At 74.1% G+C, this 223,346-nt stretch carries 217 protein-coding genes, 3 pseudogenes and 1 riboswitch (1 of these 221 running past the window's edge); of the genes and pseudogenes, 103 read left to right on the top strand and 117 right to left on the bottom strand.

Translation table 11 applies throughout. The annotated features are described in order from the left end of the window. From ACBI99_RS26715 to ACBI99_RS26725, 3 genes and pseudogenes are all read left to right on the top strand, one after another. Positions 1 to 564 (top strand): annotated as a pseudogene (locus ACBI99_RS26715) (hypothetical protein); the annotation flags it as partial. Between the two features lie 10 nt (positions 565 to 574). Continuing rightward, positions 575 to 1,522, top strand: coding sequence for a Ppx/GppA phosphatase family protein (locus tag ACBI99_RS26720; RefSeq protein WP_357591647.1), 948 nt, complete (start codon positions 575 to 577; stop codon positions 1,520 to 1,522). A 79-nt stretch (positions 1,523 to 1,601) separates the two neighbouring features. Continuing rightward, entirely contained in the window at positions 1,602 to 1,736 is a 135-nt protein-coding gene (locus ACBI99_RS26725) for a hypothetical protein (RefSeq protein ID WP_281427400.1), read from the top strand. Here the strand turns inward: ACBI99_RS26725 and ACBI99_RS26730 are convergent. From ACBI99_RS26730 to ACBI99_RS26740, 3 genes are all read right to left on the bottom strand, one after another. Then, on the bottom strand, positions 1,731 to 2,159 hold the full coding sequence (locus tag ACBI99_RS26730; RefSeq protein ID WP_219513846.1) for an ATP-binding protein: 429 nt from the start codon (positions 2,157 to 2,159) through the stop codon (positions 1,731 to 1,733). The genes ACBI99_RS26725 and ACBI99_RS26730 overlap by 6 nt on opposite strands. A 115-nt stretch (positions 2,160 to 2,274) precedes the next feature. Further along, a complete protein-coding gene (locus ACBI99_RS26735; RefSeq protein WP_219513840.1) occupies positions 2,275 to 2,826 on the bottom strand; it encodes a TetR/AcrR family transcriptional regulator in 552 nt (183 codons plus the stop codon). Positions 2,827 to 2,909: 83 nt separating this feature from the next. Next, complete coding sequence (locus ACBI99_RS26740) at positions 2,910 to 3,224, bottom strand: STAS domain-containing protein (protein WP_219513838.1); 315 nt, start codon at positions 3,222 to 3,224, stop codon at positions 2,910 to 2,912. A 66-nt stretch (positions 3,225 to 3,290) separates the two neighbouring features. Here ACBI99_RS26740 and ACBI99_RS26745 point away from each other — a divergent pair, with 66 nt between their 5' ends. Beyond that, on the top strand, positions 3,291 to 4,220 hold the full coding sequence (locus ACBI99_RS26745) for a GNAT family N-acetyltransferase (protein ID WP_375073765.1): 930 nt from the start codon (positions 3,291 to 3,293) through the stop codon (positions 4,218 to 4,220). 17 nt (positions 4,221 to 4,237) lie between these two features. Here the strand turns inward: ACBI99_RS26745 and ACBI99_RS26750 are convergent, their stop codons facing one another. From ACBI99_RS26750 to ACBI99_RS26785, 8 genes are read right to left on the bottom strand one after another with little or no spacing between them, the layout of a single operon-like run. Next, positions 4,238 to 5,530: an AAA family ATPase gene (locus ACBI99_RS26750; RefSeq protein WP_375073766.1), complete on the bottom strand. Its 1,293-nt coding sequence runs from the start codon at positions 5,528 to 5,530 to the stop codon at positions 4,238 to 4,240. Continuing rightward, entirely contained in the window at positions 5,527 to 6,954 is a 1,428-nt protein-coding gene (locus ACBI99_RS26755) for a hypothetical protein (protein ID WP_219513832.1), read from the bottom strand. Before ACBI99_RS26755 ends, ACBI99_RS26750 begins: the two co-directional genes overlap by 4 nt. Continuing rightward, positions 6,951 to 8,048, bottom strand: a complete 1,098-nt coding sequence (locus tag ACBI99_RS26760) for a hypothetical protein (protein WP_219513830.1) — start codon at positions 8,046 to 8,048, stop codon at positions 6,951 to 6,953. Before ACBI99_RS26760 ends, ACBI99_RS26755 begins: the two co-directional genes overlap by 4 nt. After that, positions 8,045 to 8,848: a hypothetical protein gene (locus ACBI99_RS26765; protein WP_357591651.1), complete on the bottom strand. Its 804-nt coding sequence runs from the start codon at positions 8,846 to 8,848 to the stop codon at positions 8,045 to 8,047. The genes ACBI99_RS26760 and ACBI99_RS26765 overlap by 4 nt, the downstream gene beginning before the upstream one ends. Before the next feature lie 48 nt (positions 8,849 to 8,896). Then, positions 8,897 to 10,300, bottom strand: a complete 1,404-nt coding sequence (locus ACBI99_RS26770; protein WP_375073767.1) for a dihydrolipoyl dehydrogenase family protein — start codon at positions 10,298 to 10,300, stop codon at positions 8,897 to 8,899. Between the two features lie 25 nt (positions 10,301 to 10,325). After that, a complete protein-coding gene (locus ACBI99_RS26775; protein WP_375073768.1) occupies positions 10,326 to 11,015 on the bottom strand; it encodes a class I SAM-dependent methyltransferase in 690 nt (229 codons plus the stop codon). 31 nt (positions 11,016 to 11,046) lie between these two features. After that, positions 11,047 to 12,006: a phosphotransferase family protein gene (locus ACBI99_RS26780; protein WP_375073769.1), complete on the bottom strand. Its 960-nt coding sequence runs from the start codon at positions 12,004 to 12,006 to the stop codon at positions 11,047 to 11,049. Continuing rightward, positions 12,003 to 13,196 (bottom strand): acyl-CoA dehydrogenase family protein, encoded by a 1,194-nt coding sequence (locus ACBI99_RS26785; RefSeq protein ID WP_219513814.1) that lies wholly within the window; start codon positions 13,194 to 13,196, stop codon positions 12,003 to 12,005. The genes ACBI99_RS26780 and ACBI99_RS26785 overlap by 4 nt, the downstream gene beginning before the upstream one ends. Before the next feature lie 61 nt (positions 13,197 to 13,257). Between ACBI99_RS26785 and ACBI99_RS26790 the strand changes: the two genes are divergently transcribed. Next, the gene (locus tag ACBI99_RS26790) at positions 13,258 to 13,620 is read left to right on the top strand and encodes a DUF6285 domain-containing protein (RefSeq protein ID WP_364179023.1); all 363 of its coding nucleotides are present in this window, start codon (positions 13,258 to 13,260) and stop codon (positions 13,618 to 13,620) included. Positions 13,621 to 13,630: 10 nt separating this feature from the next. On the opposite strand, the gene ACBI99_RS26795 is transcribed toward ACBI99_RS26790, so the two are convergent. Continuing rightward, positions 13,631 to 15,166: an MFS transporter gene (locus ACBI99_RS26795; protein ID WP_375073770.1), complete on the bottom strand. Its 1,536-nt coding sequence runs from the start codon at positions 15,164 to 15,166 to the stop codon at positions 13,631 to 13,633. Positions 15,167 to 15,292: 126 nt separating this feature from the next. On the opposite strand from ACBI99_RS26795, the gene ACBI99_RS26800 reads away from it, so the two are divergent. After that, entirely contained in the window at positions 15,293 to 18,565 is a 3,273-nt protein-coding gene (locus ACBI99_RS26800; protein ID WP_375073771.1) for a BTAD domain-containing putative transcriptional regulator, read from the top strand. Here the strand turns inward: ACBI99_RS26800 and mctP are convergent. Further along, positions 18,534 to 20,144 carry a monocarboxylate uptake permease MctP gene (gene mctP, locus ACBI99_RS26805; protein ID WP_375073772.1) on the bottom strand — a complete coding sequence of 537 codons (1,611 nt, stop codon included), beginning with the start codon at positions 20,142 to 20,144 and terminating at the stop codon, positions 18,534 to 18,536. The two genes, ACBI99_RS26800 and mctP, sit on opposite strands and share 32 nt — an antisense overlap. Further along, entirely contained in the window at positions 20,141 to 20,350 is a 210-nt protein-coding gene (locus tag ACBI99_RS26810) for a DUF3311 domain-containing protein (protein WP_219513799.1), read from the bottom strand. The genes mctP and ACBI99_RS26810 overlap by 4 nt, the downstream gene beginning before the upstream one ends. A gap of 312 nt (positions 20,351 to 20,662) precedes the next feature. Here ACBI99_RS26810 and ACBI99_RS26815 point away from each other — a divergent pair, with 312 nt between their 5' ends. Beyond that, positions 20,663 to 21,556, top strand: a complete 894-nt coding sequence (locus ACBI99_RS26815; RefSeq protein ID WP_219513797.1) for an SDR family oxidoreductase — start codon at positions 20,663 to 20,665, stop codon at positions 21,554 to 21,556. A 15-nt stretch (positions 21,557 to 21,571) separates the two neighbouring features. On the opposite strand, the gene ACBI99_RS26820 is transcribed toward ACBI99_RS26815, so the two are convergent. From ACBI99_RS26820 to ACBI99_RS26845, 6 genes are all read right to left on the bottom strand, one after another. Next, positions 21,572 to 22,528 carry a YafY family protein gene (locus ACBI99_RS26820; RefSeq protein WP_219513790.1) on the bottom strand — a complete coding sequence of 319 codons (957 nt, stop codon included), beginning with the start codon at positions 22,526 to 22,528 and terminating at the stop codon, positions 21,572 to 21,574. Further along, complete coding sequence (locus ACBI99_RS26825) at positions 22,510 to 24,129, bottom strand: CocE/NonD family hydrolase (protein WP_375073773.1); 1,620 nt, start codon at positions 24,127 to 24,129, stop codon at positions 22,510 to 22,512. The genes ACBI99_RS26820 and ACBI99_RS26825 overlap by 19 nt, the downstream gene beginning before the upstream one ends. A gap of 68 nt (positions 24,130 to 24,197) precedes the next feature. Then, positions 24,198 to 27,701, bottom strand: a complete 3,504-nt coding sequence (locus ACBI99_RS26830) for a S8 family serine peptidase (RefSeq protein WP_375073774.1) — start codon at positions 27,699 to 27,701, stop codon at positions 24,198 to 24,200. Positions 27,702 to 27,829: 128 nt separating this feature from the next. Next, positions 27,830 to 29,266, bottom strand: coding sequence for a glycosyltransferase family 39 protein (locus tag ACBI99_RS26835; RefSeq protein WP_375073775.1), 1,437 nt, complete (start codon positions 29,264 to 29,266; stop codon positions 27,830 to 27,832). A gap of 33 nt (positions 29,267 to 29,299) precedes the next feature. Next, on the bottom strand, positions 29,300 to 29,884 hold the full coding sequence (locus ACBI99_RS26840; RefSeq protein ID WP_375073776.1) for a TetR/AcrR family transcriptional regulator: 585 nt from the start codon (positions 29,882 to 29,884) through the stop codon (positions 29,300 to 29,302). Next, positions 29,881 to 31,056, bottom strand: a complete 1,176-nt coding sequence (locus tag ACBI99_RS26845; protein ID WP_375073777.1) for a cytochrome P450 — start codon at positions 31,054 to 31,056, stop codon at positions 29,881 to 29,883. The genes ACBI99_RS26840 and ACBI99_RS26845 overlap by 4 nt, the downstream gene beginning before the upstream one ends. A 219-nt stretch (positions 31,057 to 31,275) precedes the next feature. On the opposite strand from ACBI99_RS26845, the gene ACBI99_RS26850 reads away from it, so the two are divergent. The 4 genes from ACBI99_RS26850 to thyX all read left to right on the top strand — a co-directional run bounded on the left by ACBI99_RS26850 (position 31,276) and on the right by thyX (position 38,459). Next, positions 31,276 to 33,402 carry an anthranilate synthase component I gene (locus ACBI99_RS26850; RefSeq protein ID WP_375073778.1) on the top strand — a complete coding sequence of 709 codons (2,127 nt, stop codon included), beginning with the start codon at positions 31,276 to 31,278 and terminating at the stop codon, positions 33,400 to 33,402. Positions 33,403 to 33,461: 59 nt separating this feature from the next. Next, complete coding sequence (locus ACBI99_RS26855; protein WP_375073779.1) at positions 33,462 to 34,607, top strand: amidohydrolase family protein; 1,146 nt, start codon at positions 33,462 to 33,464, stop codon at positions 34,605 to 34,607. Positions 34,608 to 35,038: 431 nt separating this feature from the next. After that, the gene (locus ACBI99_RS26860) at positions 35,039 to 37,648 is read left to right on the top strand and encodes a M4 family metallopeptidase (protein WP_375073780.1); all 2,610 of its coding nucleotides are present in this window, start codon (positions 35,039 to 35,041) and stop codon (positions 37,646 to 37,648) included. A gap of 100 nt (positions 37,649 to 37,748) precedes the next feature. Next, entirely contained in the window at positions 37,749 to 38,459 is a 711-nt protein-coding gene (gene thyX / locus ACBI99_RS26865; RefSeq protein WP_219510481.1) for an FAD-dependent thymidylate synthase, read from the top strand. A 6-nt stretch (positions 38,460 to 38,465) separates the two neighbouring features. Here the strand turns inward: thyX and ACBI99_RS26870 are convergent, their stop codons facing one another. After that, the gene (locus ACBI99_RS26870; RefSeq protein ID WP_053174846.1) at positions 38,466 to 38,774 is read right to left on the bottom strand and encodes a hypothetical protein; all 309 of its coding nucleotides are present in this window, start codon (positions 38,772 to 38,774) and stop codon (positions 38,466 to 38,468) included. A 3-nt stretch (positions 38,775 to 38,777) separates the two neighbouring features. Beyond that, entirely contained in the window at positions 38,778 to 39,857 is a 1,080-nt protein-coding gene (locus ACBI99_RS26875) for an exo-alpha-sialidase (protein ID WP_246646165.1), read from the bottom strand. A gap of 143 nt (positions 39,858 to 40,000) precedes the next feature. Between ACBI99_RS26875 and ACBI99_RS26880 the strand changes: the two genes are divergently transcribed. Then, entirely contained in the window at positions 40,001 to 40,792 is a 792-nt protein-coding gene (locus ACBI99_RS26880; protein WP_375073781.1) for a helix-turn-helix domain-containing protein, read from the top strand. 3 nt (positions 40,793 to 40,795) lie between these two features. Here the strand turns inward: ACBI99_RS26880 and ACBI99_RS26885 are convergent, their stop codons facing one another. Then, complete coding sequence (locus ACBI99_RS26885) at positions 40,796 to 41,923, bottom strand: globin domain-containing protein (RefSeq protein WP_375073782.1); 1,128 nt, start codon at positions 41,921 to 41,923, stop codon at positions 40,796 to 40,798. A gap of 434 nt (positions 41,924 to 42,357) precedes the next feature. Between ACBI99_RS26885 and ACBI99_RS26890 the strand changes: the two genes are divergently transcribed. The 3 genes from ACBI99_RS26890 to ACBI99_RS26900 are packed head-to-tail and all read left to right on the top strand — an operon-like array spanning position 42,358 to position 44,745. Continuing rightward, a complete protein-coding gene (locus ACBI99_RS26890; RefSeq protein WP_375073783.1) occupies positions 42,358 to 43,044 on the top strand; it encodes a gamma-glutamyl-gamma-aminobutyrate hydrolase family protein in 687 nt (228 codons plus the stop codon). 10 nt (positions 43,045 to 43,054) lie between these two features. Beyond that, a complete protein-coding gene (locus ACBI99_RS26895) occupies positions 43,055 to 43,969 on the top strand; it encodes an alpha/beta hydrolase (RefSeq protein WP_219510475.1) in 915 nt (304 codons plus the stop codon). Further along, complete coding sequence (locus ACBI99_RS26900; protein ID WP_219510474.1) at positions 43,966 to 44,745, top strand: enoyl-CoA hydratase/isomerase family protein; 780 nt, start codon at positions 43,966 to 43,968, stop codon at positions 44,743 to 44,745. Before ACBI99_RS26895 ends, ACBI99_RS26900 begins: the two co-directional genes overlap by 4 nt. Before the next feature lie 120 nt (positions 44,746 to 44,865). On the opposite strand, the gene ACBI99_RS26905 is transcribed toward ACBI99_RS26900, so the two are convergent. Together ACBI99_RS26905 and ACBI99_RS26910 are read right to left on the bottom strand one after the other, a co-directional pair. Further along, positions 44,866 to 46,047, bottom strand: a complete 1,182-nt coding sequence (locus ACBI99_RS26905; RefSeq protein WP_219510473.1) for an acyl-CoA dehydrogenase family protein — start codon at positions 46,045 to 46,047, stop codon at positions 44,866 to 44,868. After that, entirely contained in the window at positions 46,047 to 46,664 is a 618-nt protein-coding gene (locus ACBI99_RS26910; protein ID WP_219510472.1) for a class I SAM-dependent methyltransferase, read from the bottom strand. The genes ACBI99_RS26905 and ACBI99_RS26910 overlap by 1 nt, the downstream gene beginning before the upstream one ends. A gap of 128 nt (positions 46,665 to 46,792) precedes the next feature. Here ACBI99_RS26910 and ACBI99_RS26915 point away from each other — a divergent pair, with 128 nt between their 5' ends. The 13 genes from ACBI99_RS26915 to ACBI99_RS26975 all read left to right on the top strand — a co-directional run bounded on the left by ACBI99_RS26915 (position 46,793) and on the right by ACBI99_RS26975 (position 61,613). Continuing rightward, positions 46,793 to 48,394 (top strand): histidine kinase, encoded by a 1,602-nt coding sequence (locus tag ACBI99_RS26915; RefSeq protein ID WP_246646164.1) that lies wholly within the window; start codon positions 46,793 to 46,795, stop codon positions 48,392 to 48,394. Further along, complete coding sequence (locus ACBI99_RS26920; RefSeq protein WP_219510471.1) at positions 48,391 to 49,089, top strand: response regulator transcription factor; 699 nt, start codon at positions 48,391 to 48,393, stop codon at positions 49,087 to 49,089. The genes ACBI99_RS26915 and ACBI99_RS26920 overlap by 4 nt, the downstream gene beginning before the upstream one ends. A 59-nt stretch (positions 49,090 to 49,148) precedes the next feature. Next, entirely contained in the window at positions 49,149 to 49,592 is a 444-nt protein-coding gene (locus tag ACBI99_RS26925; protein ID WP_246646163.1) for a hypothetical protein, read from the top strand. 117 nt (positions 49,593 to 49,709) lie between these two features. Continuing rightward, positions 49,710 to 50,303 (top strand): phosphoribosylanthranilate isomerase, encoded by a 594-nt coding sequence (locus ACBI99_RS26930; protein ID WP_219510470.1) that lies wholly within the window; start codon positions 49,710 to 49,712, stop codon positions 50,301 to 50,303. Between the two features lie 158 nt (positions 50,304 to 50,461). Beyond that, the gene (locus ACBI99_RS26935; protein ID WP_375073784.1) at positions 50,462 to 51,223 is read left to right on the top strand and encodes a GNAT family N-acetyltransferase; all 762 of its coding nucleotides are present in this window, start codon (positions 50,462 to 50,464) and stop codon (positions 51,221 to 51,223) included. 300 nt (positions 51,224 to 51,523) lie between these two features. Next, positions 51,524 to 52,105 carry a CDP-alcohol phosphatidyltransferase family protein gene (locus ACBI99_RS26940; protein WP_219510468.1) on the top strand — a complete coding sequence of 194 codons (582 nt, stop codon included), beginning with the start codon at positions 51,524 to 51,526 and terminating at the stop codon, positions 52,103 to 52,105. 4 nt (positions 52,106 to 52,109) lie between these two features. Next, positions 52,110 to 54,614, top strand: a complete 2,505-nt coding sequence (locus tag ACBI99_RS26945) for a sugar phosphate nucleotidyltransferase (protein ID WP_375073785.1) — start codon at positions 52,110 to 52,112, stop codon at positions 54,612 to 54,614. A 237-nt stretch (positions 54,615 to 54,851) separates the two neighbouring features. Continuing rightward, entirely contained in the window at positions 54,852 to 55,364 is a 513-nt protein-coding gene (locus tag ACBI99_RS26950) for an FHA domain-containing protein (RefSeq protein WP_219510466.1), read from the top strand. A gap of 23 nt (positions 55,365 to 55,387) precedes the next feature. Further along, a complete protein-coding gene (locus ACBI99_RS26955; protein ID WP_246646162.1) occupies positions 55,388 to 56,014 on the top strand; it encodes a MerR family transcriptional regulator in 627 nt (208 codons plus the stop codon). 106 nt (positions 56,015 to 56,120) lie between these two features. Then, entirely contained in the window at positions 56,121 to 56,591 is a 471-nt protein-coding gene (locus ACBI99_RS26960; RefSeq protein ID WP_082310546.1) for a bifunctional nuclease family protein, read from the top strand. A 147-nt stretch (positions 56,592 to 56,738) separates the two neighbouring features. Continuing rightward, positions 56,739 to 57,359 carry a MerR family transcriptional regulator gene (locus tag ACBI99_RS26965; protein ID WP_357591681.1) on the top strand — a complete coding sequence of 207 codons (621 nt, stop codon included), beginning with the start codon at positions 56,739 to 56,741 and terminating at the stop codon, positions 57,357 to 57,359. A 203-nt stretch (positions 57,360 to 57,562) separates the two neighbouring features. Further along, a riboswitch (glycine riboswitch) is annotated at positions 57,563 to 57,655 on the top strand. Positions 57,656 to 57,821: 166 nt separating this feature from the next. After that, positions 57,822 to 60,641: an aminomethyl-transferring glycine dehydrogenase gene (gene gcvP, locus ACBI99_RS26970; RefSeq protein ID WP_375073786.1), complete on the top strand. Its 2,820-nt coding sequence runs from the start codon at positions 57,822 to 57,824 to the stop codon at positions 60,639 to 60,641. Positions 60,642 to 60,779: 138 nt separating this feature from the next. Further along, positions 60,780 to 61,613, top strand: coding sequence for a tetratricopeptide repeat protein (locus tag ACBI99_RS26975; RefSeq protein ID WP_219510461.1), 834 nt, complete (start codon positions 60,780 to 60,782; stop codon positions 61,611 to 61,613). Positions 61,614 to 61,824: 211 nt separating this feature from the next. Here ACBI99_RS26975 and ACBI99_RS26980 read toward each other — a convergent pair whose 3' ends face one another. Further along, complete coding sequence (locus ACBI99_RS26980; protein WP_219510459.1) at positions 61,825 to 62,181, bottom strand: hypothetical protein; 357 nt, start codon at positions 62,179 to 62,181, stop codon at positions 61,825 to 61,827. 82 nt (positions 62,182 to 62,263) lie between these two features. Between ACBI99_RS26980 and ACBI99_RS26985 the strand changes: the two genes are divergently transcribed. Beyond that, entirely contained in the window at positions 62,264 to 62,857 is a 594-nt protein-coding gene (locus ACBI99_RS26985) for an alpha/beta family hydrolase (protein ID WP_219510458.1), read from the top strand. Between the two features lie 49 nt (positions 62,858 to 62,906). Here the strand turns inward: ACBI99_RS26985 and ACBI99_RS26990 are convergent, their stop codons facing one another. Both ACBI99_RS26990 and ACBI99_RS26995 read right to left on the bottom strand, forming a co-directional pair. Then, positions 62,907 to 63,104 (bottom strand): DUF5999 family protein, encoded by a 198-nt coding sequence (locus ACBI99_RS26990; RefSeq protein WP_219510457.1) that lies wholly within the window; start codon positions 63,102 to 63,104, stop codon positions 62,907 to 62,909. 198 nt (positions 63,105 to 63,302) lie between these two features. Beyond that, positions 63,303 to 63,863, bottom strand: coding sequence for a TetR/AcrR family transcriptional regulator C-terminal domain-containing protein (locus tag ACBI99_RS26995; protein WP_219510456.1), 561 nt, complete (start codon positions 63,861 to 63,863; stop codon positions 63,303 to 63,305). Positions 63,864 to 63,993: 130 nt separating this feature from the next. Here ACBI99_RS26995 and ACBI99_RS27000 point away from each other — a divergent pair, with 130 nt between their 5' ends. After that, entirely contained in the window at positions 63,994 to 64,392 is a 399-nt protein-coding gene (locus tag ACBI99_RS27000; RefSeq protein ID WP_219510455.1) for a hypothetical protein, read from the top strand. A 63-nt stretch (positions 64,393 to 64,455) separates the two neighbouring features. On the opposite strand, the gene ACBI99_RS27005 is transcribed toward ACBI99_RS27000, so the two are convergent. The 3 genes from ACBI99_RS27005 to ACBI99_RS27015 all read right to left on the bottom strand — a co-directional run bounded on the left by ACBI99_RS27005 (position 64,456) and on the right by ACBI99_RS27015 (position 67,458). Beyond that, entirely contained in the window at positions 64,456 to 65,769 is a 1,314-nt protein-coding gene (locus tag ACBI99_RS27005) for an RNA polymerase sigma factor (protein WP_219510454.1), read from the bottom strand. 152 nt (positions 65,770 to 65,921) lie between these two features. Beyond that, positions 65,922 to 66,266: a hypothetical protein gene (locus ACBI99_RS27010; RefSeq protein ID WP_357591685.1), complete on the bottom strand. Its 345-nt coding sequence runs from the start codon at positions 66,264 to 66,266 to the stop codon at positions 65,922 to 65,924. A 46-nt stretch (positions 66,267 to 66,312) separates the two neighbouring features. Beyond that, the gene (locus tag ACBI99_RS27015) at positions 66,313 to 67,458 is read right to left on the bottom strand and encodes an AMP-binding protein (RefSeq protein ID WP_219510451.1); all 1,146 of its coding nucleotides are present in this window, start codon (positions 67,456 to 67,458) and stop codon (positions 66,313 to 66,315) included. 81 nt (positions 67,459 to 67,539) lie between these two features. On the opposite strand from ACBI99_RS27015, the gene ACBI99_RS27020 reads away from it, so the two are divergent. Further along, positions 67,540 to 68,433, top strand: coding sequence for an o-succinylbenzoate synthase (locus ACBI99_RS27020; protein ID WP_246646173.1), 894 nt, complete (start codon positions 67,540 to 67,542; stop codon positions 68,431 to 68,433). After that, positions 68,430 to 70,094 (top strand): 2-succinyl-5-enolpyruvyl-6-hydroxy-3-cyclohexene-1-carboxylic-acid synthase, encoded by a 1,665-nt coding sequence (menD, locus tag ACBI99_RS27025; protein ID WP_219510449.1) that lies wholly within the window; start codon positions 68,430 to 68,432, stop codon positions 70,092 to 70,094. Before ACBI99_RS27020 ends, menD begins: the two co-directional genes overlap by 4 nt. A gap of 22 nt (positions 70,095 to 70,116) precedes the next feature. Here the strand turns inward: menD and ACBI99_RS27030 are convergent, their stop codons facing one another. The 4 genes from ACBI99_RS27030 to ACBI99_RS27045 form a co-directional block, all read right to left on the bottom strand. Then, the gene (locus tag ACBI99_RS27030) at positions 70,117 to 70,473 is read right to left on the bottom strand and encodes an STAS domain-containing protein (protein ID WP_357591687.1); all 357 of its coding nucleotides are present in this window, start codon (positions 70,471 to 70,473) and stop codon (positions 70,117 to 70,119) included. A 106-nt stretch (positions 70,474 to 70,579) separates the two neighbouring features. Continuing rightward, the gene (locus tag ACBI99_RS27035; RefSeq protein WP_219510447.1) at positions 70,580 to 71,320 is read right to left on the bottom strand and encodes a GntR family transcriptional regulator; all 741 of its coding nucleotides are present in this window, start codon (positions 71,318 to 71,320) and stop codon (positions 70,580 to 70,582) included. Positions 71,321 to 71,330: 10 nt separating this feature from the next. Continuing rightward, positions 71,331 to 71,867, bottom strand: coding sequence for an HAD family hydrolase (locus tag ACBI99_RS27040; protein ID WP_375073787.1), 537 nt, complete (start codon positions 71,865 to 71,867; stop codon positions 71,331 to 71,333). Between the two features lie 4 nt (positions 71,868 to 71,871). Next, on the bottom strand, positions 71,872 to 72,537 hold the full coding sequence (locus ACBI99_RS27045; RefSeq protein WP_246646161.1) for a GntR family transcriptional regulator: 666 nt from the start codon (positions 72,535 to 72,537) through the stop codon (positions 71,872 to 71,874). Positions 72,538 to 72,595: 58 nt separating this feature from the next. On the opposite strand from ACBI99_RS27045, the gene ACBI99_RS27050 reads away from it, so the two are divergent. Then, positions 72,596 to 73,783: a CaiB/BaiF CoA-transferase family protein gene (locus tag ACBI99_RS27050; protein WP_219510444.1), complete on the top strand. Its 1,188-nt coding sequence runs from the start codon at positions 72,596 to 72,598 to the stop codon at positions 73,781 to 73,783. Next, positions 73,780 to 74,637, top strand: a complete 858-nt coding sequence (locus ACBI99_RS27055) for an HpcH/HpaI aldolase/citrate lyase family protein (protein ID WP_375073788.1) — start codon at positions 73,780 to 73,782, stop codon at positions 74,635 to 74,637. The genes ACBI99_RS27050 and ACBI99_RS27055 overlap by 4 nt, the downstream gene beginning before the upstream one ends. A 9-nt stretch (positions 74,638 to 74,646) precedes the next feature. On the opposite strand, the gene ACBI99_RS27060 is transcribed toward ACBI99_RS27055, so the two are convergent. Then, complete coding sequence (locus tag ACBI99_RS27060) at positions 74,647 to 75,279, bottom strand: TetR/AcrR family transcriptional regulator (protein ID WP_246646160.1); 633 nt, start codon at positions 75,277 to 75,279, stop codon at positions 74,647 to 74,649. A gap of 124 nt (positions 75,280 to 75,403) precedes the next feature. Between ACBI99_RS27060 and ACBI99_RS27065 the strand changes: the two genes are divergently transcribed. From ACBI99_RS27065 to ACBI99_RS27100, 8 genes are all read left to right on the top strand, one after another. Continuing rightward, positions 75,404 to 76,384 (top strand): sugar ABC transporter substrate-binding protein, encoded by a 981-nt coding sequence (locus ACBI99_RS27065; RefSeq protein WP_375073789.1) that lies wholly within the window; start codon positions 75,404 to 75,406, stop codon positions 76,382 to 76,384. After that, a complete protein-coding gene (locus ACBI99_RS27070) occupies positions 76,381 to 77,403 on the top strand; it encodes an ABC transporter permease (RefSeq protein ID WP_219510440.1) in 1,023 nt (340 codons plus the stop codon). Before ACBI99_RS27065 ends, ACBI99_RS27070 begins: the two co-directional genes overlap by 4 nt. Then, the gene (locus tag ACBI99_RS27075) at positions 77,400 to 78,155 is read left to right on the top strand and encodes an ATP-binding cassette domain-containing protein (RefSeq protein WP_219510438.1); all 756 of its coding nucleotides are present in this window, start codon (positions 77,400 to 77,402) and stop codon (positions 78,153 to 78,155) included. Before ACBI99_RS27070 ends, ACBI99_RS27075 begins: the two co-directional genes overlap by 4 nt. An 83-nt stretch (positions 78,156 to 78,238) precedes the next feature. Further along, complete coding sequence (locus ACBI99_RS27080; RefSeq protein WP_357591699.1) at positions 78,239 to 78,607, top strand: nuclear transport factor 2 family protein; 369 nt, start codon at positions 78,239 to 78,241, stop codon at positions 78,605 to 78,607. A gap of 134 nt (positions 78,608 to 78,741) precedes the next feature. Further along, a complete protein-coding gene (locus ACBI99_RS27085; RefSeq protein ID WP_219510435.1) occupies positions 78,742 to 80,049 on the top strand; it encodes an MFS transporter in 1,308 nt (435 codons plus the stop codon). Continuing rightward, positions 80,046 to 80,969 (top strand): hypothetical protein, encoded by a 924-nt coding sequence (locus ACBI99_RS27090; RefSeq protein WP_375073790.1) that lies wholly within the window; start codon positions 80,046 to 80,048, stop codon positions 80,967 to 80,969. Before ACBI99_RS27085 ends, ACBI99_RS27090 begins: the two co-directional genes overlap by 4 nt. Then, positions 80,966 to 82,045: a DUF917 domain-containing protein gene (locus ACBI99_RS27095; RefSeq protein WP_375073791.1), complete on the top strand. Its 1,080-nt coding sequence runs from the start codon at positions 80,966 to 80,968 to the stop codon at positions 82,043 to 82,045. The genes ACBI99_RS27090 and ACBI99_RS27095 overlap by 4 nt, the downstream gene beginning before the upstream one ends. After that, a complete protein-coding gene (locus ACBI99_RS27100) occupies positions 82,042 to 83,598 on the top strand; it encodes a PucR family transcriptional regulator (protein ID WP_375073792.1) in 1,557 nt (518 codons plus the stop codon). Before ACBI99_RS27095 ends, ACBI99_RS27100 begins: the two co-directional genes overlap by 4 nt. A gap of 21 nt (positions 83,599 to 83,619) precedes the next feature. Here the strand turns inward: ACBI99_RS27100 and ACBI99_RS27105 are convergent, their stop codons facing one another. Continuing rightward, positions 83,620 to 86,880 (bottom strand): BTAD domain-containing putative transcriptional regulator, encoded by a 3,261-nt coding sequence (locus ACBI99_RS27105; RefSeq protein WP_375073793.1) that lies wholly within the window; start codon positions 86,878 to 86,880, stop codon positions 83,620 to 83,622. 64 nt (positions 86,881 to 86,944) lie between these two features. Here ACBI99_RS27105 and ACBI99_RS27110 point away from each other — a divergent pair, with 64 nt between their 5' ends. Next, positions 86,945 to 87,811: an NAD(P)-binding domain-containing protein gene (locus ACBI99_RS27110; RefSeq protein WP_357593386.1), complete on the top strand. Its 867-nt coding sequence runs from the start codon at positions 86,945 to 86,947 to the stop codon at positions 87,809 to 87,811. 26 nt (positions 87,812 to 87,837) lie between these two features. Here ACBI99_RS27110 and ACBI99_RS27115 read toward each other — a convergent pair whose 3' ends face one another. The 5 genes from ACBI99_RS27115 to ACBI99_RS27135 all read right to left on the bottom strand — a co-directional run bounded on the left by ACBI99_RS27115 (position 87,838) and on the right by ACBI99_RS27135 (position 94,433). Continuing rightward, on the bottom strand, positions 87,838 to 88,602 hold the full coding sequence (locus ACBI99_RS27115; RefSeq protein ID WP_219508060.1) for a glucose 1-dehydrogenase: 765 nt from the start codon (positions 88,600 to 88,602) through the stop codon (positions 87,838 to 87,840). Positions 88,603 to 88,685: 83 nt separating this feature from the next. Next, positions 88,686 to 89,540: a helix-turn-helix transcriptional regulator gene (locus ACBI99_RS27120; protein ID WP_219508061.1), complete on the bottom strand. Its 855-nt coding sequence runs from the start codon at positions 89,538 to 89,540 to the stop codon at positions 88,686 to 88,688. A gap of 102 nt (positions 89,541 to 89,642) precedes the next feature. After that, entirely contained in the window at positions 89,643 to 91,220 is a 1,578-nt protein-coding gene (locus ACBI99_RS27125; RefSeq protein WP_219508062.1) for a hydantoinase B/oxoprolinase family protein, read from the bottom strand. Next, a complete protein-coding gene (locus ACBI99_RS27130) occupies positions 91,217 to 93,250 on the bottom strand; it encodes a hydantoinase/oxoprolinase family protein (RefSeq protein WP_375073794.1) in 2,034 nt (677 codons plus the stop codon). The genes ACBI99_RS27125 and ACBI99_RS27130 overlap by 4 nt, the downstream gene beginning before the upstream one ends. 70 nt (positions 93,251 to 93,320) lie before the next feature. Beyond that, positions 93,321 to 94,433 carry an epoxide hydrolase family protein gene (locus ACBI99_RS27135; RefSeq protein WP_375073795.1) on the bottom strand — a complete coding sequence of 371 codons (1,113 nt, stop codon included), beginning with the start codon at positions 94,431 to 94,433 and terminating at the stop codon, positions 93,321 to 93,323. A gap of 80 nt (positions 94,434 to 94,513) precedes the next feature. On the opposite strand from ACBI99_RS27135, the gene ACBI99_RS27140 reads away from it, so the two are divergent. The 3 genes from ACBI99_RS27140 to ACBI99_RS27150 all read left to right on the top strand — a co-directional run bounded on the left by ACBI99_RS27140 (position 94,514) and on the right by ACBI99_RS27150 (position 97,257). After that, positions 94,514 to 95,155, top strand: coding sequence for an IMPACT family protein (locus ACBI99_RS27140; protein WP_375073796.1), 642 nt, complete (start codon positions 94,514 to 94,516; stop codon positions 95,153 to 95,155). A gap of 275 nt (positions 95,156 to 95,430) precedes the next feature. Beyond that, positions 95,431 to 96,546 carry a hypothetical protein gene (locus ACBI99_RS27145; protein WP_375073797.1) on the top strand — a complete coding sequence of 372 codons (1,116 nt, stop codon included), beginning with the start codon at positions 95,431 to 95,433 and terminating at the stop codon, positions 96,544 to 96,546. 102 nt (positions 96,547 to 96,648) lie between these two features. Next, on the top strand, positions 96,649 to 97,257 hold the full coding sequence (locus ACBI99_RS27150; RefSeq protein ID WP_375073798.1) for a hypothetical protein: 609 nt from the start codon (positions 96,649 to 96,651) through the stop codon (positions 97,255 to 97,257). 15 nt (positions 97,258 to 97,272) lie between these two features. On the opposite strand, the gene ACBI99_RS27155 is transcribed toward ACBI99_RS27150, so the two are convergent. From ACBI99_RS27155 to ACBI99_RS27175, 5 genes and pseudogenes are all read right to left on the bottom strand, one after another. Then, a complete protein-coding gene (locus ACBI99_RS27155) occupies positions 97,273 to 97,440 on the bottom strand; it encodes a hypothetical protein (protein ID WP_375073799.1) in 168 nt (55 codons plus the stop codon). Positions 97,441 to 97,456: 16 nt separating this feature from the next. Beyond that, complete coding sequence (locus tag ACBI99_RS27160; RefSeq protein WP_375073800.1) at positions 97,457 to 97,642, bottom strand: hypothetical protein; 186 nt, start codon at positions 97,640 to 97,642, stop codon at positions 97,457 to 97,459. Further along, the gene (locus tag ACBI99_RS27165; protein WP_375073801.1) at positions 97,639 to 98,184 is read right to left on the bottom strand and encodes a hypothetical protein; all 546 of its coding nucleotides are present in this window, start codon (positions 98,182 to 98,184) and stop codon (positions 97,639 to 97,641) included. The genes ACBI99_RS27160 and ACBI99_RS27165 overlap by 4 nt, the downstream gene beginning before the upstream one ends. Before the next feature lie 145 nt (positions 98,185 to 98,329). Further along, positions 98,330 to 100,674: pseudogene (locus tag ACBI99_RS27170) on the bottom strand (Tn3 family transposase); the annotation flags it as partial. A gap of 136 nt (positions 100,675 to 100,810) precedes the next feature. Next, entirely contained in the window at positions 100,811 to 102,043 is a 1,233-nt protein-coding gene (locus ACBI99_RS27175; RefSeq protein WP_364178929.1) for an isochorismate synthase, read from the bottom strand. Positions 102,044 to 102,237: 194 nt separating this feature from the next. On the opposite strand from ACBI99_RS27175, the gene ACBI99_RS27180 reads away from it, so the two are divergent. Next, entirely contained in the window at positions 102,238 to 103,089 is an 852-nt protein-coding gene (locus ACBI99_RS27180; protein ID WP_364178927.1) for a GDSL-type esterase/lipase family protein, read from the top strand. On the opposite strand, the gene ACBI99_RS27185 is transcribed toward ACBI99_RS27180, so the two are convergent. Next, entirely contained in the window at positions 103,072 to 103,788 is a 717-nt protein-coding gene (locus ACBI99_RS27185) for an HNH endonuclease family protein (protein ID WP_375073802.1), read from the bottom strand. The two genes, ACBI99_RS27180 and ACBI99_RS27185, sit on opposite strands and share 18 nt — an antisense overlap. Positions 103,789 to 103,871: 83 nt before the next feature. On the opposite strand from ACBI99_RS27185, the gene ACBI99_RS27190 reads away from it, so the two are divergent. Both ACBI99_RS27190 and crcB read left to right on the top strand, forming a co-directional pair. Then, positions 103,872 to 104,315 carry a CrcB family protein gene (locus tag ACBI99_RS27190; RefSeq protein WP_219508079.1) on the top strand — a complete coding sequence of 148 codons (444 nt, stop codon included), beginning with the start codon at positions 103,872 to 103,874 and terminating at the stop codon, positions 104,313 to 104,315. Then, a complete protein-coding gene (gene crcB / locus ACBI99_RS27195; protein ID WP_219508080.1) occupies positions 104,312 to 104,671 on the top strand; it encodes a fluoride efflux transporter CrcB in 360 nt (119 codons plus the stop codon). The genes ACBI99_RS27190 and crcB overlap by 4 nt, the downstream gene beginning before the upstream one ends. A 465-nt stretch (positions 104,672 to 105,136) precedes the next feature. Here the strand turns inward: crcB and ACBI99_RS27200 are convergent, their stop codons facing one another. The 4 genes from ACBI99_RS27200 to ACBI99_RS27215 form a co-directional block, all read right to left on the bottom strand. After that, positions 105,137 to 106,372: a glycosyltransferase family 4 protein gene (locus ACBI99_RS27200; protein WP_246645465.1), complete on the bottom strand. Its 1,236-nt coding sequence runs from the start codon at positions 106,370 to 106,372 to the stop codon at positions 105,137 to 105,139. A 186-nt stretch (positions 106,373 to 106,558) separates the two neighbouring features. Beyond that, on the bottom strand, positions 106,559 to 109,675 hold the full coding sequence (locus tag ACBI99_RS27205; RefSeq protein ID WP_219508082.1) for a S41 family peptidase: 3,117 nt from the start codon (positions 109,673 to 109,675) through the stop codon (positions 106,559 to 106,561). Positions 109,676 to 109,737: 62 nt separating this feature from the next. Further along, positions 109,738 to 109,860, bottom strand: a complete 123-nt coding sequence (locus tag ACBI99_RS27210) for a hypothetical protein (RefSeq protein ID WP_281427120.1) — start codon at positions 109,858 to 109,860, stop codon at positions 109,738 to 109,740. Positions 109,861 to 109,988: 128 nt separating this feature from the next. Further along, a complete protein-coding gene (locus ACBI99_RS27215) occupies positions 109,989 to 110,477 on the bottom strand; it encodes a MarR family winged helix-turn-helix transcriptional regulator (protein ID WP_375073803.1) in 489 nt (162 codons plus the stop codon). A gap of 40 nt (positions 110,478 to 110,517) precedes the next feature. On the opposite strand from ACBI99_RS27215, the gene ACBI99_RS27220 reads away from it, so the two are divergent. Both ACBI99_RS27220 and ACBI99_RS27225 read left to right on the top strand, forming a co-directional pair. Continuing rightward, positions 110,518 to 111,132, top strand: a complete 615-nt coding sequence (locus ACBI99_RS27220; RefSeq protein ID WP_219508084.1) for a disulfide bond formation protein DsbA — start codon at positions 110,518 to 110,520, stop codon at positions 111,130 to 111,132. Continuing rightward, a complete protein-coding gene (locus ACBI99_RS27225; protein WP_375073804.1) occupies positions 111,113 to 112,375 on the top strand; it encodes an MFS transporter in 1,263 nt (420 codons plus the stop codon). The genes ACBI99_RS27220 and ACBI99_RS27225 overlap by 20 nt, the downstream gene beginning before the upstream one ends. A gap of 7 nt (positions 112,376 to 112,382) precedes the next feature. Here the strand turns inward: ACBI99_RS27225 and ACBI99_RS27230 are convergent, their stop codons facing one another. Then, positions 112,383 to 112,865: an NUDIX hydrolase gene (locus tag ACBI99_RS27230; protein WP_375073805.1), complete on the bottom strand. Its 483-nt coding sequence runs from the start codon at positions 112,863 to 112,865 to the stop codon at positions 112,383 to 112,385. A 38-nt stretch (positions 112,866 to 112,903) separates the two neighbouring features. Continuing rightward, complete coding sequence (locus ACBI99_RS27235) at positions 112,904 to 113,947, bottom strand: Rv2578c family radical SAM protein (RefSeq protein ID WP_219508086.1); 1,044 nt, start codon at positions 113,945 to 113,947, stop codon at positions 112,904 to 112,906. Positions 113,948 to 114,081: 134 nt separating this feature from the next. Between ACBI99_RS27235 and ACBI99_RS27240 the strand changes: the two genes are divergently transcribed. Continuing rightward, positions 114,082 to 114,441 carry a DUF3040 domain-containing protein gene (locus ACBI99_RS27240; RefSeq protein ID WP_375073806.1) on the top strand — a complete coding sequence of 120 codons (360 nt, stop codon included), beginning with the start codon at positions 114,082 to 114,084 and terminating at the stop codon, positions 114,439 to 114,441. A 45-nt stretch (positions 114,442 to 114,486) separates the two neighbouring features. Here the strand turns inward: ACBI99_RS27240 and ACBI99_RS27245 are convergent, their stop codons facing one another. The 9 genes from ACBI99_RS27245 to ACBI99_RS27285 all read right to left on the bottom strand — a co-directional run bounded on the left by ACBI99_RS27245 (position 114,487) and on the right by ACBI99_RS27285 (position 122,337). Continuing rightward, positions 114,487 to 114,954: an OsmC family protein gene (locus ACBI99_RS27245; protein WP_357593412.1), complete on the bottom strand. Its 468-nt coding sequence runs from the start codon at positions 114,952 to 114,954 to the stop codon at positions 114,487 to 114,489. A gap of 14 nt (positions 114,955 to 114,968) precedes the next feature. Then, entirely contained in the window at positions 114,969 to 115,613 is a 645-nt protein-coding gene (locus ACBI99_RS27250) for a GntR family transcriptional regulator (RefSeq protein ID WP_219508089.1), read from the bottom strand. A gap of 16 nt (positions 115,614 to 115,629) precedes the next feature. After that, the gene (locus ACBI99_RS27255; RefSeq protein WP_219508090.1) at positions 115,630 to 116,418 is read right to left on the bottom strand and encodes a PP2C family serine/threonine-protein phosphatase; all 789 of its coding nucleotides are present in this window, start codon (positions 116,416 to 116,418) and stop codon (positions 115,630 to 115,632) included. 120 nt (positions 116,419 to 116,538) lie between these two features. Further along, on the bottom strand, positions 116,539 to 118,122 hold the full coding sequence (locus tag ACBI99_RS27260) for a penicillin-binding transpeptidase domain-containing protein (protein ID WP_375073807.1): 1,584 nt from the start codon (positions 118,120 to 118,122) through the stop codon (positions 116,539 to 116,541). A 30-nt stretch (positions 118,123 to 118,152) separates the two neighbouring features. Beyond that, entirely contained in the window at positions 118,153 to 118,851 is a 699-nt protein-coding gene (locus ACBI99_RS27265) for a lysophospholipid acyltransferase family protein (RefSeq protein WP_308125890.1), read from the bottom strand. Between the two features lie 321 nt (positions 118,852 to 119,172). Further along, on the bottom strand, positions 119,173 to 119,478 hold the full coding sequence (locus ACBI99_RS27270) for a hypothetical protein (RefSeq protein ID WP_375073808.1): 306 nt from the start codon (positions 119,476 to 119,478) through the stop codon (positions 119,173 to 119,175). A 19-nt stretch (positions 119,479 to 119,497) separates the two neighbouring features. Then, positions 119,498 to 120,094, bottom strand: coding sequence for an NUDIX hydrolase (locus tag ACBI99_RS27275; RefSeq protein WP_375073809.1), 597 nt, complete (start codon positions 120,092 to 120,094; stop codon positions 119,498 to 119,500). Positions 120,095 to 120,106: 12 nt separating this feature from the next. Continuing rightward, positions 120,107 to 120,328 carry a hypothetical protein gene (locus ACBI99_RS27280; RefSeq protein WP_357593419.1) on the bottom strand — a complete coding sequence of 74 codons (222 nt, stop codon included), beginning with the start codon at positions 120,326 to 120,328 and terminating at the stop codon, positions 120,107 to 120,109. A 29-nt stretch (positions 120,329 to 120,357) separates the two neighbouring features. Then, positions 120,358 to 122,337, bottom strand: a complete 1,980-nt coding sequence (locus tag ACBI99_RS27285; protein WP_375073810.1) for a HelD family protein — start codon at positions 122,335 to 122,337, stop codon at positions 120,358 to 120,360. A 63-nt stretch (positions 122,338 to 122,400) separates the two neighbouring features. Between ACBI99_RS27285 and ACBI99_RS27290 the strand changes: the two genes are divergently transcribed. Then, positions 122,401 to 123,009, top strand: a complete 609-nt coding sequence (locus ACBI99_RS27290; protein WP_219508102.1) for a TetR/AcrR family transcriptional regulator — start codon at positions 122,401 to 122,403, stop codon at positions 123,007 to 123,009. Positions 123,010 to 123,013: 4 nt separating this feature from the next. Here the strand turns inward: ACBI99_RS27290 and ACBI99_RS27295 are convergent, their stop codons facing one another. Next, entirely contained in the window at positions 123,014 to 124,162 is a 1,149-nt protein-coding gene (locus ACBI99_RS27295) for an NmrA family NAD(P)-binding protein (RefSeq protein ID WP_246645467.1), read from the bottom strand. Between the two features lie 71 nt (positions 124,163 to 124,233). On the opposite strand from ACBI99_RS27295, the gene ACBI99_RS27300 reads away from it, so the two are divergent. Next, positions 124,234 to 125,208 carry an AraC family transcriptional regulator gene (locus ACBI99_RS27300; protein WP_375073811.1) on the top strand — a complete coding sequence of 325 codons (975 nt, stop codon included), beginning with the start codon at positions 124,234 to 124,236 and terminating at the stop codon, positions 125,206 to 125,208. On the opposite strand, the gene ACBI99_RS27305 is transcribed toward ACBI99_RS27300, so the two are convergent. Continuing rightward, positions 125,151 to 126,335 (bottom strand): cysteine desulfurase-like protein, encoded by a 1,185-nt coding sequence (locus ACBI99_RS27305; protein WP_219508105.1) that lies wholly within the window; start codon positions 126,333 to 126,335, stop codon positions 125,151 to 125,153. The two genes, ACBI99_RS27300 and ACBI99_RS27305, sit on opposite strands and share 58 nt — an antisense overlap. A 9-nt stretch (positions 126,336 to 126,344) precedes the next feature. Between ACBI99_RS27305 and ACBI99_RS27310 the strand changes: the two genes are divergently transcribed. From ACBI99_RS27310 to ACBI99_RS27325, 4 genes are read left to right on the top strand one after another with little or no spacing between them, the layout of a single operon-like run. After that, positions 126,345 to 127,400 (top strand): winged helix DNA-binding domain-containing protein, encoded by a 1,056-nt coding sequence (locus ACBI99_RS27310; protein WP_375073812.1) that lies wholly within the window; start codon positions 126,345 to 126,347, stop codon positions 127,398 to 127,400. A 1-nt stretch (position 127,401) separates the two neighbouring features. Beyond that, on the top strand, positions 127,402 to 128,832 hold the full coding sequence (locus ACBI99_RS27315; protein ID WP_219508107.1) for a wax ester/triacylglycerol synthase family O-acyltransferase: 1,431 nt from the start codon (positions 127,402 to 127,404) through the stop codon (positions 128,830 to 128,832). Between the two features lie 17 nt (positions 128,833 to 128,849). Continuing rightward, the gene (locus ACBI99_RS27320) at positions 128,850 to 129,953 is read left to right on the top strand and encodes a winged helix DNA-binding domain-containing protein (RefSeq protein WP_375073813.1); all 1,104 of its coding nucleotides are present in this window, start codon (positions 128,850 to 128,852) and stop codon (positions 129,951 to 129,953) included. 52 nt (positions 129,954 to 130,005) lie between these two features. Beyond that, entirely contained in the window at positions 130,006 to 130,995 is a 990-nt protein-coding gene (locus ACBI99_RS27325) for a zinc-binding dehydrogenase (protein ID WP_219508111.1), read from the top strand. Between the two features lie 4 nt (positions 130,996 to 130,999). On the opposite strand, the pseudogene ACBI99_RS27330 reads toward ACBI99_RS27325, so the two are convergent. Together ACBI99_RS27330 and ACBI99_RS27335 are read right to left on the bottom strand one after the other, a co-directional pair. Then, positions 131,000 to 131,992: pseudogene (locus tag ACBI99_RS27330) on the bottom strand (RNA polymerase sigma factor); the annotation flags it as partial. Between the two features lie 112 nt (positions 131,993 to 132,104). Beyond that, positions 132,105 to 132,869, bottom strand: coding sequence for a protein phosphatase 2C domain-containing protein (locus tag ACBI99_RS27335; protein WP_375073814.1), 765 nt, complete (start codon positions 132,867 to 132,869; stop codon positions 132,105 to 132,107). Positions 132,870 to 133,014: 145 nt separating this feature from the next. Here ACBI99_RS27335 and ACBI99_RS27340 point away from each other — a divergent pair, with 145 nt between their 5' ends. Both ACBI99_RS27340 and add read left to right on the top strand, forming a co-directional pair. Beyond that, complete coding sequence (locus tag ACBI99_RS27340; protein WP_219508115.1) at positions 133,015 to 133,776, top strand: class I SAM-dependent methyltransferase; 762 nt, start codon at positions 133,015 to 133,017, stop codon at positions 133,774 to 133,776. 25 nt (positions 133,777 to 133,801) lie between these two features. Next, positions 133,802 to 134,758 (top strand): adenosine deaminase, encoded by a 957-nt coding sequence (gene add / locus ACBI99_RS27345; protein WP_375073815.1) that lies wholly within the window; start codon positions 133,802 to 133,804, stop codon positions 134,756 to 134,758. A 474-nt stretch (positions 134,759 to 135,232) separates the two neighbouring features. Here add and ACBI99_RS27350 read toward each other — a convergent pair whose 3' ends face one another. Continuing rightward, positions 135,233 to 136,357, bottom strand: a complete 1,125-nt coding sequence (locus tag ACBI99_RS27350; RefSeq protein ID WP_357594019.1) for a winged helix DNA-binding domain-containing protein — start codon at positions 136,355 to 136,357, stop codon at positions 135,233 to 135,235. Between the two features lie 109 nt (positions 136,358 to 136,466). Here ACBI99_RS27350 and ACBI99_RS27355 point away from each other — a divergent pair, with 109 nt between their 5' ends. Together ACBI99_RS27355 and ACBI99_RS27360 are read left to right on the top strand one after the other, a co-directional pair. Then, complete coding sequence (locus tag ACBI99_RS27355) at positions 136,467 to 137,051, top strand: helix-turn-helix domain-containing protein (protein ID WP_357594021.1); 585 nt, start codon at positions 136,467 to 136,469, stop codon at positions 137,049 to 137,051. 1 nt (position 137,052) lies between these two features. Next, entirely contained in the window at positions 137,053 to 137,766 is a 714-nt protein-coding gene (locus ACBI99_RS27360; protein WP_375073816.1) for an SRPBCC domain-containing protein, read from the top strand. Here the strand turns inward: ACBI99_RS27360 and ACBI99_RS27365 are convergent. The 4 genes from ACBI99_RS27365 to ACBI99_RS27380 are packed head-to-tail and all read right to left on the bottom strand — an operon-like array spanning position 137,757 to position 140,435. Then, a complete protein-coding gene (locus ACBI99_RS27365) occupies positions 137,757 to 138,299 on the bottom strand; it encodes a TetR/AcrR family transcriptional regulator (protein WP_375073817.1) in 543 nt (180 codons plus the stop codon). The two genes, ACBI99_RS27360 and ACBI99_RS27365, sit on opposite strands and share 10 nt — an antisense overlap. Continuing rightward, the gene (locus tag ACBI99_RS27370) at positions 138,296 to 138,619 is read right to left on the bottom strand and encodes a multidrug efflux SMR transporter (RefSeq protein ID WP_219508125.1); all 324 of its coding nucleotides are present in this window, start codon (positions 138,617 to 138,619) and stop codon (positions 138,296 to 138,298) included. The genes ACBI99_RS27365 and ACBI99_RS27370 overlap by 4 nt, the downstream gene beginning before the upstream one ends. A 15-nt stretch (positions 138,620 to 138,634) precedes the next feature. Then, complete coding sequence (locus ACBI99_RS27375; protein WP_357594027.1) at positions 138,635 to 139,315, bottom strand: class I SAM-dependent methyltransferase; 681 nt, start codon at positions 139,313 to 139,315, stop codon at positions 138,635 to 138,637. 52 nt (positions 139,316 to 139,367) lie between these two features. After that, complete coding sequence (locus ACBI99_RS27380; RefSeq protein ID WP_375073818.1) at positions 139,368 to 140,435, bottom strand: ROK family protein; 1,068 nt, start codon at positions 140,433 to 140,435, stop codon at positions 139,368 to 139,370. 46 nt (positions 140,436 to 140,481) lie between these two features. Between ACBI99_RS27380 and ACBI99_RS27385 the strand changes: the two genes are divergently transcribed. Continuing rightward, entirely contained in the window at positions 140,482 to 141,687 is a 1,206-nt protein-coding gene (locus ACBI99_RS27385; RefSeq protein ID WP_375073819.1) for an MFS transporter, read from the top strand. On the opposite strand, the gene ACBI99_RS27390 is transcribed toward ACBI99_RS27385, so the two are convergent. Further along, on the bottom strand, positions 141,666 to 141,980 hold the full coding sequence (locus ACBI99_RS27390) for a hypothetical protein (RefSeq protein WP_219508133.1): 315 nt from the start codon (positions 141,978 to 141,980) through the stop codon (positions 141,666 to 141,668). The genes ACBI99_RS27385 and ACBI99_RS27390 overlap by 22 nt on opposite strands. Positions 141,981 to 142,099: 119 nt before the next feature. Beyond that, positions 142,100 to 143,320 carry an amidohydrolase family protein gene (locus tag ACBI99_RS27395; protein WP_219508134.1) on the bottom strand — a complete coding sequence of 407 codons (1,221 nt, stop codon included), beginning with the start codon at positions 143,318 to 143,320 and terminating at the stop codon, positions 142,100 to 142,102. A gap of 137 nt (positions 143,321 to 143,457) precedes the next feature. On the opposite strand from ACBI99_RS27395, the gene ACBI99_RS27400 reads away from it, so the two are divergent. Further along, a complete protein-coding gene (locus tag ACBI99_RS27400; protein ID WP_219508137.1) occupies positions 143,458 to 143,955 on the top strand; it encodes a SigE family RNA polymerase sigma factor in 498 nt (165 codons plus the stop codon). Further along, entirely contained in the window at positions 143,952 to 144,632 is a 681-nt protein-coding gene (locus ACBI99_RS27405; RefSeq protein WP_375073820.1) for a hypothetical protein, read from the top strand. Before ACBI99_RS27400 ends, ACBI99_RS27405 begins: the two co-directional genes overlap by 4 nt. 7 nt (positions 144,633 to 144,639) lie before the next feature. On the opposite strand, the gene ACBI99_RS27410 is transcribed toward ACBI99_RS27405, so the two are convergent. Beyond that, positions 144,640 to 144,816, bottom strand: coding sequence for a hypothetical protein (locus ACBI99_RS27410; RefSeq protein WP_219508141.1), 177 nt, complete (start codon positions 144,814 to 144,816; stop codon positions 144,640 to 144,642). A gap of 99 nt (positions 144,817 to 144,915) precedes the next feature. Between ACBI99_RS27410 and ACBI99_RS27415 the strand changes: the two genes are divergently transcribed. Together ACBI99_RS27415 and ACBI99_RS27420 are read left to right on the top strand one after the other, a co-directional pair. Further along, positions 144,916 to 145,371, top strand: a complete 456-nt coding sequence (locus tag ACBI99_RS27415) for a MarR family winged helix-turn-helix transcriptional regulator (protein ID WP_219508143.1) — start codon at positions 144,916 to 144,918, stop codon at positions 145,369 to 145,371. Between the two features lie 26 nt (positions 145,372 to 145,397). Next, a complete protein-coding gene (locus ACBI99_RS27420; RefSeq protein ID WP_375073821.1) occupies positions 145,398 to 146,660 on the top strand; it encodes a phosphotransferase in 1,263 nt (420 codons plus the stop codon). 25 nt (positions 146,661 to 146,685) lie between these two features. Here the strand turns inward: ACBI99_RS27420 and ACBI99_RS27425 are convergent, their stop codons facing one another. Both ACBI99_RS27425 and ligA read right to left on the bottom strand, forming a co-directional pair. Further along, on the bottom strand, positions 146,686 to 147,480 hold the full coding sequence (locus tag ACBI99_RS27425; RefSeq protein WP_375073822.1) for a hypothetical protein: 795 nt from the start codon (positions 147,478 to 147,480) through the stop codon (positions 146,686 to 146,688). 79 nt (positions 147,481 to 147,559) lie between these two features. Continuing rightward, positions 147,560 to 149,704: an NAD-dependent DNA ligase LigA gene (gene ligA, locus ACBI99_RS27430; RefSeq protein ID WP_375073823.1), complete on the bottom strand. Its 2,145-nt coding sequence runs from the start codon at positions 149,702 to 149,704 to the stop codon at positions 147,560 to 147,562. Between the two features lie 329 nt (positions 149,705 to 150,033). On the opposite strand from ligA, the gene ACBI99_RS27435 reads away from it, so the two are divergent. The 3 genes from ACBI99_RS27435 to ACBI99_RS27445 all read left to right on the top strand — a co-directional run bounded on the left by ACBI99_RS27435 (position 150,034) and on the right by ACBI99_RS27445 (position 153,574). Next, positions 150,034 to 152,178: a beta-ketoacyl synthase N-terminal-like domain-containing protein gene (locus ACBI99_RS27435; RefSeq protein WP_375073824.1), complete on the top strand. Its 2,145-nt coding sequence runs from the start codon at positions 150,034 to 150,036 to the stop codon at positions 152,176 to 152,178. Continuing rightward, positions 152,175 to 152,795, top strand: a complete 621-nt coding sequence (locus ACBI99_RS27440) for a hypothetical protein (RefSeq protein WP_375073825.1) — start codon at positions 152,175 to 152,177, stop codon at positions 152,793 to 152,795. Before ACBI99_RS27435 ends, ACBI99_RS27440 begins: the two co-directional genes overlap by 4 nt. Positions 152,796 to 152,929: 134 nt before the next feature. Beyond that, complete coding sequence (locus ACBI99_RS27445) at positions 152,930 to 153,574, top strand: class I SAM-dependent methyltransferase (protein WP_375073826.1); 645 nt, start codon at positions 152,930 to 152,932, stop codon at positions 153,572 to 153,574. A gap of 9 nt (positions 153,575 to 153,583) precedes the next feature. Here the strand turns inward: ACBI99_RS27445 and ACBI99_RS27450 are convergent, their stop codons facing one another. Together ACBI99_RS27450 and ACBI99_RS27455 are read right to left on the bottom strand one after the other, a co-directional pair. Further along, entirely contained in the window at positions 153,584 to 154,801 is a 1,218-nt protein-coding gene (locus ACBI99_RS27450; protein ID WP_375073827.1) for a Cmx/CmrA family chloramphenicol efflux MFS transporter, read from the bottom strand. A 52-nt stretch (positions 154,802 to 154,853) separates the two neighbouring features. Next, the gene (locus ACBI99_RS27455; protein ID WP_357593222.1) at positions 154,854 to 155,426 is read right to left on the bottom strand and encodes a TetR/AcrR family transcriptional regulator; all 573 of its coding nucleotides are present in this window, start codon (positions 155,424 to 155,426) and stop codon (positions 154,854 to 154,856) included. A 112-nt stretch (positions 155,427 to 155,538) separates the two neighbouring features. On the opposite strand from ACBI99_RS27455, the gene ACBI99_RS27460 reads away from it, so the two are divergent. From ACBI99_RS27460 to ACBI99_RS27480, 5 genes are read left to right on the top strand one after another with little or no spacing between them, the layout of a single operon-like run. Continuing rightward, a complete protein-coding gene (locus ACBI99_RS27460; protein WP_357593224.1) occupies positions 155,539 to 156,441 on the top strand; it encodes an ATP-binding cassette domain-containing protein in 903 nt (300 codons plus the stop codon). Beyond that, positions 156,438 to 157,244 (top strand): ABC transporter permease, encoded by an 807-nt coding sequence (locus tag ACBI99_RS27465; protein WP_375073828.1) that lies wholly within the window; start codon positions 156,438 to 156,440, stop codon positions 157,242 to 157,244. The genes ACBI99_RS27460 and ACBI99_RS27465 overlap by 4 nt, the downstream gene beginning before the upstream one ends. 11 nt (positions 157,245 to 157,255) lie before the next feature. Beyond that, the gene (locus ACBI99_RS27470) at positions 157,256 to 158,371 is read left to right on the top strand and encodes a histidine kinase (RefSeq protein WP_357593228.1); all 1,116 of its coding nucleotides are present in this window, start codon (positions 157,256 to 157,258) and stop codon (positions 158,369 to 158,371) included. After that, positions 158,362 to 159,006 (top strand): response regulator transcription factor, encoded by a 645-nt coding sequence (locus ACBI99_RS27475; protein ID WP_357593230.1) that lies wholly within the window; start codon positions 158,362 to 158,364, stop codon positions 159,004 to 159,006. The genes ACBI99_RS27470 and ACBI99_RS27475 overlap by 10 nt, the downstream gene beginning before the upstream one ends. 14 nt (positions 159,007 to 159,020) lie before the next feature. Beyond that, the gene (locus ACBI99_RS27480; protein ID WP_375073829.1) at positions 159,021 to 159,827 is read left to right on the top strand and encodes a pentapeptide repeat-containing protein; all 807 of its coding nucleotides are present in this window, start codon (positions 159,021 to 159,023) and stop codon (positions 159,825 to 159,827) included. Here the strand turns inward: ACBI99_RS27480 and ACBI99_RS27485 are convergent. Beyond that, positions 159,741 to 160,424, bottom strand: coding sequence for a TetR/AcrR family transcriptional regulator (locus tag ACBI99_RS27485; RefSeq protein WP_357593232.1), 684 nt, complete (start codon positions 160,422 to 160,424; stop codon positions 159,741 to 159,743). The genes ACBI99_RS27480 and ACBI99_RS27485 overlap by 87 nt on opposite strands. A gap of 57 nt (positions 160,425 to 160,481) precedes the next feature. Beyond that, on the bottom strand, positions 160,482 to 161,225 hold the full coding sequence (locus tag ACBI99_RS27490; protein WP_219512359.1) for a helix-turn-helix domain-containing protein: 744 nt from the start codon (positions 161,223 to 161,225) through the stop codon (positions 160,482 to 160,484). A 63-nt stretch (positions 161,226 to 161,288) separates the two neighbouring features. Between ACBI99_RS27490 and ACBI99_RS27495 the strand changes: the two genes are divergently transcribed. Beyond that, entirely contained in the window at positions 161,289 to 161,873 is a 585-nt protein-coding gene (locus tag ACBI99_RS27495; protein ID WP_219512350.1) for a TIGR03086 family metal-binding protein, read from the top strand. A gap of 19 nt (positions 161,874 to 161,892) precedes the next feature. Here ACBI99_RS27495 and ACBI99_RS27500 read toward each other — a convergent pair whose 3' ends face one another. The 3 genes from ACBI99_RS27500 to ACBI99_RS27510 are packed head-to-tail and all read right to left on the bottom strand — an operon-like array spanning position 161,893 to position 163,452. Continuing rightward, on the bottom strand, positions 161,893 to 162,429 hold the full coding sequence (locus ACBI99_RS27500; RefSeq protein WP_357593236.1) for an NUDIX hydrolase family protein: 537 nt from the start codon (positions 162,427 to 162,429) through the stop codon (positions 161,893 to 161,895). Continuing rightward, the gene (locus tag ACBI99_RS27505; RefSeq protein ID WP_357593238.1) at positions 162,426 to 162,911 is read right to left on the bottom strand and encodes a DUF5360 family protein; all 486 of its coding nucleotides are present in this window, start codon (positions 162,909 to 162,911) and stop codon (positions 162,426 to 162,428) included. Before ACBI99_RS27505 ends, ACBI99_RS27500 begins: the two co-directional genes overlap by 4 nt. Then, positions 162,898 to 163,452 (bottom strand): TetR/AcrR family transcriptional regulator, encoded by a 555-nt coding sequence (locus tag ACBI99_RS27510; protein WP_219512323.1) that lies wholly within the window; start codon positions 163,450 to 163,452, stop codon positions 162,898 to 162,900. The genes ACBI99_RS27505 and ACBI99_RS27510 overlap by 14 nt, the downstream gene beginning before the upstream one ends. A gap of 114 nt (positions 163,453 to 163,566) precedes the next feature. Here ACBI99_RS27510 and ACBI99_RS27515 point away from each other — a divergent pair, with 114 nt between their 5' ends. After that, positions 163,567 to 164,859 carry an SLC13 family permease gene (locus ACBI99_RS27515; RefSeq protein WP_375073830.1) on the top strand — a complete coding sequence of 431 codons (1,293 nt, stop codon included), beginning with the start codon at positions 163,567 to 163,569 and terminating at the stop codon, positions 164,857 to 164,859. Here the strand turns inward: ACBI99_RS27515 and ACBI99_RS27520 are convergent. Both ACBI99_RS27520 and ACBI99_RS27525 read right to left on the bottom strand, forming a co-directional pair. Next, positions 164,852 to 165,373 (bottom strand): GNAT family N-acetyltransferase, encoded by a 522-nt coding sequence (locus ACBI99_RS27520; protein ID WP_308126091.1) that lies wholly within the window; start codon positions 165,371 to 165,373, stop codon positions 164,852 to 164,854. The genes ACBI99_RS27515 and ACBI99_RS27520 overlap by 8 nt on opposite strands. Positions 165,374 to 165,383: 10 nt before the next feature. Then, positions 165,384 to 165,941, bottom strand: coding sequence for a helix-turn-helix domain-containing protein (locus tag ACBI99_RS27525; RefSeq protein ID WP_219512285.1), 558 nt, complete (start codon positions 165,939 to 165,941; stop codon positions 165,384 to 165,386). 82 nt (positions 165,942 to 166,023) lie between these two features. Between ACBI99_RS27525 and ACBI99_RS27530 the strand changes: the two genes are divergently transcribed. Next, positions 166,024 to 166,539 carry an RNA polymerase sigma factor gene (locus ACBI99_RS27530; RefSeq protein ID WP_219512283.1) on the top strand — a complete coding sequence of 172 codons (516 nt, stop codon included), beginning with the start codon at positions 166,024 to 166,026 and terminating at the stop codon, positions 166,537 to 166,539. Beyond that, a complete protein-coding gene (locus ACBI99_RS27535; RefSeq protein ID WP_375073831.1) occupies positions 166,532 to 167,002 on the top strand; it encodes a hypothetical protein in 471 nt (156 codons plus the stop codon). The genes ACBI99_RS27530 and ACBI99_RS27535 overlap by 8 nt, the downstream gene beginning before the upstream one ends. A 317-nt stretch (positions 167,003 to 167,319) precedes the next feature. Here ACBI99_RS27535 and ACBI99_RS27540 read toward each other — a convergent pair whose 3' ends face one another. Then, positions 167,320 to 168,729 (bottom strand): pyridoxal phosphate-dependent decarboxylase family protein, encoded by a 1,410-nt coding sequence (locus ACBI99_RS27540; protein WP_375073832.1) that lies wholly within the window; start codon positions 168,727 to 168,729, stop codon positions 167,320 to 167,322. Beyond that, a complete protein-coding gene (locus ACBI99_RS27545) occupies positions 168,726 to 169,640 on the bottom strand; it encodes an AraC family transcriptional regulator (RefSeq protein WP_375073833.1) in 915 nt (304 codons plus the stop codon). The genes ACBI99_RS27540 and ACBI99_RS27545 overlap by 4 nt, the downstream gene beginning before the upstream one ends. A gap of 420 nt (positions 169,641 to 170,060) precedes the next feature. On the opposite strand from ACBI99_RS27545, the gene ACBI99_RS27550 reads away from it, so the two are divergent. Genes ACBI99_RS27550 through ACBI99_RS27585 form a run of 8 tightly spaced genes read left to right on the top strand, consistent with a single transcriptional unit; the run spans position 170,061 to position 180,600 of the window. Beyond that, a complete protein-coding gene (locus ACBI99_RS27550) occupies positions 170,061 to 170,942 on the top strand; it encodes a TOMM precursor leader peptide-binding protein (protein WP_375073834.1) in 882 nt (293 codons plus the stop codon). Next, entirely contained in the window at positions 170,939 to 172,021 is a 1,083-nt protein-coding gene (locus tag ACBI99_RS27555) for a hypothetical protein (protein WP_375073835.1), read from the top strand. Before ACBI99_RS27550 ends, ACBI99_RS27555 begins: the two co-directional genes overlap by 4 nt. A gap of 37 nt (positions 172,022 to 172,058) precedes the next feature. Continuing rightward, positions 172,059 to 173,234, top strand: coding sequence for an MFS transporter (locus tag ACBI99_RS27560; RefSeq protein WP_357593250.1), 1,176 nt, complete (start codon positions 172,059 to 172,061; stop codon positions 173,232 to 173,234). Positions 173,235 to 173,252: 18 nt separating this feature from the next. After that, positions 173,253 to 176,900, top strand: a complete 3,648-nt coding sequence (locus ACBI99_RS27565) for a nitrate reductase subunit alpha (RefSeq protein WP_375073836.1) — start codon at positions 173,253 to 173,255, stop codon at positions 176,898 to 176,900. Next, the gene (narH, locus tag ACBI99_RS27570) at positions 176,900 to 178,546 is read left to right on the top strand and encodes a nitrate reductase subunit beta (protein WP_219512245.1); all 1,647 of its coding nucleotides are present in this window, start codon (positions 176,900 to 176,902) and stop codon (positions 178,544 to 178,546) included. Before ACBI99_RS27565 ends, narH begins: the two co-directional genes overlap by 1 nt. Further along, positions 178,543 to 179,139 carry a nitrate reductase molybdenum cofactor assembly chaperone gene (gene narJ, locus ACBI99_RS27575; RefSeq protein ID WP_219512236.1) on the top strand — a complete coding sequence of 199 codons (597 nt, stop codon included), beginning with the start codon at positions 178,543 to 178,545 and terminating at the stop codon, positions 179,137 to 179,139. Before narH ends, narJ begins: the two co-directional genes overlap by 4 nt. Then, positions 179,136 to 179,858: a respiratory nitrate reductase subunit gamma gene (narI, locus tag ACBI99_RS27580; RefSeq protein WP_219512214.1), complete on the top strand. Its 723-nt coding sequence runs from the start codon at positions 179,136 to 179,138 to the stop codon at positions 179,856 to 179,858. The genes narJ and narI overlap by 4 nt, the downstream gene beginning before the upstream one ends. 10 nt (positions 179,859 to 179,868) lie before the next feature. Further along, the gene (locus tag ACBI99_RS27585) at positions 179,869 to 180,600 is read left to right on the top strand and encodes a uridine kinase (protein ID WP_357593258.1); all 732 of its coding nucleotides are present in this window, start codon (positions 179,869 to 179,871) and stop codon (positions 180,598 to 180,600) included. Here ACBI99_RS27585 and ACBI99_RS27590 read toward each other — a convergent pair. After that, a complete protein-coding gene (locus ACBI99_RS27590; RefSeq protein WP_357593260.1) occupies positions 180,572 to 181,228 on the bottom strand; it encodes a pyridoxamine 5'-phosphate oxidase family protein in 657 nt (218 codons plus the stop codon). The two genes, ACBI99_RS27585 and ACBI99_RS27590, sit on opposite strands and share 29 nt — an antisense overlap. A gap of 67 nt (positions 181,229 to 181,295) precedes the next feature. On the opposite strand from ACBI99_RS27590, the gene ACBI99_RS27595 reads away from it, so the two are divergent. Together ACBI99_RS27595 and ACBI99_RS27600 are read left to right on the top strand one after the other, a co-directional pair. Beyond that, positions 181,296 to 182,324, top strand: coding sequence for a DUF4037 domain-containing protein (locus ACBI99_RS27595; protein WP_375073837.1), 1,029 nt, complete (start codon positions 181,296 to 181,298; stop codon positions 182,322 to 182,324). 80 nt (positions 182,325 to 182,404) lie between these two features. Beyond that, on the top strand, positions 182,405 to 183,214 hold the full coding sequence (locus ACBI99_RS27600; protein ID WP_219512183.1) for a universal stress protein: 810 nt from the start codon (positions 182,405 to 182,407) through the stop codon (positions 183,212 to 183,214). On the opposite strand, the gene ACBI99_RS27605 is transcribed toward ACBI99_RS27600, so the two are convergent. The 10 genes from ACBI99_RS27605 to ACBI99_RS27650 all read right to left on the bottom strand — a co-directional run bounded on the left by ACBI99_RS27605 (position 183,211) and on the right by ACBI99_RS27650 (position 191,411). After that, positions 183,211 to 183,522 (bottom strand): DUF4342 domain-containing protein, encoded by a 312-nt coding sequence (locus tag ACBI99_RS27605; protein WP_357593266.1) that lies wholly within the window; start codon positions 183,520 to 183,522, stop codon positions 183,211 to 183,213. The two genes, ACBI99_RS27600 and ACBI99_RS27605, sit on opposite strands and share 4 nt — an antisense overlap. A gap of 200 nt (positions 183,523 to 183,722) precedes the next feature. Next, positions 183,723 to 184,754, bottom strand: coding sequence for an ABC transporter ATP-binding protein (locus ACBI99_RS27610; protein ID WP_375073838.1), 1,032 nt, complete (start codon positions 184,752 to 184,754; stop codon positions 183,723 to 183,725). Continuing rightward, positions 184,751 to 185,617 (bottom strand): ABC transporter permease, encoded by an 867-nt coding sequence (locus ACBI99_RS27615; RefSeq protein WP_375073839.1) that lies wholly within the window; start codon positions 185,615 to 185,617, stop codon positions 184,751 to 184,753. Before ACBI99_RS27615 ends, ACBI99_RS27610 begins: the two co-directional genes overlap by 4 nt. Then, a complete protein-coding gene (gene modA, locus ACBI99_RS27620) occupies positions 185,614 to 186,336 on the bottom strand; it encodes a molybdate ABC transporter substrate-binding protein (RefSeq protein ID WP_375073840.1) in 723 nt (240 codons plus the stop codon). The genes ACBI99_RS27615 and modA overlap by 4 nt, the downstream gene beginning before the upstream one ends. A 12-nt stretch (positions 186,337 to 186,348) precedes the next feature. Beyond that, on the bottom strand, positions 186,349 to 186,756 hold the full coding sequence (locus ACBI99_RS27625) for a molybdopterin-binding protein (protein ID WP_219512170.1): 408 nt from the start codon (positions 186,754 to 186,756) through the stop codon (positions 186,349 to 186,351). Positions 186,757 to 186,954: 198 nt separating this feature from the next. Beyond that, the gene (locus tag ACBI99_RS27630; protein WP_375073841.1) at positions 186,955 to 187,707 is read right to left on the bottom strand and encodes a hypothetical protein; all 753 of its coding nucleotides are present in this window, start codon (positions 187,705 to 187,707) and stop codon (positions 186,955 to 186,957) included. Positions 187,708 to 187,736: 29 nt separating this feature from the next. Further along, entirely contained in the window at positions 187,737 to 189,215 is a 1,479-nt protein-coding gene (locus tag ACBI99_RS27635; protein WP_375073842.1) for a hypothetical protein, read from the bottom strand. After that, positions 189,212 to 190,048, bottom strand: coding sequence for an ATP-binding cassette domain-containing protein (locus tag ACBI99_RS27640; protein WP_219517566.1), 837 nt, complete (start codon positions 190,046 to 190,048; stop codon positions 189,212 to 189,214). The genes ACBI99_RS27635 and ACBI99_RS27640 overlap by 4 nt, the downstream gene beginning before the upstream one ends. Beyond that, positions 190,045 to 190,836, bottom strand: coding sequence for a zf-HC2 domain-containing protein (locus ACBI99_RS27645; RefSeq protein WP_219517568.1), 792 nt, complete (start codon positions 190,834 to 190,836; stop codon positions 190,045 to 190,047). The genes ACBI99_RS27640 and ACBI99_RS27645 overlap by 4 nt, the downstream gene beginning before the upstream one ends. After that, on the bottom strand, positions 190,833 to 191,411 hold the full coding sequence (locus ACBI99_RS27650; protein ID WP_219517570.1) for an RNA polymerase sigma factor: 579 nt from the start codon (positions 191,409 to 191,411) through the stop codon (positions 190,833 to 190,835). The genes ACBI99_RS27645 and ACBI99_RS27650 overlap by 4 nt, the downstream gene beginning before the upstream one ends. Positions 191,412 to 191,527: 116 nt before the next feature. Here ACBI99_RS27650 and ACBI99_RS27655 point away from each other — a divergent pair, with 116 nt between their 5' ends. From ACBI99_RS27655 to ACBI99_RS27670, 4 genes are all read left to right on the top strand, one after another. Further along, complete coding sequence (locus tag ACBI99_RS27655; protein WP_375073843.1) at positions 191,528 to 192,706, top strand: cytochrome P450; 1,179 nt, start codon at positions 191,528 to 191,530, stop codon at positions 192,704 to 192,706. Positions 192,707 to 192,732: 26 nt separating this feature from the next. Then, on the top strand, positions 192,733 to 193,326 hold the full coding sequence (locus ACBI99_RS27660; RefSeq protein WP_375073844.1) for a TetR/AcrR family transcriptional regulator: 594 nt from the start codon (positions 192,733 to 192,735) through the stop codon (positions 193,324 to 193,326). Then, positions 193,323 to 193,859 (top strand): hypothetical protein, encoded by a 537-nt coding sequence (locus ACBI99_RS27665; protein ID WP_375073845.1) that lies wholly within the window; start codon positions 193,323 to 193,325, stop codon positions 193,857 to 193,859. The genes ACBI99_RS27660 and ACBI99_RS27665 overlap by 4 nt, the downstream gene beginning before the upstream one ends. Before the next feature lie 65 nt (positions 193,860 to 193,924). Further along, positions 193,925 to 195,769 (top strand): serine hydrolase domain-containing protein, encoded by a 1,845-nt coding sequence (locus tag ACBI99_RS27670; RefSeq protein ID WP_357593292.1) that lies wholly within the window; start codon positions 193,925 to 193,927, stop codon positions 195,767 to 195,769. A 100-nt stretch (positions 195,770 to 195,869) separates the two neighbouring features. Here ACBI99_RS27670 and ACBI99_RS27675 read toward each other — a convergent pair whose 3' ends face one another. From ACBI99_RS27675 to ACBI99_RS27710, 8 genes are all read right to left on the bottom strand, one after another. Next, the gene (locus ACBI99_RS27675; protein WP_375073846.1) at positions 195,870 to 196,799 is read right to left on the bottom strand and encodes an FAD-dependent oxidoreductase; all 930 of its coding nucleotides are present in this window, start codon (positions 196,797 to 196,799) and stop codon (positions 195,870 to 195,872) included. Next, on the bottom strand, positions 196,796 to 197,386 hold the full coding sequence (locus tag ACBI99_RS27680; protein ID WP_219517581.1) for a PadR family transcriptional regulator: 591 nt from the start codon (positions 197,384 to 197,386) through the stop codon (positions 196,796 to 196,798). The genes ACBI99_RS27675 and ACBI99_RS27680 overlap by 4 nt, the downstream gene beginning before the upstream one ends. 51 nt (positions 197,387 to 197,437) lie before the next feature. Further along, a complete protein-coding gene (locus ACBI99_RS27685; protein WP_375073847.1) occupies positions 197,438 to 197,938 on the bottom strand; it encodes a hypothetical protein in 501 nt (166 codons plus the stop codon). Between the two features lie 11 nt (positions 197,939 to 197,949). Then, complete coding sequence (locus tag ACBI99_RS27690; protein ID WP_375073848.1) at positions 197,950 to 198,552, bottom strand: TetR/AcrR family transcriptional regulator; 603 nt, start codon at positions 198,550 to 198,552, stop codon at positions 197,950 to 197,952. An 18-nt stretch (positions 198,553 to 198,570) separates the two neighbouring features. Beyond that, the gene (locus ACBI99_RS27695) at positions 198,571 to 199,350 is read right to left on the bottom strand and encodes an ArsR/SmtB family transcription factor (RefSeq protein ID WP_375073849.1); all 780 of its coding nucleotides are present in this window, start codon (positions 199,348 to 199,350) and stop codon (positions 198,571 to 198,573) included. Positions 199,351 to 199,427: 77 nt separating this feature from the next. Then, on the bottom strand, positions 199,428 to 200,165 hold the full coding sequence (locus tag ACBI99_RS27700) for an ABC transporter permease (protein WP_375073850.1): 738 nt from the start codon (positions 200,163 to 200,165) through the stop codon (positions 199,428 to 199,430). Then, positions 200,162 to 201,685: a hypothetical protein gene (locus ACBI99_RS27705; protein ID WP_375073851.1), complete on the bottom strand. Its 1,524-nt coding sequence runs from the start codon at positions 201,683 to 201,685 to the stop codon at positions 200,162 to 200,164. The genes ACBI99_RS27700 and ACBI99_RS27705 overlap by 4 nt, the downstream gene beginning before the upstream one ends. Continuing rightward, positions 201,682 to 202,599 (bottom strand): ATP-binding cassette domain-containing protein, encoded by a 918-nt coding sequence (locus ACBI99_RS27710; protein ID WP_219517593.1) that lies wholly within the window; start codon positions 202,597 to 202,599, stop codon positions 201,682 to 201,684. The genes ACBI99_RS27705 and ACBI99_RS27710 overlap by 4 nt, the downstream gene beginning before the upstream one ends. A gap of 137 nt (positions 202,600 to 202,736) precedes the next feature. Between ACBI99_RS27710 and ACBI99_RS27715 the strand changes: the two genes are divergently transcribed. The 5 genes from ACBI99_RS27715 (at position 202,737) to ACBI99_RS27735 (ending at position 208,173) form a co-directional block, all read left to right on the top strand. Continuing rightward, a complete protein-coding gene (locus ACBI99_RS27715) occupies positions 202,737 to 204,035 on the top strand; it encodes a sensor histidine kinase (protein WP_375073852.1) in 1,299 nt (432 codons plus the stop codon). After that, positions 204,032 to 204,607: a LuxR C-terminal-related transcriptional regulator gene (locus ACBI99_RS27720; RefSeq protein WP_375073853.1), complete on the top strand. Its 576-nt coding sequence runs from the start codon at positions 204,032 to 204,034 to the stop codon at positions 204,605 to 204,607. The genes ACBI99_RS27715 and ACBI99_RS27720 overlap by 4 nt, the downstream gene beginning before the upstream one ends. 87 nt (positions 204,608 to 204,694) lie before the next feature. Then, on the top strand, positions 204,695 to 205,207 hold the full coding sequence (locus tag ACBI99_RS27725; RefSeq protein ID WP_219517596.1) for a snapalysin family zinc-dependent metalloprotease: 513 nt from the start codon (positions 204,695 to 204,697) through the stop codon (positions 205,205 to 205,207). A 65-nt stretch (positions 205,208 to 205,272) separates the two neighbouring features. Next, the gene (locus ACBI99_RS27730) at positions 205,273 to 206,013 is read left to right on the top strand and encodes a hypothetical protein (protein ID WP_219517597.1); all 741 of its coding nucleotides are present in this window, start codon (positions 205,273 to 205,275) and stop codon (positions 206,011 to 206,013) included. Positions 206,014 to 206,169: 156 nt separating this feature from the next. Further along, positions 206,170 to 208,173, top strand: coding sequence for a SpoIIE family protein phosphatase (locus tag ACBI99_RS27735; RefSeq protein ID WP_219517598.1), 2,004 nt, complete (start codon positions 206,170 to 206,172; stop codon positions 208,171 to 208,173). Here the strand turns inward: ACBI99_RS27735 and ACBI99_RS27740 are convergent. The 4 genes from ACBI99_RS27740 to ACBI99_RS27755 all read right to left on the bottom strand — a co-directional run bounded on the left by ACBI99_RS27740 (position 208,170) and on the right by ACBI99_RS27755 (position 210,524). Continuing rightward, positions 208,170 to 209,030 carry a fumarylacetoacetate hydrolase family protein gene (locus ACBI99_RS27740; protein ID WP_375073854.1) on the bottom strand — a complete coding sequence of 287 codons (861 nt, stop codon included), beginning with the start codon at positions 209,028 to 209,030 and terminating at the stop codon, positions 208,170 to 208,172. The two genes, ACBI99_RS27735 and ACBI99_RS27740, sit on opposite strands and share 4 nt — an antisense overlap. A gap of 120 nt (positions 209,031 to 209,150) precedes the next feature. Beyond that, positions 209,151 to 209,783 (bottom strand): response regulator, encoded by a 633-nt coding sequence (locus ACBI99_RS27745; RefSeq protein ID WP_375073855.1) that lies wholly within the window; start codon positions 209,781 to 209,783, stop codon positions 209,151 to 209,153. A gap of 142 nt (positions 209,784 to 209,925) precedes the next feature. Further along, on the bottom strand, positions 209,926 to 210,144 hold the full coding sequence (locus ACBI99_RS27750) for a heavy-metal-associated domain-containing protein (RefSeq protein ID WP_375073856.1): 219 nt from the start codon (positions 210,142 to 210,144) through the stop codon (positions 209,926 to 209,928). After that, on the bottom strand, positions 210,141 to 210,524 hold the full coding sequence (locus ACBI99_RS27755; RefSeq protein WP_308125923.1) for a nuclear transport factor 2 family protein: 384 nt from the start codon (positions 210,522 to 210,524) through the stop codon (positions 210,141 to 210,143). The genes ACBI99_RS27750 and ACBI99_RS27755 overlap by 4 nt, the downstream gene beginning before the upstream one ends. Before the next feature lie 79 nt (positions 210,525 to 210,603). Here ACBI99_RS27755 and ACBI99_RS27760 point away from each other — a divergent pair, with 79 nt between their 5' ends. Next, positions 210,604 to 211,206: a TetR/AcrR family transcriptional regulator gene (locus tag ACBI99_RS27760; protein WP_375073857.1), complete on the top strand. Its 603-nt coding sequence runs from the start codon at positions 210,604 to 210,606 to the stop codon at positions 211,204 to 211,206. 215 nt (positions 211,207 to 211,421) lie between these two features. On the opposite strand, the gene ACBI99_RS27765 is transcribed toward ACBI99_RS27760, so the two are convergent. Both ACBI99_RS27765 and ACBI99_RS27770 read right to left on the bottom strand, forming a co-directional pair. Then, on the bottom strand, positions 211,422 to 213,734 hold the full coding sequence (locus ACBI99_RS27765) for an FtsX-like permease family protein (protein ID WP_375073858.1): 2,313 nt from the start codon (positions 213,732 to 213,734) through the stop codon (positions 211,422 to 211,424). 643 nt (positions 213,735 to 214,377) lie between these two features. Beyond that, complete coding sequence (locus ACBI99_RS27770) at positions 214,378 to 215,070, bottom strand: ABC transporter ATP-binding protein (RefSeq protein ID WP_375073859.1); 693 nt, start codon at positions 215,068 to 215,070, stop codon at positions 214,378 to 214,380. Positions 215,071 to 215,359: 289 nt separating this feature from the next. On the opposite strand from ACBI99_RS27770, the gene ACBI99_RS27775 reads away from it, so the two are divergent. Both ACBI99_RS27775 and ACBI99_RS27780 read left to right on the top strand, forming a co-directional pair. Further along, positions 215,360 to 216,262: a sensor histidine kinase gene (locus tag ACBI99_RS27775; RefSeq protein WP_375073860.1), complete on the top strand. Its 903-nt coding sequence runs from the start codon at positions 215,360 to 215,362 to the stop codon at positions 216,260 to 216,262. Continuing rightward, positions 216,259 to 216,945 carry a response regulator transcription factor gene (locus tag ACBI99_RS27780; RefSeq protein WP_219508626.1) on the top strand — a complete coding sequence of 229 codons (687 nt, stop codon included), beginning with the start codon at positions 216,259 to 216,261 and terminating at the stop codon, positions 216,943 to 216,945. Before ACBI99_RS27775 ends, ACBI99_RS27780 begins: the two co-directional genes overlap by 4 nt. 398 nt (positions 216,946 to 217,343) lie before the next feature. Here the strand turns inward: ACBI99_RS27780 and ACBI99_RS27785 are convergent, their stop codons facing one another. The 3 genes from ACBI99_RS27785 to cseB form a co-directional block, all read right to left on the bottom strand. Continuing rightward, on the bottom strand, positions 217,344 to 218,177 hold the full coding sequence (locus ACBI99_RS27785) for a D-alanyl-D-alanine carboxypeptidase family protein (RefSeq protein ID WP_375073861.1): 834 nt from the start codon (positions 218,175 to 218,177) through the stop codon (positions 217,344 to 217,346). 96 nt (positions 218,178 to 218,273) lie between these two features. Next, complete coding sequence (locus ACBI99_RS27790; RefSeq protein ID WP_357593941.1) at positions 218,274 to 219,509, bottom strand: HAMP domain-containing sensor histidine kinase; 1,236 nt, start codon at positions 219,507 to 219,509, stop codon at positions 218,274 to 218,276. Continuing rightward, complete coding sequence (gene cseB / locus ACBI99_RS27795) at positions 219,506 to 220,189, bottom strand: two-component system response regulator CseB (protein ID WP_375073862.1); 684 nt, start codon at positions 220,187 to 220,189, stop codon at positions 219,506 to 219,508. The genes ACBI99_RS27790 and cseB overlap by 4 nt, the downstream gene beginning before the upstream one ends. Before the next feature lie 144 nt (positions 220,190 to 220,333). Here cseB and ACBI99_RS27800 point away from each other — a divergent pair, with 144 nt between their 5' ends. Next, entirely contained in the window at positions 220,334 to 220,780 is a 447-nt protein-coding gene (locus tag ACBI99_RS27800; protein ID WP_357593937.1) for a CBS domain-containing protein, read from the top strand. Continuing rightward, complete coding sequence (locus ACBI99_RS27805; RefSeq protein WP_375073863.1) at positions 220,777 to 222,063, top strand: ArsB/NhaD family transporter; 1,287 nt, start codon at positions 220,777 to 220,779, stop codon at positions 222,061 to 222,063. Before ACBI99_RS27800 ends, ACBI99_RS27805 begins: the two co-directional genes overlap by 4 nt. A gap of 14 nt (positions 222,064 to 222,077) precedes the next feature. On the opposite strand, the gene ACBI99_RS27810 is transcribed toward ACBI99_RS27805, so the two are convergent. Continuing rightward, positions 222,078 to 223,346 carry the 3' portion of a family 2B encapsulin nanocompartment shell protein gene (locus tag ACBI99_RS27810; protein WP_357593315.1) on the bottom strand. The gene runs 120 nt beyond the window's last position, so only the last 1,269 of its 1,389 coding nucleotides appear in the window; its start codon lies off the right edge, out of view; its stop codon occupies positions 222,078 to 222,080.

A 223,346-nucleotide genomic window follows, 5' to 3' on the forward strand; every position in this document is an offset into this window, starting at 1 on the left:
GGCCCACCCAGCACACCCCCCCACCCAGCCCCACCCGGGACTCCCGGAGAAGGGACCGCCGCCAGGGACGGGGCCGCCGCGGACGGGGCCGCCACCCACCCAGGCCCGTCCGGGGTCGACGGGGCGGGGGTGCGGGCGGCGGTGTTGGAGTCGGTGCGGTTGTGGCCCACCACGCTGGCGATCCTGCGCGACACGACCGGCCCCACCGAGTGGGGCGTCCCCGAAGGCAGCCTCGTGGCGATCTACAGCCCGTACGTGAACCGCGCCGAGGCAGGCGACCACTACCGCCCCGGCCTGTGGACCGGCGACGACGCCTGGGACGACGGCGAGCCGCTGGACGGCGGCGGCGCGTGGGCGGGCGGCGACGCGCGCACCGGGGTGCCGTTCAGCGCCGGGTTCGCCCGGTGCGCGGGCCGCGACCTGGTGCTGTTCACGGCGTCGAGCCTGCTGGGCGCGTTCCTGCGCGAGCGGGAGGTGTTCGCCTCGGTGCGCCTGGAGGGCGCGCTGCCCGCCTCGTTCGACCACACCGGGCTCCGCTTCGCCGTGCGACAAGGGGACCTGTAGCGTTCGTGCCATGCGACTCGGCGTGCTGGACATCGGCTCGAACACCGTCCATCTTCTCGTCGTGGACGCCCACCGGGGCGCCCGGCCGATTCCCGCCTTCTCCCACAAGGAGGAGCTGCGCCTGACCGAGCACCTCGACGAGCGCAACCACCTGTCGGGGGAGGGCGTCGAGCGGCTGGGCGCGTTCGTGGCGGAGGCCGTCCGGCTGGCCGAGGACAAGGGCGTGGAGGACCTGGTGGCCTTCGCCACCTCCGCCGTGCGCGAGGCGGCCAACGGCGATCAGGTGCTGGCCGAGATCGACGCGCGCTGCGGCGTGCACATCGAGGTGCTGTCGGGCCGCGACGAGGCGAGGCTGACGTTCCTGGCGGTGCGGCGCTGGTTCGGCTGGTCGTCGGGCCGGCTGCTGGCCTTCGACATCGGCGGCGGCTCGCTGGAGATCGCCTGCGGCGTCGACGAGGAGCCGGACGTGGCCGTGTCGCTGCCGCTCGGCGCGGGGCGGCTGACGCGCGACCGGCTGAGCGCCGACCCGCCCGGCGCCGACGAGGTGCGCGCGCTGCGCCGCCACGTACGGGCCGAGATCGCCCGCACGGTCGGCGACGTGGTCCGCTTCGGCGAGCCCAACCGGGCGGTGGCCACCTCCAAGACGTTCAAGCAGCTCGCCAGGATCGCCGGCGCGGCTCCCAGCAGCGAGGGCGTGTACGTGTCGCGTTCGCTGTCCCGGCAGGACATGGCCGACTGGGCGGTCAAGCTGACCACGATGGGCTCGGCGGAGCGCGCGGAGCTGTCGGGGGTGTCGGAGGGGCGGGCCATGCAGCTCGCGGCGGGCGCGATCGTCGCCGACGCGGTGATGGACCTGTTCGAGGTGGAGCGGCTGGAGGTGTGCCCGTGGGCGTTGCGCGAGGGGGTCATACTGCGCCGGCTCGACCTGCTGCCCGGCCGCCTCGACACCACCGAGTAAGGGCGAAATATCGTCATATAACGACCAACTGGCCGCGCTGAACTGCATCAAATGGTGTTATGCGGGCAATCGTTGCCAGATGTGGTCACTGCTCAGCGCGGTCGCGTCCCTGGCGATCGCCCTCTCCCTGTCGTTCCTGGCCGTGATCCTCATCTCGGTGGTCGTGCTCGTCTGGCTGGCGCTGCTGGCGAGCCTGACCGCCAGGGAGTCATGACGCCAGGAACTGCCCCGCCGCCCCCGGGCTGTAGCGCAGCCTCTTCTCCAGGCACACCACGGCGCCGTCCTCCGGCTTGTTGACGAACCGCACGTCGTCGGCCAGCGCCCGCATGATCTGCAGCCCCCGGCCGTGCTCCGCGCCCGGTTTCGGGGGCCGTACCGCCTCGGGGTCGAAGCCGTCGCCGGTGTCGATCACCCGGATCACGCACAGGTCGTCGCGCACGCCCGCGGTGACCGTGTACTCCTCGCTCGGCTCCGCGTGCCTGATCACGTTGGAGCACGCCTCGGAGAGCATGAGCTCGATGTCGTCGCGGATCTGCGGCTCGACGCCCAGCGACCGTAGCGTGCCGTCGAACAGCCGCCTGATCAGCGGAACGCTGGCCGCGTCCCTCGGCAGCCGGAGCGCTATCGTCGCCTCCACGGCGTCTCCTCCCGTCTCGACCGTGGAAGCCCTCTGCCCGTGATCCGGCGGCCCAATCCGCGCCCCCTGCCGGGTCAGGCGGCGACTCCCTGCTCGGGGCCGGAAAACCCGTTCGTCAGTCGGCCGGTTCCAGCAGTCGCAGCGCCACCTCCAGCGAGGCCGCGGCGGCCTCCTCCTCGCTCAGCGTGTCGTCGTGCCGGATCCACTTGGGCGCGTGCAGCGTGAACAGCGCCATCGACCGGCTGACCCGGGTGACCGCCGGGGTGCCCGGCTCGCTCATCGCCGCGACCATCTCCAGCAGCACCTCGCGCAGCCGCAGGATCTTCGGGTGGTCGCGCAGCGCGGTCTGGTTGCGCTCCAGGAACCGGGCGACCTCCAGGTAGCGCGGGTGGCGCAGCCGGTCGGCGTAGCGCAGCACCAGCTCGCGCCGCATCTGCGGGGTCTTCGGCTGCGCCCTGGCCCACTCCAGCAGCTCCTCCAGCTCGGCCACGCGCAGTTCGGCCAGGCTGGCGACGATGTCGTCCTTGGTCTTGAAGTGGTAGTAGAGGGCGGCCTTGGTGACGCCGAGCCGTTCGGCGATCTCCCGCAGCGAGGTCGCCTCGTAGCCCTGCTCGATGAAGAGGCCGAGCGCGATCTCCTGGATCCGGGACCGGGTGTCTTCCCGCAAAACGCACCTGTCTTGACTGTACGGGGGTGTTGGGGTCCCAGTTTAGGAGCCCAACTAGCCGGTCGGCAAGTAAGGAAGATCGGTCAGCCGGGCGGCAGGCCGAACAGCCGGTCCAGCGCCGTCATCTTGAGCAGCCCGCGCAGGTAGGGCGTCACCGCGACCAGGCGCAGCTCGGCGCCGCTGGCGCCGGCCCGCTGCCACAGCCGCACCAGCGCGGCCAGCCCGGAGGAGTCGACGAACGTCAGCCCCGACAGGTCCAGATCGAGGCGCTGCCAGCCGTCGGGCAGCTCGGCCAGCTCGCCGGCGGTGTCGTGGTCGAGCTCGCCGCTGAGCGCCACCCGCGTCGCCGTCGCGTCGAGCGCGACGACGTCCACGGTCAGCGGTGTCTTCTCGGACATCCTTCCAGATTAGACCCGCGACAAAATTGGGAGGCGGGCGGCACGCGACTTGTGCAGAATCACCGCATGCACACCCTCAGCCGGCCGCGTCCCGAGGACGCCGCCGCCATCCACGAGCTCGTCGCCGCGCGCGACGTGGCGGTGCTCGGCGTCCCCGACCTGACGCTCGACGACGTCCGGGGCGAGCTCGCCGAGCCCGCCTTAGACCTGGAGGCGGACGGCTGGCTGGCCCGCGACGCCGACGGGGGCCTGGACGGCTGGGCGTGGGCGTGCGCGCCCGGCGACGGCGACGTGGTCGACGTCGAGGTGGTCGTCCGCCCCGGCGTGACCGGGCTCGCCGAGCGGCTGTGGCCGCTGGTGCTCGGCCGCGCCGCCGAGCTGGGCCGCGCCCGCGGCCACGCGACGGCCTCCGCCTCCGTCGGCGTCTACCGCACCGACCAGCCCCAGCGGGCGCTCGTCCAGGGCTACGGCTTCGAGCCCGGCACCAGCTTCTACCGCATGCGCGCCGACTTCGACGGCCCGGTCGAGCCGCCGCCCGTGCCCGCCGGCGTCACCCTGGAGACGGGGGAGAGCGACGACGTCCGCCGCCGGGCCCACCGCGTCCACCAGGACGGCTTCGCCGGCCACTACGGCTTCACCCCCACCGGCTACGACCAGTGGTACGAGCGCCGCCAGGCGCACGCCACCACCGACTGGAGCCAGCTCACGCTCGCCAGCGTCGGCGGCGAGCCCGCCGCCGTCTGCCTCGGCAACGACCAGTTCGCCGCCGACGAGGGCTGCGGCTACGTCGCCCTGCTCGCGGTGCTGCCCGCCTTCCGGGGCCGCGGCCTGGGCCGGTTCCTGCTGCGGCACGCCTTCGCCGCCGACGCCGCCCGCGGGCGCAAGGGCACGATCCTGCACGTCGACTCCAACAACACCACGCCCGCCCTGGGCCTGTACGAGTCGGCCGGCATGCGCCCCGTCCTGATCATCGACATGTGGCGGCGCACCGTCTGAACGTCGTGTGAAGGCGGTCAGACCCGGTGCCGCGCCAGGTGGTCCAGCACCGCCTGGTTGGCCTCCCAGCCGTCGGGGAACTTCACCGGCGCCCCCAGCCGCACCGGCTCGGCCGACGGATGGGCGTCGAGCAGCTCGGCGATGCCCGCCCTGGCCACGACCACGCAGGCGTGCCGGTGCCGCGACGCCAGCACGCACAGCCGCCCCGACTCCAGGTGGAACGCGGTGGCGTCGCGCCGCCCCGACAGCGGGTGCAGCACGATCGTCACGTCGTACTCGCGGCCCTGCAGCCGGTTGGCGGTGTCGACGGTGATCTCCGGTGGCAGCCCGGCCGCGCGGATCGCCGCCACCTGGTCGCGGTGCGCCGCGCCGACCGCGATCCGGTCGGCGGTCACCGGCCGCTCGCCCTGCTCCGAGCCCGCCACCGCGCCGCGCTGCAGCAGCCGGGCCGCCAGCAACGCCACCGCCTCGACGGCCTCGCCGTCGGTGCGCACGGTGTGCCGGTTCGGCAGCTCCAGCAGCGCCCACCCGGAGCGGGCGGCCTCCTCCAGCGCCCGGTCGTGCACGGTGCCCATGCCGCCGGTGGTCAGCTCCAGCCGCCGCTCGCCCGGCCCGGTGCCGGAGCGGAACCCGGTGAACGGGTAGAACGCCCGCGACACCACCGGCGCCGCCGACGCGGGCAGCCGCCACGACACCGGCAGCCGGTGCACCGGCAGGTCGGGGTTGTGCCGCAGCAGCACCGACACTGCGCTCTGCAGCGGGTCCCACGACAGCCCCGACCACCGGTCGCCGTCGACGACGGAGAACGGGTCGAGCTGCCCCGGGTCGCCCACGAACAGCGCCCGGTCGAACAGGGCGGCGATGCGCAGCAGCTTGTCCGAGCGCATCTGGTACGCCTCGTCGACGATCGCCCACGGCCAGGTCCGGCCCGCGATCCACGCCCACTTGTCGGCGGTGGCGATGATGATGTCCGGGTCGCCCAGGTCCTGCACGCGGGTGCCGACGGTGACGCCGGGCAGGTCGAGCAGCCGCGCCGGGGTCACGTAGCCGCCCGCCGACAGCCGGCCGACGGTCAGGTGCGGGTGCTTGTCGCACAGCCGGGTCACCAGGTCGTCGACCTGCTCGTTGGTCTGCGCGACGATCATCAGCGGCTCGCCGGTCGCGGCGATGTGCGCGGCGGCCCGTACGACGAGGGTGGACTTGCCCGCGCCCGGCGGCGAGTCGACCACCACGCCCCGGTGGCGCGGCAGGTCGGCGAGCACGGCCGTGATGACCTGCTCGGGCGTGAGCTCGGGAGCGGCCTGCGTCATGACCATTCCTCCACGGCGTCCTCGTCGGCGGGCACGTAGGCGGGCGGCGGGCCGCCGTGGGTCCACGGCGTGGCCTCGGCCTCCGGCAGCGCGGGCGCGCCCTGGAAGTCGTCGGTGAGCGAGGTGTAGCAGACCCGCTCGCCGGGCTCGGGCACCGCGCCGGGCGTCGGCGTCCGGCCCCGCCCCATGCCCTTGGTGATCTTGAGGGTGACCAAGCCGCCGTCCGCCGACACCAGCTCCGCGCCCTGCCCGCGCCGCTGCGGCGTGCCCAGCGACGTGCCGGGCGGGATCCGTACCGGATCGTCGGTCTTGACCACCACGAGCGGGCGCAGCTTGCGCGAGCGGCCCTCGCCCTCGGTGTTGTCCGGGACGGTCTCGACGACCTCGCCCGCGAACGCCTCACCGGTCAGCCGGTATTCGGCCATGACGAGCGGGTCGTCGTAGGCGCGCTGCACGTCGTAGGCCGCCTGGGCGCGTTCCATGCGCGCCAGGCGGGCGGCGGCGGCCACCGCGCCGTCGCGCCGCGCCTGCGGCGGCGCGCCCTCCTCGATCTGCGCCGCCATGCCGCTGAACGAGGCCCGGTCCTGCTCCCACCGCTGGGCGACGCCCGCGCCGGGCTCCAGCGCGCGCAGCAGGTCGACCGCCTGCCACATGAGCCGCCAGGTGGGGGCGAGCTGCGTGCGCAGCGCCTCGGTGACGCGCTCGGCGGACTCGCTCTCCATCGCCGGCGCCAGCACCTCGGCGTCGAACCCGGGGTCGGTCGCCGGGCCGGCCGGCGGCCAGACCAGCGGGTCCTCCGCCTCGTCCGACGGCCCGGTGGTGATCCAGGCGACCAGCGCCGCCAGGTTGGCGTCCTCCAGCGCGCTCTGCCCGCTCGCCCAGTGGCGGGCCAGCTCCTCCGTCGCGGCCATCGCCAGCGACGAGCCCGGGTACGCGGCCCGCTCGGCGAAGTACGTCAGCCACCGGCCCAGCAGCGGCACCCCCTGCGGCACCGGGTAGGGTCCGTCGGTGCGGCGGAAGCGGGTGGAGCGGCCCAGCAGCCGGGTGAACGCCACGCCCGCCCGGTTCGGCAGCAGCAGCTGCGGCGCGTCCAGCGCCCGCTCGTACGGGTCGGCGTTGCGGCGCTCGACCGTCTCCGTGCTGCCGAGGAAGCTCTCCACGTACGGCACCAGCACCCCGGCCAGCTCGGCGGCCCAGGCGAAACGCAGGTCGCGGTTGCGCGGCTGGGTCACCACCAGCAGCCGCGGCGCGTCCCGGTCGGTGCCGAGCATGGCGGCCAGCGGCGCGGCGGCCTCCCCGGCGAGCTTCAGCGGGATGAACACCATCGGCCGCTCGGACAGGTGGCAGTGGCGCACGGTCGCGATCGGCTGCGCCCGGCCCGCTTCCACGGCCCGCAGCCGGGCCAGCGAGGTGAGCAGGCTCACGTCAGGCACTCCCTGCGCAGCCGCTCGGCGCCGCGCAGCAGGCGGGCGATCTCCTCCTGGCCCTCGGCCGGGGCGCGCGCCCCGTCGGCCAGCGCCAGCGCCTCGCCCACCGAGGCGACGCCGCCGAGCTCGTCGCGGACGTGCCGGCCCAGCAGGTCGGAGGCGCCCTCCTGACGGGCCTCGTCCCGGCAGAAGAAGCACAGGTCGCAGGTGGACAGGCAGTCGGGCGCGTAGCGGGCCGCCGCCCCGCGCACCGCGTCGGCCAGCTCGGCCACCGGCCGCGACGGCAGCCCGTCCTCGTCCGGCATCAGGTCGAACGTGAGCCCGTCGGGCAGCGCGTCGATCAGCCGGTCCAGGTCCGTCATGCGGGCGAGCTGGCGGCGCAGCACCGCGAGCTGGCGGCGCACGTCCACCAGCGTCGCCACCGGCCGGTTGGCGAAGTTCTCCGGGCAGACCAGCACCACCTCGTGCGAGACCCGCAGCGGGTCGTGCCCCAGCTCCTCCAGCAGCCCGCGCAGCGCCAGCACGTAGACGGCCGCCTGCCGGGCCGCCGCCGCGGCCGCCGCCGGGTCGGCCTGCCCGTCGATCACCGCGAACGACTTGATCTCCACGATGTGGAAGCGCCCGCCGAGCTGGAAGGCCACCACGTCCGGCTCCAGGTAGGCGGTGTGCCCGGCGATCTCCAGTGTGAACAGCGGATGGTCGTAGACGGTGCCCGCGTCCTCCTCGCGCACCGCGCGGTCGATCAGCGCGCGCGTGTGGGTGTGGCGCAGGTGCGCGCCGACGTTCTCCACGTCGTGGTAGGCCACCTCGGCGATCGGCAGGCCGAGCAGCTCGCGCAGCATCCGCAGCAGCTCGGCGCACCCGTCGGCCTTCACCAGCGCCTCGAACGCGTTGCCGCGCGTGATCGCGAACGGCGACTGCCCGAACGGCGCGGGGAAGCCCAGGTGGCGGGCGGCGGCGCCCTTGTCGATCCCGGCGCCGTCCATCAGCGCCCGGCGGGTGCAGCCGGGGTTGGCCGCCAGCGCGGCGATCGCCCGCGCGTCATGCGGCTTCGGCGGCGTGGTGCCGCGCAACGCGTCAAGCCGGTTCATCGTTCTCCTGATCTTGCGACGGTGTTCAGCGTAGCGGCGCCGAACAGCCTTGCCACGTCACCGAGCTGGGATGTCGCGCGACCGGCCAGCTCCGCCCGGTCCAGCGCGTCGCGTTCGGCGTGCACGGCCAGCTCCCGCCGGGCCGCGTCGGCCACCCGCGCCGGGTCGGGCGGGCCGAGCCCGTCGCCGCCCGCGCCCGGGATGTTGCGCGCCATCCTGGCCAGCAGCCGCTCGCCCTCCGGCGGCGCCTGGCCGAGCCCGGCCAGGTGGGCGGCGATCCGGGCGGCGCCGGTCAGGAAGTCGACCCTCGGGCTGAGCGGCCCGACCACCCGGCGCTCCACCGGCCAGGTGCTGAGCGTGAGCAGGGCGCGCGCGGGGGAGAGGCGGTCGGTCAGGGCCGCGCACAGGTAGTACGGCCTGCCGTACGGCGAGGAGCGGAACGAGCGCTCCTCGTCGCGGCGCAGGCTGGTGAGCTGGGCGCTGCGGATCGTGCCGGCGAAGAACGCCTGGCTCACGGTGACGATGAGCCGCGGCTGCGCGGGCGCGTCGAGCAGCGCCAGCGCCTGGTGGACCTGCTCGCGCACGGTGACCAGCCGCAGCCCGTCGCCGCGCCCCTTCGCCGGGCCGCTCCGCGCGGGCTCGCCGGGGGCGCTGACCAGGGCGTCCCAGGCGCGCTCGGCGGCACGCAGCTCGGCGCGGAGCCCGCGCGCCGTGGCCGTGTCCCGGACGCGCATCGCCGTACGGACACCGGCCCGGAGCTCGTCGATCCGCCTTTCGAGATCGTCCAGCCGGTCACTCATGGCGCGACTGTAGCAAGAGTTCCAGTAATCTCCAGCAATTTCAGGACATCAGAGGCCGTACGCCTCCAGCAGCCGCAACCACACCTCGCTCACCGTCGGGAACGACGGCACCGCGTGCCACAGCCGCTCCAGCGGCACCTCGGCGGTCACCGCGACCGTCGCCGCGTGCAGCAGCTCGGCCGTGCCCGGCCCGGCGAACGTGACGCCGAGCAGCACCCGCCGGTCCTCGTCCACGACCGCCTTGGCCCGCCCCCGGTAGCCGTCGCCCAGCAGGTAGGCGCCCGCGACCGAGGCCAGGTCGTACTCCACCGCCCGCACCCGGAACCCGTCACGCCGGGCGGCGGCCTCGGTCCGGCCGACGGAGCACACCTGCGGATCGGTGAACACTACCTGCGGCGCCCCGAAGCCGTCGGCGCTCGCCCGCAGCGAAGGCAGGTCGTCCGGCTCGCCCTTGGCGCGGGCGGCGATCACGTCACCGCACACCCGGCCCTGGTACTTGCCCATGTGGGTGAGCAGGTTGCGCCCGTTGACGTCGCCGACCGCGTACAGCCAGTCCAGGCCGGGCACCCGCAGGCTGTCGTCCACCTCGACCGGCCCGTCGGCCAGCCCGACGCTGTCCAGCCCGAGCCCCGCGGTCGCCGCCCGGCGGCCGGTGGCCACCAGCAGCTCGTCGGCCTCCAGCGGCGGGCCTTCCGCCAGATGCACGGTCACCGGGCCGCCCGGCACCGGCCGCTCGACCCGGGCCGCCTCGGCGCCGGTGCGCACGTCGATGCCGGACGCGGCGAACGACGCGGCCACCAGCTCGCCGGCGAACGGCTCCATCCGCTCCAGCAGCGAGCCGCCGCGCACCAGCACGGTCGTCCGGCGGGCGCCGAGCCCGTGCATGGCCTGGGCCATCTCGCACGCCACCACGCCGCCGCCGATGACCACCAGCCGCTCGGGCACGGACGTGGCCGCGGTCACCTCGTGGCTGGTCCACGGCTTCGCCTCGCGCAGGCCGGGCACCGGCGGCACCGACGCCGTCGTGCCCGTGGCCAGCACCACGGCGTGCCGCGCGGTCAGCACCCGCTCCCCGCCGCCGGGCGTGGCGACCCGCACCCGCTTGGGGCCGTCGAGCCGGCCGCGCCCGCGCACGTACGCGGCCGGCAGGCCCTCGATCCAGCCGACCTGGCCGGAGTCGTCGTAGCGGGACACCGCCTCGTCACGGCGCGCCAGCACGGCGGCGGCGTCGATCGGGCCCAGCGTCAGGCCGGGCACCCGCCCGGCCTCGCCGGCCAGCTCCACCGGCCGCAGCAGCGCCTTGCTGGGGATGCACGCCCAGTAGGAGCACTCACCGCCCGCCAGCCGGTCCTCCACGATCGCCGCCGACAGCCCGCCGCGCACCGCCCGGTCCGCCACGTTCTCGCCGGCCGGACCGGCGCCGATCACGATGACGTCGTACTCCTCGGACATGACCACCTCCAGAGCGCCCAGTCTTTCAGGCGTCCGGCACCGCCTTCAGCCAGGCCCGGTCCTCGGTGAGGAACCGGTCCAGCCGCAGCCCCGCCTCCGCCAGCGCCTCGCCCAGCCGCTCGTCCGTCAGCAGGCGGGAGGTGAACGACTGCGTCCACACGCGCCCCTCGTGCGAGTAGCGCATGGTGGCGTTGACGACGCCGGGCGCGACCTCCTCCTGGGCCGCCAGCTCCAGCCGCAGGCCGCCGTCCGTGGTGCGGCCCTGGCCGACGGCCGCCTTGCCGTGCCGCTCCGGCGGCGTCCACTGGATCAGCACCGACCCGCCGGGCGCCACGTGCCGCGCGCACGTCTCCAGCAGCCCCCGCCGGTCCTGGTCGTCGGCGGTGTGCACGAGCTGCGAGGCCAGCAGCACGCCGTCGAAGCGCCGCCCGAGATCCAGGTCCTGAATGCGCGAGCGCACGGTCCGCGCGCCGCGCACGTGCGCCAGCATCTCGGCCGACTCGTCCACCGCGACGACCTCGTAGCCGAGCTCGATCAGCGGGTGCGCGATCCGGCCGACGCCCGCCCCCAGGTCCAGGACCGACCCGCCGGAGGGCACCACCCCGGAGATGATCTCCGGTTCGCCGTTGGCGCCCATCAGCAGGTAGAAGGAGACGGGCGAGCCGTCGGGGGTGATCGAACCGGTTCCGGTGCCGCTGTTCGGAATGATCGCCATGATCCGACGCTAACCGAGCGCCTCACGGCTGTCAGTCCAGCATCCGCAGAAGGTCCCACTCGTTCTCGCACACGCGCCGCCCGATCGCCGCCAGCTCCACCGACCGCTCGCCGCCGCGCAGGTGCCGCATCGCCTGCATCACGCAGATGACACCCCACTTCAGCACCCCGAACGTCTCCCACCAGCGCAGCGCGTCCCGGTCGACGGGCCGCCCGCCCGCCCGCTCGTACGCGCCGATCAGCTCGTCGTAGTGGCCGAACCCGCCCACCGGCGGCGCCGCCCCGAACCGCCACGCCCGGACGCACAGCCAGCCCAGGTCCTCCAGGGGGTCGCCGGCGTGGGCGAGCTCCCAGTCGAGCACAGCCCGCAGCCCCTCGGGGCCGACGACCAGGTTGCCGTTGCGGAAGTCGCCGTGCACCAGCACGCGCCCGGCGGGGGCGGGACGGGTGCCCGCCAGCCGCCGGAAGGCCAGCTCGAACACCGGGTGCGGCTGCCCGGTGAGGTCGAGCAGGTCCCGCCACCGGCGCAGCGGGTCGGCCGCCTCGCCGCCGGGCACCGGCATCCGGTGGATCGCGGCCAGCGCCTGCCCGCACTGCGCCGCCAGCCGGGACCGGGCGTCGCGGTAGAGGTCGTCGCGCAGGATGCGGCGCGGGATCGTCTCGCCCTCGACGCGCGTCATCACCAGGTACGCGTCCGTGGCGGCGACGACGCCGGGCACCGGCACCCCGGCCCGGCCGGCCTGCCGCATCAGCTCCGCCTCCCCGCGCAGCCCGCCCTCCAGCTCGCCGCCCAGGCCGCCCTCCGGTCCGGGACCGGAGGCCAGCCGCAGCACCAGCGCGTGCCGCCGCCCGGCGGCGTCGGCCACGTCCACGGACCACGTCTCCCGCGACGCCCCGCCGGACAGCCTCGCCCGCGCCACCACCCGCGCCGCGCCGCCGAACACCTCACGGACGACGCCGCCGGGACCGGTCGTCTCCCGGCCGTCCGTCACCGGAGCCCGAACTCCCACGTGCCGCCCGCCGCGTACACGCCGAGCACCCGCCGCCCCACCGAGTCGATGTGCACCTCGTCCGGCCCGTCGTAGATCCGCCCGGCCCGCGCGTGCCGGTACATCCGGTCCAGCGGCGTGTCCGGCGTGAGCCCCGCCGCCCCGTGCACCTGGATGGCCCGGTCGATCACGTTGTGCAGCATCCGGGCGCCCACCACCTTGATCGCGCCGATCTCCACCCGCGCGTCGCCCCCCGAGTCGACCACCTCGGCCGCGTGCAGGGTGAGCAGCCGGGCCGCCTGGATCTCGGCGTAGGAGTCGAAGACGTGCTCGCGCATGAGCTGCTTCTTGGCCAGCGGCTCGCTGAACGCGGTCCGCTCGTGCAGCCGGCGGCACATCAGGTCGAAGGCCCGCTGCGCCTGCCCGAGCCACCGCATGCAGTGGAAGATCCGCCCCGGCCCGAGCCGCCGCTGCGCGATCACGAACCCCTGCCCCCTGGCCCCGAGCAGGTTGCCCGCCGGCACCCGCACGTCCTCGTAGCGCACCTCGCAGTGCGCCCCGCCGAGCCCCAGCACCGGCGTCTCGCGCACGATGTTGTAGCCGGGCGTCGCGGTCGGCACCAGGATCATGGAGAAGGCCAGGTGCGGCGGCGCCTGGTCGTCCTCGGTCCGGCACATCACGGTCGTGTACGCGGCCTGCGAGGCGCCGGTGGTGAACCACTTGTGCCCGTTGATCACCCATTCGCCGCCGTCGAGCACCGCCGTGGTCATGATCTGCGTGGGGTCGCTGCTGGACACGTCGGGCTCGGTCATCGCGAAGCTGGGCGAGATGTCGCCGCGCACCAGCGGCATCAGGTAGCGCTCCCGCTGCTCGGCCGAGGCGTGCTCGTGCAGCATCAGCGAGTCCTGCAAGGTGTACGAGCCCAGCACGAGCTGCCCGAACTCGCTGCGCCCCTGCACCTCGTTCACGTACACGTAGTCGAGGAACGGCAGCCCGCCGCCGCCCAGCTCGCGCGGGTGGCCGAGCGCCCACAGGCCCTCCTTCTTGGCCTCCTCGCGCAGCTCGCGCAGGGTCGCCGCGGCCGCCTCCCCGCCCTCGTGCAGCACCCGCTCCGACGGCTCGACCCGCTCGGTCATGAACGCGTGGACGGCGTCGCGGACCGGCCGGACGCTGTCGGGTACGGCGAAGCTCATGGCCCGATCCCAGCCGAAAACGGTTGCGGGGTCAACGGCCCGGTCCGGGAGAATGCGGGTCATGACAGGTGATGGGCGCGGCCCGCACGACGCCCCCTCGGCCGCCGAGCTGGTCGCCGCCGTGCGCGAGTTCCTGACCGCCGACGTGCTGCCCGCCGTCGAGGGCCGTACGCGCTTCCACGCGCGGGTCGCGGTCAACGTGCTCGCCATGGTCGAGCGTGAGCTGCTGCTGGGCCCGGCGCAGGCGGACGAGCACGCCGCCCGCCTGGCCGAGCTCGGCGTGGGCGACGACGCCGAGCTGGCGCGGGCCGTGCGGGAGGGCCGCTTCGACGGCGACGACCGGCGGGCGGAGCTGACCGAGCTCCTGACCCGCGCGGTGCGCGCCAAGCTGGACGTCGCCAACCCCGGCTACCCGGCCGGCTGAGCGACGCCGGTCACCCCTGCCCCGGCGGCGGCTGCCGCAGCAGCGCGACCGCGGCGACCGCCAGCACCGTCACGACGGCGGCCGCGACCCCGGCGGCCAGGTTCAGCCCGTCGGTGAACGCCTCCCGGGCCCGCTCCAGCACCTGGGCGGCCACCGGGCCCGGCAGGTCCGCGGCCACCGCGCCGGCGAGCGTGTCGCGCACGGTCTCGGCCACCGGCCCCGGGAGGTTCCCCGGCAGCGTGCCGCCGAGCTCGCCCCGGTAGACGGCGGTGACGGCGCTGCCCAGCCCGGCGACGCCCAGCGCGATGCCGAACTCCATGCCCGTCTCCGACATCGCCGCGGCCGACCCGGCCCGGTCCGGCGGCGCCGAGCCGACCACCAGGTCCGTGCCGAGCGCCATCAGCGGCCCGATGCCGGTGTAGACGAGCACGAACCCGGTCACCAGCAGCGGCAGGTCGCCGGTCCCGACCTGGCTGATCATCACGTACCCCGGCGCCGAGAGCAGCAGCGCGCCGCCGAGGACGTGCCCGGGACGCAGCCGCCGGGTGAGTGCGGGCGTCAGCGAGGAGGCCGCGGTCACCGCCACGGCCGCGGGCAGCAGCCACAGGCCCGCGACGATCGGCGACAGCCCCGCCACGAGCTGGAGATACTGCGTGACGAACAGGTACAGCCCGCCCATCAGGCCGAGGCCGAGCAGCAGCACCAGCAGCGCGGCGCTGAACGCCCGGTTCGCGAACAGCCGCAGGTCCAGCAGCGGATCGGCCAGCCGGCGCTGGCGCAGCACGAACAGCGCGCCGAAGACCACCCCGGCCAGGACCGCCCCGGCCGCCAGCGGGCCGGGCCCGTGCTCGGCCAGACGCTTGACCCCGTAGATCACCGGCAGCACCGTGAGCAGGGACAGCACCACGCTGGCCAGGTCGAGCCGGCCCGCCCCCGGGTCCCGGTACTCGGGCAGCAGCAGCGGCGCCGCCACCAGGAGCAGCGCCATCACCGGCAGCGCGAGCAGGAACACCGAACCCCACCAGAACCACTCCAGCAGCGCCCCGCCCAGGACCGGGCCGACGGCGACGCCGACGGAGAAGCAGGTCACCCACACGCTGATGGCGACCCCGCGCTGCCGGGGGTCCTTGAACATGGTGCTGATCAGCGCCAGCGTCGAGGGCATCAGCGTCGCGCCGGCGATGCCGAGCAGCGCGCGGGCCGCGATCAGCATCTCCGGGCTGGTGGACACGGCGGCCAGGGCCGAGGCGAGACCGAAGCCGAGCGCCCCGGCCATCAGGAGCCTGCGGCGGCCGATCCGGTCGCCGAGCCTGCCCATGGTCACCAGGAAACCGGCGATCATGAAGCCGTAGACGTCGACCGCCCACAGCAGTTCGGCGCCGGTGGGCTCCAGGTCCGCGCCGAGGTGGGGGACCGCCAGGTTCAGCACGGTCGCGTCCAGGGCCAGCAGGACGGTGGGCAGCGTGAGCACGAAGAGCCCCAGCCACTCCCGGGGCCCGGCCCTGAGGTCCGCCGGGGCGGGGGACACGGGGGACACGCTCGTCATGGAAGATCCTTCGTGGTCGTGAATCGCGGGTACGCGCCCAGCCTGCGACGGGGCGCTCTCGACCGGCTCACGTCCCGCTCTCGGCCGGCTCCCGGCACGTCCCGGCGCTGCACTACCGTGGATCTCATGCGATTCGGGGTGCTGGGGCCGCTCGGCGTGTGGCGGGCGGACGGCAGCCCGGTCACCGTGCCCGGCCCCAAGACCCGCCTGCTGCTGGCCGTCCTGCTGGCGTACGAGGGCCGTCCCGTGTCGGCGGACCGGCTCGCCGGCGAGGTGTGGGCGGACGGCGAGGCCCCCGGCGACCCGTCCGCCGCGCTGCAGACGCGGATCTGGCAGCTGCGCAAGGCGCTGGAGAGCGCCGAGGAGGGCGGCCGCGACCTCCTGGCGCGGCGCGACGACGGCTATCTGCTGCGCACCGCCCCAGAGGACGTCGACATGGGCCGCTTCGCGATGCTCACCGCCCACGCCCGCGCCACCGACGACCCCGGTGCCCGGGCGGGCCTGCTGTCCGACGCGCTCGCACTGTGGCGGGGCGCCGCGTTCTCCGGCTACGCGGACGCCGCGTTCGCCCGCCCGGTCGTCACCCGGCTCGAGGAGGCCCGCCTGGCCGCCCTGGAGGCCCGCGCCGACGCCCTGATCAGGCTGGGCCGTCACCTCGAGGTTGCCGAGGAACTGCACGAGCTCGCCGTCCGCCACCCGCTGCGCGAGCGGGTGCACGTCCTCCACCTGCGCGCGCTGCACGCCGCCGGGCGCACGGGCGAGGCGCTGGCCGCCTACGGGGAGCTGCGCACCCGGCTCGCCGCCGAGCTGGGCCTGGACCCCGGGCCCGAGCTCGCCGCCCTGCACCGGACCCTGCTGGAACGCGACCCGTCGCCCGCCCCCGCCCGCCGCCCCGCCACGAACCTGCCCGCTCCGCTGACCGAGCTCGTCGGCCGCGAGGGCGCGGTGCGCGAGGCGGCGTCCGTGCTGGCCGCCGCGCGGCTCCTGACGCTGACCGGGTCCGGCGGCGTCGGCAAGACCAGGCTCGCGCTGGAGACGGCGGCCCGGCTCGGCGGCGGCTTCCCCGACGGCTCCTGGCTGGTCGAGCTGGCCCCGCTGACCCCTGACGGCGGCCCGGACGCCGTGGCCCGGGTTGCCGAGGCCGTCATGACCGCGCTGGGCGTCCGCGAGGGCGCGGGCACGGCCGAGCTCGCCCCGCCCGCGCTCGGCCTGGCCGGAACACTGGCCGGCAAGCGGCTGCTGCTGCTCCTCGACAACTGCGAGCACCTCGTCGGCGCGGTCGCCGAGCTGACCGCGCTGCTGCTCCGGCGCGCCCCCGGCCTGCGCGTCCTGGCCACCAGCCAGGAGCCGCTGGGCATCCCCGGCGAGGTCGTCCTGGCCGTGCCGCCGCTGGAGCTGCCCGCACCCGCCGCCGAGCCCGATCCCGGCACGCTGGCGCGCTCCAGCGCCGTCGAGCTGTTCGTCGCCCGGGCCGCCGCCGCGGCGCCCGGGTTCAGGCTCGACGCCGGCAACGCCCGCGACGTGGCGGAGATCTGCCGCCGGCTCGACGGCATCCCGCTCGCCCTCGAACTGGCCGCCACCCGGGTCCGGGCCCTCGGCGTGCGCGGGCTGATCAGCCGCCTCGACGACCGCTTCCGGCTGCTCGCCACCGGCTACCGGGGCGCGCCGCCCCGCCAGCAGACGCTCCGGGCCACGATCGACTGGAGCTGGGACCTGCTGACCGGCCCCGAGCGCGCCGTGCTGCGCCGGCTCGCCGTGCACGCCGACGGCAGCACGCTGGAGGCGGCCGAGGCCGTCTGCGCCGGTCCCGGCGTGCCCGCGCAGGACGTGCTCGACCTGCTCGCCCGCCTCGTGGACCGCTCGCTGGTCATCATGACCGAGCACGCCGACGGGCCCCGCTACCGCCTGCTCGAATCGGTCGCCGACTACGGCCTGGCCCGGCTGCGGGAGGCGGGCGAGGAGGACGACGTACGCGGGCGCCACCGCGCCCACCACATCGGCCTGGCCCGCCTGACCGCGCCGCTGCTGCACGGCCCCGAGCAGGGGCGCGGGCTGCGCCTGCTGGACGCGGAGGCCGCCAACTTCGGGCGCGTCCTCGACGACGCCGTCCGCCGGGGCGCGGCCGGGGACGCGCTCGCCCTGGTCAACGCGCTGAGCTGGTACTGGTTCCTGCGCGGCAGGCTCCGGGCGGCCGGCCGGTCCCTGGACGCGGCGCTCGCCCTGCCCGTCCGCGACCCGGCCGCCGAGGCGTCCCCCCGTGCACAGGCCCGGGCGTGGCGGGCGGGTTTCGCCGCCCTCGTCGGCGACGGCGCCGGGCGGATGCCGTACGGCGACGTCGCGGAGCTCCTGCGCGGCGTGACCGGCCCGGGCGAGCGGGCCAGAGCCCGGTGGTTCCTCGGCTTCGCCCTGTTCGGGGTCGGCGACCAGGCCGCCAGCGAGGAGCTCGTCGACCGGGCGCTGGAGGAGTTCGGCGCCCTGGGCGACACCTGGGGGACCGCGGCGGCGCTGAGCGTGCGGGCCAACCAGGCGCACGTGCGCGGCGACCTCGACCGGCTGGCCCGCGACGGGCGGCGCAGCGCGGAGCTGTTCACCGGGCTCGCCGACGCCTGGGGGCGGCTGCAGACCGCCGAACCGCTCGCCGCGCTGGCCGAGATGGCGGGCGACTACGAGCACGCGGCCCGCCTGCACCGGGAAGGGCTGCGCCTGGCCGAGGACCTCGGGCTGTGGCCGGAGGCCGCGGACCGGCTGACCAGCCTGGGCAACGTCGCCATGCTCACCGGGGACCACGCCAGGGCGCGGGAGCTCCACCGGCGGGCGATGCGCCTGGCCGCCGAGCACAGCTTCAAGCCCGGGGAGATCCACGCCGAGGTCGGGCTCGGCCTCGGCGCCCGCCGCGAGGGACGGCTCGACGCCGCCGAGACCCACATGCGCCACGTGCTGACCTGGCAGGCCGCGATGGCCTTCGAGCCGGGCCGCGCCCTCGCCCTGGCCGAGCTCGGCTTCGTCGCCGAGCTGCGCGGCGACGCCGAGCGGGCCCTGCGCCTGCACCTGGACGGGTGGGCCGCCGCCCGCGCCACAGGCGACCCCAGGGCCCTGGCGCTGGCCCTGGAGGGCCTGGCCGGGGCCCAGGCCCTCGCCGGACGCCACACGGGCGCGGCCGTGCTGCTCGGCGCCGCGCACGCCGCCAGGGACTCCGTGGGGATGCCGCTGCCGCCCGCCGAGCGGGGCGACGTCGACCGGATCACCGCGTCGATCCGCCGGCACCTGCCCGAGGACGCCTACCGGGCCGCCCACCGGCGCGGCGGCGAGCTGACCCCCGAGGAGGCGCTCGCCGCCGCCGTCCCCGAGCGCGGGGCCGGCCGCCGGGTCAGTGCGTCCCGGTCAGGTCCATCGGCTTGACCTTCGCGTCGCCCTCGTCGGCGAAGTAGTCTCTCCGGGCCGTCGCGTCCTTGCCGTCGGCCACCTTCAGCGCCCGGAACAGGTACGTCCCCAGCACCGCCACGACCAGGTTCACGGCCAGCGCCAGGAAGCCCGCGTAGATCGTCATCTTGGTGTCGAACCCGAGGTTGCCCAGCGAGAACGCCGATCCGCCGAAGTGCGCCTTGCCGCTGGCCGGGTTCGGGATCAGGTAGAGCATCCACAGGCCGGCGCCGAGCCCGGCCGCCCACCCGGCGATCAGCCCGCCCTTGTGGAACCAGCGCGTGTAGAGGCCCAGCCCGACCGACGGCAGCGTCTGCAGGATGATGACGCCGCCGATGAGCTGCAGGTCGATGGAGAACTGCGGGTCGAGCATCAGGATGCACAGCACCGCGCCCACCTTGACGACCAGCGACACCAGCTTGGAGACCTTGGCCTCCTGGGCGTCGGTGGCGTTCTTGTTCAGGTACTCGCGGTAGACGTTGCGGGTGAACAGGTTCGCCGCGGCGATCGACATGATCGCGGCGGGCACGAGCGCGCCGATGCCGATCGCGGCGTAGGCGACGCCCGCGAACCAGTCGGGGAACATCTGGTCGAACAGCGCGGGCACGATCGTGTTCGTGTCCGCCTTGCCGTTGGCGCCCACGACCGGCTTGGTCCCGGCGGCGATGGCCATGAAGCCGAGCAACGCGATCAGGCCGAGCAGGAAGCTGTAGGCGGGCAGCGCCGACATGTTGCGCTTGATCACGGCCCGGTTCCTTGACGCCAGGGCGCCGGTCAGGCTGTGCGGGTACAGGAACAGCGCCAGCGCCGACCCGAAGGCCAGCGTGATGTACTGGAGCTGGTTGGAGGCGTTCAGCGTGATCCCGTCCGCCGGGTTGGGCGTGGCGGCGAACTTCGCCGCGGCGGCGTCGAAGATCGACCCCCAGCCGCCCAGCTTGGCCGGGATGTAGATGACGGCCGCCAGGATCACCACGTAGATCAGCGTGTCCTTGACGAACGCGATCAGCGCCGGGGCGCGCAGCCCCGACTGGTAGGTGTAGGCCGCCAGGATGGCGAACGCGATGATGATCGGCAGGTGCCCGGTGATGCCCATCGTCTTGAGCACCGCCTCGATGCCGACGAGCTGCAGCGCGATGTACGGCATCGTCGCCACCAGGCCGGTGATCGCGATGAGCAGCGCCAGCGTCGGCGAGCCGAACCGGGCCCGGACGAAGTCGGCCGGCGTGACGAACCCGTGCACGTGCGACACCGACCACATCCGCGCCAGCACGAGGAACACCAGCGGGTAGATCACCACGGTGTACGGCAGCGCGTAGAAGCCGAGCGCCCCGGCGCTGAACATGAGCGCGGGCACGGCCACGAACGTGTAGGCGGTGTAGAGGTCGCCGCCCACCAGGAACCAGGTGATCCAGGTGCCGAAGTTGCGCCCGCCCAGCCCCCACTCGTTGAGGCTCTCGATGCTCTCGGGCCGCCGCCATCGGGCGGCGACGAAGCCCATGCCGCTCACGAGCAGGAACAGCAGCGTGAAGACGACCAGTTCGGTCGTGTGCGCGCTCACTTGGTCATCCGGTAGACGAGCGTGGTGCAGCCGACGCCGACGGCGATGAAGGCGATCTGCAGCCAGTAGAACAGGGGGAAGCCGAGCAGGCGGGGCTCGTCCGCGTTGAACAGGAACGTCAGCAGCGGCAGCACGATCGGCACGAACAGCAGCCAGTTCCACGGGCTGCGGTCGGTCCGCGGCTCGGCGTCTCGGGGGGTGGTCATCGGTGTCTCCCGTGTCCACGTCAGGAGCCAGGGGCGCGGTGACCGGGCCCGTGACTCGCGGTCAGTGGTGGGAGAGTAACGCTGCGGGGATATTAACCCCAACGTCACCTTTATCACGATTTAGCGTAGAAAGTCCGGGTCTAGGCCGGCCGCCGCCACCGGGCCGCGACGAAGCCCGTGCCGCGGCTCTGCCCGGCACATTAACCACGCCCGGAAATCGGGTCAGGTCACCGATCGGCGAATGGTCGGCTCCCCGCGACGAACGGGGAAAACATGACAGGGGATGTCCTCTTACCGGAACAGGGTGGCCGCATGATTGCTTTGGTGGCGGGCGCGACCCGCGGCACAGGACGGGGCATCGCGGTCGAACTGGGCGCCGCAGGCGCGACCGTCTACTGCACCGGCAGGTCCACGCGCGAGGGACGCTCGGAGATGAACCGGCCGGAGACCATCGAGGAGACCGCCGAGCGGGTGAGCGCCGCCGGCGGCACCGGCATCCCGGTCCGCGTCGACCATCTGGACCCGGCCCAGGTCAGGGCGCTGGCCGAGCGGATCGACCGCGAGCAGGGCAGGCTGGACGTGCTCGTCAACGACGTCTGGGGCGCCGACGCGCTGTGGCAGTGGCACACCCCCGTCTGGGAGCACGACCTGGACAAGGGCCTGCGCCTGCTCCGGCTGGCCGTCGACACCCACCTCATCACCAGCCACCACCTGCTGCCGCTGCTCATCCGCAACGAGGGCGGCCTGGTCGTGGAGGTGACCGACGGCACCAGCGACTTCAACGCCACCCGCTACCGCGAGTCGATCTTCTACGACCTGGCGAAGACGGCCGTCAACCGGCTGGCGTACGCGCAGGCCGAGGAGCTGCGCCCGCACGGCGGCACGGCGGTGGCGCTCACGCCCGGCTTCCTGCGCTCGGAGGCCATGCTGGAGAACTTCGGCGTCACCGAGGAGACCTGGCGCGACGCCGTCGCCGGCAACCCCACGTTCGGGGTGTCGGAGACTCCGGCGTACGCGGGCCGCGCGGTCGCCGCGCTGGCCGCCGACCCCGGCCGGGGCCGCTGGTCGGGCCGGTCGGTCTCCAGCGAGGAGCTGGCGCTGGCGTACGGGTTCACCGACGTCGACGGCAGCAGGCCGCAGGTGTGGCGCTACATCGCCGAGGTGCGCGAGGGCGGCAAGGACGCGGCCCCCGAGGACTACCGGTAGCGGTCCTGCCCGGCCCTACCGGCCGGGGTCCGCGCGGTAGAGCTCCGCCGTGCGGGCCGCCGCGGCGGCGACCAGGGCCCGCAGCTCCGGCGGGCCCAGCACCTCGGCCTCCGGCCCGAACCGCAGCACCTGCGAGAACGCCACCTCGACCGACTCGACGGCCAGCCGCACGGTGCCGTCGGGCCGCAGCGAGGCGAGCGCGCCGGGCAGCGCCGCCGGGTCGGCGACGTGCCGCAGCATCCGCACCCCGAGCGGGCTCAGCCGCAGCGTGATCTCCTCGCGCAGCAGCGACCGGGTGAACTCGGCGGACCGCGCGGCCCAGAACGCGGCCAGGTCGAAGCCGGGGTCGCGGTCGAACCGGCCGCCGTCCTGCTCGACGCCGCCGAACCGGTCCACCCGGTAGACGAGGAACCGGCCGCGCGAGCGCGCGGCCAGGTACCAGGAGCCCGCCTTCAGCACCAGCCCGTACGGCTCCAGCGCGCGCACCCGTTCCTGGTACGACGCGCTCACCGTGCGGTCGTTCCACACGGCCCTGGCCAGCGGCGCGAGCGCGCCGGGCGGCGGGTCGGCGGAGGCGAACCAGCCCGGCGCGTCCAGGTGGAAGCGCTGCGCGGCGGTCGCGGGGGCGTCGCGCAGGCCGGGGGCGAGCGCGGCGGCGGCCTTGAGCCGGGCCGTCGCGGCCACCTCCTGCAGCCCCATCTCGCGCAGCGCCGCCGGCACCCCCGACAGGAACAGCGCCTCGGCCTCGGCCCGGTCCAGCCCCGTCAGCCGGGTGCGGTAGCCCTCCAGCAGCCGGTAGCCGCCGCCGCGCCCCCGGTCGGCGTAGACCGGGACGCCCGCCTCCGACAGCGCCAGCACGTCGCGGTGCACGGTCCGCTCCGACACCTCCAGCTCGCGCGCCAGCTCCGCCGCCGTCATCCCGCCCCGGCCCTGCAGCAGCAGGACCAGCGACATCAGCCGAGCGGCGCGCACAGCGGGAGGATCACGGCGGACGGGTGCGCGGGGGAGCGGAACACCTCGACGTCGGCGGCCACCATCGGCCCGCCCTCGCCGAGCGGCCGCCCGGTGCCCGGGTTGCGGGCGATCGTCGGGTACGCGCCGGCGGCCACGTGGACCCGGATGCGGTGGCCGCGCCGGAACCGGTGGCCCACCGGCCACAGATCCACCAGCACTCTCCGCACATCGCCCACTTTATCGAGCATTTCCGAATTATCAGGCAGCTCCGGCCGCAGCCTCCGCACGCCCTCGCACACGTTCATGGACTTCCCGCCCGGACGCACGTCGCACACCCGCACCACCACGTCCACGTACGGCGTGCTGGACCGGACGAACAGCTCGGCCGAGACCGGCCCGATCGCCTCCACGTCCGACTCCAGCTCCGCCGAGGAGTAGACGAGCACGTCGCGCCGCGCCTCCAGGCGCCGCTGGTCGCGCGGCCGGGAGTCGGCCAGCAGCACCGGCCCGCCGATCACCGGCGTCGGATGGTCCGGGTGGTAGCGGAAGCGGTCCGCCCCGCCCGCGCGCGGCGGCTCCCGCTCCAGCCCGCCGTCCTCGCGCAGGTGCCAGCGCACCTGCCGCGAGCCCGGCACCGGCCAGTCGGGATAGTCGCGCCACTCCCCGGCCCCCGTCACGTACAGCCGCACCGGCTGCTCGCGCAGCCCCGACGGGTCGCCGAGCAGGTGCGCCCGGAACCAGGCCAGCGACTCGGCCAGCGCCACCCGCCCGTGCCGTGCGTCCACGTGCCACCACGGCCCGATCGTCAGCTGCGGCCGCCGCCCCGCCGCCCGCAGCGCCAGGTAGTCCTTGAGCTGCCACGGCAGGAACACGTCGTACCACCCGCCGAGCATGGTGACCGCCGCCTCCACCTCACCCACCCGAGGGGAGAAGTCACGCTTGTCCCAGTACGGCACGGCCGGGTCGGCGTGATGGGCCAGCAGGTCCCGGTAGAAGCGCAGCGGGCGGCCCGCCGAGGCCAGGTCCAGCTCGGACACCGGCCGCCCCGACAGCCCCGACAGCACGGCCCGGCGCGTCAGCCGGGGAGCCGTCAGCGGCGCCGCCGCCCCGCCGAACCGGCGCGACATCGCGTCCGTCAGCGTCGTCCAGCTCAGCGCCGACTCCAGCGCGAACGCCCCGCCCACATAGGCGGCGTCGCGGAACTGGGAGGCGGTGATCTGCGTGGCCATCGCCTTCAGCTCGGGCCCGGCCTCGGCCGCCACCGCCCACTGCGTGTAGCCCAGGTAGGAGGGGCCGAACATGGCCAGCGACCCGCCGTACCACGGCTGCCCGCGCAGCCAGTCAAGCGTGGCCAGGCCGTCGTCCCGCTCGTCGCCCAGCGGGTCGAGCTGCCCGCCGGAGCCGAACCCGCCCCGGCAGCTCTGGATCACCACGTGGAAGCCGTTGCGGGCGAAGCCGCGCCCGTACACGAACCCGAACACGCCCCGCCTGCCGTACGGCGAGCGGATCAGCACCACCGGAGCCGGGCCGCCGCCGGGCGCCTCGTAGCGGTCGGCGAGCAGCACCACGCCGTCGGGCATCTCCACGGGAAGATCGCGATGGATCCGCACACGTCGCATGACCCACCAGTAACAGATGCCGCCCGGGCGGTGGTAGCCCGGGCGGCATCAGCTGTAAACGGCGCTGATTACGGCGCGGTCTTGTCCGGCCGCTCGGAGACGCGGATCGCGTTCACGATCGTCGCCCCCTGCCGGGTGGCGAAGCGCACGTTGAGCTGGCCGTCGCTGACGCGGACCGTGTACTGCCTGCTGACCGCCGTGTACGTGCCCGCCTCCAGGGCCAGGTCGAGCGCCGGGATGGCGAGCTGGCCCTCGACGAGCACGTCGAACACCCGCCGGCCCATGTCCATGCCGCGGATCTCGGCGAAGTCCAGCTCGACCGTGTAGACGCCGGCCGGCACCCCGTCGAAGCGGTACTCCAGCATGCCCTCGCGGGCCGTGCGGAACAGCGTCTGCTCCTCGGTGCCCTCGATGGTCCTGCGGGTGTCGCGCTCGCGGGTGCCGCTGCCCACGTACCCGTGACCGCCCTCCCGGTAGCGGGCGTCGGGCGTCCAGGCGTCACCGGCGGCGTCGGTGGACGCGCGGCGCGCCCCCACGTCGACGGCCACCTGGTGCTTGGGCACCACGACTGTCACCGTCACCTCGATGACCGGCTGCCGGCCGCTGGCGGACTTGATGACGAGCTTCCCGGCGCGGGCCGTGCCGGCCGCCACGCCGTCGCTCGACACCGTGACCTCCAGCGTCGCCTTCTGCCCCTTGGCCAGCTCGCCGGAGGCCGGCGTGACGCCGAGCCACCCGCCCGCCGGGTCGGCGGTGACCGTGTACGGCGTCGGCGAGCCGAGGTTCGTCAGCTCCAGCGTCCGCTCCCTGCTCGCGTCCGCCGGCATCACCACCGTGACCTCGGCCGTCGAGGCGGCCACCCGGCCCGTCACCAGCGCCGTGTCCACCTGGGTCACCGTGGCCGGGGCGACGGTGACCGCCTGGGTGAAGGTGCCGTAGTGCTCCTTGGACACGACCACCTCGTAGTCGCCCGCCAGGAGCTGGCCGTAGAAGCCGCCGTCGGCCCCCGTGGTGAACGTCGCCACGTCGCCCACCTTGACGGTCGCGCCCGGCAGCGGGTCGCCGTCGTTGGCGTCGGTGACCACGCCCGTCACCAGGCCGTGGCGGGAGGCGCTGAACGTCAGGCCCTGCCCGGTGGCCAGCGCCGGCTCCTCGTAGAGATACTGCAGCGCGTCGTCGCCGGCCGCGTTCTCGATGCCGACGGTCCCCGCCGCGCCCTGGTCGCGCTCGCTCTCGACGTCCTTGTACCGGTAGCTCACCGTGCCGTCCTCGCCGAGCAGCGCCGCGAACGACACCCGCTGCGTGGCGTCGGCGTAGAAGCGGACGTTGCGCCACTCGACCACGAACTGCCGGTGCGGCGCCGTCCCGGTGACGCCCGTGTAGACGCCGGCCTGCGCGTCCACCACGAAGTCGTCCCAGAACGGGAAGACGGCGTTGTTCGGCGTGGCCGTCGCGGGCAGCCTGCTGTTGCCCGCCGCCACCACCCGGTCGGCCGCGAACGTGACGAACCCGTTGGTCGCCACCCACGCCCGGCTCTGGCCGGCGCCGTAGAACGGGACCGCGAACGGCAGCGTCACCTGGAGCGCCTCGTCGTCGCCGGTGAGCGCCAGCTTGTCGGTGCCCGCCACATAGGGCGCCGGGGCGCTGCGGCAGGTGTAGCCGAAGTCGTCGCCGCGCAACGGCAGCTCGACGTCCTCGGTCACGTCCCCGGACACCGTGACGGCCGCCGTCGCGGGGCTCGCGCAGCGCGAGGACGGCGTGACCTCCAGCACGTGCTCGCCGTGCGGCAGCGTCAGCTCGTAGCGGCCCGAGGAGTCGGACACCGCGCTCAGCGGGGTCCCCCTGGCCGCCACGCGGGCGCCGGGCTCGGGCGTGCCGGCGGTGCTCACGACGCCCGACACCACGCCGGTGGCCTGCTGGACCAGCGTCACGTCCGCCGTGGTCGTCGCGCCGGCGGTCACGGCCGCCGTCGCCGTGGCGGCGTCGTAGCCGAACTTCTCCGCCTTCACCCGGTAGTCGCCCGGCAGCAGCCGGACGAACGCGTACGTGCCGTCCGCGCCGGTCACGACGCTGCGCGAGGTCGGACCGTCCGTCGTCACCGTGACCCCGGCCAGCGGCGCGCCGCCCGAGGTGACCGTGCCCGACAGCCCGCCGAGGCCGTCCTGCGGCGCGGCCTGGACGGCGGCGTAGGCGTCCAGCCTGCCCTCGCCCCAGATGTTGTTGTCGGCCGCGGTGCCGCCGCAGGCGGTGTCGGCCACGTCGATCGCGGTGCTGTCGAGCAGCGGCCGGGTGGCGTCCACGTCACCCTGGAGGCTCGGCGCCGCCGACCAGATGAGCGCCACCGTGGCCGCCACGTGCGGCGAGGCCATCGAGGTGCCCGTGTAGGAGGCGTAGGAGCCGCCCGGCACCGAGGAGCGCACGTTGACCGCCGGGGCCGCGATGTTCGGCTTGATCTCGCCGTCCTCGCCCTCGCCCTTGCTGGAGTTCGTGTACAGCGCGTTGTTCACGTCGAAGCCGCCCGCGCTGTAGCTGACCCGGTACTGGCCGGGCGAGCCGCTGGTGTCGCAGGCCGGGCCCTCGTTGCCGTTGGCGAACATGGGGAAGATGCCGGCCGCCACCCACGCCTCGACCGTCGCCTTGTACCAGGGGTCGAAGCCGTCGCCGCCCCAGGAGTTGTTGACGATGTCCGGCGCCAGGTCCGGGCGCGGGTTCTCGCCGTTCAGGTCCGTCGGCGCGAGGACCCACTGGCCCGCTGCCAGCAGCGAGGCGTCGGTGCAGGAGTTGGTCTCGCAGCCCTTGGCCGCGATCCACCGGGCGCCCGGGGCCACGCCGATGCCGCCGGCGCCGACCATCGTGCCCATTACGTGCGTGCCGTGCCCGTTGTTGTCGCACGGGGCCGCGCTCGGGCAGACCCGGCCCGGGTCGAACCAGTTGTAGTCGTGCCGCAGCGAGCCGTCCGGGGCGCGGCCGCGGTAGGCCGCCGCCAGGTCCGGGTGGTCGAACTGCACGCCGCTGTCGATGTTGGCGACCACGATGCCCTCGCCGCGGTTGCCGAGCTCGCTCCACACGCGGGGGGCGCCGACCCGGTCGACGTTCCACTCGGCCGCGTTCACCTTGACCTCGGCCTTGCCGGGGACCGGCTTGGGCAGCGATACGGTGCGGATCGGGTCGATCCTGTCCACCTCGGGCAGCTTGGCGATCTCGGCGGCCAGCTTCGGACCGGCCGTCACCTTGACCGCGTTGACGATCCAGAACGGGGTGTGGTCGGCGCCGTTGGACTCCAGCAGCTTGCGCAGGGCCGCCTGGGACGTCCTGGCCCGCGCGGTCTTGGCCTCGTAGACGCGCTCGGCCTTGGCCTCCTTGGAGGTGGCCCGGCGCGCGCCGCCGAGGTCGGCCTCGCCCTTCATGCGCACCCAGAACGTCGCCTTGCCGTCACCGTCGAGCTGGGCCTGGACGGAGTCGCTGATCTTGCCGGGATCCGGGGCGGCCTGGGCCACGCCGGGCGGGATGACGAGACTTAACGATGCGATCGCTCCCACCAGGAGCGCACGCCAGCGGGGGGTGCTCGGCACAAGTTCTCCTTCACCGCGATGGTGCAGAGGTGATCTTTACGCCTCTGTGGAGAAGAGTGAAGAGATGATGTTGAGAATGCAAGGGGCATTCTCCAACAAAAATTGACAAGTTCTGAAATGTAATCTGGTCAGCTGAAATGTCGCCAATTGTGCCAGGTGGCGCTCCAGGGCCGCTCCAGGCCGCGGCACAACCACACCCGCATGCCCGCCTCCTCGTTCTCGATCCCGGCCCGGTTGCCGACCCGTCCCTTCTCCTCGCAGGTGGCGAACTGCCCGTCGCGCAGCCGCCTGCCGATGTTCATCAGGACCGCCACGTCCCCGCTCTCGGGCGGCGGCCCGTACTGCCAGAGCTGGTTGTGGCCCGCGTACACGCGCGGGACGCCCGCCCGGGCGAGCGAGCCGTGCTCGCCGTAGTTGCCGGCGATCACCACGGCGCGGGCGCGCTCCTGCGGCGTGAGCGTGGACAGGACGTCGGTCACGGTGGCGTTCAGCTCCGGCCAGCCGACGGACTCGCGGGCCACCTCGTTGACCGCCGGCACCGGCGTCGAGGCCAGCACCGTCAGCGGGATCAGCGGCAGCGCGAACAGCGCGCACCCGGCGGTGTTGACGCCCAGCGACACCAGCGCGTCACGCCGCCGCCCGGCCGCCTCGGCGGCCACGCAGCCCGCCGCGAACAGCATCAGGACCAGCCCCGCCGAGTAGTCGAACCGGCCGCCGCTGATCAGCGTCAGCCCCGCCGCCACCGGGTAGGCGACGGCCGGCGCCCGCACCCGCCGGTCACGCCACAGCCGCACGAACCCGAACGCCGCCATCACCGCGACCACCGGCCCGAACAGGACGACCTGCATGGGCACGAACAGCGCCCGCATCTCCGCGCCCTTGTTCTCGCTGAGCGCCGCCGCCATCTCCAGCTGCGGCCACCCGTGGGTGATCTGGTAGACCAGGTTCGGCGCCGCCAGCACGGCCGCCACCAGCGCGCCCGCCCACAGCCACGGGCTCGCCAGCACCCGGCGCGGCCCCGCCGTGACCAATCCGGCCGCCAGCCCCAGCACGAGCAGCACGATCAGGTGCTTGTTGTAGCTCGCCACCCCGATCACCGCGCCCGCCGCGAGCCACCAGCGCGGCTCCGCGCGCAGCAGCGCCCGCAGCGCGAACAGGATCGCGCCCGACCACAGCGCCAGGTCGAAGCTCAGCGTCAGCAGCACGTGCCCGGCGATGAGCGTGAACGCGCCGCCCGCCGTGCCCAGCGCCGCCATCGTCTGCGCCGCCGCCCCGCCGCCGAGCTCGCGGGCGATCAGCGCCACCAGCACCACCAGCAGCGCCACCGCCAGCGCGGGCGGCACCCGCAGCGCGGTCAGCGTGTCGCCGAACGCCCAGATGGCCAGCCGGGCCATCATCGGCGTCAGCGGCGGCTGGTCGACGTAGCCCCAGTCGGGGTGCTGTGACAGTACGCGGAAGTACAGCTCGTCACGGTGGTAGCCGTAGCCGCCGCTGACCGCCAGCAGAACGCCGGACAGCAGGACCGCGATCACGGTGATCGACCGCCACGCCAAGGGCCGCTCCATGACTGCCCAACCTAGATCCTTACGGCGCTCCTGTCAGGTGGTCCGGTATCCCACCTGTTCCAGCATGCCGACCAGATACGCCTTCATCTCGGCTGGTTCGCCGCCGTCGGGGTGAAAGCCCAGGTGGTGCAGGATCGCCCCGTTGAGCAGTTGCTGGACGGCCGTCAGGTCGCGCTCGGGCGGCAGCCGCCCCGACTCGGCCGCCCGCCGCAGCGTCTCGCGCACCGCCGAGGCCCGCAGGCCGCCGTTGGCCGCCAGGTAGGCCGACAGCAGCTCCGGGTAGTCGTCCACCGACCCGTACAGGCGGCGCAGCAGGCGGCGGTGGCGCGGCACCGACAGGTAGGCCGCCCAGTCGGTCAGCATGTGGTCGACGTCGCGCCACTCGGGCGGCGGCTCCTCGTCGTGGTGGGCCGCCACGATCGCCCGGACCAGCAGCTCGGTCTTGCCGGGGAAGCGCCGGTAGACCGTGGCCCGGGTGACGCCGGCCCGCTGGGCCACCCGCTCGATGCTCGTCTCGCCCGCGCCGCGCTCGATGAGCAGGTCGAGCGCGGCGGCGAGGATGGCGGCGTCGGCCTCCTGGCTGCGTGGCCGCCCGGCCGGCCGCTGGACGCCGCTCACTCCCACGTCACCGGGAGCGCGTGGACGCCGTAGATGAGCATGTCGGTGCGCAGCGGCACCCGCTCCGGGGCCACCGCCAGGCGCAGCCCGGGGAAGCGCTCGAACAGCGCCGGCAGGCCCGCCAGCAGCTCGACGCGGGCGAGCTGCTGGCCCAGGCACTGGTGGATGCCGTGCCCGAACGCCAGATGGCCGCCCGCCGCGCGGCCCAGGTCGAGCAGGTCGGGCTCGGCGAAGCGGAGCGGGTCGCGGTTGGCCGCCTGGATCGACACCGTCACCGTCTCCCCGGCCCTGATCGTGTGGCCGTCCAGCTCGACGTCCTCCAGCGCCACCCGCAGCAGGAACGGGATGACGCTCAGGTAGCGCAGCAGCTCCTCGACGACCTCCGCCGGGTTCGTGCGCAGTGCCCGCGCGCGTGCGGCATCGGGGTCGGACAGCAGCGCGAACACGCCGAGCGCGAGCTGGTTGGCGGTCGTGTCGAGCCCGGCGCCGAGCAGCGTGAAGCCGACGCCGGCCAGCTCGTCGTCGGTCAGGTCGCCGGCCGTCAGCCCGCTGAGCAGGTCGTCGGCCGGCGCCGCCCGCTTGGCCGTCACCAGCTCGCGCATCATCTCGCGCAGCTCCAGGTAGGCGGCGACCTGCTCCTCCCGCGTCACCTCCAGGCTGGACAGCGCGCGGGCCTGCCGCTGGAAGCGGTCGCGCCCGGAATCGGGCACGCCGAGCAGCTCGCAGATCACCAGGGCGGGCAGCGGCCCGGCGAACGCCGACACCAGGTCGGCCTCCTTGCCGCCGGCCTCCATCGCGTCCAGCAGGCCGGTCGCGAGCTCCTCGGTGCGGCCGGTGAGCTGCCGCATGCGGCGCACGGTGAACTGGCCGGTGAGCAGGCGGCGGTAGCGGGTGTGGTCGGGCGGGTCCATGGAGGTGAACATGCCGGGCGGCGAGGGCTGTCCCGTCCCGCCGGCGGCCGGGCCGGGGACGGGGTGGTGGCGCAGCTCGGGCCGCGAGCTGAAGCGCGGGTCGGCCAGCACGGCGCGCGCCTGCGCGTGGCCGGTGACGAGCCAGCCCTCGTGGCCGTCGGGGTAGGCCAGCCGCGTGACGGGCCGCTCGGCGCGGATCTCCGCCAGCGCCTCGGGCGGGTCGAACGGGCTGGTCCGGGTGGTGGGCAGCGTGCCGATCATTCCAATACAGTACAACACTGTATTGTAAATGCAAGGCGTGTCGCATTGCGCGATCTTGATGGGACGGAGTAGCCTGTTCCCATGCGAAATCGCGCCCGGCTTCAGTGGTGGCGCCGCTCCTAGGCGGCGCGGGATTCGCATACCTCAAACGGACGGCCGCCCCGGTTGGCGGCCTTTGTCGTGTTCGCCCCGGGGCTTGTGACATTCAAAGGGGCAGCAGTGGAGACGAGCGGATATACCACCGCCGGGGGCGTCGGCGTCGAGCGCGAAGTGCGCGAGGTGTCCGAGGACGCGCTCGAAGAGATCGTGACGGCCCTCGGCGAGCGGCGCGGCGGCGCCTTCTCCTCGGGCATGGACTACCCGGGCCGCTACAGCCGATGGGCCTTCGGCTACGTCGACCCCTGCCTGGAGCTCGTCGCCAAGGGCCGCGTCATCTCGGCCAGGGCGCTCAACGAGCGCGGCCGCGTCGTGCTGCCCGCCGTCGCCTCCTGCCTGCTCGCCGCGGGCAAGCCCGTCGAGGAGCCCACCGCCGACCTCGTCCAGGTGCACGTCCCCGAGTCGGAGGACCTGCTGCCCGAGGAGATGCGCAGCCGCCGCCCCACCGTCTTCACCGCCATCCGCGAGGTCATCGCCGCCTTCAAGGGCGACGACCCGCACCTCGGCCTCTACGGCGCCTTCGGCTACGACCTGGCCTTCCAGTTCGAGCCCATCAGGCAGCAGCTCGTCCGCCCCGACGACCAGCGCGACCTCGTCCTGCACCTGCCCGACCGGCTCGTCGTCATCGACCGGCAGCGCGAGACCTGCCGCGAGCTGCGCTACGAGTTCACCGTCGACGGCGCCACCACCCGCGGCCTGGAGCGCACCGGCGAGACCACGCCCGCCGTCGCCCCGGGCGAGCTGCCCCCCGACCCCGTCAAGGGCGAGTACGCCAAGGTCGTCGCCGCCGCCAAGGAACGTTTCAAGCGCGGCGACCTGTTCGAGGTCGTGCCCGGCCAGATCTTCCACGCCACCTGCACCGACCCCGCCGCCTTCTACCGCGGCCTGCGCAAGAGCAACCCCGCCCCGTACGAGTTCATCATCAGCCTCGGCGAGGGCGAGCACCTCGTCGGCGCCTCACCCGAGATGTACGTGCGCGTCAGCGGCGACCGCGTCGAGACCTGCCCCATCTCCGGCACCATCGCCCGCGGCAGCAACCCGGTCGAGGACGCCGAGGCGATCCGCACCCTCCTGTCCAGCGTCAAGGAGGAGTCGGAGCTGACCATGTGCACCGACGTCGACCGCAACGACAAGTCGCGCATCTGCGTCCCCGGCACCGTCAACGTCATCGGCCGCCGCCAGATCGAGCTCTACTCCCGCCTCATCCACACGGTCGACCACATCGAGGGCAGGCTGCGCCCCAAGTTCGACGCGCTCGACGCCTTCCTCACCCACATGTGGGCCGTCACCGTCACCGGCGCGCCCAAGACCTGGGCCATGCAGTTCATCGAGGACCACGAGGCCACCACCCGCCGCTGGTACGGCGGCGCCATCGGCTTCATCGGCTTCGACGGCTCCATGAACACCGGCCTCACCCTGCGCACCGCCCAGATCAAGGACGGCATCGCCATCGTCAGGGCCGGCGCCACACTGCTGTTCGACTCCGACCCCGAGGCCGAGGAGCGCGAGACCGAGCTCAAGGCCAGCGCCCTGCTCGGCGCGCTCGCCGCCGTCAACCGGCCCGGCGCCGAACCGGTCGCCGAGCCCAGGCCGCAGCCGGGCCAGGGCATGAAGGTGCTGCTCGTCGACCACGAGGACTCCTTCGTCAACACCCTCGCCGACTACTTCCGGCAGGACGGCGCCGACGTCGTCACCCTGCGCCACGGCTTCCCGCCCGCCATGATCGACGAGATCGGGCCCGACCTCGTCGTGCTCTCGCCCGGCCCCGGCTGGCCGACCGACTTCGGCATGTCGGCGCTGATCGACCAGATCTACGCGCGCGACCTGCCCGTCTTCGGCGTCTGCCTCGGCCTGCAGGCCATGGTCGAGCACGCCGGCGGCTCCCTCGAACTGCTCGACTACCCCGAGCACGGCAAGCGCGGCCGCGTCTCCCGGCTCGGCGGCAGCGCCCTGCTCGACGGGCTCCCCGAGGAGTTCACCGCGGCCCGCTACCACTCGCTGCACGCCAAGGTGCCCGGCGTCGTCGGCTTCACCGCCACCGCCGTCACCCCCGACGGCAACGTGATGGCCCTGGAGGACACCGCCAACCGCCGCTTCGCCGTCCAGTTCCACCCCGAGTCCATCCTCACCGCCGAAGGGGGCGCGGGCGCGAAGATCATCGCCAACGTGCTGCGGCTTTCCCGCAGGTGAGGCCCTTTCGTCGGTAAAACGTCCACGGGGGCGTGCGGAGAACGCCTAGAGTTCCCCGCATGCTCCCCGTAGACCTGCCGGACACGGTGCGTGAGGCCCTGCTCGCCCCGCTCGTCGACCACGCCTGCCACGGGGTGCGCCGCGACGAGCTGTCCCGGGCCCGCTTCGAGCTGCTGATCAACGACGACACCAGCCCCGCGCCGCCCGGCACCACCCACTTCGACACCCCCGCCGGCGCCGCCATCCGCCGCTGGTGCGCCCCCGTTCTCGGCCTCGAACCGCACGCCGCCCCCTCCCTCTACCTCGCCCGCCGGGCCGAGCTCGGGCCCGCCGAGGCCAACCGGCTGCTCCTGCGCGCCGCCGGCATCGTCGCCTTCCTCGTCGAGAGCGGCGCCGAGAACCTCGGCCTGCTCACCGCCGGCGAGATGGGCCGCGCCGGCGCCGCCGCCGCCGACGAGATCCTCCGCGTCGAACACGTCGAACAGGACGTCGCCGAGACCGCGAGCGTCGCCCTCGACTACCTCGACAGCCTCGCCGACGAGCTCGCCGCCCGCGCCGGCCGCGCCGTCGGGCTCAAGACGACCGCCGCCGCCCGCCTCGGCCTCGCCTTCGAACCCGCCCGGCCCAGCCGCGGCTCCGTCATCGCCGCCGCCAACCGCCGCCTGTCCAACCCCAAGCAGTCGCTCACCGAGCCGGTGCTGCTGCGCCACCTGCTCTGGACCGCCGCCGACCTGGCCCGCGAACGCGGCCTGCCCCTGCAGTTCCACACCGGCGCCGCCGACGCCGGCACCCCCCTATGCGGTGCCGACCCGGCCGCGCTCACCGGCTTCATCCGAGCCCTCCAGCCCACCGGGGTGCCGATCGTCCTCCTCAACTGCTACCCCTACCAGCGGCACGCCGGCCACCTCGCGCACGTCTTCCCGCACGTCTACCTCGACGCCGGCCCCGCCCTCGCCCGCACCGCCTCCGGCTCCGGCCGCGTCCTCGCCGACCTCCTCGAACTCGCCCCCTTTCACAAGATCCTGTACGGGTCGGGCACCCGGGGCGTCGCCGAGACCTGCCTGCTCTCGGCCGTCTACTTCCGCCTCGGCCTCGCCCGCGCCCTCAAGGAGCGCCTGGACGACGGCGAATGGAGCCCCGCCGACGCCGCCCGGATCGCCTCCATGATCGGCTCCGGCAACGCCCGCCGCATCTACCGCCTCTAACCCCACCCTCAGGCCCCCAGCCCGAGGCACCCAGCCCGAGGCCCCAGCCCAGGCCCCGCCCGCCCCCCAGGCCCCGCCCCAGCCAGGGCCCCGCCCCAACCCCAGGGCCCCGCCACACCGCGTCCGCCGCACCCCAGCCCGCCACACCCAGGTGGGTCCACCCGGGAGAGGCCGCCCCGCGGTACGCCCGTCAGGGGCCGCGCCCGTGAGAGGCGCCTGCGGGGGCCGCGCCCGTGAGAGGCGCCTGCGGGGGGCGCGCTCGTGAAAGGGGCTGGGCGGGGAAGTGCGGTCCCGTGTGGGGCGCGGGTTCGGTGGGGCGGTTTGGTGAGGGGAATTTCCCCATTTGGGTGATCGAATCGTTATTTGTCTGACCGTCAAGGGCGCGGTCATGATCGAGGGCGCCAGACCCCTACGCCACACCTGGAGGTGTCGTGTCCTGGCGTCCCATCACTCTCCTGGCCGCGCTGACCGTCGCGCTGGCCGTACCCGGAACGGCGCACGCCGACGATCCGCCGCCGCCCGCGGTGGAGCCGCGCGCCGGCACCGAGGCTCCCGCCGAGGTGAGCGGGCTCGCCGAGCCCGCCGCGGCGGGGGACCCGGTGGCCGCGGCCAAGGCGCACCTGGCCGATCCGCGGTATCACCTGAATCCCACCGACCTGGTGCACTTACGCACGGTCAAGGATGGCAAGGACGAGACGGTCAGGTTCGCCCAGCGCTACCGGAACCTGCCGGTGCTGGGCGGCCAGTACCTGGTCCACTTCCGCACCGAGAACGGCGTGCGGACGGTCACCGGGGCGGGCGGCCGGTTCCTCACCGAGCTGAAGGTCGACCCGGTCCCCACGGTCGGCGCGGAGCTGGCCGGGCGGCTGGCGGTCGCCACGCTGGTCCGCGACCGGACGGACCGGCGGACGGTGAAGGCCGGCGCGGGCGAGCTGGTCGTGGTGCCGCGCGGCGCCGGCGTGCTGGCCTGGCGGGTGCCGCTCAGCGGCGTGACGGCCGGCCGCCCGTTCGTGCGCGACGCGTACGTGGACGCCCGTTCCGGCCGCCCGCTGTTCGCGGTGGACCGGCTGCACTTCGCGGCCCCCGAGGGGCCGGTGGAGGCGAGCGGCGCGACCTCGGACGGCCGCGAGGTGACGTTCCCCGCCTTCCGGCGCGCCGACGGCGCGCACGAGCTGCGTGACCGCTCCCGCCCGATGTGGAACGGGACGACCGGCGAGATCCTCACCTACGACGCCGCGGGCCGGGACGTCACCGAGTTCCTCGGCGGCGGCGTCCCCGCGGACGCGAAGCTCGCCGAGTCGGCCACCGCGCGGTTCGGCCCGCAGCACACCGCCAGCGGCGCGGTGGACGCCCACTGGGGCGCGGGCCAGGTGTACGCGTTCTACCGCGGCCTGGGCCGTGACGGGCTCGACGGCGCGGGCGGCAGCATGTACTCGGTCGTCAACGTCACCCTCGAGGGCCAGCCGTTCGCCAACGCGTTCTGGGACGGCACCAAGATGGTCTACGGCGGCGGCGGAGCCGACTACCACTCGTTCGCGGCGGGCTTGGACGTCGTCGGCCACGAGATGACCCACGGCGTCATCACCAACAGCGCCGACCTGGTCTACCTGGGCCAGTCGGGTGCGATGAACGAGGGCCTGGCCGACTACTTCGGCAACGCCGTGGAGGTCGACGCGCTCGGCATCCCCATGTCCGACCCGGACGCGAGCCTGCTGGGCGAGCGGCTGTGCAAGACTCTGCCGCCGGCCCAGTGCGCGATCCGCGACCTGGACGACGGCCGCGACGCCGCCGAGGACTACATCGGCGTGACCGTGAGCCTGGACGGCGGCGGCGTGCACCTCAACTCGACGATCTTCTCCGGCGCGCTGTGGGACATCCGGGAGAAGATCGGCGGAGCCAAGGCCGACAAGCTCGTCTACAAGGCGCTGACGGAGTACATGACGCCGCTGGACGAGTTCCTGGACGGCCGCCGCGCCGTGGAGTCGGCCGCCCGCGCGGCGGGCCTGCCGGCGCGTGACCGGCTGGCCGTGGCGCTGGCGTTCGACCGGCACGGCATCAAGCCGGGCTGGGACCGGCGCATCCGCACCGACAGCCGCGTCGTCGCCGACGGGCTGACGGAGGCGTTCTTCGCCCCGGACCTGACCGGCGGCCGCTACGTGGTGATGAACAACAGCGCCTCCGCGGATGAGCCCAGCTCCGTCCACACCGGGCGGCTGCGCGGCGGCGCCCTGGTCAGGCTGTCGCAGAACGCCGAGTGGAACTACATCCCCGTCACCGACGGCGAGCGGGCCGTGTGGGGGTCCTTCGACGACGCCCAGACCAGGTTCCGCATCCTGTCGAGGCCGCTGGATCGCGGCGCCCCCGAGACGACGGTGCACGAGACGACCGGCTACCTCGTGCAGCTGGCCGTCGAGGGCGACGTCGTCGCCTGGGAGGAGCAGGACCTGGCCACGCAGCGCAGCGAGATCTGGGTCAAGCGCGGCGGCGCGGCGCCGGTCCTGGTCACCGCCGCCGAGGACGTGACCGGCGTGTTCCCGTCGCTGAAGGACGGCAGGCTCGGCTACGTCCGCGTGCGCGGCGCGGAGCGCGTCCCGGCCGTGTACGACGTGGCGACCGGGAGGGAGACGGTGCTGCCGGTGCCCGGCTCGCGGGCCGGCATGCTGGTGCTGACCTCCCGGTACGCCGTCTGGACGCACAACGAGGACGGCGACTACACCGCCGGCCTGAGCCGGGCGGGCCTGGACGGCACGGGCGTGACCACGCTCGTCCCGGACGGCCCCGACGCGCCGATGTCCTACTGGCTCGACGCCAGCGACGGCTACGTCACGATCGCCGAGCAGATGGGCTTCGGCCTGACGAACGACGACCTGCCCAAGCTGTTCCAGCTGCCGATCGCGGGCGGCGAGCTGGAACGGGTCTCGTGCAACCGCGGCGACCAGTACCTGTTCGCCGCCGGCGAGGACCGGCAGGTGCTGTGGCTGGACGGCACCGCGGCCGACACCGACCTGGTCACCCGCCACCGGCCGGCCGGCCGCTGCTGACGGGCTGACCTGGCCCACGTCCGCCCGCCGCGCTCCGGAGGGGGGCGCGGCGGGCGTACGATGGCGGGCGGCCTGTGTCGAGACGAAGGGGGATCCTCGAGTGCGGTTTCTGGACGACGTGACGGTGGAGCTGGTCAAGCACAGCGCGTCCGACACCGACGTGCTGTGGGCGGCGCGCGTGTCCACGGCCGGCGAGCAGTCGCTGGCGGAGCTGGAGAAGGACCCCGAGCGGTCCAAGGGGCTGATCAACTATCTGATGCGCGACCGGCACGGCAGCCCGTTCGAGCACAACTCCATGACCTTCTTCGTCAGCGCGCCGATCTTCGTCTTCCGCGAGTTCCAGCGCCACCGGGTGGGCTGGTCCTACAACGAGGAGAGCGGCCGCTACCGCGAGCTGCAGCCGTCCTTCTACGTGCCGGGGGAGGACCGCAAGCTGGTGCAGGAGGGCAAGCCGGGCCGCTACGTGTTCGTCGACGGCACCGCCGAGCAGCACAAGCTCGTCACGCAGCGGATGGAGGAGTCCTACCGCCAGTCCTACGCCGCCTACGAGGAGATGCTGGAGGCCGGCATCGCCCGCGAGGTGGCCCGCGCGGTGCTGCCGGTCGGCCTGTTCTCCACCATGTACGCCACCTGCAACGCCCGCTCGCTCATGCACTTCCTGTCGCTGCGCACGCAGCACGAGCAGGCCCGGGTCAAGTCGTTCCCGCAGCGGGAGATCGAGATGGTGGCCGAGCGGATGGAGGCGGTGTGGGCGGAGCTCATGCCCCTGACCCACGCCGCCTTCGTCGCCAACGGCCGCGTCGCCCCGTAGGCGGGCTCAGGCCAGGGCGGGCAGGACGTAGACCTCGGCGCCCGGCGGCAGGGCGCAGTCGAGGCCGCCGAGGCCGCGGGAGTTCTCGCCGCACACGATCATGCTGATGTGGCGGCGGATGCGCCCGTAGTCGTCGCGGATCCGCTCCTCCAGCAGCGGATGGGTGCGGCGCAGCATGTCGAGGGCCGAGCCCAGCGTGGGCGGCGACTCATGGTCGGCGCCCACCGCGAACACCTTCACCTCGGTACGGCCGCTGACCCAGCGCCGCAGCGAGGCGGGCAGCACGAAGACCACCATGGTCACGGACTTGGCCATGGATCACAGCACCGCCGCGCGCACGGTCAGCACGTCGGGCAGGTGCCGGGCGACCGGCTCCCAGGTCTCGCCGGCGTCGCGCGAGCCGTGCACCTCGCCGTCGCGGGTGCCGAAGAACAGCCCGGCCTCGGAGAACGTCATCGCGTCGCGCAGCACGGTCGCGTAGACCGGCCCCTCGGGCAGGCCGCGCTCCAGCGGGCGCCAGGCGCCGCCCGCGTCGTCGCTGCGGTAGAGGCGGTAGCGGTGATCGACGGGCGTGCGGTCCACGTCGGCGTGCAGCGGCAGCACGTACACGCTGTCGGGCTCGGCGGGGTGGGTCACGATCGGGAAGCCGAAGTCCGACGGCAGCGCCGAGCCGATGTCGTGCCAGGTGCCGCCGAAGTCGTCGCTGCGGTAGACGCCGAAGTGGTGCTGCAGGAAGAGGCGGCCGGGCTGGGACGGGTGCATGGCGACCTTGTGCACGCACTGCCCGAACTCGGGGTACTGCTGTCCTTCGGGCAGGAACGGCGCGCGGATGCCCTGGTTGGCGGCCTCCCAGGTGAGGCCGCCGTCGGCGGTGCGGTAGAAGCCGGCGGCCGAGACGGCGATCGCCATCACGCGCGGGTCGGACGGGTGGCAGACGATCGTGTGCAGGCACAGCCCGCCGCCGCCCGGCTGCCATTGCGGGCGGTGCGGGTGCTCCCACAGGCCCTCGACGAGGCTGTAGGTGACGCCGCCGTCCTCGGACCTGAACAGCGCGGCCGGCTCGGCGCCCGCCCAGACCACGCCGGGCTCCGACGGCGACGGGGTGAGCTGCCAGACCCGCGTGAGCGTCGCCCCGGTGTCGTCCGGGAAGGCGACCGGCGGCCGGTCGGCCTCCTGCCAGGTCTTGCCGAGGTCGTCGGAGTAGAGCACCGACGGGCCGAAGTGGCCGTACTCGATGCCCGCGAGCAGGCGGGGGGTCGTGCCGCGGGTGTCGATCGCCACCGCGTGCACCGCGACCGTGGAGAACTGGATCGGCTCGATCTCGAACGCGCTCCCGCCGGAGGAGCGGGCGAGGAACAGGCCCTTGCGGGTGCCGATCGCGAGCATTGCGTCAGTCATGGCATCGCTCCCATGTTCGCTTCCGGCCATCGTGCCACGTGGTTCCCTGCCGTGCGCGGGCACTGGCGAGGACTGGGCGATTTGCCGCACGATTACCCAGGAGGTAATCGAGACACTTCCCGCGAAGCGCTACGGTGCCAGACATGGGAGCCATTGCTATACAAGATGAGACTTTTGGTGATTTGTTGCGCTCGTGGCGGCAGCGGCGCCGGGTGAGCCAGCTCGACCTGGCGATCGAGGCGGACGTCTCCTCCCGGCACGTGAGCTTCCTGGAGACCGGGCGGGCCAAGCCGAGCCGCGAGATGGTCATGCGCCTGGCCGAGGAGCTGGAGGTGCCGCTGCGCCACCGCAACCGGCTGCTGGTCGCCGCCGGCTTCGCGCCGGTGTTCCCCGAGCGCGAGGTGCGCGCGCCGGAGATGGAGTCCGTACGGCTGGCGCTCGACAAGATCCTGGCCGGGCACGAGCCGTACCCGGCGCTGGTCGTGGACGCGAACTGGGACCTGGTGGCCGCCAACGCCGCGGCCGCGATGTTCATGGCGGGCGCGCCGGCGGAGCTGCTGACCGAGCCGGTCAACGTGATGCGGCTGTCGCTGCACCCCGACGCGATGGGCGGCAGGCTGGTCAACCTGCCCGTGGTGCGCGCCCACCTGCTGCACCAGCTGCGCAGGCAGGCCGAGATGTCGGGCAGCGGGCGGCTGGCCGAGCTGCACGACGAGCTCGCCGCCTACACCTACCCGGGCGTGGACCTCAACGTGGTGCGCGCGCCCGGGCCGGCCGACATCCTGATCCCGCTGCGCATCCGGGACGGCGACCGGGTGCTGTCGATGTTCACCACGATCGCCACCTTCGGCACGCCGGTGGACGTGACGGTCTCCGAGCTGGCCATCGAGACGTTCTGGCCGAACGACGAGGAGACCGCCGCCGCCTTCAGGTGACGCTCAGGCGATCCACCCCTCCCCGTGCACCACGTCGCGGTGGATGCGCGACAGCGGCACGCCGTCGCCCTGCAGCCGCCGGACCGTCTCGTTCACCATCGGGGGCGGGCCGCACACGTACACCTCGTGCTCGGCCCAGGAGTGGAAGCGCTGCGTGACCTCGGGCAGCCGCCCGCGCAGCCCGTCGTAGCCCGGCTCGTCCGACACCACCGGCAGCACCCGCAGCCACGGGTACGACGCCTCCATCCTGATCAGGTCGGGCAGGTCGTACAGCTCGCCGGAGGTCCGGGCGCCGTACAGCAGGTGGACGCCGCGGCGGCCGCCGGAGGCGATCACCTGCTCGATGATCGCCTTCAGCGGCGCCAGGCCGGTGCCGCCCGCCACGAACAGCAGGTCGCGCGTGCCCTCGCCGGGCGGCGCCAGCGTGCCCATCGGCGGCCCCAGCATGACGGTGTCGCCGATGCGGGTGTCGCGGTTGAGCGTGGCCGAGACCCAGCCGCCCGGGACCGAGCGCACGTGCAGGCGGACGGTGTTGTCGGGACGCGGCGCGTTGGCGATGCTGAACGTCCGCCACACCCGGGGCCAGCGCGCGGTCTGCACGTTGACGTACTGCCCGGCGGTGAACGGGAGGTGCTGCGTGGGGCGCAGCGTGACGACCGCGATGTCGGGGCGGCGGCGTTCGTGGTCGACGACCTCCGCCAGCCACCACGCGGGTGACACCCCGGCGTCGGCCTCGGCCGACTCGATCATGAGCGTGGCGGCCGCCTCGTAGGCCGCGACCCAGGCGGCCTCGATCTCGGCGGTCCAGACGGCGGCGGCGAAGCGCCGCACGGTGGCCAGCAGAGCCGAGCCGATGGCGCTGTAGTGGTCGGCGACGACGCCGTACTTGCGATGGTCCCTCCCTAGTTGCCCCAGGTATGACGCCATGCTGTCCGGGCTGTCCAGGCTCCACACGATGCGGGTCAGCGCATGGAAGAGCCGGTCCCGCTGCACGTCCATCGAGGGCGGGAACATACCCCTCAGGTGCGGGTTCTCGGCGAACAGGCGGCCGTAGAAGTAGGCGGCCGCCTTGCCGGCCACCGGTTCGATGATGGAGAAGCTCTCTTTGACCAGGCGCGGATTCAACGACATATACCCAACCCGTCCTATTGACCGGAATCGCATTCCGGTCGTGTCGTCCCACCTCCCTGACGGCTCCGGGTGACGAGCGTCCGGAGTACCCCGGCACGTCCGATCGCTCGAAATCCAGTGTTACACCACCTCCTGGACCTCACAACCGATTCACCCCAATGAGGTGCGGATCTGAACTATCCGTAACTGGAGGGTAATTAGCAGCATTCAGCGTCAATGGGATTTAGGCCCGTTAACGTGAATGATAATTCACTTCATATCTCCCCTCCCACGTGCGGCGCGAGAGTGCCGCCGGACCCGGAGAACGTCAGACGGGCAGGAGCGAGGAGATCTGTGGGAGAAGCGACATAGGCGAAATGGAGTGCGCCATGATGGGCCTGTGGCTGCCGCGACCGGCGACGCCACACCGGAGAGAGCGCCCCCTGGAGATCGCCATGTCCCGACCGCTGATTGGCATCACCGCCTACTTCGAAGCCGCCCGCTGGGACGTCTGGGTACGCGAGGCCGTGCTCTCACCGCCGGCCTACGCCAAGGCCGTCGAACGGGCCGGCGGCGCGCCCGTGGTGCTGCCCCCGCTCGCCCCCCACGCGGCCGACGACTACGTACGCGGCCTGCGCGGCGTGGTGCTGACCGGCGGCGTCGAGGTCGCCGCGTCGGCCTACGGGGACGAGCAGGACGAGCGCGCCCCCGCCCCCCAGCCGCAGCGCGACCGCTTCGAGCTCGCCCTGGCCCGAGCGGCCGTGCGGGCCGACGTGCCGGTCCTCGGCATCGCCCGCGGCATGCACGTGCTCAACGTCGCCCAGGGCGGCACCCTCATCCCGTGGCTGCCGGAGATGCTGGAGAGCGACCGCCACGGCGAGGCCGGCGCCCGCCACCGCATCCAGGTCAGCGTCTCCAGCAAGCTCGGCAAGGCGGTCGGCGACCACGTCGAGGTCGTCGCCCCGCACACCCAGTCGGTGCGCCGCCTGGGCACCGGCCTGCTGGCCGTCGCCTGGGCCGAGGACCAGGTCGTCGAGGGCGTCGAGCTGCAGGGCCACCGCTTCGCCGTCGGCGTGCAGTGGCACCCCGAACGCGGCGACGACAACGGCCTGTTCGATGCGCTCGTGGAAGCGGCCCGCTAGGCTTCGGATCATGCCGCTGCACCCCCAGGCGCAGGCTTACGTCGCCGCCTACCCGTCGGACCTCAACACCGACCTGGCCACGCTCGACCTGGAGAAGATCCACGAGCTGCGGGCCGTCGACGGGTTCGCCGAGCAGCGCGGGCCGCTGCCGCAGCTGCCGTTCGTCCGCGACGAGACGGCCGAGGACGTGCCGATCCGCATCTACCGCGCCGACCGGGGCGACGAGCCGCTGCCCGTGCTCGTCTACTTCCACGGCGGCGGCTGGGTGTTCGGCAGCGTCAAGCGCAACGACGCCCTCGGCCGCGACCTCGCCATCCGCACCGGCGCGGTCGTCGTCTCGGTCGACTACCGGCTGGCCCCCGAGCACCCGTTCCCGGCGGCGGCCGACGACGCCTGGACCGTGCTGCGCGACATCTTCGCCCGGCCCGCCTTCTACCAGAGCACCGGCAGCGTGGCGGTGATCGGCGACAGCGCGGGCGGCAACCTGGCCGCCGTGGCCGCCTGGCAGGCCCGCGACGCCGGGCTGCGGCTGGCCCACCAGGTCCTCGTCTACCCGGTCCTCGACGCCGCCCTCGACACCCCCAGCTACCGCGAGTTCGCCAAGGGCTACGGCCTCGACGCCGCCGAGATGGACTGGTACGTGCGGCAGTACGCCGGCGACGCCGACCGCGCCGACCCGCGCCTGGCGCCGCTGCGGCTGGAGTCGGCGGCCGGGCTGCCGCCCGCCACCGTGGTCACGGCGGGCTGCGACGTGCTGCGCGACGAGGGCGAGCGCTACGGCGAACGGCTGGCCGAGGCGGGCGTGCCGGTCGAGGTGCGCCGCTTCGAGGGCGCGGTGCACGGCTTCTTCGGCCTGCCGCGCCTGTTCGACCAGGCCGCCGAGGCGCGCGACTACGTGGCCGGGCGGCTGAGGGAGTTCCTGTGACCTACGAGCGGCTCACCACCGACACGCCCGCCGACGGGGTCCTGCGCGTCACGATCAGCGCGCCCGGCAAGCTCAACGCCGTCGACGCCACCGGCCACCGCGAGCTGGCCGGGATCTGGCGCGACATCGACGGCGACGACTCCGTGCGCGCCGTCGTGGTGCGCGGCGAGGGCGAGGCGTTCTCCGCCGGCGGCGACCTGTCGATGATCGAGGACATGACCCGCGACCACGCCACCCGGATGCGCGTGTTCGCCGAGGCCCGCGACCTCGTCTACAACGTGATCAACTGCTCCAAGCCGATCGTCTCCGCCATTCAGGGCCCCGCCGTCGGCGCCGGGCTCGCCGTCGCCCTGCTGGCCGACATCTCCGTCGCCGGCCGCACCGCGCGCGTCATCGACGGCCACACCCGGCTCGGCGTCGCCGCCGGAGACCACGCCGCGATCGTCTGGCCGCTGCTGTGCGGGCTGGCCAAGGCCAAATACCACCTGCTGCTGTGCGAGCCCGTCACCGGCGAGCAGGCCGAGCGGATGGGCCTGGTCAGCCTCTGCGTCGACGACGACGAGGTGCACGAGACCGCCCTCGGCCTCGCCGTCCGGCTCGCCGCCGGCGCCCAGGAGGCCGTCCGGCTCACCAAGTACGCGCTCAACAACTGGCTGCGCCTGGCCGGGCCGTCCTTCGACGCCTCGCTGGCCATGGAGTTCCTCGGCTTCACCGGCCCCGACGTGGCCGAAGGCGTCCGTGCGCTGCGCGAGAAGCGTCCCCCGTCGTTCGGCTGAACAAGTGGTTTCGCCCCCGCCCCGCGGGTAGGCGGAGAGCGGAGCGGGGCGACAGACCCAGGGCCTGTCTGCCGGGGCCGAGAACGCCGCCCGGGGGGACGAAGCAGCGGCCCGCGAGGGTCAGAAGCCGCGGGGCAGGCCGAGCACCTGGGTCGCGAGGTAGTTGAGCAGGAGCTCCTCGGTCACAGGTGCCACCTTCCCGATCCGGGCGTCGGCCAGGAGCCGGGCCACGGGATACTCCAGCGAGTAGGCCATCCCGCCGTGCGTCTGGAACGCGGCGTCGGCCGCTTCCCAGGCGGCCTGCGACGCGGTCAGCTTGGCGATGTTGGCCTCGGTGCCGCACGGCAGCCGCCGGTCGAACGACCACGCCGCCTTGTAGATCATCAGGCGGGCCAGCTCGATCTTCGCCTTGACCTGGGCCAGCGGGAACGCGATGGCCTGGTTGGCGCCGATCGGCCGGCCGAACACCTCGCGCTGCTTCGCGTAGTCGACCGCGACGCGCAGCGCCACCTCGGCCCCGCCCAGCGCCGAGGCGGCCAGCAGGACGCGCTCGGGGTTGAGGATGTCCCACAGCACGGCCGCGCCCTCGTCCGGCCGCCCCACGACCCGCGAGGCGGGCACCCGCACGCCGTCCAGGAACACCAGGTTGGACGGCGTGGTGTTGGCGCCCATCTTGGGGATCGGCCGGTAGGTGAGCGTTCCCGCCGCGACCGCCTCGGGCACGTTCACCAGGAACACCGTCAGCCCGGCGCTGCGCGGGCGCGCCTCGGCCGCCGGGATCGTCCGGGCGACCAGCAGCATCCAGGTGGCCCGCTGCACCCCGGTGATCCAGATCTTCTGCCCGTTGATCACGTAGTCGCCGCCGTCGCGACGCGCCGACGTCGTGATCGCCAGCGCGTTGGACCCGGCGTCCGGCTCGGTCAGCGCGAAACACGTCTCCACCTCGCCCGTCGCCAGCGACGGCAGCAGCTCCGCCTGCTGCTCGGCGCTGCCGTGACGGCTCAGCGTCAGCGCCCCGAACCCGGGCGTGAGCACGTACGTGAACGCCGACCCGCCCGCCGCGCCCGAGGCCGCGATCGTCTCGGTGGCCACGGCCAGCTCCAGCAGCCCCTGCCCGCCGCCGCCGAACCGCTCCGGCACCGCCAGCCCCAGCCAGCCGCCCTTGGCCAGCTCGTCCCACACCTCCTGCGGCCAGCGCTTGTCGCTCTCGCAGCGCTGCCAGTAGTCCAGGTCGTAGCGGGAGCAGATGGCGGCCACGCCGCTCCGCACGGCCAGCGCGGATTCGGGGAGGGTGAAGTCCATCACATCATCGTAGAAGGAAGTTCTGCCGGCGGGCGAGGGCGCCGCGCGTGGAAGACGAACGCCGGGGGAGCGTTGCGCCACACCGTGCGCCCCGCCACCACCTCCTCGAACCGCTCCGACAGCAGCGACCGGAACCGGCGGGCCGAGCTCATCGGGATCGCGTGGATGTAGGAGAACGTGGTGAACGCCCCCGCCGGGCTCATCGCCGCCGTCACCGCGCCCAGCAGCGCGAGCTGCAGCTCCGTCGGGAAGGCCGCCCACGGCAGCCCGCTCACCACCACGTCCGCCTGCCGCAGGCCGCGCTGCGACAGCAGCCCGGTCAGCTCCGCCGCGTCGCCGTGCACCACGTCCACCGCCGGGAACCGCTCGGCCAGCAGCGCCGCCATCGGCTCGTTCAGCTCCACCGCCAGGTGATGCCCCCGCCCGGCCAGCCGGCGCTGGATCTCCGCCGTGAACGGGCCGGTGCCCGGTCCCAGCTCGACGACGGTGGGCTCGCCGCGCTCGGGCACCGGCGCGCAGACCGCCGAAGCCAGCCGCTGGGAACTGGGCGCGAACGCGCCGATGGTCGCCGGGGCACGCAGGAACTGACCGAGGAACAGTGCGCTGTCGTTGGGCATGCACCGACGGTAAGTGCGAAGATCGTGTACGGGAGTCCGTCATCGGGCCGGGGATCCGGCCAGTAGGAGGAGAAGCCATCCTCCGCCGGGAGGACTGTCCACGAGTGCCACCTGGATACCTTTGACGCATGAGTTGGCGTTGGCGTGGCGCGCCCCTCGACCTGCTCCTCGCCGCCGCCGGAGTCAGCCTCGACCTGCTGATGTCCGGCCAGGCGCGGATCGGCGACCTGCCGCCCGCATACACGGTCGGACCCTTCGCGCTGCTGGTCGGCGCGCCCATGGGGTTCGTGCGGCGCTGTCCGCTGCCCACCGCGCTGTGGTTGTCGGTCGCGCTGATCTGCACCGACCGGCTGGACGCCTTCAGCTCCAACACCGCCCAGGTGCTGCTGCTCGTCGCCGTCGGCGTCACCGCCTACAGCGCCGGCTGGCGATCGGTGATCATGGCGATGGCCGCCAGCGGCGTCGCCACCGGGCTCAACCTCGCCGATCCCGGCATCGCCTTCACCAGCACCTCGCTGATGTACGCCGCGGGCATCACCGTCTTCCCCGTGATCGTCGGCGGCTACCTGCGCGGCTCGATAGGCGAGCTCGAACACCGCGACGTCACCCCCGACGTGCTCCTGGCCGCCGGCGGCGTCGCCCAGACCGTCCTCAGCACCTGGACGAGCTGGCACAGCGGCGGCCACCCCGCCTGGGTCATCGGCCTGTTCGCCGTCGGGGCCGGGCTCGCGCTCGGCGTCGCCAGACGGCTGCCCGGCCTCGTCTTCCTCCTCCAGGGCATCGTGCTCGTCGCCGCCGACAGCTACCTGCCCGAGGTCGTCAACAGCTGCCTGGTGCTCACGCTCATCGCCCTCGGCGTGTTCGCGATGCGGGTCGCCTCCTGGACCTGGACCGTCGTCGCCTACCTGGCCACCTGCCTGCTCGCCGCCATCGCCGTCGTCGGGCCCGGCACCGAGGTCACCGGCTTCCGCGCCGCCGTGCTCTGCGCCCTCGTCATCACCCCCGTCGCCATCGGCCGCTACCTGGGCATGAAACAGGCCGCCGCCGCCGCCGAACGGCTGCGCGTACGGGAGTCCACCCGGCTCACCGTGGCGCAGGTCCGCGCCGACCAGCTCGCCGAACGCGAGCGCATCGCCCGCGACGTGCACGACATCGTCGCCCACCACGTCGGCGCCATGGTGCTGCGGGCCAGCGCCGCCCGCTACACCGCCCCCGACGGGCCCGTCGCCGACGCCCTCACCGACATCCGCGAGACCGGGCACCAGGTGCTGGAGGACCTGCGCGGCCTCATCGACCTGCTGCGCGACCCCGACCGCCAGCCCGACCTGCTCGCCGACCCCGCCGACGTGGTCCGCGAGGCCGCCGAACGGATGTCCGCCGCCGGGCTCCTCGTCGACCTCGACCTCGACCCCGCCACCGACCACACCTCGCTGCTCGCCCGCACCTCCGCGGCCCGCATCGTCCAGGAAGGCCTCACCAACGTGCTCAAACACGCAGGACCCGGCACCGAGGTCCGCGTCCGCGTCCGCGCCGACGGCGACAGCCTCGCCGTCGAGATCCGCAACGGACGCCCGCCCACCGGCATCGAACGGCTGCCCTCCTCCGGGCGCGGTCTGGCGGGCATGCGCGAGCGCGTCAAGACCCTCGGCGGCACCCTCACCGCCGGGCCCGACGAGGACGGCGGCTGGCTCCTGGCGGCCAGCCTGCCCGCCGCCAGGGGCAACGCGTGATCCGCGTCCTCATCGCCGACGACCAGGTGCTCGTCCGCGCCGGCGTGCGGATGCTGCTGCAGGCCAACAGCGACATGGAGGTGGTCGGCGAGGCCGACGACGGCGCCGAGGCCGTCCGCCTGGCCGAACGCCACCTGCCCGACGTCATCCTCATGGACCTGCGCATGCCCCGCGTCGACGGCCTTGAGGCCATCCGCCGCGTCCTGGCCGCCCGGCCGTCCACCCGCATCGTCGTCCTCACCACGTTCGCCGAGGACTCCAACGTGTACGCGGCCCTGCGCGCCGGCGCCGTCGGCTTCCTCGTCAAGGACGACGAGCCCGAACGCATGGTCGACGCCGTCCGCCGCGCCCACGCCGGCGAGCAGCTCCTGGCCCCCTCCGTGCTGCGCCGCGTCGTCGACCGCTTCCTCGACGCCGAGGAGCAGGCCGCCGCCCCCGCTCCGCGCGGCCTCACCGAACGCGAGATCGAGGTGCTCGCCCTCGTCGGCACCGGCCTGTCCAACGCCGAGATCGCCGAGGAGCTGCACGTCGGCGTCACCACCGTCAAGACCCACATCGCCGCCGCGATGGAGAAGCTCGGCCTGCGCAACCGCATCCAGGCCGCCGTCGTCGCGCACCGCGCCGGCCTCGTCGACGCCTCCTTCCGCACCGTCCGTCCGCCGCGTGGCGGACCGGCGGGTAGCCCGTCAGGCTGACGACCGGGGGAGGGGGCGGGCGCGATCCTTCTGCTCTCACCACCGACGGAAGGATCGCCATGTCCGACTCCACCTACGACACGACCACGCGCGCGGGCGCCCGCCCCGGACCGGCCCCCACGGGCGGCCGGGTGTCCCCGGGACTCCTGTACGCGCTCCGCGTGGCCGTCGTCGCCCAGGCGGCGTCGCTGCTGGTCGCCGCCTCCCTGGCGGGCCAGGCGGTCGCCTCGGACGGCGCCATGGCCGAGGCGCACGTGATGGCCGGGCTCGCCGTCCACCTCGTCGCGCTCGTCCAGATCGTCCTGGCCGTGCTCGTCTGGCGGCCCGGCCGGGGCGCCGGCTGGCCCGCCCTGGCCAGCGTCGCCCTGTTCGTCGTCGGGATGGGGCAGCACTTCACCTGGCTGTGGCTGGGCGCCCACCTGCCCAGCGGCGTGGTCCTGTTCGGCCTCGTCACCGCGATGCTGCTGTGGTCCTGGTCCCCCACCGCCTCCCGCCGCCGCTAGCACCCCGGGTTCCGGGGTCGGGGTGTCTTCCCGGCCGGCCCGCCAGGGTCCGGGCGTCTGCCCGCCGGCCCGTCAAGGTTTGGGGTGTCTCCCCTCCTCTCCGCTAGGGTTTGGGGTGTGTATGTGAAGATCTGCGGTCTCAGTGAGCCCGAGCACGTGGCCACCGCGGTCGAGGCCGGCGCCGACGCGATCGGCTTCGTGCTCACCCGCAGCCCGCGCCAGGTCACCCCGGAGCGGGCCGCCGAGCTGGCCGCCCTGGTGCCGGAGCACGTGCTGACCGTCGGCGTCTTCCGCGGCGAGGACCCCGCCACCGTGCGGGCCGCCGCCCTCACCGCCGGTGTCCGCGCCATCCAGCTGCACGGCCGCCACCCGCACGGCGACTTCACCGCGCTCAAGGACCTCGGCCTGACGCTCGTCCGCGCCGTCGACGCCAGCGCCGACCTGCGCTGCGGCGCCTTCGACGAGAGCATGCTCATCGTCGACGCGCCCCGGCCGGGCTCCGGTGAGCCCTGGGACTGGGCCGCCGTCCGCGACCGCCCCTCGGGCCACTGGCTCCTCGCGGGCGGCCTCGACCCGGCCAACGTCGCCGAGGCCGTCGCCGCCGCCCGCCCCTGGGGCGTGGACGTCTCCAGCGGCGTCGAGACCGCCCCGGGCGTGAAGGACTCCGCCCTCATCGAGGCGTTCCTCGCGGCCTCCCGCGCCGCCGCCTGACCACCCTGAGCAACCCCGAGCGCCCCGAGTGCCCTCGGGGCCAACGGGTCACGCCAGAGCCGTCCCGGAGCGCGTACGGGCGTCCGGGTTTCCTGCCGCCTGCCCCGGATCCCCGGGAGGGCCGGACGTTCGACGACCGAGTGACGGAGGGGCCGGACATGGGCCGAGAGGACGTGGAGCTGCGGCGGGCGCTGGAGTTCGTGCGGGGGTTCGCGCGGCGGCGGGCGCCGCGGGTCGTGGACGTGCCCGGCGGGTTCGCGGTGCTCGACGACCGCTACCCGGGCTCGTACGACGACAACAAGCTCGTCGTGTGGGCCGGTGACGACCCCGGCGTGGTGCTGGAGGCGGCGGAGCGGGTGCTCGGCGGGAGGGAGCACCGGCAGGTCAACGTGGACGACGACGCGCTCGGCGCGGCCTTCGCGCCCACGTTCGCGGCGGCCGGGTACGAGCACGAGGAGACCCTCGTGATGGTCTTCCGCGGAGCCCCGCCGGCCGGGCCGCCCGAGGCCGAGCGCCTGGAGGTGGCCGAGCTGCTGCCGGTGGTGCGGGAGAGCTGGCGCGCGACGCTGCCGGAGGCGTCCGAGGAGGTCGTCGACGGGCTGGCGCGGCGGATCGAGACCCGGCTGCGGGGCGCCGACCGGGTGGGGTTCCGGGGCGTACGGGCGGCGGACGGCGGCCTGGCCGCGTACGCCGACCTGTACGCGCACGAGGGCGTCGCGCAGATCGAGAGCCTGGTCACCCTGGCCCGGCACCGGGGCAACGGCCACGCCCGCGCCCTCATGCGCTCGCTGCTGGCCGAGACGGCGGGGGCTGACCTGGTCTTCCTGCTGGCCGACGCCGCCGACTGGCCCAAGGACTTCTACGCCCGCCTCGGCTTCGAGACGACCGGACGCACGCACTCCTTCCTGAAGACCCCGTAGCGGCGCCCCCGGCCCCGCAACGCCCCTCCGACCGTCCACCCTCCGACCGTCCACCCTCCGACCGTCCACCCTCCGGCTGGGAAATCGGAGGGTGCGTCCGCCCGCACCTGTCGCCCCTGAGCCGCCGAGCGTGCCGTCCGCCGGGGGTGACCCGGAGGTGGGGGAATCGGGGGATGCGGCCGCCCCACCCCCTGTCGGCCCTGAGCCGCCGTCCGGCCGTCGCCGGGGGCGACCCTGAGGTGGGGAATCGGGGGATCGGGGGCCGCTGGGCAGGAAGTTTGACGCAGTAGGGTCTGGGGCGTGAGTGAAACTTCCGCCGAGGACCGAATCTGGACGGTTCCGAACCTGCTGAGCTTCCTGCGCCTCCTCGGCGTGCCCGTGTTCCTCTGGCTGGTTCTGGGCCCGAAGGCGGACGGGTGGGCCATCGCGATCCTGGCGGTGGCCGGCTTCACCGACTGGCTCGACGGCAAGATCGCCCGGGCGTTCAACCAGACCAGCAAGCTGGGCCGGATCATCGACCCGGCGGCCGACAAGCTCTACGTGTTCGCGACGATCCTGGCGCTGCTCGTGCGGGAGGTCATCCCGTGGTGGCTGGCGGCCGTGATCCTGGCGCGGGAACTCTTCGTCGCGTGTTTCATCCCCGTACTTCGCAAACATGGCTATAAGGCACTTCAAGTGCATTTTCTGGGCAAGGCAGCCATGTTCAACCTCATGTACGCCTTCCCTCTGCTCTTCCTTGCCTCCCATGACGGGTGGTATGCCGATATAACCCGCATTGTCGGGTGGGCGTTCGCGCTCTGGGGAACGGGCCTGTACTGGTGGGCAGGCGTGTTGTATGTGATACAGGTGCGCCGGCTCGTAACCGCGACCACGAAGGAGTGATCGGGTGAAGGCGGTCGTCATGGCGGGCGGTGAGGGCACCCGGTTGCGTCCGATGACGGCCAACCAGCCCAAACCCCTGCTTCCCGTGGTCAACCGCCCGATCATGGAGCACGTCCTGCGGCTGCTCAAGCGGCACGGCGTCACCGAGACCGTGGTGACGGTCCAGTTCCTGGCGGCGCTCGTGCGCAACTACTTCGGCGACGGCGACGAGCTCGGGATGAGCCTGCAGTACGCCACCGAGGACGTGCCGCTCGGCACGGCGGGCAGCGTGAAGAACGCCGCTGCCCGGTTACATGACGATCGTTTCCTGGTCATCTCCGGCGACGCCCTGACGGATATCGACTTATCCGACATGGTCCGCTTTCATCGCGAAACTTCGGCACTTGTCACCATCGGCTTGAAGCGCGTCCCGAACCCCCTCGAGTTCGGCATCATCATCGTCGACGAGTCCGGCCGGGTGCAGCGCTTCCTGGAGAAGCCCACCTGGGGCCAGGTCTTCTCCGACACCGTCAACACCGGCGTCTACGTCATGGAGCCCGAGGTCCTGGCGCACGTGGCCGCCGGCGAGCCCGTCGACTGGTCGGGCGACGTCTTCCCCCGCCTCCTGGAGCGCGGCGCCCCCATCTACGGCTACGTGGCCGCCGGCTACTGGGAGGACGTCGGCACCCACGAGAGCTACCTCAAGGCCCACGCCGACGCCCTGACCGGCAAGGTCAGGCTGGACATCGGCGGCTTCGAGGTCTCGCCCGGCGTCTGGGTGGCCGCCTCCGCCTCCGTCGAGCCCGACGCCGTGCTCAAGGGCCCGCTGTTCATCGGCGAGTACGCCAAGGTCGAGGCGGGCGCCGAGCTGCGCGAGTACACGGTCCTGGGCAACAACGTGGTGGTGCGCGAGGGCGCGTTCCTGCACCGGGCGATCGTGCACGACAACGTCTACCTCGGCCCCGGCACCCACCTGCGCGGCTGCGTGATCGGCAAGAGCACCGACGTGATGAGCGGCGCCCGGATCGAGGAGAACGCGGTCGTCGGCGACGAGTGCGTCATCGAGCCCGAGGCGTACGTCTCCAGCGGGGTGCGGGTCTACCCGTTCAAGACCATCGAGGCGGGCGCGGTCGTCAACACGAGCGTCATCTGGGAGTCGCGCGGCCAGCGCAGCCTGTTCGGGCCGCGCGGCGTCAGCGGGCTGGTCAACGTGGAGATCACCCCCGAGCTGTGCGTGCGGCTGGCCAGCGCGTACGCGACCACGCTGAGCAAGGGCGCGAACGTCGTCACCTCGCGCGACTCCTCGCTGGCCGCGCGGGCGCTGAAGCGGGCGGTGATCGGCGCGCTGACCGCCAGCGCCATCAACGTGCTGGACCTGGAGGCCGCCCCGCTGCCCGTGGCCCGCTTCCACGCCACCCGGGGCACGGCGGCGGGCGGCATCGCGCTCCGCACGACGGCCGGCGACCCGCAGAGCGTCGACATCGTCATCATGGACGACCGGGGCGCCGACCTGCCCCCGGCCGCTCAGCGCAAGCTGGAGCGGGTCTTCTCCCGGCAGGAGTTCCGCCGCGCCTTCCCCGGCGAGATCGCCGAGCTCACCTACCCGGCCAGGGCCGTCGAGGACTACGCGCACGAGCTGCTGCGCCGGGTGGACATGACGGGCGTACGGGACATGAAGGTGGTCGTCGACTGCGCGGGCGGCACTTCGTCGCTGGTGCTGCCCCGGCTGCTGGGCCGGGCCGGGATCGAGGTGCTGACGGTCAACGCCGTCCTGGACGACCTGTCGCCCACGGAGACGATCGCCGAGCGCCGCCGTGACCTGCAACGCCTCTCCGAGCTCGTCAGCTCCTCCAGGGCGGCCTTCGGGGTCCGCTTCGACCCCGTGGGGGAGCGCATCGCGCTGGTGGACGAGATGGGCCAGCTCATCGGCGAGGAGCGGGCCCTGCTCGTGGTTCTCGACCTGGTGGCCGCCGAGCGGCGCGGCGGGCGGGTGGCGCTGCCCGTCACCACCACCCGCGTCGCCGAGCAGGTGTGCCGCTTCCACGGCGTCGAGGTGGAGTGGACCTCGACCGCCGTGGACGCCCTCACCTCGGCCGCCGCCGGGCCCGGCATGATCTTCGCGGCCGACGGCCGGGGCGGCTTCGTGGTGCCGGAGTTCAGCCCGGCGCTCGACGGCCTGGCCGTGTTCATGCGCCTGCTCGGCCTGGTCGCGCGCACCCGGCTCTCGCTCAGCCAGATCGACGCCCGCATCCCCGAGGTCAACCTGCTCAGGCGGGCGATCCCGACGCAGTGGGCCGTCAAGGGCGCGGTCATGCGCTCGGTCATCGAGGCCGCCGAGGCCGTCCGCGACGGCCACCGCGTCGACACCACCGACGGCGTGCGGGTGGCGGGGGAGGACGGGAGCTGGGTGCTCATCCTGCCCGCGGCCACCGAGCCGGTCACCCACCTGTGGGCCGAGGCGGCCGACGTCGACACCGCGCAGCTCCTCCTGGAGCGCTGGGCGCGCGTGGTGGAGCGGGCGAGCACCTGATCCCGGTGATTTGTCGGGATGGCGGGCAAGATCGTAATGTTGGAAAGGCGCGGCGGCATGGACCTTCGGGCGGGGGCGGCGGTAACTTTGTCAGCGTCCAGCCTGTCGTCCAGCGCCCCGCCTTGACCTTTGCCGCTGATCAGCGTAAGTTGCGGCATTCGCAAAATCTTGAGAGCGAAGCGAGGCGCGCCCCGAGCACCGTTGCCGCGTCTTCGCGGTAGGAGGCCGAGCCGATCGATGCCGAGCGTCTACTGCACGCAGTGCGGGCACGCCAACCCCGAGGATGCCCGTTTCTGTTCCCGTTGTGGGTCACCGTTGACCAGACCCGAGGTCTCAGGGGATACCACATCGACGATCTCCGTCGCGGGAATAGAGGCGTACGAGGCAGAGACCGGTGACATGCTGCTGGCCGAGCGGGCGCTGGTCGAGCAGCTTCCGCCCGGCACGGCGCTGCTGACCGTGACCAGGGGGCCCAACCAGGGCAGCCGTTTCAAACTCGACAAGGACCTCACCACCACCGGCCGCCATCCGGAGAGTGACATCTTCCTCGACGACATCACGGTCTCGCGCCGCCACGTCGAGTTCTACCGCCATCGCGGCGGCCAGTTCTCGGTGCGCGACGTGGGCAGCCTCAACGGCACCTACGTCAACCGCGAGCGCATCGAGGAGGTTCCGCTCCATTCAGGCGACGAGGTGCAGATCGGCAAGTTCCGGCTCCTGTTCCTGATGCGGACACCCGCCGGCACATGAGTTCGCAGGCGGCACGCTCGCACATGAGCATCGGGGAGGTGCTCGCCCTGCTGCAGGGCGAGTTCCCCGACGTCACCGTCTCCAAGATCCGGTTCCTGGAGGGCGAAGGGCTCATCGAGCCCGAGCGCACCCCGTCCGGCTTCCGCAAGTTCACCCACCTGCACGTCGAGCAGCTGCGCTACATCCTCACCGAGCAGCGCGACCACTACCTGCCGCTGCGGGTGATCAAGGACAAGATGGCGGAGGGCTTCGGCCGCCCGCGCGCCCTCCAGGACAAGCAGGAGGTCCGGCTCAGCCGCGCCGAGCTGCTGGAGGCCGCCGGGATCGACGAGGAGACGCTCACCGAGCTGGAGGACTACGGCCTGCTCGCGGCCAAGGCCAGGCGCTACGACGAGGACGCGCTGAAGGTGGCCCGCAGCGTCGGCGCGCTGGCCAAATTCGGCCTGCACGCCCGCCATCTGCGGGCGGTCCGGGCGGCGGCCGAGCGCGAGGCGGGGCTGGTGGAGCAGACGGTGGCGCCGATCCTGAAACGGCGGGCGCCCGGCGCGATCGGGGAGGCCGACGAGACGGCCAGGGAGCTGTCGGCTCTGCTGCTCGACCTGCACGCGGCGCTGCTGCGCACGGGTGTGCGGAGCGTTCTGGGGCGATGAGCGGCCCGCGGGACATTCAGGGCTCCCCGGGTGTTACGTTGAATTGCAGAAGCGGACCAGCGATGACCTGTGCCGGGCCACCGGCCAGTCGAATATGGAGCAGCCCGTGTTGCAGATGGAGGTCGTGGGCGTTCGCGTAGAAATGCCTACAAATCAACCGATCGTCTTGCTCAAGGAGGCACACGGGGAGCGGTTCCTGCCGATCTGGATCGGCATGACCGAAGCGACGGCCATCGCCCTGGCCCAGGCGGAGGAGCCTCCCCCGCGGCCGCTGACCCATGACCTGTTCCGGGACGTGCTGAGCGCGCTCGGCGTGGGCCTGCGCGCGGTCAACATCGTCGCGCTGCGTGACGGCATCTTCTTCGCCGACCTCGTGTTCTCCAACGGGGTGGAGGTGAGCGCCCGGCCGTCCGACTCGATCGCGCTCGCCCTGCGCACCGGGGCCCGCATCTTCGCCAGCGAGGAGGTGGTCCAGGAGGCCGGCGTGATCATCCCGGACGACCAGGAGGACGAGGTGGAGAAGTTCAGGGAGTTCCTTGACACGATCTCTCCCGAGGACTTCGGCAGGGCGGGGTAGGTATTTCAGTGCATTTACGCTTCACGACGCGCCGAGCCGGATCGTTGACTGAGCATGGTCACGGTCCTACGGTGCAAGTGAAACCCGCGGTCGCCTTTTACGAACCCCCAGATCAGGCCGCGGGATGAGAGAAAGCCGGAGGTCCGCGTGGCGGTCAGCAGCGGCGAGGGAAAGACGGCCGGCCAGGAAGATCCGGTGCGGCGCGAGAGCGCGCGGCAGCGTGCCGGGGAGCAGGGTCTGCTCTTCGACGAGCAGCCCGCCACGCTTCCCGACGACATCGGATACCGCGGGCCGACGGCCTGCGCGGCGGCCGGCATCACCTACAGGCAGCTTGACTACTGGGCGCGCACCGGACTGGTGGAGCCCACGATAAGAGCCGCCCAGGGCTCGGGATCGCAGCGGCTCTACAGCTTCCGCGACATCCTGGTCCTCAAGGTCGTCAAGCGGTTGCTCGACACGGGAGTCTCGCTCCAGCAGATCCGCACCGCCGTGCAGCATCTGCGTGACCGCGGGGTCGCCGACCTCGCGCAGATCACGCTGATGAGCGACGGGGTCAGCGTCTACGAGTGCACCTCGGCCGACGAGGTGATCGACCTGCTCCAGGGCGGTCAGGGCGTGTTCGGCATCGCGCTCGGCCGGGTCTGGCGCGAGGTCGAGGGCTCCCTCGCGGAGCTGCCGGGGGAACGCGCGGCGGTCGCGGACACCGTCCCGGCCGAACATCCCGCTGACGAGCTGGCCCGGCGGCGCCGCGCACGGCGCACAGGGTGACCACGACGCACAGGTGACCACCGCGCACAGGTGACCGCGACGTACAGGTGACCACCGCGCACAGGGCGGCGGGGAACACGGGGCGACGGGGAACACCGGGTGACGGGAATCACCGGGTGACGGGGAGCGACTCTCCCGGCGTGCGCATCAGGCCGCCTGCGGTGGGGTTGCCGGACAAGGCGTAGTAATCTGGGACATGCTGTCGACCCCGTGCGGGAGAGACCCCGGCTGGCCCGGGGCGCCGAAGGAGCAACCCTCCCCGGAATCTCTCAGGCATCCCGTACCGCTCGGGTGAGGCAACTCTGGAAAGCAGGTGCGCCCGCCAGGCGCGCTTCACCGACGGTGCAAGCCCCGCCGGGGCGAAGCTCTCAGGTCGCGATGACTAGCGCGCGGTGACAGAGGGGGAGATCCGGCATTCGCCCGCGCCCAGCGCCGGTCTCCAAAGCCTCGGGAGGCATCTCCATGACAGATCTGTCAGCACCGCCGTTCTCGGCCCGGCACATCGGCCCGTCCGCGGCCGAGCAGCAGCGCATGCTCGAGGCCGTCGGCTTCGAATCGGTGGCGGACCTGGTCGCCGTCGCCGTCCCCGAGTCCATCAGGGCCAAGGACCGGCTCAAGCTGCCCGCCGCCGCGAGCGAGACCGAGGCGATCGCCGAGCTGCGCGCCCTGGCCGGCCGCAACCGCGTCCTCACCTCGATGATCGGCCTGGGCTACCACGACACGGTCACGCCCGCCGTCATCCGCCGCAACCTGCTGGAGAACCCGGGCTGGTACACCGCCTACACGCCCTACCAGCCGGAGATCTCGCAGGGCCGGCTGGAGGCGCTGCTCAACTTCCAGACCGTGGTGTCCGACCTCACCGGCCTCCCCGTCGCGGGCGCGTCCCTGCTGGACGAGGCCACCGCCGCGGCCGAGGCCATGACGCTGGCCCGGCGCGCCGGCAAGGCGAAGAGCGACGTGTTCGTCGTCGACGCCGACGCCCTCCCGCAGACCAAGGCGGTGCTGGCCACCCGCGCCGAGCCGCTCGGCATCACGCTCGTGGAGAGCGACCTGGAGGGCGAGCTGCCCGAGTGCTTCGGCGTGCTCGTGCAGTACCCCGGCGCCTCCGGCCGGCTGCGCGACTTCCGCGCCGTGGCCGGGCGGGCGCACGAGGCGGGCGCGCTCGTCGTGGCCGCCGCCGACCTGCTCGCGCTCACCCTGCTCGCCGCCCCCGGCGAGCTCGGCGCCGACATCGCGATCGGCTCCTCGCAGCGGTTCGGCGTGCCGTTCGGCTTCGGCGGCCCGCACGCCGCCTACATGTCCGTACGCGACGGGCTGCAGCGGCAGATGCCCGGCCGCCTCGTTGGGGTGTCGGTCGACGCCGACGGCGACCCCGCCTACCGGCTGGCCCTGCAGACCCGCGAGCAGCACATCCGCCGCGAGAAGGCCACCAGCAACATCTGCACCGCCCAGGTGCTCCTCGCCGTGATCGCCGGCATGTACGCCGTCTACCACGGCCCCGACGGGCTGCGCCGCATCGCCGCCCGCGTCCACCGCCACGCCGCCACCCTGGCCGAGGGGCTGCGCCGGGGCGGCGTCGAGGTGGTGCACGGCGAGTTCTTCGACACCGTGCTCGCCCGCGTGCCCGGCCGCGCCGCCGAGGTCGTCGCCGCCGCCGCCGAGCGCGGCGTCAACCTGTGGCAGGCCGGCGACGACCACGTCTCGATCTCCTGCGACGAGAAGACCGGCGCCGCCGAGCTGGCCGCCGTCTGGGCGGCGTTCGGCGTCGAGCCCGCCGGGGAGGCCGCCGACGCGCTGCCCGCCGCCCTGCTGCGCGAGTCCGACTACCTGACCCACCCGGTCTTCCACGAGCACCGCTCCGAGACCGCGATGCTGCGCTACCTGCGCAAGCTCCAGGACAAGGACATCGCGCTCGACCGCTCCATGATCCCGCTCGGCTCCTGCACGATGAAGCTGAACGCGACCACCGAGATGGAGTCCATCACCTGGCCTGAGTTCGCCGCGATCCACCCGTACGCGCCCGAGGCCCAGGCCGCCGGCTACCGCGAGCTGATCGAGACGCTGGAGGGCTGGCTGGCCGAGGTCACCGGCTACGACGCCGTCTCCATCCAGCCGAACGCCGGCTCCCAGGGCGAGTTCGCCGGACTGCTGGCCATCCGCGCCTACCACCGGGCCAACGGCGACACCGAGCGCGACGTCTGCCTCATCCCGTCCTCGGCGCACGGCACCAACGCCGCCAGCGCCGTCATGGCCGGCATGCGGGTCGTCGTCGTGGCCTGTGACGACGACGGCAACGTCGACCTCGCCGACCTCGACGCCAAGATCGGCAAGCACCGCGACCGGCTCGCCGCGATCATGGTCACCTACCCGTCCACGCACGGCGTGTACGAGGAGAGCATCACCGAGGTGTGCGCCAAGGTGCACGAGGCCGGCGGCCAGGTGTACGTCGACGGCGCCAACCTCAACGCGCTCGTCGGCCTGGCCAAGCCGGGCGAGTTCGGCGCCGACGTGTCCCACCTCAACCTGCACAAGACGTTCTGCATCCCGCACGGCGGTGGCGGCCCCGGCGTCGGCCCCGTCGCGGTCCGCGGCCACCTGGCCGCCTACCTGCCCGGCCACCCGCTGCGCGACGGCAGCGCCGTCGGCCCCGTCTCCGCCGCCCCCTACGGCTCGGCCGGCATCCTGCCGATCTCGTGGGCCTACGTCCGGATGATGGGCGCCGAGGGCCTGACCGCCGCCACCGAGCAGGCCATCCTGTCGGCCAACTACCTGGCCAGGCGGCTCGCCCCGCACTACCCCGTCCTCTACACCGGGCGCGGCGGGCTGGTGGCCCACGAGTGCATCGTGGACCTGCGGCAGATCACCAAGGAGACCGGCGTCACCGTCGACGACGTGGCCAAGCGCCTCATCGACTACGGCTTCCACGCGCCGACCATGTCGTTCCCCGTCGCGGGCACGCTCATGATCGAGCCGACCGAGAGCGAGGACCTGAACGAGCTCGACCGGTTCGTCGACGCGATGATCGCCATCCGCGGCGAGATCGCCAAGGTGGCGTCCGGCGACTACGACAAGTCGGACAACCCGCTGCGCAACGCCCCGCACACCGCCGAGGCGGTCACCGCGGACGAGTGGCCGCACCCCTACACCCGGACCGAGGCCGCCTACCCGGTGCCCTCGCTGCGCGACGGCAAGTACTGGGTGCCGGTGCGCCGCATCGACCAGGCGTACGGGGACCGCAACCTGGTGTGCTCGTGCCCGCCGCTGGAGGCGTACGAGGACTGACCGGACCGCTCGGCCGCCCGGAGGACCCCGCCCGCGCAGGGCGGGGTTCTCCGCTTTCCAGGCCGGCTGGGTCAAGTGAGCAGACATGATCGTCAGAAGTGGTTAAGCTCGGTGCGATCGCCGCGCGAAGGAGCTCTCTTGACGTCCTCAGAGCTGCAGACCCCGCCCCTCGACACCGCTCGCCGGCTGGCCGAGCACGGTGACCTCGACGGCGCGGCGGCCATTCTCGCCGACCTCGCCGCCGCCGACGGGCCTGACGCCGCGCAGGCCGCCGTGGGGCTCGCCGTCGTCCTCGACGAGGCGGGCGACGTCGAGGGCGCCCGCGCCGCCGCCCGCGCCGCGCTCGCCACCGGCCATCCCGAGTTCGCCGCCCAGGCGGCCTGCCACCTGGCTCAGGGCTTCGAACGCGAGGGCCGCCTCGGCCAGGCCCGGGGCGCCTGGCAGGCCGTCCTCGGCGTCGGGACGCCCGCGTACGTGCCGCTGGCCCACCTGGCGCTCGCCCGGCTCGCCCTCGACGCCGACGACCCCGACGAGGCCGAGTCCGCCCTGCGCGCCGCCCTCGACACGGCGGGGCCCGCCGACGGTGAGCCGCGCGCCGGGGACGCCCCTGAGGGTGCGACCGACGTGCGGATGCACGCCGTCCAGCAGCTCGCCGACCTGCTCATCGAGCGCGGCGACCCGGGGGAGGCCGCCGACCTGCTGCTCGACGCCCTCCGCGACGCCTCCGGTGACGACGCCGCCCGGCTGCGCGTCCAGCTCGGCATCGCCCACCTGGAGCTCGCGTGCGCGGAGTTCGCGGGCGCGGTCGAGGACGGCGGCGAGGCCCAGACGAGCGCGCTGGCGATCGAGCTGCTGGCCCGCACGCTGCCGCTGCGCGGCCGGGCCGACGACGCCGACCACGTGTGGGCGTACGGCCTGGACCACGAGGACGAGACGCTCGCCTCCGAGGTCCGCCTCCGCTACGACCGCTGACCCGCACCCACAGCGACCGGCAGCGGCGACGCACGGCAGCGGCCGGCGGACGGCCACGGGCGGCCCCGGCATCCGGCAGCCACGAGGGAGCGGCAGCGCCTCCTGCGGCAGGCGGCCCCGCAGGGCGGCGGCCGGGCTCCTGGGGGTGGCTACGTCCCGCAGCGGCGGGGGGCTGGGGCGGTCCCGTGTGGCAGGGCCACGGGGGACGGGGTCAGGGGCGGCGGATGATGGCCGCCGCGGCGGCGACGTTGATGACGACGATGGCGATCCAGGTGATCAGCAGGCCCGCGATGCCCGCGCTGCCGGCCGCGATCGCCGTCAGGGGGATGCCGATGCCCATCGAGCCCAGCGCGACGGGGATGATGCCGGTGCCGCTGGACTTCTGCTTGGGCGGCTTGCGGGGGGCGACGCCCTGATACTGCAGCTCGGCGGCGACGCGGGCGGCGATCGTCGCGTCGATGCGCTCGACCAGCGAGTCGACCAGCGCGGCTTCGTATTCGGGCCCGAGGTCGCGGCGGGCGTCGAGCGTCGCCTGAAGATCTTCGCGCATGGGACTCGTCTCTCGCATGCTGGCCATCCTGCACTCCGGGCGGCGCGCCGTCATCAGACCTGAGAGCCATCTTCGCCTCATCCCCAGGTACGGTGCTGCCATGGAGATCATGACGGCGCGGGGCCCGGCGCGCGTCGAGATCGACGAGGCGGAGCGCGCCCGGGTGCTGCTGGTGCTGACGCACGGGTCGGCTGGGGGAGTCGACGCGCCCGACCTGCTGGCGGTGCGGGACGCGGCGCTGGGGGCGCGGGCGCACGTGGCCCGGGTGACGCAGGCGTTCCGGGTGGCGGGGGCGCGGGCGCCGGGGTCGGCGGAGCGGCAGGACGAGGCGTGGCTGACCGTGCTGGGGGAGCTGCGGGCGCGCTGGCCGGAGCTGCCGCTGGTGCAGGGCGGGCGGAGCAACGGCGCGCGGGTGGCGTGCCGGACCGCGAAGGCGGCGGGGGCGGCGGCGGTGGTGGCGCTGGCGTTCCCGTTGCACCCGCCGGGCAGGCCGGAGCGTTCCAGGGCGGAGGAGCTGCGGGGCGCCGGGGTCGACGTGCTGGTGGTGAACGGGGACCGGGATCCGTTCGGGGTGCCGGAGGCGGCGGACGCGGCGCGGCTGGTGGTGCTGCCCGGGGAGGGGCACGACCTGAAGAAGGACCCCGCCCGGGTGGGTGAGGTGGTGGCCGACTGGGTGAAGCTCTACTGGAGGTAGCCGGGGCCCCGGCCCGTGAGGGGCCGGTGGCCGCATGAGGAGCGTGCGGTCAGGCCGCGCCGACCATGGGTTCGGGCCGGTGCGGGGCGATGGCGGTGCCGCCAGGAAGGAGCTCCCCGGTGTCCTCGAACAGGACGACGCCATTGCAGAGGAGGCTCCACCCCTGCTCGGGGTGCCAGGCCAGGGTGCGTGCGGCCTCGCGGTCGGGCGCCTCGGCAGACGGACAGGCCGGGTCGTGCGGGCACATCGGCGTGCCTCCGATATCTCGTGGGTGGCTCCCGGTGGGGGCGGGAGCGGCTCGGGTATTCGTTTCCAGCAAGTGTGCGACGTATGTCACATGTTCCGACATAGTCCGTTAGGACGGTTGGAGGAGGATGCACTTTGGCGTGTGACCTTCGACACAGCGTGCCTTATGCAGGATAACGGTCCAAGCGAGACACGCACACTACGTTTCCAAGCCTCGGAGCAATGCGTCGAGACCGCGTTCGAAGTCGGCGTCGGCCCGTTCGTCGCGCCGGATCCACTCGTCCGCCTCGGGGTCGGCCCAGCCCGACTGCTGCACCTCGACCGCCACGCTGCCGAACACGAACGCCCGCAGCGACCGTACGGCGTCGGCCGCGTCGGGCAGGCCCGCGTCGGCGAGCTGGGAGATCTGCTCGCCGATCGCCACGGCGGTGCCGCCCTTGGGCGGCTTGGTGAGCGCCAGGGCCAGCACGCCCGGGTGGTCGCGCAGGACCTCCCGGCTGGCTCGGCACCACGCCCTGGCGGTCTCCTGCCAGGTGCCGGCGGGCTCCACCTGGACGGCGGTGACGTGCTCGGCCAGCGCGTCCATCAGCGCCTCCTTGCCGCGGGGCAGGTGGTGGTAGATGGCCATCGCCTCGACCTCCAGGGCGTCGCCCAGGCGGCGCATGGTGAGCCTGCGCAGGCCCTGGGTGTCGGCGATGTGCAGCGCGGCCTCGATGATCCGCTCGCGCGAGAGGGGGACGGGTGGTCGCTTGGCGGGCATGGAGATCATCTTACTATGTAAAGGGCGCCGGCCGGGGGACGTCCGGTTGCCGGGCGTGGCGCCGGACGGCGTACGCTTGTCGCTGGTAAGAGCCGACAGTGCTGACGACAGTGGTGAAGGGCAGAGTTCGATGGCGTTTTTCCGTCCGCGGGTCAGCCGCGAGGCCGAGGTCCGCTTCCACGCGGATGTGGAGATCTCCAAGAGCTACCCCGCGCTGCTCGACAAGGCCCGTGAGGCCGAGAGCACGCTGCGCGACCTGCGGGCCGCCGACGCCGACGACGTCGAGCTGATGGCCGCCGGGATCGCGTTCGACCAGGCGCTGACCGAGGCGCTGCGCGCGGCCGAGGCGGGCCAGCGGGCGACGTTCGGCGTCAAGGCCTACGACGACCGGATCGCCCGCCGCAAGGCCAAGGCGACGCCGGCCGGGGCCATGTGGACCGCAGAGGTGGAGCGGCTGCGCACGCTGCGCGAGAACAACCGCATGTGGGGCATCCCGCGCGTCCCCCGCCCGGTCCCGGCCGTCCGCTGACGCTTCCGCAGACATGAGAAAGCCCCGGCCGGGTGGCCGGGGCTTTTCCTGGTGGGTGGCGGGTCAGCTGGCCCAGTCGAGCAGCGGGCGCGTGTTGCTGGGGTGGCGCAGCTTCGACAGCGACTCCTTCTCCAACTGCCTGATGCGCTCCCGGGTCAGGCCCATGTGCTTGCCGATCTCGTCGAGCGTGTGCGGCTTGCCGTCCACCAGGCCGAACCGCAGCGCCATGATCTTGGCCTCGCGCGGCGACAGGTTCTGCAGCACGCCCCGGAGCTGGTCGCCCAGGAGCTGGCGGTCGACGATCTCCGACGCCTCCGGCGAGTCGACGTCCTCGATGAGGTCGCCGATCGTGGTCTCGCCGTCCTCGCCGATGGTCGCGTTCAGCGAGATCGGCTGGCGGCTGGTGCGCAGCAGTTCCTCGATCTGGTCGGGCGTCTTGTCCAGCTCGACGGCCAGCTCCTCCGGCGTGGGCTCGCGGCCCAGCCGCTGGTGCATGTCACGCTCGATGCGCGACAGCTTGGAGAGCATCTCCAGCACGTGCACGGGCAGCCGGATGGTGCGGGCGGAGTCGGCGAAGCCGCGCTGGATGGCCTGCCGGATCCACCACATGGCGTAGGTGGAGAACTTGAAGCCCTTGGTGTAGTCGAACTTCTCCACGGCCCTGATGAGGCCCAGGTTGCCCTCCTGGACGACGTCCAGCAGGGACATGCCGCGGTCGGTGTACTTCTTGGCCACGGACACGACCAGCCGGAGGTTGGCCTCCAGCATGTGGTCCTTGGCGGCCTTGCCGTCCTCGACCACCATGAGCAGGTCGTCGCGGGCGGCGGGGGACAGGTCCTCGCCGATCTCCAGCTTGTACTCGGCGTACAGCCCGGCCTCGATGCGGCGGGCCAGGTCGACCTCCTGCGCGGCGGTGAGCAGCGTGCGGCGGCCGATCGACTTGAGGTAGGTGTGCACCGAGTCGCCCATGACCGACTGGTTGTCGTCCAGGTCGAGGGGCTCGCTCTCCAGCTCGGCCTCCTCGGCCTGCAGGACCAGCTCGTCGGGCACATCCTCGTCGCCGGTTTTTGCGTTGGCGGCCCCGGAGTCGGTAGTCTCGGGACTCGAAGCCTTCTTCCTGGTGGAGCGCTTGGCGGCGGGCTTCCTGGCGGTCTTCCGGGCCTGGGCGGGCGCCTTGGCGGGCGGCTCGTCACCGGCGGCCAGGCTCACCCCGGCGTCGGTCAGCTCGCGCAGGATCGACCTGCCCTCGGCGGGGCTGATGCCCGCGTGGGCGAATGCGTCACGCAGGTCCGCGAGAGAGAGGTGACCCTGGGCTCGCCCTCGGTCAATCAGCTGCTCGAGGGTTGCGGGTGGGGTCGCCACGGCGGTTCGGGGCATGAGGACACCTCCTCCAACGGAGTGGAAGCGATTCTGGGCGTTTTGGGTGGGGCGGCCCGGCTCCGGCCGCACGACTCACCAGTATCAATAACGCCGATCCGCGCTATTTGTTCCCGAGGGGTGAAAAACGCCCAAAAGGGTGACCGGTGGCGCTATTCGGCCAGCTCGAACTCTCCCTGCCTGACCTCCGGCATGGGCATCGGGTTGGCCTCCTCCAGGCGATCGTCCGTCCAGTAGCGGATGACCTCGTCGGGATCGGGGTTGACCTCGCTGGTCACCACGAGACCGTCGTCCGAGGGCCGCGCCGAGGGAAGCCCGGTCGGAGATGTGGACGGGGTGGGCTGCGCGGGCTGCACCACCGACTTCTCGATCACGGCCCGGGTCTGCCTGGCCTGGTCGAGCCTGCCCGCCGAGGCGGCCGCCGCGACGGAGACGCCACCGGCGATGATCACGCCGACGGCCACCGCGGATGCCCACATCTTGCGGGTCTGGTCCATGAACACTCCCTCCGTCTCTTCCCCACTATGACGCACGCACAAGTCATCAGGTTCCGGACTTGAGGCGGATCAGGTCGGTCTTCCCGTTCGCCAGCAGGGGCATGCTCGGCAGGAGCCGCAGGTCACGCGGCACGGCGTACGGCGGCAGCCGGTCGGCGCAGTAGGCCCGCAACTGGGCCAGCGTCGGCGGCGCGGCGGGGTCGGCGGGCACGACGGCGGCCACCACGAGCTCGCCCCACTCGGGGTCGGGGCGGCCCACCACGGCCACGTCGGCCACTCCGGGATGGGCGCCGATGACGGCGGCCACGGACGCGGCCGGCACCTTCTCGCCGCCGGAGTTGATGACGTCGTCGGCCCGGCCCAGCACGCGCAGCCGCCCGTCCGCCAGCTCGCCCAGGTCGGAGGTGACGAACCAGCCCCCGTCGAGCGGGCTCCCGGCACGGCCCCGGTAGCCGGAGAACAGCACCGGCCCGGACACCTCGATCCGCCCGTCCTCGCCGACCCGCACGTCCACGCCGTCGAGGGGCGCGCCGTCGTACACGCACCCGCCGCTCGTCTCGCTCATGCCGTACGTCGTCACCACCCGCGCGCCGAGCGCGGCCGCCTCGGCGAGCAGCCCCGGCCGGGGCGCGGCCCCGCCGAGCAGGACGGTGCGGAACCCCGACAGGTCGGCCCGCATCTCGACCAGCCGGTGGAGCTGGGTGGGCACCAGCGACACGTGGTCGGCGCCCGACTCCAGCACCGCCACCGGGTCGAAGCGCTCGTGCAGGATCGGCTCGCTCTCGCACAGCAGCGACCGGACGAGCACCTGGAGGCCGGAGACGTGGGAGACGGGCAGGCAGCACAGCCACCGCTCGCCCCTGGACGCGCCCAGGCGGCGCAGCGAGGCCGCCGCCGAGGCGCGCAGCGCGGCGGCGGAGAGCATCACGCCCTTGGGGGTCCCCGTGCTGCCGCTGGTGGCGATGACCACGGCCACGCCGGCAGGCACCCCGGCGCCGCCGGCGAGCCGCGCGCCGCCCGCGTGGGTGGGGCGCAGCGCCTCGACCGCGGCGGCCTCCTGGCCGGGGATCAGGGGCAGCACCGCGGGGCCGTCGCCGGACAGCGCGTCGCGGACCGCCGCGAACAGCCGCGGCCCGGCGGGCAGCGCGACCGCGTGCAGCGGGCGGTCCGGATGCGACGGGTTCCTCCACATGCTCGTAAGGTTAATGGCGTCAGATCGGGCAGCGGCGCAGGGAGGGTCGTGACGCGTTCTCCCGTGGTCTTCCGGATTCCGATGCGCACCAGGTTCCGGGGACAGACCGTCAGGGAAGGGGTGCTGCTGCACGGACCGGCGGGGTGGGGCGAGTTCTCGCCGTTCCCCGAGTACGGGCCGCGCGAGTGCGCCCGGTGGCTCGCGTGCGCGCGGGAGGCCGCCTTCGACGGCTGGCCCGCGCCGGTACGCGACGCGGTCCCGGTCAACGCCACCGTGCCGGCGGTCGGGCCGGAGCAGGCCCACGACCTCGTCCGGCGTTCCGGCTGCGGCACCGCGAAGGTCAAGGTGGCCGAGCCGGGGCAGCCGTTCTCGGCGGACGTGGCGCGGGTGGAGGCCGTGCGTGACGCGCTCGGCCCCTCGGGGCGGGTCCGGATCGACGCCAACGGCGCCTGGGACGTCGGCGAGGCCGTGCGGCGGCTCAAGGAGCTCGACCGCTTCGGGCTGGAGTACGCCGAGCAGCCGTGCGCCACGCTGGAGGAGCTGGCGGCCGTGCGGCGGGCCTGCGACGTGCCGATCGCGGCCGACGAGTCGATCCGCCGCGCCGAGGACCCGCTGCGGGTCAGGGCGGCGGAGGCCGCCGACATCGCGGTCGTCAAGGTGCAGCCCCTGGGAGGCGTGCGCGCGGCGCTGAGGGTAGTGGAGGCGTGCGGGCTGCCGGCGGTGGTGTCGAGCGCCGTGGAGACCTCCGTGGGGCTGGCCGCGGGCGTGGCGCTGGCGGCGGCGCTGCCGGAGCTGCCGTACGCGTGCGGGCTCGGCACGATGTCGCTGCTGTCGGGCGACGTGGTGGCCGATTCGCTCGTCCCCGAGGGCGGGATGCTGCCCGTACGCCGCCCGGATGTAAGTTTTGAGCATTTGTCGGATTTTGAGATTGATTGTCCGTCGTGGCTACGCCGGATGCAGGAGGCGTCACTGTGAACCCCGCTACCGCGCTGGCCACGGTCCTGGTCGACGAGCTGGTGCGCTGCGGCCTGACCGACGTGGTGATCGCGCCCGGCTCCCGCTCCGCCCCGCTCGCCCTCGCGCTGCACGCCGAGTCGCGCGTGCGCCTGCACGTGCGCATCGACGAGCGCTCGGCCTCGTTCCTGGCGCTGGGCCTGGCCAGGCGCTCCGAGCGGCCCGTCGCGCTGCTGTGCTCGTCCGGCACCGCCACGGCCAACTTCCACCCCGCCGTCATCGAGGCGAGCGAGTCGAACGTGCCGCTGCTCGTGCTCACCGCCGACCGCCCGCCGGAGCTGCGCGGCACCGGCGCCAACCAGACCATCGACCAGCTCAAGATGTACGGCACCGCGACCCGGTGGTTCGCCGAGGTCGGCGTGCCGGAGGAGCGGCCCGGCCAGGTGGCCTACTGGCGGTCGCTGGCCTGCCGCGCCTACCAGCGGGCGGCGGGCCCGGCCGACCCCGGGCCGGTCCACCTGAACCTGCCGTTCCGCGAGCCGCTGATCCCCGACGGCGACGACTCCTGGTGCGAGCCGCTCGACGGCGGCGCGGCCGGGCCGTGGGTGCGCGCCCGCGTGGCGCCGCCGCCCGTCGCCCTGCACATCGCGCCCACCCGGCGCGGCGTGCTCGTGGTCGGCGACGGCGCGGCCAACGTGCGCCGCTACGTGGCGGCGGCCGGGATGGCCGGCTGGCCGGTGCTGTCGGAGCCCAACGGCGGCGGACGCTATGGCGACCACGCCATCTCCACCTACCACTACCTGCTCGGCATGCCCGAGTTCGCCGACTCCCATCGGCCCGACGTGGTCGTCACGCTCGGCCGGCCCGGCCTGTCCCGGCCGCTGCTGTCGTGGCTGAAGCGGGCCGAGGAGCACATCGTGGTCTCGCCCGGCCTCGACCGCTGGCCCGACCCCACCCGCTCGGCCACGCAGGTGGCGCAGGCGGTGGAGATCCCGGTCGCGGCCGGCGACGACAGCTGGCTGCACGCCTGGCGGCAGGCCGACCAGGCGGCGCGCACGGCGCTCGACGACGTGCTCGACGGCTCCGGGCTGAGCGAGCCCCGGCTGGCCCGCGACCTGGCGGACGGGCTGCCCAACGGGTCGCTGCTGTTCTGCGGGTCCTCCATGCCGATCCGCGACCTGGACCAGGCGATGCGGCCCAGGCGCGGCATCAGGGTGCTGGCCAACCGGGGCGCCTCCGGCATCGACGGGCTGGTCTCGTCGGCGATGGGCGCGGCGCTGGCCCACAACGGGCCCTCCTACGCGCTGCTCGGCGACCTGTCGTTCCTGCACGACCAGAACGGGCTGATCCTCGGGCCGCGCGAGCCCCGGCCTGACCTGTGCCTGGTGGTGGTCAACAACGACGGGGGCGGCATCTTCTCGCTGCTGCCGCAGGCGGCGGTGCGCGACCCGTTCGAGCGGGTGTTCGGCACGCCGCACGGGGTGGACCTCGGCTACGTGACGGCCGCGACCGGGACCCCGTACACGCTGGTGCAGGACATCTCGGAGCTGCCGAAGGCGTTGCGCGGGCAGGGGCCGAGGGTGGTGGAGGTGCGCACCGACCGCGAGGCCAACGCGATCGTGCACGGCCACCTGCGCGAGGCCGCCCAGGAGTCGATCGCGACCTACCTCAAGGAGCTGTAGCCGGCCTCCGGCCTCCGGGGGGTCAGGGGGCGGTGAGGCCGTCGTAGGGGCCCGGCGGGGCGCCGGCCCAGGCCGGGGGCAGGAGCTGGGCGTCGAGGCCGGTGATGCGCAGCAGGCGGGCCAGCGACGCCGGGACCTCGGCCAGGACCAGCGCGGTCCCGGCCGACTCGGCGTGCAGCCGGGCGGCCACCAGCGCGCCCAGCCCGGCCGCGTCGGCGAACGTCAGCCCGCTCAGGTCGAGCACCACCTCGCCGGGCCCGCGCGCGGCGGCCTCGCGCAGGCGGGCGCGCAGCAGGGGAGTGGTGGCGATGTCGAGCTCGCCCGAGACCACGACGGTCACGCGGCCGTCACGGAGGGTGGTCGTCAGGTGGAAGTCCATGGGCGTTCGCCGTTCTCGTGCCGGGGTGGAGAAAGGGCGGCCAGGCGAAGAATACTCCACGTCGCGCCGTGGTGACAGAATGAGACCTATCCGTAGCCATCCGCGGTCACCGTTCGATGAGCGTGACCTCCAGCGAGTAGTGCGAGGCCCGGTAGACGTGCGAGCCGTGCTCGACCGCCCGGCCCTGGTCGTCGTAGGTGGTGCGGATCATGGTCAGCAGCGGGGCGCCGCGCCGTTCGTCCAGCAGTCTGGCGTCGGCCTGGTTGGCGGCGCGGGCGCCGATGCGCTGGTTGGCCACCCGCATCCGCACCCCGGCGCCGCGCAGCAGCTCGTACAGGCCGCGCACCTCCAGGTCGGCGGCGGTGATCTGGGCCAGGCCGATGGGCAGCCAGTTGTGCATGAGCGCCAGCGGCTCGCCCGCGGCGAAGCGGAGCCGCTCCACGTAGAGCACCTGGCTGCCGGGCTCGACGCCGAGGATGGCCGCGATCTGCTCCTCGACCGGGCGGGGCTCCAGGGTGAGCACCTGGGTGGCCGGCTCCTGGCCGGAGCGGCGCAGGTCGTCGTAGAGGCTCGTCAGCTCGACCGAGCGCTTGACCTGGCCGTGCACGACCTGGGTGCCGACGCCGCGCTTGCGCACGAGCAGGCCCTTGTCGACGAGATACTGGATCGCCTGGCGGATCGTCGGCCGCGACAGCCCGAGCTTGTCGGCCAGCAGGATCTCGTTGTCCAGCCGGGATCCGGGCGCCAGGTCGCCCCGCCGGATCGCTTCGGCGATCTGCTCGGCCACCTGGAAGTAGAGCGGCACGGGGCTGGATCGATCCAGGTCGATCGCCAGATTCGCGGTCATGCTGATCAGCTTAACCGAGGTCAGAATGTCCAGACAAATGCTCGCCGGACAGCAGTGCGGGCAGCTCGGCGAGCGTGGTGATGCGCGGGAATCCCGCGGGCGGCGGGGCGATGCCGAGGCGGTCCAGCCAGGCCGAGCGCATGCCGGCCGCGGCGGGGCCGCCGTTGGTCAGCACGCCCAGGCGGAACCCGCGCAGCGCGGCCACGGCCGCCGCCGCGTCGGGGTAGGCGCGCCACGCCTCGCGATAGCGGCGCGCGTACGAGGCGAAGGCCGTGTCGGGGTCGTCCGGCAGGTCCAGGCCCAGCTCCGCGCAGAGCGCCCGCACGCGGCGGCGGCGCTGCTCCTGCCAGGAGCACTCGCCCGCGTGCCAGGCCGCCAGGTGCGGCTCCTCCAGCGCCTCCCACAGCCGGGCGGCCTCGGCCAGGCGCGGGCGGCCGGGCGCGCGCTCGGCCACCCAGGCGGTGATGCCGGCGTCGGCGGCCGCCCGGTGGTCGAGCAGCGTGCCGTCGAGATCGAACAGGACGCCCCGGACCGCGCTGGTGATCACACCGTCATCCTGCCACCGGGCCGCTCCCTCGGCGATGCTCGCCCGCCTGCCGGACGTGGTCGATCATGAGACGTTCGGCGGCCGGGCCGTCGCCGGCCTCCAGGGCGGCCAGGATGCGCTCGTGCGCGTCGAGCTGGCGGGCCGCCTGGCCGGCGTCCAGCCACAGCGAGACGCCGGGCGGCACCGGGAAGCTGTTGCGCACGGCCCTGGCGTGCTGGCCGAGGAAGGCGGGGCCGCCGATGTCGGCGATCCGCAGGTGGAAGTGCCTGCTCTGCTCGGCCAGGCGGTCGAGCCTGCCCTCGGCGGCGTCGCGGGCCATCGCGGCGTGCAGCTCGCGCAGCCAGGCCAGGTCCTCGGCGGTGACGCGGGCGGCGGCCAGCCGGGCGCCCAGGCCCTCGACGACCGCGCGCAGGCCGTAGAACTCCTCCAGCGCGTCGTCGCCCAGGTCCACCACAGTGGCGCCGTGGTGCGCCTCGTAGCTGATCAGCCGGTCCTTCTCCAGGCGGCGCAGCGCCTCGCGCACCGGCGTCACCGAGACGCCGAGCCGCTTGGCGAGCGCCCCGGCGCGCAACGCGGTGCCGCCGGGGATCCGGGCCGTGCGGATCTCCTCCAGCAGGACGCTGTAGACGTAGTCGGCCTTGCTCATGGGCGGCCGGGGCTCGGTGGTCATGTGTTCCTCAGGGCCGGCGGAATTGACCTATGACATATTTCTTATAACTTACAGAACTATGACAAGCCTCGCAGACCTTCGGGTCATCGACGCCGCGACGCTGTTCGCCGGGCCCTCCGCCGCCATGATGCTGGGCGACTTCGGCGCCGACGTCGTCAAGATCGAGCACCCGCGCCGCGGCGACCCGTCACGGGGGCACGGGGCGTCGGCCGGCGGGGTCGGGCTGTGGTGGAAGTCGCTGTCACGCAACAAGCGCGCCGCCGCCGTCGACCTGTCGCGGGCCGAGGGGCAGGAGATCCTGCGCCGCCTGACCGCCCGCTCCGACGTGCTGGTGGAGAACTTCCGCCCCGGCACGCTGGAGCGCTGGAACCTGTCGCCCGAGGACCTGATCGCGGCCAACCCGAGGCTGATCGTGGCCAGGATGACCGGCTTCGGGCAGAGCGGGCCGATGGCCGGGCGGCCCGGGTTCGGCACGCTGGCCGAGGCCATGAGCGGCTTCGCCGCGATGACCGGCGAGCCGGACGGGCCGCCCACGCTGCCGCCGCTCGCGCTCGCCGACGGCATCGCCGGCCTGGCCATGAGCTACGCGATCATGGTCGCGCTGCACGCCCGCGAGCGCACCGGGCGCGGCCAGGTGATCGACATGGCCATCATCGAGCCCATCCTCGGCCTGCTCGGCCCGCAGATGACCGCCTACAAGGCGCTCGGCGTGGTGCCGCCGCGCACCGGCAACCGGTCCAGCAGCAACGCCCCGCGCAACACCTACCGCACCCGCGACGGCCGCTGGCTGGCCGTCTCCACCAGCGCGCAGCCCATCGCCGAGCGCGTCGTCACCCTCGTGGGCCGGCCCGACCTGGTCGAGCAGCCGTGGTTCGCCACCGGCGCGGGCCGGGTCCAGCACGTCGACGAGCTTGACGAGGCCGTCGCCGCCTGGATCGGCGAGCGCGACGCCGCCGAGGTCATCGCCCGCTTCGAGGAGGCGCAGGCGGCCGTCGCCCCCATCTACGACGTCACCGACATCGCCGAGGACCCGCAGTACGCGGCGCTCGGCACGTTCGTCGAGGTGCCCGACGAGGAACTCGGCTCGGTCGTCATGCAGAACGTGCTGTTCCGGCTGTCGGACACGCCGGGCGAGGTGCGCTGGCCGGGCCGCCGCCTGGGCCGCGACACCGACGAGGTGCTCGGCGAGCTCGGCTACGCCGCCGCCGACCTGGCCCGGCTGCGCGAGAGCGGGGTGATCGCGTGACGGCCCCGCCCGCGACGCCGCCGCCCGTGACGCCGCCCGTGACCTGGCTGTACGTGCCGGGCGACCGGCCGGACCGGTTCGCCAAGGCCGCCGCGTCCGGGGCCGACGTGGTGATCATCGACCTGGAGGACGCGGTCGCGCCCGCCCGCAAGGACGAGGCCCGCGCCCACGCCGTCGCCTACCTGCGCGGGCGTCCCGGCGACGGCGCGGTCCACGTACGGATCAACGACCTGGCCACCCCGCGCGGGCGCGACGACCTGGAGGCGGTCGGCGGCCTGGCGGGCGCGGTGCGGCTGCCCAAGGTGGAGCCCGGGACCCCGCTGGAGCTGGTGGAGCGGCTGGGGGCGCGGGCGTACGCGCTGCTGGAGTCGGCGGCGGGGATCGCGGGGGCGCGCGAGATCGCGGCTCATCCGAGCGTGGCGGGGGTCGCGCTCGGCGAGCAGGATCTCGCGGCCGAGCTGTCGATCACCGACGAGGGCGCGATGAACCACCTGCGGATGCGGGTGGTGCTGGCCGCGGCGGCGGCCGGGCTGCCGCCGGTGCCGATGTCGGTCTACCCGGACGTGCGCGACGAGGCCGGGCTGCTGGCCTCGTGCGCGGCCGGGCGGGGGATGGGCCTGTTCGGCAGGACCGCGATCCACCCCCGGCAGATCCCGGTGATCCGGCGGGCCTTCCGGCCGGGCGAGGAGGAGACCGCCAGGGCCGCCGAGATCGTCCGGGCCGCCGAGGAGGCCGAGGCCGCCGGGGCGGGCGCGGTGGCGCTGCCCGACGGCCGGTTCGTCGACGCGCCGATCGTCGCCCGCGCCCGCCGCACCCTGGAGCTGGCCGCCAGGCTCCGCGACGACCTGCCCTGACGGCGGCGGTCAGGGCGTCCAGCGCGCGGAGAGCTCCTCGTCGGCGGCGGGCGGGCCGGGCAGCTCGCGGTGGGCCGGCGGGATGCGCAGCGAGTCCATCATCAGGGCCAGGTAGCGGTGGCGGAGCTGGGAGGTGCGTTCCTCGTCGCCCAGCTTGATCGAGGCGATCTGCTCGAACAGCAGCGCGAGGTCGGCCACCGTCACGTCGGGGCGCAGCACGCCCGCCTCGACCGCCCGGCGGTGCACCTCCTCGGCCACCTCGGCCGAGCGCACCGCGTCATGGTAGAGCTCCTCCGTGGGGTGGAAGGTGCCCGCCAGCTTGATCGTCAGTGAGTTGGTGTCGGCGTCCACGATGCCGCGCATGTAGCCGGCGAACGCCTCCCACGGGTCGCCGTCGTCGGCGAGCGCCCGCTCGGTCACGGCGATGTAGAGCTTGAGCCCGTCGCCGCAGAGCTTCTGCAGCAGCGCCTCCTTGCTGGGATAGCGCCGGTAGAGGGCGCTGATGCCGACGCCCGCCCTCTCCGCCACGGCCGCGATGGGGGCGCCCGGATCGGCGGTGAAGACCGCCCTGGCCGCCTGGAGGATCAGCTCGTCGTTCCGTGCGGCCTGCGCCTTGCGGCCGCTCATGGGTGCGGTGGTCATGACCCCATCATACGGGAACGTACAATTCCGTTCTGACTGACGTGACTGCTTGGTCCGCATGTCTATACATAGAGTTGATATTGAGGTACAACCGGGGCGAGGCCGTTGCTCATGGAGGTGTCCGATGAGACGAACCCCGATCGTGCTGGCCCTGGCGAGCGCGCTGGCGCTGAGCGGCTGCTCGGCGCCGGCCGGACAGCGGATGCAGGAAACGGCGGCCGCGACGGCGCCCCCCGCGTCCGGCGGCGGCGGCAGCTACGCCGTCATCACCCACGGCGCCCCCGGCGACTCCTTCTGGGACGTGGTCAAGAACGGCGCCGAGGCCGCCGGCAAGCAGTACGGCGCGCGGGTCACGTACCAGGGCGACGGCGACCCCGCCAAGCAGTCCCAGCTCATCGACCAGGCGGTGTCGGCCAAGGCCGACGGCGTCGTGGTCTCCATGGCCAACCCCGACGCGCTGCGCGAGTCCATCGGCAGGGCCGTCGCGGCCGGCATCCCGGTCGTCACCATCAACTCGGGCGCCGGCGAGTCCAAGGCGCTCGGCGCGATCACGCACGTCGGCCAGTCGGAGGACGTGGCCGGGCGCGGCGCGGGCGAGCAGCTCAAGGCCGCCGGCGTGACCAAGCTCCTGTGCGTCATCCACGAGGCCGGCAACGTCGGGCTCGACCAGCGCTGCAAGGGCGCCGAGGAGACGCTCGGCGGCGCCGTCGAGCGGCTGCAGGTCGACATGAACAACCTGCCGGACGTGACCTCCAAGGTCGCCGCCAAGCTCCAGTCCGACCAGCAGGTCAACGGCGTGCTCGCGCTCAACCCGGCCGTCGCCGTCGCCGCCCGCGACGCCATCAGGGACGCCGGGTCGCAGGCCAAGCTGGCCACCTTCGACCTGTCGGCGGACGTGGTGACCGCCATCGGCGACGGCGAGATCCTCTTCGCCGTGGACCAGCAGCAGTACCTGCAGGGCTACCTGCCGATCGTCTTCCTGCACCTGTACAAGAACAACCTCAACACCGTCGGTGGCGGCCTGCCCGTCAACACCGGCCCCGGCTTCGTCACCAAGGACAACGCCCAGCAGGTGGCCGAGCTGGCCGGGGCGGGCACCAGGTGACGGACGAGCGGCTGGCCCGCGCCGGCGTGCTGCGCCGCCTGCTGATCCGGCCCGAGCTGGGCGCGGTCGTCGGGGCGATCGTGGTGTTCGCGTTCTTCGCCGCGCAGTCGCCCGTCTTCCGCTCGCTCGACGGCGTCGCCAACTGGCTCGACCCCGCCTCGACGCTCGGCATCATGGCGGTGGCGATCGCGCTGCTCATGATCGGCGGCGAGTTCGACCTGTCGGCGGGCGTGCTCACCGGCACGACCGGGCTGATCCTGGTCACGCTCGCCACCGAGTACGGCTTCAACGTGTGGCCGGCCATGCTGGTCAGCCTCGTGGTCGCGCTGGCCGTCGGGCTGCTCAACGGGCTCATCGTCACCCGCACCCGGCTGCCCAGCTTCATCGTGACGCTCGGCACGTTCCTCATGCTCCAGGGCGTCAACCTGGGCGTCACCAAGGCGCTCACCGGCACCGTCCAGGTCGGCGGGCTGCGCCAGGCCGGCGGCTACGCCTCGGCCCAGGCCGTGCTCGGCGGCACGGTCGAGGTCGCCGGCACCCCGTTCCGGGTGGCGATCCTGTGGTGGCTGCTCGTCACCGCCGCCGCCACCTGGGTGCTCATGCGGTCACGGCCCGGCAACTGGATCTTCGCGGTGGGCGGCGACGAGCGGGCCGCCCGCGCCGCCGGGGTGCCGGCCGCCCGCACGAAGATCGCGCTGTTCATGACGACGGCGTTCGCGGCCTGGCTGGTCGGCTCCATGCTGGCGCTGCGCTACACGTCCGTGCAGGCCAACATCGGCATCGGGCAGGAGTTCATCTACATCATCGCCGCCGTGATCGGCGGCTGCCTGCTCACCGGCGGGTACGGCTCGGCCGTCGGCGCGGCGATCGGGGCGGTGATCTTCGGCATGGCCGACAAGGGCATCGTGTTCCTCGGCTGGGACGCCGACTGGTTCAAGTTCTTCCTGGGGGCCATGCTGCTGCTGGCCACGCTGGCCAACCGCCTGGTCCGGCGCTACGCCGAGGAGGTGCGGCATTGATCCTGGAGACCCGCGGCATCGGCAAGTCGTTCGGCTCGGTGCTGGCGCTGCGCGAGGTGTCGATGGGCGTCGAGGCCGGGCAGGTCACCTGCGTGCTCGGCGACAACGGCGCCGGCAAGTCGACGCTCATCAAGATCCTGGCCGGGGTGCACCGGCACGACTCGGGCGCGCTGCTCGTCGACGGGGCCGAGGTGCGCCTGTCCGGGCCGCGCGACGCGCTGGAGCGCGGCATCGCCACCGTCCACCAGGACCTGGCGATGATCCCGCTGATGTCGGTGTGGCGCAACTTCTTCCTCGGCGCCGAGCCGCGCCGGGGCCTGGCCTTCGACGTGCGCACGGCGCGGCGGGTTGCCAGGGAGGAGCTGCGCGCGATGGGCATCGACATCCGCGACGTGGACCAGCCGGTCGGCACGCTGTCCGGCGGCGAACGGCAGTCGGTGGCGATCGCCCGGGCGGTCCACTTCGGCGCGCGGGTGCTCATCCTCGACGAGCCCACCTCGGCGCTCGGCGTCAAGCAGGCCGGGGTGGTGCTGCGCTACATCGCGCGGGCCAGGGACCGGGGGCTCGGCGTGGTGTTCATCACGCACAACCCGCATCACGCCTACCCGGTCGGCGACCGGTTCCTGCTGCTCAAGCGGGGGACGAGCCTGGGGGAGTACGCCAAGGCCGACATCAGCAGGGAACGGCTGACCGCGCTGATGGCCGGTGAGGCGGAGCTGCGGGCGCTGGCCCACGAGCTGGAACGGGAGTGAGATCTACGTTGTAAAGGCGCCCGGCCGGACGAATACCCTTACGGTGACAAAACACCAAATATCACCGATTAGGGAGCTGTTTCGTGTCTCGTGAAGCCGTGTGGGCCGTCATCTCCGCGATGTACGCGGCCTATACCCGGGGGGACCGCGCGGGGATCGACCGCCTGCTGCATCCGGAAGCCACGATCTTCGACTCGGCCGCGCCCGACCTGATCACCAGCAGGCAGCAGCTCGACAAGGTACGCGACGCCCGGCCCGCCGACGGCCCCGGCGAGACCGGCCTGCACGCCTACGACGAGGTCGTGGACGTGTGGGGCGACACCGCGCTGGCCCGCTACCTGCTGCGCGTGGACTACGCCTCCGGCGAGCACGAGATCGTCAGGACGACCAGCGTGCTGCGCCTCGTGGAGGGCTCCTGGCTCATCGTGCACGTCCACGAGAACACCATCTGACCTGCGCGTATCCTGATACGGCAAGGCGGGGCGCACAGGCCGGGCGGCACGGCCCGGGCGGCGCGCACAGGAGAGCGGTGAGGGGGCGGCCCTATCGTGCGGCAAGACTTCACGCCCCCCTCCGAGGAGCCCCCATGACCGCCGTCGAGCAACGGACGCTGCCCATCGGCGCGGCGTTCGACCGGATGCCGTTCACCCGCAGGCACGTGCTGATCGCGCTGGCCCTGTTCATCGCCTTCGTGATCGAGTCGTGGGAACAGCTCGCGCTCATCTACGTCGCCGGTGACCTGGGCGCCCAGTTCGGCGTCGACGAGGCGGGCATCGGCCTCGTGCTGTCGGCCGTGGCCTTCGGCATGATCCCCGGCGTGCTGATCTGGGGGCCGGTGGCCGACCGGATCGGGCGCAAGCCGGCCGCGTTCTGGTCGCTGCTGGCCTACGGGGTGGTCGCGTTCGCCTCGGCGTTCTCGCCGAACCTGGAGACGCTGGTCACCCTGCGCGTCGCCTCCGGGCTGGCGCTGGCCGGCGTCTACACGATCACGTTCCCGTACTTCCTGGAACTGCTGCCGACCCGGCACCGCGGGCGGGCGGCGGTCTACCTGTCGATCGGCTGGCCGATCGGCATGCTCGCGGCGATCGGCGCGTCGGTCGCGCTGGGCTCGCTCGGCTGGCACGTCGTGGTGATCGCCAGCGCGGCGGCCGGGCTGTGGGCGTTCGCGATCCGGGCCTGGGTGCCCGAGTCGCCGTACTGGCTGGCGGCGCGCGGACGCCAGGAGGAGGCGCGGGCGGTGCTGCGCTCGCTCGGCAGCGCCGACGCCGACGCGACCTTCACCGTCTCGGCCACCCGGGTGGGCAACCCGCTCGACCTGTTCCGCGGGCGGCTGGCCCGCATCACCGTGCTGATGCTGGTGCTGAACTTCGCGTTCAACTGGGGCTACTGGGGGCTGCAGACGTGGCTGCCGACGCTGCTGCAGGAGAAGGGGCTCAGCCTGTCGGCCTCGCTCGGGTTCGCGGCCCTCAGCGCCGTGATGATGATCCCCGGGTACGTGAGCGCGTCGCTGCTGACCGGGCGGTTCGGGCGCAAGAAGGTCTTCCTCGTGTACGTGGTCGCCGCCGTGCTGGGCGGGCTCTGGTTCGCCACCGCCGGGTCGACCGTGGAGCTCTACCTGGGCAACTTCGTGCTGGCGTTCTTCAGCATGGGCGCCTGGGGCGTCTGGAACACCTGGAACGGCGAGTTCTACCCGACGGCGCTGCGCGGCACCGGCTACTCGTGGGCGACGGCCGCCCAGCTCGTCGCCACGGCGGCGGCTCCGTCGGCCGTGGGCGCGATGCTGGCCGGGGCGACCGGGTTCACCGCGACCATCCTCATCATCAACGCGTTCATGGTGGTGACGGCGCTGCTGGCGGTGCCGCTGCCGGAGACGGAAGGGCGCGAGCTGGAGTGATCCTGGGCGTCTGTCTCGGACGGCCGCCGTCGCCGGTGACGGTGGCCGTACGGGACGGCGTGCCCGTTCCCGCCCCCCGGGCCGCCCGGGGGGCCCGGGCCGTGTGCGTGGCCGTCGACCTGGACGGGGCGCCACTGGCCCCGGTGGCGGCGATCCGGGTGGGCGGCCCGTGCCCGGAGGTGCTGAAGCCGCTGGTGGGATGGCCCGAGGGGTCCGGCGTGGCGGCGATCGTGCGGGGCGGGCACAGCCTGACCGGGCGGCCGCTGGCCCCTCTCGACACCGAGGCGGTCCGGCGCTTCGCCGAAGGGTGCGGGCTGAGCGACTTCGCGGTCACGGCGACGGGCTCGCCGGTGCTGGCCGATCACGAGCTGGCCGTCGCCTCGATCGTCGCCGAGGCGGTGCCGGGGGCGCGGATCACGCTCTCGTACGAGTTCGGTGGCCGTGGGTTGCGCGAGCGGGAGCACGACACGATCCTCAGCGCCGCGCTGGGCCCGCACGCCGGGCGGGTGGCCGACGAGGTGGCGGGCCGGTGGCCGGGCGTGCCGGCGTACTTCGCGCGTTCGGGCAGCGGCCTGGTGTCGGCGCACTACTTCCGCCGCTACCCGCTGGCGTGCCGGGCCGGGGCGACGGCGGCGCGCGACCGGGGGACGGCGGCGGGGCTGGCGGGCGACGCGGCGGCCGCCTTCGGGGCGACGGCCGGCGGGCCGGAGGCGCAGGTCGAGCGGATCGTGCGGGCGCTGGGGCGGGCCGAGCTCGACCGGGCGCTGCGCGACGCCGAGGACGAGGTGCTGACCCGGGTCGTCAGCGCGGGCGCCGCGCCGGGGTCGGCGCGGGTGGTGGAGACGACGGTCAACCCGCTGTCGTATCTGCCCGACGGGCTCTACCGGGTCCGCGTGACCGCCGAGGGGGCGACGCCATGACACCACCCGCCATGACACCACCCGGCACGACGGGTTCCGGCGGCGCCGGGCGGATCGGCGCGGCGGAGCTGGCCGCGTACGTGGCGGGGTCGCGGCTGTTCGCCACCGGGGCCGCCGAGTCGGCGTTCAGCCTGGCGGCCGACTGGGCGGGATCGGTGATCGGCGACGGCGTCGAGGTGGTGGCCGCGGGCGACCTGCCGCAGGACGTGCGCTGCGTGGCCGTGAGCCTGGTCGGCTCGACGACCGCGCTGGGCGAGCTGCTGCCGTCGGGCGACGAGCCGGCGCGGGCCGTACGGGCGCTGGAAGGCCGGCTGGGCGGGCGGGCCGGGGCCGTCGTGGCGCTGAACCTGGCCGCCGAGAACGCGCTCATCCCGCTCGTGGCCGCGGCGGCGCTCGGGGTGCCGCTGGTCGACGGCGACGGGACCGGGCGGGTGTTCCCGCTGGTGGAGCAGACGACGTTCGCGCTGGGCGGGGTCCCGGCGACGCCGCTGGCGCTCGCCGGGGCCTCCGGCGAGGTCGTGGTGATCGACACCGCCGCCGACCGGGTGGAGGAGCTGCTGCGGCCGGTGGTGCTGTCCGTGGGCGGCTGGGCGGTGACGGCCTGCTACCCGATGTGCGCCGGCGTGCTGGCCCGCGTGCTGGTGCCCGGCACCGTGAGCCGGCTGCTGCGCGCCGGCGCGCCCGGGACCGCCCGCGCGGTGGCGGCGCCGTACGGGGTGCGGACGCTGTGCCGGGGCCGCATCCTGGCGGTCGAGGGCAGCACCGGGCACGGGGCCGAGCTGGCGCTGCCGTCGCTGCCGTCGAGCATCGTCGTCCGGGAGTCCGGCGGCCTCGGGCGGCTCGTCCGGCTGGAGGCGCACAACGAGATCGTCCTGGCGCTGGCCGACGGCGCGGCCGTGGCGATGGCGCCGGACCAGATCTGCATGATCGCCGCGGACGGCGGGACGGTGGTGGACGTGGACAAGGCGGCTCCCGGCATGGAGGTGGAGATCATGGTGGTGCGGGCGGCCCCGGTCTGGCACACCGGCCCCGGCCTGGCCCTCGGCGGGCCGCGCGCGTTCGGGCTGCCGCTGTGAGCGCGGCAGGCCGGGTGGGGTCCGGGTGGGAGGCCCCGGTGACGGTGGCCGAGCTGGTGGACGCCGGGCCGCTCGCGGGGGCGCGCATGTACGGGACCGGCGAGAACCCCGTGCACCGGGTGCGCATCGTGGACGAGCTGTCGGTGCTGTCGACGGTGACGCCCCACACGGCGGTGGTGCTGATCGGCGCGGCGGCCGGCGGCGGGTGGGCCGTGGAGATGGCCATGCGCCGGGCCTGGGAACAGGCGGCGGCGTGCGTGATCGCGCCCTCGGGCGGGCTGAGCGCCGGCTCCGGGGCCGTGCTGGCGGAACGGCTCGGCGTGACGTTGATTTTCGTGGACGAGGACCCGCTCGTGACCGCCGTACGGGTCGCGTCGGCGGCGTCGCGTCCCGAGGCGGCGCGCACGCAGCTCGTGGCCAGGTGCGCCACCCGGCTGGCGGAGGCGGGCACGTCGGCCCGGCGGGTGCTGGGCGTGCTCAACGCCGAGCTGCCGGGCACCTCGGTCGCCTTCGTGGACCCGTACGGCCAGCTCCTGGCGGGACGCGCCGCCGGGGCGGCGGGACACCGCCCGCGCGACGGCGGCCCGGCGCCCGAGGGGCGGGCCGGTGGCGGGGTGCTGGCGGAGGTGGCGGTGCCGGACCGCGACGGGGGCGCGCTGGGGACGCTGGTCGCGGGCGGCGCGGCGCGTTCCCCCGGCTGGCCGTCCGTGGTGCGCGCGGTGCTGGGACTGGCGGTGGCGCCGCTGGTGGCCTGGGCCGCCGCCGAGCGCCTGTCGGCCTCCCGTGACTTCGTCCACCAGGAGTCCCTGGCCGAACGCCTCCTGGCCCGGCACGCCCGCCCCCTGGAGGAGGGACACGGCCACGCGCCGGAGAGCCCGCTGACGGCGGACGGCGAGGAGCCGGACGAGGTGCGGGGGCGGGCGGCGGCGCTGGGGTGGGCGGTGCGGGGGCCCGTGACCGGGTTCCTGGTGCTGCCCGCCGACGGGGTGACGGGGGCCGAGGAGGCGGGGCGGGCGCAGGCGGTCATCGCCGCCACCGTCGGGGAGGCGCCGGTGCTGCGGCGGGGCGGCGGCTGGGCCGGATGGTCGGCGGCGGCGCCGGACGAGCTGGCCGGGCGGCTGGCGCGGTGCGTGGCGGCGATGCCGTGGCCGTGCGCCGCCGGGGCCGGGGCCGCCGCCGTGGGGCTGGACGGGGTGGGGGAGTCGCTGCTGGGCGCGGAGGCCGCGGCGTTCGTGGCCGGGCCGGGCCGGGTGGCGCGGGCGGACCGGATGGGGCCCGCCGAACTGCTCGGCGCGCTCCCCGCCGGGGTGCTGAAGGCGCCCGCCACGGTGGTCCTGCGCCCGCTGCTCGCCGTGGACAAGGACGGCAGCCTGCTGGAGACGCTGGCCGCCGTCCTCGACGAGGGCGGCGCGCTGCGGGCGGCGGACCGGCTGGGCGTGCACCGCAACACCGTCACCGCCCGGCTGGAACGGGTCCGGGCGGCGGGCTTCGACCTGGAGGACCCGGCGTCGCGGCTGGCCCTCCAACTCGCCTGCCACGTCGTGCTGCGCTGACCGGCCCCCCGCCGGCCTGGGTCAGGGCGGGCCGAGGTCGCCGGGTAGCCCCGCGTGGAAGGCGCGCTCGTACGCCTCGGGGGTGAGTGCCGCCCTGACGGCCCGCGTGACGCGGTCGACGTCGGCGCGCTCGGCCGGGGGCAGCGGGGCGTGGACCGCGTCGCGGGCCGCGGCGGCGGCGCCGAGCAGCCGGGCCGCCCGGGTGTGGTCACCGGCGAGGGCCGCGGCGCCGGCCAGCCCTTCGCAGGCGAGGGCGAGCGCGCGCGGGTCGCCGGTGCGGCGGGCGTGGCCGAGCCCCTCCCGGTGGAGCGCCAGCGCGGCGGCGGCGTCGCCGCGCTGTTCGGCGATGAAGCCGAGCTCCGCCAGGATGAACGCCGTCCCGTGGTCGCCCTCCCAGCGGCGGCACCAGTCGAGCCAGGCGCGCAGGTGGGCCTCGGCGTCGTCGAAGCGGCCCTGGCGGCGGGCCACGATCCCGAGGCCGACCTCGGCGAACTCCTCGCCGCGCCGGTAGGCGTGGGCCGCGGCCAGCCGGCGGGCGCGTTCGTGCAGGTCGCGGGCGTGGTCGAGGTCGCCGGTGAGGATGGCGGTGCGGCCCAGCCTGGACAGCATCTTGGAGGCGTCGCTCCACAGCTCCAGGTCGCGGGCGAGCCGGTGTCCCTCCTTGCGCAGGCGTCCGGCCTCGTCGTAGTCGCCGGACATCTCGGCCAGGTCGCCCAGGACGTAGGCGGTCTGGAGCAGGCCCCAGCCGTCGCCGACGTCGCGGAAGAGCGCCCGCGCCCGGCGGGCGTCCGCGTCCGCCTCGACGGCCCTGCCCTGGTAGAGGTGGACCTCGGCGCGGACCGACAGGGCGGCGGCGGCCCCCCACCGGTCGCCCAGGGCGTCGAAGGCGTCGTGGGCCAGCCCGGCCAGGCCGAGGGGCACGCCGGGGTCGCCGAACCCGGCCCTGGCCAGCGCCACGAACCAGCGCGCCCGGGCCTGCCCGGCCGGGTCGGCGACCGTGTCGTACAGCTTGAGCGCGGCCCGGCTGCCCGCCTCACCGGTCTCGCCCGGGTCGTCGGCGTCCAGGAGGAACAGGGACATGCCCGCCCGCCAGGCGCGGGCGGCCGCCTTCAGCTCCGGGCCGCCGCCGGTCGACAGCGCCAGGTCGAACGAGCGCCGCGCCTCGGCGAACCGGCCCCGCAGGAACCAGAACCAGGCCAGCGCGCCGACCAGCCGCAACGCGGCACCGCCACCGGTCCTGACGCCAGTCCCGGTGCCGAGGCTGGTGCCGGTGCCGGGGCTGGTGCTGGGGTTGGTGCGGGCGGCGTGGGCGAGGGCGGCGCGGGTGTTGGCCGTCTCGGCCTCCAGCCGCCGCAGCCACAGGCGCTGCTCGGGGCCGCGCAGCCGGGCGTCGGCGTGCTCGGCGAAGGCGGTGTAGTGGGCGAGGTGGCGGTCGCGCGTGGCCCGGTCGTCGTCACCGGCTCCGGCCAGGCGCTCCGCGCAGTAGGCGGCGACCGACTCCAGCAGCCGGTAGCGGCCCTCGCGCTGATGCACGAGGGACCGGTCGACCAGCCGGGCGAGCAGGCCGAACACGTCGTCACGGCCCACCGGCCCGCCCGCGCAGACGGCCTCGGCCGCCTCCAGGGTGCAGCCGTCGGCGCAGACGGCCAGGCGGCGCAGCACGATCCGCTCCGGCTCGCTGAGCAGGCCCCAGCTCCAGTCGATGGCCGCGCGCAGCGTGCGCTGCCGTGCCGGGGCGCCGCGCAGGGTCGCGGTCAGCAGGCGGAAGCGGTCGTCGAGGCGGGCGGCGAGATCGGTGACGGGCATGGCGCGCACCCGCGCGGCGGCCATCTCCAGAGCGAGCGGGATGCCGTCGAGGCGGCGGCAGATCGTGGCCACCGCCTCCGCGTCGCCCGGTCCCAGGCGGAAGCCCGGGTCGGCGGCGGTGGCGCGGGCGACGAAGAGCCGCACCGCGTCCGAGCGTTCGGGGCGCTCGTCGTACGGATCGGGCAGGGACAGCGGGGCGACGGGCCACAGGCGCTCACCCGCGACGGCGAGCGGCTCCTGGCTGGTGGCCAGGACGCGCAGGGCGGGGGCGGCGCGCAGCAGGCGCGTGGTCAGCTCGGCGACGGGCTCGACGACGTGTTCGCAGTTGTCCAGGACGAGCAGGAGGTCGCGGCCGGCGAGGGCGTCGGCGAGGCGGCCGGGCCGGGAGCGGGCGGGGGCGCGGACGTCGTCGCGCAGGCCGAGCACCGCCGCCACGGCCTCGTGCACCTCGGTGGCGGTGCGCGCGGGGGCGAGCTCCACCAGCCAGGCCCCGTCGGGGTGGCGGGCGGCGACCTGCCCGGCCGCCTCCAGCGCCAGCCGCGTCTTGCCGACGCCGCCCGCGCCGGTCAGCGTGATCAGCCGCTCGTCGGCGAGCAGCGCGCCGATGCGGCGCACCTCCTCCTCCCGGCCGATCAGCCCGGTCAGCGGCGCGGGCAGGTTCCCCCGGGCCCGCGCCCCCGTCCCGTCGGCGAAGCCGGCAGCGTCGGGGTCGGGGGCGGGGGTGAGGGCGGGGTCCTGGCGGAGGATCGCCTCGTGGAGGCGGGCCAGGTCGGGGCCGGGGTCGAGGCCGAGGTCGTCGCGCAGGCGTTCGCGCAGCTCGGCGAGGCCGGCCAGGGCCTCGTCCTGGCGGCCCGCGAGGTACAGGGCGCGGACGTGCGCGTGCCGGAGCCGCTCGCGCAGCGGGTGGGCGGCGACGAGCCCGCCCAGCTCGGCCGCGACCGCGGCGTGCTCGCCGAGGTCGAGCCGGGCGACGGCGAGCTCCTCCATCGCGGCCAGCCGCTGCTCCTCCAGCCGCCGGGCCTCGGCGCGGGCGAACTCCTCGTCGGCGTGCTCGGCGAACGCGGCCGTGCCCCGCCACAGGCCGACGGCCTCACCCAGCAGCCGCGCCTTCGCGCGCGGGTCGCCGGTGATCCCGTACGCGCGGCGCAGCAGCGTCTCGAAGCGCCCGGCGTCGACGGCGTCGCCGTCGGCCCGCAGCAGGTACGCCGACGGCCGGGACTCGATCAGGTCGTGCCCGCCGGGCTCGGCGTCCTCCAGGACGCGCCGCAGCAGCGACACCTTGGACCGCAGCGTGCGCACGGCGCCGGCAGGGGGCGCGTCGCCCCACAGGACGTCGGCGAGCCGGTCCACGGAGACGGCGTGGCCCCGGTGGACCAGGAGCGCGGCCAGCAGGGTGCGGATCCTCGCCTCGGGGACGTGGACGGGCTCCCCGCCCGACGTCCGCACCTCCAGGGGGCCCAGCACTCCGAAACGCACGCCGCAACGTTACCCACAACCTTTCCGGAGACCGTCCGGAACCCCCCTCCCGCACAGTGGAGCCATGACGAACACACCTGATGAATCCGTTACTGTCATCGGCCTCGGCCTCATGGGCCAGGCCCTGGCCGCCGCCTTCCTCGCGGCGGGCCACCCGACCACCGTGTGGAACCGCACGCCCGGCAAGGCCGCCGGCCTGGTCGAGCGCGGGGCCGTGCTCGCGCCCTCCGTGGCGGACGCCGTGCGGGCGAGCTCCCTGGTGGTCGTCTGCCTCACCGACGCGGACGCGGTGCGCGACACGCTCGGCGCGCACCGGGCCGAGCTGGCCGGCCGGACGCTGGTCAACCTGACGTCCGGCACGTCCGGCGAGGCCCGCGAGCTGGCGGCGCTGACGGCCTCCTACGTGGACGGCGCGATCATGGCGGTCCCCGAGGTGATCGGCAGCCCGGAGGCGTTCCTGCTGTTCAGCGGCTCGCAGGAGGCGTTCGACCGGCATCGTGACAGCCTGGGGCGGCTCGGCACCGCGACGTTCTTCGGCACCGACCCGGGGCTGGCGTCGCTGTACGACGTGGCGCTGCTCGGCGTCATGTGGGGCACGCTGAACGCGTTCCTGCACGGCGCCGCGCTGCTGGGTGAGGCCAAGGTCGAGGCGTCGGCGTTCGCGCCGTTCGCCACGCAGTGGGTGGGCAGCGTGACGGGGTTCATCACCGCGTACGCCGCCCAGATCGACCGGGGCGCCTACCCGGCGGAGGACGCCACGCTGGAGACCCATCTGGCCACGATGAAGTACCTGGTCCGGGAGAGCGCGGCGGCGGGCGTGGACACCGAGTGGCCCGCCCGCATCCAGGCCCTGACCGAGCGGGCGATCGAGGGCGGCCACGCCGGCACCAGCTACGCCAGCCTCGTCGAGGTGTTCCGCGGCCGGGCCTGACCCCCGGGCCGATCCTGGGGCCCGCGCTACAGCCCGGAGGCCGTGGCGACGAGGCCGCCGTCGATGACGAGGTCCTGCCCGTTGACGTAGGACGCCTCGTCGGAGGCCAGGAAGGCGACGGCGGCCGCCACGTCCTCGGCGGTGCCGATCCGCCCCGCGGGCACCGCGGCGACCACCGCGGCCCGCGTCTCGGCGGTGACGTTGCCGTGGAACATCGGGGTCTCGATGTAGCCGGGGCTCACGGAGTTGACCCGGATGCCGCGCGGCGCCAGGTCGGCCGCGAGCGTGCGGGCCAGGTTGTGCGCCGCGGCCTTGGTCGCGGCGTAGAGGGAGCCGCCGGCCAGGCCGCGGTGCAGCGTCCACGACGCGTTGACGACGATCGCGGCCCCGTCGGTGAGCAGCGGGAGGCTCTTCTGGACGGTGAAGAACACGCCTTTGACGTTGATGCCGAAGATGTGGTCGAAGGCGGCCTCGGTGACGTCGCCGGGCGGCTGGAACGCGGCGATGCCGGCGTTGGCGAAGAGCACGTCCAGCCGCCCGTGCCGGTCCCGTACGGCGTCGGCGATCGTGTCGAGGTCGGCGGGGCTCGCGGCGTCGCCGCGCAGCGCCAGGACGCGGTCGCCGCCGCCGAGCTGCCGGGCGGCGGCGTCGAGCCGGGCCTGGTCGCGGCCGGTGATGACCACGTCGGCGCCCTCGTCGAGCAGCCTGCGCGCGGTGGCGAGTCCCATGCCGCTGCCGCCGCCGGTGATGAGCGCGATCTTGCCGGTGAACCTGGAGGTCTGCTGTGTCATGGGACCCAGCGTGCCGACCGGCGGGGCGGGCAGACAGTGCGCGGCTGTCCGGGGAGTGACACCACCACCCTGCGGCGGGACGGTCAGGCGTGGGCGGCGAGCCGGTCGCCCAGCAGCCGTTCGACCCGGCCGGCGGTCCCGGTGCCGGCGCGCGGGTTGTACAGCTCCAGATACCAGTGCGGCCGGTCGGTGACCGCCAGGGTGGTGGTGTCGAAGAACAGGTCGCCGGCCTCGGGGTGGCGCACCGCCTTGACCGTCTGGGGCGGGGAGCCGACCTCGTGGCGCGCCCACAGCTCGGCGAACTCGGGGCTGGCCGCGCTCAGCTCGCCGACCACCCGGTCGAACTCCGGGTCGTCGGTGAAGTGGGCCGTGGTGGCGCGGAAGGCGGCCACGACGGCCGGGGCGGCCGACTCCCACTGCACGTGCATGCCCCGGTAGCGGGCGTTGGTGAAGAACGAGACCAGGCAGTTGTGGTCGACGTCGTCGTAGCCGAACACCGTACGGGTCGCGTCGTTGATCGCGAGCAGGTTCCAGTAGCGATCGCGCAGGATCGCCGGGCGCGGCATCCACGCGTCGAGCAGGTGCCGCAGCTCCGGTGAGACCTCGGTGTCGCGCCCGCCGCCGGGCCGTGGCGGGTTGAGCCCGGCCAGCAGGTAGAGGTGGACGCGCTCGGGGTCGCTCAGCCGCAGCGCGCGGGCGATCGCGTCGAGCACCTCGGTGGAGACGTTGATGTCGCGGCCCTGCTCCAGCCAGGTGTACCAGGACACGCCGACCCCGGCGAGCACGGCGACCTCCTCGCGCCGCAGGCCCGGCGTGCGCCGCCGGCCCGCGCTCGCCATCCCGACGTCGCCGGGCGTGAGCCGGGCCCGGCGGGCGCGCAGGAAGTCGCTGAGCTGCTCGCGGCGGCGCCGCTTCGCGGCGGGGGTTTCGCGGGTCATGACGCCACTGTATTCACCACCGTATTCACCACCGCATTCACCGCCGCGGGCCGCGCCGCCGAGGGGAACCGGCCGGTACGGGCCGCGGCCCGGGCGGGGCGGTCAGCCCTGGGCGGGGCCGTAGCCGCCTCCGCCGCCGGACTCGCAGCGCAGCACGTCACCGGCCCTGACGGGGACGGCGTTGGCCTTGAGCATGGCGCGCTCGCCCGGGGTGCCCGGGTTGAGCGTGACGCGCGGGGGAGCGCCGTCCTCGCCGCCCGCCAGCCCCCACGCGGGCGTCACGGAACGCTCGAACCACAGCGAGAGGGAGGTGTCGCCGCAGAACTCGTACTCGCGGACCACGCCGTCGCCGCCCCGCCAGCGCCCGGCGCCGCCGGTGCCGGGACGGATCTCGTACCGGGTGACGCGGACGGGGAAGAGCGTCTCCAGGACCTCGATCGGCATGTCGCGCAGCGACCCGTTGACGTTGTTGATCAGCGCGGTCTCGCCGTCGCCGCCCTCCCAGGCGCCCCAGCCGCCGACGGTGGCCTCCTGGGAGACGTACAGCTTGCCGGTGCGCGGGTCGGTCCCGGTGAACTGGACGATCATGGAGTCGCCGTAGGAGGCGGCGGCGGCCTTGTCCGGCAGCACCGGGGCGAGCGCCTTGACGACCAGGTCGATGAGCAGCCCGAGGTGGGAGTAGTAGTACTGGCAGGCGGCGGGCGACTCGGCGGCCAGCATCGAGCCGGGCCGGGTCTCGACGGTGAGCGGCCGGAAGGAGCCGCCGTTGAGCGGCACGTCGCCGGAGACGAGCAGCTTGTAGCCGACGCGGACGGCGGCGACGGCCTGGGCGGCGCCGCAGTTGACCGGGCCGGTGGCCTGGTCGGCGCAGTCGGTGAGGTCCACGGCGATCGACTCGCCGGACACCGTCACCCGGACGGTCACGGGCAGCGGCGTGCCGAGGTCGATGCCGTCGTTGTCGAGGAACCCGGACGCCTCGTAGCGGCCGTCGGGGATGGCGGCGATGGCGGCGCGCTCCAGCCGCTCGGTCTGGGCGAAGATCTCGTCGCGGGCGGCCATGACGGTGTCGAGGCCCCACCGGGTGACGATCTCGCGCAGCCGCCGCTGCCCGGTCATCGCGCAGCTCACCTGGGCGCGCAGGTCGCCGAGCGTGGCGTGCGGGAAGCGTACGTTGCGGCCGATGACCTCGTGCAGGTCGCGGCAGGGCTGCCCGCCCTCGTACACCTTGACCGGGCCGAGCCGCAGCCCCTCCTGGAAGATGGAGGTGGAGTCCATCGACCCGCCGGGGTCCTTGGAGCCGACGTCGAGCCAGTGGGCGCGGGAGGCGGCGAACCCGGCCAGCTCCCCGTCGGCGAAGATCGGGCCGTAGACGGTGACGTCGTTGAGGTGGGTGCCGCCGATGTAGGAGTCGTTGAGCACCCACACGTCCCCCTCGCGCCACACGTCGCGGCCGTACCGGCGCTCGGTCTCGCGGGTGCACACCTCCAGGTTGCCCAGGAAGATCGGCAGGCCGGACGACTGGCCGAGCACGTGGTGGTCGCGGTCGAGCAGGGCGACGGCGCAGTCCTTGGCCTCGTAGATGACGGGGGTGTAGGAGCTGCGGATGAGGGTGGTGTTCATGTCCTCCGCGGCCTGCAGCAGGGCGCAGCGGATGATCTCCGTGGTGATGGGGTCGATCACTGGTGGGCCTCCACCTTCACGATGAGGAATCCGTTGTCGTCGACGCTCGCCAGGCAGCCGGGCGGGACGACCGTGGTGGCGGTCTCCTCGACCACGATCGCGGGCCCGGCGAAGGAGCCGGACAGCCCGGCGCGGCGCAGCACCGGGGTGGCGTGCACCTCGCCGTCGAAGATCACGTCCCGGACGGCGGGCTCGGCCGGGGCGGGGGGTTCCGCGGCGGCGGCGTCGGTGCGGGGGAAGGAGCCGAAGCCGGTGCTGCGCAGCATGACGAACTCGACGGGCGCCTCCGGGGTGGCGTGCCCGTAGCGGCTGGTGTGCGCCTCGGCGTAGCGGGCCGCGATCGCGGCGAGGAAGCCGGGGCGGGCGGGTTCGGCGGCGTCGAGCAGCGGGATGGTGAGCGTGTAGTCCTGGCCCTCGTAGCGCATGTCGACGGCGTGCTCGACGCGGCGGCGGTCGGCGGGGACGCCCTGGGCGGTGAGCGCGTCCAACGCCTCCGCCTCCAATGAGGCGAAATTGTGGGACATGTCGGGGCCGTCGAGCGTGTCCTGCGGCCGGAAGTACGGGCGCGTCAGGTCCCGCCGCACGTCCGCCTCCAGCATCCCCCACGCCGAGAACGCGCCGGGGAAGCGCGGGATGACGACCTCGCCGATGCCCAGCTCGCGGGCGATGAACACCGCGTGCATGGCCCCCGCCCCGCCGAAGGCGACCAGCGAGAACTCGCGCGGCTCCACCCCGTGCTCCACCGTGAGCGTCCGGATCGCCTGCGCCATCTTGGCGTTGGCCACGTCGCAGATGCCCTCGGCCAGCCGCAGCGGGTCCAGGTCCAGCTCGCCGGCCAGCTCCGCGACCGCCGCCCCGGCGGCCTCGGCGTCCAGCGTCATGAGCCCCCCGGCGAACCAGGCCGGATCCACCCGGCCCAGCGCCACGTTCGCGTCGGTGACGGTCGCCCGGGTGCCGCCCCGGCCGTAGCAGGCGGGTCCGGGCACCGCACCGGCCGACTCGGGGCCGACCCGCAGCGCCCCGGCCTCGGCGTAGGCCAGCGAGCCGCCGCCCGCGCCGATGGTGTGCAGGTTGACGATCGGCATGAGCACCGGGAAGCCCTCGATGCGCGCCTCGGAGCTGACGTCGGGCCGGCCGTCCACGACCAGCGACACGTCGAACGAGGTGCCGCCCATGTCCACGCAGATGACGTTGCGCCGCCCGCCCAGCAGCCGGGCCGCCGCCACGCCGCCCATCGTGCCGCCGACCGGCCCCGACAGCAGCGTCTGCAGCGGCCGGCGCATCGCGTAGGAGGCGTTGACCAGCCCGCCGGACGACTGCATGACGTGCACCGGCACGGTCAGGCCGCGCCCGGCGAAGCGCCGCTCGATGTCGGCCAGGTAGCGGCGCACCACCGGCCCGGTGTAGGCCTCCAGCACGGCCGAGGAGGTCCGCTCGTACTCGCGCCACTCGCGCGCGACCTCGTGCGAGAGCACCACGAGCACGTCCTCGCCGAGCTCCTCGGCCAGGATCTCGCCCGCCCTGATCTCGTGCGCCGGATCGGCGTAGGAGAACAGCAGGCACACGGCCACCGCGTCGAAGCCCTCCTCGCGGGCCCGCCGCCCGGCCCGCCGCACCGCCTCCTCGTCCAGGGGTACGAGCTCCGCGCCGCGCCAGTCGAGCCGCCCGCCCGCCTCCATGACGTCGCCGGGCGGCACCAGCGGGGTGGGCTTGCGGTAGCGCAGGTCGAACATGCGGTCGCGGTTGCCCCGGGCGATCCGGTAGACGTCGCCGCCGCCCTCGCTCGCCAGCAGCAGCACCCGGGCGCCCTTGCGCTCCAGCAGCGCATTTAGGCCCTGGGTGGTGCCGTGCACGAAGAACGAGATGGCCGACGGGTCGTCCACGACCCGGCCCAGCGCGGCGAAGACGCCCTCGGCCAGGTCGCCCGGCGTGGTGGGCGCCTTCGACGCGGTGACGGCCCCGGTCCGCTCGTCGTAGCAGACGACGTCGGTGAAGGTGCCGCCGATGTCCATGGCGACGCGATAGCTCATGGACCGACCGTATGCCGACCCCCGCCGCCCGGCCTGTGCGGGGTGCACAGGCCGGGCGAGTGAGCAGTGCTCAGCGCAGCGACTGGAAGAACGCCCGCACGTCGGCGGTGAACTCCTCCGGGCGCTCCAGGGCGGCGAACGTGCCGCCGCGCTCGTGCTCCACCCAGCCGACGATGTTGTTGTCGCGCTCGGCGAAGCGGCGGATCGGCCGCAGCACGTCCTTGGGGAACACCGAGATCGAGGTGGGCACGGTGGCGGGCTTGAGCTCCCACTCCACGCTGGTGTCCTGCTCGGTGTCGGGTGTCTCGACGAACGAGCGCGCCGCCGATCCGGCCGTGTTGGTCAGCCAGTAGATCGTCGTGGTCGTGAGCAGCCGGTCGGGGTCGATGCCGCCGTCGCTCCACTCGTGGTAGACGCTCGCGAACCACGACAGCAGCGCCACGGGGGAGTCGGCCATGCCGTAGGCGAACGTCTGCGGGCGGGCCGACTGGATGAGCTTGTAACCGTACTGCTCGGTCAGGTAGCTCTCGCGGAAGGCCAGCCGCTCCCGCTCGACCTCGGTGAGCCCGTCGAGCTCGCCCGGGGCGCCGATCGGGAAGCAGATGATCCCGTTGCCGTGCATGCCGATCACCCGCTCGGGGGCCAGCACGCCGACCTCGCGGGAGATCCAGGTGCCCCAGTCGCCGCCCTGGACGCCGAACCGGTCGTAGCCGAGCCGGGTCATCAGCTCCAGCCACGCCCCGGCGATGCGGGTGGATCCCCAGCCCATCTCGGTCGTGGAGCCCGACAGCCCGTAGCCGGGCAGGGACGGGATCACCAGGTGGAAGTCGCGGCTGAGCGGCTCGATGACGTCGAGGTACTCCACCGGCGAGCTGGGCCAGCCGTGGGTGATCAGCAGCGGCGTGGCGCTGGGGTCGGCCGAGCGCACGTGCAGGAAGTGGATCCGCTGGCCGTCGATCTCGGTGACGTACTGGTCGTGCCGGTTGATCTCGGCCTCGGCGGCCCGCCAGTCGTAGCCGTCGCGCCAGCGGGCGGCGAGCTCCTTGACGTGGGCGAGCGGCGCGCCCAGGCGCCAGCCGGCACCGGGGACCTCGTCGGGCCAGCGCACCCGGTCGAGCCGCGCGCGCAGGTCGTCGAGCTCGGCCTGGGCGGTGTCGAGGCGGAAGGGCCGGACGTCGTTCAAGCGTTCTCCTCAATTGTTCGGTACGCTGTACCGTACAGTATACGGTTCGCGGCGCGCAAGCCGCTCGCTAGATTTGTCCGGTGCCGTACCTCACCCTGAAGACCCGCGTCGAGCACGAGACCGAAGCGCGCCGCTCGCGGTTCCTCTGCGCGATGGCGCCGGTCGCGACGGTCGAGGAAGCCGCCGCGTTCATCGCCGAACGGCGCGCCCTGCACGCCTCGGCCACCCACAACTGCACCGCCTACGCGGTCGGCGGCGCGCAGAAGGGCGACGACGACGGCGAGCCCGGCGGCACCGCGGGCACGCCGATGGTGCAGGCCCTGACCGGACGCGGCTTCGACCACGTGGTCGCCGTCGTGACCCGCTACTTCGGCGGCATCCTGCTCGGCGCGGGCGGCCTCGTGCGCGCCTACGGCTCCGCCGTGACCGAGACGCTCGACCACGCCGAGGCCGAGCACGCGGTGGCGCGCATGGTGCCGGCCCGGCTGATGAGCGTGTCGGTCGCGCACGACCAGGCCGGGCGCGTCGAGAACGACCTGCGCGCCTCACGCCACCCGGTCCGCGACGTCTCCTACGGCTCCCGCGTCGAGTTCGCCGTGGCCGTCGGGGAGGACGAGGTGGCGGGCTTCACCGACTGGGTGGCCACGCTGACGGCCGGCCGCGCCCGGGTCACCCCCGGCACGGCCATCCACGTGCCGGACCGCACGGGACAGACCGGCTGACAGAACAGAACAGCTACGGGGGTGAGGAACCGCCGGACAGCCGTTGGCGCTGAGAAGGATCTTGATCGCAGTAGCGTTTACGAGCCGTCAGATCCCGCTCGATGACCCGCACGCCCTGGCCCTGGCCAAGACCTCTCCAGCAGCTCGCCCACGAAGGAACCCGCTGCTTTGGCCTGGGAGGAACTGACCGACAAGGAGCGGAAGGACTCCGCTGCCTGCAACTACCTGGAGTCGTCAACGGCGGCACAAGCGGTCTCCAGCCACAGCAGATCAAGATGTGGACGAAGATCAGCAATGTCAAGACATACAACGTGCTCGGCAACGTCACCACGGGAGACGACGACGAGCTGCTGAAACTGGAGGTCAAGCCGACCGCCGACAGCGGCTCCACCTGTCGGATGACGTCCGGTTCCAGTCGCCAGGCGAGCCTCACCGGCTGGAAGGCGGATGGCGACGACGAGTTCCTCTTCACCGTGCAGGACACCGATGGCGACAAGGCCGACAAGTGCACGCTGCGCCCGACCATGGTCGATGTGGACGACCAATGGACGTACAGGCCGATGTACCTGTGGAGCCAGGTCGCCTACGACCAGAAGGGGCAGATTCTCGGCAAGACCACTGGCGGCGGTGACCCCAGCGGCAACGATCCCAACGAGAAGCCCTACACCCCGCATGTCCGCTGCGACTGGTACCGCGTGAGCAACGCGGATCCCGAAGGGGAAGGCACGGCCGCGGTCGCGGCAGCCCCTACGGCCGGCGTGCACACCGGCGCCTGCATCCTGCCCCTCGCGAAGCGGATCTTCATCATGTCGAAGAGCAAGGATGCAAGTTACCTCCAGGTCATCCAGCACATCGAGAAGGCGCTGAAGCAGGACGGCAGCACCACCGACAACAAACTCACGGTTCCGCCACTGCGTAACAACGAAGCCCAGAACCCTCCGGTCAAGGGTGTTCTCGGTTCAGAGAAGACCAAGGTCATCCCCGGGAACTGGGCGGCGCCTTTCGGTACCGACCCTGACGTCGTGGAAGCAGGGGATCCTCTCGTCAGGGGCCCGGCAGGCGAGACCCAGAAGAAGAACCGGCCCGTATTCCTCAGGTCCTTCACGGTCAGCGGGACCAGCTACTCCAACTACTGCAGGTACTACTTCCCCGAGAGGTTCGTGGATCCCCTGAAGAAGGCACTGGACCCGAACGGTGAGATCCAGTGTGACGAATACCCCTTCGCCTCTACCTTGCAAGGCGCGTTCTACGCCAAGGGGAACTACTCCCTCCTCGCTGTCGGGAAGGCCCATAACACCGGAAGGGGGAGTCATGGAGCCGCGCTGGGCAGCTTCTACACCCGCAACCGGGTGATCTCCAAGACCCCGTTCTGGGTCTGGATAGTCCCCTGATCTCCGTGTGACAAGATCGGGATGATCGTCTGATAGGCATTCGGGGTGGCGGCCAGTCCGGCCCCACTCCGAAGTGCTGTCCACTCACAGAGGAAGGGCCGGATGGCTGACATCAGGCACATCACGCCGGAACACGATCAACATGAGCTGCTGGCGGCGCATGGGTTCGCCGACGCTTTCTGGGCTCTGTGGGTGGAACGGAGCAACCTTGAGGAGATCGCCGACCTGCTTCGGCTCGATCCCCGGACACGGCGTGACGCGACCCTGGGAGAGGAGGCGCGATCGATGACCGACCCATCCGTTCCGCTGGACGAGAAGAACAGCCTGTGGCTGGGCCGGCACGACTCCGGCTGGTCGGTCGTGGTCAGCCCCTTGGGGGTGCGCGCGGCGCTCCTGCCACTCAGCGCCGACGATCGACAAACGCTTGAGGTCAGCTGGCTTCAGGAGATCGACGGCCTCTATCCGCTGTACTTCCATGCCAAGGGAGGGGAGGTTTCAGAGGAGATCGAGCCCTTCTGGAATGGGCGGCTGCAGGCGGGCTCTGTTTTCGAGCGATACGTTCATGGATTGGCGCGGAACTATGGCGATGATGAAAGCGATGGTCCGCTGGCCAACGCTTTTCTCACCATCGTGGGGCGTATGATGGGCCGCTTCATCGACGAGGAGTGGTTTCACAGCCCTGGCCGGGTCTATGACCATCCGTCGATTTGAGGTCGCATCGACCCCCTACGGGTGGGCGCCCGGCCTGCCGACGACCCTGGCCGTCAGGTGCGCGGTCCATGCCACCGGGATGCCCGCCCTGACCTTGTGCGTCGCGCCGCCGGGAAGGGCGAAGGTCCGATCGGCGGCCGTCTCGCCGTACGTCCCCAGGAACCGGTGGTCCTGCGCGCTCACGATGATCTCGGAGCGCTCATGCGCACCCGTGTAGACGAACGCGACGCCGTGCCGCCCCGCCGCGTCGATCTGCGTCCTGCTGGACCACGACTCCCTCGATCAGAGGCAGCGCCCGGAACAACGCGGCCAGCACATCGGCGATCAGCGGCTGGGCGCTCAGCGACGCGGAGATCGTCAGGAAGATCCGCTCCTGTCGCGTCACGTGGACCTCGTCGAACTCCGAGGCGGGGCCGCGTCGATCCTGGCGATCATCTGCTCGGGGGTGACCGGCGCGGCGGCCAGGTCCGCGCTCGTGATGCCGGGACCGGCCGGATGGATGACGAGCGTGGCCCGTCCGTCGTCCAGCGCGGTCTGCTTGCCGTCCAGGCTGTGCCAGGTCTCGAGGGTGATCCGCTGGTCGCGATCCACCTCGGGCTCCGGCTCCTGGCGGAGCGGCGCGATCGTGTTCTTGACGTAGAGCCACTGGCCCGGTGATGGCCTGATCCTGTACGGGTCGGTCTCGGCGCTCCTCACCGCCTTGGCGCCGAGATCTCGTACACCGGCGACCGGGATCACGGCGGGTTGTTCGCCGCCGCGTACCACGAGAGAGCTCACGCTGACGGCCAGCGCGACCGCCGCCGGCCAGCGCCAGCCGCCAGGCCAGACGCGGCCGCCACCGCGCCGGGGCCGGCGGCGGGCGGCCGGTTCGCGCATGGCCTGCTGCAGCGTGCCGCGGGCCGCCTCCTTGGCCGCGTCGGTGATCACCGAGTGGCCTTCATGAACTGTCCGAACTCATCCGTCATGCGTCCACTCTCGTCTGATAGCCGGTGCCGAGGGCCGCGCGCGCCTGCTTGCGGGCGCGGTGCAGGCGTGAGCGCACGGTCCCGATCGGGATGCCGAGCGCCTCGGTGTACAGGGAATCGCAGGGCGTGCCCGACACCACCATCTGCCCGATCCCCGCCACCTGGTCATTTACTGCGTTAAGCCAGGTCAGATCCTTTTTGTAACCGTAATACTTAGGCGAGGGACCGGCGTTGATCGTCTTGACCGGGACGACGAACCGCAGCCCGTCCACCGACGCCAACAAGCCGCCGCCCCACGCCGCGACGATCGGCACCTTGCCCTGGTGCTCGATCAGGATCGCGGTGGCCGCGGCGTGCGTCTCGGCGCGCGCACGTAGTTCTGATCCACGTGCGAGAGCCGGCCACGGGTCAGCGCCTCATCCCCAGCCTTGAGCACCGGCGTCAGTCCGACGTTGCACGCCTCGCTGATCAGCAGTGCCACCAGCGATCTCGGCAGGTCGTTCATTCGGGTGGAGATGTCGGCCAGGTGCACGTAGGCGTCCAGGAACCCGGTCCAGGCGTGCACCTCCAGCAGCAGTTCCGGCAGGTCGATGCGGGGCAGCATGGCCTGGCAGGCGGACCGTAGCCAGGCCAGCGACTCGCTCTCGCCGAGCGCGCCGAGTTTCTCCACCGACAGCCGGGCCCGACCGCCGCCGGCTGGGGTCACCACCGAGACCAGCGCGTCCTCGCCCGCCTCCTCCAGCCGGGCGGCCGTCTGCTTCCAGGCCGCGTCCAGGGCCATGATCTTGCCGTTCAGATGCTTCTGGACGGGGTCGGTGCGCGACAGGGAGGCCAGCACGTCCTCGGTGATTGCCTCCCACTGCGTCCCGGCCAGCAGATGTGCGCGCGGGTCGGCCCAGCGCAGCGACGGCGAGGCGAACACATCCCTGATCGTCAGGGCCCGCAGCAGGTGCTCCAGCACGCACACCACGTACGCGTCCCGATCCACCGCGCCCTGCGGCAGGTCCGGGTTGGCATACACCGGCCGCTTCCACGACGCGGTTACCAGCGCGGCGTCGATCTCCTTGGGCAGCAGCGGCTTCTTGCTGACCTGCCGTCGCGACAACTCCGGCAGTTGGCGCACCGCGGCCGGCACCCGCCGCCCGCCCGGCGCCGCGGCCAGCGCCTTGGACTCGCCCAGCAGCCGCAGGAACGGGCGCACGGTGTGGTACTTCTCCACCAGCGCGGCGCGTATCGCCGCCTCGGTCGCGCCGTCCCCCTCGGGGACCAGGTCCTCCACCACGTCCAGCGCGGCGCGGACCTGTTCCTTACTGGTGCCGGCGATCTCGGCCACCGCGGTCCACATCGCTGCCACATCGAGGTCGGCACCCTCGTGGTCGATCAGGTCGAGCTGGTCGATCAGGACGCGGCCGGCCTTGGCCACCTGCTTGGAGGCCCGCTCCAGCCGGGTAGCATTCGCAGGCGTTCGTCGGCGGATTTGCGGCGGGCCGGGCTGATCAGCCTGGTGGCCATCAGCAGTGCGAACAGATCGAGGGCGTCGTCGATCGCCTGGGCCTCCAGGCTCCGGGTGACCGCCAGCAGCGTCGCTGTCCGGCGCGCGGCTCGACCAGCCGGTCCAGGGCCGGTGCCTTGCTGCCCGCCCCGTGCTTGGACAGGGTCTTCATCCGCCGCACCGGAACCTTCGACACCGCAACCCGGTCCAGCCCGAAGGCGGCCAGGTTGTCCACCCGCTGCAGCGCCCGCACCATCTCCGTCCCTGACGTGCGCTTGGGCACCTGCCGCAGCTTCTCCAACTCTGAGATGCGCGATCCCTCCGGAACCACCAGCAGGTCCGACAACGCGGCCGGCAGGCCCGCATCAGCGCGGGCCACCTGCTTGGCCACCACGGTGTACATGCGGATGTCGGCCCGTTCCCGCACGCTGCCCACCAGCCGTTCCAGCACGGTCACCCCCGGCAGCAGCACCCGATGCCGCCGCAGCCACGCCACCGACTGCTCGAACGGTGCTACCGGCCCCTCGGCGTGCGTCCACCCCGGCCGTGCAGGAAGGTCCGGAACTGGCGCATCAGCTGCCGCTCGTCCCAGCTGCTGGTGTCATCGAAGGTGTGGTAACCGTAGGTGTCCCGGATCATCCACGCGTGCTCGTGCGTCGTCTTGGGCCGCTCGGCGTACTTCTTGACCTGTGACGCGTCACCGATCCCCAGTTGCTGGGCCAGGTAGTCCACGACCGGCCAGGGCACCGCCAGCGGATCCTCCAGGAACAACCCCTTGTACCGCACGGTCCCGATCTGGACGGCGACGCCCAGTCGGTGAGAATCGGCCCTCGACTGCGCGATCACATTCCGGTCGAAGCTGTCGTGGAAGAAGAACTTCTCCAGGTCTGACAGCGACGGCACCTCGACGAGCGAGGCGTAGGCAACCCGCTGCTCGGCAGACAGAAATCCCGCAGGCATAGCCCGCACGGTAGGGCCATATCAGTCGCGATCAACTCATAGTGATTGACGCCTTACAAGTGAGGATCTTTCGGTCCTAAGTGTGTCTTGATCCTTCTCAGCGCCAACGGCTGTCCGCCGGTTCCTCGACCCCGAGCTAGCCCTCCAGCGCGTACTGCATGACGCGGAACTTGGCCTGCGCCTCGGCCAGCTCGGCCGCCGGGTCGGAGTCGCCCATGATGCCGCCGCCCGCGAACAGCCTGGCCTGGCGGCCCTCCACGATGCCCGAGCGCAGCGCGATGCCCCACTCGCCGTCTCCGTGGGCGTCGATCCAGCCCACCGGGCCCGCGTAACCGGCCCGGTCCATGCCCTCGAGCTCGCGGATCACCCGGATCGCGGTGCGCGTCGGGGTGCCGCCGACCGCCGCCGTCGGATGCATCGCGGCGACCACGTCGAGCACCGACGCCCCGTCGGCCAGTCGCCCGCTCACGTGGCTGGCCAGGTGCTGCACGTTCGGCAGCACCATCAGCTCCGGCTCGTCGGGCGTGCGCAGCGACGAGCACAGCGGCGCCAGCGTCTGGCGGACCGAGGCGATCGCGCACTCGTGCTCGTGCCGGTCCTTGGCCGAGGCCAGCAGCGCCCTTCCGCGCGCCAGGTCGTCGGCCGGTCCGGTGCCGCGCGGCGTCGTGCCCGCCAGCACCAGCGACTCGATCTCCTGCCCGGTGCGCCGGATCAGCAGCTCCGGCGTCGCCCCGACCAGCCCCGCGACCGAGAACGTGTAGCACTCCGGGTAGCGGCGGGCCAGCCGGATCAGCAGCAGCCGCACGTCGATCGGGTGCTCGGCGGTCGCCAGCAGGTCGCGGGCCAGCACCACCTTCTCCAGCTCGCCGTCGCGGATGCGCCGCGCCGCCCGCGCCACCACGTGCTCCCATTCGGGGGCGGTCAGGCTGCCGTCGCCGTAGCTGATGCGGCCCGGGTCGGCCAGCGGCGTGAACGTCTCCAGCGGCGGGTCGTCGCCGATCGTCGTCAGCCACGCCTGCCCGCCCTTGCGGGCCAGGACCGCCTGCGGCACGACCAGCGTGGAGCCCGGCGCGTTCTCGTCGAAGGTGAAGGTGCCGAAGGCGACCGGGCCGCTGCCCGGCGTCCGCACCGCGTCGTCGACGGTGGCGCCGGCGAAGACGGCCGACAGCCAGCGGCGCGCCCAGGTGAACCGGCCGGGGCCGGGCGGCACCTCGGCACGGGCGGCCTCGCCCCAGCCGACGAGCCCTTCGCCGTGCCTCACCCAGGCGTACGGGGCGGTCCTGGGGAGGGACGCCAGCAGGTTACCGGGGTCGCGGACAGGGGTGGTGCGAACCGGTAGCGGGCGGGTTGTTCCGAGCGCGACACTCACTCGACACACTCTATGCGGGAACTGAACACGTTCGACTCGGACCCCCGTGAATGCGTCGTTACGGCCACAACCCGCAAAGAGGGGCACCCAGAGCCGGCGTCGCACGTCAAGCCGCGATATGAACTCGGTCCCGACACGGCAGTCCTCACCCCGACGCCGGGACGGGCCCGTGACCTGCTCTCTACCTTGGCCGCATGATCGGTCGCCTGGGGCCCGCCGTGGCCGCCCTCGCCGTCCTGGCCGCCTCCGGCCCCGTGCACGCCGCCGCCGCGGCGGAGCCGGTGCCCCACGTGATGGCGGCGCTCGGCGACTCCATCTCGTCGGGCTTCAACAGCTGCGGCTGGTACGTCTCCTGCGCCTCCCGATCCTGGTCGGCCGGCGACCACGCCGCCGTCGACAGCCACTACACCCGGCTGCTGCGCCTCGGCCCCGGCCTCAAGGGGCACAACCGCAACTTCGCCGTGCCCGGCTCGACCAGCGCGGACCTGATGGGCCAGGTGCGCCAGGCGATCGAGGCCAAGGCCGACTACGTCACCGTGCTCATCGGCGCCCAGGACGCCTGCAAGCGCACCGAGCGGGAGATGACCTCCGTCTCCGTCTACCGAAGCCGCATCGACGCCGCCCTGGCCGCGCTTCGGGCCGGCGTGCCGCAGGCGCGGGTGTTCCTCGCGAGCATCCCCGACCTGCGCAGGCTCTGGCAGGTCGGCAAGGACAACCCGCTGGCGCGCACGTTCTGGACCGTCGGGCGGATCTGCCAGACGATGCTGGCCCGCCCCGCCTCCGCCAAGAAGGCCGACGCCGACCGGCGGGCCCGCGTGCGCGAGCGCGTCATCGCCTACAACCGCGAGGCCGCGCGGGCGTGCGCGCTGATGGGGCCCTCGTGCCGGACCGACGGCGGCGCGGTCTTCTCCTACCCGTTCACGATCGGCCACCTGAGCAAGTGGGACTACTTCCACCCGAACGCCACCGGCCAGCGGGCGCTGGCCGAGCGCACGTTCACGCGCGGCTTCGACTGGCTGGACCCGGCGTCAACGACACTGCCGTAGCATCGCCGCCTTGTCGGCCCGCGTCACCGGCAGGTCGTACTTGACGGCCACCTGCGCGAACCGCGTCACGTACGCGCAGCGCACCTGCCGCCGGGGCGGCAGCCAGCTCGCCGGGCCGGAGGCGTCCTTGGCCTCGTTCGCGCTGCCCTTGACCGGCAGCAGGTTGAGCGGGTCCTGGGCGAAGGCCACCCGCTTGCCCATCGGCCAGCGCCGCGCGCCCATCCGCCAGCCGTAGGCGAGCGGGACCACATGGTCCACCTGCACCTCGTCGGCGTCGCGCTTGCTCCAGTCGATGCGCTGGCCGGTGTAGGGGTCGACGAGGTCCATGGCGACGACCTCGCAGTCGGAGCCCGCGCGGTAGCGGATATTGTGGCCGTCGCGGGCCAGCAGGTCGTCGCGGGTGCGGCAGCCGTTGCGCGCGTAGGGGACACCGGAGGCGGTGTCGGCCCAGTTGCCGCCGTAACGGGTGCGGCGGTAGCCGGAGCTGGAGCCGCGCGCCGCGACGCGGACCCGCTCGATCACGCGCCGGGCGGCCGCCCTGTCCCCGGCGGAGGTGATCGGCGCCAGGCCGGGCCGGGTGCCGCTGACGTTGCCCAGCGGGCTCGTGGCGGTCGCCGGCGGGGCCGACCCGGCGCCGTTGACGGCCGCGGCGACGAGAATGGCCCCTGCGAGGATGGCGACGGCGTCCTTCGTGCTCAAGCACGCCTCCGTGGTGATCGGCTTCTCTAGAGAGGTTCCCGGGCCCGGCTGATCTGACACGGTGACCGTTCAGGGAGGAATGTGTGGCCGAACGGCCGATTGATCCGGATGTGGACCTGCGGGTGCCCGGCCAGCGCGCCGAGGTGGGCTGGGCGGTGCTCGCCGCCATCGCCGCCGGAGGCGCGCTCGGCGCCCTTGCCCGCCACGGCGCGCAGACCCTGCTCCCCGCCGCGCCCGGCGCCTTCCCGTGGGCGACGTTCCTGGTGAACGTCTCGGGCTGCGCGCTGATCGGCGTCCTCATGGTGACCATCACCGAGGTACGCCGCGCGCACCGGCTGGTCCGGCCGTTCCTCGGCGTCGGGGTGCTCGGCGGCTTCACCACGTTCTCCACCTACGTCGTGGAGGCGCGCCGGGTCGTCGCCGACGGCGCCCCGCTGGTCGGCGTCCTCTACCTGGCGGGCACCCTGGCCGCCGCCCTCGCGGCGGTGTGGGCCGGGATGCGCCTGACCCGGTGGGCGGCCTCGTGACGGTCCTGCTCGTCGTGCTCGGCGCCGCCGTCGGGGCGCCGCTGCGCTACCTCGCCGACCGGGCCGTCCAGTCCCGTCACGGCGGCACGTTCCCCTGGGGGACGCTCGCCGTCAACGTCGCCGGATCCGCCGTGCTCGGCTTCCTCACCGCCCTGCCCGCCGGCCCCGCCTGGACCGCGTTCGCCGCCACCGGCTTCTGCGGGGCACTCACCACGTACTCCACGCTCGGGTACGAGACCGTGCGGCTGGCCGAGGAGGGCGCGAGCCGCAAGGCCGCCGCCAACGTGCTGGCCAGTGTCGCCGCCGGTCTCCTGGCCGCCGCCGGCGGAGCGGCCCTGGCCCACGCCGTGCTGTAGGCCCGCGCCCGGCGTGGCCGGGCACGACGCTCGCCACGATCCCCGTCGTGCCCGGCCCGACCAGGGCGCACTTCCCCTGCCACGGCGGTGATCCGTGACAGGGGGCGACCGGGCGCGGGGCCCCCGTGCCCGCGCCCACGCCCTTTAGAGCACGCCGCCCCGCTTTTGATACGGGGGCTTTTCTAACGGATGTGTATCGACGGGGGAGTCGTCATCGGCCGGGGCGGGGGAGCGGGTCGGCGGTGGTGTTCACGGCCGACGGGTTCCTGCCGTCCCGGTCAACGCGACCACCCGCGCCATCATCGCCGCCCTCGTCCGGGACGGGCGCGTCCGCCGGGCCTTCCTCGGCCTGGTCACCTCGCCCGCCCCGCTGCCGGAGCCGCTGCGCCGGAGCACCGGGCAGGACAGCGCGCTGCGGGTGGTCGAGGTGATCCCCGGCTCACCGGCACGCCGAGCCGGTGGAGCTCACCGGTTCCGGGCTTTGAGCGCGGCCCGTTCGCGGCGCGCCAGCAGGTCGTCCAGCAGCGCGTCCCACTGCTGCCCGACCGCGTCGATGTCGTAGGCCCGGACCGTCTCCAGCCCGCCGGCGGCCAGGCGGCGGCGCAGCGGCTCGTCCTCGATCACCCGGTTGATGGCGGCGGCCAGGTTGGCGTTGGTGCGCGGCTTGACCATGACCGCGTCGACCTCGTCGGTCAGCATCTCCTTCGGCCCGTGCGGGCTGTTGAAGCTGACGATCGCCAGGCCCTTGGTCATCGCCTCCAGGAGCGTCATCGAGAAGCCCTCGTGCCGCGAGCTCATCACGTAGATCGACGCCTTCTCCAGCTCCGCGCCGACGTCGGCGGTGGGGCCGGGCAGCACGACCTTGCCCTCCAGTCCCGCCTCGGCGATCTGCTCGCGCAGCTTGGGCTCCTGCGGGCCGGCGCCCAGGATGCGCAGCTGCCAGTCGGGATGCGCCTCGGCCACCTGCTCCCAGGCGGTGATGAGCCGGTGGAAGCCCTTGATGCGGGTCATCCGGCCGATCGCGATCGCCACCTTGGCGTCCAGCTTGGCCAGGTCGCCGGCCATCGGCGGCACGCCGTTCGGGATGCGGGCGAGCTTGGGGCCCTTGGGCAGGGCCTCGCGGTAGTCGCGCTGGTCGGCCTTGGTCAGCGAGACGAGCGCGTCCAGCCGCCGGTAGCGCCACTTGATGAGCTTCTGCACCGATTCGGGCTGGGTGCGCAGCGCCACGTGCTCCTGGCCGATCGTGATCACGCTGGGCAGCGCGAGCTGGGCGACGGCCAGGTTCAGGCCCGGCCGGGTGGCCATCAGCACGCCGCTGTCGAGGGAGCGGATGAAGCGCGCGAGCTTGAGGTCGGTCCAGAGGTTGAAGCGGTGGTAGGCGCTCTCCTCCTCGGGGATGAGCTTGCTGGGCCGCTTCGACAGCAGCGTGCGCACCGGGTCGGGCCCGGGGTTCAGCCGGTCGTCCAGATACGTTAAACGCACCCGCGGGTCGATGGGGAAGAACGGCTCCTCGGCCTCGCGCAGGATGCTGACGATCTCCACCTCGTGCCGTTCGGCCAGGTAGCCCGCCAGGTTGAACACGGTCTTGATGGTGCCGCCCATCCCGTTGGCGTGCAGCAGGAGGATCCTGATGCGCCGGGTGGACGGCGGTGGCGCATGCCGTGCCTTGCGCTGGTTGTAGCCCCGATACAGGCGGGCCATCGCCGATTTGCCTTTACGCGCCAGTCCGCGCACCTGTAGAACCCCCGATCAGCCGACAATACGGTCAAACGCGAGGCCGGCGGCGAGAGCGGATCTCACCACCGGCAGCGTGTCGAGCGAGTGGTCTGCACCGTCCATCCCCGTGGCGCTATCCACTTCTATGATCTTTAGACGCCATAGGGGGTATTAAGGTTGCATCCGCGGTCTATGCGATGGATCAGGAGTGTGCACCGGCCCCTTCTCCAGCAGGTCGAGCGCCACTTCGATCGCCTTCTCCAGCTGCCGGTCCACGCCCGCCGCGTAGTCCTGCGGGGTGATGTCCACCTCGATGTCCGGGTCGGTGCCGTAGTTCTCCACCTGCCAGCCCACGTCGTCGAAGGCGAAGGAGAACTCCGGCTGCGTCGTCACCGTCCCGTCGGCCAGCGTGTGCCGCGGCCAGATGCCGATCACCCCGCCCCACGTCCGCTTGCCCACCAGCGGGCCGAGCCCGAGCAGCTTGAAGGTGTGGCTGAAGATGTCGCCGTCGGAGCCCGCCCACTCGTTCGTGATCGCCACCAGCGGGCCGCGCGGCGACTCCGGCGGGTACGGCTCGGGGTCGCCCCAGCGCGGGTAGTCGTAGCCCAGGCGGCGCCGGGCCAGCTTCTCCAGCAGCAGCGCCGACACGTTCCCGCCGCCGTTGAAGCGCACGTCCACGATCAGCGCGTGCCGGTCGTACTCGGCCAGGAACCCCCGGTGGAACTCGGCGAACCCGGCCCGCCCCATGTCCGGCACGTGCAGGTAGCCGATCCGGCCGCCGGAACGCTGGTGGCAGCGCGCCCGGTTGAGGTTCACCCAGTCGCGGTAGCGGGCCGGCCGCTCGTCGGCGATCGCCCGCACCGTCACCGCGAACACCCGCTCGCCGCGCCGCAGCGTCAGCTCCACCTCCTCCCCGGCCTGGTTCACCAGCCGCTCGTTCGGGGTGGCCGCCGCGCCGATCGGCGCCCCGTTGATCGCCAGCACCGCGTCGCCGGGCCGCACGTCCAGGCCGAGCCGGTTCAGCGGCGAGGTCGCGCGCGGGTCCCACGGGTCGCCGGTGACGATCGCGCGGATGTGGTAGACGCCGTCATGGTGCTCCCAGTCGACGCCCAGCTTGCCCTGGCTGTAGTCGGGTCCGGGCCGGTACTCGCCGCCGCTCTCGTAGGCGTGGCTGGTGGCCAGCTCGCCGTGCAGCTCCCACAGCAGGTCGGAGAACTCGCCCCGGGTCGTCACCCGCTCCACCAGCGGCCGGTAGCGGTCGTACACGGCCGGCCAGTCGACGCCCGCCATGTCCTCGGTCCAGAAGTGCTCGCGCTGCAGCCGCCACGCCTCGCGGAACATCTGCCGCCACTCCGCCTCCGGGCACACCGACACCCTGATCCGCGACAGGTCGATCCAGCCGCTCTCGCGCCCCGGCGTGTCGTCGTCGCCCGGCTGCTCGCCCGCCTTCACCACCCGCAGCCGCTCGCCCGTCGTGCGGTAGAGCAGCGTGCGGTGGTCGCGGCCCAGCTCGAAGTCCGCCACCCCCTCGGCGAACGTCTCGGCCTCTCCCTTGGCGAAGTCGTACAGCAGCAGCGTGCTGTCGCCCTGGAGCGGGCCGGCGAGCACGAGCGCCTTGCCCTTGAGCCCGGCCACCCGCTCGTAGCGGCCCTCCGGCAGCGGGAACGCGGTGACGCGCCGCGCCAGCCCGTCCTCGTCGACCCGCACCGGCTCCGGCTCGGCGTCCTCGTCGTCCTTGGCGTGCAGCGGCCTCGGCTCCGGCACGAACGGGTCGGCCGCGTCCGCGCGCAGCGCCACCGCGTACGGGCGGGTGCCCAGCGGGAAGCACAGGTCGAACTGGAGCTGGTCGTAGGCGGGGGAGAAGACCCGCTGGCCGATGAAGTACAGGTAGCGGCCCTCGGGGTCGAAGCTCGGCCGCGAGTCGCGCAGCAGCGGCTCGGTGGCCGTCACCGTGCGGGCCGTGCCGGGGTGGTACAGCTTGATCGCGGTGGTCTGCGCGTTGAGCGGCCCGGCGTACGCGAGCCACTCGCCGTCGTGCGACCACGCCGGATCCTCGGGCGCGCCGTGCGGGTTGGCCTCCACCAGCACGGTACGGCCCGCCGCCAGGTCCACCAGGTACAGCTCGTGCCGGTGGTTGGTGACGGCCACCCGGTCATGGGCCGGGTCGGGAGCCAGCGCGGTGATCCGCCCCAGCCGCGCCACCGGCCGCGCGCCCCCGCCGCCCGTCCGGTCGCTGCCGTGCAGGACGACCAGCTCCTCCTCGTCGCCGTCACCGCTGGCCGCGGCGATCAGGCGGCTGCCGTCGTTCAGCCAGGTGAGGAACCGGTAGCGGACCCCGTCCGGCTCCCCGTATTGCCGCACCGGCCCCTCCCAGCCCGCCATCCCGTACGCCTTGCCGCGCGCGGTGACGGCCAGCGCGCTGCCGTCGGGGCTGAGCGTGGCGTGGTCGAGGTAGTCGGCGGCGTCGACGAAGCGGCGGTTGCGCTGCGTGCGCGTGCTGGCCAGCGACACCCGCAGCCGGCGCGGCTCCTCGCCCGGGTCCAGCAGGTACAGGTCGGCGCCCGCGTGGTAGACGAGCCGGTGCCCGTCGCTCGACAGGTTGCGCGCGTAGTAGCCGTCGTGGTGGGTGTGCTTGCGCAGGTCGTCGCCGCCGGGCGTGCACGAGTAGACGTTGCCGACGCCCTCGTGGTCGGACAGGAAGCACACCCGCTCGCCGCTCCAGCAGGGCGAGGCCAGGTTGCCCGGCAGCCGGATGAGCCGCCGGAACTCGCCGTCGCCCTCGCGGTCGATCCACAGGTCGCCCACCGTGCCGCCCCGGTAGCGCTTCCACCGCGCCGGATCGGCCGTGTTCCGGCCCAGCACGATCATGCCGCCCGGTCCGTGGGCGATCGAGTTCGCCGGACCGTACGGCAGCCTCTCCGGCACCCCGCCCGGCTCCACCCGGTGCAGCCACTTGCGCCCCTCGAACGGCTGCCCCTGGTCGCTGGCGTACAGGATGCGCCCCTCGGGATCCCACCCGGTCACCGTGCAGCGCGCCCCGTGGAACGTCACCCGCCGCGCCGCCCCGCCGCCGGTCGGCAGCACGTACACCTCCTCGGGCCCCTCCTCCCGCCCCACGAACGCGACCTGGTCGCCGCGCGGCGAGATGCGCGGATACCCGGCCTCGGCCACGCCCGCCGTCAGCCGGAACGCCCGGCCGCCCTCGGCCGACACCATCCACAGGTCGTCCTCGGCGGCGAACACCACGACGTCCCGCAGCACCGCGGGGAAGCGCAGATATCCGGACATGAGGCCCTCCCCAACAGCCGATCAGGCAGCCGGAACCCCGGCTGCCTGATCACGTCACCGCGTCACGCCTCTTCGGGGCGCGTGGTGGCTTCCTTCTTCGTCTCCTTGGCCTGGCGATTCGCCTTGATCGCCTGCTTCTTGCCCTTGCCGGACTTCGCGCTGGGTTTCTTCTTCGTGTCAGCCATGGTGTTTCCCCCCTGTACGGACAGGAGCGCCGGATTGGCGCAACCAATGGCGTTACTACCCATCTATCGCCATAATCCGACATACCACTATTTCGACACCCTTTCAGGCGGCTATCGCCCACCGGCGATCAGTCCAGGGTGGCGGCGAGCCGTTCGAGGAGGGCGGCGAGCCGGTCGCGCTCGTCCGGGGTGAGCCCGGCCAGGAGCCTGCGCTGGTTGTCCAGGTGGGCGGCCATGAGCTCGCCGGTCAGCGCCACGCCCTCGGCGGTGAGCGTGATCAGCCGGCCGCGCGAGTCGCCCTCGGCCACGCTCCGGCTGACCAGGCCGCGCGCCTCCAGCCGGTCGACCCGCTTGGTGATCGCGCCGGTGGTGACCAGGACCGTGCGGCTGAGCTCGCCCGCCGACAGCGTGTAGGGCTCGCCGGCGCGCCGGAGCGCGGCGAGCATGTCGAAGTCGCCGTTGCCCAGCCCGGCGGCGGCGAAGGGCGGCCGCAGGCGCTGGTCGAGCGCGTCGGTGAGCCGGAAGAGGCGGCCGATGACGAGCATCGGGGCGGTGTCGAGGTCCGGCCGTTCGCGTTTCCACTGCTCGACCATGGCGGCGATGGCGTCTGGCTGCATGGCTTCCATTATAGCTTCCGTGGAAGATAAAATGTCTTCCATGGAAGATTCTTCGGCCGTCGTGCCCGTCGTCTGCTACTTCGACCCCGCCTGCCCCTTCGCCTGGGTCACCTCCCGCTGGCTCCTGGAGGTCGAACGCCTCCGGCCGATCGACCTGACCTTCCGGATCATGAGCCTGTCCGTGCTCAACGAGCACCGCGAGCTCGAACCCTGGTACCGGGAGTTCAACGACCGCGCCTGGGGGCCCGCCCGCGTGTGCGCCGCCGCCGAGGCCGGGCACGGCACCGCGATCCTGCGCGACCTCTACACCGCGCTCGGCGAGCGCATCCACCGCGCGGGCGACAAGGACTACCCCGCGGTCATCGCCGCCGCCCTCGACGAGCTGGGCCTGCCCGCGTCGCTGGCCGGCGCCGCCACCGGCGACCGGTTCGACGCCGCCCTGCGCGCCAGTCACCAGGCCGCCCAGGACGCCGTCGGCGAGGAGGCCGGCACGCCCGTCGTCACCGTGGACGGCGCCGCGTTCTTCGGCCCCGTCCTCACCGCCGCCCCCACGGGCGAGACGGCCGCCCGGCTGTTCGACGCCGTACGGACCCTGGCCGGCCTGCGCGCCTTCGCCGAGCTCAAGCGGGGACGCGGTGCGCTCGACCTCGCCTGAGCGCGGCGCGCCGCGCAGGCTCATCGCCGCGAGCCTGGCCGGGTCGATAGGCGACGGCATCTACGTGCCGCTCACCCTGCTGTTCATCCACTCGCTCACCGGCCTGTCGCTGACCGCGATCGGCGCCGGGCTGACCGTCGCCGGGCTGTGCGCGCTGGCGTTCATGCCGGTCGTGGGCGTCCTCATCGACCGGGCCGGCGCCCGGCGCGTGGTGATCGGCGCGCTGGTCCTGCGGGCCGCCGGGTTCGCCGCCTACCCGTTCGCCGGCGGCTACCCGGCGTTCCTGGCGGTCGCGCTGGTCGTCGCCGTCGGCATGTGGGCCTCCTCGCCCGGCCAGCACGCGCTCATCGGCGAGCTCGCCGAAGGCGCCGAACGCGACCGGCTGCTCGCCTGGGACCGCAGCCTGCGCAACGGCGGCATGGGCTTCGGCAGCCTGGCCGCGGCGGGCCTGCTCGCCGTCAACGGCGACGCCGGGTACACCGCCGCCACCGTCGCCCTGGCCGCCGTCTTCGCCGTCGCCGCGGTGCTGGTCACCCGCATCCCGGCCGCCCGCCGGGGCGTCAGGCGTCCCGGGGAGGCGGGGGAGGGCTACCGCCGCGTCCTCGCCGACCGGCCCTACCTGCTGCTCACCGCCGCGAACTTCCTCATCGCCTTCGGCTACACCGCCCAGGCCATCGCCCTGCCGATCTTCCTCACCCGCGACGCCGGCCTCCCGGGCGCGCTGGCCGGGGTCGTGTTCGCGGTCAACACCGCGCTCGTCGCGCTGCTCGGCGTCCCGGCCGCCCGCCTGGCCCTGCGCGGCCGGCGCACCCGGGGAGCCGCGCTCGGCGCGCTCGTCTTCGCGATCTCCTTCGCCGCCTTCGCCGTCCTCCCGCAGGTCGCGGCCGGCACGTACGCGATCGTCGCCGTGCTGGCGGTCGCGGCCGTCTACACCGCCGGGGAGCTCGTCCACTCCGCGCCCGCGCAGAGCCTGTCGGTCCAGGCCGCCCCCGCGCACCTGCGCGGCCGGTACCTGTCGGTCTACCAGCTCTCCTGGTCGCTGTGCCGGACCGTCGCGCCCCTGCTGCTCGGGTTTCTGCTGGAGGCCGGCCCGTGGCTGCTGTGGGCCGTGCTCGCGGTGACGGTCCTGTCCGGCGCGGCCATCCTCCTGTACGCCGAACGCGGCCTCCCGGCCCACGCCGTCAGCCCTCGTGACGCCCTCGACCCGGACCCCCGCCCGGCTCCCGAACAGGTCCCGGCCTGACAGCCGGTCAGTGCTGGACCAGCCCGCCGACCGGGACGGGGGCGACGTGGCCGGTCGGCGGCACGGTCAGGGCCAGCGCGAGGCCCACGTCGACCAGCGACGACCGGCGCAGACCCACGACGTCGGCCACCGGGGTCCAGACCGACTCGGCGATCTCGCCGCCGGGCTCGGGCCGCAGCCGCCCGCCCGTGATCCGGACCCGGTAGAAGACGCCGACGTTGTGGTGCTCGACGCCCGCGCGGGCCTCGGCGGCGGGGATCACCCGGGAGTCCACGCCCAGCAGCCGCTCGGCCACCGCGTCGCAGCCGGTCTCCTCGGCGACCTCGCGGATCACCGCGTCGAACGGGTCCTCCCCGTGCTCGACCCGCCCGCCGGGCAGCGTCCACGCGGACCCGCCCTCGGGCGGCACGTGCCGGGCGAGCAGCACCCGCCCGTCCTCGACACACACGGCGTACGCCGCCAACCGGAAGCTGATGCCCCCCACCTCCACGTACTGATCTTCGCCGGGAACGGCCTGATCCTAAGGGCTCACAGGAGCGTCAGCTGCTCAGGGGCGGCCTGCGGGGCGGCCCCGCCTGGGGCCGGGCGGGGCGGGAGGCGGCGGGCCGTGGCCGGGGTGGCGCGGCCCACGCCGTGACGCTCGGCCAGGGCCCTGACCTGGGCCGTGACGCGCTCCTGGTAGGACCTGGGCGCGTAGGCGCCCCTGCCGTAGAGCTCCAGGTAGCGCGGGACGAGCCGAGGGTGCTCGCGCGACAGCCAGGCCAGCCACCACTCGCGCGCCCCCGGCCGCAGGTGCAGCACGATGGGCGCGATGTGGGTCGCGCCCGCCTCGGCGATCTCCCGGACCGTGCGGTCGAGCTGGGCGGGGGAGTCGGTGAGGTAGGGCAGGATCGGCGCCATCAGCACGCCGGTCGCGATGCCGTTGTCGTTGAGCGTGGCGCACGTCTCCAGGCGGCGCCGGGGCGAGGGGGTGCCGGGCTCGACCGCGCGCCACACGTCGGCGTCGACGAACCCCACCGACAGGTTGGCTCCCACCTCGGCGCGCTCGGCGGCCTCGGTGAGCAGGTCGAGGTCGCGCAGGATCAGCGTGCCCTTGGTCAGCACCGAGAACGGGTTGGCCGCGTCGCGCAGCGCCGACAGGATGCCGCGCATGAGCCGGTAGCGGCCCTCGGCGCGCTGGTAGCAGTCGACGTTGGTGCCCATCGCCACGTGCTGCCCCCGCCAGCGCGGCGAGGCCAGCTCCCTGCGGGCCAGCTCGGCCGCGTTGACCTTGACCACGATCTTCGAGTCGAAGTCGGCGCCCGCGTCGAGGTCGAGGTATTCGTGGGTCTTGCGGGCGAAGCAGTAGACGCACCGGTGGCCGCAACCCCGGTAGGGGTTGATCGTGAACTCGAACGGCACCCGGCTCGCCGCCGGGACCCGGTTGATGATCGAACGGGCCTGGATCTCGTAAAAGGTCATCCCCCGGAATCCGGGCGTGTCGAACGTGCGGGTGACCGCGCCGCGGGCGAACAGCGGCGCGGCCGGATCGTCCCGGCCGGAGTCGGCCAGGCGCAGGTTGTCCCAGCGCATGCCATGATTAGAACAAAGGTTCGACGGTGATCGCAAATGGAAAGAGGTCGCAATTACCTGGTCAGGGCGGGGCTAATGATCTTCATGGTTGGGCAGGAAACCCCGCACAGAGCTTGCGTTCCGGAGGTGCACCCATGGCCTGGTCGCAGGACGAGGAGCGGATGCTGGCCCAGATCGAGCAGCACCTCGTCGAGGACGATCCGCGACTCGTGGCACGGCTCGAGTCGTTCAACGAGCGGGTGCGTCGCAGAGAGGAGAGGTCCGGACGGACACCGGGGGCGCGCCGCAGGCCCCGCAGGTCGACCGTCATCATCCTGGTCAGCTGGCTGCTCATCGCCACGCTGGTCACCACGCTCCTGATCATGGTGCTGCGGCACGAGGCCGCCGGCGCGCTGGCGATGAGCGGCTCCGCGAGCCGTCCCGCCCCTGTTCCCGTGCCCGCCCAGGCCGCGCCGCCCGCCGCCGAAGCGCTCACGCTCACCGCCCGCCGCTGACCCGCGCCGCCGGACCCGGCCCGCCTGCGGTCCGCTCGTACGCTCTCAGCCCACCTCGACCGTCGGCTCGTGGTGCACCGGGAAGTTGACCGAGCTCGCGATGAAGCACGCCTTCTGCGCGTCCTCGTGCAGCCGGACGGCGGCCTCCACCATGTCGGGCGAGGCCACGGTGACGTGCGGGCGCAGCGTCGCCTCGGTGAAGTGCCCGCCGGTCGCGGTCTGCGTCATGGTGCCGGTGGCGTGGTCGGCGTACGCGGTGACGACGACGCCCGCGACGGCGCACACGTGCAGGTAGGACAGCAGGTGGCACTGGGAGAGCGCGCCCAGCAGGAGCTGCTCGGGGTTCCAGCGCGCGGGGTCGCCGCGGAAGGCCGGGTCCGAGCTGCCCGCGATGGGCGCCGGGCCGTCGGCGGTGAGCTCGTGCGCGCGGTCGTAGGCGCGGTAGCCGCTGGTGCCCGTCCCCAGGTTGCCGGTCCAGGTGACGGTGGTGGCGTAGGTGTGCAGGTGGGACATGGGTGCTCCTCGTGTCAGTGATCGGTGGGCGGGTCGCCGGCGCTGGCGCGGGTGTCGAGGACGTGCAGGCGGGCGACGCGGCCGGCCTCCTCGGCGTCGCCGCGCCGGATCGCCGCGAGCAGGTCGTCGTGCTGCGCGCTGACGTGCGCGTGGCGGGCCGGGGGCGCCAGCGAACGCAGGGTGGAGACGTGGATCTGGTCCCACACCCGGTCCAGCGTGTCGAGGGCGATGGCGTTGCCGGCCAGCTCGGCGACGCGGCGGTGGAAGCGCCGGTTGAGCGTGACCGCCTCCGCCAGGCGCCCGGCGCCGGTGGCCTCGGCGGTGGTGGCGGCCAGGTCGTCCAGGGCCGCCAGGTCGGCGGGGGCGATGCGGCCCTCGCGCTGCCTGCGGGCGGCGGTCTCGGCGGTCAGCGCCTCCAGCGCGGCCCGTACCTGATAGGCGTCCTCCAGGGCGGCCGGGTCGAGGGCGACCACGACCACGCCCCGGCCGGTGGGCCGCACCAGCCCGTGGGCCGCGAGCGCGCGCAGCGCCTCGCGGACGGGGGTGCGCGACATCTGGAGAGCGGCCGCGGCGTCCAGCTCCGTCAGGCGCGCGCCCGGCGGGTAGGTGCCGTCGAGGATCAGCTCGCGCAGCCGGCGATGTGCCACGTCGTTCTGCATGGCACCTGACCCTAAGCTATTGCATGCATTGCATGCAAACGACGGTGACGTTGTCCCGCCCGCCCTCGGCGAGCGCGTGACGGACCAGCCGGCGCGCGTCCTCCAGCGGGCCGCCGCCCGGCCCCAGCGCCTCCCGCAGCGACGCCGCGTCCGGCAGATATCGCCACAGCCCGTCCGTGCACAGCAGGAGGCGGCCCGGCCCGCGCGGCCGGTAGCCGCGCACGCGCGGCACGGGCTCGCCCGCGTCGGCGCCCAGCCAGGCGGTGATCACCTCGTCGCCGTCCACGTCGTCCTCGGTCAGCGCCATCGCCGTGCCCTCGTCGGGCAGCCAGTACGCCCTGCTGTCGCCCACCCACGCGCACCACACGCCCTGCGGCCCGGCGATCCCCGCCACGTACGTGCAGGCCGGGGCGGCCCGGACGGACGACGCCAGCGCCGCCACCGCGCGCCCGGCGCGGACTGCGGAGGCCGCCAGCGCCTCCTCCGGCAGCAGCGGCACGGCCAGCAGGGAGGCCAGCGCCGCGACGCCCGTCTCGGCGGCGACCCGGGCGGCCCGCTCCGCTCTCGGCGACATCGACACCCCGTCGCACACCACCCCCGCCGTCCACGGGCCCGGCGTGGCCAGCGCCATCGCGTCGGCGTTCACCTCACGCCGCAGGCCGCGGTCGCTCACCCCGGCCGCGCCCGGACCGGCGGTGATCTCCAGGTGCGCGCGGAAGGCCGGCTGCGCGGCGCCGCAGTGCCAGCAGTGCCCGTCGGGGGCCACCGTGCCGCCGCACCGGACGCACTCCGTGATCTCCGTCATGCCGCCAGGATTCCACCGGAGATCCACCGGGCGCGCGGCGCCCGTACGGGACGCGGACGCGCGTCCGGCGGCGCCGCGAGCGGACCGACTACCGGGTCACCCGCCCCGGAGGGCGCGCGGTCACACGGACGGGAGGGCGCGCAGGAAGTCGGCGGCGATCGGGGCCGCGACCTTGCCGCCGCCTCCGCCGCCCTCGACCACCACCGCGAACGCCACGTCCTCGGTGAAGCCGATGAACCAGGCGTGCGAGTCGAGCTTCGGCCCGCTGCCGTACTCGGCGGTGCCCGTCTTGCCGCGGGTGCCCGACGGCAGCCCGGCCGACTTCGCGGTGCCCTTGGTGACGACGGCCGCCATCATGCCGTGCAGCGCCTCGGTGACGCCGCCGGGCAGCTTGCGGGCCTCGGCCTTCTGCTTCAGCTCGGGGACCAGCGTCGGCGGGCGCCAGGTGCCGTCGGCGATCGCGGCGGCCACCGACGCCATCGACAGCGGGCTGGCCGTGATCCGGCCCTGGCCGAACGACTCGGCGGCCAGCTCCGCATCGGACTCGGCGCGGGGGAAGCTCGCCTTCGTGGCCGGCACGCCGATCGACAGCGGCTGGTTGAAGCCCACCAGCTCGGCGGTCTGGAGCAGCTTGTCCGCCCCCAGCCGCTCCTCGGCCAGCGGCGCGAACGTCGTGTTGCACGAGTGGGCGAAGGAGTCGGAGAACGACAGCGACCCGAACTCCGCCTTCTCCGAGTTGCGGATCCGCAGCCCGCCGACGGTCACGTACTTGGGGCACGTCACGGTGTCGCGCGGCGACAGCCCGTCGGCGAGCAGCCCGATGGCGGTGACGGCCTTGAACGTCGAGCCGGGCGCGTAGCGGCCGTCGAGCGCCCGGTTGAAGCCGCCCCGGTTGTTGACCACGGCCAGGATCTCACCCGAGCCGGGCTCGATCGCCACCATCGAGGCGGGCTTGTCCACGTCCTTGACGGCGGTGACGGCGGCGGCCTGCACGCCGGGGTCGAGCGTGGTGCGCAGCGGCTCGCCGTCGGTGCCCTCGATCTTCTCCAGGGTCTTGCCGCCCGCCTGGATCTCCGTCGTCGGCGTGCCGGCCAGCCGCTCCTGGAACGCCTGCTGGAGCCCGCCCCGGCCGACCGCCTGGCCCACCTTGTAGGCGGAGCCGAGCTTGGCCACGTCCTTCTTGGTCGCCTTGTCCAGGTAGCCGACGAGCTGCTGGACCGAGCCGCCCACGTCGCCGCCGTCGATGCGGCCGCCGCCCGCGTCGGTGATCGCCGCGCGCTCCGGCCACGACGTCTTGAGCGCGAACGTCGCGCCCGGCGTCAGCTGCGGGTGCAGGGCGGCGGGCGTCCAGTCGACCTTCCAGTGGCGGTCGGCGACCTTCAGCGCGAGCTCGCCCTCGTACGTCCACTCCCCGGCGTTCTTCAGCCGGTGGGTGGCGGTGTAGGGGACGGTGGCGCGGCCGTCGCGCTCGCGCGGGGCGCCCACCTGGATCGTCGAGGACTCCACGCCGAGCCCCTGCCGGAACTGGTCGTAGACGCCGAGCTCCCGCGGCGCCGCCAGCTCGGCGCTCATCCGGGCCCGGTCGCCCGCCTGCCACGCCGCGGCGAAGCGCTGCGCGGTCTCGGCGGGCGTGCCGCGGGTGTGCAGCAGGTAGTAGGCGCCCCCGCCGGCGGCTCCCAGCGCCAGCACGGTGGCGCCGGACACGATCGCGATGGTGCGGCCACGCGCCACGGGTCAGCCCCCTCCGGTTCCGATGGCCGCCTTGTGGCTGGCCGCGTAGGTCGGCACGTACTCCTGGCCGGACAGCTCCTGGATGGCCGCCATGATCTCGTCGGTGACGCGGCGGCGGTCCTGGGCCCTGGTGTGGTCGCCGGTGAACGTCATCGGCGCGCCGATCGCGATGCCGATCCTGGCCGGGCGCGGCACCTTGGCGCCGAGCGGCAGCACCTTCTCGGTGCCGCTGAGCGCCACGGGCAGCACCGGCGCGCCCGTCTTCAGCGCCAGCCACGCCACGCCGATCTTCCCCCGGTAGAGGCGGCCGTCGGGGGAGCGGGTGCCCTCCGGGTGGATGCCGAACAGCTCACCGCGCTCCAGCAGCGCCGCGGCGGCGTCGAGCATGTCCTGGGCCGCGTGCGCGCTCTCCCGGTCGGTCGGCAGGCTCCCGCCGAGCCGCATGAACCAGCCGGCGACCGGGTTGCCGGAGAAATACTCGTTCTTGGCCGCGAACGTGACGTGCCGGGGCAGCAGCGCGGGCAGCAGGAACGAGTCGAGCACCGAGAGATGGTTGGCGGCCAGGATCGCCGGTCCGCTCCGCGGCACGTGCGCGGCGCCCGAGATGTACGGACGGCACATCGCGTGAGCGAGGGGCGCGGCGGCGAACTTGACCACTTGATATAGCAACGGGCTCTCCTGGACGATCGTCGGCTCGGCCACCCACCATAAGGCAGGCGCCCCGTCCGGGGACGGGGCGCCTGGGAAGCTGTTAAGGCCGATGTGGCGGTCGCCTCCTCGGCGAGGTGCACAACACGGCTCCAGCCGAACGGTATTCCGTGAAGGCGGTAATTTGCGGCCCGGGGGACACAGACCACATCGGCCTTCCGATGCTAACGGACATCCGGCGGCCCGTATTCCACCGGGCCCAAAGAGCGGGTCATCTTCTGGTCCGCAGCGACCGGCCGGCGCCAAGGACGCCCAGCTCACAGCCCCCCACCCAACTCCCGCGAATCACCGCGAATTCCCCTCGGCCCGCCGCTCTCAGGTGCGGAGGGTGCTGGCGTCCTCGCCGGCCGCGTAGTTGCCCTTGGAGCGCGTGAGGTCGTCGCTCTGCCTGCCCATCGCGTCGGAGAGCAGGTCCAGCGCGGTCCCGATGGCCGCCATCCGCTCGCCCCTGGCCTGCCAGTAGGCGTCGCCGTACTCGTCGGCGCCGAGCGCGACCCGCACGGCCTTCGTGACCGGCTCGTAGCGGACGGCCACGTCCCGCACGGCCTCCTCCATGTCGCCCACGCCTCTGGCCAGGCCGCGCAGGTGGCTCTTGCCGTAGGCCATGCCCTCGAGCGTCATGACGGGCAGGATAGCGAGATCAGGTGCGGGTCCAGTGCGGCTGGGCGACGTCGAGGACGCGGGTCTCCCGGCCGCGCAGCGCCACCTCGGCGAACTGCCACAGGATGGCCCCGGTCGGCGCGTGCACGACGATCGACGGCCCGAGCGGCATCTGCAGCAGCCCGTCGCGCCAGCGCGGCACGCCCGGCGCGAGGAAGCGCTCCAGCGGCACGGCGTGCACGGAGGCGACCTCGCGCGGGTCGGCGACCGGCTGCTGCGCGCCGCCGAACGCCACCACCGGCGTGATCACGAACCCGGAGTCGGTGACGAAGTCGTCGAGCAGCCCGGCCACCTCCACCCCGGTCACCGCCGTCTCCTCGGCCAGCTCGCGCAGCGCCGCCTCCACCGGCCGCTCGCCGTCGTCGAGCCGGCCGCCCGGCAGCGCCCACTGGCCGGGGTTGCGCCCGTGCGGGGCCCGCCTGATGAGGATCGTGTACGGCTCGCGCGCGGAGTCCTCCAGCACGCACACGGTCACGGCGGCGCGGCGGATGCCCGCGGCGGGCGGCACCTCCCGCCTGGGGAAGCGGCCGAGCCGGGCGGTGATCAGCTCACGCAGGGCGTCGATCGGGTGCAGCACACCGGCAGGATCTCACGCCGGCAGCAGCAGGTAGCCGAGAACCATGCCGGCGGCCGTCGCGACGGCGGCCGTGACCGCCGCCCACCTGCCGAGCCGCTCGCCCTGGCTGTGCCCCACCAGGCCCAGCACGATCCCGGCCGGGCCGAACAGGATCGGGACGAACACCAGCGCGACCGCCGCGCACCCGAACCCGGCGATCGACAGAACCTGCGTGGTCCGCAGCGGGTCGTCCATGGCCGCTCCTCGGAGGGACGGGACCCTCATCACACACCCGGGGCGCGGGCGCTGTCGAGCGGCCGGGGGAGCGGCAGGGCGTGCACGACGTCCAGCCGCGACACCGCCCGGGTCAGCGCCACGTACAGCAGGTTGAGCCCGCGCGGCCTGCTCGCGGCGATGGCGGCGGGCTCGCACACGACCACGTGGTCGTACTCCAGCCCCTTGGCCGTGGACGCGGCCACCACGGCGAGCCGGCCGCCGACGTCGAGCCCGTCGTCCCACAGCGCGGCCGTGACCTTCTCGGCGGCGTCGTCGGCGGCGATCACGCCGATCGAGCCCTCGAACTCCAGCGCCTCCCGCGCCGCCGCCGTCACGCCGCTCTCCAGCCGGTCGGCGCGGATCAGCCGCAGCCTGCCGTCGGAGCGGTGCGAGCGGGTGACGGGCACGTCGGCGTCGAGCGCGGGCAGCAGCCGGTTGGCCAGCTCGACGACCGTGGCGGGCACCCGGTAGCCGGTGGTCAGCTCGACGATCCGGCCGTCCGGCTTGCCCAGGAGCTCCAGGTGCCGGGCCCAGGAGCGGGCCGCCCACGGGGTGGTGCCCTGCGCCAGGTCGCCGAGCACGGTGAGCGAGCCGTGCTCGCTGCGCCGGGCGACGGCCCGGCACTGCATCGGGGACAGATCCTGCGCCTCGTCCACGATGACGTGGCCGTAGCCGCGCGGCCGTTCCAGCAGCCCGGCCAGCTCGTCGAGCAGCACCAGGTCGGCCTCCGTCCAGCGGGCGCCGCGGTGGCCGCGCGGCGGGCGCTCCCAGGTGACGGCCGCCCGTTCGGCGTCCGTCAGCGCGGTGGCGGGGGAGCGGCCGCTCAGCACCTCGAACAGCACCTCCTCCGGCCGCACGGTCGGCCACACCGCGTCAAGGAACGGCGTCACCGCCCGCCCGGCCTTACGGGTCCAGGCGGCGGTGGCGCTGAGCCCGCGCGCCTCGGCCTGCCGCCGCACCAGCTCCACCACGCGGGCGCGGACCCGCTCGCGGCCCGTCAGGTACGGCAGCGCGTCGCGGCGGGTGTCGTCCACGATCCGCCGCAGCTCGGCCTCGCCGACCCGCCAGGTGGCCGAGCCGTCGGGCACCGCCAGCGGCTCGACCGGCTTGCGTACGCGCGCGTACAGGGCCTCGCGCAGCACCTCGGCCATCCGGGCGTCGTGCTTGACCAGCGCGGCGGCCGGGCTGTCGGCGGCCCGCACCGGGGCGGAGGCGAGCAGCCGCTCCAGCGTGGTCTGCTCGACGTCCATCTCGCCGAGCGCGGGCAGCACGGCGGAGATGTAGCCGAGGAAGGCCCGGTTGGGGCCGAGCACGAGCACGCCGCCGCGTTCCAGCCGCTGGCGGTGCGCGTACAGCAGGAACGCGGCCCGGTGCAGGCCGACGGCGGTCTTGCCGGTGCCGGGCGCGCCCTGCACGCAGATCGACTCGGACAGGGCGGCCCTGACCAGGTCGTCCTGCTCGGGCTGGATGGTGGCGACGATGTCGCGCATGGGGCCGACGCGCGGCCGTTCGATCTCGGCGGCCAGGATGCGGCTGTCGCGCTGCTCCTCGCCCCGGTCGAGCCGCTCGTCCTCGTAGGAGGTGAGCGTGGTGCCGGACCAGCCGAACCGGCGGCGCACGGCCACGCCCTGCGGGTCGCGGGCGCTCGCCCGGTAGAAGGCGCGCGAGACCGGCGCCCGCCAGTCGACGACGACCGGCGGGCCGCCGTGCTCGCCGCTGATGTGCCGCCTGCCGAGGTGGTAGCTGCGGCCGGGATGGTCGGCCGAGCCCGGCCCGAAGTCGAGCCGGCCGAAGAACGGCGGCCCGTCCGGCTCCTCGCCGAGCTGCTTGGCCAGGCTCTTCAGGTGGCGGCCGAGCCGTTCGGCGCTGTAGCGGTCGCCGGCGACGGTCTCGCCGACGACGACGTTCTCGCGGGCGGCGTCGAGCATCCTGCGCAGCCCGGCGGCGCAGCGCTCGATGTGCCTGCGCTCCTCGTCGAGTGTGGTCATGGCACCTCCTGCGTTAACTCGGTTAATAGATTGACCAGGTTAACACTTTGGTAGGGTGGGCCCATGACGGGACTGCGGGAGCTTCAGCGGCAGCGGGTGCGTGAGGCCATCTCCTCGGCGGCCATCCGGCTCTTCCTGGCGCGCGGCTTCGACGAGGTGCCGGTCACCGAGATCGCGGCGGCGGCGCAGGTGTCCAAGCCGACGCTGTTCAAGTACTTCCCGACCAAGGAGGACCTGGTCCTGCACCGCATCGCCGACCACCGGGGCGAGCCGGCCCGCGTGGTGCGCGGGCGGGGGCCGGGCGAGTCGCCGGTCGCGGCCCTGCGCCGCCACTTCCTCGACGGCCTGGCCCGCCACGACCCCGTCACCGGACTGAACGACCATCCGGAGGTGATGGGCTTCCACCGGATGGTGTTCGGCACGCCGAGCCTGGGCGCGCGCGTGTCCACGTACGTCGAGCACGACGAGCGGACGCTGGCCGAGGCGCTGACGGGGCCGTACGACGAGCTGACCGCGAGCCTGCTGGCCGCGCAGGCGCTCGCCGTCCAGCGAGTGCTGGCCCGCCGCAACTGGCGGGCGCTGGCCGACGGCGTGCCGCTTGCCGAGCTGGAGCCGGAGGCCGTACGCGCCGCCGGGGTGGCGTTCGGCCTGCTGGAGCCCGGCCCCGCCTGAGAGGTCAGCCGATCCAGGTCTCGTGCAGGTGCGCCCAGCGCAGGGCACCGCCCTCGCGGCGCAGCACCGCCGTCGCCCGGCGGCCCCGCCCGCGCTGCCACTCCTCGTAGGCGGCCACCACCAGCGGCCCGGACCCCGCCACCACGCGGGCGTCGCGGATCTCCACGCGCAGCCCCGGGTCCGCCCCGCGCGCCGCCGCCACCTCCGCCAGCACCCGCTCCCGCGACAGCGCCTGGCCGTCGGGCGTGACCAGCGTGAAGTCCGGCGCGTGCGCCTCCGCGAACGCCTCGAACCCGCCCGTCCCGGCCAGCCAGCGTTCGATCACCCGGTGATGCCGGACGATCTCCGCGCCGACCATCCAGTCACGCGGCGGCGTCAGCGCCAGCCCGTGCCAGGGATCGGCCGCGAACAGCCCGGCCGGGCGGGCCGCGCCGATCCAGCGGTAGGTGGCCGCCACCTCACGGGCGACCTCGGCGCCGAGCGCCCCGGCCAGCCCGGCGGCGAACGCGTCCACGTCCAGCTCCTCGTAGCGGGCCCCGGCGGCGGCGGCCAGCTCGGCCCCCGTCACCGCCTCCGGGCCGCCCGCGTCGACCACGCCCGCCAGGCCGTCCCGCGTCAGCGCCGCCACCGTGATCGCGCCCAGGTCCGCATGGCTCAGCCACGCCACCGGCAGGTCGCCCGGCAGCGGGTAACGCAGCACCCCGTCCTCCAGCACGCCCGGCATGAGCAGGTTGTCCAGGTAGAGCGCCGGTCGCAGCACCACGACCGGCAGCCCGGACGCCAGCATCGCCCGCGCCGCCTCCCGCCGCGTGTCGAACGCGGCCACCCCCGTCTCGGCGTCCGGCAGCCGGTTGCCCGTGGCGAACACCAGCCGCCGCACCCCGGCCGCCCGTGCCCCCTCGATCACGTTGCGGGTGTACGCGCGTACCAGGTCCGGCTCGTACACCAGCGGCAGCGTCACCGACGCGTGCGTGACGCCGTCGAAGGCCGCCTTCACCCGCGCCGCGTCCCCCAGCTCGCCCGCGAACGCCTCCACCCCCTCCGGGACCCGCTCCGTGCGGGCGAAGCCGCGCACGGCGTGCCCCTCCGCGACCAGCCTGCGCGCCACCGCGCCCCCCTGCGCGCCCGTGGCGCCGAACACCAGGAATCTCATGGGTCCAGCCTCGCGCCGATCCCCGATACGCTCGATAAAGCGACCTCCACCGATGTTTAAGGATCGTCCGGATGGATTTGCTGAGCGAGCTTCTGGCACCCCTGCGCCTGCGGGCCGTCTTCCACAGCCGCTGGACCGTGCGCGCCCCCTGGGGCGTGGCCGGCCCGGCGGAGCGGTGCGCGCTGATCCACTACGTCCAGGACGGCGGCTGCGCCGTGGAGCTGCCCGCGCTGCCCGCGCCGGTCCGGCTCGCCGCCGGGGACCTGGCCGTGTTCCCGCACGGCGCCGCCCACCGCCTCGCCGACGCGCCCGGCCGCCCGGCCGTCCCGCTGGAGAGCCTGCTGCCCGCCCGCGACCCCGGCGCGACCGGCGCCGTCCGCATCGACGGGAGCGGTCCGGCCACCACCATGCTCTGCGCCGGCCTGCACTACGACGAGCCCGCCCCGCCGCTCTACCGGGCGCTGCCGCCCGTGCTCGTGCTCGGCCGGGCCGCCGTCGCCCGGCAGCCGCTGCTCGCGGGCACGCTGGCCGGGCTGGCGCGGGAGTGGGACGGCGACGAGCCGGGGCTGCCCCTGGTGGCCGTGCGCGCCTTCGAGCTCGCCTTCGTCCTGGCCCTGCGCGCCGCCCTGGCCGAGCCCGAACCCGGCCCGGAAGGCACATCGGGGGGTGCGCCCGTTCTGCGGGCGCTGCGCCACCCGGCCGTCGGGGCCGCGCTGCTGGCCGTGCAGACCCGCTACGCCGAGCCGTGGACCGTCGAGACACTGGCCGCCGAGGCCGGGCTGTCCCGCTCCGCCTTCGCCGCGACCTTCCGCGAGCTCGTCGGCGAGACGCCCATGCGCCACCTGACCGCCCGCCGCATGCACGAGGCCGCCAGGCTGCTCACCGCCACCCGGCTCCCGCACGCCGCCATCGCCCACCGCGTCGGCTACGGCTCCACGGTGGGCTTCCACCTGGCGTTCAAGCAGTGGTACGGCACGACGCCCGGCGGCTACCGCAGCTCGGCCACCCCTTCCAGCAGCCGGTCCACGTCCGGGCGATCGTTGTAGTGGACCAGCCCGACCCGCACCGCGCCGCTCTCGCGGATGCCGAGCACGCCGGTCAGCTCCCAGGCGTAGTTGTGCCCGTTCCACACGTTCACGCCGCGCGCCGCCAGATGCTCGGCCACCTGGCGCGGGGTGCGCCCGGCGACGGTGAAGTAGGCGGTGGCCGTCCGCCGGGCCGGCTTGCCGTACAGGGTGACGTGCGGCATCGTCTCCAGGCCCGCCAGCAGCACCGCGAACAGCTCCATCTCGTGCGCCTCCGCCGCGGCCAGCGAGGCGGTCAGCCGCTCGCGCCGCGTCCCCGTGCCCGGCACCAGGCCGGCCAGGTGGTCCACGGCGGCGCTCACCCCGGCCAGGTCCGCGAACGGCGCCGTGCCGCGCTCGAACCGGTCCGGCACCGTGTCCGGCGCGGGGGCCAGCTTGTCCGGCCGGATCGTCTCCAGCAGCGCCGGATCGGCGACCACCGCGCCGACGTGCGGCCCCGACCACTTGTAGGCGCTGGTCGCGTAGAAGTCGGCGCCGAGCGCCCGCATGTCGACCGGCCCGTGCGCGGTGGCGTGCACGCCGTCGACGTACGTGAGCGCGCCCGCCTCGTGCGCCAGCGCGCTGATCGCGGCCACGTCGGGCCGGGTGCCGAGCACGTTGCCCGCCGCCGTCACCGCCACCAGCCGGGTGCGCGGCCCGATGAGCCGGGCGTACTGCTCCACCGGCAGCTCGCCGGTCACCGGATCGACCTCCGCCCACCGGACGGTCGCGCCGGTCGTCGTCCACGGCCGCACGTTCGCGTCGTGGTCCAGCCGCGACAGCACGACCTCGTCGCCGGGGCCCCACCCGCGTGACAGCGCGCCGGCCAGCCGATAGGTGAGCGTCGTCATGTTGGGCCCCAGGATCACCCCGTCCGGGTGCCCGCCGACCAGGTCGGCCACGGCCTGGCGGCAGGCCGCCACGATCGCCTCGGAGCGGCGGGCGGCGGGGAACGCCCCGCCCGCGTTGCCGAGGCCGCCTCGGTAGGCCCCGGCGATGGCGTCGATCACCGGCTGAGGGACCTGCGTGCCGGCGGCGCCGTCCAGATACGCGTGGCCGTCGGCGAGAGCGGGGTAGGCGGCTCGTACAGCTTCGATGGGGAAAGGCATGATGTGTTCATGCTCAGCCTGCGCGCCCTCAACCGGGCCACCCTGGCCCGCCAGCACCTCCTGCGACGCCACGAGGGCAGCGCGGCCGACGTCGTGCACCGCCTGGCCGGTCTCCAGGCGCAGGAGCCGCGCCCGCCGTACCTGGGCGTGTGGACCCGGCTCGCCGGGTTCGGCCGCGACGAGCTGCACCGCGACCTGCACGCCGGCACGCTCGTCCGCGCGACGCTGCACCGCGCCACGCTGCACCTGGTGACCGCCGGCGACTACGCCGCGTTCCGGCCGCTGCTGCACCCGGTGCTGGCCGCCGCCGCCCGCCGCTTCGAGGGCGTCGACGCCGACGCCGTGGTGGCCGCCGCCGCGCGGCTGCTCGCCGAGGGGCCGCACACGTTCAACGAGCTGCGGCCGAAGCTGCTCAAGGAGTTCCCCGAGGCGGACCAGCGGCACCTCGGCTACGCGGTGCGCATGCTGATGCCGCTGGTCATGGTGCCGACGCAGGACCGGTGGAGCTTCCCGCGCGACCCCGCCTTCGCCCCGGCCGGCGTCACCCTCGACCCGGCGCCCTCGGCGGAGGCGTTCGCCGAGCGCTACCTGGCCGCCTTCGGCCCCGCCACCGCCGCCGACCTCCAGGCGTGGTCCGGGCTGGGCGGCCTGGCCCCCGTCCTGGACGGCATGCGCGACCGGCTGGAGGTGCTGACCGGCGAGGACGGCAGGGTCCTGTACGACCTGCCGGACGCGCCCCGGCCGGGCGGCGACGTCCCCGCCCCGGTGCGGTTCCTGCCCGACTTCGACACGCTCGTCCTCGGCCACGCCGACCGCAGGCGCATCGTCGCCGACGAGCACCGGGGCCTGGTCACGACCAAGAACCTGCGGGTACGCGCCACGTACCTGATCGACGGGTTCGCCGCCGGGACGTGGCAGATCAAGCGCTCGGGCAAGAAGGCCAGGCTGATCGTCACCCCGTTCGCGCCGCACCGGCCGGACATCCTGGAGGAGGAGGCGACGGCGCTGCTGGCCTTCGCCGAACCCGATGCCACACAGCGCACGCTCGAAGTCGCGGAGGACTGACATGGCCCAGCTGACCGCCCTCGACGCGGGATTCCTCCACTTCGAGACCGAGACCAACGTCGCCAACATCGCCGGCCTGGCCGTGCTCGACGGCCCCCTCGACCGCGCGAGCCTGCAGTCCCTGCTGGAGGCCCGGCTGCCGCACGTGCCCGCGCTGCGCCGCAAGCTCGCCCGCGTCCCGTTCGACCTGGACCACCCGTACTGGGTGCGCGAGGACGACCTCGACCTCGACTACCACGTGCGCGAGATCGGCCTGCCGCCGCCCGGCGACGACCGGCAGCTCGCCGAGCAGGTGTCGCGGCTGCACCCGCGCCGCCTGGACCGCAGCCGGCCGCTGTGGGAGATCTACCTCATCCACGGCCTGGCCGGCGGCCGCACCGGCCTCTACACGAAGATCCACCACGCGGCCGTCGACGGGATCGGCGGCGCCGACGTGCTGGCCGCGCTGCTCGACCTCGGCCCCGAGCCCGCGCCGCCGCCCTCGGGCGAGCCGGAGCCCGACGCGCCGCTGCCACCCCGCGCCGAGATGCTGGCGCGCGGCCTGGCCAGGATGGCCCGCAACCCGGCGCAGGCGGTGCGGTTCGCCGCCCGGGCGGTGCCGCACCTGGACGAGATCCCCGTCCTGTCGTGGCTGCCCGGCAGCAGCGTCGCCGCCCGGCTGGCCCGCAAGGCGGCCGGCACCGGGCAGGCGCCGGAGCTGCCCGTGCTGCCCGCGCCGCGCACCCCGTTCAGCGGCCCGGTCTCCCGGCACCGCCGCTTCTCGTTCGTCTCGCTGCCGCTGGAGGAGGTCAAGGCGGTGCGCAAGGCGTTCGGCGTCACGGTCAACGACGTGGTGATGGCCGTGTGCGCGGGCGCGCTGCGCCGCTGGCTGGCCGCGCACGGCGGCGTCCCGCGCCAGCCGCTGATCGCCGGCATCCCGCTCTCGCTGCGCGCCGCCGGCGACGAGGCCCCCGGCAACCAGGTCGCGATCATGACCGCGCCGCTCGGCGTGCACCTGGAGGACCCCGCCGCCCGGCTGGCCCAGGTGCGGCAGGCGATGCGGCGGATCAAGGACCGGTTCTCGCTGTCGCCGGCCCGCTGGCTGCGCGAGTTCAGCGAGTCGATGCCCGCCGCCCTCATGGGGCTGGCCGCCCGCTCGGCGTTCGAGCTCGTCGGCCAGACCGCGCCGCCCATCAACGTGGGCGTCTCCAACGTGCCGGGGCCGCAGTTCCCGCTGTACGTGTGCGGGGCGCGGCTGCTCAGCCTCTACCCGGTCTCGGTGATCACCGACGTGAGCGGCGGCATCAACATCACCGCGTTCTCCTACGACGGCTCGCTCGACATCGGCGTCATCACCGACCGCGACATGGTGCCCGACGCCTGGGAGCTGGCCGCCGACCTCCGCGCCGCCCTCGACGAGCTCCTTAACGCGGAACCTCCCTTGCCGCGATAGTCCCTACCGTGGGCGTCATGACGCCGAACAGCCGCGTACTCGACCGTCGCACGCTCAACCGCACGACGCTCGACCGCCAGCTCCTGCTCGCCCCCTCGGCCATGACGCCCGCGCAGGCCGTCGAACGGCTGGTCGCCCTCCAGGGGCAGGACGTCAACCCGCCCTACTACGGCCTCTGGTCGCGGCTGTCGTCCTTCACCCAGGACGACCTCACCTCCCTGCTCCACAGCAGGCAGGTCGTGCGCGGGTCGCTGCTGCGCGCCACCCAGCACCTGACGCTGGCCGGCGACTACGTGTGGCTGCGCCCGCTCCTGCAGCCGCGCCTGTCACGCGGCCTGCGGGGCGCCTTCGGCGGCGCGCTGCGCGACGTCGACCTCGACGAGCTCGCCCGCCTGGCCCGTGCCCACCTGACCCGGGCCCACCTGAAGGGGCGCACCCTCACCCGCACCCAGGTGCGCGACCTGCTCGCCGAACGCTGGCCCGGCGTCGACCGGCTCGCGCTCAACTGGACCGTCCAGGCCGTCCTCCCCGTGATCCACACCCCGCCCAGCGGCGAGTGGAACCGGGGCGGCGCCGTCCCGTTCACGCTCGCCGAGGAGTGGCTCGGCCGCCCCCTCGACACCGCGCCCCCGGTGGAACGCCTGGTCACCCGCTACCTGGCCGCCTTCGGCCCGGCGGGCGTCATGGACGTGCAGGCGTGGTCCGGGCTGACCCGGCTGCGCCCGGTGATCGAGGCGATGGACCTGCGCGCCTACCGCGACGAGGACGGGCGCGTCCTGTACGACCTGCCGGACGCGCCGCTGGCCGACCCTGAGACACCCGCGCCCGTACGGTTCCTGCCGTACTTCGACAACCTGATCGTCGCCTACGCCGACCGGTCCCGGCTCATGACCGCCGAGCGGCGCAAGGCCGTCTGCGTGGGCGCGGTCATCCACCCGACGTTCCTGGTCGACGGCGTCGTCGCGGGCATGTGGGACCTCAAGGACGACACTCTGACCTTGCGCCCTTTCCGGCCGTTGCCCGGCCCGGTCATGGAGGAGCTGACCGCCGAGGGGGAGCGGCTGCTGGCCTTCGCCGGTGAGAAGGACGCGGCGATCGCGCTTGACCTCATCCAAAGTTGAGGTTGGAGGCTGGGTTTACCGAAACGGACACCGACTCCGAGGAGTGAACCCTGTGCGTGCGATCCAGGCGCGTGAATTCGGCGGACCCGACGTGCTCGCCGCCACCGAGCTGCCCGACCCCGTCGCCGGCCCCGGCCAGGTCGTCATCGGGCTGGCCGCCGCCGACGTCATCTACCTCGACACCCTGCTGCGCCGAGGCTGGGGCGTCGAGATGTTCCCCAGGACGCCCCCGTACGTGCCCGGCACCGGCGGCGCGGGCACCGTCCTGTCCACCGGCGAAGGCGTGGACCCGGGCTGGACCGGCCGGCGCGTCGTCGCCAGCCTCGGCAGCGGCTACGCCGAGCAGGTCGTCGCCGGCGTCGAGGAGCTCACCGAGCTGCCCGGGAACGTGAGCTTCGAGCAGGCGGCCGCCGTCCTGCACGACGGCGTCACCGCGCTCATGCTCACCCGGCTGGGACCCCCGGAGAAGGACGAGTGGGTGCTGGTGACCGCCGCCGCCGGAGGCGCCGGATCGACGCTCGTGCAGCTCGCCCGCGACGCCGGAGCCCGCGTCGTCGCCGCCGCCCGGGGCGAGCGCAAGCTCGGCCTCGCCCGCGAGCTGGGCGCCGAGCACGCCGTCGACTACAGCGAGGAAGGCTGGCAGGAGCGCGTCCGCGACCTGACCGGCGGCGGCGCCCGGCTCGTCTTCGACGGCGCGGGCGGCGGGCTCGGCCGCGCGGCTTTCGAGGCCGTCGCCGACGGCGGCCGGTTCGTCAGCTACGGCACCGCCGACGGCGGGTTCACCGAGGTCGACGCCGAGGAGGCCGCGCGCCGCCGCGTGGACGCGGTCAACGCCCTCGCGTCGGGGCCGCCCGACCCGGCGGACTCCAGGGCGTGGCTCGCCGAGGCGCTCGACCTGGTCGCCCGGGGCCGCCTGCGCCCGGTCATCGGCGCCACCTTCCCGCTGGAGCGGGCCCGCGACGCCCACGTCTCGCTGGAGGAGCGCCGCACGATCGGCAAGTCGCTCCTGCTCGTCGGCCCGGACCGGCCGGCGGCCCGGTAGCGGCTCAGCCCAGGTAGTCGCGCAGCGCCATCGCCCGTGACGGGTGACGCAGCTTGGACATCGTCTTGGCCTCGATCTGGCGGATGCGCTCGCGCGTCACCCCGTAGATGCGCCCGATCTCGTCCAGCGTCATCGGCTTGCCGTCGACCAGCCCGTAACGCATCGAGATCACCCCCGCCTCCCGCTCCGACAGCTCGTCGAGCAGGGCGCGCAACTGCTGCTGGAGCAGCGTGAAGGAGACGGCGTCGGCGGGGGAGACCGCCTCGGTGTCCTCGATGAGGTCGCCGAACTCGCTGTCGCCCTCCTCGCCCAGCGGCGTGTGCAGCGAGATCGGCTCGCGGCCGTAGCCCTGCACCTCGACGACCCGCGCCGGGTCGAGCTCGGTCTCGGCCGCGATCTCCTCGGGGGTGGGCTCGCGGCCCAGGTCGATCTGCAGGCGCCGCTGGGCCCGCGCCACCTTGTTGATCAGCTCGACCATGTGCACCGGGATGCGGATCGTCCGCGCCTGGTCGGCCATCGCCCGGGTGATCGCCTGCTTGATCCACCAGGTGGCGTAGGTGGAGAACTTGTAGCCCAGGCGGTAGTCGAACTTCTCGATCGTGCGGATCAGCCCCAGGTTGCCTTCCTGGATCAGGTCGAGGAACAGCATGCCGCGGCCCGTATAGCGCTTGGCGATCGACACCACGAGCCGCAGGTTGGCCTCCAGCATGCGGCGCTTGGCCCGCTCGCCGTCGTCGGCGATCCACTCCAGGTCGGCCCGCAGCTCGCGGTCGAGGCCGGGCTCGGTGTCGAGGCGCTCCCTGGCGAACAGCCCGGCCTCGATCCGCTTGGCCAGCTCGATCTCCTGATCGGCGGTCAGGAGGGGCACCCGCCCGATCTCCTTCAGGTATGTCTTGACGGAATCGGCGCTGACGGACACGCCGTCAGCGGGGGTTTCGTCCAGTTCGAGAGCCTCTGCTGTTTGGGTCAAGACAATCTCCTCGCTCGGGTCGGACGGGATCGGGCGTCACAGGGGCGGGCCATCGACCTCCAAAGCGCGTCTTCCCCTTCAAGCTACCCAACGCCTACGACAGGTTGTGACCGCCGTCTCAGAGTCGGCCCAGGCCGGCTCACAGGACAGCACTCACGGACATCCAGGCCGCCGTCGCGTCGTCGTGGCGCTTGCCGCTGACCGGGCCGCGCTCGCGCTCCAGGCGGCGCACCTCGGCGATCAGCGCCTCCGGCTCCCGCGCCCCCTCGACCAGGTCCGCCCAGGCGCGCCCGTACCAGTCGGCCAGCCGCGTGACGCCGTCGGTGAACAGGGCGACCCCGCTCAGCCCGGCGGCCTCGACCGTGCCGGTCAGCGCCCGCGCGGCGGCCGACGGGCAGGTGCTCGCCACCCAGAAGCCGCCCGGCCGGTTGCGCAGCGACGACACGAGCTCCACCGAGTACGGCCGCCCGCCCGGCAGGCGGTCGAGCCGGTCGTCGCGCAGCATCGTCACGCCGCCGTCGCGCCCCCGCAACCCGATCGCCGAGTCGCACAGCACCAGGTAGTCGAGCCGGTCGCCGCGCAGCCGGGCCAGCGCGGCCGTGGCCGACGGCGAATCGGGGTTCGACAGGTCGCAGGTGCCCGCGTGCCGCGCCATCACGTCCGCGATCGCCCCGGCCAGCACGTCCGCCAGCGGCTCGCCGCCGTCCATCCGCGCCGCCACCCCGGTGGCCAGCGCCCGCACCAGCCACCGCACGTCGTGCACGCAGCCGGACGGGACGTCGGGCGGCGCGCTCGCCCCGTCGAACAGCGCCACCCACGACGGCCCGGCGACGACGTAGTCCTCGTTGCGGTGCTCGCCGCCCCGCGCCGGGGCGGCGGCGGTCGCGTAACGGACGTGTGGCATCGAACTCCCAGCGGGTGCTCCGCCGCCCAGAAAGCCTGGGCAAACGGGCATCCAAGATTTTCACGTGAGCCGAGGGCACGGCCGGGTAGCTGACTTACATTCCCATCATGAAGGCCCAGTCCACTGACTTTTGGCGGTGCCCCTCGTGACACGCCCCCGTTCGAGCCTGGCGCACCAGGCGTCCTACGCGCTCAGGCACCCGCACAAGGTGATCCCGCACCTGCGGCGGCTGGCCCGCGACACCTGGCTGCGCCTGCACAGCCGCGACCACATCTCCTACTACCGGGCGGTCATGCGGTCCGACACGGCGCGCAGCCCCGAGGGCGCGGTCGGCTCCCACACGCACAAGCGCTGGCTGGCCCTGGGCCAGATGCAGTTCGACTACCTGCTGGAGCACGGGCTCAAACCCGAGTGCCGGATGCTGGAGATCGGCTGCGGCAACCTGCGGGCCGGCCGGCTGTTCATCGACTACCTGCACACCGGCAACTACTACGGCATCGACATCTCGCCCGACATCCTCATGGCCGCGCAGGACACCGTCGCCGACCACGGCCTGCGCGACAAGCTGCCGCACCTCACCCCGGTCCGCGACCTGCGCTTCGCGTTCCTGCCGGACGAGCACTTCGACGTCGTGCACGCGCACAGCGTCTTCTCGCACTCGCCGCTGGAGGTGATCGACGAGTGCTTCGCCCACGTCGGGCGGATCATGCGGCCCGACGGCTGGTTCGACTTCACCTTCGACCGCACCGAGGGCAAGGAGCACCAGGTGCTGCGCGAGGACTTCTACTACCGCACCGAGACGCTGGTGCGGCTGGCCGGGCAGCACGGGCTCGACGCGGTGTTCATGGACGACTGGGAGCGCACCCCGCACAAGCAGTCGAAGATCCGGGTCACCCGCAGGAGCTGACCGCCGGTGTCCTAGGGTGGCGCGCGTGAGAGACGTACGCCTGCTGCCCAAGGCCCACCTGCACGTCCACCTGGAGAGCACCGTACGCCCGGAGACCGTGCGCGACCTCGGCGGCGAGGCCCTGCCCGGACAGGGGGCCGAGCGGGGCTTCTCGAGCTTCCGCGAGTTCGCCGACCGCCGGGCGCTGGTGCGCGGGCTGCTGCGCACCGCGGACGACTTCCGCCGGATCGCCCTGGAGTTCTGCGCCGACGAGGCCGCCCAGGGCACCGGCTACGCCGAGGTCACGTTCACCGCCGCCTCCCACGGCGAGCGGCTCGGCGCGCCGGAGATGCCGCTGGAGGCGGTGCTCGACGGCCTGGCCGAGGGCGGCTCCCGCTACGGCGTCGAGTGCCGCGTGCTGCTCGACCACTCGCGCCGCCGGCCCGTCGAACGGCTGTGGGCCACCTTCGAGCTGGCCCGCCGCTACGACGCGGTGATCGGCATCGGGCTGGCCGGTGACGAGAGCCATCCGCTGGCCCCGTTCGCCGAGGTGTTCGACACGGCCAGGGACGCCGGGCTGCGGCTGGTGCACCACGCGGGCGAGTTCGCCGGGCCCGCCAGCGTCCGCGAGGCCCTCACGCTGGGCCACGCCGAGCGGCTGGGCCACGGCATCCGCGTGCTGGAGGATCCGTCGCTGGTGGCGGAGCTGCGCGAGCGGGGCGTCCCGCTGGAGGTGTGCCCCACGTCCAACGTCCTGCTCGGCATCGTCCCCTCGCTCGCCGCCCACCCGCTGCCGCGGCTGCGCGAGGCGGGGCTCGCCGTCACGCTCAACACCGACGGCGAGAGCGAGCTCGCCGCCGAGTACGCGCGGGTCCGGGAGGTCTTCGGGTACGGGGACGAGGTGCTGGCGGAGCTGACCCTGGCCGGGATCGACGCCTCCTTCGCCCGCCCCGAGCTCAAGGAACGCCTGCGCTCGGGGGTCAAGGAGTGGCTGGCGGCCTGAGCCTCCCCGCCCGGTTCGTAAACGATCGCGCGGCAGCCTGACGCCCCTGCGCGGCCGCCGTGGCCGGCACCGTCCTTCCGCTCGGACGCGTACCGTCACCCGCCGCCGAGCTGCCGGTCGCCCGCACGCGCGGACGGCGCGGGCGTACGGCCGCACCACGCGGGACGGTCTCGCGACAGAAGGCGGCATCGCGGCGGGCCGTCGCGCCGCCCCGGCGGAGCGCGGTGGATCCCAGACGCAGCGCCAGGCCCGGGAGCGCGCCACGCGGCACGCCCGCGCGGGCGCCCGGTCCCGGTGGGCCGGCACGGGCGCGCGGCGGCCTCCGTGCGGCCTCGCCGGCGCGCGGCGGGTGCAGGCGGGACGGGCCCGGGTATGCGGCTGGCCTGCCATCGCGGAACTCCTCGCACAGGGCTGTCCCAGAGGGCGTACCGCCGGATGCCCGGCCTCAAGCCCAAAAACGGGCCAAGAATGCGCCTAGGCGTGCGGACCGACGGTCACCGTGCCGACGGTGAGCCGCGCCCGGGCCTCCAGGATGGCACCCACCCGGTCCACCTGCTCGCGCAACTCGCCGAGCCGGCCCGCGTCCAGCTCGCGCAGCGGCTCCACCGTGACGTCGATCCGCGACCCGGAGCGGCGCTGGTGCCACACCCCGGCCACCTGCCCGTCCACGAGCAGCACCGGGTAGTTGCCCGCCTGCCCGCCCGAGAGCGCCCGCCCCGCCGCGGCCCCCGCGTACAGCAGCTCCCTGGGCCGCCCCGCCACCACGTACGCGTCGAAGTACGGCAGCAGCCGCACCCCGGACGGCGGACCGGCCGGGACCTCGGTGTCGCCGGGCAGCACCCACGCCGGGGACCCCTCGAACGACACCTCCTCCAGCCCCGCCGAGGCGAACAGCGCGACGGCCCACGCCTTCGGCGCGCCCAGCCAGCGGGCGAACTGCTCCGGGGTCGCGGGCCCGTACGCGTGGAGGAAGGCGCGCAGCGGCCCGTCGTCGCCGGCGGCGCGCCGGAAGCCCTCCGGCGGGGCGGTGTAGGTGACCTTGCGGCCCCGCGCCGGGCCGAACACGAACGCGCCCCGGTGTGCCGCCACCCCCAGCGCCTGCCGCCAGCGCGGCCACATGCCCTGGAACGCCGGCATCACCAGGTCGCCCGCCCACGGCCCGGTGGCGGCGATCACGGCGTCGCTCAGCTCGTCGATCGTCAGGTGCGTGCCGTCCACCGCCTTCGCGATCGCCGCCACCACCTCCTCGACCTGCTCGGCCGTCATCCCCCTCTCGCCCGGGAACAGGGCGTTCCCGGCGGGCGGCGAGGACAGCATCCCGGTCCACGCGGGCAGGTCGCGGGCGGGCAGCAGGTGCACGGTGCCGCGCGGCCCGTGCGTCTTGACCAGGCTGCGCTCCTCCCACAGCGCCGCCCGCACGTCCGCGCGCGTGGCGTCCCGCAGCCGGAGCGCGATCGACAGCTCGGCCGCCGACATCACCTGCGCGTGCGCCCCGCACATGGCCGCGACCATCTCGGCGGGCGTCGCCGCGGCCGGCTCGGCCAGCCCCGCCCTGGCCAGCCGCCGGGCGCTGACCTGACGCCACGTCATCTCCACCATCACGCACTCCTTCGTTCCGTATGCCGCCACCGTAGTGACCAATGCGGAAGAATCGCTTCCGCGATGCGGGCGTTTGACAACTTATTTTTTCGGTGCCATCGTGGGCCCCATGCACGAAGTCGCAGTGATCGAGGACGCCGAGGCGGCCGAGGCGTCGCTCGACCCCATGCGCTCCAGGCTGCTCGCCGAGCTGGTCGAGCCCGGTTCGGCGACGACCCTGGCCGCCAAGGTCGGCCTGGCCCGGCAGAAGGTCAACTACCATCTGCGCACGCTGGAGAAGCACGGCCTGGTCGAGCTCGTCGAGGAGCGCAAGAAGGGCAACGTGACCGAGCGGGTGATGCAGGCCAAGGCCGCGTCGTTCGTGATCTCGCCGCTGGCGCTGGCCGCCGTGCAGCCCGACCCGGCCCGGTCGCCTGACCGGCTGTCGGCGCGCTGGCTGCTGGCGCTGGCCGCCCAGCTCGTCCGCGACGTGGGCGCGCTCATCTCCGGCGCGACCGAGGCGCGCAAACGGGTGGCCACGTTCGCCATCGACGGCGAGGTGCGGTTCGCGTCGGCGGCCGACCGGGCGGCGTTCGCCGAGGAGCTGACCCAGGCCGTCACCACCCTGGTTGCGAAATATCATGACGAATCGGCCGAGGGCGGCCGCGATCACCGCCTGGTCCTGGCCGTGCACCCCTCGGTCAAGGAGGGCTGACATGGGCCACGAGTTCAAGATCCCCCAGGAGGCCCTGGTCGAGGCCACGCCCGAGCAGGTGTGGGAGGCCATCGCCACCGGGCCGGGCATCGACGCCTGGTTCATGGGCCGCAACGAGGTGGACGGCGGCGTGGTCCGCACCGCCTTCGGCGGCGCCGCCCTGCCCGGCTCCGTCGTCACCACGGCCGACGCGCCGCACCGCTTCACGCACGGCTCCGAGCCCGCCCCCGACGGGCGCTTCGTCGCCTACGACTTCCTGATCGAGGGCCGCGACCGGGGCAGCACCTCCGTCCGCCTGGTCACCAGCGGCTTCCTGCCCGGCGACGACTGGGAGGGCGAGTACGAGGCGATGTCCACCGGCCTCGCGCTGTTCTTCGCCACGCTCGTCGAATACCTCGGCCACTTCGCCGGGCGGGCCGCCACGCCGGTCACGGAGTTCGGGCCGCCCGTCACCGACTGGCCGCGTGCCTGGCGGACCCTGTACGAGGAGCTCGGCGACCCCCGGCCGGGCGACAAGGTCTTCCTGGAACCCGCCGGTCAGACGGGCGTCGTCTACTTCGCCAACGCCCAGACCCTCGGCGTGCGCACCGGCGCCGGCCTCTACCGGTTCATCCAGGGCCGGGGCGGCTCGATGGTGGCCTCCCACCACCTGTTCGGCGGCCCCGCCGACCCGGGCCCGGCCTGGCGCTCGTGGCTGGAGCGGCTCTACGGCTGAGCCATGAGCGCGGCCAGGGCCCCGGCCAGGGCGTCCTGGTCGAGCGGGTCGTCGTTGACGAGCGCGTGCAGGACGGCGCCGTCGACGAACACAGCGGCCCGGCGCGCCGCCTCGGGGCCGACGTGCGCGGCCAGGACCTCGGTCAGGCCGTCGTTCCACGCCCGGGCCAGCGGCCGCAGCTCGGGCCGGTGCCCGGCGGCGGCGTACATCTCGTTCCACGTCACCATCCGGTCGCGCTCGCGCAGGTAGGCGGCGGTGAGCGCGGCCAGCGTGGCCGGCACGTCGGCGGCGGAGGCGAGCTCGCCCGCCCAGCGGCGCAGCCACTCGGCGGTCAGCTCGGCGGCCGCCTCCAACGCGGCCGCGACCAGGTCGCCGAGCGTCTTGAAGTAGTACGTCGTGGCGCCCAGCGGGACGTCCGCCCGCGCGGCCACCAGCCGGTGCGTCAGCCCGCCCACCCCGACCTCGGGGATCAGGTCGCAGGCGGCTTCGACGATGCGGCGGCGGCGCTCGGCCGGGTTGCGCGCGGCGCTCAATGGGCACCGCCGAGCTGGAGGGTGACCACCCCGGCCACCACGAGCGCGACGCCGATGACCTTGGCCCAGTTCAGCGGCTCGCTCAGGAACAGGACGCCGATGACCACGATCAGCGTGGTGCCCAGCCCCGACCACACGGCGTAGGAGAAGCCCACGCCCAGCCCCCGCGTCAGCGCCTGGGTGAGCATGTAGAACGCGGCGGCGTACGTGGCCAGGCAGCCGAGCGTCGGCCACAGCCTGGTGAACCCCTCGGTCGACTTGAGCAGGCTGGTGGCCAGCACCTCGGCGGCGATGGCGAGGGCGAGGAACAGATAAGCCATGACGGCCCCTCCGGACTAGTACGTCTGTACATGTACAAGCGTACTAGAAAGTTTGCGAGCCCGGACCGCCAGCACCGCCGGGACCGGGCCGCCCGACTCGGCGAACCGCTCCGGCGTCAGCCCCGCCGCAACGAAGGCGTTCAGCAGCTCCGCCACCGGCCAGTGGCTCGCGCCCACCTTCGCCCGCACGCCCTCGCCCGTCCACGACTCCTTCGTCCAGTGCCGGTCCAGGTAGCCGGGGCGGATCACCACGGCCTCCGGGTCGCCCCGGTCGGCGAACCCGCCGCAGAAGCACGGGTGCAGCCCCACGTGCACGAGCACGCCGCCCGGCCGCAGCACCCGGGCCGCCTCGCGCAGCACGGCCGGATAGTCCGGCATGTCGGTGTGCGCCAGCACCGCGACCGCCGCCGGCAGGCAGGCGTCACGGACCGGCAGCTGCGCCGCGTCGCCCCGTACGGCCGGCAGCCGGTCGCGGGCATGCCGCAGCATCCCGGCCGACAGGTCGACGCCCGCCGGGGTCCAGCCCAGCCCGCGCAGCGCCGCCGCGTGCACGCCGGTGCCGCACCCGATCTCCAGGCACGCGCCCCGGCCCTCGCCCAGCAGGTCGCGCAGCACCTGCTGGGCGCCCAGGGGGTCACCGGCGGTCAGGAACACCCCTTCGTACCAGTCCGCGATCTCGTCATAGGCAGCGTCCATCCTCCGAGCCGACCACGCGGGCGGTGGCGCGGCCAGAGGTTCCGCCGACGGCTTACGGCGCGCCGAACAGGTCGTCGCGGGCCGTCGACAGCCCGGTCGCCACGGCGCCGCGCAGCACCGGGTTGTCCTCGATCGCCGTGACCCGCACCTCGACGGGCACCGGCGCGAGCCCCGCCAGCCGGTCGGTCACCAGGGCGGCCAGCTCGCCGCCGCCCGCCCGGCCGACCTCCCCGGCGAGCACGACCAGGCCGGGGTCCAGCAGCGCCACCGCCGGGAACACCGCCGCCGCCACCCGCGCCGCCACCTCGCCGGCCGCCAGCCCGCGCAGGGCCGCGCCGTTCAGCACGTCGCACAGCGGCCTGCCGCCGGCGTCGAGGAAGCCGATCTCGCCCGCGCCCCCGGACACCCCCCGGCGCAGCCTGCCGTCCAGCACCACGGCCGCGCCCACTCCGTCGTCCAGCCACAGCAGCACGAAGTCGGCGCGCCCCGCCGCCGCGCCCTCCCGGTGCTCGGCCAGCGCCGCCAGGTTCACCTCGTTCTCCAGCACCACCGGCCCGTCCAGCCGGGACCGCAGCTCCCGCAGCACGCTGCCGCGCCAGCCCGGCACGTCGTTGAGCCGGGACAGGTCGCCGGTGCGCGGGTCGACCAGGCCGGGCGCGCCGACCACCACCGCGTGCAGGGGCCGCCCCCCGGCCGCCTCGGCCACCGCGCCGGCGACCAGCTCGGCGATGTCACCCGTGTCACCCGTGTCGCCCGTCCTGTTGGCGCCGTCGCCGCCCGCCCCCACCTCGCGCCCGGCGGTGCCGGTGATGGCGCCGGTCAGGTCGGCCACGGTCACGGTGACGGCGTCGCGGCGCACGTCCACGCCGGCCACGTGCGCCCGCCCGGCCACGATCCGGTACAGGCGGGCGTTCGGCCCCCGCCGGTGGCCCCCGGCCTCGCCGCCCGCCTCGATCAGCCCGCTGGCCTGCAGCCGCTCGATCAGGTCGGAGACCGTCGGCCGCGACAGCCCGGTCAGCGCCCTGATCTGCGGCGCGGTCAGCGGCCCGCGCTCCAGCAGCAGGTCCAGGGCCAGCCGGTCGTTGATGGCCCGGGCCGTACTCGGTGTGGCGGTGCGCACGTTGCCCCTCTATTCATTAGGAACCCTGCCTGATAATTTACCTCGCATGAAACACCCCCATCATCGTGCGATCGCCGGGGTCTTCGCGGTCCACGGCGCCGTCGGCGGCAGCCTGGCCACCAGGATGCCGTGGATCCAGGACCACCTCGGCCTCGATCCCGCGGTGCTCGGCCTGGCGCTGCTGTGCCCGGCGCTCGGCGCGCTCGTGGCGATGCCCACGGCCGGGCGGCTCGCCCACCGCTTCGGCGGGCGGGCCGCCACCCGGGCGCTGCTCGCACTGTGGGGGACGGCGCTCGCGCTGCCCGCGCTCGCTCCCGGCCTGCCGTGGCTGTGCGCCGCCCTGCTCGTGTACGGGGCCGCCGCCGGGGCCTGCGACGTGGTGATGAACGCCCAGGGCGTCGTCGTCGAGCGGCGGCTGGGCCGGTCGATCATGTCGGGCCTGCACGGCATGTGGAGCGTCGGCAACTTCGCCGGGGCCGGCGCCGGGGCGGCGGTCGCGGCGGCGGCGATCGACGCGCGGGCGCACCTGGCGCTCATGGCCGGGGCGCTGCTGCTGGCGGGGCTGGCCGTGACGCGCGGACTGCCCGACGTGCGGCCCGAGCCGGGGGAGCAGGCGCCGCCCCGGTTCGCGGTGCCGTCGCGGGCGATCCTGGCGATCGGCCTGGTCGGGCTCTGCGCCACGGTCACCGAGCTGTCCGGGGCGCAGTGGGCCGCCGTCTACACCGTCGAGGTCACCGGTGCGGGCGAAGGGCTCGGCGCGGCCACGTACGCCGTCTTCGCCGCGTTCATGGTCGTCACCCGGCTGTGCGGCGACGCGATCGTGCGGCGGCTGGGGCCGGTGCTCGCGGTGCGGGGCGGGGCGGCGCTCGCCACGGCGGGCGCGCTCGTCGTCGCCACCGCCCACGTCCCTGCGGCGGCCGTGGCCGGGTTCGCGCTCGTCGGCGTCGGGGTGGCGGTCACCGTGCCGCTGGTGTTCGCCGCCGCCGGGAACGCGGGGCCGACACCGGGGCAGGGCGTCGCCGGAGTGGCGACGATCACGTACCTGTCAGGGCTGGCCGCGCCCGCCGTCACCGGCTGGGTGGCCGGAGCCACCTCGTTCCCGGTGGCGTTCGGGCTGCTCGCCTGCGTCACGCTCGTCATGGGCGCGGGCGCCGGCGTGCTGCGGCCCCGCCGGGAGCGGGCATGGGCCGGCGCCGGCCTGGAATCCCAGACCGGCGCCGGCGAGGCAGGTCAGTCGCGCCAGCCGTCGTAGCCGTCCCAGCCGCTGTCCTCCCAGCGGTCGGCGTTGTTCCAGCGGCCGAAGTCGCCGTAGTCGCCGCGGTCGTCGTCGTTGTCCCGGTTGTAGTAGTGGTGGTGGCCCTTGCAGGCCTCGAACAGCTTCGAGCCCGCCTTGACCGAGTTGTGGTCGACGTTGAGCCACGAACTGGAGCCTTCGGCGCCGTAGTAGCACACGTTCGAGCTGTCGCTGACGTCCGCCGCGGCCGGACCGGCCATGGCGGCCGCCGCCAGAAGCGCGCCCCCGGCGACGATAAGAATACCCTTCATGATCTCCCCTTGATCACGAACTGCCATTGAGTCGTCACTATACGTATCCATCCGGAGGAGTGATAACACGCCACGCCCAGGCGTCGATTGAGTATTACTCCTGGTCAGATACGCCCAAGTCAGGCCGCGGGCGTCACACGGACGCCCCGGCGCCACACGGCGGAGATCGCGCGGGTGTCCTTGATGTCGCGGGTGGGATCGCCGTCGACGAGCAGCAGATCGGCCAGCAGCCCGGCGGCCACCCGGCCCCGGTCGGTCAGGCCGAAGTGGCGGGCCGGGACGCTCGTGGCGGCGGCCAGCGCCTCCTCCGGCGTGAGCCCGGCCTGCGTGAGCAGCACCAGCTCGCGGTGCATGCCGGCGCCGTGCATCGGCGCGAACATGTTCGCGTCCGTGCCCGCCAGCAGCGGCACCCCGGCCCGGTGCAGCTCGCGGGCGGAGTGCAGGGCGTTGACCGACCCGGCCGTCGGCACCGGGACCGCCGACAGGTCGCGGCCGGGGACCGTCCTGAGCCGCTCGGGCAGCCGGGCGGCCACGCGCGGGTCGCGCACCAGCTCCAGGCCGCTCTCGTCGCCGGTGACGGCCTCGAAGTAGGACAGGGTGCTGACCACGTACACGCCCTGCGCGGCGATCCTGGCCGCCAGGTCCCCGGCCGCATCGCCGCCCGGCGCGGCGTCGCTGACGACGTGGGCCAGGCCGTCGATGCCCGCGTCGAGGGCCACCAGCGCGTCACGCACCGTGACGGCGTGCCCGATCGCCCGCAGCCCGGCCGCGTGCGCGGCCTCCACCAGCGCGGCCACGGTGCCCGGCGACAGCGTCGGCAGGCTCAGGCCGCCCGTCGAGCCGTCGTCGATCACGATCTTCAGGTAGTCGGCGCCCTGCTTCAGCCGCGCCTCGACGAACGCCTCGGCCTCGTGCGCCCCCGCCACCGTGTCGAACGGCCCGGCCGCGTCGCCCAGGTGGGCCAGGTTCGCCGCCTCGGCCGCCATGATCTGGCTCGGATGCCCGCCGGGGGCCGTCGCCAGCACGCCGGGGCTGCGGATGTCGGCCACGTCGTCCCGCTCGGCGGCGGCGCGGCGCTGCCTGGCCAGGTTCGACGGCAGGCAGAACATGTCCAGCTCCGTCGTCACGCCGAACGCCACCGCCTGGGCGAGCGCGCCGTCGAAGGCATGGGTGTGCGCGTCGATCAGGCCCGGGAGCAGCGTCTTGCCGGAGCCGTCGACGGTGACGTCCACGGGCGCGCCGTCGGGCTCGGCGATCCGCTCGCCGTCGATGAGCACGTCGGCCCGCTGGACGGTCCGCTCGCCGTCGAAAACCCGGACGCCGGTGATGAGAGTACGCAAGGTGGCCTCCAAAATGATTGGGGGCCTGATAGTAAGATGTCTAACTATTAGGGGTCAAATCGACAGCCTTGTCACCCTGGGCACCCCGCCAGGTGGTGGTTCACCGTGAGAGCGTTTCGCCCCAGGAGAGGAACGACATGGCAGACGGGTTCGCCGAGTACGTCGCGCAACGGCACGAACGCCTGTGCCGCACGGCGTACCTGCTCACCCGGGACTGGGCCGCCGCCGAGGACCTGGTGCAGACGTCACTGGTCAAAGCTTGGGCGGCCTGGCCCAGAATCGACGGCGACCCCGACCGGTACGTGTACCGGATCATCGCCAACACGCACGCCTCCTGGTGGAGGCGGCGCTGGCGGGGCGAGGTGCCCACAGAGGTGCTGCCCGACAGCCGCGCGCACGGTGACATCGCCCGGCCGGTCGCCGAGAGGGCGGCCCTGTGGGCGGCGACCGGCGCCCTGCCCCCGCGCCAGCGGGCGGCGATCGTCCTGCGTTACTTCGCCGACCTGCCCGTGGAGCAGGTGGCCGCCACCCTCGGCTGCTCCACCGGCGCCGTCAAGAAGCACCTGGCCAGAGGCCTGGCGCGGCTGCGGGTGGACCCGGCGGTGCACGACCTGGAACTGGAGGAGATCAGGTGACCCGCTACACCGAGCACGACCTGCGTACGGTGTTCGCCGACTACAGCGACGGCGGCCCCGGGCGGCCGCGCTCACCCCGCCTGGACGAGCTGGTCCGCCGCGGGCGCGCCCGGCGGCGGCGCGCCCGCACGACGACGGGCGCGCTGCTCGCGGGCGCGGCGGCCGCGCTCACCGTGTTCGTCACCGTGCCCTTCACGGGCGGCGGCGTCGACGCGGTACGGGTCGCGCCCGGCGTCGAACTGCCCGAGGAGATCACGGGCGGCAACCAGGAACGGCTGCGGCTGATCGCGTCGGCCGCCGGCGAGACCCTGGGCGACCACGTCACCGTGACGTTCCGGCCCACGAGCGTCCGCACCGCCTACTCCGTACGCTGCGCCGACCCTGACGCCTGGGTGCTGGTGCGGTCCGTCGGCGACGCCGACGGGTGGAGCGACCTGGGCCGCTGCGGGGAGCGGACCGGCCCCGGCCCGGACTCCCAGAACCACGCGGGCTCCGTCAGGCCTGACTGGCTCCGGGCGCAGCAGGCGATCGAGGTGTGGGTCTTCCCCGCCGGAGCTCCGGTCGGCGACCCCCGCTTCCACGGTCAGAAGCTCGTCGCCGACCCCGAAGCCCTGAAGAAGGTCGCGGGCACCCGGCCGGGCCGCTGGGCGGTCGCCGTCTACGACCAGCCCGGGTAGCCGCCGGTCAGGAGAAGTGCATGACGATGGCCAGCCCGACGACGTGCATCGCCACGACCACCACGAGCAGCGCGACGAACACGAACTTGGCCGGCCCGTGCTCGAAGTGCTTGCCCTCCTTCAGAGGGGGCAGCTTGGCCTGCCGCTCGGCGATGCGCTCCTCCAGCGGCTTGCGGTGAAACATGCGTCCCTCCATGGGTCGCCCAAGGTTCGCGTGGCAATTCTTGGTACGCTAATACTTTGTACACAAACTACTTTACCCGAGGCCTCCGGAGGCCCGCACATGGACACCACGGGAGAGGCGGCGGACCTGCTCGCGCTGGACCGGCAGGTCTGCTTCGCCCTCAGCATCGCCTCACGCAGCGTGATCGGCCTCTACCGGCCGCTGCTGCAGCCCATGGGGCTGACCCACCCGCAGTACCTGGCCATGCTCGCCCTCTGGCAGCACGAGCCCCTGTCCGTCAAGGAGCTGGGGGAGCTGCTCCAGCTCGACCCCGGCACCATGTCCCCGCTGCTCAAACGGCTCCAGGCGCTCGGCTACATCCACCGCGAGCGCAACAGCAAGGACGAGCGCGCCCTCGTCGTCACCCTCACCCCCGCCGGGCGGCAGCTCCGGGCGGAGGCGGAGAAGATCCCGCCCGCCATCGTCGCCCGGCTCGGCATGAGCCTCGACGAGCTCCAGAACCTGCACCAGGCCCTCACACGGGTCATCGCCGCCGCGCACCGAGACCCCGCCTGACCCTCCTCCCGGGTAGGTTCGCGGGCATGGAAGATCGTCCCGACGACTTCAGCGACCGCGACCTGCTGACCGCCCTGGAGGCGTGGGGGCTCGGCCCCGTGACGCTCGACTACGCGCCGGTCGGGTTCGGCGACTACCACTGGATCGCCACCGGCACCGCCGGCCGCTGGTTCGTCACCGCCGTGGACCTCGCCGCCAAGCCGCCGACCGGCCTCACCGACCTGCGCCGCGCCATGGACACCGCCGCCGCCCTGCACGCCACGCTCCGGCCGTCCGCCGCCGTGGTCGCACCCCTCCCGTCCCGCGACGGCTCGACGACCGTACGGACCGGGCCGCGCCACGCCGTCACCGTCTTCCCGTACGTGGACGGGGTCGCGGGGCGCTTCGGCGAGCGGCTGCCCCAGGTGCGGCGGGACGCCCTCATCGACCTGCTCGCCACCCTCCACCGCGCTCCCGCCCCCGCCTCCACCCCCACGGCCCCCCTCACCCTGCCCCGCCGCGACCGCCTGGAGGCAGCCCTGACCGAAGCGCTGGCGAACGCCGGAGCCGGGCAGGAACCAACCCCCCAGACCAGAGCAACCGCCCCCGAAACCGCACGCACAACCGGAAGCACAGACGAAGGGGCGAACGCGGGCACAGACCGGAGCGCGGGCACAGACCGGAGCGCGGGCCCAGACCGGAGCGCGGGGACCGGAGCGGACGCGGAGACCGGAACGCGCGGCGCCACCGGCACGGGAAGCGCGGCGGGGTCCGGGGTCCGGTCGGGCGGCGGGCCGCAGGACGTGGCGGGGGCCAGGGCCGGGGCGGATGGCGTCGTTGGGGGAGTGGCTGGGGCAGGGGGTGGCTGGCGGGGTGGGCCGTATTCGGAGCCGGCGCGGGAGCTCGTGGCCGCGCGGGCGGACGGGCTGCGGCGGGCGCTCGAGCGCTTCGACCGGCTGGCCCGGGAGGTGCGGGGGCCGTTCGTCGTCACGCACGGGGAGCCGCACCCCGGCAACCTGCTCTGGCGGGACGGGCGGCCGGCGCTGGTCGACTGGGACACGGTCGGCCTGGCCCCGCCCGAGCGGGACCTGTGGCTGGCCGCCCCGGAGGAACGCGACCTGGCCCGCTACGAGGCCGCCACCGGCAGGCGCCCGGACCCGTCGGCCCTGGCCCTCTACCGGCTGCGCTGGGACCTCGACGACGTGTGCGACTTCCTCGACTGGTTCCGGGCCCCGCACGGCCGCACCCCCGACACGGAGGTGGCGTGGCGCGGCCTGGAGGACGCCCTGGAACGCTTCTCCCGCCTCTGACCGCACCCGCCACGCCCGCCAGGGGCTATTCCTTGCCCGTGTAGACCTGGCTCGCGGGCGGCGCCTTGATCGTCTGCCGGTGGCCCCAGCCCTCGTACACCGTCCGGGTGCTGACCTCGTCGCCCGGCGAGGTCGAGTTGCCGCCGAACCCGTGGGCCGTCGCCAGGTAGGTCGTCCTCAGCTGCCTGGGCAGCCGGTCGGCTCCCACGGTGAGCGTGTAGCGGATGACCTCGTCGTCCTGCTCGCCCACCAGGACCGACCGCGCCCACGGGGACGCCTTCGCCAGCTGCTCGAACGTGATGCTGCCCGTGTAGGTCCGGCCTGACCGCTTGGCGCCCTTGACCAGCGCCTTGAGCGCCTCCGGCTCGGCGGCGTTGACCGGCTGGGTGTAGAAGGCGGTCAGCCCGGCGGGCAGCGGCCGGTGGGTCCTGGTCCAGGTCTTGCCCTTGGGCAGCCCCTCGCCCAACAGCTTGTTGCGGACGTAGGAGACCTTCCCGACGGTGATGACGCGTTCGTCGTCGAGGAAGGTGTGCACCCGTTCCTTCTCGGTGTGCTTGACCGAGATGTCCGAGGCGGCGAACCCGGACTTGCCGTACTGGAAGGCGCCACGACGGGTCAGCAGCTCGCTCTTGCCGGCGAGCTCGACGTAGGAGGCGACCTCGGTGAACCTCACCCCCTTGCCCGCCCCCGAACGGCTCTTGAGCGCGGCGACCGGGTCGGCGGGCGCGGCGGCGGCGGCCGGGGCGGGCGTGGCGGCGGCGGCCGGGGCGGGCGTGGCGAGGAACGCGCCCGCCAGGAGCGCGGCGACGACCAGCTTCATCTCTGGGGGGATCCTTCCGACGGCGGTATCGCCGGTCGATTGTGCCGGACGATGATCACGACGGCGTATCGCCGGGCGGTCAGAGGAAGGCCGCGACGAGCGAGGCGAACTCGTCCGGCGTGATGATCTCCACGCCCAGCGACTCGGCCTTGGCCCGCTTGGAACCGGCCTTCTCGCCCGCCACCAGCAGGCTCGTCCTGGCCGAGACGCTGGACGACGACCTGCCGCCGGCCCGCTCGATCAGCTCGTTCATCTCGTTGCGGGACAGGTCCTCCAGCTTGCCCGTCATGGAACCGGTGACCACGACGGACTTGCCCGACAACGGCAGCGCCGCGACGAGCGCCTCCCCGGCGGCACCGGCCTCTCCAGAAGCGACCTGACCTGGCGCGGCCTGCCCCGGCGAGGCTTGTCCCGGCGAAGTCTGGCCGGGCGCGGGCGGGGTGACGCCGGGCTCGGTCATGTTGACCCCGGCCGCGATCAGCTTGTCGATGAGCGGCCGCAGATCGGCCAGCTCCGCCACCAGCAGGGCCGCCTTCTTCTCCGCCATGCCCTCGACCGCCTGGATCGCCTCCACGTCGGCGGCCAGGATGGCCTCCATCGTGCCGAAGTGCCGGGCGATCCGGCGCGACATCGCCCGGCCCGTGCCGCGTACGCCCAGAGCGCAGAACACCCGGCTCAACGGCCGCGTCTTGGCCTGCTCGATCGCCGCCAGCAGCTTGGCGGTGCTGGTCTCGCCCATCCGGTCCAGCGCCAGGACCTGCTCGTGGGTGAGCGTGAACAGGTCGGCGAAGTCGGTGACGAGCCCGGCCTCGATCATCTGGACGATCCGGCTCTCGGCCAGCGTCTCGATGTCGAGCTGGTCGCGGCCGGCGGCGTAGAGCACGGACGTGGTGATCTTGCAGGCCCGGCCGCGCACGCACCGCCACCGCTCCTGCGACTTGTCGATCTCCCCCTGACAGTTGGGGCACACGTCGGGGATCGCGATCGGCTGCTCCTCGCCGGTGCGCAGGTGGACGACGGGCGCCTCCACGCGCGGGATCACGTCACCGGCCTTGTGCACCATGACCCGGTCGTACAGCATCAGGCCGCGCCGGGCGATGTCGGCCGGATTGTGCAGCGTGGCGTAGCGGACCTTGCTGCCGTCGAGCTCCACCTCCTCCAGCTCGGCGCGGGGCGCGATGATGCCGGTGCGGCCCACGTTCCACTCCACGCCGATCAGCTTGGTGATCTTCTCGGTGGCGGGCAGCTTGTAGGCGACGGCCCAGCGCGGCACCCGCGTGCCGAACCCTGCCTCCGCCTGGTCGGCCGCGCTGTCGGCCTTGATGACGATCCCGTCGATGCCGAACGGCAGCTCCGCCCGGACCGCCGCCAGCTCACCGATGCGCCGCTGGATCTCCTCGACCGAGGTGGCGACGATCCCGGCGACCGGCGTCGACCCCGTCGTCGCCACGCCCAGCGCGGCGACCAGCTTCATGATCTCGCTGTGCGGCAGCTCGCGCAGCCGCGCCGCCAGCTCCGAGTCGTCGTCCGGCGGCAGCGGCAGCGCGCTGTAGCCGAAGAAGGTCAGCTCGCACACGTACGGCCGGTCCTTGGCGCGCAGCGTGCCCGCCGCCGCGCTGCGCGGATTGGCGAACGTGGTGCCGTCGTGCGCCTGCCGCTTGGCGCACGCCGCCTCGAACTGCTCGGCCGTCATCAGCACCTCGCCGCGGATCTCCACCGTCACCGGCTCGGCGAGCGTCAGCGGCAGGCCCACGACCGTGCCGATGCCGTGGGAGACGTCCTCGCCCTCGGTGCCGTTGCCGCGCGTCACGAGCTGGACGAGCCTGCCGTCGTGATAGCGCGCGGAGATCGCCAGCCCGTCGAGCTTCGGCTCCACGCTGAACGCCGTCACCGGCCTGCCCAGCCGCCGCTCCAGCCCCGCCACCCAGCGGAGCAGCGCCTCCGCCGAGAACACGTTGTCCAGGCTGAGCATCGGCACCGTGTGCGGCACGTCACCGGTCACCGCGCCGCCCGCCACCTTGCCCGTCGGCGAATGGGGCAGCACCTCGTCGGGGTGCGCGCTCTCGTACGCCTGGATGCCCCGGAACAGCCGGTCATAGGCGTCGTCGTCGAGCGGGGATTCGCCGTCGCCGTAATAGGCGGCGTTGGCGTCGACCGCGATCTGCACCGCCTCGGCGTAGGCGGCGTGATCGAGCAGCTCGGTGTGCGGGGGCGCTTCAGTCATGAACACATCGTGCCGCCTCCCACCGACAATTCTCACCCGCGAAACGGTGCTCGTCCGGCGCGCCTGAACAGCCCCGATCCGGCGAGATCCCGCCGCGTACCGGCCGGATCGCGGCGTGCGCGATGAGACGTGACCGTATCGGCCGGATGCGCGGTTCCGGCCCTCGGCCGGGTTGTGGTGATTGCGGGGCAGAGGTCCCTCCTGGCGCGCGAGCGCGGCCTGTGGCCACGGCATGGTGCTTTGACCTGGGGCACCGGTCGCCCTCACAGTGAATCCCCGTAGTTGGCTGATCACTCGGGGTGGGCGGATGCCCGCCGGTGGAGGCGGACGTGCTCGTGGGCGGAGTCGGTGGCCAGGCGGTGGCCGTAGTCGGGGCCGGCTGCCGGTTGCCGGGCGGGATCACGGACCCGGACGGGCTGTGGGCCGCCCTGGAGGCGGGGCGCGACCTGGGCGTGGGCGGCGTCGGCGGCCAGGGGGCGGCCGGGTTCGACGCGGGCTACTTCGGGACGCGGGCCGGGGAGGCCGCCGCGGGCGACCCCCGGCACCGGCTCCTGCTGGAGATGGCCGTCGAGGCGCTCGACGACGCCGGGCTCGACCCCGCCCGGCTGGCCGGCTCCGACACCGGCGTCTACACCGGCGGCGCGCCCCACGACCCGCTGACGCGCCTCTTCGGCCTGCGCGGGCCCGGCGCCTCCGTCGACCCCGGGCCCGCGTCGTCGCTCGCCGCACTGGCCCGCGCCTGCGACGCGCTGGCGCGCGGCGACAGCCGGGTGACGCTCGCCGGCGGCGCCACCTGCCCCGACGTGGGCGCCGAAGGCGGCGCGATGCTCGTGCTCAAACGGCTCGGCGACGCGCTGGCCGACCGCGACCGCATCCACGGCGTGATCGCCGCCTGGGGACGGGTGCCCGAGGTGTACGAGCGCGCCCGGGTCGACCCGGACGACCTCGTGTACGTCGAAGCGCTCGGCGGCCCCGGCGACTGGCGGGACCTGGGGCACGGCCTCGGCGCCCGCCGTGAGACCCCGCTTCCCGTCCAGGCCCAGCTCAGACCCCTGGAGACCGCCTCGGGCGTGGCCGCGGTCCTGAAGGCGCTCCTCGTCCTCCGCCATCGCCGCATCCCCGCCCCGCCCGCTGCCGACCCCCGCACCCCGCGCACCGGGTCATCCTGCCTGTGCGCTGAGCCCTCCGGCCCTGGAACCGGACGGGCTGCCCTCCCGCCCGGGCCTGCCGCGTCCGCCGAGCCGGGCGTGGCAACCGCCTCCGGCCGGTGCGTCCCGTCCGCCGGGCTCCCCGATGCGCCGGTCTCGCCCGTCGGCGGGGAGCGTTCGCGCGGGGAGACACCCGAGTGCGTGGGCTGTTCGCGCGGGGAGACACCCGAGTGCGTGGGCTGTTCGCGCGGGGAGGGGGCCGAGGGTGGGGCGGGGCTGGTGGCGTTGACGGGGGCGTTGCCGGCGGCGAAGGGGTTCGCGGGGGTGAACTGCGGCGACGCGCACGTCATCGTCGCGCCCGCGCCCGCCGACCTGGGCAGGCCCGTACGGCAGCGCGGCCCGCTCCCGGTGGTGGTGTCGGCGCGCTCGGAGGAGGCGCTGGCCGAGGCCGCGCGGCGCATGGCCGACCGGCTGGCGGAGGCGGCCCCGGAGGAGTTCTACGACCTGGCCTACACCGCGTGCGCCCGGCGGGGGCGGCACCCGTACCGGAAGGTGGTGCTGGCCGAAGGCCCTCGGGAGGCGGCCGAGGCGCTGGTGCGCGGCGGCAGGCGGGGGGCGGTGGACGGGCGGGTGGCGTTCGTGTACTGCGGCGACGGCGGGGAGTGGCCGGGCATGGGCGCCGATCTGCTCGCCGACCGGGCGTTCCGCAAGGCCGTGGGGCGGGTGGACGAGGCGCTGGCGCCGTACCCGGGAGGAGGGACGGTTGCCGGGCGGCTGGAGGCGGGGGAGCGCGGCGAGGGGCGGGCGCTGCTGTTCGCGGTCCAGGTGGGGGTGACGGAGATGCTGGCCGCGCGCGGCATCCGGGCGGTGGCGGCGGTCGGTCACGGCGTCGGCGAGCTCACCGCCGCCTGGGCGGCCGGCGACCTGCCGCTGGAGGAGGCGGCCCGGCGCGCCGCCGAGCCGCCGTCCCCGGCGGCGGGGCCGGAGGGGGCGAGCGGTGAGGGGCGGGGGTCCGCGCTGGCCGGGGTGGAGCTGCTCGCGCACATCGGGCCGCCGCCGATGCCCGTCACGCTCATCCGGCAGAGCGGGTCGCCGGCGATCGTCGCCACCATGGACCCGGGCCGCGACGGCGTCGAGGTCGTCGACCGGGCGGTGGACGAGCTGGTCGTCGCGGGGGCCGACACCGACTGGTCCGCCTACTTCACCCGGCCGGGCCGGGTCGTCACCCTGCCCGCCTACCCCTGGCAGCGCGATTGCGGCCTGCCGGCGCGCCGGATGCTACACAATGTATCCGGGCAAGCACTGTACGTCGGGGGAGTCTCGTGAAGATCACGCCGATCGCCGGAGCCGTCGCGTTGCTCGCCGGCCTCACCATCGTCCCCGCGGGGTCCACGGTCCGGCCCGCCGCGGCGACGGGAGCCGCGCGGCCGCACCCGGCCGTTCCGCGTGCCGGGGCGCTCGCTGCCCTCTCCCCGGACGTCGCAGGCGGTAAGGGGCGGGCCGCGGTGCTCGCCTGCGCGGTCGGGACGCCGCCCGGGAGCCCGATCGTGTTCACGCCGCCCGTGGGCCTGGTGCCCGGGAGAGTGGCGGCGCGGGGGGCGTTGTGGCTGAGCGGCTGCCGGGGGAAGCCGGGGCGGCTCAGGTCGGGGTGGGCGTCGCTGCGCGCCGAGGGGGAGGCGTCGTGCGCCGCCGTGCGCGGGATGCGCGGGCACGCCACCATCACCTGGTACGACGCGACGGGACGGCCGGTGGGCAGTTCCCGGCTGCGCATCCGCAACGACGAGCTGGGCGCGGCCGGTGCGCTGCTGACCGGGAGGGTCACCGGCGGGCCGCTGGACGGCAGGCGGGCCAGGGGCGGGATCGCGCCGGAGGGCGGGGTGCTGGGGTGCGCGGTGGGCGGGCTCGGCGCGATGCCGGGCACCGGGCGCATCGAGTTCGGCTGACCGGGCCGCGCCGCCGGGGTCCGCTCGCCGGCGGTGGAGATCATGCAGGATTGGGTGCAGTGACAGTGAACGCCGGGCGGGCCCCACGGCCCCCACGAGATGTCCCTGCGCGCGGAAGGGGCCGCATGGCACCCGTGAAGGAAATCACCGAGCTTCTGCACCGGACCTTCTTCAGGTCGCTCTCCCTGCTCTCCTCACGGGGGCAGGGCGCCGTACTGCGTCGTTACTTCGACTGGTGGCATCGCCGCCCCGACCCGTGGCACATGGGCACCGACGCCTATGAGCAGGCCAAGTACGCCGCCACGCTCGCCCAGCTCCCCGATCTGCCCTACCGGCGGATCCTGGAGGTGGGGTGCAGCGAGGGGGTGTTCACCGAGCAGCTCGTCACCGCCTATCCGGAGGCGCACGTCACGGGCGTGGACATCTCCGAGCGGGCGCTGGCCCGGGCGGCGGAGCGGGTGGAGAAGGCGGCCGACAGGACGCTGCTGCTGCCGGCCGACATCCTCCGCTTCACCTCCGAGCACCGCTATGACCTGGTGTTCTGCTCGGAGACGCTCTACTACCTGGGCCGCCGCGACCGGCTGCGGCGGGCCAGCGCCCGGCTGACCGGGCTGCTGGCGCCGGGCGGCGTGCTGGTGCTGGTGCATCCGTGGCCGGAGGCGCGGCGGCTGCACCGGTTCGTCGAATCCGGGCGGGCGGTGTCGCGGCTGAGCGAGCTGGTGGAACGGGAGGCTCACCGGCCGTTCGCGGTGTCGGTCTACCAGGCCCCGCCCGGCTGATCGGGCCCCTCAGACGCCGCCCGGGCAGGCCGGGGCCGGGTTCCGGTGGGCGGCGGCAGTGCGGGGGCGGCGCTCGGCGGAGGCGGCCAGGGCGACGGCGCCCAGGGCCAGCAGGCCGAGCGCCGCGCCGATCCAGCCGAGCGGCGCGTACCCGTACCCGGCGGCGATCAGCAGCCCGCCCAGCCATGGGCCCACGGTGATGCCGACGTTGAACGCCGACACGTTGAACGAGGCCGCCAGCGTGGGCGCGTCGTGGGCGACGGCGAACACGCGGGTGTTCAGCGCCGGGTTGGTGGCGAAGCCGGACGCGCCCAGCAGGAACACCAGCGGCACCGCCAGCCACGTCACCCCGGCGCTCAGCGCCAGCGCCCCCGAGATGACGACCAGCGCGGCGAGGCCGGCGTACAGGAGGGTGAAAGGGCGGGCGTCGGCGACGCGCCCGCCGACGGTGATGCCGATCAGCGAGCCCGCGCCGTACAGCGCCAGCACCGCCGGCACCCACCCCGGGGCCAGCCCCGTCGTGTCGGTGAGCAGCGCGCTCAGGTAGCTGAAGGTGACGAGCAGCCCGGCGGTGGACAGTGCGGTGGTGCCGAGGGCGAGCCACAGCCGGGGGTTCGCCAGCGCGCCGAGCTCCCGCCGCAACGACGTCTCCGTACGGGGAGCCGACGGGTGCGGGGCCGGGGGCCGGCCCGGCACGGTGGCCAGGACGCCGAGCGCGGCCAGCGCGGACATGCCCGCCACCACCCAGAACGCGGCCCGCCAGCCCAGGGCCTGCCCCACGAGCGTGCCCGCCGGGAGGCCCAGGGTGGTGGCCACGGTGAGACCGCCCGCGACGATCCCCATCGCCCGGCCACGCGCGGCGGGCCCGGCGAGGCCGATCGCGGTGACGGCGGCCACGGCCCAGAACCCGGCGTACACGAACGCGGCCACCACCCGCGTCACCAGCAACGTCGCGTAGTCGGGCGTCAGCGCGCCGACCACGTGCGCCACGGTGAACACCGCCATGAACGCCAGCAGGGCGGTCCGGCGCGGCCAGCGCAGCGTCACCACGGCCAGCACCGGCGCCCCCACCAGCATCCCGACGGCGAACGCCGAGATGAGCAGCCCGGCGTCGGGCACCGACACACCGAGCCCGGCGGCCGTCTCGGGCAGCAGCCCGGCCAGCATCAGCTCCGAGGTGCCCTGGGCGAAGATCGCCAGCCCCAGGACGTAGACAGCCAACGGCATCCAACACTCCATTTATTCGATCGACCAGTACAAAACTGAGGCACGAAAACGCTCAGAACGCGTCGAGCGCCGTGGCCGCGATCGCCTCCAGCGCCGCCCGGTCGCCGCCCGCCCGCGCCACCACGCGCATGCCGCTCACGACGGCCGCCACGAACCGTGCCAGCGCCGCCGGGTCCTTGCCCGGCCCCAGCTCGCCGCGCGCCCGCGCCAGCCCGATGGCCGCCCGCAGCGCCTCGAACCGCCGCTCCTGGTCGCGCCGCAGGATCTCGGCGATCTCCGGGTCGCGGGGCGCCAGTTCGACCATGCTGTTGACGACCAGGCAGCCCGGCGGCTCGCCCGGATCGCCCTCGGCCACCGACTGGAGCAGGACGCGCACCTTCTCCCGGATCGGCAGGTCGCGCTCCAGCAGCTCGAACAGCTTCGCGTCCTTCTGCTCCATGTAGTGGCCCAGCGCCCGGACGAACAGCTCCCGCTTGCCGTCGAAGGCGTTGTAGACGCTGCTGCGCCCCAGCCCGGTGGCCTCGCACAGGTCCCGCGTGGAGGTGGCCTCGTAGCCCGACTCCCAGAACGCGCGCATGGCGCCCTCCAGGGCCCGGTCCTCGTCGAACGTCCTCGGTCGTGCCATGCGCCGACCGTAACACGTTTTGGACCGACCAGTGCAATACGGGAATCCTCCATACGGGTCGGCGGATCGCCCCCATGGCCGCCGCCGCCCCGGCTGCCTACCGTGAGGCAGCGTGATCCGACTCGACCATCTCACCAAGAGGTACGGCGACCGCGCCGCCGTGGACGACCTGACGCTGGAGCTGAGACCCGGCGCCGTCACCGGCTTCCTCGGCCCGAACGGCGCCGGCAAGTCCACCACGATGCGCATGATCCTCGGCCTCGACGCCCCCAGCTCCGGCCGCGCGCTCATCGGCGGCAGGCCGTACCACGAGCTGGAACACCCGCTGCGCACGGTCGGCGCGCTGCTGGACGCCCGCGCCGTCCACCCCGGGCGCAGCGGGCGCGCCCACCTGCTGGCGATGGCGCGCGGCGCCGGCATCCCCAAGGCGCGCGTGGCGCGGGTGCTGGAGCTCGTCGGGCTCGGCGAGGCGGCCGGGAAGCGGGCGGGCGCGCTGTCGCTCGGCATGAGCCAGCGGCTCGGCATCGCGGGCGCGCTGCTGGGCGATCCGGAGGTGCTGATGTTCGACGAGCCCGTCAACGGGCTCGACCCCGACGGGGTGCGCTGGGTGCGCCGCCTGATGCGGTCGCTGGCGGCCGAGGGCCGCACGGTGTTCGTCTCCAGCCACCTGATGAGCGAGATGCAGCTCACCGCCGACCACCTGGTGGTGATCGGCAAGGGCCGGCTGATCGCCGACGCGCCGCTCGCCGAGGTGCTCGCCACCCCCTCCGTGCTCGTACGGTCCCCGCACGCCGGCGACCTCGCGGACCTGCTGACGGCACGGGGCGTGAGCGTGGAGCGGCGCGGCGAGAACGAGCTCGTCGCCACCGGCGCGACGCTGGAGCGGATCGGCGACCTGGCCCACGAGGCGGGCGTTCGGCTGCACGAGCTGAGCCCGCGCGAGGCGTCGCTGGAACAGGCATATCAGGAGCTGACCGCCACGAGCGTGGAGTACGGCGCGGGAGGAACGCGATGAGGAACGCACTGGGGAGTCCGCTGGGGCGGGCCGTCGCGGCCGAGTGGGTCAAGCTCTGGTCGGTCCGCTCGACCTGGCTCTGCCTGGCCTCGGCGGTGGCCGCGACCGTGCTCGGCGGGCTCACGCTCGGCGCGGCGCAGGCTACCGAGGCGCTGCGCGAGGGCGCCGCCGGGGCGCGCGTGGTGGTGACCGGCCCGATGATCTCGGCGACGGCGTTCGCCCAGTACGCGGTGATCACGCTGGCGATGCTCATGGTCACCTCCGAGTACGCCTCCGGGTCGATCAGGAGCACGCTGCAGGTGGTGCCGATCCGGGGCCGGATGCTGGCCGCCAAGGCGCTGGTGACCGCACCGGTGCTGTTCGCGGCCGGGATCGTGGCGGGCGGCGCCGGGGCGCTGGTCACGTACCTGGTGCTGTCGGTGGAGACGTTCGGCGGGGCGGCGGCCTTCCCGCCCGGGCAGGCGGCGGCCGACCTGCTGCGGCTCGGCGTGTTCTGCGCGCTGACCGGCGTGCTGACCGTGGGGGTGAGCGCGGCCGTGCGCGGCTCGGCGGGGGCGCTGACCGTGATGTTCATGCTGACGCTCGGCCTGCCGCTGCTGCTGGTCATGACCGGGAGCCAGGCGGCGGTGGACGCCTCGATGCGGCTGCCGACGTTCGCCGGGCTGGCGTTCATGGAGAGCGCCGACAACCTGACCGGCGGCCCGATCCCGTACCCGGCGGGCGAGGGGCTGGCCTGGCTGGCGGGGTGGACGGCGCTGGCCCTGCTCGCCGGGCTGGTCGTGCTGCGCCGGCGCGACGCCTAGACTGCCCAGCCGTGATCGTACGAAGGCTCGCCGGGGTGCTGGCGGGAGCGGTGACCGGCGGCCTGGAGCTGGTCCTGCTCGTGCTGGCGTGGCCGCTCGCCCGCTGGTGGGCGCCCCGGCTCGTGGCGCTCGAACGGGCCAGGCTGCGGGTGCTGCTCGGCCACGACAGCGACCCCGGCACGGCGGGCGCCGGCTACCTGGCGCTGCGCGCGGCCGTGGGCGTGCTCGGCGGCTACGTCGCCACGTCGCTGATCTTCGTCGGCCTGCTCTTCCTCGGCGGCGCCTGCTGGGCGATGCTGACGGGCGAGTCGTCGCCCGTGGCGCTGGAGTTCCCCGGCATCCGGCTGACGACCGAGAGCTGGGCGATCGGCCTCACCTCCGGGATCTTCCTGCTGGCCGTGGGCACGCTGTGCTGCCAGGCCGTCATCGCGGCCGAGCGGCGGCTGGCCCGGCGCTTCCTCGGCCCGGGCCCGCAGGAGCGCATGCGCCGCCGCATCGCCGAGCTCACCGCCACCCGCTCCGGCATCGTGCGCGCCGTCGACGACGAGCGCCGCCGCATCGAACGCGACCTGCACGACGGCGTCCAGCAGCGCGGCGTGGCGCTGGCCATGCTCCTCGGCCGCGCCCGCCACGCCTTCGCCGGCACCCCGGGGCCCGCCGCCGACCTGGTCGCGCAGGCCTACACCGAGTCGCGGCACCTGCTGGACGAGCTGCGCAGCGTCGCCTGGCGCATCTACCCGACCGCGCTCGACGAGCTCGGCCTGCGGGCCGCGCTGGCCGGGGTCGCCGAACGCGCCGGGGTGCCCGTCACCGTCCACCACGGCCTGACCGGGCGGCTTGCCACCGAGGTGGAGACCGCGCTGTACTTCGTGGCCCGCGAGGCGATCACCAACGCGGTCAAGCACGCCGGCGCCCGTGACATCCTGGTCGTGCTGAGCGAGGACGAGCGGACGGTGCGCGTGGTGATCTCCGACGACGGCGCGGGCGGCGCCGACCCGGCCGGCGGCGGCCTGTCGGGCCTGGCCCGCCGCGTGCTCGCGCTCGACGGCGAGTTCGAGGTGGGCGACGCCCCCGGCGGCGGCACCCGGGTGCGCGCCACGCTGCCGAAGGAGCCGCCGTGCGGCTGATCCTGGCCGACGACGCCGTGCTGCTGCGCGAGGGCCTGGCAAGCCTGCTGCGCGACGCCGGCCACGAGGTCGTCGCCGCCGTCGGCGACGCCCCCGCCCTCATCGAGGCGGTGGCCGAGCACCGGCCCGACGTCGCCGTCGTCGACGTGCGGATGCCGCCCACCCACACCGACGACGGCCTGCGCGCCGCGCTGCGCATCCGCGAGAGCTGGCCCGCCGTCGGGGTGCTCGTGCTGTCGCAGTACGTCGACAAGACGTACGCCGCCACGCTGCTGGCCGGGACCGAGGGCGGGCTCGGCTACCTGCTGAAGGACCGGGTGTCGGAGGTTGCCGAGTTCCTGGAGTCGCTGGAGCGGGTGCGCGGCGGCGGCACCGTCATCGACCCCGAGGTGGTGCGCCAGCTCCTGGCCCGCACCACGCACGCCGACCCGCTGCGCACGCTCACCGAACGGGAGACGCAGGTGCTCGGCCACCTGGCGCAGGGCTACGCCAACGCGGCGATCGCCGCCGCGCTGCACATATCATTGAGCACGGTCGAGAAGCACATCAACGCCATCTTCGACAAGCTGGATCTGCCCGCCACCCCCACCTACAGCCGCAGGGTGCTCGCGATCCTGCGCTACCTGGACGGCTGACACGAGGGGGACCATTGCCGGGCACGCTTCGGGGCGACTGCGCCAACTGCTTCGGGCTGTGCTGCGTCGCCCTGCCGTTCGCCGTCTCGGCCGACTTCGCCGCCGACAAGCCCGCCGGCCAGCCGTGCGGCAACCTGCGGGACGACTTCGGGTGCGGCATCCACGAGCGGCTGCGCGAGTCGGGCTACCCGGGCTGCGTGGTCTACGACTGCTTCGGCGCCGGTCAGCAGGTCTCCCAGGTCACCTACGGCGGGCGCGACTGGCGGCGCGAGCCCGGCAGCGCGCGGGAGATGTTCGCGGTGTTCCCGGTCATGCGGCAGCTCCACGAGCTGCTCGCCTACCTCACCGAGGCGATCGCGCTGCCCGCCGCCCGGCCCGTCCGCGACGACCTGCGCCGCGCGCTCGGCGCGATCGAGCGCCTCACCCGGCTCGGCCCCGCCGAGCTCCTCGACCTCGACGTGGCCGCCCGGCGGGCCGAGGTCAGCGTGCTGCTGCTGCGCGCCAGCGAGCTCGCCAGGAAGGGCGCCGGGCGGCGCAAGGAGCACCGGGGAGCCGACCTGATCGGCGCCAACCTGAAGGGCGCCGACCTGCGCGGGGCCAACCTGCGCGGCGCCTACCTGATCGGGGCCGCGCTCAAGGGCGCCGACCTGCGCTCGGCCGACCTCATCGGCGCCGACCTGCGGGGCGCCGACCTCAGCGGGGCCGACCTGACCGGCGCGCTCTTCGTCACGCAGTCACAGCTCAACGCCGCCGCCGGCGACGCCGCCACCCGGCTCCCCGCCGGGCTCTCCCGCCCCGCCCACTGGACCGCCCGGAAGTGAGAACCCGGCCTGCGTGATCAGGGCGCGCAGGTAGGCGGTGATCTCGTCCGGGTCGAGCGGGCCGGGGGAGAGCAGCAGCTTGCAGATCACCGCGCCCTCCATCATGTCGGCGAGCACGTCGGGGTCGGCCGCCGGGCTGAGGTGGCCGTCGCGCTGGGCCCGCACCATGATCTCCCTGGCGCGCTCGCGGCGCGGCAGCACGTGATGCTTCCGGTACGCCTCCAGCAGCGCGGGATGGCCGGCCCCGGCCGCCAGCAGCCGCGCCGACAGGGCCCGGAACCTCGGCTCGGCCAGCATCTCGCCCCAGCGGGGGAGCAGCCGCTCGATCACCTCGGGCAGGCTGCCCTCGGTGTCGGCCACGTGGGGCAGGTCGGCGCGGGCCGTCTCGATGGCCTGGGCGAGCAACTCCTCCTTGCTGCGCCATCTGCGGTAGACCGTCACCTTCGTCACACCGGCCCGGCGGGCGATCGCCTCGATGCTGGTCTGGTCGGCGCCGCGCTCGGCCAGCAGGTCGACGGCGGCGCGCAGGATGGCGGCGTCGGCCCCCGGGTCGCGGGGGCGCCCGCGGCCGTCGCGGCGCGGCTCGGTCGTGGTCATCGCCCGCACCGTAGCGCATCGGTGACCCGGCGCCGCAATCGAGCCTGCCGCGCCACGCTAGAACCGCCGGGCGTACCAGGCCGGGGTCTCGCCGAACAGCTTGCGGAAGTCCCGCGTGAAGTGCGCCTGGTCGGCGTAGCCCAGGTCGGCGGCCAGCGCGGACCAGTCGGGCGGCGTGCCCGCCGCCATGCGGCCGGTCGCCTCGCGCAGGCGGTAGCGGCGGATGACGCGCTTGGGCCCGAGGCCGACGTGCTCGGCGAACAGCCGCTGCAGCTCGCGCACGCTCAGCCCGGTCTCCCGCGCCAGCGCGTCCACACGGGTGATCGCGGGCGTGGCGGCGATCAGCGCGACGACCTCCGCCGCCCGGGCCGCCCTCGGGTCCGGCTCGGGCAGGTGCGCCCGCAGGAACTCCTCGACCGGCTCCACGTCGACCGGGTCCGGCAGCGGGCCCGGGAACACCTCGGCGGCGTCGAAGCGCCGGTCGGCGATCGTGGACACCGGCGCGCCCAGGAACGGCCGGAACGCTCCAGGCCGGAACGCCACCCCGAACACCCCGCCCCGGCCCTCCAGCACCCGCACCTGGTGCCCGCTCACCGGCCCCTGGAGCGTGGCGGCCCCGTCCTGGAACGTCAGGTGCACGCTCGGGTACGGCACGATCAGCTGCCGGTACGGCTCGGCGTAGTCCCAGGTGGCGACCCAGTAGCGCTCGACGTACGGGGCCAGGTCGGGCGAGGGGGAGGGGAAGGCGTGGCGCTGGTGCCGCGCCCAGGCGCCGTCGAGCTCGCGTGCGTCCCTGGCCATGCCGACGAGCTTATGTCGTGTTTGTTCAATACGGCGGGGCGGTGTCATGGTTGGGTGTACCCCATGTCTGACCTGCATTTCATCGCCCAGGCGGCCGCCGGCGTGCCGGAGATCGTCCGCCGGGTCGAGCCTGGCGATCTCGGCGCGCCGACGCCGTGCGCCGAGTACGACGTCCGCAAGCTGATCAACCACCTGCTGTTCTGGGGGCCGTCGCTGGAGGGGGCGGCGCGCAAGGAGAGCGTCCCGCCGCCCGCCGCGTCGGAGGACGACGTGGACCTGACCGGAGGGGACTGGTCGGCCGAGCTCCAGGCGCAGACCACGCGGCTGGTGGCGGCCTGGAGCGAGCCGGCCGCCTGGGAGGGGACGACGTACATGGGCGGCGCGACGGAGTTGCCCGCCGCGATGGTCGGCGGCATGGTCGCGGGCGAGCTCGTCGTGCACGGCTGGGATCTGGCCCGCGCCACCGATCAGCACCCGCGGTGGGACGACGACCTGCTCGAACGCCTGGCCGCACAGGTGGCGGCCACCGCCGAGCAGGGCCGCGCCATGGGCGTCTACGGCCCGGAGGTGCCGGTGCCGGCCGACGCCCCGCCGCTCGACCGCGTCCTCGGGCTCACCGGCCGCGACCCGTCGTGGAAGCCGGCCTGACCGGTGAGCGCCCGGGCCGTCAGGACAGGCGGCCCACGTAGGCGAGCGCCTGCTTGAGCAGGGTGCCCTGGCCGCCCGTCATCTCCTGCTGCACCATCGGCGAGGCGGCCTCCTCCGGCGTGAACCACACCAGGTCCAGCGCGTCCTGCCGGGGCCGGCAGTCGCCGCGCACCGGCACGATGTAGGCCATCGAGACGGCGTGCTGGCGCGGGTCGTGGTAGGGCGTGACGCCCGGCGTCGGGAAGTATTCGGCCACGGTGAACGGCTGCGGCGAGACGGGCAGGCTCGGCAGCGCCACCGGGCCCAGGTCCTTCTCCAGGTGGCGCAGCAGCGCGTCGCGGATCCGCTCGTGATACAGGACGCGGCCGGAGACCAGGGCCCGGCTCACCGTCCCGTCGGGCGCGATGCGCAGCAGGAGGCCGACGCGGGTCACGGAGCCGGTCTCGTCGACCCGCACCGGCACCGCGTCGACGTAGAGGATCGGCATGCGCCCTCGGACCGACTCCAGCTCCTCGGGAGCGAGCCAACCGGGCATGGTCTCGGTTATTTCGGTCACTCGTTGATCGTACTTGCCGCCGGACCGTGAACCTCGCAGGGGCGGCCGTCCCGTACGGGATCTACATTGTAAAGGCGCCCGGCCCGGACGAGCGCCACGACGGCCGGGACCGGGAACAGCAGCAGGTAGAGGTTGGGCGCCCACCAGGCGGGCGAGAAGTCGCCGCGCAGCGTCCAGAACGCGATGGCCATCAGCCCCGAGGCCATCGTCAGCACGAGCGAGACCAGCATGAGCGGCGGCCCGCCGGGGTCGCGGCGGCGCAGCAGCCACAGGCTCGTCAGGCCGGTGGCGCTGGCGAGCAGGTCGATCCAGAGGAAGGACCAGTTCCAGGCGGCCATGATCGGGTTGGCGTAGTCGGCGAACGCCCACTCCGGCGGGATGAGCCCGAGGCCGGTGACGAGAAAGTAGACGACGAACCCGACGTCGGTGACGAGCATGAGGATCTTCGTCACGCGGATGCGGGGCAGGTCAGTCGCAGGCACGGTCGATCAGCTCCATGAGGTGGGCCCGGGTGCGCTCGTGCAGGCCGGGGCCGGGTTCGGAGAGGCCGAAGAGGCGGGCGGCCCACCAGCCGTCGACGGCCAGGCGCACGGCGGTGGCGGCGGCGGGGTCGATGCCGTCGCCGGTGAGGCGGGCCTGCCAGGCGGCGTAGCGCTCGCGCAGCGGGGCGAGGCCGGCGGGGTCGACGAGCACGGCGGCGAGCAGCGCGGCAGTGACGCGGTCGGCCGGGGCGGCGGCGGGGCCGGTGGTGTGGCGGGCCGGGATGGTCGCGTCGACGTAGGCGCGCAGGATGTCGCGGGGGTGGTCACCGGCGTCGGCCAGGGCCTGGTCGAAGGCGTCGGTGAGGCGTCCGACCAGGCCGGCGACGAGGGCCTGCTTGGTGGGGAAGTGGTAGAAGAGGCCGCCCTTGGAGACGCCGGCGCGCTGGGCGACCGCTTCGAGGGTGAGGGACTCGGCCCCCTGGGCGAGGAGCACGTCGGCCGCCGCGTCGAGCAGCCGTTCGCGTGAGCTGGGTCGTGGCACGCACGTAACTATACCGGTCAGCCGGTACAGTTACGCACGCCCTCGAGGGCGCCCCGGTGGCGCTTTGGTACGTTCGAGCACGTCGTTGACGCTGGGACGAAGGGTGTGCGCTGGGTGGGCGTGCTGGCGTGGGTGAGTGTGGTGGTGTTCCTTGTCGCGTACGCGTTGATCGCGTCGGAGAAGGTGCATCGGGTGGCGGCGGCGCTGGGTGGGGCGGGGGTCATGTTGTTGATCCATGCCACGGGTGCGGAGGCGGCGTTCTTTTCGGAGCATTCCGGGATCGACTGGAATGTGATTTTTCTGCTGCTGGGCATGATGATCATTGTGGGGGTGCTGAAGGAGACGGGGGTTTTCGAGTATCTGGCGATCTGGGCGGCCAAGCGGGCGCGGGGGCGGCCGTTTCGGTTGATGGTGTTGCTGGTGTTGATCACGGCGCTGGCGTCGGCGTTGCTGGACAATGTGACGACGGTGTTGCTGATCGCGCCGGTGACGTTCTTGGTGTGTGAGCGGCTGGCGGTTTCTGCGGTGCCGTTTTTGATCGCGGAGGCGATGGCGTCCAACATCGGTGGTGCGGCGACGTTGGTGGGTGATCCGCCGAACATCATCATCGCCAGCCGGGGCGGGTTGAGTTTCAACGACTTCCTGGTCCACATGGCGCCGATGGTGGTCGTGTTGATGGTGGTGTTCGTCGGCCTGTGCTGGCTGATGTTCGGGCGGACGTTCCGTCATGATCCGGAGCGGGCGGCGGCGGTGATGGCGCTGGACGAGAACGAGGCGATCGGCGACCGGCGGCTGCTCTGGCAGTCGCTCACCGTGCTCGCGATCGTGGTCGCCGCCTTCGTCCTGCATCCGGTGCTGCACTACGAGCCGTCGGTGGTGGCCCTGCTGGGCGCGGGAATCCTCGTCGCCGCCACCAAGATCACCACTGAGCAGGCCATCGCCGAGGTGGAATGGCCCACGCTCGTGTTTTTCGCCGGGCTGTTCGTCATGGTGGGGGCCCTGGTCGAGACCGGGGTGATCGGGCAGCTCTCGGAGGCTGCGGTCGCGGCGACCGGCGGGGAGGTGGCCGCGGCCACGATGGGGCTGCTCGGCGGCTCGGCCGTGCTCTCGGCCATCGTGGACAACATCCCGTACGTGGCGACGATGGCGCCGATCGTCGAGCGGCTGGTCGAGGCCACCGGTGGCGACGGGCCCGGCCAGGTGCTGTGGTGGGCGCTGGCCTTCGGCGCCGACCTGGGCGGCAACGCCACCGCCGTGGGGGCGGCGGCCAACGTCGTCGTGCTCGGCATCGCCGCGCGCAACGGCTCGCCGATCAGCTTCTGGCAGTTCACCAAGTACGGGCTGATCGTCACACCGGTGACGGTCGCGCTGGTCGCACCGTACCTGTGGCTGCGCTACCTCATGTGAGGCGCTTGTAGAAGAAGCCGCAGTCCTGGAGGGAGCCGTCCGGGTCGGCGGCGTAGCCGGGGACCACGCCGTAACGGGTCCAGCCCTCCGACAGGTAGAGGCTCTCGGCGGCGCTGCCGCTGCGCGTGTCGAGGAGCAGGAGCGTGATCCCGGCGGCGTGGGCGGCCTGTTCGAGAGCGGCCAGCAGGGCGCGGGCCAGGCCCCGGCCCCGGGCGTCGCGGTGCACGAGGAGCTTGACGACCTCGGCGCGGTGCCGGGCGTTGGCCTTGCCCGGCAGGGACAGCCCGGCGGTGGCGACGATGCCGCCGGCGTCGTCACGGGCCGTCCACACGAGCAGGGCGCCCGCGGCGACCGCGGCCTCCTGCTCGTGCCACCACCGGGCCGCCGCCTGCCGGTCGAACGGCGCGACGAACCCGAGCGAGGCCCCGTCGTCGACCGCGTCGGCCAGCACTTCGGCCAGCTCCTTGACCGCGCCGGCGTACGTGGCGGGGGTCAGGCGTTCGATGGCGGGCACGGCGGCTCCTTCACGGCAGGACGACGAGCAGGGCGTAGCGGACGGGGGCGGGGCCGGGGCAGTGGAAGCGGGAGCGGCCCCAGAGGCGGAAGCGCAGGCAGTCGCCCGCCTCCAGCCGGTGCGTCCGCCCGCCGGCGGTGATCTCCACGACCCCTTCCAGGACCCAGATGTGCTGCTCCAGGCCGGGCACGGGCGGGGCGTCGTAGGCCAGGTCGGCGCCGGGGCGCAGGGCGCCTTCGACGACCTCGCCGCGCAGGCCGGGATGCGGCGGCGACACCGACCTGCGGGTGAACCCGGACGCCTCGTCGCGCCACACCGGCTGCGCGGCGGCCCGTACGAGCTGGGGCGGCTCCGCCTCCACCTCGGCGAGCAGGCGGGACATCGTCCGGCCGTAGACCGCGCAGAGCTTGCCGAGCAGGGTGGCCGTCGGGCTGATCTCCGCGCGTTCGAGGCGGGACAGGGTCGAGCGGCTGATCCCGGCGCGGGCGGCCAGCTCCTCCAGCGACCAGCCGCGCTCGGCCCGCAGCTCGGCCAGCCGCTCGGCGAGTCTCTCCGCCAGGTCTCCCATATGCGAGACGATATCCCATATGTGGGAATCGTGAACCGGGGGGTCGTCCGGGCCGACTGAGCCGGTTGACGAGAGGGGCGACATGACGGACGAGCTGCTGGTGGTGCGCGCCCAGCTCGGCGAGCGCGCGGCGCTGGCCGAACTGGTACGCCGCTGGCATCCGCGCGTGTGGACGTACACGCGGCGCATGCTGGACGCCGGGCGGGCCGACGACGTGACCCAGGAGATCTGGCTCGCGGTGGTGCGCGGGCTGCCCCGGCTGCGCGAACCCGGACGGTTCACGCCGTGGCTGTTCACCGTCGCCCGGCGGGCCGTCGCCGACCGGCTGCGCGAGGAGTACGGGCGCGCCGAGGAGCCCGCCGCCGCCGAACCCGCCGCCGGCGACCCCGTCGAGGCGATGGTGGACCGCGCCTCGCTCGTCGCCGGGCTGGCCGCGCTGCCCGTGGCCGAACGGGAGGTGCTCGTCCTGTTCTACCTGGAGGAGCTGACCGTGGAGGAATGCGCGCAGGTGTGCGGGATTCCGCCCGGCACCGTCAAGTCCCGGCTGAACCGGGCCCGCCGCCTGCTGGCGCGACGACTGAGGGAGAGTCATGGATGACGAGCCGCGCCCGACGGCGCAGGAGATGATCGACCGGCTGGCCGGGCCGCTGTCGCCGTGGAGCCGCGTCCGCGCCGTGGTGGCGCTGGTGGCGGGGCTGGCGGGGGCGGCGTTCGTGGGGGCGCTGTGGTCGAGCGAGGAGGCGCTGCCGGGCCGCACCCACCTGGCCTTCGCCCTGTTCCAGGCGTTCTGCCTGGCCTGGGCGGCCTACGGGGGGTGGCTGGTCACCCGGCGGGTCCCGCTCTTCGCCACTGACCGGGTCATCGCCGCCTGGCTCGCCGTCGTCGCCTCCGCCGCCACGACCGCCCTGGTCGCCGCCTTCACCACCCCGCCGCTGCCCGCCCTGGCCGTGGGCGGCGCCTTCCTCGCCGCCGCCCTCCTCCTCGCCGTACGCGCCCACACCCGCCGCGCCGCCCTTCTCCGGCGCAAGCACCTGCTGGAACGCCGCCCCGCCCCCGACTGAACCTTGCGGGAGCCCGCCCCTCCCGCTGGCCTGGAGGGAGGCCCGGGCTCCCCTGAGGTCCCCTGAACGGGGGCGCCCTCTGGAGAGGGCGCCCGCCCGGAAGCTGCCTGCCCGGACCGAGCATCCCCGAGCCCGGAGTTTCCCCACGCGCGACGTCCCCCGAGGGGCGTCCGCCCGGACGTGGCGCTCACCCGGATGTGGCGCTCACCCGGACAGGGCGTCCCTCCGAACCGGGGTTCACCTGCGGGTGGGCGTCCGTGGGCGTGCGGGTGGAGTGGCCGCTGGGTCTCCGGGTCTCGGGGGCCCTGGCGGTGGGGTCAGGGGGTGGGGGTGAGGTGGTCGAGGGTGGTGCGGATGGTGTCGAGGGCCAGGCGGACGTGGGACGGCCGGGTGCGGACGCTGAGGACGCACAGCCGCAGGTAGAAGCGCCCGCCCAGGGTGGTGCTCGACAGGTAGACGCGGCGGGTGGCGTTGATCCTGGCGAGCAGTTCGCGGCCCGCCTCGTCGCCGCCGCGCGGCCGGAAGACGACGACGGTGAGGTCCGGTTCCCAGGGGACGTCGAGGCGCGGGTCGGCGGCGAGTTCGCGGTGGACGAGGGTGGCCTGGTCGAGTTTCTCGTCCAGGGCTTCCTCGAAGGCCCGCACCCCGTGCAGGTGCAGCGGCAGCCACAGGCGCAGGCCGCGGAACTCGCGGGTCAGTTCGACGCCGAGGTGGCCGAAGTCGGGCAGGTCGCCGATCTGGCCGATGTCCTGGAGGTACTGGCCGTCGGCGGCGTGGGCGGCGTGCAGCAGGGCGGGGTCGCGGACGAGGAGCACGCCCGTCCCGTACGGCAGGAACAGGCTCTTGTGCGGGTCGAAGGCGATGGAGTCGGCCTCGCCGATCCCGGTGAGCGTGGCGCGGCCGCGGCGGGTGAGCTGGAAGCCGCCTCCGTAGGCGGCGTCGACGTGGAACCACAGGTCGTGGGCGCGGGCGAGGCGGGCCAGTTCGGGGAGCGGGTCGACGGTGCCGGTGCTGGTGGTGCCGGCGGTGCCCGCCAGGAGGAAGGGGCGCAGCCCGGCGGCGCGGTCGGCTTCGATCATGCGGGCGGCGGCGGCCACGTCCATGCGCAGGTCGGGGGTGGAGGGCACGACGCGGACGCCGCGGCCGGGCAGGCCGGCGATGCGGGCGGCCTTGGCGATGCTGAGGTGGGTGTGCTCGGTGACGTACAGGGTGCCGTCGCGGGCGTCCTCGCCGAGCCGGGCGTGGCGGGCGGCGACGAGGGCGGACAGGTTGGCCGGTGAGGCGCCGGTGGTGACGAGGCCGCCGGAGCCGGGCGGGAGGCCGAAGCGGGCGGCCAGCCAGGTGAGGACGCCGTGTTCCATGGCGACGAGCGCGGGCGCGGTCTGGGCGACGCCGGTGAAGCGGTTGGCGGCCTGGGCGAGCATCTCGGCGAGCACGGAGGAGACGAGGCCGCCGGCGGGGAAGTAGGCGAGGTAGCCGGGGCCGGCGGTGTTGACGCCCTGGCCGGCTGCCTGGCGGAAGGTGTCCAGGAGGTCGCCGAGGTGTCCGGGGTCGTCGCCGGGCGGGCGGCGCAGCAGGGCGGTCAGGCGGGCGGTGTCGCGGTAGTCGCTGGCGGGGGAGGCGGGCAGTTCGGAGAGCCAATCGGTCAGGAACGCGGTCGCCTCGCGGGTCAGGTCGTGGAGGGCGTCGCCGGTGGGGTCGAGGGGCACGATGGGGTGATGCGTCATCCGGACACGGTAGGAAGGCCCGGCGTGTGGGGGATTGGATGTTCTTGCACCGCTCGCTGGTAGGCGCCGGGGGTGGTGCCGACGATGCGGCGGAAGTGGCGTGACAGGTGCGACTGGTCGCAGAACCCGGCGGCCTGGGCCGCCTCGGCGGGGGGCGTGCCGCGTGCCAGGAGTTCGCGGGCGCGGCGTACGCGGAGCTGGGTGAGGTAGGCGTGCGGCGGCAGGCCGTAGGCGCGGCGGAAGGCCCGCACGAGCGCGAACGGCGTGGTCCCGACGGCCTCGGCGAGCTCCCGCAGGCCGGGCGGGCGGGCGTGAAAGTTCCACGCCGCCGGGGCGGCGGCGGGGGTCTCCGGGGAGAGGCAGGCGTGCAGGAGGTCGCGGGCGCGGGCGGCGGCGGTGGGCCCGGCGGCGGTGCGGGAGAGGGCGCGGGACAGGGTGCGGGCGGCGGCGCGGGGCCGGGCCTGGGTGGCGACGAGGCGGGCCAGCAGCAGGTGGAGGGCGGTGTCGGCGGTGAGCGGGTCCTCGGTCTCGGCGGCGCGGTGCGCGGCGACGACGAGCGCGGCGAGGCGGGCGTCGGTGATTACCGGCCGGGCGAAGGACGGGGCGTCGCGGCCGGTGAGCGCGGTGAGCTGGGCGGGCGTGGGGTAGAGGACGCGGTACGTCCAGCCGCCGGGGGTGTGGGCGTGGCCGGTGTGGACGACGCCGGGGTCGATGAGCACGACCTCGTGGACGCCGGCGTGGGCCAGGCCGCCCGGCAGGTGGATGGCCTCGGCGCCGGACTCGACGGCGCCGATGGCGTAGGTGTCGTGGCTGTGGCGGCTGAAGCGGTGGCCGACGTAGCGGGCGCGCATGAGGTCGAGCCCGCCCATCCCTGGATGGCGCCAGTAGCGCACCTTCTCCCCGGCGCTCATGGTTGAGGATTCTCTCACTGGAATAGCGGCTTTTGTCAAACAAGGAAAAAATGTCGTTGGGTCTATCGCAATCGCCCCTTTTTTTCTTACGATCGCATCGGCCAATCACGATCGACGAAGGGATCGCCGATGACGATCGAGATCAAGAAGGTCGAAGAAGTGGAGACGACGGGCAACAGCAACAGTTGCTGACCGTCGGCGGGGCCTTCGTCGCGGGAGGAGGCCCCGCACCTCAGCGTTCCGGGAGCGGCATTGGCAAGGGTTCAGGTGAATCCGGCTTTTCCACTTTTTGTTGATGACGTCAATAATAAAGTCAGACTGGGGGACTTTCCGCCCACCGGGCAGATCCTGGATCCCGCACCGGAGCCGCTGCGCCGGCTCATCCGGCTGTGCGCGCGCGAGCCGGTGGCGCGCGGCGAGTTGCACGCGCTCATTCCCGAGGTGGCGCCCCGGGAGATCGACGCGGCGGTCGACCGGCTGCTGGAGGCGCGGGTGCTGGTGACCGAGGCCGACCTCGGCGCGCTGGCGGCCGACGACCGGCTGGGGCGGTTCGGGCTGTTCCTGGCGATGTTCCATCCGGCGGGGCGGGCCGCCGCCGCGCTCGGCGACCTGGCACGGGCGCACGTGGTGGTGCTCGGCGCCGGGGCGATCGGCGCGGGCGTCGCCCTGCACCTGGCGACCTCGGGCGTGGGCAGGCTGACGCTGCTCGACGACGACCGGGTGGAGGTCGGCAACCTGCACCGCCAGCACCTCTACACCATGGACGACCTGGGCGCGGCCAAGACCGACGCCGCCGCCCGCGCGCTGCGCCGCCGCAGCCCAGAGGTGGAGATCACCCAGGTCACGCGGCGCATCACCGGCCCGCGCGACGTGCCCACGGACGCCGACCTGGTCGTCAACACCGTCGACACCCCGCAGCCGCACATCCGCCGCTGGGTCAACGAAGCCTGCGTCGAGGCGGGCGTGCCGTTCGTGACCGGCGGCTTCAACCAGCACACCGGGCTGGCCGGGCCGCTCGTCGTCCCCGGCGAGACCGGCTGCCTGACCTGCCAGGAACGCGCCCTGGCCGCCCGTTACGGCACCGCCGAGCTGCCCGTCAGCGACAACGAGGGCCGGGCCGCGCCGTCGTTCGGGCCGCTGTGCGCGATCGTGGCCGGGATGCTCGCCTCGGAGGTGATCCGCCACCTGACCGGCACCGGCCCGCCCGCGCTGCGCGGCCGGGCGGTGTGGCTGGACCTGCTGACGCTGGAGACGACCACGAGGGCGTACGGGCGCGACGCCGGGTGCGGGGTCTGCGGGTGAGGACGGACCTGTCGTTCCTCAGCGTCGTCGCCGACGGGCCGGACGACTACGTGATCGGCAACGGCGAGACGTTCGTGCACGTCCCGGAGGTGGCGGCGGCCGTGGTCGCGGCGCTCGACGGCACCAGGACGGCCGCCGAGGCGCGCGCCCGGGTGCTGGCCGATCGGGGCGTCGACGTGGACGTGGAGGCGTTCGTCAGCGGCCTGGACGGCGCCGGGCTGCTGAGCCCGCCGCGCCGCCCGCCCAACGTGTGGGACCGGATCAGGCCGGGGCACGTGGCGTGGCTGTTCTCCCGCCCGGCCGACGCCGCGCTGCTGCTGCTGACCGGCTGCGCGATCGCCGCCGCGCTCACCCGGCCAGGGGTGCTGCCGGACCCGGCGACGCTGGTGTGGGCCGACAGCCTCGCGTTCACGCTGGCGTTCGCGGCCGGGTCGTGGCTGCTCGTGCTGGTGCACGAGCTGGGCCACATCGCCGCCGCCCGGTCGCTGGGCGTGCGGGCGGAGCTGTCGCTGGGCACCCGGATGCAGTTCCTGGTCGTGCAGACGCGGATCACCGGCGTGTGGGCGGTGCCCCGCCGGGCCCGCTACCGGGCCTACCTGGCGGGGATGCGGGTCGACTGGCTGCTGGCGTGCGCCTGCGCGTGCGTGCTGGCCGTGACGGACGCGCCGGTGGCGCGGCTGGTCATGGTGATCTGCCTGGCGCAGATCGCCTGGCAGTTCCTGTTCTTCATGCGCACCGACGTCTACTACGCCGTCGCCAACGCCACCGGGGAGAAGAACCTGATGGCCGACGCGCGGGCCTACCTGCGGCGGCGGGGCGGCCAGGCGCGGCGCGCCGTGCGGGTGTACGCGTGGTTCCTGGTGGCCGGGCGGGTGCTCGGGCTGGCCTTCTTCGCCTGCTACACGGTGCCCGTCACGGTGGCGATCTGCCGCCGGTCGCTGGAGGAGCTCGCCGGGCCGGGCGGCTGGCGGCCGGTCGCCACGCTGGCCGTGGTGGCGGCCGGCTGGCTGCTCTACCTGGGCGTTCTCCTCAGGCGTCTCATCCGCACCAGGTCTACCGCGACGAATTCGGGGGAGTAACGCCAGGTAAGTCCCTTGTGGAGCCTGGAGGTCGTCCATGCCCGGCACGTCCACGACGAGCCGCGTCGCCATGCTGGTGCTCGCGACGGTCGCGTTCGCGGTCAACTTCTGGGCGTGGGGACTGCTGAGCCCGCTCGGCGGGGTCTACGAGAAGCAGCTCCGGCTGACCGCGTTCGAGGTGTCGGTGCTGGTCGCGGTGCCCGTCATCGTCGGCTCGCTGGGCCGGATCGTGCTCGGCGCGCTGACCGACCGCTACGGCGGCAGGCTCGTGTTCGGCGTCACCACGCTGCTCGGCATCGTCCCGGTGGTGTTCCTGGCGTACGCGGCCAGCTATCCCGCGCTGCTCGCCGGCGGGTTCGTGCTGGGGCTGACCGGGGCGACGTTCGCGGTCGGGGTGCCGTTCGTCAACGCCTGGTTCCCGCCCGAGCGGCGCGGCCTGGCGCTGGGCGTGTTCGGCGCGGGCAACATCGGCACCGCGATCTCCGGGTTCGCCACGCCGTGGCTGGCGCAGCGCTTCGGCCAGCAGGCGCCGTTCTGGACCGTCGCGGTCGCGCTCGCCGTCATCGGCGTGGTCATGCTGGTGTTCGGGCGGGACGCGCCGGGCGCCGAGCCCGCGACCGAGCCGTTCGGCCGCCGCTTCCTGGCCGCCGCCCGGCTGCGCACCACGCGGGAGCTGGCCGGGATGTACGCGCTGACGTTCGGCGGCTTCGTCGCGTTCGGCGTCTATCTGCCGCTGTACCTGAGGAGCGTCTACCACCTGGAGGTCGCCGACGCCGCCGCGCGCAGCGCCGGGTTCGTCGTGCTGTCGACGGTGGCCAGGCCCGTCGGCGGCTGGCTGGCCGACCGGCTGGGCGGCGAGCGGGTGCTCGGCTGGGCGCTGGCCGTGGTGGCGGTGTGCGCGGTCGCGGTGTCGTTCGCGCCGGCCATGCCCCTGGCCACCGTGGGCTTCCTGGTGATGGCGGCGGCGCTCGGCCTCGGCAACGGCGCGGTGTTCGCCGTGCTCGGCCGGGCGGTGCCCGGCGCGATGGTGGGCAGCGCCACCGGCGTCGTCGGCGCCGCCGGCGGCCTGGGCGGCTTCCTGCCGCCGATCGTGATGGGCCTGATCTACCAGGCCACCGGCTCGTACGCGATCGGGCTGATGCTGCTGGCGGCGGTGGCGTGCGGCGCGTTCGTCTACTGCTGGTTCGTCCTGCGCCCCCGGGCGCGTGCCTGACGGAGAGGTGTGATCCCTATGGCCGGCATCGACGGCCCGATCAGCGACGCGCTGCTGAGGCTGGGCCGCTACCTGCGCCCCGGCGAGGTCTCGGCCGACCTGCGGACGCTGCACCAGATCGGCGGCCGGCAGGGCGACGCCTTCTACCGGGACCGGTGGAGCCACGACAAGGTGGTGCGCTCCACGCACGGCGTGAACTGCACCGGCTCGTGCTCGTGGAAGGTGTACGTCAAGGACGGCGTGATCACCTGGGAGGCGCAGCAGACCGACTACCCGAGCGTGGGCGGCGACCGGCCGGAGTACGAGCCGCGCGGCTGCCCGCGCGGCGCCGCGTTCTCCTGGTACACCTACTCGCCGACGCGGGTGCGTTACCCGTACGCGCGCGGCGTCCTGGTGAGCCTGTACCGGGAGGCGAAGAAGCGGCTCGGCGACCCGGTCGCCGCCTGGGCCGAGATCACCACGGACCCGGACAAGCGGCGCAAGTATCAGTCGGCGCGGGGCAAGGGCGGGCTGGTCCGGGTCACCTGGGAGGAGGCCACCGAGATCGTCGCGGCCGCGCACGTGCACGCGATCAAGACGTACGGGCCGGACCGGGTGGCGGGCTTCTCCCCGATCCCGGCGATGTCGATGGCCTCGCACGCGGTGGGCGCCCGGTTCATCTCGCTGATCGGCGGCGCGATGCTGTCGTTCTACGACTGGTACGCCGACCTGCCGGTGGCCTCGCCGCAGGTGTTCGGCGACCAGACCGACGTGCCGGAGTCGGCCGACTGGTGGGACGCCTCCTACCTGATGCTGTGGGGCTCGAACGTGCCCGTCACCCGTACCCCGGACGCCCACTACATGGCCGAGGCGCGCTACCGGGGCCAGAAGGTCGTGGTGATGTCGCCGGACTACAGCGACGCGGCCAAGTTCGCCGACGAGTGGCTCGCCCCGAACCCCGGCACCGACGGGGCGCTGGCGATGGCGATGGGGCACGTGATCCTCAAGGAGTTCTTCGTCGACCGGGTCACGCCCGCCTTCGACCGTTACGTACGGCAGTTCACCGATCTGCCGTTCCTGGTGTGCCTGCGCGAGCGCGAGCCGGGCCGCTACCTGCCGGACAAGTTCCTCACCGCCGCCGACCTGGGCCACGACGGGAAGGAGGCGGCGTTCACCACAGCCGTGTGGGACGGGCGCACCGGCGGGCCGGCGCTGCCCAACGGCTCGCTCGGCTTCCGCTACTCCGAGCACGGCGCGGGCCGCTGGAACCTGGACCTGGGCGACCTCGACCCGGCGCTGTCCCTGTACGAGGGCGGCGAACCGGTAACGGTCGTCCTGCCGCGCTTCGACGGCGACAGCGGCGGCGTGCTGGAGCGCGGCGTGCCCGCCCGGCGGATCGGCGGCCACCTCGTCACCACCGTCCACGACCTGCTGCTCGCCCAGTACGGAGTGGCGCGCGACGGGCTGCCCGGCCGCTGGCCGTCCGGCTACGACGACGCCGCCGAGCCGTACACGCCGGCCTGGCAGGAGCCGATCACCGGCGTGCCGGCCGGGAAGGCGGCGCGGATCGCGCGCGAGTTCGCCCGCAACGCCGAGGAGTCCGGCGGCCGATCCATGATCATCATGGGGGCGGGGGCCAACCACTGGTTCCACGCCGACACCATGTACCGCTCGTTCCTGGCGCTGACGACGCTGACCGGCTGCCAGGGCGTCAACGGCGGCGGGTGGGCGCACTACGTCGGCCAGGAGAAGTGCCGCCCGATCACCGGCTGGGCGCTGCTGGCCTCCGCGCAGGACTGGTCGCGCCCGCCCCGGCAGATGATCGGCACCGCGTACTTCTACCTGAACACCGGCCAGTGGCGCTACGACACGTTCAGCGCCGACGTGGTGTCCTCGCCGCTGGGCGGCGGCGCGTTCGCCGGGCGCGCCACCGCCGACCTGATCGCCGCCTCGGCGCGGATGGGCTGGATGCCGTCCTGCCCGACGTTCGCCCGCAACCCGCTCGACCTGGCCGACGAGGCCGCCGCCGCCGGGCGGGACCCGGGCGCGTACGTCGCCGAGCAGGTGGCGACCGGCCGGCTCGGCTTCGCCTGCGAGGACCCCGACGCGCCGGAGAACTGGCCGCGCGTGCTGACCGTGTGGCGGGCCAACGTGCTCGGCTCCTCCGCCAAGGGCGACGAGTACTTCCTGCGTCACCTGCTCGGCGCCGACTCCTCGCTGCGCGCCGAGGAGGCTGGGCCGGACCGGCGGCCCCGCGACGTCACCTGGCGGGAGGAGACGCCGCAGGGCAAGCTCGACCTGCTGCTGACGCTGGACTTCCGGATGACGTCCACCACGCTGTTCTCCGACGTGGTGCTGCCCTCGGCGACCTGGTACGAGAAGCACGACCTGTCGAGCACCGACATGCACCCGTTCGTGCACGCCTTCACCCCGGCCATCGACCCGCCGTGGCAGACCCGTACGGACTTCGCCGCCTTCCACGCGATCGCCGAGACGTTCAGCGAGCTCGCGGCCCGCCACCTGGGCACCCGCACGGACCTGGTGGCGGCGCCGCTGCTGCACGACACGCCCGACGAGCTGGCCACCCCGCACGGCCGGGTGCGCGACTGGCGCGCCTCCGGCGACGTGCCGACGCCCGGCGTGGACTTCCCCAAGATCGTCGAGGTACGGCGGGACTACGGGGCGATCGCCGCCAAGATGGGCGCGCTCGGCCCGCTCGCCGACAAGCTCGGCGCCGCCACCAAGGGCATCGCGTTCGACCTGTCGCAGGAGGTGGAGGAGCTGCGGCGGGCCAACGGCGCCACGCCGTCCGGCAGGCCGTCGCTGGCGACCGACGCCCACCTGTGCGAGGCGATCCTGGCGCTGTCGGGCACCACGAACGGACGGCTGGCCGCGCAGGGGTTCGCCACGCTGGCCCGGCGCACCGGCACGTCGTTCGACGGGCTGGCCGAGGAGCACCGGCGCGTCCGCTTCGCCGACACGCAGGCCAGGCCGGTGCCGGTGATCACCTCGCCGGAGTGGTCGGGCAGCGAGACGGGCGGGCGCCGCTACTCCGCCTTCACGCTCAACGTCGAGCACCGCAAGCCCTGGCACACCCTCACCGGCCGCCAGCACTTCTACCTCGACCACGACTGGATCCAGGAGGCCGGCGAGACGCTGCCGGTCTACCGGCCGCCGCTGAACATGACCGCGATGTTCGGCGAGCCCCGGCTCGGCGAGTCGGGCGAGCGCGGCATCGTCGTGCGCTACCTGACGCCGCACTCCAAATGGTCGATCCACTCCGAATACCAGGACAACCTGCTCATGCTGACGCTCTCGCGCGGCGGGCCGACGATCTGGATGAGCCCCGCCGACGCCGCCAGGGCCGGCATCGCCGACAACGACTGGATCGAGGCCGTCAACCGCAACGGCGTCGTCGTGGCGCGGGCCGTCGTCTCGCACCGCATGCCGCAGGGCACCGTGTACATGTACCACGCCCAGGAACGGGTCGTGGACGTGCCCAAGAGCGAGATCTCCGGGCGGCGCGGCGGCATCCACAACTCGCTCACCCGGCTGCTCGTCAAGCCCACCCACCTGATCGGCGGCTATGCGCAGCTGTCGTTCGCGTTCAACTACCTCGGGCCCACCGGCAACCAGCGCGACGAGATCACCGTCATCCGCCGCCGCTCCCAGGAGGTCGACTACTGATGAGGGTCATGGGCCAGCTCGCCATGGTCATGAACCTGGACAAGTGCATCGGCTGCCACACGTGCTCGGTCACGTGCAAGCAGGCGTGGACGAACCGGGCCGGCACCGAGTACGTGTGGTTCAACAACGTCGAGACCCGCCCAGGCCAGGGCTACCCCCGCACCTACCAGGACCAGGAGCGGTGGAAGGGCGGCTGGGAGCTCAACCGGCGCGGCCGGCTCCGGCTCCGCGCCGGCGGCCGGCTGAAGAAGCTCCTGACGATCTTCGCCAACCCGCTCATGCCGTCCATCCAGGACTACTACGAGCCGTGGACCTACGACTACGACCGGCTCTTCTCCGCCCCCGCCACCCAGGACACCCCGGTCGCCCGGCCCACCTCGCTCATCACGGGCGAGCCCACGAAGATCACGTGGAGCGCGAACTGGGACGACGACCTCGGCGGCGCCCCCGCCCTGACCGCCGCCGACCCGGTGCTGCGCCGCGTGTCGGACGAGGTCAAGCTCGACTTCGAGCGGGCGTTCATGTTCTACCTGCCGCGCATCTGCGAGCACTGCCTGAACCCCTCCTGCGTGGCCTCCTGCCCGTCCGGCGCCCTGTACAAGCGCTCCGAGGACGGCATCGTGCTCGTCGACCAGGACCGCTGCCGAGGCTGGCGCATGTGCGTGACGGGCTGCCCGTACAAGAAGGTGTACTTCAACCACCGCACCGGCAAGGCGGAGAAGTGCACGTTCTGCTATCCGAGGGTCGAGGTCGGCATCCCGACCGTGTGCTCGGAGACGTGCGTGGGGCGGCTGCGCTACATCGGCCTGATCCTGTACGACGCCGACCGGGTGGAGGAGGCCGCGTGCGTGGCCGACGAGCGGGACCTGTTCGAGGCGCAGAAGGGCGTGCTGCTCGACCCGGCCGACCCGGAGGTGATCGCCGGGGCGCGCGCCAACGGCATCCCGGACGACTGGCTGGAGGCCGCCCGCCGCTCGCCCGTCCACCAGCTGATCTTCGAGTACGGGGTGGCGCTGCCGCTGCATCCCGAATACCGGACGATGCCGATGGTCTGGTACATCCCGCCGCTGTCACCCGTCGTGGACGCGCTGTCGGGCACCGGGCACGACGGCGAGGACGCCGGCAACCTGTTCGGCGCCATCGACGCGCTGCGCATCCCGATCGGCTACCTGGCCGAGCTGTTCAGCGCGGGCGACCCCGAGCCGGTCCGCGCCGTGCTGCGCCGCCTGGCCGCCATGCGCTCCTACATGCGCCGCCTCAATCTCGGCCAGGAGCCCGACGAGTCCATCGCCACGGCCGTCGGCATGACGGGCGAGCAGGTCGAGCGGATGCACCGGCTGCTGGCCCTGGCCCCCTACGACGAGCGGTACGTGATCCCCGCCGCCCACGCCGAGCAGGGCGCCCAGCTGGAGGAGCTCGGCTGCAGCCTCGACTACGAGGGCGGCCCCGGCATGAACGGCCCGTTCGGCGAGGCGTCCGGCGCGCCCGCCCCCGTCGCCGTGGAGAACTTCCACGCGCTGCGCCAGCGCCAGGCGGGCGACGCCCTCGACCGCGCCGACGAGCTGCACGGCCGCGTCAACCTGCTCAACTGGGACGGCAAGGGCACCCCCGAAGGGCTGTTCCCGCGCCGGGAGGACAAGCCGTGAGCGACCGAACCGTGCACCTGGCCGCGTCCGTCCTGCTCGGCTACCCCGACGAGCGGCTGGCCGAGGCGCTGCCGCTGCTCGCCGACACCGTGCGCGCCCTGCCGCGCGGCGAGCCCGCCCGGCGGCTGGCCGCCTTCCTCGACCACGCCGCCGCCACCCCGCTCGGCGAGCTCGCCGAGCACTACGTGGCCACGTTCGACCTGAAACGGCGCTGCTCGCCCTACCTGACCTACTACGCCTACGGCGACACCCGCCGGCGCGGCCTGGCGCTGCTCCGCTTCAAGCAGGCCTTCCGCGAGGCCGGGTTCGAGCCCGGGCCCGAGGAGCTGCCCGACCACCTGGCGGTCGTCTGCGAGCTGTCGGCACGCGGCGCCACCGCCCAGGCCGTCCGGCTGATGCGCGAGCACCTGGCCGGCCTCGACCTGCTGCTGGAGGCGCTGCGCGAGGCGGGCTCGCCGTACGCCGACGTGGTCGCCGCCGTGCGCGCCACGCTGCCGCCGGCCACCGCCCGCGACCGCGCCGCCGCGCTGCGGCTGGCCGAGCAGGGCCCGCCCGCCGAGGAAGTCGGCTTCTTCTCCGGAGGAAACGGATGAACCCGCTCGACCTGCTGCTGTGGGTGATCTGCCCGTACGTCGCCCTGACCGTCTTCGTGCTCGGGCACGTGTGGCGCTACCGCTACGACAAGTTCGGCTGGACCACCCGCTCGTCCCAGCTGTACGAGTCGCGGCTGCTGCGCGTCGGCAGCCCGCTGTTCCACTTCGGCATCCTCGTCGTCATCCTCGGCCACGTCGGCGGCCTCGTCATCCCCAAGTCGTGGACCGAGGCGGCCGGCATCAGCGAGCACGCCTACCACGTGACCGCCGTCGTCCTCGGCACCATCGCCGGGGCGTGCACGCTGGCGGGCCTGGCCATCCTGCTGTACCGCCGCCGCACCGTCGGCCCCGTCTTCACCGCCACCACCCGCAACGACAAGCTCATGTACGCCGTCCTGACCCTCGTCATCGTGCTGGGTCTGGCCGCGACCGTCGCCGCGAACGTGCTCGACGGCGGCTACGACTACCGGGCGACCGTCTCGCCCTGGTTCCGGTCGATCTTCTACCTGCGGCCGCGGGGCGAGCTCATGGCCGGGGCGCCGCTGCTGTTCCAGGCGCACGCCTTCAGCGCACTCGTGCTCTTCACCATCTGGCCCTTCACCCGGCTGGTGCACATGCTGACCGCGCCGATCGGCTACCTGACCCGGCCCTACATCGTCTACCGCAGCCGCGGCCCGCGCACCGGGGCGCCCGGCTGGGAGCCCACCGGCCGCCGATAAGGTGCCGGTCATGACGTCCGTACACCACTCGGTCTCGACCTGGCAGCAGCCGCTGCCCGCCCCGGCCTCGCCCGAACGTGACGCGCTCGTCCGCGACCTGGCCGCCCGCGTCCTGGCGCGGGGCGGCGGGCGCCTCCTGGTCGGCATCGACGGCCTCACCGCCGCCGGCAAGACCAGCCTCGGCCACGAGCTCGCCGAGGCGATCGCCGCCACCGGCCGGCCCGCCCTGCGCGCCACGCTCGACGACTTCAAGAAGCCGTGGAAGGACCGCCACCTGTACGACCGCGAGTCGGGGGAGGGCTACTACCGCAACGCCTACGACTACGACGCGCTCAAGCGGCTCCTGCTCGGCCCGTGCCGCGACCCCGAGGCCGCCTCCTGCGCGCTGTGCTCCATCGACCCTCTCACCCAGGTGGACCACTCCGCCACCACGGCCCCGCTCACCCCGGACAGCGTCCTCGTCGTCGACGGCGTGTTCGCCTTCCGCCCCGAGATCGACGACTGGTGGGACTACCGCATCTGGGTCGACGTGGACGCCGACCTGTCGATCCGGCGCGGCGCCGCCCGCGACGCGAACTGGGCCGGCTCCGGCGCCGAGGCCGTCCACCGCGACCGCTACCTCGTCGCCGCCCGCCTCTACCTGGCCGAGGCCGACCCGGTGCCGCGCATGGACGCCGTCGTCGACAACCGCGACTTCGCCCGGCCCCGCCTCGTCACAGACCGTGGATCCGCCGCCCGGTGATCTGGTGCGGCACGATGCGGATGTAGAGCGTCCGGTCGCCGCCCACCCACGGGGTGACGTCCGAGGCCGACAGCCCGGCCGCCTCGTCCGGCGCCACGTGGTGGAACGGGCCCTGCACCAGCACGCTCCAGCCCTCCCGCTGCGCCTCGTCGATCCGGTCGACCTCGAAGCCGACCACGATCTCCACGCCCTGCACTCCGGTGCGCAGATCCCGGTCCATCGGCCCGCCGTACGCCGTCCGGAACAGGATCGCGCCGTCGTGCAGGCGGTAGTTGACCGGCAGCACCGTCGGCCCGTGCGAGCCGTCGAACGCCACCCGGCCGATGCCGCCCGGCTCGATCAGGCGCAGGCACTCCTCCCGGTCCAGCACCTCCACGTGCGGCGACTCCGCCGCCGGCCCGCCGCCGGGCGGCCGGTCGGCGGTCCCGCCCAGCAGGTCCTCGGACGTGGTGCCGAGGGCCGTCGCCAGCCGCGACAGGGCGTCGGCGCTCGGATTGCCGGGATTCTCCTCCAGATACTGCAGGTAGCCCGGCGACATGGCCGCCCGCCCCGCCACCTGCTCGCGCGACAGCCCGAGCCGCTCGCGGTGGTACGCGATGCGGCGGCCGAGATCGCCCGTCCCCGTCATGTCGTTCCCCCTTCCCCCCAGGGACGCTACCCACGCCGCACCGGCCCACGCGGTAAGGTGCCGGGCGATGACGGACTTCCGCCCCGGCCTCGCGCTGGCCCGCTCCTTCTACCGTGACGTCCTCGCGCCGCTCGTGCCGGTGCAGCACACCGCCTGCCTGCTCGGCGAGGGCTCCGAAGTGCTCGGCTACGACAGCGAACGCTCCACCGACCACGAATGGGGGCCGCGCGCCCAGGTGTTCGTCGCCGCCGCCGACGTCGAGCCCGTACGCCGCGCCGTCGCCGGCGGGCTGCCCGCCGAGCACGAGGGACGTCCGACGGCCTGGTTCTCCCTGGCCGCCGGCGCCGTCACCCACCACGTCGAGATCACCACCTTCGACGCGTGGATCCGCGACCGGCTCGGCCTCGACCCGCGCGACGGCCTCGACCACGCCGCCTGGCTCGCGCTGCCCCAGCAGCGGCTGCTGCACGTCACCCGGGGCGAGGTGTTCCGCGACGACGCCGGCGAGCTCACCCGGGTCCGCGACCTGCTCGCCTGGTATCCGGGCGACGTGTGGCGCTGGCTGGTCGCCTCCCAGTGGCACCTGATCCACAACACCGAGCCGCTGATCGGCCGCACCGCCGAGGCGGGCGACCCCCGCGGCGGACGCCTGCTGGCCGCCCGGCTGAGCGAGCTCGTCATGGAGATGTGCTTCCTCCAGGAGCGCCGCTACCGGCCCTACGCCAAGTGGTTCGGCACCGCGTTCGCCGAGCTGGAGGCCGCCGCCACGATCGGGCCGCTGCTCGACGCCGGCCGGCTGCCCGAGGCGCTGGCCGAGCTCGGCCGCCGGCACAACGACCTCGGCCTCAGCGCGCCGGTCGAGCCCGTGCTCGGCGACTTCCGGGTCGGGATCAACGACGCGGTCCGCCCGTACCGGGTGCTCAACAGCGCCGGCTTCCACGCCGCCACCGTCGCCGCGATCACCGACCCCGCGCTGCGCGCCCTCGTCACGGTCGGCGGCCTCGACCAGCTCACCCACGCCGACGACGCGCTGGTCAACCTCACCCTGTGGCCCGGCTGCCTGGGCGAGGTCTACCGGTCACTGCTCGACGGCTAGGAACCTTACGGCGGCCCGTACATATCCCGGCATTACGGTCGGCGCAGTTAGCCGATCGCCCCTCTGGAAAGAGGGAGGGCATGATCGTGGTGGGGGTTGACGGGTCCAGGGCGGGGCTGGAAGCCGCCGCGTGGGCGGCCGCCGAGGCGGAGCTGCGCCACGTGCCGCTGCTCATCGCGCACGCCATGACCCGCTGGGCCGTCGAGACCGGCGACGGCAGGCTGGCCGACGTGGCCGCGTGGATGCGCGAAGGCGGCCGGTCCGTGCTGCAGGCCGCCCGGGAACGGGCCGGCCGCGACCGGCCCGAGGCCGACGTCGAGACGACGCTGCTGGCCGGCGACCCGCGCGAGGCGCTCATCGCCGCCGGGCGCGACGCCGAACTGCTCGTCATCGGCAGCCACGGCATCGGCGGCGTACGCGGCATGCTCGTCGGCTCCGTCGCCCACGGCGTCGCCGGACGCGCCCCCTGCGACGTCGTCCTGGTCCGCGAGGTGCCCTCCTCGCCCCGCCAGGAGATCGTGGCCGGCGTCGACGGCTCCGAAACCTCGGCCCGGGTGCTGGACTTCGCCTTCGCCGAGGCGCGGCTGCGCGGCTGCCGGGTGCGCGCCGTCCACGCCTGGAACTGGCCCGGCCCCTTCGACGACGCCGAACGGACCGTGCTCGCCGACCTGCTCGCCGGGCCGCGCGAACGCCACCCCGGCGTGCCCGTGATCGAGGAGACCGTCCACGCGCACCCCGTGGAAGCCCTGCGGCAGGCCGCGACCGGCGCCGAACTGCTGGTCGCGGGCTCACGCGGGCGCGGCACCCTCGCCGGGATGGTGCTCGGCTCGGTCAGCCAGGCGCTGCTCCAGCACGCGCCCTGCCCCCTCGCCGTCGTGCGCTCGCCCTAGCCGATGTGCTCGTGCGGCGGCGTCACCGGCGCCGCCTCCTGGGCCTCCTGGGCTTGCCGGGTCTCGTCGTCGGTGCGCTCGATCTGGATGTTCCACTCGGCGGCCATCGCGGCCAGCGCGCCGACCGCCGTGATCACCGGGGCGACGATCAGCGCCGCCACCCCGACGGTGACGGGCACCTCCAGCACGGTGTTGCCGTGGGAGTCCTTGAGGATGATCCGGCGCACGTTCCCCTCGTGGATCACCTGCTTGATCTTCTCGGTCAGCTCGTGCCCGCGGACCTTGGTCTCTTCTCTGGTGACGGTCATACCGGAGACCTCCCCACGTACGGGCCCCCCGGCGTGAAGCCCCGCACCCGATCCGGCAGGCGCAGGTAGATCTAGCGGGCTCTCGCCCCCGACCCCCAGCCCTCGCTTGCTCCCGCCCCGGTCGCGTCGGCCACGCCGGTTGCGCCCGCTGCATGCCGCCGGCGGTGGCCAGGACCGTACCTGCCCGTTGGTCTCGCCCCTCAGGCCGGATAAGCGTGCGTCTCCGCTGCCTTGATCCCCGCCCACACCAGCCGGCCCGGGCTCAGGTCCAGGTCGGCCACGGCGGCCGGGGTGACGTCGGCGAACGCGGCGATCGGCCCCTCCAGATGGACGCGGACGTTGTCGCCGTGCCGTTCGATCCCGTCGATCGTGGCCTGCCACAGGTTGCGCGGGCTGCCGTCGGGCCGGGAGCGGTAGAGGGCCAGCGCCCCCGGGGAGAACGCCACGAACGCCGGCCCGTCCACCCGCTCCGCCGCCGTCAGCAGCAGCTCGCCGACCTTGACCCGGTGCCCCTCCGCCAGGCCCTGATACAGGTTCAGCCCCACCAGCCGCGCGACGTACGCCGTGCGCGGGCGGCGGGCCACGTCGGCGGGCGAGCCCTCCTGGACGACCGCGCCGTCCTCGATCACCACCAGCCGGTCGGCCAGCACCATCGCGTCCAGCGGATCGTGCGTCACCAGGACCGTCGCTCCGTCGAACCCCGCCAGATGACGGCGCAGCTGCGAGCGGACCTCCAGGCGGGTGTGCGCGTCGAGCGCCGCCAGGGGCTCGTCCAGCAGGAGCAGCCGAGGCCGCACCGCCAGCGCCCGCGCCAGCGCCACCCGCTGCGCCTGCCCGCCCGACAGCCCCGCCGGGCGGACCGACGCCTGCGCGGCCAGGCCGACCCGTTCCAGCAGCTCGGCGGCCACCCGGCGCGCCGCCGTCTTCGACCGGCCCTGGCAGCGCGGCCCGAACGCGACGTTGTCCAGCGCCGACAGATGCGGGAACAGCAGGTAGTCCTGGAACACCATGCCGATCGGGCGGCGCTCGGCCGGCAGCTCGTGCAGCGGCAGGCCGTCCAGCGTCACGTGCCCGCCGGACAGGCCCGTCAGCCCCGCCAGCGCCCGCAACGCGGTCGTCTTGCCCGCGCCGTTGGGGCCCAGCAGCGCCACCACCTCCCCGGCGGCCACCTCCAGCGTCACGTCCAGCGCGAACGCGGGCCGCCTCACCACCAGCCGGGCATGCAACGTCACGCGCTTACCCACCTGTCACGCAGGCTCGCCAGGATGATCACGGACACGGCCAGCAGCACCAGGCTGAGCACGATCGCCGCCTCCGGCTCCGTCTCCAGCGCCAGGTAGACGGCCAGCGGCATCGTCTGCGTCCGGCCCGGGAAGTTGCCCGCGAACGTGATCGTCGCCCCGAACTCGCCGAGCGCCCGCGCCCAGCACAACACCGCCCCCGCCACCACCCCCGGCATGACCAGCGGCAGCGTCACCCGCCTGAACACCGTCCACCGCGACGCCCCCAGCGTCGCCGCCGCCTCCTCGAACCGCTGGTCGGCGCCGCGCAACGCGCCCTCCACGCTGATCACCAGGAACGGCATCGCGACGAACGCCTCGGCCACCACCACCCCCGCCGTGGTGAACGGCAACGACACCCCGAACGCCGACTCCAGCCACTGCCCGGCCACCCCGCGCCGCCCCAGCACCAGCAGCAGCGCGACGCCGCCCACCACCGGCGGCAGCACCAGCGGCACCGTCACCAGCGCCCGCACCACCCGCCGGCCCGGGAACGACACCCGCGCCAGCAGCCACGCCAGCGGCACCCCGAGCACCAGGCACACGGCCGTCGCCACCGTCGCCGTCACCAGCGACAGCCGCAGCGCCTCCAGCACCTGCGGCTCGGCCAGCCGGCTCGGCAGCGTCGCCCACGGCGCCCTGATCAGCAGCCCGGCCAGCGGCAGCACCAGGAAGCCCAGCCCGAGCACCGCAGGCACCACCAGCACCCACGGCAACCGCCCAGCCACCACCCCACTCCGCCCCGGCGGCACCCCGACCCGTTTCGGTGGCGCGCCGGGACGCTTCTGGGGCTCGGGCGTGTTGGCCGAGCTCATGGAACCTCGAACCCCGCCCTCGTCAGCACGTCGCGCCCCCGCTCCGACCGGACGAGCTCGACGAACTCCGCCGCAGGCCCCGCCGTCAGCGCGGCGATCGGATAGTCGTTGACCGCCTGCGCCGCCTCCGGGAAGTCGATGCCCGTAACCCTGCCCGCCGCCGCGGCCACGTCGGTCCGGTAGACCAGCGCCGCGTCCACCTCGCCCAGCTCGACCTTGGTGAGCGTCGCCTTGACGTCACGCTCCAGGGTGACCGGGGTGACCTTCACCCCGGCGGACTCCAGGGCCTTGACCGCCGCCGCCCCGCACGGCACCTGCTCGGCGCAGAGCGCGACCTTCACCCGCGGATCGGCCAGATCCGCCAGCTCGTCGACCCCGGCCGGATTGGCGACCGGCACGGCGATCCGCAGCCGGTTGCGCGCGAACGTCACCGCCTTCGCGTCGGTGGCGGCCTTCATCGTGGCCGGACTCGCCGAGGCGAACACGTCCACCGGCGCCCCCTGCGCGATCTGCTGCGCCAGCGTGGCACTGGACCCGAAGTTGAACCGCACCCGCACCCCCGGATGCTCGGCCTCGAACGCCGCGCCGAGCTCGGTGAACGTACCCGTCAGCGACGCCGCGGCGAACACCGTCAGCTCCCCGTCACGCGCCTCACCCGGCGCGCACCCCGCCAGCACGACGACGGTGGCGGCGAGCAGCAGCGACAGACGCCTGAACACCGATGGGCCTCCTCACGGGCTCGGCACGCGCGCGTGCTCGGGAATCTCCACGACCACGTTGGTGGACTTGATCACCGCGACCGCCACGACCCCGGGCTCCAGCCCCAGCTCGTCGGCCGCCTGACGGCTCATCAGCGACACCACCCGGTACGGGCCCGCCGCGATCTCCACCTGGGCCATCACCGCGTCGCGGATCACCTCGGTGACGATGCCGCGCAACCGGTTGCGCGCCGAGGACCGCCCCCCGTCCTCTGCCTCGATCCGCTCCCTTGCGAACGCCGCCAGATCGGCGCCCCCGACCAGCCGGTGCCCGTGCTCGTCCCGCTCGGCCGCCAACCGGCCCGCGTCGACCCACCGGCGCACGGTGTCGGCACTCACGCCGAGCAGCGCCGCAGCCTCGCTGATCCGAAACGTCGTCACGGTCGCCCATTGTATATGCGAGCCGATTCCCTGCTATAGCTAGGCAATCGCGAGCCCATCCCAACGCGTTGGAGCCGTACAGCCGACCACTCGCCCGCGCGCCCGACGTCTTTCCAGGCGCGCGCTTTCAGGCCCGCGGGAGAGCCGGGTTTCTGCTGGTCGGTCTGGGGTGTAGCAGGGGCTTGGGTGTTGGGTGGGTCAGCGGCGCAGGTCGCGGTTGGCCAGGAGGAGGCACGCGTACGGGACCGGCAGCATGGCGAGCCAGAATGCGTGCGCCTCGTCCCAGTGGCCGAACCCGCATGTGGGCGGCCATAGCCGGATCTGCTCCGGCAGCAGGATGGTGCCCAGTACCAGGCCGAGCTGCACCACCACGGCGGCCATGGCAGCCTGTCGCCCCTGGGCGTGCCGGACGGCGGCCGCGGCGGCGGCCAGCCCGATCCCCAGGCAGACGCCCATCTCGATCAGCAGGTCGCCGATCGGGAAGAGGGCGTCGGCGGGAAGCCGGGACAGGGCGTAGGCGAAGGCGGCGAGCCAGATGACGACCGCGGTGCCCCCGGCCAGCAGGCAGCGCAGCGCTTGCCGTACCCATCGGGGGACGGTTGCCGCGCCGAGGTCGGCGGACATGGCGTCGACCAGTGCGAACGTGGCGGCGGAGCCGAGCAGGGTGCCGGTGATCCGCATGAGCAGCAGTGCGTCGCCCGGCGGCAGGGTCTCGCCGGCCTGCACCGCTGTGAGCAGGGCTGCGGCGAAGGCTGTGACGATGGCGAGTGGCGTCCAGTCGATGGCCTTGAGGAGGGGGCGGACCAGCAGGATCGCAGGTCGCCACCGGGTGCGGCGCACCGGCGGGCCGGAGCCGGGCCGGTCAGGGGTCCGGTCAGGGGTCCGGTCGGGGGCTGCTCGTCCGGTGGGCGGGGCGGCGTCGTCGAGCGAGAGGGGTGGCTGCAAGGGCATGGTCGGCTCTCCGGGGGAGGGGAGGTGGGTCACGGGCAGCGGGTGGGTGGGGGAGGGGCGTCGTGCGTGCGGGGCAGGCCGAGCAAGGGGAGGGCCTGGGCGATGGTGGTGCCCGGGGCGGTGAGGGTGTCCCAGTGGGTGTGCACCTTGGCGGTGATGCCGGGCGTGGCGAGCATGAGCTTGGCGTAGGCGACCTCGGCGGGTCCCCACGCGAGCATCGCCTGGCGTCCCAGGTTGACGTCGGCGTAGAGCATGCGGGGTGGCTCGGGCGGCGACGACTGGCCGGCGATCCAGAGGGCGAGCATCATGCGGGCCTGACCACGGGCGTCACACGGCGTCCGTCCCTGAGCCCCGTCCGGGGTCCCGTCCGGGGTCTCGGCCGGTGCGTCGGCTGCGGCCCTGCTGAGTGAGCCGCGGAGCCCGGTGGCCCACAGTCCCACCCCCTGGGCCAGCATGGTGCGCTGGTCCGGGTGGCCCCAGGTCATCGGGGCCTGCAGGGGTGAGGCCCCGTCGTGTCCGTAGTACCAGCTCAGCGCCGTCTGCTCGACCCGAGGCAGGCGGCTCCGTACCGGGGCGGGCAGGACCGCGGCGGCCGGGCCGACGGCCTGTTCCCACAGCGGGATCCACGGCTCGTACCCCGGGTAGGCGCAGTACGTCACCCCGTTGCGCAGGGAGCAGCGATGCGCGCCTGGCCCGAAGAAGCGGTCGAACACGCGCCGGTCCACGGTGTCCGGGCCCAGGAGGCCGCCGCCGGGAAGGCGGACCGGGGGTGAGGCCGCCGCGACGGCCCCCGCGGGCGCCGCGACCGCGAGCGCCGCCACGACCGCGACGGCGGGCAGCAGCCGGGGCCGGTGCCTGAGCAGCGCGACCCCGGCGAAGGCCGCGGCGAGCGCGAGCACGTACAGCAGGTGGATCCCCGACGGCCGGTCGGGCCAGTCGGCGCGGTGGTCCTGCATGACCGGCAGCCACCAGCCGAGGAGGTCGTTCTGCGGGTTCGTGTAGATCAGGTAGCCGAGGACGGCGGCCACCATCGGCCCGGCGATGAGCCGGCGCGCCCACCGTCCGACGGCCGCGCCGAGGGTGGCGGCGAGCATCGCGACGGCGACGGCGGTCAGCGGCTCCCACGGGTCGAGCCGTCCGGCGGCGGGCCCGGTGGCGAGCCGGATGGCGAGGTAGCCGCCCATGGCCGCAGCCGTGGCGAGGCCGGCGACGAGGGGCGCGGCCAGCAGGATCGCCCGGGTCCGGTGCTCGGCCCGGCCCGGCAGTCCGGCGAGCGTCTCGGGCATGCCGTGGCGCTCGTCGCGGGAGACGGCCAGCGAGGTGACGACGAGCACCATCGCGGCCAGGCAGGTGGACAGCCCGGTCGCGTGGACCGGGTCGACGCCCCAGTGGGGCTGCTGGCCCCGGCTCAGGTAGGTCTGCAGAACCAGCACCAGCGCGGCGGCGCCCCACACCAGCGGATGCCGGGCCAGCCTGCGCGCCTCGAACAGGAACAGCCGCCGCGTCACGCCGCCTCCCCGAGCAGCGTGAGGTAGCCGTCCTCGACGCCGGGCGCCGTCCCGTGGGCGGCCGGGGGCCGTTCGCCGAGGGTGCGGTAGCGGCCGTCGGCGGTGCGCCAGAACACCCGTGACGCCGGCGGCGCGGTGTCCGACAGCCACACCCGCCCGGCGGCGACCTCGGCGAGCTGGCCGGGTGTCCCGTCGAAGACGGCGCGGCCCTCGCGCATGACGATCACGCGTTCGCACAGCGCCGCGACGTCCTCCGTCTGGTGCGTGGACAGCACCACGGCGCGGCTCTCGCCCATCCGCGAGATCAGGGTCCTGAACAGCATCCGCTGCGCCGGGTCCAGGCCCACGGTGGGCTCGTCGAGGATGAGCAGGTCGGGTTCGCCGAGCAGCGCCTGGGCCAGCGCGAGCCGCTGCCGCATCCCGCCCGACAGTTTGCGGACCTTCGTACCGGCCTGGCCGGTCAGGTCCACCTCGGCCAGGACGCGCCGCACCTCGGCGTGCCGCTGTTCGCGGTCGGTCAGCTCCTTGAGGATCGCCACGTAGTCGACCAGGTCGAACGCGGTGAAGTGCGGGTAGAAGCCGGGGTCCTGCGGCAGGTAGCCGAGCCTGCGCCGCAGCGCGGTCCGCTGGACGGGGTCGGCCGGGTCGAGGCCGAACGCGTCGACGGACCCGCCGTCGGGGGCGAGCGTGGTGGCCAGGCAGCGGAGCAGCGTGGTCTTGCCGGCGCCGTTCGGGCCGAGCAGCCCGGTCACGCCGGTGCCGACGGCCAGGTCGAGCCCGGCGAGCGCGTACCGCCCGCCGTACCGTTTGGTGAGGTTCGTCACAGTGATCATCTGATGCTCATCCGGTAGAGGCGGAAGGACAGGGACAGGGCGATCAGCCCGTACGCGACCTGCGCGGCGGGCCCGAAGGCGGTCAGCCAGCCGCCGGTGAGGTGGCCCGCGCCGACGACGGCCAGCCACAGCGCGCCCACGGCGAGCGCGGAGACGGGCACGGGCAGGCGGTGCGACAGGGCCAGGCAGGCCGAGGCGGCGGCCAGCGACGGCAGCAGCCAGGCGGCGCTCAGGCCGGGCGGCGCGGGCAGCAGCGGCGAGGCGACGAGCGCCAGCGGGGTGGCGACGGCGAGCACCGCCGTGGCGCGGGTCAGCAGCAGCCTCGGCCCGGCCAGCGGAGTCGCGGCCAGCAGCTCGTGCGCCGGGTCGGCGCGCGGCCCGTAGGCGAGCGCGATCCCGGTCAGCGGCAGCACCGGCGCCAGGATGAGGAACGCGGGCAGCAGCTCGGCCTGATGCCGCGCCGCCAGCACGCCGAACGCCAGCGCGGCCACCACCGCCGCCATCCAGGCCCGGCTCATCGTCGGCGTCGCCGACAGCAGCCTGGCCAGGTGGCCGGGCACGCCGCCGAGCCGCAGCAGGCGCTCGCCCCAGCCGGGGCGCGGCCTGATCAGCTCGGTCTCGATGCGCCCCCAGGACGCCTCCAGCCAGGCGCTCTCGTACGGCACCGCCGCCCGGCACTCGGCGCAGCCGCCGAGGTGGGCGTCCACCGAGGTGGCCAGGGGCGCGGCGAGCGTACCGGCGAGATAGCGGTCGCGTAGTTCGTCGGAGATGTGCCAGCTGGTGGTCATGACAGTTCCTCGCGTAGCCGGGCCCGGGCGCGCATCGCGCGGGACTTGACCGTGCCCTCCGGGATGCCGAGCAGGTGCGCGGCCTCCCTGGTCGTGAGGCCGTCGAGCACGGTCGCCTCGATCACCGCGCGCAGCTCCTGGGGGAGTCGCGTCAGCGCCCCGCCGAGGTCGCCGTGCTCGACGCCGAGCAGGACGACGTCCTCGGCGGACGCCGACACCGGCGCGTGTGCCGTCTCGCTCTCGCCGGTGCCGATCCAGCGCGAGCCGCGCCCGCGCAGCGCCGAGACGAGCCGGCGGATCGCGATCGTCCACAGCCAGCCCGCCGCGTTGCCGCCGTCGAACCGGCCCGCCGACCGCCACACGGCCAGGAACGTCTCCTGGAGCGCGTCGTCGACCACGTCCGGGTCGGGGCAGCGGCCGGCCAGCCGGGCGCGCAGCCAGGGCGCGTGACGCTGGTGGAGGATGCGCAGCGCGGGCGTGCTGCGCGCGGCGACGGCCGCGAGCAGCTCGGCGTCGGAGCTGTCGGCGCCGACGCCGGGCGGGGGCTCGCGCCGCCGGAAGGGGAACGCTCTCACACCCCCTCTATCGCACACCGGGAGCCGCCCGGTTCGCGGCGGGTTGACCTTGACGCTGCGTCAACGAGTTCACTGATGCCGACCCCCCGCGCAACCATCACGAGGAGTGACTTCGCATGCGACCGACCCTGCCGTTCGAACGGCCCCGTCCGCTGGCGCCGCCGCCCGAGTACGCGCGGCTGCGGGCCGAGGCGCCCGTCGCGCCCGTGCTCGCCCCCGACGGCCGGCCCGCCTGGCTCGTCACCTCGTACGACGCGGCGGCGGCGGTGCTGGGCGACCGCCGGTTCGGGCTCGCGCCGGCCGGTGAGGCGCAGCCGGGCAACGACACGCTGTTCCAGGACGGCGAGGCGCACGCCCGGCTGCGCCGCCTGGTGGCGAAGGCGTTCGCCCCCCGCACGCTCACCGCGCTGCGGCCCCGGGTCGGGAAGCTGGCCGGGGAGCTCGTGGCGGCGATGACCGGCCCGCGCGCCGACCTGGTCGAGGACCTGGCCACGCCGCTGTCGATCGGCGTCATCGGCGAGCTGCTGGGCGTGCGCGCCGCCGAGCGGGACCGCTTCCGCGCGCTGGCCGACGCGGCGGGCGAGGCCGACTTCTTCTTCGGCGGGGAGGAGGAGGTGGCCGCGGCGGCGCGGGCGTGGGAGGCGCTGGGTGCGTACGCGGCCGAGCTGGTGGAGGCGCGGCGGCGCGACCCCGGCGACGACCTGCTCAGCACGCTCGTCGGCGTGCGGGACGCCGATGACGGGCGGCTGGGGGACGCCGAGCTGGTCGCGATGGTCACCACAATCGTGTCGGGCGGCTACGTGTCGGCCCGCAACGCGATCGCCGTCGCCGCGCTGCGCCTGCTCGCCGAGGACCGCCTCGCCGACGCCGCAGGACCCGCCGGGGCGCCGGACGCTGTCGTGGACGAGGTGCTGCGGATGCAGTCGGGGCTGACCGGTGAGCCGTTCCCCCGCTACGCCCACGAGGACGTCACGCTGGCCGGGACCCGGATCGCGGCCGGTGACCTGGTGCTCGTCCGGCTGGAGGCCGCGCACCGGGACCCGGCGCACTTCCCGGACCCGGACCGGTTCCTGCCGGGCAGACGGTCGAGCCCGCTGCTGGTGTTCGGCCACGGCGCGCACTACTGCCTGGGCGCGGTCCCGGCCCGCGCCCAGGTCGCCGCCGCCCTGGACGCGCTCGCCCGGCAGCGGCCCGGCCTGCGCCTGGACGGGCCGGTGGAGGCGATCGAGTGGATCGAGACGGGCCCCGACCTCGGGCCGAAGGCCGTGCCCGTCGTCCTCCACGAGTTTGACTGACTGGTCATTCATAATAAGCTGGCGGCATGGCACCGAAGAGAGTCGACCATGACGCGCGCCGCGAGGAGATCCTCGCCGCCGCCGTCCGGGTCTTCGCCCGCAAGGGCTTCGCCGCGACCCGCATCGAGGACGTCGCCGCCGAGGCGGGCATCGCCAAGGGCAGCGTCTACCTGTCCTTCGACAGCCGGGAGGCGATCCTCGAAGCCGCCTTCGCGGCCCTGAACACCGCCTGGCAGGACATCCTGCGCCAGGCCCGCGAGGGCGGCGGCGACCCCCTCGACCGGCTCGCCGCCCTGGTGCGCTCGGTCGTCGAGGTGGCCTCCCGCGAGCCGGAGCTGAGCCGGGTGCTGCTCGACCTGTGGGCGCTCGGCCGCGGCGACCCCGCCGCCCCGCTGGACATGGCCGGGCTCTACGACGACTACCGCGCCGCCGTCGCCGGCCTGCTCGCGGAGGCGGCCGGGCAGGGGCTGGTACGGCCCGGCACGGGGGAGAGGGAGGCCACGGTCGTCGTCGGCGCCGTCGAGGGCTGCCTGCTTCAGTGGATCATTGACCCGCGCCTGCCGATCGGCGACCTGGCCGGCCCGGTCGTCGCCGTGTGCCTCGACGGGCTGCGCGCATGACCGCGGGGGAGCCGCGCGGCCTCGGCAGCCGCGTCAACGGCCTGCTCGTCGCGCCGGGCGCCACCGGCGCCGAGTCGCTGCTCGCCTACACCGCCGCGCTCACCGGCACGCTCGTCGCGGTGTGGCAGGCCGACGGGCTGCCCGCGCTCGCCGTCGTGGTGATCGCCGTGCTGGCCTTCGACCTGTTCGGCGGCGCGACGGTCAACGCGACCGCCGCCGCCAAACGCCGCTTCCACGGCCCCGGCCGCACCCGGCGTCACCACCTGGCGTTCGTCGCCCTGCACGGGCAGCCGTTCCTGCTCGCGCTGACCGTGCCCGGCGTCGGCTGGGGCGGGGCGGCGCTGGTGTACGGCCTGGCCCTGGCCGGGGCGGTCGCCGCGCTGGCCGTCCCGGCGGACCTGCGGCGGCCGGTGGCGTACGCGGCCACGGTCCTGGCCATCGCCGTCTCCTGCGCCGCCATGCCGGTCGCGCTGGCCTGGTTCGCCCCGGTGCTGTTCGTCAAGCTGCTGCTCGCGCACCTGCTCCCCGAGTGAGTCACGGCAGGGCCCCGAGTAGGGCAAGATTGATCCCTTTCTTGCGCACGACTTGAGGAGCCAGCATGGACCGCAGACGCTTTCTCACGCTGACCGGCGCCGCCGGGGCCGCCGCCGTGGGGCTCGCCCGGCCGGCGCACGCCGCCGCCGCGTACCCGTACTTCAACCGGCGCGTCCCCGACGCCGCGCACACCAAGATGGGCGAGCTGGCCCGCTACGGCATCGCCACCTTCGCGTTCACCCCGTCCAACGGCTGGGTCATGGTCACCCGCGACGGCCGTTACGCCGCGGCCGGGGTGCCGTCGGAGTGTTTCGCCGAGCTCAAGAAGCTGCTCGCGGCGGGCAGGAAGGTGCACTGCGTGGCCTTCCCGCCCGAGGGCGGCAACCGGTGGCTGATCACCACCGACACCGGGGTGACCGCGCGCAACGTGCCCGAGGAGTGCTACCAGCGCGTCCTCGCCTACTACAAGGCCGGTCAGCAGGTCGTGCACGTCGCCTTCCCGCCCGCCGGAGGCAACCGGTGGGTGGTGGTCGGCACCAAGGACGCCTTCTCGCGCGGCATCGACGACGAGTGCTACCAGATGATGCGCAACCTGACCCAGGGCGGCCGGCGGATCACCCGGGTGGCGTTCCCGTACACCGGCGGGTGGGTGGTCGTCGCGCAGGACGAGTTCCACGTGCGCGGCATCGACGACGAGTGCTTCAAGGAGATGAACGACCTGGCCGCCGGCGGCTGGGAGGTGCACAACATAGCCTTCTCGCCGGTCGGCGACGGCTGGTCGCTGTGCTCGCGCGGCCAGGCCCCCGCGCTGCCCGCCGACCCGGTGCGCAAGGTGGAGAACTCGGTGCGCGGCGCCACCATCTGGCAGCGGATGCGCGACTACGGCACGCCCGGCGTGGCGATCGCGGTGGTGATCGGCAACCGGGTCGCCTGGTCCACCGGCTACGGGTGGCTGGAGGCGGGCGGCGGCGCGGCCACGCACCCGGAGTCGGCCTTCCAGGCGGCCTCCATCAGCAAGGCCGTCGCCTCGGTCGGCGTGCTGCGGCTGTCCCAGACGCTCGGCCTGCCGCTGTCGGGCGACGTGCGGCCGCATCTGGGCTGGACGCTGCCGCGCCGCGCGTGCGTGCCGGAGGGCTCGGCGCCGACGATCGACCGCCTGCTCACCCACCGGGGCGGCGTCATCGGGCGCGGCTCCACCTCGCCCGCCGAGGCGTGCTCGGGCTTCGCGGCCGGGGGCGGCGGCTTCGCCGGCTACGGGCCGGGCGTGAGCGTGCCCTCGCTGCTGCAGGTCATGAACGGCGAGGGCAACTCGCCCAGGATCGAGCTCACCACCGAGCCGGGCGCCGAATATCACTATTCGGGCGCCGGGTTCGTGCTGCTCCAGCGGATGATCGAGGAGAAGACCGGCCAGTCGCTGGACGCGTACATGACGCGCGAGGTGTTCGGCCCGCTCGGCATGAAGACCAGCTCGTACGCGCTGTCGCCCGCCTTCGAGCTGGCCTCCGGGCACACCTCGACGGGCGCGGTGATCCCCGGCAGGCGCAACCGCTACCCGGAGTCGGCCGCTGCCGGGCTCTACACCTCCGTCCTGGACCTGGGCCGCCTGATGGCGTGGCTCAACCGGGCGTGGAGCGCCACCGGCGACATCGCCGGCCCGCTCACCAGGGCCTCCGCGCGCACGCTGCTCACGCCCGGCCCTCAGCCGGACATGGGCCGCGGCCTGTTCCTCGCCAACCGGGGGACGCGCGACTTCTCCTACACCCACGACGGCTCCAACTACGGGTTCAAGTCCGTGTTCAGGGGCTATCCGGAGCTCGGCGCGGGCTACGCGATCCTGGTGAACGGCAACCAGTCCGGCCTGGTGAACGAGATCGCCGCGGCCGTCAGGTCCGTCTACGGCTGGGCCTGACCGACCGGCTCGGCCCAGTCGATCACGTACCGCTGCTCGGGGCCGACGGCGCGCTCGGGCGCCATGACGGTGCGCATCGCGAGCGGCATCAGGATCGGCATCAGCGCCCGCGCCACCGGCCCGGGAGCCTTGGCGTGGTTGATGCGCGAGGCGCGTGCGCGGCGTCGCCGACCAGCGCCATCCGGCCCCGGTGCCAGCGCGGCAGGCTCGGCATGATCTTCAGCGAGCCGAGGACCTGGAGCCGGTCGGGGCTGGTGGCGCGGATCAGCTCGGCGCCGGGGTCGTCGCCCGCGTGGACCTCGGCCAGGACGCGCAGCCACTCGGCGGCGGGGACGGCGCGGGCCTCGGCCGGGCTCCAGGGCCGGTCCTGGGGCAGGTTGGCGCCCCACTCGGTGCCGCCGCCGGGGTGGCGCCGGTAGAGGTAGAAGCCGCGCCTGCCGAAGGCGTAGACGATGGTGCCGGGGTCCTCGGGCACCTCCACGTCGGCGATCGACTCGAAGCCGAGCAGCCCGGTGTGGAGAGGGCCGGGCGCGGCCGGGTCGATCAGCGTGCGGACGGTGGAGTTGACGCCGTCGGCCCCGACGAGGATGTCGGCGCTCGCCGTGGAGCCGTCGGCGAAGCGGGCCACGACGCCGGGGCCGGGCTCGTCCACGGACACCAGGCGGCGGCCGTGCTCGATCCGCACGCCCTCGGCCCTCGCCCGCTCGTGCAGCGCCCGGTGCAGGTCGGCGCGCCACAGCAGGCGTAAGGAGGGCACGCCGGGCAGCGCGGGGATCTCCATCCGGCGGCGCCCGAAGGCCATGACCATGCCCGGCATCGGCCGGGAGACGGCGAGCACCGCGTCCTCGGCGCCGACGGCGCGCAGCGCGGCCAGGCCGTTCGGCGCGATGGCCAGCGAGCCGCCCACCCCGTCGGCCGTGGTGGGATAGGCCTCGTACACGGCCGCGTCGATGCCGGCCCGGCGCAGCGCGATCGCCGCGACGGGCCCGGCGACGCCGCCGCCGATCACGATCGCCGTCCTGACGGTCATGTCCGCGCCTCCGTGAACTCCTGCCAGGCCCGGACGTAGGCCGGGTCGCTGAGCGATGCGACGAGCTCGGTGACGAAACGCCGTTCGGCCTCCAGCAGGGCCAGCCGGTAGCGCTCCTCGGCCAGGAACACCCACAGCACGCCGTCGCCGGCCGCGGCGGCGAGCACGCCCTCGACCTCGGCCACCTGCTCGTCCAGCGTGGCCAGGCGGCGGCCGAGCAGGGCGGCGGCCTCGGCCGGGTCGAGCACCGACAGCAGCGACAGGGCGACCCCGAAGTGCGGATACTCCTCGCGTGGCTGGGCGACCAGCTCGCCCAGCCACGTGTGCAGCTCCTCCCGGCCCTCGGGGGTGATGCCGTAGATGGTGCGCTCGGGCCGCTGGGTGTCGCGCACGGTCTCCCGCTCGGCGACGAACCCGGCCTTGCGCAGCTGCTCCACGACCATGTAGAGGGAGCCCCGGTTGTACTTGATGTTGCGGTCCTTGCCGTGCTCCTTGAGCCGGCGCCCCAGCTCGTACGGGTGCATCGGCTCGGCCGTCAGGTAGGCGAGCACGGCCAGGGCCAGCGGGTTGGCCACCTTGCGCGGCATCCGGCAACTCCCTCAGTTAGTCGGTTTCGACTAGTCGATACCGACTATAACTCAGGAGTCGAGTACCCACAGCTGGTTGGTGCTGGAGGAATTGCAGCGATCGGCGAAGACGGCGTGGGTGAACCCGGAGCGCCCCTCCATCAGGCACCGGTCCTTCAGGTGCTTCCAGCGCAGGAGCTGCCAGTCGCCGCCCATCCGCTCCCGGACCAGGCGGACGGTGAAGCGCTGCCGCTTGTTCCCGGCCTGGCAGCGGCGCGCCAGGACGGCGTCACGTGCCGGGGCGTCGGCGCAGGGGCGGGAGGCGCCGAGGCTGACGAACTGGCCGTGCTTGGTGCGCCGCCAGCGCAGCGCCTTGGCGTACGGGTCGCAGGACCAGGTGTGCAGCAGGTGGCCGAGCTTACGCACGGTGCGGTCCTTGCCGACGCCCAGGCACCCGCCCGACGAGACGTTGCGGATCATGAACCCGCGCTCCGCCGCCGCGGCGGGGGCGGCCGGGAGGAGCGTGGCGACGAGCGTGACGGCGGTGACGGCGATCCCTAATCGTCTGATCATGGCCCGGGATGCTAGCCGGGCGTGAAGACCCGGCCAAGCTGCCGGTCGACGAGCGCGACGGCCTCCTCCGGCGTGCGCTGGCCGAGCAGCACCCGCGACATCAGGCCCTCGGCCCCCGCCACCAGGAACGCCGCCTCCGCCTCGACGTCGACGTCCGGGCGCACCTCGCCGCTCTCCAGCCCGCGCGCCAGCAGCCCGGCGACGAGGACCTCCAGGGCGAGCGGGGCGTCGTGGGCCACCGCGGCGAGCGCCGGATCGGCCAGGAACCGGACGAAGTACGCCACGTACACCAGGTGCCGGTTGCGGCGCTCCTCGTCGAGCGGCAGCAGCTCCATGAGCACGCCGCGCACCAGCGCCCGCGTGCCGGGCTCGTCGCCGAGCAGCTCCAGCCGCCGCCGGGCCCGCTCCTCCGCGTCGGCGTTGAGGATCTCCAGGGCGCCGAGCAGGAGCTGGTCGCGGGTGCCGAAGTAATACTGCAGCAGCCTGGCCGAGACCCCGGCCTCGGTGGCGACCTGCCTCAGCGTGACGTCCTCCAGGCCGCCCCGGGTGGCCAGCCGCCACACGGCCTCGGCGATCTGGCGTCGGCGCAGGTCATGGTCCGCCTGTCGGGGCATGGTGCGACCGTACCATGATCAGGCGGGCAGGGTCTCGCCGGTCTCCAGCAGCGTCTTCATGCTCGACAGCAGGGCCGGCCAGCCCTCGGAGACCATGTCGCGCAGCGTGCTGCCGGGGTCGAAGCCGTCGTGCACGACGGTCAGCTTGACCGTGTCGCCGTGCGGTTCCAGGTCGAACGTGACCTTCGTCCGGCCCTCCGCGGTGAGCCGGGCGAGCGTCTCGGGGCTCACCCCGGCGGCCTCGGCCCACTCCGGGGTGAAGGTGTGCCAGGTGTAGGACAGGCGGCGGCCGGGCTCGGACTCCAGCACGACCTGCTCCGGGTGCGCGGTCCTGCGGCCGTTCTCGTCCCAGGTCATGGGGGAGCCGGGCGTCCAGTCGGTGTCGAAGGAGACGCCCCAGTAGCGGCGGGTGAAGGCGGGGTCGGTCAGCGCCTGCCACAGGCGCTCGGGCGTGGTCCTGATGTAGGTGGTGTAGACGAAGGCGTTCATGGCGCTCTGCTCCAGTGTGGTGCGCAGGTCGTGCAGCGCCTGTGCGCGCTGCCGGTCGTAGCGGCCGATCCACCGCTCGGCGATGGCGTTGATCGGCGCGGCGTCGAGGTAGTGCAGCTTCTCCCTGCCGCGCCGGATGGTGGTCACCAGGTGGGCGGCCTCCAGCACGGCCAGGTGCTTGCTGACGGACTGGCGGGCCATGTCGAGCCCGGCGCACAGCTCGCGCAGGCTCTGCCCGTTGCGCGCGTTGAGGCTGTCGAGCAGCCTGCGGCGGCTCGGGTCGGCCAGCGCCCGGAACACCTCGTCCATCCGCACTCCCCATGACATGCAGCCATCTGGCTGCCTTTCGAGGATAAGCAGCCGGACAGCTGCATGTCAAAGGGTCCCTACGCGTCCCTGCGCCGCAGCAGCAGCCCGCCGGCGCCGAGCGCGCCCGCCGCCCATACGGCGAGCACCGCCAGCCCCTCCCAGGGGCCGAGCGGCAGCCCCGCCGGCTCGGTGACCTGCACCGTCAGCCCGGCGTTCATCGGCGACACCCGGTAGAGCAGCCGCTGCCAGCCGGCGTCCCGCACCAGGAACGTCAGCAGCGCCGGCAGGTAGAGCAGCCCGAGCACCGTCCCGGCCGCGACGGCAGGATCGCGCACGGCGACGGCCACGCCCAGGCTCAGCAGCCCGGCCAGGGCCAGATAGAGCACCGACCCGGCCGCCGCCCGCAGCACCGGCCCGTCCGCGAGCGACAGCGCCTCGCCGCCCGGCAGCAGCAGCCGCGCCGCGGCCAGCGAGCCGAGCACCGCCACGCTCCCGGCGGCCAGCGTCAGCCCGCAGAGCAGCACGGCCTTGGCCGCCAGCACACCGCCCCGGCGCGGCATCGCCGTCAGCGTCGTGCGGATCATCCCGGTGCCGTACTCGCCGCCCACCGACACCACCGCCAGGATCGCCACGACCGCCTGCCCGGCCACGATCCCGGCCAGCGCGGTCCTGGCCACGTCGTACGGAGGGTCCGCCAGCACGGCGGCCACGGCGGCGCCCACCCCTGCGGTGACCAGCACGACGGCCGCCAGCAGCCACCCGGTGCCCGGCGCCGTGCGCAGCTTGGTCCACTCGGCGCGCAGGAGCCGGCTCACGCGTCCCTCCGGCGCAGCGCCGCCACGGCCAGGCCCAGCGCGAGCGCCGCGTAGGCGGCGAGCACCGCGAGCCCGCCCCACGGCGGCAGCGGATAGTAGCCGAGCACCGGCGCGTAATGCCCGGCGACCTGCGGATACTCCATGACCGTCTGCTGGACGGCGAACCCGGCCGCCGGCGTCAGTCGCAGCAGCCAGCGGGCCGCCTCCAGCGGCAGCACCGAGACCGTCGCCAGGAAGTACGGCAGCACGATCACCGCCACGGCCACGGCGACCGCGAGCACCCCGCGCCGCAGCAGCGCCCCCAGCGCCAGCGCCAGCACGGCGGCCAGCGCCAGCAGCGCCGCGCTGCCCACCACCACCCGCGCCCCGGTCAGCAGGCTCACCGGCAGCACCCGGTTGCCGTTCGCCTCCAGGACGCGCACGCCGAGCGGCACCGTGACCGCGGCGGCGGCCAGCCCGGCGGCGAACGTGACCGTGCCGACCACGATCGCCTTGGCCGCCAGCACTCGCCCCCGCCCCGGCGCGGCGGCCAGCGTGATGCGGATCAGCCCCCCGCGGTACTCGGCGGCGGCGAACCCGGCCGCCACCACGACCACCACGACCAGCCCGGCGAGCAGGCCGGTCAGCGTCTGCTCGGCCCGCATCCCGCCCTCGTCGCCGGCCGGCGCGATGTCGCCGGTGCCGGTCACCGTGAACGTGTCCCCCTGGCGGACGTGCCGGCCCGGGTGGTGCGGCGCGCCGCCGGGCCCCACGGTGACGCCGACGTCGTCGTGGCTCCACGCCCCGCCGGTCGCCGCCCCCCGCACGCCGACCTGCTCGAACGCGGCCGTCGCCTCGGTGAAGCGCTGCGCCGCGACCGTCCCGCCGAGCACGTCCTGCGAGAACGTCAGGTCGCCCGGCGAGGTGACGAACAGCCCGATGCGCACCGACTCCGGCAGCCCGGCCAGCGTGGCCGTGCCCACCTCGGCCCACGTCCGGCCGTCCGGCGACTCGAACCCGGTGAGCTCGTCACCCGAGCGCACCAGCCGCAGCCACACCGGCGCGGACGCCGCCGTCCCGGCCCTGTCCTCGGTGAAGCCGTGCTGCATGCGCACGCCGTGCCCGCCGGTGACCATGACGGCGGCGTACGCGGCGCCCTGCCTGGTGCCGTCCTTGACCATGACGCCCGCCTTCGCCCACGGGACGACGCCGGGCACGAGGTTGGTGACGCCCGGCCGCTCGTCCGGCTTGCGGATCCGCCCGGTCATCGACGCGACCCTGGCCGTGATGGCGCCGTCGCCGTCGAGACGCTGGTGGACGAAGAAGAACCGGTCGGTCACCGCCTCGCCGCCCGGCCCCACCGGCGGCGCGGGACAGGCCACCTCGACCGCGCCCATGCCGCACGACGCATGGCTGCCCGCCGCGGCCTGCAACCCCAGCCCGGCGGTCAGCGCCACGGCCGCCACCAGGCCGAGCACCCAGCCGCGCACGGTCCTGAACTTGGTCCACTCCGCGCGCACCAGCCGCCGGAACCCGCTCATCGCGCCGCCCCCCGGAACTCCACGGCGTCGCGGGTCAGGTCCATGTACGCCTCCTCCAGCGTGGCGCGGTGCGCGCTCACTTCGGCGAAGGGCACCCCGTCCCGGGTCAGCAGCTCCACCACCCGCTCGGCCGCCAGCCCACCGGCGGTCAGCGTGTCCCGGCCCGTCGCGGCCACCGTCGCGCCCGCCCGCGCCAGCGTCTCCATCGCCTCCGCCCGCGCCCGCGTCCGCAGCGTCACCCGGCCGCCGGAAGCCGCCTCGATCAGGTCCGCCACGCTCGTGTCGGCCACCACCCGCCCCCGGCCCGCCACCACGAGATGGCCGGCCGTGTCCTCCAGCTCGCTCATCAGGTGGCTCGACACCAGCACCGCCCGCCCCTCGGCGGCCAGCGACCGCAGCAGGCCGCGCATCCACACGATCCCGTCCGGGTCCAGCCCGTTGAACGGCTCGTCCAGCATGAGCACCGGCGGGTCGCCCAGCAGTGCCGCCGCGATGCCGAGGCGCTGCCGCATCCCCAGCGAGAACCCGCCGGCCCGCCGCCGCGCCACCGCCGCCAGCCCGGCCAGCTCCAGCACCTCGTCCACCCGCCGCCCCGCGAACCCCTGCGAGTGAGCCAGCCACAGCAGGTGGTGGCGCGCGGTCCGGCCCGGCTGCGGCGCCGCCCCGTCCAGCAGCGCGCCGACGTGCGCGAGCGGCGTGCGCAGACTCCGGTACGGCCGGCCGCCCACCAGCGCCGTGCCCGCGTCGGCGGCGTCCAGGCCGAGCACCACCCGCATCGTGGTGGACTTGCCCGCGCCGTTGGGCCCGACGAACCCGGTGACCCGCCCCGGCGTCACCGTGAACGACATCCCGTCCAGCGCCGGCACCTCGCCGAACCGCTTGCGCAGCCCGGCCACTTCGATCGTTGCCTCCATGTCCGGGAACCCTAGGGGCGACCACCCCGCCCGGTCGTCACGGTGCCGAGCCATCTCGCAGGTCACGGGCGCGAGCGACGCGGCATCCCTCCTGGGAGGGATGCCGGGACGCCGGCGGGCGGGAACAATGGGCACCTGTGAAACCAGGGGAGGTCCGGCAGCGGTGGCGGCGGCTGCTCGCCGCGAGCCCGCACACGCCGGCCCTGCCGACAGCCCGGCCGGCGCTGCTGCCGGCGCTGCTGATGTCACTGGTGGTGGCGCTCGCGGTCGCCGAGTCGCTGGCGCACGCCGGTGACGCGCCGCTGACCGGCCATCCGATGGGCGTCCCGGCCCTGGGCCTGCCACCGGGGGAGCCCGGGCCGGCCGGGCAGGGGCCGGGCGGGCGGCCGCTCGCGTTCGTCGGTCACGCGCTGCTGGCGCTCGCCACCACGCTGCCCGCCGGGCTGCTCCGGGCCCGCCCCCTGGCCGCCGCCGCGCTGGTCACCCCGGCCACCGTCGTATCCCTGGCCGCCTTCCAGACCCTCACGATCGCGGGCGCCGCCGCCCAGCTCGTCACCGCCTACCGGCTCGGCCGGGCCGGTCCCGCGCGGGACCGGCCGTGGGCGCCGCTCGTGCTCGCCGGCGTGCCGTTCCCGCTGCTGGCGCTGGCCGGCCACCTGGGCGGCGGGACGGGCACGTACGCGGGGACGCTCACCATCGCGCTGGCCGCGCTCGTCCCGGCGACGCTCGCGGCCGGCGCGGTCCGGCACGCCGCGCGCGTCACCGCCGCGCACGAGGAGCTGGCGGGCACGCTGCTGGAGCACACCGCGCGCGGCGAGCGCGCCCGGATAGCCCGCGAGCTGCACGACGTCGTCGCCCACCACATCTCCATGGTGAGCGTCCAGGCCGAGACCGCCCGTCTCACCACCCCCGGGCTGCCCGCCGCCGGCGCCGAACGGCTGACCGCCATCGGCGACACCGCCCGCGCCGCCCTCACCGAGATGCGGCGGCTGCTCGGCGTGCTGCGCGAGGACGCCGGCGGCGAGCCGGGGGAGCGGCGTCCTCAGCCGGGGCTGCGCCTCGGCGAGCTCAACGCGCTGGTCGACGAGGCGCGCGAGGCCGCCGGCAGCGCCACCCGGCTCATCCTCACCGGACCGCCCGTCCCGCTCGACCCCGGGGTGGAGCTCGCCGCGTACCGGATCGTCCAGGAGGCGCTCACCAACGCGCGCAGGCACGCGCCCGGCGCGGCCGTCGACGTGGAGCTGCACTACGGCGGCGGCCTGCTGCGGGTGCGCGTCCGCGACAACGGCCCCGGCGGCCCCGGCTCTCCCGGTGGAGGGCACGGGCTGACGGGGATGCGGGAGCGGGCGGCCGCCGTCGGCGGCGAGCTGCGGGCCGGGCCAGGTCCGGGTGGCGGGTTCATGGTCGAGGCGACGCTGCCGGGGGCCGCCGCATGATCCGCGTCGTCGTCGCCGACGACCACCTCGTCGTGCGCACCGGGTTCGCCGAGCTGCTCGGCACCCAGCCCGACTTCGCCGTCGTCGCCACCGCCGCCGACGGCATCGAGGCCACCCGCCGCCTGGCCGGGCCGGACGGGCCGCGCGTGCTCATCCTGACGACGTTCGACCTGGACGAGTACGTCTACGACGCGCTGCGGGCGGGAGCCAGCGGCTTCCTGCTGAAGGACGTGACCGCCGAGCGGCTGTTCGACGCGGTCCGGGTCGTCGCGGCCGGTGAGGCGCTGCTGGCCCCGGCCGTGACGCGCCGGCTCATCGACGAGTTCGCCCGCCAGCGTCCCGGGCGGCCCGTCGGCTCCCTGGCCGGGCTCACCCCGCGGGAGACCGAGGTGCTGCGCCTGGTCGCGGAGGGGCTGTCCAATCCGGAGATCGCCTCCCGGCTCACGATCACCGAGGAGACGGTCAAGACCCATGTGAGCCGGGTGCTCGGCAAGCTCGGCCTGCGTGACCGCACCCAGGCCGTGGTGGCCGCCTACGAGTCGGGCCTGGTCGTCCCACGCGCACGGCCATAACACCGTAATAGGGGCAAATTGCGTCGTCGCGCGGGCGGCCTCCCCCGCATACCGTGACAGCACTCCCCAACTCTCAGAGGAGGCTCCATGTCAAGAGCCTTACGCGCTCTGTTCGCTCTCGTCCTCGGCGTCACGGTCCTGCTCGTCAGCTCGCCCGCGCAGGCGGTCACCGTGCTCCGGTACGACGCGTCCAGGGCCGCCGAGTTCCGCGGCGTGGTCGACCAGGCCGCGCAGATCTGGAACTCCAGCGTGACCAACGTCCGGCTCGAACCCGGCACCCCCGCCCACTTCATCGTCTACGCCGACAACGGCTGGCCCCGCGCCATGCCCACCAGCCTGGGCCGAGGCTACGTCTGGATGGGCCGGCAGGCCACCGCCCAGGGCCACAACGCGCTGCGCATCGCCACCCACGAGATCGGCCACATCCTCGGCCTGCCCGACCGGCGCACCGGCCGCTGCACGGACCTGATGTCCGGCGCGAGCGCGGGCACCTCCTGCACCAACCCGTACCCGAACGCCGCCGAGAAGGCCGAGGTCAACGGCAACTTCGCCGGCGCCTCGCCGCGGGTGGAGTTCGGCCAGGTCCACGTCAACCGCTGACCTCGTCCGGATGAAACGGTGACGCCCTGTTGCGCGGCGGCGCGAACGCTGTTGCGCTGGGCGTCATGGCACGCGTTCTCCAGGCCGTCACGGCGCTCGCCGTGACGGCGGCGGCGGCCGGCCCGTCAGGGGTGGGCCGCGCCGCCGAACTGCGTTACGCGGGCGCGATGATCTCGCCCGTGCTGGTCGCCGACAGCACGCGCCACGCGCGGCACGGCGACGTGCTGTCCTCCGGCGGCGGGCGGGTCCTGTCGCCGGGCGGGCGGTTCCTGCGTTTTCCGGCCGGCTCCTGCCTCGCGCCGCCGTGCGCGCAGGCGATCATCGTGCCGCGCGTGCCGGACGGGCTTGGCGAGCTCGGCGGGCCGGGCCCGTTCGCGTTCGGGGCCGCCGTCCGGCTGACGGCCGAGCCGCCGCGGGCCGCCGGGATGAACGTGTGGCAGCACGGCCTGGCCGGGCCCGGGCACGCGCAGTGGAAGCTGCAGGTGGACGGGGGAGTGCCCGCCTGCCGGTGGTCGGACGGCGCGGGCGTGGTGCTGCTGCGCCCGGCGGCGCTGCGGCTGCCGGTGGGGCGCTGGTACGTGCTGCGGTGCGCGCGGGTGTCACCGGTGCTGTTCGAGCTGCGGGTGTTCGACCGGGGGAGCGGGGCGCCGGTCGTGGCGCCGGTGTACGCGACGGGGAGGCTGGGCACGATCCGGCCGAGGGGAGCGCCGACGGTTGGCGGCAAACGGGTGGACCCGGCGCGGGACGACCGGCAGACCGACCAGTTCCACGGAGATCTGGACGACGTGTATTTCGCCTACCAGTGATCTACTTTGTAAAGGCGCCGGGATTGTACACATCATCCAGGGTACAAACTTCGCAACCCGCACCGAACGCACCAGCAGAGATCTGCTGAATCATTGCCCTGCGTGACGGCTCTTGCCCGGACCGCCGGGAAGGGGGCGGAACAGGGGAGGTGGCCCGTGGGAACGACATCCGTATGGATCGAGATGCTGGGACGGGACCTGCGGGTCGTCGACACCGGCCGGTTCGCGGAGGGTCGCAGCGGGCTGGCGCTGCCCGAGGGCAGCGGGCTGCGGGACCTGATGGCGGCGCCCGCGGCGAAGGAGGCCGAGCGGCGCCTGCGCGAGGTGCTGGCCACGGGCGAGCCGGTGGTCGACTGGTGGCAGGTCATCCGGCCGCGCGAGCCCGGCGGCGAAGAGCGATGGGTGTCGATGTCGGCCTTCCGGATGGAGGACCACGGGGAGCCGTCGGGCGTGCTGGTGGTGTTCGCGGAGGTGGGCTCCGAGGACCCGGGGCGGCGGCTGGAGCTGCTGTACCGGTCGGCGGCGAGCATCGGCGCGTCGCTGGACGTGGTGGGGACGGCCGAGGACCTGGCGGGCGTGCTCGTGCCGGGCCTGGCGGACCTGGCGGCGGTGGACCTGTCGATGGCGGTGCTGAACGGCGAGGAGCCGTCGCCGCTGCAGCCGGGCGTGGCGCTGCGGTTCCACCGGTGCGCGGTGAGCGGGCCGTGGCCGGAGGGGACGGCCCAGGCCGGGTGGGAGCTGCCGCCGATTCCCGAACTCCGCGAGATGCAGGAGTTCTGGCTCGGGCAGTCGCTGCTGTCGCTGACCGCCGAGGAGGCGATGCGGCTGCTGGGGGACCGGCCGGAGCTGGTGCGGCTGCTGGTGCCGGAGAACGCGCGGGCGATGCTGTGCGCGCCGTTGCGCGCCCGGGGGATGCTGCTGGGCGCGGTGACGCTGTGGCGGGCGGCGGGCTCGGACCCGTTCGACGACGAGGACACGCGGCTGCTGGCGGAGATCGGCTCGCGGGCGGCGCTCGGGCTGGACAACGCGCGGCGCTACGCGCAGGAGCACCGCGCGGCGGTGACGTTGCAGCGGAGCCTGCTGCCGCAGGTGCCGGCGTCGCTGACGGCGGCGGAGACGGCGGGGGCGTACGTGCCGGCGGGCGGGGCTTCGGGGGTGGGGGGCGACTGGTTCGACGTGATCCCGCAGTCGTCGTTGCGGGTGGCGTTCGTGGTGGGCGACGTGGTGGGGCACGGGCTGCGGGCGACGGCGGCGATGGCGAGGCTGCGTACGGCGATCCAGGCGCTGGCGGACCTGGACCTGTCCCCCGACGAGCTGCTGGCCCACATGGACGACCTGGTGGTGCGGCTGGCCGAGGAGTCCGACCTGGAACGCGTGGACGTGATGGAGGCCACGTGCCTGTACGCGGTGTTCGACCCGGTCACGCGGCGGTGCGTGATGGCCAGCGCGGGGCATCCGCCGCCGGTGGTGGTGCCGCCCGGAGGGCCCGCGGCCTTCGTGGAGATGATGCCGGGGCCGCCGCTCGGGGTGGGCGGCATGCCGTTCGAGCCGGTGGAGGTGACGCTGCCGGACGGGGCGGTGCTGGCGCTGTACACGAACGGGCTGGTGGACGCCGACGACCACGACCTGGACGGGGGGATGGACTCGCTGCGGCGGCGGCTGGACGGGCTGTGCCGGCCGGACGGCTCGCTGCGGGAGATCAGTGACCGCTTGATGACGGAGCTGTCGCCGGAGTCGCGCGCCGACGACGTGACGCTGCTGCTGGCGCGCACGCATGGGGTGCCGGAGGGGGACATGGCGTCGTGGGAGTTCCGGGCGGATCCGTCCATCGTCGCGCAGGCGCGGATGGTGGCCAACGAGCAGTTGTCGCTGTGGGGGCTGGACGCGCTCGCGTTCACGACGGAGCTGATCGTGAGCGAGCTGGTGACGAACGCGATCATGCACGCGGGTGAGCCGGTGGGCCTGCGGCTCATCCGCGACCGGCGGGTGCTGGTGTGCGAGGTGTCGGACCCGAGCAGCACCCAGCCGCGGTTGCGGCGGGCGCGCGAGGTCGACGAGGGCGGGCGGGGGCTGTTCCTGGTGGCGCAGCTGGCGGCGCGATGGGGGAGCCGCTACACGCCCGAGGGCAAGACGATCTGGACGGAACAGCCGATCGGTTAGGGCAGGGGCGGCCTGCCGCGCACGACGCCGGTGGTGAGGGCGCCGACCTCGCCGATCTCGATGTGGACCGTGTCGCCGGTGGCCAGCGTGAACGGCAGGTCGGGGACGAGGCAGGTCCCGGTGGCCAGCACGACGCCGTCAGGGTGCACGTCGGCCGCGAACAGGTGCGTGACCAGGTCGTCGAGGCGGCGGTGCAGCTCCGCCGTGGAAGCCTCGCCTGACCAGGCGAGGCCGCCGTCCCGGTGGATGCGCATGCTGATCGGCAGCGCGTACGGGTCCGGGACCTCCCAGGCGGGGCGGATCGCGGGGCCGAGGGCGCAGGCGCCCAGGTAGACCTTGGCCTGGGGCAGGTAGAGAGGGTTGGCGCCCTCGATCGTGCGGGAGCTGACGTCGTCGCAGACGGTGTAGCCGGCGATCTCGCCGTGGGCGTTGACGACGAGGGCCAGCTCGGGTTCGGGGACGTCGATGACGGAGTCCTGGCGGACGGCGATCGTGCCGCCGGGGCCGACGACGCGCCAGGCGGTGGACTTGAAGAACAGCTCGGGGCGTTCGGCGTCGTAGACGCGCTCGTAGACGTCGGCGTCGGCCTCGCTCTCGGTGACGCGGGCCTGGCGGGAACGGCGGTAGGTGACCCCGGCGGCCCAGACCTCCATGCGGCCGTCGACGGGGGCGAGGGGGGTGCCGGGGGCGGGCTCCGGGGGCGTGCTGTCGGCGGCGGTGGTGACGAGGTCGCGCAGGTCGTCGAGGGGGAGGCGGAGAAGTTCCGGGAGGGGGAGCGGGAGAGGGTGCACGGTGTCGCCGGCCTGAACTCCGGCTCGGATCTCGCCATTCCGGGCATAGCGCACGATGTGCCTCATGGAGTCGATCGTAGGCGGACCGCCGCCGCCGGGCGGCGCCCGGGGCCCGGGGGCGAGGGGGGCGCGGGGCCGGGGTGCGGGGCCGGGGTGCGGGGCCGGGGCCCGTGCGGCGGGGTCGGCCTACAGGTCGGTGACGCGGCCGTTCGCCCAGGCCCAGGCGGCGATCGCCACCCGGTTCCGCGCGCCCACCTTGCGCTGGATGGCCGCGATGTGGTTCTTGACGGTGCCCGGCGACAAGAACAGCTCGGCGGCGATCTCCCCGTTCGTCCTGCCCTGGGCGACCAGGGCGACGATCTCGTCCTCCCGCTCGGTGAGGACGACGGCCGTCGCCTCCCGGGGCAGCGCGCGCTCGCGCAGCAGCCGTACGGTGAGCTGCGGGCTGATCAGCATGTCGCCGTTCACCGCGGCCCGCACCGCCTCCACGAGCAGCGCGGGCCCGGAGCGTTTGAGCACGAAGCCGGAGGCCCCGTGCCGCAGCGCCGCGTGCACGTACTCGTCCAGCCCGAACGTCGTCACGATCACCACGTGCACGCCGGTGCCCGACAGGGCGCGGGCCACCTCGATGCCGTCGGCGCCCGGCATGCGGATGTCGGCGAGCACCACGTCCGGCCCGATCGCCCGGGCGGTCTCGATGGCGGCCAGCCCGTCGGCGGCCTCGGCCACCACGGTGATGTCGGGCTGGGCGTCGAGGATCAGCCGGAACGCTTCACGGATGCCGCTCTGGTCGTCGGCGATGAGGACACGGGTGGCCATTCACGCCATTGTGTCAGGCGCGCTGTGTCGGGGCCGCCGGGTCAGGGTCGCTGTGTCGGGGCCGCTGGGTCAGGGCCGCCGGGTGCCGGTCTGTGCCGTACGTCCCGGCCGGTCACCTCGGGTGCGCCTTTCCGGGCGTCTGTTACTGGGCCTCGGTGTCCAGGAGTTCGTAGCCGGCCTCCTCGACGGCGGCGCGCACCTCCTCGACGTCCAGGGGGCGGTCGCTGGTCACGGTCATCGTGTCGTGCTCCACGTCCACGGCGACGGCGGTGACCCCGGCGACGCGCTCCACCTCCTCGGTGACGGCGTCCGCGCAGTGCCCGCACGCCATCCCGGCCACGGTGTACGTGCCGGCGATCATGCGGACTCCTTGACGGTGCGGGTGAAGGAGTTGCCCTCGCGCAGGCGGCCGTCGGGCGCGAACCGGCCGAAGAAGTGCACCTCGATGGCCAGGTCCTTGCCGCGGTTGTGCACGTACAGGGTGTAGCGGGCGGCGAGCCGGTCGCCGTCGGCCAGCGCGTCGTGCACCTCGATGCGGCTGGTGGGCCGGTTCTTGCGGACCGGGCGGGTGTGCGCGATGAGCTTGCCGCGGTCCATGCGGTTGCCGTCGGCGTACTGGACGACGTCCGGCGTGTGATAGCGGTCGACGATCACGGCCGCGTCCTCGTCGGTGGAGACGAGGTCGTCGTGGAAGGAGGAGTAGAAGTCGGTGATGAACTGCGCGGGATCGGTGGTGATCACGGTCTTCCTTCGCCAACGGTACGATCTCTTACGCGTTGTAAGATATGCGTGGCCCGACAATTTTGACAAGGTGTAAGAGATGACTCCGAACCGCCGTGCCGACGCCCAGCGCAGCCGGGCCGCCGTCCTGGACGCCGCTGTGCGCCTGCTCGGCACCCGGCCCGACGCCAGCGTCGAAGCCATCGCCACGGCCGCCGGCGTCACCCGCCAGACCGTCTACGCCCACTTCCCCAACCGGGACCGGCTGCTCGCGGCCGTCGTCGACCGGCTCACCGAAGAGACCGCCGCCGCCATGGACGCGACCGGCCCCGACACCGGCCCGGCCGCCGCCGCGCTGCTGCGCCTGCTCGACGCCGGCGCCGAGACCGCCGGGCGCTACCCCGCCCTGCTGGAGAAGATCAGCTCCGTGGCCGTGCCCCCGCAGGACGACCACGAACGCCACACCCTCATCAGCGACCGCCTCCTGCGGGTCATCCGGCGCGGCCAGGACAGCGGCGAGTTCGACGACCGGCTCCCGGCCGCCTGGCTGGCCACCGTCACCATCAAGCTCGCCCACGCCGCCGCCGAGGAGACCGCCGCAGGCCGCCTGCCCCGAGCCGAAGCCACCCGCGCGTTCCACACCACCCTCCTGCGCGCCCTCGCCGCCCCACCCCCACTCCCCGAACCCGGCAGGACCACATAGGGCGACCACCCGGCCGGCTCGACGCCGCAGTCCCGCGCTTGGGAAGCCGCACGTCGTACGCGCCCGTACACGTGAAACAACCTCACCGGCGAGAACGGCCCCTGCCGTACGGGCTTCTGCGGCTCGCCCCGCGCCGAACGCGCCGATGCCGGCGTTGCGCAGGGGGCCGCTCGGCGTGTAGGCGTGAGTGGGCCGTCTTTTCCTGATCACTGCGGTCACTCGTTGTGCAGGACGGTGGCGATAGTCTGGCGGGCCGCCGAGCGGGCAGGGAGCAGGGCGCCGAGGACGGCGATCACCACGCCCGACAGCGCCGCCCCCGCGAGCTGCGGCACGTCCCAGACGTTCTTCATGGCCTCGGGGAACACGACGGTGCCCACGTTGTCGACGATCAGGCGGTGCGCGGCGATCCCGCCGGGGATGCCGAGCAGGCCGCCCGCCACGCCCAGCGCCGCCATCGACGTCACCATCATGATCGTGACCTGGCGGGGCGTCATCCCGATGGACTTGAGCATGCCCAGGTCGCGGCGGCGTTCGCGGGCGTTGAGCAGGACGGTGTTGAACACGCCGAGCGACGCCACGACGATCAGCAGCGTGGTGAAGACGGAGGCGACCGCGACGACGGTCGCGGTGGCGCGGGTGTCGGGGCGGGCGACGGACGGGTGGAGGCCGGGGTCGGCCGCCCTGACCGCGGCGGCGTAGGCGTCGGCGTCGGCCCCTGGGGTGAGCAGCACCTCGTAGTGATCGGCGCCGGTGCCCGGGGCGAGCGCGGTCAGCGTCTCCCAGGTGGACCAGAGGAAGCGCGGGTCGCCGTTCATGATCTGGCCGACGATGGCGGCGGGGACCCGTCTGCCGTCGAGCTCCAGCGTGATCCGGTCGCCGACGGCCAGGCCGCGCTGCGCCAGGAACGCCGGCGGGGCGGCGATCTCGCCGGGTGCGGCCGGCCAGCGTCCCTCGACGATCTGGGTGGCCATCGCCGGTGGGTCGCCGCGCTGGAAGTTCACGGCGCTGCGCTGCGCGTGCCCGGTCAGGTGCACGTCGACGAACACCTTCGCCGTCACGCGCGACGCGCCCGGCAGCGACCTCAGCAGCGCCTCGATCCGCTCGTCGTCGAGCTCGGGCGCCACCTGCTGGAACGCCGGCTGGCCCGCCCGCACGCCGACCCGCGGGACCGCGCCGGCGTCCGCCTCGGCGAAGGCCACCATCGTGCTGGTCAGGCCGGTGGTGAGGGTGACGGTGACGACCCCGAGGATGATCGCCGCCATCGTCATCGCGGTCCGGCCCGGGCGGGCGAACGGCTGACCCAGGCCCAGGCTGACGGCGCGGGGCAGCCGGGTGCCGCCGAGCAGCCGCTGGACGCGCAGCCCGCGGCCCCGTAGCGGCGCGCTGCCCGCGCCGCCCGCGCTGATCGCCCGCGCGGCCGGCAGCCGGTGCGCGCGCAGCGCCGGCACCAGCGCGGCCAGTACGACGACGAGCGGCATGCCGGCCAAGCAGACGGCGGACACCCACGGGCTGATCCCGATGCCGGCGCTGCCGCGCTCGACCCCCTGGAAGGCGGTGTCCAGCACGGGCCCGGCCAGTGCGTTGCCCAGCAGCGTGCCCGCGACGCACCCGGCGGCGCCCGGCAGCGACACCATCGCCAGATAGACGGCGACAACCTGGTTGGGGGTGAACCCGATGGCCTTCAGCACGCCGATGTGGCGCGAGCCCGACACCACGGCGCCGCTGACCACGTTGGCCACCATGAGGACGGCGACCAGCAGGCCGAGCACGCCGAACAGCGTCATCAGCGGCAGATAGGCGCTGGCGGCGCTGGAGAAGGCGCGGCGCAGCGAGAGATGGGACTGCGCGACCGTCAGCGCGCCCCCGGGCAGCCCGGCGGTGGCCGCGTCTAGCCCGGCGCGTACGGCCTGCTCGGTGGAGGCGTCGCCGGTGAAGCGGTAGAGCATCTGCACGCCGGTCGGGCGCAGCGCGGCGGCCTGGGCGGGCGTGACCCAGGCGTCGGCCGACTGGCTCATGCCGGAGGCGACCCCGACGACCGTCAACGGCGGCAGTCCCGGCGCGCGGAGCCGCGCCCCCAGCATGCCGGGGCGGAGCAGGCCGTCGGCGTCGCGCAGGTTGAGGACGATCTCGCCGGGCGCGGTGGCCCAGCGCCCGTGCAGCGGATGGACGCGATCCACCGGGCCGCCCGGATCGGCCCGGCCCACCAGCTTGAGCGGGCCCTCCGCCTCGGGGATGTCGGTGGTCCTGGGGAAGTCGGCGACGACCTGCTCGAACGGGCCCGCCGCAGCCTCGACGCCGGGCCGCCCGGCGGTCGCCGCCAGCGCCTCCTTCGACACCTTGGCAGCGTCGAAGGAGGCGACCACGTGAGCGCCGCGCTGCCCGGCGAACGCCCGGTCGAACGGAGAGGTGGTGGCGTCGAGCAGGCCCAGGGTGAGCATGATCGTCGTGGTGCCGCACAGGACGACCAAGCCGGTGATGACCGTCTGCAGCCTCCGCCGCCGCACCGCCGCCCGCGCCACCCGCCACACCGCCCCCGCCCCCGCCCCGGCCCCAGCTCGGGCTCGGGCTCCTGCCCCGGCCGCAGCTCGGGCTCCGGCCCCCGCTCGGGCCCCGGCCCCGGCCCCAGCTTGCGCCTCGGCCACAGCCCCAGCTTGCGCCCCGGCTCCAGCCTGAGCCCCAACTCCAGCTCCTGCCCCGGCTCTGGTCGCAGCCCCAGCTCGCGCTCCGGCCCCTGCCCCGGCTCCGGCTTCCGCCCGCCGCCCGCCTCGGTGCCCGGACCGGTGCTCGGACGGGCGCTCGGTGGAATGCCCGGACTGGTGCCCGGTGGGGTACTCGGAGGGGGATTCTGCGAGGTGCTGTGAGCGGGGTTCGGTGGGATGCCCGGCGGGGTGATCAGACGGCGGGGCTGAGGGTTGCCCGGCGGGGTGCTCGGATGGCGGGGCTGAGGGGTCCTCGGCGGCGTGCTTGGGCGGCGGGGCTGAGGGGTCCTCGGCGGCGTGCTTGGGCGGCGGGGCTGAGGGGTCCCCGGCGGGGTGCCCGGTGGGGTGTTCGGACAGCGGCTCGGCTGGGGGTTCGGGGGTGCCTGGGGTGGGGGTCACTGCGCACGTCCCGGCGTGCTCGCTTCGGTGCTGCGCATCCCGGGCCTGCAGGCATGTTGCACGCTCGATGTGCTCATTCGGTGTGCTCCAGGGTGTTCTCGCGGGCCACCCGGCCGTCGGCGAGCTCGATGAGGCGGGTGGCGCAGCGGGTGGCCAGGTGGGGGTCGTGGGTGACGAGCAGCAGGGTCTGGCCGATCTGGTTGAGGTCGATGAGCAGGTCCATCACCTGTTCGCCGAAGCGGCTGTCGAGTGCGCCGGTCGGCTCGTCGGCCAGGAGCAGCGCCGGGCGGTTCATCAAGGCGCGCGCCACCGCGACCCGCTGGCGTTCGCCGCCGCTGAGCACCGCGGGGTAGGCGTCCTTGCGGCCCGCGATGCCGAGCTCGTCCAGCAGCTCCAGCGCACGCCGTCGCGCCTGGCGGGCCGGGATGCCGGTGAGCTGGGCCGGCAGTGCCACGTTGTCCAGTGCCGGCAGGTCGTCGACCAGGTTGAAGAACTGGAAGATCATCCCGATGTGCCGTCGCCGGAACAGCGCCAGCCCCGTCTCGTCCAATCGGCTCAGATCCTGGCCCGCGACCACGACCGAGCCGCCGGTCGGGCGGTCCAGGCCCGCGATCAGGTTGAGCAGGGTCGACTTGCCGCACCCCGACGGGCCCATCACCGCGACGGCCTCGCCCGCGCCGATGCGCAGGGACACGCCGTCCAGCGCCGAGGTCTCGCCGTAGTCCTTGCGCACGCCGTCCAGCCGCACGATGTCTTCTTGGCTCACGCGCAGCACGCTAGGCCAGCACCCGATCGGCCCACATCGGTCCGGGGACCGATCTCGCCCGGCCCTGTCGTACCGGGGGCTTACGGGATGGGCCTGGGAGGGCGGGTGCTCGAGGGCGTACGGGATGGGCCTGGGGCGGGTGCTCGGCGTGTCCGGGGCATGTGGGGCTGATGCGCGTCGTGTCCGGAGTGTGCGGATGGCCGGACGGCGGTGGGGGTCGTACCGGGGGCGTACGGGATCGGTCCGGAGACTGATGCGGGCCTCGGGGGCGGTCTGGGAGAGTGGTGGCGTGTGGTCGTACGTCGCGCTGGGGGTGGCCTGCGCCGTCGCCTCGGGGCTGGCCGTGGCGCTGGTGAGGGCGCGGCGCCTGCACCGTAAGGCGCTGGAGGAGCGCGGCTGGCTGCTGGAGCGCGAGCGTGAGAGCGCCGCCCGCACCGCCGTCGACGCCGAGCGCGCCCGCATCGCCCGCGAGCTGCACGACATCGTCAGCCACAACGTCAGCCTCATGGTGGTGCAGGCGGCCGCCGCTCGTGAGGTGCTGCCCACGATGCCGGGTGAGGCGGAGGCCGCGTTGAAGGCCGTCGAGGGAGCAGGGCGCGACGCGATGACCGAGCTGCGCCACCTGCTGGGGGTGCTCGCGCCGTCGCAGAGCGGCGACGACGAGCCGTACGGGGGCGGCGAGCCGTACGGGGGCGGCGAGCCGTACGGGGGCGACCTGGCGCCGCAGCCGAGCCTGAGCCGGTTGGGGCCGCTGATCGACCGGATCGCCTTCGCGGGGCTGCCCGTCGACGTGCGGATCTCGGGGGAGCCGCGGCCGCTGCCGGCCGGGATCGACGTCACCGCGTACCGGATCGTGCAGGAGGCGCTCACCAACGCGCTCAAGCACGGCAGCGGTGTGACGGCGCAGGTCACGGTGCGGTACGCCGACCGTTCGCTGCGGGTGGAGGTCCTCAACACCGGGCCCAGCGTGCTGACCTCCGCCGATCGACCGTCCGGGACCGGCCATCAGGAAGGGGCTGGTCATCAGGAAGGGGCCGGCCGGTACCGAGAAGCTGGTCGCCAGGAGGGGGCTGGGCGCGGTTTGCTCGGGTTGCGGGAGCGGGTCGCCGTCTATGGCGGCGATCTCGACGCCAGGAGACGGCTGGGCGGCGGCTATCGCGTCCGGGCTCGCATCCCGCTGGACGGCACATGACGGCGTACGAAGAGCCGCGGGTGCTCATCGCCGACGATCAGGCGCTGGTGCGCAGCGGGTTCCGGCTGATCCTCACCACCCGGGGCATCCCCGTGGCCGGGGAGGCAGCCGACGGGGCCGAAGCGGTCGCCGCCGCGCGGGAGCTGCGTCCCGACGTCGTCCTGATGGACATCCGCATGCCCACCATGGACGGGCTCGAGGCCGCCGGTCACATCCTGCGGGAGCTCCCCGGCTGCCGGGTGATCATGCTGACCACGTTCGACCTCGACCGGTACGTCTACGCCGCCCTCCAGCTCGGCGCCAGCGGCTTCCTGCTCAAGGACGTGACCGCCGAGCACCTGGCCGCCGCGGTGCGCCTGGTCGGCACCGGCGACGCCCTTCTGGCGCCGTCGATCACCCGGCGGCTGGTGGAGCGGTTCGCCGCCGGTGACCGTCAGCCGGCCCGCGCGCCCGCCCCGCACCGTGACCTCGCCGCCCTGACACCCCGGGAGCTCGAGGTGCTGACGCTCGTCGGGCAGGGCCTGTCCAACGCGGAGCTGGCCGGTGTGCTCACGTTGAGCGAGTCGACCGTCAAGACCCATGTCGGCCGCATCTTCACGAAGCTCGGCCTGCGTGACCGTGCCCAGGCCGTCGTTCTCGCGTACGAGACGGGGCTCGTCTCCCCGGGAGATTCCTCGTACTGAGGAGGGAGCCAGCCCGCATGATCGAGCTGCGGGAGCACCGGGAGGTCGCCCGCTGCCGACCTCGGGCGCGACGGATGGCGCCGAGCCCGGGGGCCGGGCGCTGGAGCTCGTGCGGGGCCTGCCGCTGCGGTGCCGGAGGCGGGCGGGCCGGCGCCGCCGTCCGGCGCCTTACGGCTCAGTGTGACCGGAGGAAGCGCGGCAGGGCGTGCCACTGCGGGGGTGCTGCGGCGGGGCCTACAAGCTGACCGGCGGGGCCTACAGGCGGGCCGGCGGGGCCTGCAAGCGGGCCGGCGGGGGCCCCACAGGCGGGCCGGCGGATCCCCACAAGCGGCCTGCGGGCCCTGCAAGCGGCCGGCGGGCCCTGCAAGCGGCCGGCGCCCCCTGGTGCGGGAGGCGGCTCAGCGTGACCGGGTGAGGTGCTGCTCGACCGCCGCCGTCATCCGGCTGCCCGCCTCCAGGGCCGCGGCCTTGGCCGCGACCGGGTTGGTCCCGGCCGCCTGGCCGAGGATGACGCCGAGCACCAGGCGGCCCCGTACCCGGGAGGCCCACATGAGGTTGCCTCCGGCGGCGGTGCCGGAGCCGGTCTTGACGCCGATGACGCCGTGCCTGCCGAGCAGCGTGTTGGTGCTGGGCAGCGTCCGGGCGTCACCGGGGACGGCCGTGCCCGGTGACGCCACGATCGCGCGGAACGCCGGGTCGCGCATCGCCGCCCGGGCGAGCTTGAGCTGGTCGGTGGCGGTGCTGACGGTGGTGTCCTCGTTGCCGCTGGCGCCCGTGTAGGTGGTGTCGGCCATGCCCAGGCGGCGGGCGGCGGCGTTCATCCGCTGGACGAACCGCGCCTCGGAGCCGGCGTCGTGACGGGCCAGGAGGCGGGCCGCGTTGTTGCCCGAGGGCACCAGCATCAGCTCCAGCAGCCGCCGCAGCCGGATCGTCTGACCTTCGCGGACCGGGACGGTCGACTCCTGCGGCGCGTACGCCTTCTCGGCGGCGGTGTGGTCCACCGTGATCGGCGGGCCGTCGTCGCCGGGCCGGAGCGGGTGACGGCGCAGGATCACGTAGGCGGTCATGACCTTGGTGAGGCTGGCGATGGGCACCGGTTCCCGGTCGCCGGTGGCGCCCAGGCTGCCCAGGCCGTCGACCTCGACCGCCGCCTGCCCTTCGGCGGGCCACGGCAGCGCCGCGGCCCCGGACGGAACGGCCGAGCACGCGCTCACCAGCAACAAGACAAGCATGAACGTACGTCGCATGCCGGAAACGGTGCGCCATCGCCGTATCCGTCAGGCCGTGACCGTGTCTCCGCCGCCGCTCGGCCGTGTATCGGCCGTGTATCAGCCTGCCGGCCCGCGGGGGAGGCGCAGCACGGCCACGGCGCCGTCCGGCGTGTTGGCCAGGGACAGCTCGGCGCCGATGACCCGGGCCTGGCCCAGCGCGATCGTCAGCCCGAGGCCGTGGCCGTGGCCGCGTTCGGCGGCGCCGGTGCGGAAGCGTTCCGGCCCGCCGTCCAGGAGCTCCGCGGGGAAGCCCGGCCCCCGGTCGCGGACCTCGATCACATGGCCGCCGGTCGTGACGCCGATCGTGATCTCGACCGGCGGGGCGCCGTGGCGGTGGGCGTTGAGCACGAGGTTGGCGAGGATCCGATCCAGGCGGCGCGGGTCCGTCTCGGCCACCGGGTTCCCGCCGGCGATCACCCGCGCCTCGACGCCCAGCCGGGCCGCCGACTCCTCGGCCAGCTCGGCCAGCGGCACCCGGGCCCGCTCGGCGACCTCGGCGCCCGCGTCCAGCCGGGAGACCTCCAGCAGGTCCTCCACCAGCTTGCGCAGCACCCGCACCCGGTCGCGTACCAGGTCGGCCGCCTCGCCCTCCTCCAGCAGCTCGACGACGGCGACCAGCCCCATCAGCGGGGTGCGCAGGTCGTGGGCGACGTCGGCGGTGAACCGCTGCTCGGCCAGCAGCCGGTGCTGGAGCGCGGCCGCCATGGAGTCGACGGCGGCGGCGATGTCGGTGATCTCGTCCCGGCCGCGCCAGCGCGCCCGGTGCGGCGGTGCGGGGCGGGTGCGGGCGTCGAGGTCGCCGGCGGCGATCCTGCGGGCGGTACGGGCGACGCGGCGCAGCCGCCGGTTGGCCAGCTCGGCCAGGCCCGCCGAGACCGGCACCACCACGGCGAGCGCGGTCAGCGCGGCCTTGGCCATGTCGCGGTCGAGCGCGTGCAGCCGGAGCAGCTGCGAGCCCATCGAGATTTGCACGCTGACCGCGTGCCGGCCGTCGCCGTACGGCTGGGCGGCCCACATCCACGGCTCGTCGCGGTGGTCAAGGCCGTACCCGACGGCCGGGCGGCCGGGCCGCAGCCGGGCCGCCAGGTCGCCGGGCAGTTCGGCGAGGGCGACCACGCCGGGCCGGCCGGAGGCGAGGGACTTCTCCAGGGCCTCCAGGGCCTGGGTCTCGCCGGTGTCGAGGGCGCGCTGCCAGGTGGCCTGGTGCACGAGGAGCCCGACCATGGCGGCGGCGACGGCGGCGGCGAGCGTGACGAGGGCGGCGATCTTCCACCGCAGCGAGGCCGGGTTCACGTGGTGGTCAGCTTGTAGCCGAACCCGCGCACGGTCTCGATGCGGCCGGCGCCGATCTTCTTGCGCAGCCGCTGCACGCAGAGGTCGACGACGCGGCTGTCGCCGTCCCACCCGTAGTCCCAGACCGTGCGCAGCAGCGTGGCGCGTTCGAGCACGATGCCGGGGTGGGCGGCGAACTCCAGCAGCAGCCGCAGCTCGGTCGGCGTCAGCTCGACGCGCCGCCCGGCCCGCCGCACCTCCAGCGCCCCGGTGTCGACGCTCAGCTCGCCGAACGTGAGCACCGCGCCCGCCTGCCCGGACGCGGGGGAGGGCTGGGCGACGGCGGCGCGGCGCAGCAGGGAGCGGATCCTGGCCACCAGCACCGGCAGGTCGACCGGTTTGACCACGTAGTCGTCGGCGCCGCCCTCCAGCCCGGCGACGACGTCCAGGCCGTCGCCGCGGGCCGACAGCAGCAGGACGGGCACCTGGCTGCTCTCCCGGACCCTGCGGCACAGGCTGATCCCGTCCAGGCCGGGCAGCATCACGTCCAGCAGCAGCAGGTCGTGGCCGCCCGCCAGCGCCGCCTCCAGCCCCGCGAGGCCGTCGGCGGCGGTGGACACCCGGTAGCCGTAGCGCTCCAGGGCCCGGCCGACCGAGGTGCGGATCACCGCGTCATCTTCGACGAGCAGCAGGGATGTCATGAGATGAACAATATTGAGCGAAATGCGGTGATACGTGCCTGGTGTGATCTGCTGCTCACCCCGGGACGGATGATACCGTCATGGTCAGGTGAGCCGGGAAGTCTGGTCGGCACGTCCCATCCCCGTCGAACGAAGGATGTGCGCGTGCGCGCCCGAGACCTCCTAGCCGACTTCCCCGTCGTCGGCCCCGACACCCCCGTGCTCGAAGCCGCGAGACTGCTGGCCGAGCAGGACCTGCCCGGACTCATCGTCACCGGCGCCGACCGCGCGCCGCTCACGATCCTGCCCGGCGCCGAGGTGCTGCGCCTGGCCGTGCCGGGCTACTGCCAGGACGACCCGGCGCTGGCCCGCGTGGTGGACGAGGAGCACGCCGACGCGTTCCTGGACCGGCTCGACGGCCGCACGGTGCGCGAGGCGCTGCCGTCCGGCCGGTGGCGCGAGCTGCCGATCACCGACGAGGACGCCACCGTGCTGGAGCTGGCCGCGCTGATGGCGCGCACCCGCAGCCCGCTGGTCGCCGTCGTCCGCGACGGCCGCCTGCTGGGTGCGGTCACGCTCCAGGCGCTGCTCGACCGGGCGCTCGGCGCATGACGGCGCTCGCCTGGGTGAGCGTGGCGGTGTTCCTTGTCGCGTACGCGTTGATCGCGTCGGAGAAGGTGCATCGGGTGGCGGCGGCGCTGGGTGGGGCGGGGATCATGTTGTTGATCCATGCCACGGGTGCGGAGGCGGCGTTCTTTTCGGAGCATTCCGGGATCGACTGGAATGTGATTTTTCTGCTGCTGGGCATGATGATCATTGTGGGGGTGCTGAAGGAGACGGGGGTTTTCGAGTATCTGGCGATCTGGGCGGCCAAGCGGGCGCGGGGGCGGCCGTTTCGGTTGATGGTGTTGCTGGTGTTGATCACGGCGCTGGCGTCGGCGTTGCTGGACAATGTGACGACGGTGTTGCTGATCGCGCCGGTGACGTTTCTGGTGTGTGAGCGGCTGGCGGTTTCTGCGGTGCCGTTTTTGATCGCGGAGGCGATGGCGTCCAACATCGGTGGTGCGGCGACGTTGGTGGGTGATCCGCCGAACATCATCATCGCCAGCCGGGGCGGGTTGAGTTTCAACGACTTCCTGGTCCACATGGCGCCGATGGTGGTCGTGTTGATGGTGGTGTTCGTCGGCCTGTGCTGGCTGATGTTCGGGCGGACGTTCCGTCATGATCCGGAGCGGGCGGCGGCGGTGATGGCGCTGGACGAGAACGAGGCGATCGGTGACCGGCGGCTGCTGTGGCAGTCGCTCACCGTGCTGGGCCTGGTCATGGCGGCGTTCGTGCTGCATCCGGTGCTGCACTACGAGCCCTCGATCGTCGCCCTGCTGGGCGCGGGCGTCCTCGTCGCCGCCACCAAGATCACGACTGAGCAGGCCATCGCCGAGGTGGAATGGCCGACGCTGGTGTTCTTCGCCGGGCTGTTCGTCATGGTGGGGGCCCTGGTCGAGACCGGCGTCATCGCGCAGCTGTCCGAGGCCGCCGTGGACGCCACCGCCGGGCAGCTGGAGCTGGCCACGATGGGCCTGCTGGGCGCGTCCGCCGTGCTGTCGGCCATCGTCGACAACATCCCGTACGTCGCCACCATGAGCCCCATCGTCGCCGAGCTGGTCCAGGCCGGCGACGGGCCGACGCAGGTGCTGTGGTGGGCGCTGGCCTTCGGCGCCGACCTCGGCGGCAACGCCACCGCCGTCGGCGCGGCGGCCAACGTCGTCGTCCTCGGCATCGCCGCCCGCAACGGCACGCCGATCAGCTTCTGGCAGTTCACCAAGTACGGCCTGATCACGGCCACGGTGACCGTCGCGCTCGTCGCGCCGTACCTGTGGCTGCGCTACCTGGCGTGAGGCGGCCCGCCCGGCTAGGGCCGGGCGGCGGCGGCCAGGTCGGCGTCCTCCAGGATCCCGCAGGCGTCGGGCACCAGGACGGCCACCGAATAGTAGGCGCTGACCAGGTACGACATGATCGCCTGGGAGTCGACGCCCATGAACCGGACGTTCAGGCCGGGCTCGTGCTCCTCCGGCAGGCCCACCTGGTGCAGGCCCACGACCCCCTGGTCGTCCTCGCCGGTGCGCATCGCCACGATCGAGCTGGTGCCGCGCTCGCTGACCGGGATCTTGTCGCACGGGAAGATCGGGATCCCGCGCCAGGAGGGCACCGCGTGGCCGTCGACGTCGGCGCTGTCCGGCACCAGGCCGCGCCTGTTGCACTCGCGCAGGAACGCCGCGATCGCCCGCGGGTGGGCGAGCAGCAGGCGCGTCCTGCGGCGCATGCTGATCAGGTCGTCCAGGTCGTCGGGCGTGGGCGGCCCCGACCGCGGCCGGATCCGCTGGCCGTAGTCGGTGGCGTGCAGCAGCCCGAAGTCGCGGTTGTTGAGCAGCTCCCACTCCTGGCGCTCGCGGACCTCCTGCACGGTCAGCCGGAGCTGCTCCTGGAACTGGTTCATCGGCCCGTTGTAGAGGTCGGCGACCCGGGTGTGCACGCGCAGGACCGTCTGCGACACGCTCAGCTCGTACTCGCGCGGGCGCAGCTCGTAGTCGACGAACGTGCCGCCGAGCACCGGCTCGCCGGTGTGCCCGGCGGCGATGTCGAGCGCCGCCTCGCCGCGCCGGTTGACCGGCCTGCCGGCGAGCTCCGCGAACCGTTCGACGTGCTCGCGCAGCGCCGCCGACCGGCCGGCGATCCGCCGCAGGTCGGTCTTCCGCGACACCAGGATCGTGCTCGCCGTGGCCGCCCGGATCGTGTACGGCCAGCGCGCGTCGTCCTGGCTGAGCAGCTCGTCGCCGAACTGGTCGCCGTCGCCGATCACGCCACGGTGCTGCGCGGAGCCGTACGGGCCGGTGGAGAGCCGGTCCAGGCGGCCGTGCGCGATCACGTAGAGCTCGCTGACGGGCGTGCCCGCCTCGACGACGACCTCGCCGGGCCGTACGTCGCGCTGCCGGAACGTCGCGGCGATCGTGTCCAGCACGCCGGTGTCGGCGAAGCCGCGCAGCACCGGGATCTCCGTCAGCGTCTCGGGGACGATCCGTACGTCGTCGGCGCCGGTGTGCGTGATGCCCACGCGCCCGCGCCCGACGGCGTGCGTCAGCCGGCGGTTGACCCGGTACGTGCCGCCTGCCACGTCGACCCA

The sequence above is a fragment of the Nonomuraea sp. ATR24 genome, assembly GCF_041950485.1.
Taxonomy (GTDB): Bacteria; Actinomycetota; Actinomycetes; order Streptosporangiales; family Streptosporangiaceae; genus Nonomuraea; species Nonomuraea ceibae.

Coding starts and splice junctions, on each gene's coding strand:
- ACBI99_RS26720 (WP_357591647.1), top strand. CDS start 575: ATGCGACTCGGCGTGCTGGACATCGGCTCGAACACCGTCCATCTTCTC.
- ACBI99_RS26725 (WP_281427400.1), top strand. CDS start 1,602: ATGTGGTCACTGCTCAGCGCGGTCGCGTCCCTGGCGATCGCCCTCTCC.
- ACBI99_RS26740 (WP_219513838.1), bottom strand. CDS start 3,224: ATGTCCGAGAAGACACCGCTGACCGTGGACGTCGTCGCGCTCGACGCG.
- ACBI99_RS26745 (WP_375073765.1), top strand. CDS start 3,291: ATGCACACCCTCAGCCGGCCGCGTCCCGAGGACGCCGCCGCCATCCAC.
- ACBI99_RS26750 (WP_375073766.1), bottom strand. CDS start 5,530: ATGACGCAGGCCGCTCCCGAGCTCACGCCCGAGCAGGTCATCACGGCC.
- ACBI99_RS26760 (WP_219513830.1), bottom strand. CDS start 8,048: ATGAACCGGCTTGACGCGTTGCGCGGCACCACGCCGCCGAAGCCGCAT.
- ACBI99_RS26765 (WP_357591651.1), bottom strand. CDS start 8,848: ATGAGTGACCGGCTGGACGATCTCGAAAGGCGGATCGACGAGCTCCGG.
- ACBI99_RS26770 (WP_375073767.1), bottom strand. CDS start 10,300: ATGTCCGAGGAGTACGACGTCATCGTGATCGGCGCCGGTCCGGCCGGC.
- ACBI99_RS26775 (WP_375073768.1), bottom strand. CDS start 11,015: ATGGCGATCATTCCGAACAGCGGCACCGGAACCGGTTCGATCACCCCC.
- ACBI99_RS26785 (WP_219513814.1), bottom strand. CDS start 13,196: ATGAGCTTCGCCGTACCCGACAGCGTCCGGCCGGTCCGCGACGCCGTC.
- ACBI99_RS26790 (WP_364179023.1), top strand. CDS start 13,258: ATGACAGGTGATGGGCGCGGCCCGCACGACGCCCCCTCGGCCGCCGAG.
- ACBI99_RS26795 (WP_375073770.1), bottom strand. CDS start 15,166: ATGACGAGCGTGTCCCCCGTGTCCCCCGCCCCGGCGGACCTCAGGGCC.
- ACBI99_RS26800 (WP_375073771.1), top strand. CDS start 15,293: ATGCGATTCGGGGTGCTGGGGCCGCTCGGCGTGTGGCGGGCGGACGGC.
- ACBI99_RS26810 (WP_219513799.1), bottom strand. CDS start 20,350: ATGACCACCCCCCGAGACGCCGAGCCGCGGACCGACCGCAGCCCGTGG.
- ACBI99_RS26815 (WP_219513797.1), top strand. CDS start 20,663: ATGATTGCTTTGGTGGCGGGCGCGACCCGCGGCACAGGACGGGGCATC.
- ACBI99_RS26825 (WP_375073773.1), bottom strand. CDS start 24,129: ATGCGACGTGTGCGGATCCATCGCGATCTTCCCGTGGAGATGCCCGAC.
- ACBI99_RS26835 (WP_375073775.1), bottom strand. CDS start 29,266: ATGGAGCGGCCCTTGGCGTGGCGGTCGATCACCGTGATCGCGGTCCTG.
- ACBI99_RS26845 (WP_375073777.1), bottom strand. CDS start 31,056: ATGATCGGCACGCTGCCCACCACCCGGACCAGCCCGTTCGACCCGCCC.
- ACBI99_RS26855 (WP_375073779.1), top strand. CDS start 33,462: ATGCTCCCCGTAGACCTGCCGGACACGGTGCGTGAGGCCCTGCTCGCC.
- ACBI99_RS26870 (WP_053174846.1), bottom strand. CDS start 38,774: ATGGCCAAGTCCGTGACCATGGTGGTCTTCGTGCTGCCCGCCTCGCTG.
- ACBI99_RS26875 (WP_246646165.1), bottom strand. CDS start 39,857: ATGACTGACGCAATGCTCGCGATCGGCACCCGCAAGGGCCTGTTCCTC.
- ACBI99_RS26880 (WP_375073781.1), top strand. CDS start 40,001: ATGGGAGCCATTGCTATACAAGATGAGACTTTTGGTGATTTGTTGCGC.
- ACBI99_RS26885 (WP_375073782.1), bottom strand. CDS start 41,923: ATGTCGTTGAATCCGCGCCTGGTCAAAGAGAGCTTCTCCATCATCGAA.
- ACBI99_RS26890 (WP_375073783.1), top strand. CDS start 42,358: ATGTCCCGACCGCTGATTGGCATCACCGCCTACTTCGAAGCCGCCCGC.
- ACBI99_RS26895 (WP_219510475.1), top strand. CDS start 43,055: ATGCCGCTGCACCCCCAGGCGCAGGCTTACGTCGCCGCCTACCCGTCG.
- ACBI99_RS26905 (WP_219510473.1), bottom strand. CDS start 46,047: ATGGACTTCACCCTCCCCGAATCCGCGCTGGCCGTGCGGAGCGGCGTG.
- ACBI99_RS26910 (WP_219510472.1), bottom strand. CDS start 46,664: ATGCCCAACGACAGCGCACTGTTCCTCGGTCAGTTCCTGCGTGCCCCG.
- ACBI99_RS26915 (WP_246646164.1), top strand. CDS start 46,793: ATGAGTTGGCGTTGGCGTGGCGCGCCCCTCGACCTGCTCCTCGCCGCC.
- ACBI99_RS26925 (WP_246646163.1), top strand. CDS start 49,149: ATGTCCGACTCCACCTACGACACGACCACGCGCGCGGGCGCCCGCCCC.
- ACBI99_RS26935 (WP_375073784.1), top strand. CDS start 50,462: ATGGGCCGAGAGGACGTGGAGCTGCGGCGGGCGCTGGAGTTCGTGCGG.
- ACBI99_RS26950 (WP_219510466.1), top strand. CDS start 54,852: ATGCCGAGCGTCTACTGCACGCAGTGCGGGCACGCCAACCCCGAGGAT.
- ACBI99_RS26955 (WP_246646162.1), top strand. CDS start 55,388: ATGAGCATCGGGGAGGTGCTCGCCCTGCTGCAGGGCGAGTTCCCCGAC.
- gcvP (WP_375073786.1), top strand. CDS start 57,822: ATGACAGATCTGTCAGCACCGCCGTTCTCGGCCCGGCACATCGGCCCG.
- ACBI99_RS26980 (WP_219510459.1), bottom strand. CDS start 62,181: ATGCGAGAGACGAGTCCCATGCGCGAAGATCTTCAGGCGACGCTCGAC.
- ACBI99_RS26985 (WP_219510458.1), top strand. CDS start 62,264: ATGGAGATCATGACGGCGCGGGGCCCGGCGCGCGTCGAGATCGACGAG.
- ACBI99_RS26990 (WP_219510457.1), bottom strand. CDS start 63,104: ATGTGCCCGCACGACCCGGCCTGTCCGTCTGCCGAGGCGCCCGACCGC.
- ACBI99_RS26995 (WP_219510456.1), bottom strand. CDS start 63,863: ATGCCCGCCAAGCGACCACCCGTCCCCCTCTCGCGCGAGCGGATCATC.
- ACBI99_RS27000 (WP_219510455.1), top strand. CDS start 63,994: ATGGCGTTTTTCCGTCCGCGGGTCAGCCGCGAGGCCGAGGTCCGCTTC.
- ACBI99_RS27005 (WP_219510454.1), bottom strand. CDS start 65,769: ATGCCCCGAACCGCCGTGGCGACCCCACCCGCAACCCTCGAGCAGCTG.
- ACBI99_RS27010 (WP_357591685.1), bottom strand. CDS start 66,266: ATGGACCAGACCCGCAAGATGTGGGCATCCGCGGTGGCCGTCGGCGTG.
- ACBI99_RS27015 (WP_219510451.1), bottom strand. CDS start 67,458: ATGTGGAGGAACCCGTCGCATCCGGACCGCCCGCTGCACGCGGTCGCG.
- ACBI99_RS27020 (WP_246646173.1), top strand. CDS start 67,540: ATGCGCACCAGGTTCCGGGGACAGACCGTCAGGGAAGGGGTGCTGCTG.
- ACBI99_RS27030 (WP_357591687.1), bottom strand. CDS start 70,473: ATGGACTTCCACCTGACGACCACCCTCCGTGACGGCCGCGTGACCGTC.
- ACBI99_RS27035 (WP_219510447.1), bottom strand. CDS start 71,320: ATGACCGCGAATCTGGCGATCGACCTGGATCGATCCAGCCCCGTGCCG.
- ACBI99_RS27045 (WP_246646161.1), bottom strand. CDS start 72,537: ATGACCACCGAGCCCCGGCCGCCCATGAGCAAGGCCGACTACGTCTAC.
- ACBI99_RS27050 (WP_219510444.1), top strand. CDS start 72,596: ATGACAAGCCTCGCAGACCTTCGGGTCATCGACGCCGCGACGCTGTTC.
- ACBI99_RS27060 (WP_246646160.1), bottom strand. CDS start 75,279: ATGACCACCGCACCCATGAGCGGCCGCAAGGCGCAGGCCGCACGGAAC.
- ACBI99_RS27065 (WP_375073789.1), top strand. CDS start 75,404: ATGAGACGAACCCCGATCGTGCTGGCCCTGGCGAGCGCGCTGGCGCTG.
- ACBI99_RS27085 (WP_219510435.1), top strand. CDS start 78,742: ATGACCGCCGTCGAGCAACGGACGCTGCCCATCGGCGCGGCGTTCGAC.
- ACBI99_RS27095 (WP_375073791.1), top strand. CDS start 80,966: ATGACACCACCCGCCATGACACCACCCGGCACGACGGGTTCCGGCGGC.
- ACBI99_RS27110 (WP_357593386.1), top strand. CDS start 86,945: ATGACGAACACACCTGATGAATCCGTTACTGTCATCGGCCTCGGCCTC.
- ACBI99_RS27115 (WP_219508060.1), bottom strand. CDS start 88,602: ATGACACAGCAGACCTCCAGGTTCACCGGCAAGATCGCGCTCATCACC.
- ACBI99_RS27120 (WP_219508061.1), bottom strand. CDS start 89,540: ATGACCCGCGAAACCCCCGCCGCGAAGCGGCGCCGCCGCGAGCAGCTC.
- ACBI99_RS27130 (WP_375073794.1), bottom strand. CDS start 93,250: ATGAGCTATCGCGTCGCCATGGACATCGGCGGCACCTTCACCGACGTC.
- ACBI99_RS27145 (WP_375073797.1), top strand. CDS start 95,431: ATGTGGACGAAGATCAGCAATGTCAAGACATACAACGTGCTCGGCAAC.
- ACBI99_RS27150 (WP_375073798.1), top strand. CDS start 96,649: ATGGCTGACATCAGGCACATCACGCCGGAACACGATCAACATGAGCTG.
- ACBI99_RS27180 (WP_364178927.1), top strand. CDS start 102,238: ATGATCGGTCGCCTGGGGCCCGCCGTGGCCGCCCTCGCCGTCCTGGCC.
- ACBI99_RS27200 (WP_246645465.1), bottom strand. CDS start 106,372: ATGGCCCGCCTGTATCGGGGCTACAACCAGCGCAAGGCACGGCATGCG.
- ACBI99_RS27205 (WP_219508082.1), bottom strand. CDS start 109,675: ATGTCCGGATATCTGCGCTTCCCCGCGGTGCTGCGGGACGTCGTGGTG.
- ACBI99_RS27210 (WP_281427120.1), bottom strand. CDS start 109,860: ATGGCTGACACGAAGAAGAAACCCAGCGCGAAGTCCGGCAAGGGCAAG.
- ACBI99_RS27215 (WP_375073803.1), bottom strand. CDS start 110,477: ATGCAGCCAGACGCCATCGCCGCCATGGTCGAGCAGTGGAAACGCGAA.
- ACBI99_RS27220 (WP_219508084.1), top strand. CDS start 110,518: ATGGAAGATTCTTCGGCCGTCGTGCCCGTCGTCTGCTACTTCGACCCC.
- ACBI99_RS27235 (WP_219508086.1), bottom strand. CDS start 113,947: ATGCGCTGGGACAACCTGCGCCTGGCCGACTCCGGCCGGGACGATCCG.
- ACBI99_RS27240 (WP_375073806.1), top strand. CDS start 114,082: ATGGCCTGGTCGCAGGACGAGGAGCGGATGCTGGCCCAGATCGAGCAG.
- ACBI99_RS27245 (WP_357593412.1), bottom strand. CDS start 114,954: ATGTCCCACCTGCACACCTACGCCACCACCGTCACCTGGACCGGCAAC.
- ACBI99_RS27250 (WP_219508089.1), bottom strand. CDS start 115,613: ATGCAGAACGACGTGGCACATCGCCGGCTGCGCGAGCTGATCCTCGAC.
- ACBI99_RS27255 (WP_219508090.1), bottom strand. CDS start 116,418: ATGACGGAGATCACGGAGTGCGTCCGGTGCGGCGGCACGGTGGCCCCC.
- ACBI99_RS27270 (WP_375073808.1), bottom strand. CDS start 119,478: ATGACGCTCGAGGGCATGGCCTACGGCAAGAGCCACCTGCGCGGCCTG.
- ACBI99_RS27280 (WP_357593419.1), bottom strand. CDS start 120,328: ATGGACGACCCGCTGCGGACCACGCAGGTTCTGTCGATCGCCGGGTTC.
- ACBI99_RS27285 (WP_375073810.1), bottom strand. CDS start 122,337: ATGACCACACTCGACGAGGAGCGCAGGCACATCGAGCGCTGCGCCGCC.
- ACBI99_RS27290 (WP_219508102.1), top strand. CDS start 122,401: ATGACGGGACTGCGGGAGCTTCAGCGGCAGCGGGTGCGTGAGGCCATC.
- ACBI99_RS27295 (WP_246645467.1), bottom strand. CDS start 124,162: ATGAGATTCCTGGTGTTCGGCGCCACGGGCGCGCAGGGGGGCGCGGTG.
- ACBI99_RS27300 (WP_375073811.1), top strand. CDS start 124,234: ATGGATTTGCTGAGCGAGCTTCTGGCACCCCTGCGCCTGCGGGCCGTC.
- ACBI99_RS27305 (WP_219508105.1), bottom strand. CDS start 126,335: ATGCCTTTCCCCATCGAAGCTGTACGAGCCGCCTACCCCGCTCTCGCC.
- ACBI99_RS27310 (WP_375073812.1), top strand. CDS start 126,345: ATGCTCAGCCTGCGCGCCCTCAACCGGGCCACCCTGGCCCGCCAGCAC.
- ACBI99_RS27315 (WP_219508107.1), top strand. CDS start 127,402: ATGGCCCAGCTGACCGCCCTCGACGCGGGATTCCTCCACTTCGAGACC.
- ACBI99_RS27320 (WP_375073813.1), top strand. CDS start 128,850: ATGACGCCGAACAGCCGCGTACTCGACCGTCGCACGCTCAACCGCACG.
- ACBI99_RS27335 (WP_375073814.1), bottom strand. CDS start 132,869: ATGCCACACGTCCGTTACGCGACCGCCGCCGCCCCGGCGCGGGGCGGC.
- ACBI99_RS27350 (WP_357594019.1), bottom strand. CDS start 136,357: ATGGTGGAGATGACGTGGCGTCAGGTCAGCGCCCGGCGGCTGGCCAGG.
- ACBI99_RS27355 (WP_357594021.1), top strand. CDS start 136,467: ATGCACGAAGTCGCAGTGATCGAGGACGCCGAGGCGGCCGAGGCGTCG.
- ACBI99_RS27360 (WP_375073816.1), top strand. CDS start 137,053: ATGGGCCACGAGTTCAAGATCCCCCAGGAGGCCCTGGTCGAGGCCACG.
- ACBI99_RS27370 (WP_219508125.1), bottom strand. CDS start 138,619: ATGGCTTATCTGTTCCTCGCCCTCGCCATCGCCGCCGAGGTGCTGGCC.
- ACBI99_RS27375 (WP_357594027.1), bottom strand. CDS start 139,315: ATGGACGCTGCCTATGACGAGATCGCGGACTGGTACGAAGGGGTGTTC.
- ACBI99_RS27385 (WP_375073819.1), top strand. CDS start 140,482: ATGAAACACCCCCATCATCGTGCGATCGCCGGGGTCTTCGCGGTCCAC.
- ACBI99_RS27390 (WP_219508133.1), bottom strand. CDS start 141,980: ATGAAGGGTATTCTTATCGTCGCCGGGGGCGCGCTTCTGGCGGCGGCC.
- ACBI99_RS27400 (WP_219508137.1), top strand. CDS start 143,458: ATGGCAGACGGGTTCGCCGAGTACGTCGCGCAACGGCACGAACGCCTG.
- ACBI99_RS27410 (WP_219508141.1), bottom strand. CDS start 144,816: ATGTTTCACCGCAAGCCGCTGGAGGAGCGCATCGCCGAGCGGCAGGCC.
- ACBI99_RS27415 (WP_219508143.1), top strand. CDS start 144,916: ATGGACACCACGGGAGAGGCGGCGGACCTGCTCGCGCTGGACCGGCAG.
- ACBI99_RS27420 (WP_375073821.1), top strand. CDS start 145,398: ATGGAAGATCGTCCCGACGACTTCAGCGACCGCGACCTGCTGACCGCC.
- ACBI99_RS27425 (WP_375073822.1), bottom strand. CDS start 147,480: ATGAAGCTGGTCGTCGCCGCGCTCCTGGCGGGCGCGTTCCTCGCCACG.
- ligA (WP_375073823.1), bottom strand. CDS start 149,704: ATGACTGAAGCGCCCCCGCACACCGAGCTGCTCGATCACGCCGCCTAC.
- ACBI99_RS27450 (WP_375073827.1), bottom strand. CDS start 154,801: ATGCCGTTGGCTGTCTACGTCCTGGGGCTGGCGATCTTCGCCCAGGGC.
- ACBI99_RS27455 (WP_357593222.1), bottom strand. CDS start 155,426: ATGGCACGACCGAGGACGTTCGACGAGGACCGGGCCCTGGAGGGCGCC.
- ACBI99_RS27465 (WP_375073828.1), top strand. CDS start 156,438: ATGAGGAACGCACTGGGGAGTCCGCTGGGGCGGGCCGTCGCGGCCGAG.
- ACBI99_RS27485 (WP_357593232.1), bottom strand. CDS start 160,424: ATGACCACGACCGAGCCGCGCCGCGACGGCCGCGGGCGCCCCCGCGAC.
- ACBI99_RS27490 (WP_219512359.1), bottom strand. CDS start 161,225: ATGGCCAGGGACGCACGCGAGCTCGACGGCGCCTGGGCGCGGCACCAG.
- ACBI99_RS27495 (WP_219512350.1), top strand. CDS start 161,289: ATGTCTGACCTGCATTTCATCGCCCAGGCGGCCGCCGGCGTGCCGGAG.
- ACBI99_RS27525 (WP_219512285.1), bottom strand. CDS start 165,941: ATGGGAGACCTGGCGGAGAGACTCGCCGAGCGGCTGGCCGAGCTGCGG.
- ACBI99_RS27530 (WP_219512283.1), top strand. CDS start 166,024: ATGACGGACGAGCTGCTGGTGGTGCGCGCCCAGCTCGGCGAGCGCGCG.
- ACBI99_RS27535 (WP_375073831.1), top strand. CDS start 166,532: ATGGATGACGAGCCGCGCCCGACGGCGCAGGAGATGATCGACCGGCTG.
- ACBI99_RS27540 (WP_375073832.1), bottom strand. CDS start 168,729: ATGACGCATCACCCCATCGTGCCCCTCGACCCCACCGGCGACGCCCTC.
- ACBI99_RS27545 (WP_375073833.1), bottom strand. CDS start 169,640: ATGAGCGCCGGGGAGAAGGTGCGCTACTGGCGCCATCCAGGGATGGGC.
- ACBI99_RS27560 (WP_357593250.1), top strand. CDS start 172,059: ATGCCCGGCACGTCCACGACGAGCCGCGTCGCCATGCTGGTGCTCGCG.
- ACBI99_RS27565 (WP_375073836.1), top strand. CDS start 173,253: ATGGCCGGCATCGACGGCCCGATCAGCGACGCGCTGCTGAGGCTGGGC.
- narH (WP_219512245.1), top strand. CDS start 176,900: ATGAGGGTCATGGGCCAGCTCGCCATGGTCATGAACCTGGACAAGTGC.
- narI (WP_219512214.1), top strand. CDS start 179,136: ATGAACCCGCTCGACCTGCTGCTGTGGGTGATCTGCCCGTACGTCGCC.
- ACBI99_RS27585 (WP_357593258.1), top strand. CDS start 179,869: ATGACGTCCGTACACCACTCGGTCTCGACCTGGCAGCAGCCGCTGCCC.
- ACBI99_RS27590 (WP_357593260.1), bottom strand. CDS start 181,228: ATGACGGGGACGGGCGATCTCGGCCGCCGCATCGCGTACCACCGCGAG.
- ACBI99_RS27595 (WP_375073837.1), top strand. CDS start 181,296: ATGACGGACTTCCGCCCCGGCCTCGCGCTGGCCCGCTCCTTCTACCGT.
- ACBI99_RS27600 (WP_219512183.1), top strand. CDS start 182,405: ATGATCGTGGTGGGGGTTGACGGGTCCAGGGCGGGGCTGGAAGCCGCC.
- ACBI99_RS27605 (WP_357593266.1), bottom strand. CDS start 183,522: ATGACCGTCACCAGAGAAGAGACCAAGGTCCGCGGGCACGAGCTGACC.
- ACBI99_RS27615 (WP_375073839.1), bottom strand. CDS start 185,617: ATGAGCTCGGCCAACACGCCCGAGCCCCAGAAGCGTCCCGGCGCGCCA.
- ACBI99_RS27630 (WP_375073841.1), bottom strand. CDS start 187,707: ATGCCCTTGCAGCCACCCCTCTCGCTCGACGACGCCGCCCCGCCCACC.
- ACBI99_RS27640 (WP_219517566.1), bottom strand. CDS start 190,048: ATGATCACTGTGACGAACCTCACCAAACGGTACGGCGGGCGGTACGCG.
- ACBI99_RS27645 (WP_219517568.1), bottom strand. CDS start 190,836: ATGACCACCAGCTGGCACATCTCCGACGAACTACGCGACCGCTATCTC.
- ACBI99_RS27655 (WP_375073843.1), top strand. CDS start 191,528: ATGCGACCGACCCTGCCGTTCGAACGGCCCCGTCCGCTGGCGCCGCCG.
- ACBI99_RS27660 (WP_375073844.1), top strand. CDS start 192,733: ATGGCACCGAAGAGAGTCGACCATGACGCGCGCCGCGAGGAGATCCTC.
- ACBI99_RS27665 (WP_375073845.1), top strand. CDS start 193,323: ATGACCGCGGGGGAGCCGCGCGGCCTCGGCAGCCGCGTCAACGGCCTG.
- ACBI99_RS27670 (WP_357593292.1), top strand. CDS start 193,925: ATGGACCGCAGACGCTTTCTCACGCTGACCGGCGCCGCCGGGGCCGCC.
- ACBI99_RS27675 (WP_375073846.1), bottom strand. CDS start 196,799: ATGACCGTCAGGACGGCGATCGTGATCGGCGGCGGCGTCGCCGGGCCC.
- ACBI99_RS27680 (WP_219517581.1), bottom strand. CDS start 197,386: ATGCCGCGCAAGGTGGCCAACCCGCTGGCCCTGGCCGTGCTCGCCTAC.
- ACBI99_RS27685 (WP_375073847.1), bottom strand. CDS start 197,938: ATGATCAGACGATTAGGGATCGCCGTCACCGCCGTCACGCTCGTCGCC.
- ACBI99_RS27690 (WP_375073848.1), bottom strand. CDS start 198,552: ATGCCCCGACAGGCGGACCATGACCTGCGCCGACGCCAGATCGCCGAG.
- ACBI99_RS27695 (WP_375073849.1), bottom strand. CDS start 199,350: ATGGACGAGGTGTTCCGGGCGCTGGCCGACCCGAGCCGCCGCAGGCTG.
- ACBI99_RS27705 (WP_375073851.1), bottom strand. CDS start 201,685: ATGAGCGGGTTCCGGCGGCTGGTGCGCGCGGAGTGGACCAAGTTCAGG.
- ACBI99_RS27710 (WP_219517593.1), bottom strand. CDS start 202,599: ATGGAGGCAACGATCGAAGTGGCCGGGCTGCGCAAGCGGTTCGGCGAG.
- ACBI99_RS27720 (WP_375073853.1), top strand. CDS start 204,032: ATGATCCGCGTCGTCGTCGCCGACGACCACCTCGTCGTGCGCACCGGG.
- ACBI99_RS27725 (WP_219517596.1), top strand. CDS start 204,695: ATGTCAAGAGCCTTACGCGCTCTGTTCGCTCTCGTCCTCGGCGTCACG.
- ACBI99_RS27730 (WP_219517597.1), top strand. CDS start 205,273: ATGGCACGCGTTCTCCAGGCCGTCACGGCGCTCGCCGTGACGGCGGCG.
- ACBI99_RS27740 (WP_375073854.1), bottom strand. CDS start 209,030: ATGAGGCACATCGTGCGCTATGCCCGGAATGGCGAGATCCGAGCCGGA.
- ACBI99_RS27745 (WP_375073855.1), bottom strand. CDS start 209,783: ATGGCCACCCGTGTCCTCATCGCCGACGACCAGAGCGGCATCCGTGAA.
- ACBI99_RS27750 (WP_375073856.1), bottom strand. CDS start 210,144: ATGATCGCCGGCACGTACACCGTGGCCGGGATGGCGTGCGGGCACTGC.
- ACBI99_RS27760 (WP_375073857.1), top strand. CDS start 210,604: ATGACTCCGAACCGCCGTGCCGACGCCCAGCGCAGCCGGGCCGCCGTC.
- ACBI99_RS27780 (WP_219508626.1), top strand. CDS start 216,259: ATGACGGCGTACGAAGAGCCGCGGGTGCTCATCGCCGACGATCAGGCG.
- ACBI99_RS27785 (WP_375073861.1), bottom strand. CDS start 218,177: ATGCTTGTCTTGTTGCTGGTGAGCGCGTGCTCGGCCGTTCCGTCCGGG.
- cseB (WP_375073862.1), bottom strand. CDS start 220,189: ATGACATCCCTGCTGCTCGTCGAAGATGACGCGGTGATCCGCACCTCG.
- ACBI99_RS27805 (WP_375073863.1), top strand. CDS start 220,777: ATGACGGCGCTCGCCTGGGTGAGCGTGGCGGTGTTCCTTGTCGCGTAC.